Below are 230,686 nucleotides of genomic sequence, written 5' to 3'. Positions count from 1 at the left end.
TCACATGATTTTGCCTGATGGCCGCATCCGTGATACGGTGGTATACAGCGTCCTGCATTCTGAATGGGCGGGTGTGAAAAAGAATTTGCAATATATGCAATCTAAATATGAATAAATAGTAGGGAGACTGACCTGTGCTGATTGATTTTTTCTTTACCCTGAAAGACGCCAAGATCCCGGTATCCATCAAGGAATTCCTGATGCTGCTGGAAGCCATGGAAAAAGGCTTGATCAGCATGTCACTCGACGACTTTTACTTCCTAGCGCGCACCATCATGGTCAAGGATGAAGCGCATTATGACAAGTTCGACAAAGCCTTTGGCCTTTACTTCAAGGGCATAGACACGATATTTGAAAAGCGCCCCGACATCCCGCTGGACTGGCTCATGAAACGCATGGAGCGTGATTTGACCGCCGAGCAAAAAGCCGCCATCGAGAAATTTGGCTATGACAAGCTAATGGACAGGTTGCAGGAATTACTCAAAGAACAAAAAGAGCGCCACGAAGGTGGCAGCAAATGGATAGGCACAGGCGGCACCTCTCCCTTCGGCAATGGCGGCACTAATCCTGAAGGCATACGCATAGGTGGCAAAGGTGGTGGGCGTAGCGCTGTCAAGGTGTGGGAAGCCCGCGCCTTCCGCGACTATGACGCTGAACGCGAACTCGGCACCCGCAACATCAAGGTCGCCCTGCGCCGCTTGCGTAAATTTGCACGCCAGGGTGCAGAAGAAGAACTGGCACTGGATGCGACGATCAAGGCCACCGCCAACAATGCCGGTTACCTCGACATCAAGATGCAGCCTGAGCGTAAGAACAATATCAAAGTACTCATGTTGCTGGACGTAGGCGGCACCATGGACGACCACATCGCCCAGACTGAAGAATTATTCTCTGCAGCGAAGACAGAATTCAAGAACATGGAATTCTTTTACTTCCACAATTGCGTCTATGACTATCTGTGGAAAAACAACCGTCGCCGCCATGCTGAGAAATTCCCGACCTGGGATGTCTTGCGCAAATACACCCCCGACACCAAGGTCATCTTCGTCGGCGACGCCACCATGAGCCCTTACGAAATTCTGCAGGCTGGTGGCTCTGTCGAATACAACAATGAAGAAGCCGGCGCGACATGGCTGCAGCGCTTTACCTCTGCCTTCCCGAAATACATTTGGCTCAACCCTGAACCTGAAGGCTTGTGGCAATACCGGCAGTCTATATCAGTGATCAGGCAGATCATGAGTAACAGGATGTTCCCTGTGACCATAGAAGGTCTGGAGCGGGGAATGAGGTTATTAAGCAAGTAACAACAGATCAAGAAGCAGACTTTGCCAGGCTGCACTGGCAAAGTTTGTTTTTTATCGGCTGGTAGAGATGCGTTTAAGTCAAGGACAAGAGCGAGTATTGCTCTACCTTCAGCGTAACTGCAAAAACTTTTGTATCGTCGATAAAACCTGCTTCCTCGACAAAGGCTTGGTCAAAAAGCCTTCACACCCTGCCTGTTGCGCATTTGCAACTTTATAATTAAAACTCTTATCGACCAAAAAGATCACCGTCGTCCTGCGGTCTGCATTTTGTTTTTTTAACTCGGCACACAGGCGGTAAGGGTCAATATCGGGCGTAGAAGAATTAATCATCGTCATCGCATGACGATTATTTTTATCCAGCATCAGGGCACTACGTTCATCTGTTGCCAGTGTCACGGTGATGCCATATTTATCCATGATCATGGCGACATACTCGCGAAAGCGAATGTCCTTATCGACGATCATGATGCCGCCCTTGAGCACACTGGGCCTGCGCATCTTTTGGTATTCGCTGGGGTCGGTCAGATCAAGATCAAGACGTTCGCGGCGACGGCGCTCAGGAACAGCCACTTCACCAAAGGCACTCAGGGTGGTCAGCAAGAGCTGGCGGCGGTCAATCAGTTCATCAAGGACGTCAAACAATTTACGCCAGCGTATAGGACGCGGCATGGACTGATAATGTAAATTGACTTCGGTCTTACCAATAAGCAATACTGGCTGCGCTCCGCCAAGATTGAGGTCGGACAGGGTCGCCAGTGCTTTTAAATCCTCTGCGTTGACAATATGAATGTCAGGATCTTGTAAACTACCGGCTTTTAATACCAGATAGCGATAGCCCTTCTCGCGGAGAACAGCAAGAACGGTTGAGAAGGTTTCTTCCTCTTTTGGAGAAAATCCAAGCAGTCGGATCGCGATCGTTGGAGTTTTTGTTGGCATCGTTTTTCCATCTTACACATTGCAGCTTCGATCATTGCAGCTACAATAGCTGCAAAAACGCTGCAAGAATACAGCTTAATTCTGCCAGCCTCACAAAAAAATTGCAAAACATCATCAAAAAATTAACCAAAACAACAGATTTTCATTCGCATGGCCACTAAAAAAAATACTTCTCCGTCAGACTATAGCGAATCATCCATCCGAGTACTCAAAGGCCTGGAGCCGGTCAAACAAAGACCGGGGATGTATACCCGCACCGAAAACCCGCTGCATATCATCCAGGAAGTCATCGACAATGCCTCGGATGAAGCTCTGGGCGGGCATTGCAAGAACATCCTCGTTACCATCAATGCTGATACCAGCATCAGTGTAGAAGATGATGGCCGCGGCATTCCAGTTGGTTTGCACCCAGAAGAAGGCGTGCCTACCGTGGAAATCGTCTTCACCCGCCTGCATGCAGGTGGCAAGTTCGACAAAGGATCTGGTGGAGCCTACGCATTCTCCGGCGGTTTGCATGGCGTCGGTGTCTCAGTCACCAATGCCCTGTCCAAGCGTCTGGAAATCACAGTCTGGCGCGAAGCAGGTCTGCACAACCTGACTTTTGCTAATGGCGATGTGATAGAACCGCTGCGCAGCCAGCCACTGGCGCGCGGTGACAAAAAGAGCGGTACACGTGTCACTATCTGGCCAGATGCCAAGTATTTTGACAGCGCCAATATCCCGCAAAGCGAATTGCAGCGCCTGTTGCGTTCCAAGGCAGTATTGCTGCCGGGCGTTAAAGTCACGCTGCTCAATGCCAAAACTGGCGAGAGCCAGACCTGGCAATATGATCAGGGCTTGCGTGGCTACTTGACTGAAGCTTTGGCGCAGTCTTCGCATGGCGAACCACTGATCCCCCTGTTTGAAGGCGAGCAATTTGCCAATTCAGACAGCGACGGCTTTGCCGAAGGTGAAGGCGCATCCTGGGTAGTGGCATGGACTGAAGAAGGCAATGTCGTCCGCGAATCCTATGTCAACCTCATCCCTACCCCCGCTGGCGGTACGCATGAATCCGGTTTGCGTGAAGGTCTGTTTGGTGCGGTGAAGAGCTTTGCCGAGATGCATTCACTGCTGCCCAAGGGCGTCAAGCTCTTGCCAGAAGACGTATTTGCCCGAGTATCCTTCGTTTTGTCCGCAAAGGTACTAGACCCGCAATTCCAGGGCCAGATCAAGGAAAGGCTGAATTCACGCGATGCGGTGCGTCTGGTGTCGTCTTTCACCAAGCCGCCACTGGAACTGTGGCTGAATTCTCACGTTGAATATGGCAAGAAGCTGGCTGAACTGGTCATCAAGCAAGCGCAATCGCGCCTGCGCTCTGCCCAGAAAGTAGAAAAGAAAAAATCTTCAGGCGTGGCCGTCTTGCCAGGCAAGCTGACCGATTGCGAATCGAATGATATTGCCCGAAATGAAATTTTCCTGGTCGAGGGTGATTCTGCCGGTGGCTCTGCCAAGATGGGGCGCGACAAGGAATTCCAGGCGATCTTGCCTCTGCGCGGCAAGGTCTTGAACTCATGGGAGTCTGAACGCGACCGCCTGTTTGCCAATAACGAGATTCATGATATAGCTGTTGCTATCGGAGTAGATCCGCATGGCATGAATGAAATCGTTGATTTTACCAATCTGCGCTATGGAAAAATTTGCATCTTGTCTGATGCGGACGTTGATGGCTCGCACATCCAGGTCTTGTTGCTGACGCTGTTCTTCCGCCACTTCCCGCAACTGATTGCACGCGGCCACATCTGCGTGGCGCGTCCGCCCTTGTTCCGAGTTGATGCACCGGCACGTGGCAAGAAACCGGCACAGAAAATCTACGCACTGGATCAAGGCGAACTTATCGCTATCGAAGACAAATTGCGCAAGGATGGCGTTAAGGATGGCGCATGGGCAATTTCCCGCTTCAAGGGCCTGGGTGAAATGAATGCCAACCAGTTATGGGAAACCACGATGAACCCGGATACGCGCCGCCTGCTGCCAGTTTCGCTGGGTGAGTTTGATCAGGCCTTCTCTGAAGGACGGTTCAATATGCTGATGGGGAAAGGCGAAGCCGCCGCCCGCCGTGCCTGGATAGAAGAGCACGGAAACGCTGTTGAAGCTGATATATAAAATATCTGACCTTACAGACCATAAAAGAATACAAAAAATACGAATAGAACCATGAGCGAACAAGCGAATTTATTTGATCAAACCCCACCACCACCTGGCGATGGTGAAACCCTGACCCTGGCGACCTTTGCTGAGCGCGCCTATCTTGACTATGCCATCTCGGTCGTCAAAGGCCGCGCCCTGCCCGATGTGTGCGACGGTCAAAAACCGGTACAACGCCGCATTCTGTATGCGATGAATGAGCTGGGCCTGAACTCTGCCGCCAAGCCGCGTAAATCTGCCGCAGTGGTTGGCGATGTACTGGGTAAGCTGCATCCGCATGGCGACCAGTCTGTCTATGATGCATTGGTGCGAATGGCGCAGGATTTCTCCTTGCGCTATCCATTGATTGATGGTCAGGGTAACTTCGGCTCCCGCGATGGCGATGGCGCAGCGGCGATGCGGTATACCGAAGCGCGTCTGACACCGATCTCCAAATTGCTCATGGATGAAATCGATCAGGGTACCGTCGATTTCCAGCCCAATTATGACGGCACTACCGAAGAACCCAAGCTACTGCCCAGCCGACTGCCCTTCGTCTTGTTGAATGGTGCATCTGGTATTGCGGTCGGCCTGGCAACAGAAATCCCTTCGCATAACCTGACTGAAGTTGCCAAAGCCGCAGTAGCCTTGATACGCAACCCAGCGATGAAGCATGCCGAGTTGATGGAATATATCCCTGGACCTGACTTCCCGGGTGGCGGGCAAATCATTACGCCAGCATCTACCATCGCAGATATGTACGCGACTGGCCGCGGCAGCATGAAGGTACGTGCACGCTGGAAGATAGAAGAGATGGCACGTGGCCAATGGCAAGCCGTGGTCACAGAATTACCACCTGGCACGTCCTCACAAAAAGTGCTGGAAGAAATTGATGAGCTGACCAACCCAAAAATCAAACTGGGTAAAAAGACATTGTCGCCAGAGCAGGTGGCGTTGAAACAAGTCATATTGTCTGTACTCGATACGGTCCGTGATGAATCCGGCAAGGATGCGCCTGTGCGCCTGGTACTGGAACCAAAATCCAAAAACCAGGATCAGGCCGAGTTCATGCAAATGCTGCTCGCGCATACTTCTTTGGAGACTTCAGCATCGATCAATCTGGTGATGATAGGCGGCGATGGCCGCCCACGCCAGAAAGGTTTGTTCGATATTCTCAGTGAATGGATAGCCTTCCGCTTTACGACCGTCACACGCCGTACCCAGTTCCGCCTTAAAAAGGTCGATGACCGCATCCATATCCTGGAAGGTCGTGAAGCGGTACTGTTGAATATCGATGAAGTCATACGCATCATCCGTGAATCTGATGATCCCAAGCCTGCACTGATTGCAGCCTTCAAACTGTCAGATATCCAGGCGGAAGATATTCTCGAAATTCGCTTGCGTCAGTTAGCACGTCTGGAAGCCATCAAAATACAGCAACAACTGGATGAATTGCGTAAAGAAAAAGCGGGCCTGCATGATTTGCTGGAAAACCCTTCTTCAATGAAGCGCATGCTCATCAAGGAAATCGAAGCTGATGCCAAACAGTTTGGCGATGCCCGCCGTACTGTCATAGAAGAAGCCGCCAAAGCTTCGATAGAACAAAAAGTTATTGATGAACAAGTCACCGTCGTCATATCCGAAAAAGGCTGGGTGCGTGCACGTACCGGCCATGGTCATGACAATGGCCAGTTCACTTTCAAGGCAGGTGACAGCCTGTACGGCACGTTTGAATGCCGCACGGTAGATCAATTGCTGGTGTTTGGTTCGAATGGCCGCGTATATTCCGTCGCTGTCTCCGCCCTGCCCGGTGCCCGTGGTGATGGCGTACCTATCACCACCCTGATAGACCTGGCAGTTGGCAGCAAGATTTTGCATTACTTTGCTGGCAGTGCTGACATCAGCCTGTTGTTGTCATCGACTGCTGGTTATGGCTTTACCGCAAAAGTCGGCGACATGGTAGGCCGCATGAAAGCCGGTAAAGCTTTCATGACATTGGAAGAAACTGACCAGCCACTGCCGCCTGCCGTAGTCACTGACGACGCCAGCGCGATTGCCTGCTTGTCAGAAAAAGGCCGCCTGCTGGTCTTCGGCCTGGCAGAAATCAAGCAACTATCCAGCGGTGGCCGCGGGGTGATCTTGATGGAACTGGAAGACAAGGAAAGCCTCGTGTCAGCTCAGGCCATCAGTCAGCGCGGTGTGCGCGTGCTTGGTATAGGGCGTGGTGGCAAACCGCAGGAAGTCAATCTCAGCGCAACTGGCCTGGGTATCCACATCGGCAAACGTGCGCGTAAAGGTAAAGCACTGGAAGCCAAGATCAAGGCAAGTGGCTTGCAGAAAATTACGGCAAAAGAGTAATAGCTGTTTGCGTTTGATCAGTAGTGTTTGCTGATTGTGATATTGAAAATCGTCCATAACCTAAGTGTTATGGACGATTTTTCATTGAAAACTGCTTAAATTGAATATCAAAAGCATTTCACTTGTTGTATTACAAGGGTCGCTGGATTCCAGCCAAAATCATGCTGGAATGACGTCTGTATGATTGCCGTAATTTGAAACGCAAGAATTGAGCATAAGCCCCTGCCTATTTCCTCAACTTCAACACCCACTTCGGCAACAAATTCAATGCCGTAATCAACCATTTCATCTGCCAAGGAAACACCAGCATGTCGCACCGCGCGGCAATAGCATCCACAATCAAGGCAACGGCCTTTTGCTCAGACATGATAAAAGGCTTATGACTGGCATCACCCTCATTCAAGGCTCGCAGTTTTTCGGTATCAATATAGCCTGGCACTATCGCTGTCACGGCAATAGCAAAAGGTTTGAGTGCAATGCGGTAGGTATCGCACAAACTCAAGACACTGCGCTTGGTCGCGCTATAGACGGAGGCGCCGGGATAATCGTGCAGCAAACCCGCAACCGATGAGATGGCCACCAGTTGCCCCGACTTTTGCAGCAGCATTTTTTCCGCTGCCAGTTCAAATGCATGGCTCAGGCCACTGACATTGGTGCGTAGCATATGTAGGGTGGCAGCCTCATCCAGCAAATGGCTGCGGGTATTGTAATAAATACCGGCGGTGACGATGAGCATGTCCAGGCCCTGCACAGCAAAGTCATCAATGGCTTGTGACAGGGCAGCACGGTCGGCAATATCGAACTGGTAGCTGACTACGCCAGCCAGACCATGCAGCTCAGTCGGCAGGCGGTGCAAGTCTCGACCACAGATGGCGACCCGGTCACCGCGCTGCAGATAGTGGCGCGCCAGGGCCAGCCCTACGCCACTGGTGCCGCCTATGACCATGATGCTCTTCATGCCTATGCCACACCCCGGCTGTATTTGTCGCTGCTGCGTATCATGGCAGCTTCGTCATAGGCCGTCTGGCGGGTGAAAGCTTCCATGCCGCGTGCATAACCATATTGCCATTGGGCTTCCATATAAGCAGCATAGGTGGCATGGGTTTCTGGCATGCTTAGACGTATGCGGTTATTGCGCCAGTCCAGTTTTTTTTGTACTGATTCTTTGGACAAAACCGTTGCCACATCAGATGTATCGATACGCACATCAACTGCCTGACCATTCGCATAGCGCAGGCGGGCATTACCATCGAGACCCAGGACTGTACGCCAGGCGGGGATGGAAAAAGCCTGGTCAAAGCTTTGCTTGAATTCCATCATGACTTCATCGGCCAGGCGTTTTGCGATCTCTATGGGGAATAAATCCAGTACGCCGCCAAAATAATTGCCATCAGTGTGGGTATGGCAGCGGAAATAAAACATGTCGGTGATAGAAATACGTGCTGCCAGACTGGTTGGCGTTTGCACATCGCACAATAACTGTTCTGAAATGGCATGCTCACCCCAACGCGGGTCTGCCAGTGGCGAGGCCATGCCATCCAGCAGCGCTGCAGCTCTTGGATCACAAAACACGGTCTCGGCAAATAATTTGCGCTGGCCACGGGCAAGGCCGACTTCGTTTTCGTCAAACAGCAATTTGCCACCTATGATGGCAGTCGCTACTGACTGCTCGCTTGCCGCCAATCTTGGCAAGGGCAATTCCGCCGGGATTTCAAACAGGTATTCATTGAACAGGTCAGGTATGGTGATGGCAGAGTCACGCCCTAAACCACGTTTAGCGGCCAAGGCCAACGCGCGGACTATGCCTGCCCTGGGAGAAGATTTCAAACCGCTCCAGTAATGGTACATTTCTTCCGAGCTCAGCCATGCCTTGCGTTGCGCATCGTCAGGAAACCCGGCAATGATGCTTGCCGCAATCGCACCGCCGCAGCTGGCCAGCAGTATATCTGGCGCACGGCCAGTCTCGCAGGCAGCGGCGTACATTCCCAGGTAAATACCAAAACGAAACCCACCACCTGCCAATACCATGCAGCGTTTATATTTTTTAACTTGATTCATCCTGCTAAAATATCACACTGTTAAGGCTAAACGTATATCAAATGCCATCCACTCCTGCAACTGTGCAACACCGCTTGCGTCACTGGTTGCTGAATTCCCTGGCATTTGGCTTGTGCTATCTGGCCGCCAATATGCTGGCGCAGCAGCAAGGAGTGATAAGGCACGCTGCCCTGTCATTTGAGGCTGGCATCCCGTTTTTGCAATGGATGATACTGCCCTACCTCAGTTCAGGCCTATTTTTTTGCCTGACATTCTTTGTAGTGCGCAGCCAGGATCAATTACGCCTGCTCAGCCAGCGCCTGTTACTGGCAACCGTCATTGCAGCCTTTATCTTCGTGCTCTACCCTCTGCAATTCAGCTGGCCCAGACCTGCCATCTCCTCTACATGGTGTGCATATCTATATGAATATCTGGCACTACTGGATAAACCGTATAATCAATTACCTTCGCTGCATGTTGCTTACTGCCTGTTATTCTGGAGCGCATTGCGCGAGCATGTCCACCCAAGATCGCTGCGCATGGCGCTGGCTACATGGTTACTTCTCACAGCTGCCTCGACGGTATTCACTTATCAACACCATTTGCTGGATGTGCTTGGCGGCAGCTTACTGGGATTGTTTTGCCTCGTCTTTATCAAACCGAAAAGAGCAGAACCGCATGTGGCGTTTTATTACCTGATATTTGCCAGCGTATTTTTTATCACTGGCTTCATCTTTGCCCATAGCTGGCTGGCTTTCTACATAGCATGCAGTCTCGCCCTGGTCAGCCTGGCTTATTATCGTAACGATGTTTACTTCCTGCATAAAAAACAGGGGCAATATCCGTGGTGGATATGGGTCATGTATGCACCTTATTTGCTCGGTTACCAGCTTACCTGGCTGGCCGTTGTCTGGCGTGAGAGGCGCAAACCCGTCATCATCAAATTGACAGATCGACTATGGGTGGGGCGCCGCCTTAGTAGCCGGGAGGCAAAACAACTGCCGCGAGATTGCAGCATCATCGATCTGGCGAATGAACTCAGCGAAACACCTGCCTTGCGCAAGCACGCTTATAGACATTTCCCTCTGCTCGATCTGCTCAAGCCGGGCAAACAGGTAAGCGATGAAATTTTGCAATACATGCGCCAGGAAATTGAATCGGGCAAAACAGTTTACCTGCATTGCGCCATGGGTTACAGCCGATGTATATTGCTGGCCAAACTGTATATGTCACAAGGAACATCACCAGGAACACACCGTAAGTCATGAGTTTTTCTATCTACCAACTGAAGCCGCGCTTCCAGCAATTGCTGCAACCTTTGCTGGCGGGCCTGGCGAAACGACATATCACACCAAATCAGGTGACTTTGCTGGCGATGGTTTTATCCATCGCCTATGGCATTGCGCTGGCTTGTTATCCGCAGAATAGAAGCCTGTGGCTGGGCCTGCCGGTCTTTATGTTCGTGCGCATGGCGCTGAATGCGATAGATGGCATGCTGGCCAACTTCACCCAGCAAAAAACTGCCTTTGGCGCGATTCTCAATGAAATTGGCGATCAGGTTTCAGATGCCGCCCTGGTCTTGCCTTTTGCTTTGGTAACGGGGATACAAGTGCCTTTGCTGATTGCGGTAGCCATGCTGGCACTGTTGACAGAGTTTGCAGGCGTTGCAGCCTTATTGGCAGGTTCAAAACGTCGCTTTGATGGACCCATGGGCAAAAGCGACCGCGCTTTTGCTTTTGGTTTGCTGGCTTTGCTGGTGGCGTTTCAGCTACCGGCAGTCTGGCTGAATGCCGTGCTGATCATCGTCCTGCTACTCTTGTTCTGGACCTTGTTCAATCGGATAAAACGGGCACTGCCGCATCACGCTGAGCCACCGACACCGTAAATATCCCCGCTATACCGAGTTGGGTAGCAATTTTTTTGCAACCTATGCTGGCGACCAGGGCATCCATCTCTGCCTGTGGACGTGGGCGCATTTGCCATGACTGGCCCCTATGACTATTGAGGGTCTTGGCGATCATCAATAACTGCGGGTGCCATGGCTGGCCGGTGTAAACCAGATGCCCGCCAATTTTCAATTGCTGCTGTATGCCGCGCAGCGACGCCAATACCAGTACATTGTCGCTGAACAGTTCATACAAGCCAGAGACGATGACGATCTCATAGGCATCTTCTTCTGCCGGGTAACTGGTTGCGGCAAAGGCATCGCGGCATTGATAGTTGATCTTGTTTTTCAACTGTAAACGTTCTGCCAGCAATTTGGCCTGATCCAGATTGGTCTGTTCAAAGTCGCGCAGGTTGATTTCTATATTGCGGCTCTGGAAGCGCTTGATGGTTTCCAGCACATAGCGACCGCCACCAGCAGCAATATCAAGTATGCGCACAGGCTGGTCTGCCGGGTATTGCTGTATCAGGTCAGACAAAGTCTGCTGCATTTGCGCCTTGCGCTGGCGTATGCCGCGCCAGCCTATCGCATCCAGATAACCACGGTCTATCATGCCGCCTATCAGCAAACGGCCACCTGCCTGGTTGCGATAAACATAATCGAGTGATGCGCCGGAATCAAAACCATGTTGCAAACCTATCGTCATGCCATTGCTGAGCCTGCCCAAGTGACCGAGCATGAATTTTTGCATGCCGTAAAAAGCGTTTTCCAACGCACCACCCAATTTGCCTTGTTGCAGTGCCTGGTATTGGCGCGCACTCTGGCTTAAGGTATCTGCCTTGAAGTAATGCGGCAAGGGCAATAGCTCTTTGGCATAACATTCATTGATGAAATCCTTGGCGGCCTGTATGGCTTGCTGCACCTGGTTTTCGCTCTCATAAAAAATCGCATGATGGCAATTTTCTATAAGGACATAGCGTTTCAGCGTAGATGAGATGCTTTCAAAAAATTGCTTTTGCGGTGCCTGTTTGACGACGTAATCCTTGTCAGCCACCAGCATCAACACTGGTGCGTCTATCGCCTGGGCGTCCTGCACTACGCGCTTGGCAGTATCGGCCAGGTCCAGCAAAACCCTTGCAGATATATTCTTGGTAATCAGCGGGTCGGCATCATAGGCTTTGGCTTGTTCAGCAGAATGCGTGAGCATGGATGAGCGTATATAGCTGGTGACAAACAAGTCAGGCTTGAAGCAGGTGGCAAAACGCAGCGCCGGTTTAGCCAACGGCACATACAGATTGATATCAAATGCTGCAGCCGCCATGACTACACCACGCACACGCGGTGCATAATCGTGCAGCCAGGTAGCGGCAATCACAGCCCCTACACTATTTGCCACAATGAGCATGTCTTCTTTGGCGATACCGTAGCTTTGATGGATATGATTGATGAAGCTGTCAAAATCGCGCACCATGGTTTGGAAATCAGGTGCATCACCACGCTCTCCCGGTGAATTACCGTGGCCACGCGCGTCCCAGGCAAAAGCCCAGTCCTGGGTAAAACCAAATTGCTCGACCAGCGGCCCTATACGTCCAGAATGCTCATGGCCGCGGTGTAAAAATATCAGGGCTTTTTGTGGCTGGCCTGCAGGAATCGCCAGCGGTTGCCAGATGCGATAAAACAAACGGGTACTGTCATGGCTATCGAAGCCAGATTCACTGCACAGCCATTTTGTTTGCAATTCTGTTGTCATGCATAATCCTTATTAAATTCTTTACTTCAAAATAACAATCCCAGATACAGCAAAGGTGCTGTCAGGACCAGGCTATCCACCCTGTCCAGTATGCCGCCATGTCCGGGTATCAGTTCAGAAAAATCCTTGATCTTCAGATAGCGCTTGGCTGCTGAAAAAATCAGGTCACCGGCAAAGCCGCCGAGCGACAGCAAGATACCCATCAGCAGTAAATAACCGGGGTTGGCCAGATGCAAATAAATGCCAAGGCCAAGGGATACAAACATGGAAATCACGACACCGCCGATCAAACCCTGTACAGTTTTATTCGGGCTGATGGTGGGTGCGATGGTTTGTTTGCCAAAAATTTTGCCACTGACGAACTGGGCAATATCATTGAGTGCAGTTACCACAAAAAGATAGAAAAACCAGGCCAGTCTGACTTCATTTGAAAATGGCAAGGTCAATAAATCCAGCATGAAGCTCAGGCCGTAGCAAAGCAGCAAAAACAGCATGAGCAGTAAATGATTGCGTTGTCGCCAGATAAAAAACTGCAGGGCTTGCAAACACAATAAACCAGGCAAGATCAGGCCAGCATCAAAGCTATCCACATATTGCAAACCCACCTGCAAAACTAGCAGAACAAAGCATGACAACAAGAAACGCCAACGGGGGCCAGTGTAGTGCAAGGATAATTCACGCACTGCCAGCAATACGATAAGCAAGGCCATCAGCAGTGGCCCCAGCGGATATAAAAACAGGCTCAGACTGACCACGGGGAAGATAAACCACCATGCATTCACCTGTTTGCGCAACTGGCTTTCGGGCGAGCTATGCCTGCCTACACCAACACTCGCAAACGCCAGCAGCAGGTAGAGCATCAACATGGCAGCCAGAGTCGAATTGCCGAGAAGTAATTTTGAAAACACTAAGCAACCTGAACAACAGTAAAGATGCTCCAGTGTACACCGAACTTTGTCTGCACTTGCTTTTTCAATATGTAAGCATAAGAAACAAAGCAAATACAAAACTGTGCCGTAAAAAAACAGGCTGCCACGGAGTTTGCCTCCAAGGCAGCCTGTTTTACTTCCTGCTCAGTAGCTGAGTTCAGGCCAGACTGATGCGGTTGCGACCTTCCTGCTTCGACACATACATGGCGGCATCGGCAATATCAAATAATTCATCAGCATCAAGCGTAGCCTCAAGATCGGCCACGCCGCCAGAAAAACTGACCGAGAAATGTCCGCCCTCGCAGTGCTGCTGTATCTTGGTGAAGGCCAGCCTGACCTGATCAAGAACGCGGCGCGCCGTGGTGGCATTAGTGTCCGGGAAAATCACGGCAAACTCTTCGCCACCATAACGGCCAACGATATCGCTGCGGCGCAAGCGCTGGCGCAACAGTCTTGCCAGGGTCCGCAAGACCTGGTCACCAGCGGGATGGCCGTAAGTGTCATTGATCGTTTTAAAATTATCCAGGTCTATCATCGCCAGGGCCAACGGCGAACCAGTGCGGCCCGCCTGAGAAATCTCGGATGCCAGTTGTTCCTTGATCGCCGTATGATTGAACAAGCCTGTCAGGCCATCACGCATGATCAATGCGCGCAAGGAGCGGTAACGCTCAGCTCTGGAAGCAATCGAAGATTTCAGGTATTCAGGCGCTACCGGCTTGGTAATGAAATCATCCGCCCCCGCCCTGACAGCATCAAGCTGCTTGCTGAGATCTGCTTCACTGGACAGAAATACGATGGGCACATCGACATAAGAATTATCTTGCCGTATCAGGCGCGAGAGCTCAACACCACTGCAGACTGGCATATAAATATCCATGAGCAGCAATTCAGGACGAAAATCTGTCATCACCGTCAATATCTGCGTAGGGTCATTGAGCAGATAAACATTCATGCCAGCATCACGCAGGATCGCGCCGTAAAACTTGGAAGTCACGGCGTCATCATCAATGATGAGTACGCGATAACCTTTGTTTTCATCGAGTTGCAGCAGGGATTCTATACGTTCAGTCAACGCAACAACATCGACGGGCTTGGTGAAATAACCATCACCACTGGCGCGCACGGCCAATAAACGCGAATCAAAGCTGCTGGAACGGGACACAAACACGGTGGGAATGCGGAAACGCTCTATCTGCTTGATGCGCGATATTTCTTCAGCACCAGCGACCTTACCTTCTGGGAAACTCAGCTCTATGACGATGACATGCGGTCTGCGGGTAGCCACCGCCTTTGCCAGTGCAGCCAGGTGATTGATGCGCACCACTTCATAGCCGAAATGCTCAAGCTGCGTAGTAATTTCCTGATTTTGCGCTTCATCCTCATCCACCAGATAGATCAGGTGTGGGTCGCTGAGCTCACGCTCCTCTTCCTGCACGCTCTCTGCCACACCATTGACTGGCTTGGTGTCATGCTTCAGGGCGTATTCAAAATAGCGGTTAACTTCTTCCGAATAGGCTTGTAACTCTGCCGGGTCCCAGACTTTTCCTTCAAGATGCGGTTTCAAGGTAGATTCAAATACCCTGGCCTGCGTGCCTATATCAGCAAAACCAAAAGTACCGGCCGAACCTGCCATGGTGTGCAGGTGACGGTGCAGGACAACCATGGATTCCTTGTCATCCGGGCGCTCAACAAGCTTTTGCAAGGTACTGGTTATCTCTTCAAACTTTGATGGCAGTTTTTGCAGAAAAATTGCCTCGAGAGCAAGCAATTTTTCTTGCAGGCTATCATTTTTGTCAGACATTTAAGCCTTCTCCTGCCATAAACCTCGCACCTGAGTCGATAACTCCATAGGGTCAAAAGGTTTTGCAATGACGCCTATGGCGCCCAGTGACTTATAAAAATCCATTTCGGATGACTGCACCTTGGCAGTCATGAAGATCACGGGCGTGGAGGCGGTGCCTGGCAATTTACGTAGTTCTGCCAGGGTGGTCGGGCCATCCATATTCGGCATCATGACGTCCAGCAACAGCAAATCAGGGACAAAGCCAGCATTGACTTCGGCAATGGCCTGCGCACCTGAACTACAGGTTTTTAAACTGAAACCACCGACAACTTCCAAAGCAATTTGAGCCACGGTTTGTATATCAGCATCGTCTTCAACATACAAAATGCTGGCGAGCGTTGCAGAAGTCATTACTACTCCTTATTGCGATAGATAAAACAGATGATCTCAGGATAAATCAAGATTACTCACAAAACAACAATAAATCCTGTCCATTATCAGAATAATCATCATACTCCGAGCCATCGACAACAAGTCAGGACTTAAATCCGCCTTTTACCTCCAAAGAAAATGTATTTTTGAAATAATTGTTCACTTGTGCATCAAGCAATCAAGATTATCATTGCTGCAAGACAAGTAATTGGAGGGCATGGCTGTTTCCCTGTTTTCATAGATCATTAATATCTAAAACAAAGAAAAAAGCACCTGCTTTGTAATATGATCTGGCGCAAATCAAGCCAAATCAAATCAATTTATAGAATTCACAGGAGTACTGATGCGCCTTGCGTCTATCGCCATATCCGGCATAGCTTTACATTTTGCGCTGTACCATCATCCCGTCCAGGCACAACGAGTACAAGAAGCTCCTTTACGAGCGCATCTGTCATTTTTATCTGACGACTTGCTGGAAGGACGTGGCACCGGACAACGCGGTGGCGATCTCGCCGTACGCTATCTGGAAGCCCAGGCAGCAGCCATGGGTCTGGTGCCCTTACCGGGCGCAAACGGCTATAGACAAACGGTAACACTGATTGGCAGCCAGACACTTAGCAGCAGTAAACTGCGTTTTGAAACAAATAAAGCTACCCTCTCGCCAGCCCTGGGTGCTGAGATTGTGTATGGTTCTTCCAACGGCAAAGCCGACAATGACTTCAATGCTCCACTGGTATTTGTCGGCTATGGTGTGCGCGCACCAGAAGAACGCTGGGATGATTTCAAAGGCGTCGATCTGAAAGGCAAATTGCTGATCATGATGGTCAACGATCCCCAACCGACCGTGGCAGAACCAAATCGTTTTGCAGGAAAGGCACTCACATATCATGGCCGCTGGACTTACAAGTTTGAAGAAGCGGCAAGGCAAGGTGCTGCGGGTGTTTTAATGATACACACTACGCCATCAGCAAGTTACGCCTGGAACGTGCCACAAACATCGTTTAGCCACGAACGCTTTAGTCTTGGCAGCGATGACAATAAGGGCAATGCGCTGGAAGGCTGGCTACAGGAAGATACTGCCAAAGCCCTGTTCGCTGCGGCTGGACAAGACCTGGATACGCTGCGCGCACAAGCCGAAACCCGTGAATTTAAACCTGTTGCTCTGGATGCCAGGATACATGTCACATTGCGCAGTAGCGTGCGTAAAGTGGAGCAACAAAATATCATTGGCATGGTACCCGGCAAGGATGCAAGACTGAAGGAACAGGCAGTACTGTATTCCGCACACTGGGATCATCTGGGCATAGTGCAAGAACCCGGTAAACCCGCACAAATCTGGAATGGTGCCGTAGATAATGCTTCCGGTGCAGCGGCATTGCTGGCCATGGCACAAGCTGCGGTGGCACATCCAACTAAACGCACGCAGATTTTCTTATGGCCTGCGGCAGAGGAACAGGGTTTGCTTGGCAGCGCATTTTACGTTCAGCACCCATTGTGGCCACTGGCAAACACCGCGGCTGATCTCAACCTGGACAGCATGAATTTTGTCGGCAAAACCCAGGACATCGGCGTCGCAGGCAGTGAGTACAGCAGCCTGTTTAATACTGCAACGTCCGTTGCCAAAAAAATGGGCCTGCGTATTGCACCACCCGTTGCCGATTTAGGAGGTGCCTTCTTTCGCGCCGATCATTTCAATTTTGTGCGGGCCGGTGTTCCGGCGTTTAATGTCGGTTCTGCCGTGTTTTCTGGTGATGGATCATTTGCCTTCGATCACGATGCAGAACAAGAGGCTGCACAAATGAAAGCGTTTAAAAAAGACTACCATACGCCGCGCGATCGCTATAACCCGGCATGGGATTTAAGCGGCATGCTACAACAGGCGCAATTTACCTTGAATCTGGGTTATGCGGTGGCTAACGATACCTTGATGCCAGTCTGGAAAAAGGGTAGTACATACAAGCGAGCAGCGAAGGGCGCAGCGCTGTAACAGGGGTGCAGCAGAGCTCATGTAGCAATGCTGCGACAGCATCAACGCGCCGCCTCATTACAGCAGACAATCCCTTCGCGCTGCCCTCATCTGGTTTAGGCTATCTAAAGTTATTTCAGCGAAAAATCCACCCGGGTCGGACTGCCCTTGTCTTTGATGCCATCGGCATTGAGCCTCGGAGCAATCAGGAATAATCTTTCGCGTTCAATGCCAGACACATCTTCCAGATAATCACGTACATTATCGGCACGTTTTTGCGCCAGGCTGCGCAAGGCATCCGGCGTGACCTGGGTATTAGCGAGTATCATTTTCTCGGCTTCTGCCGTTGGCAGGGTTTTGGCCAGACCAATCGCATTGCGTGGCTTGGTGAATTTTTCTGCCTGATAGACTTCTTCTACATACTTGGCTTTTTCAGCTTCTGTAATGACGATGTCTTCTTTCTTGATCGTGCGGTCTTTTTGATGTACGTTTTTCCATTTCAATTCGCGCATTTTTTGCAGCAACAATATCTGGCGTATGCCGTCACTGTCAGTCGCTGGCTCTACCCGGCCTATGATGTCCAGCTTCAAGGCACTGCGGTTTTTAAGTGCCTTCGCCAGATTATCAAGCTTGGCTGTTGCCTCGGGAGTCAGGCTGGTTTGACCTGGCAAGAACTCGGTGTAAGCAAGCTCCTCACCGCCACCAAACATGGAACCCAGCAAAGCGAATGGCGAAGTCACGGCCTTGGTAATCACGTTCATGAAAACCTTGAAGATAATGCCACCGACTGAAAACTGCGGATCAGACAGGGAACCGGTAATCGGTAAATTAATATTTATCCTGCCCTGGTTGTCGCGTAACAGGGCCACGGCCAGCATGACGGGCAATTTGGTCGCGGTTGGGCTATCCACTTTTTCGCCAAAAGTCAGTTGATCAAGGCGCACATCATTTTCTGCCTGCAATTGCTGGTTCTCTATGCGGTAAGACACCTGCATCGACAGCTTGCCCTTTTCTATGACATAACCTGCATACTTGGCCGCATAAGGCGTCAGCCGTGTCAGTTCCAGACCGTTTGCGCTGGCCTTCACATCCATGAAAATCGGATTGGACAAAGGATTCAAAGCACCAGATATGAGCAGTGGTGCATCATCATCCACCTTGCCTGTCAGTTCTATGCTTGCAGGCTGAGGATTGTCCGAGGCTATCGCACCTATGGTACCGGCAACACCCGTCAGATTGGCGGTGTAATTCGGTTTGACGAAATTGTCGGTGAAATTGATATTACCGCCCTTGAGCGTGGTCTGCGCTATACGTATAGCAAGCGGATTGGCTTTTTCTACCTTAGCCGGCAAGGGTACGGTAACGATAGTCGATGTCGCAGTTTTGCTGGTAACAGCTTTGGCAGCATCATCTGCCTGAGTTGCCTGAGCAGTTGCTTCAGCTTCTTCTGCATCTGCTTTCTTGGTGCTGAGTATGGTTTGTATATTCAACTTGCCCTTGGCAGACAAAATGGCACGTGCATAAAAATCATTGAGTGCGAGTTTTTTCAGGGTGACCAATTGTTTGTCGCCGCCAATCTGGGCACTGATGCCATCCATGGAAATGTTTTTCCATTCGAGGAAATCTTCTTCCGCACCATTTTCCAGCAGGTGAAAATCGTTCAATGCCAGCATGCCTTCATAATTGATCTGCCTGCTGCTATCGAGGACATTGGTAAGGTTCAATTTACCCTTGATATCTGCCCTACCACGTGTCAGCGCAGCATTCACGTACGGTGATACATAGGGAAACAATGCCGAAACAGGCAAACCCTGTCCATCCATATTCATGCTGATATTTTTTAACTGGCTGGATGCGGTTGCATCAAGAATCAGTTTCGACTTTTTACCTATATTGGTCTGCAGAGTCATTTTGACAGCCTGCGACATATCGCTGCTGAGTTTTTCTGCATGCAGGTTAAAACCATCAAGTCTAATTTTTACCTCTGGCGACATGGATTTATCATTGAAGCTGACAGCACTATCCTTGAAATCCAGACTGGCCAAATTGACTTTCCATGCCGGAGCAGTTGCGGTGCTGGCCGCATTGCCGCCAGCAACTTCAGGTGCGGCCTGATTTGTGCCAGCACCAGATTTAAACCATTTTTTAAAATTCAATACCGCTTGTTCATCGCGCAATACATCGGTCACCAGACTATCAAACAATATACTGCCTATATTGATTTGCCTGCTTTCCATGTTCAGGGTCAGCTTGTCTATTGCCAAAGCTTTCAGGTTGAAAATACCATCATCAGCAGACTTGGGCTTGATGGCAAACTGACTGAGCTTCATCCCCAGATCATCGACTTGCACAAGGCCTTTTTGCACTTGCAATTGTGCATTCACATCAAACTTCCCGCTGACACTCGCGAGCAGATAATTGCTCAGCAAAGGCTGGTAAGTAGCCAGTGACCAGGAGCTTAAAGCCAGTTGCGCTTTGAGCGTGCCAGCCAGGGCTTGCATCTCGCCCTCCAGTTTCAGGCTCTCGTCATTTTCGCCACTCAGTGCAAGCTTGAAAGGCGCAGCTTTGGCATCGGCTGAAGATGACAGTCCATGTGCGCTAAAGCTGATCTCCTTGAGATTGACGGTCTGTGCGGGGTTGGCATGCTTGGCGTCACGGAAATGCACTATCCCTTTTGACAATTGCAACTCTGCCAGTTGCTGCAAGACTGTGACAGGTTTTGCCACGTTCGCTGCTGAAGACGATGCAGAAGCAGAGGCGCTTGCCACTGCTGGCACTGCCGTATTCTTGTTATTTGCTTTGCCATCTTTGGCTGGGCTAGTCGGGGCAGCCAAGCTGGCCCAATTCAATTGTCCCTGCTGATTGATATCCAGCCAGATTTCTGGCGAAGACAGTTCCAGTTTGCTAATGCTGGCTGCCGCTGTCATGACATTCACTTGCTTGATTTGAGCATGCAAGCTGCCCAGCTTCAGCAATGGTGCATCGGCCTTATCGTAGATATGCAGCTCATCCAGATGCACATCACCTGCCAGCAGCAATTCTGCATGGGCATTCTTGCGGCTGAAAATCAAATCCAGTTTGGTAGATAGTTTTGCGTTCTGGATTTGCACAGGTAAAGCTACGGGTACATAGGGTAGATATTGTGTAAGATCCAGCTTATCCAAATCAATCGCGAGTGAAGTATCCAGGCTATTCGTGAATGGCCTTGCCCTGCCCTTGAGCACAAAGTTTGCACCATTGACCTTGGCAGACAACAGGGGTTCTACAAAACTCTCAACCTGATTAGGGAAGTTGGACACAAAGGGCACGCCGATTTGCAGTGCTTCTATCTTGAACTGTTCATTGACGACCTTGTCGTCTATTTCTATACGGCCACCGGCAAGCTGCAGATTCGCCAGCGAAAAGCGTGCCGTCGATTCACTCTTGGGCATGGCGGCAATTTTTTCCAGGATATCGCTGAAATTGTAGCGACCATAGCCTTCACCTGGTGTGCGGATAATATGCACATAAGGCTCGGTGAGTTTGACTTCATCGACGATCAGTGCTTGGCGAAACACCGATGCCAGCGACAGATTCAGTACCAGCTCCTTAACCTTGACTGCCGCTGTGCGCTGGTCAGCCTCATACAGGGTCAAACCTTCTATCGTCAGCGCCAATTTGAAGGGGGAAAAACGGATATCCGTCATATCCAGCTTGCGGCCTATCTGTTGTTGCACTTGTTCAGCAGCGATACGTTTGACGACACCCGGCAAAAAAGCCCAGCTCAGGGCGGCCAATAAAAGTACCAGGCCAGCCAGTCCTGCCGCCCAACGCCCCAGATGCCAGCGTTGGTTTGCATTGGTGATTTTTTGTTTTATTGTTGTCATGGTAGGTTCTGGTGCGTTTGTGTATGGCTGAATAAGATTATAGTCTTCAACGACAGCGATCAAAAGAAAACCCCGCCTGAGCGGGGTTAAAGAATGTCAATCAGCAAAGAAATTCAGACATCATCAGGCTAATAACTTACCTGCGAACACTTTAGCTTGCGAGGGGTTACCCGCGATGTGATACGCCATGTCTGCCGGTCTGGCGATATCCCACAGCGCGAAATCGGCCGCTTTGCCTATTACCAGACTGCCCGTTTCTTCACTCAAACCAAGGGCTCGCGCCGCATGGCAAGTAATGCCTTGCAGTGCTTCCAGCGGTGTCATGCGGAACAGGGTGCAAGCCATGTTCATGGTCAATAACAGCGAAGTCATTGGCGAAGTACCCGGATTGCAGTCCGTTGCCAGCGCAATTGGCACGCCAGCCACACGCATGGCAGCCAATGGCGGGTATTTGGTTTCGCGCAAAAAGTAAAACGCCCCTGGTAACAACACAGCTACCGTGCCGCTGGCTGCCATCGCTGCTATGCCCTCGTCCGACAAATATTCCAGATGATCGGCAGACAGACCTTTATATTGCGCCGTCAAAGCGGCACCGCCCTGATCCGATAATTGTTCAGCATGCAGCTTGACTGGCAAGCCATGCGCTTGTGCTGCCTGGAACACCAGCTCTGTTTGTGCTGGCGTGAACCCTATTTTTTCACAGAACACATCAACGGCATCGACCAGACCTTCAGCCACCAAAGCTGGCAACATCTGCTCGCAAACCAGCTTGATGTAATCATCAGCCCTGCCTGCATATTCTGGCGGCAAGGCATGTGCCCCCAAAAACGTGGTTTTGACTCGTACCGGAAATTCACGCCCTATGCGTCTGGCTACGCGCAGAATGCGGGCCTCGGTTTCCAGATCCAGGCCATAGCCAGACTTGATCTCCAGCGTAGTAACGCCTTCGGCCAGCATCGCATGCAGGCGTGACAGTGTTGCTGCCAGCAACTCATCTTCACTCGCAGCACGGGTGGCACGCACAGTGGCATTGATACCGCCGCCCTGCCTGGCGATTTCTTCATAGGCGACGCCGTTCAGGCGCGCTTCAAATTCATTGCTGCGGTTACCGGCATACACCAGATGGGTGTGGCAATCGATGAGGCCAGGTGTCAGCCAGCAACCCTTGCCATCATGGGTTTTGGCGGCGACATACCCGGCAGGCAATTCACTTTGCTTGCCCAGCCAGGCGATCTTGCCATCCTTGACGGCGATGGCGGCATCCCTGATTTCGCCATAGCCATCTGTCATGCAGGCCAGGTGGACATTAGCCCACAGACTGTCCCAGGAGAAAGCTGTAGTAGTCATCAGCTGTCACCCATGCTCAAAAATTGTATGCGTATCAGATACAGTACCGCGCACTCGTCAGCGTGCAGGTTCAGGCGTATACCCTGATGCTCATGCTCTTCTTCAAACAGACAGCAATCATAGTCTTGCAAAGTCTCGCCTGTCGCCAGACGGGCACTGCCTTTGGCGCAGAATAGCAAAAGCTGCTGGGCATCATTGGCTTCGATGAAATGCTTGCCAGCTTCCAGCCTTTGCATGTGATGGGTGCAGACATCGCGCCGTGTCATCATATTCAGGTCCAGCACGGTGCCATGCAAGAGTTCAGCATTGATAGGTGTTTCACCTTTGAACTGATGCGGCAGGCTGTCTTGCTTGAGAAAAACACTTTGACCATGAACCTGTTCGCTATCGCTATGCAGTATCAAGCCTTCGCCCGATAAAATCGCCAGCGTCCTGTCTATCTGGGAAAAATGCGAAAACGGGCCATTGCTGCTGACTTCCGCCGTACTCAAACGCCAGACGAAATGATCGAGGCTGGCATCTGTTGGAAATATCGCCAGCTCAGTCGTGCTGCCGCCGCCATTTTTCCACGGCATGGTTTGATAGTCTAATCTTGTCCACTTACGCATGGGTATCAAAAGCTTTCAACAAAATACAAAAATGGCCCTCCCAGATGAGAGAGCCATTATCTTAATACAAACTGCTCAGGTTCAAGCAGAATCAGGCCAAATACAGATTTTGATACAACTGCTGGCATTGAGCGCTCAGATGGCCTTCAACGACCAGCGCTTTTGCTGCCTCTATATCAGGGGCGAAGAACCTGTCTTTATCATAGAAAGCCACTTTTTCGCGCAAGAGCGTGTGGACTTGCTTCAACATCGCCGATGTTTGCAAAGGCGCATGGAAATCGACGCCCTGTGCAGCAGCCAGCAATTCTATGCCAACGATGGTCGCCGTGTTGTGTGCCATTTCATGCAAACGGCGTGCTCCGTAAGTCGCCATACTGACATGGTCTTCCTGATTCGCAGAAGTCGGGATACTGTCCACACTGGATGGATGAGCATGTGATTTGTTTTCAGAAGCCAGCGCCGCTGCCGTCACATGGGCGATCATGAAGCCAGAATTCAAGCCGGACGATGGCACCAGGAAAGGTGGCAGGCCAGAGATCGATGAATCGATCAGCAAGGCGATGCGGCGTTCAGAGATGGAACCAATTTCTGCTATCGCCAGCGCCAGGGTATCTGCCGCGAAAGCCACAGGCTCTGCATGGAAGTTACCGCCAGAGATAACTTCACCGGTTTCCACGAACACTAATGGATTATCCGTCACGGCATTCGCTTCTATCAGCAAAGTGCGTGCTGCATTATTGATGATGTCGAGGCAGGCACCCATGACTTGCGGCTGGCAACGCAGGCAATATGGATCTTGCACGCGCTCATCATTGACGAGATGGGACTGGCGGATTTCACTGCCTTCCAGCAGGCTGCGATAAATCTGTGCTGTCGCGATTTGACCAGGCTGACCACGGCTGCTATGGATGCGCGCATCAAACGGTGCATCACTGCCCTTGGCAGCATCGACCGACAAGGAGCCGGTAATGGTACCTGCTTCCAGCAAGCGCTCTGCCAGGAACAGACCATTCAAGGCCAGCGCTGTCGATACTTGCGTACCGTTGATGAGTGCCAGACCTTCCTTTGCTGCCAAGACAACAGGCTTGATACCGGCAGCAGCCAGTGCCTCTTTGGCTGGCACCAGTTTGCCATTGACGCGCGCATCGCCCTCACCCAGCATAGCCAGGGTCATATGCGACAAAGGTGCCAGATCACCGGATGCACCCACCGAACCCTTGACCGGGATAGTCGGCATGATGCCTGCGTTATACATGGCAATCATGCTATCGATCACAGACGCGCGTATGCCGGAAAAGCCACGCGCCAGACTGGCGATCTTCATCGCCAGGATCAGACGCACAATTTCATCAGAAATGAATTCGCCAGAGCCAACGGAATGCGAAAGGATGAGATTGCGCTGCAAGAGTTCCAGCTGGTCGTCAGGGATACGGGTCTTCGCCAGTTTGCCGAAACCGGTATTGATGCCGTAGGCCGCATCACCTTTTGCCACGATTTTATCTATCGTGGCGGAAGCGGCATTGATGGCTGCATAGGCGGACTCTGCCAGCTTCAACGGCTGGGATTTGGTCCAGATAGCACGCAGGTCGCTCAGCGTGAATTGACCGGGTTGAATTTCAAAATGATTACTCATGTTTTTTCCTGAATACTTTAAATAATTTGCATGGTCAAAATCGGAGGGCAATCTACTCCTTCCCCTTCAAGGGGAAGGTTGGGGTGGGGATGGGCTTCTTCAGCAATTCAGATTTGTAATGATCAACCGAAACCCATCCCCACCCTAGCCCTCCCCTTGAAGGGGAGGGAATATAAAAGCAAATTACTATTCTCGCGATAAATAAAATCAGCTTACTTGGCAGTACCCTTAATCATAGGTAAATTCAAACCCTCACGTTCAGCACATACAACAGCCTGCTCATATCCAGCATCCGCATGACGCATGACGCCAGAACCGCAGTCATTGACCAGCACACGCGCCAGACGTTTAGCGGCAGCTTCGGTACCATCAGCAACGATGACCATGCCCGAATGTTGAGAGTAACCCATGCCCACACCACCGCCATGATGCAGCGATACCCAGCTGGCACCGCCTGCCGTATTCAACAATGCATTCAGCAAGGGCCAGTCAGATACTGCGTCCGTACCATCGCGCATGCCTTCGGTTTCACGGTTGGGGCTGGCGACCGAGCCTGTGTCCAGATGATCACGGCCAATGACGATCGGTGCTTTCAATTCGCCATTCTTGACCATTTCATTGAAGGCCAGACCAGCGATATGACGCTCCCCCAGACCCAGCCAGCAAATACGTGCAGGCAAACCCTGGAAGGCAATGCGCTCACCGGCCATCTCCAGCCATTTGTGTACGCCTTTATTTTCAGGGAACAGTTCCTTGATCTTGGCATCGGTCTTACGGATATCTTCCGGGTCGCCAGACAAGGCTACCCAGCGGAACGGACCTTTGCCGTCGCAGAACAAAGGACGGATATACGCAGGTACAAAGCCAGGGAAATCAAAGGCATTCTTGACGCCAGTGTCAAAAGCCACCTGGCGGATGTTATTACCATAATCAACAGTCGGTATACCCATGGCATGGAAATCCAGCATGGCTTGTACATGCACAGCGCAGGCTTGTGATGCATCGGCAGTCAGTTTGGCATGCTGAGCAACGTCTTGTTGAGCAGCCTTCCATTCAGCCACTGTCCAGCCTATAGGCAGGTAACCATTGATGAGGTCATGGGCAGAAGTTTGATCCGTTACCAGATCAGGTTTCATGCCACCCGCTTTTGCGCGCTTGACCAGTTCTGGCAAGATTTCTGCAGCATTGCCGAGCAAGGCAATCGACACCGCTTCTTTACGGTCGCAATGATGTTTGATGAGTGCCAAGGCGTCATCAAGATCTTTGGCTTGCTTATCGACATAGCGCGTACGCAGGCGGAAGTCTATGCTTGATTGCTGGCATTCGATATTGAGAGATACTGCACCGGCAAAGCTGGCAGCCAAAGGTTGTGCGCCACCCATGCCACCGAGGCCTGCAGTCAATATCCAGCGGCCACCCCAGTCACCATTGAAATGCTGGCGGCCAGCCTCGGCAAAGGTTTCATACGTACCCTGGACGATGCCTTGCGTGCCTATATAAATCCAGCTACCGGCAGTCATCTGGCCGTACATGAACAGGCCCTTGCGGTCGAGTTCATTGAAATGTTCCCAGTTGGCCCATTTTGGTACGAGATTGGAATTGGCGATTAGCACACGAGGTGCGTCTTCGTGCGTCTTGAATACGCCTACCGGTTTGCCAGATTGAATCAGCAGGGTTTCATCTTCACCCAGTTCTTTCAACGATGCCAGTATCTGGTCATAGCATTCCCAATTGCGGGCTGCGCGGCCTATGCCGCCATAGACGACCAGATGCTTTGGGTTTTCTGCTACTGCAGGGTCAAGATTATTCTGGATCATGCGGTAAGCCGCTTCAGCTACCCAGGTCTTGCAGGTTTTTTCTGCGCCGCGTGGTGCGTGGATTTCGCGGCTGGCATCCCAGCGTGGATCGTTGTTCATAGTCTCTCTCCATCAGTCAGTGAATACAGGATAGCGGCAAAATCGCAGATGTACCGCCCAATTTAAGAATCCGGTCAAACCAGCAAACATGCACAAAACCGGACAAAGCTGAATCATTGAGAGAAAGTTTAAGTTGTATATACAACTTTTGCAAGCGAATAATAAGAGGACTGTGCAAAAAATTTAGTCATGCGCCACTTTGGCGCGATATTACTGGATCATGCCGTTAACGACACTATTTACCCGTGCTAAAAAAGTCGAGAATAGCTACATAGTCAACCCACCCATGAAAGGCAAAAAACATGTCAGTCGTTACTGAAGTCGCCGCAGCCAGCAGCCAGGAAGCCATCGCCCATTTTGCAGACAGCCTGCGTTTTGAGACAGATTGCTGGGATACCCACCACGCCATGTCTGAAGGCAAGGCCGATTTTGTCTTGCTGGACGTGCGCAGCCCCGAGTCTTATGCCAAAGGCCACGTACCTGGCGCGATCAACCTGCTCAGAGGCAAGATCATTGCGTCCAAACTGGCCAGCTATCCGGCTGATACCCTGTTTGTGACTTATTGCGCCGGCCCGCATTGCAACGGTGCAACCAAGGCGGCGATCAGGCTGGCGCAGCTTGGTCGTCCCGTCAAAATCATGATAGGCGGCGTCACAGGCTGGCTGGATGAAGGCTTCAGCCTGACAACAGAAGTCACTGAACTGGCATGAGCGCAGGAGCAACTGAATTCAGCGTACGCCCTGCTCTGGCCAGCGACGCAACAGCCTTGTTACAACTGATGCGCGAACTGGCAGCCTTTGAAGGCTACCACGCTGAATTTAGCGTCACCGCTGATGATTTACTGGAACGTGGCCTGGATACAGAACGGTCGCAATTCAGGGCCTATGTGGCGGCGGCACCAACGGGGGCTTTGCTGGGCTATGCAATCCTGGTCGAAGTCGCTTTCACCTACGACCTGCGCCCGGACTGGCGACTCAAAGAATTGTATGTCAGCGCAACTGCACGCCAGCTTGGCATAGGCAAGGCATTGATGGAAACCGTCATCGCCGATGCCAGGCAGCATGGCTGCGGCAGATTAAAATGGGATGTGCTGCCAGACAATAGCAATGCAAAACAGTTTTACAGACAGCTTGGCGGTGAACAGGTAAGAGACTGGGAAGCGTGGGTATTGCAGCTCACGCCATGAATTAAACCCAGTCAAATTCAGGAATTTTTTTTCAGATCATCCTGCATGGATGATCTGCTTATCCAAGTATTAGCAATACATGTCAGCCATCAACATTCAAAGCCGCATTCATAGATGGATAGCTTAACTCATGTTTGAATAATGAAGCTGTCTGCCCCTGATGCAAAAACTGGTGCACACCTTCTATGGCGTGGTGATAAGCAAGCTGGAAAGGCACAGGCCCTAGCGAAAAACGACGACAGCCAGCAGCGAACAATTGGCTGATTTCTGGCATGCCTGGCACAGCCATGATGTTGACCGGAATATCGAGTGCCTGTGCAATTGCAGAAATGGTTTCAGCATCGCATAGCCCTGGCAAAAATGCTGCACTGGCTCCGGCAGCCTGATAGGCTTGCGCACGGCTAATCGCCATCTGTATGGCAGCATCGCCACTTGCCAATCCGCGCAGATAAACATCTGTCCTGGCGTTGATGAAAAATCCGGCACCAGCCAGTTTACTACGGATGGCCTTGATTTTTGCGACCAGCAATTCAGGTGTACCACCGCCATCTTCAAGATTGATACCAGCCACGCCATACTGCTGCAGGTCTGCTGCCAGGTCAGCAACGGCGTCGGCATCGTCGCTGTAGCCATCTTCGATATCCACGGACAAAGGTACTTTGATAACACGCATGATGCGTCGTACGGCTGCCAGCAACTCATCACGTGGCAAGGTACCACCGTCCGCATAACCCAGCGCCCAGGCCAGCGAGGCACTGGATGTGGCAACCGCTGAGGCACCATCACGCTCAAACAGGATAGCACTGGCGGCATCCCAGGCATTGGGTAACAACAAGGGTGTACTGCCCTCGTGCAATTCTTTGAATGTACTGAAGCTTGTGGCTGTCATGAAAACTCCAAATGTTAATCAGGTAGAAAACATCGGCATCTTACGCAATGCGACAGTATATATCCCGCCGGATTCGGCCAATATTGTCACGCAAAAAAAGCCGGGCTGCGCTGCACAAACCTGCACGCAATCCGGCTCTTTGATTCATGCATTTTTTTATCCGCCCGCATCAAGCATATCAGGCATCAAAGCCACCGTCTGCCTTGAGGTTGGCACCGGTAATGAATGCTGCATCTTCACTAGCCAGATAAGCAACCAGGCTGGCGATCTGTGTGCCAGTGCCATATTTTCCGGTCGCCATGTAGCTGCGCATGGTGTCGGCAAAAGCACCATTGGCCGGATTCATTTCTGTATCAACCGGGCCGGGCTGTACATTATTGACGGTGATGCCACGTGCGCCCAGATCACGTGCCAGGCCGCGAGTGAAAGAAGCTACCGCGCCTTTGGTCAGTGCATATAGTGACAGGCCAGGTACTGGCACATAATCACTGTTGACACTGCCTATATTGATGATGCGGCCACCCTCTTTCATGTGACGTTGCGCTTCTTGCGAGGCAACAAACACGCCTGTCACGTTGACAGCTATCAGGCGTTGATAATCCTCCATGCTGATATCTGCAATGCCACCGGCGACCAGTGCCCCTGCATTGTTGACCAGGATATCGAGACCGCCAAATTCTGCGACCGTTTTTGCCACTGCCTGTTTGACGGCATCTGCATCTTGCGCATCAGCACGGATAGCCAATGCCTTACCGCCCGTTGAGCGTATATCCGCAACCAGTCGTTCTGCCTGCTGTGCACTGCTGGAATAAGTGATCGCAACTGCAGCGCCATCTGTTGCCAGCTTACGTGCAATGGCTGCCCCTATGCCGCGTGAACCACCGGTGACCAGTGCTGTTTTACCAGCCAGGTTTGCTTTGGATGTGTTTGCTTGTGTGTTGAGTGCTTGTGTGTTGAGTGCTTGTGTCATGTCGTTCTCCTGTGTAGTTGGCTTACTTAAGTTTGATTCGGTTTAATTTCTTTAATCCGTGATTGGATGTAGCTATTTTGTGCTTTTTAAATGATTACAAGTAGTCCATAATCAATAACATTACTTTCAACCAAAGGTTGAAAGTAGGTTGAAGCTAATAATCAAAATCAAAGACTGAACGCAGAAGGAATCATGGAAACACTGGCAAGCATTGAATCTTTCGTCCGTAGTGCTGAGGCGGGCAGTTTTTCCCAGGCAGCCCGTAACCTGGGCTTGACACCGGCAGCTGTCAGCAAGAACGTCGCCAAGCTGGAATCGCGGCTGGGCATACGCCTGTTCCAGCGCAGTACGCGCAGTCTGATGCTGACGGAGGCGGGAGAAGTATTCCTGGCGCAGATCAAGGGCGGGCTGGACAGCATACAGGCTGCACTGGCGAATGTAGAAAATGTCGCAGGCAAACCCGCTGGCGTATTAAAGATCAGCCTGGCACTGGCCTTTGGGCGAGATTATGTTTTGCCTGCGGTGACTGATTTTATTAATACCTACCCTGATGTGATTCCCGACCTGCATTTTGACAACCGCAGCGTAGATATCATCGCTGAAGGTTTTGATGTTGCCATAGGCGGTGGCATAGAACTGGTGCCGGGTGTTGTTGCGCGTGAAATCGGGCATGCTCATGTCATACCGGTTGCTTCGCCAGCCTATATCGCGGCTCACAAAATGCCAGCAAAACCCGCAGATCTGGTTCATCTGGACGGCATCATGCGCCGTTCGCCACAAAGTGGCAGGCTGCGCTCGTGGACGCTGCGCAATGCTGCGGGTGAAGAAGCACACATGGAATTGAAGACACGCATCATCATGGATGACCCAGAAGCCATGTGCCGTGCCGCCTTGCTGGATTTGGGTGTTGCCATGGTGCCGAGGCTGCATGCATTGCCTTATCTGGAAAGTGGCACATTGCTACGCCTGTTACCCAACTGGTATGCGGATATTGGCCCCATTTCCCTCTACTACGCCAGCAGCAAGCTGATGCCAGCCAAGACCAGGCTGTTTGTCGATTTCATCCTCATGCGTTTTCGTGAGCTGGATATTGCCGGTAAATTTTCTGCGTCACCGCGCAAGAAGTGAGATTAAGGGATAGTAAGTGACGCCAAGTGACACTTAGTGTCAGTACCAGCCAATATATTCGCTATCACCGCTATGCTATGAGAAAATGCAAACACCTATCACTCCCATGTCAGCCATACTGTGAAACCCAGCAAGCCAGATACCCCAGCGTTTCAAGTCATCAAAGATACCCTGCTCCAGGAAATCCAGTCAGGCAAGTGGAAAGAAGGCGATGCCATCCCCGCCGAAACAGCACTGGCCAGCCAGTTTGGTGTCTCGCGCATGACGGTCAACCGCGCCGTGCGCGAACTCACCAGCGAACAAATCCTGACGCGCATACAGGGCTCAGGCACTTACGTGGCACAACAAAAATACCAGGCAACGCTGGTGGCAATCAAAAGCATCGCTGAAGAAATCCGCTCACGCGGCCATACTCACCGCAGCGAACTGCATGAGTTAAAAGCAGAAATCGCGAGCGAGCAACTGGCAGCAAAATTCCAGGTCAAGGCGGGCCATAGCTTATTCCATTCCGTCATCGTCCATTTTGAGAACGATGTGGCGATACAGGTTGAAGACCGCTGGGTCAACTCCAGTGTCACTCCAGAATACCTGCAACAAGACTTCAGCACCATGACGCCTAATGAATACCTGGTGGCAGTCGCGCCCTTGCAAGGAGTTGATTACAGCATAGAGGCAGTACTGCCACCTAAACAGATCGCCGAGATGCTGCATATCTCAGCCAAAGAAGCCTGTCTGGTCCTACACAGAACTACCAGATCACGCGACATGATCGCTACCTGTGTGACGATGTGGCATCCGGGTAAGCGTTATCAGTTTGCCGGTAGTTTCTAAAACCTCTCAACACAGAGACACAGAGTTTGCACAGAGAAATTCTTTGCGCCTGCTCGGTTTGCAAATTTTGTAGGAGCGGCTTCAGCCGCGAACATCTGGCCGTGCCTATCGTTTTTTGCTTGCATCTGCCATTCGCTTGAAAGAATTTCTCTGGGTCTCCGTGATGATATCTTTGCCTAAAAATATTCCACAGCACCTGTCACCCAAATCCCCTCTCACTGCGTTATATCTTGATAATCTGGCAGCTCTTGTCTGGTATTTAATGCGGCGGTAACACCTCCATCGCGCTGCCAAGTTAAAATACGGCTTACGCATTTATAAGCAAGAAAGAAACATCATGGCAAAAAAGAATGATTTAGACCCGGAAACCGAGGCATTGATAGCCTGGTGTACTGAAGTAGAAGGCTTCCTCGTCGCTGGCGGTGCCACCGTGAGCCAGGCTCAGGATCATATAGAAGAACAGATAGAGTGGTTCACCGATCTGTTTTTTGATGGATTAACTCCGGAAGAAGCCGCCAAAGAAGCGCTGGCCTGAATGTCAGTGCACTGCGCTTTTATCCGCACTATTGAAATAAAGATGATTCACCGCAAATATTTACTACCTCTCAGCCTCGCCCTGGGGCTTAGCATGTTAAGCGCCTGCACTACCACCAAGCACGCTGGCTTGCAGCACGAAGAATTTGGTGCTACCGGCGTATTCACCCGCGCCTTCCCTGGTACTGAAAAAAGCGCCTGTGAGGCAGCGCGCCGTGCCTTGCTCAGCCAGGGTTATGTCATCAGCGAATGGAAACCTTCCGTACTTAAAGGCCGCAGGAAATACCAGCCAGAGGCAGACATTCACGCAGAAATTGAATTTAACGTCGTCTGCGTGGCCAACAGCAAAGGCAGCAATAGCACGACCGTTTTTGCGAATGCCGTTCGTGACCGATATTCCCTGAAAAAGAGTAATACTTCAGCGAGCATAGGTGTCAGCGCCCTGGGTTCAGTGTCACTGCCATTTGGCTCAACTGACGATGCCCTGGTCAAGGTCGCCAGCGAAACCATTCCTACTGGCCAGTTTTATGAACAGTTCTTTGAACTCGTCGATCGTTACCTGGATGCGGTTCCCTATATCCAGGATATGGAAGAAGAAAAAAAGATTGTTGGTGTAACGCCTGCGGCCCCAGCGGCGACAAGCGCAAGCCAGCCTGCTACCAGCACGCCGCCAGCCGTTGAGTCTGGCAAGAAATCCGAGGACTAGTTTATGCAAGCGGACGACCTGCAAAGACTGCTGAGTTTCAAGATGCCTTATGGCAAGTACAAGGATACTGTCATCGCTGACCTGCCCGGTAATTACCTGGGCTGGTTTGCGCGGGAAGGTTTCCCCAAGGGTGAGATAGGCCGGCTACTGGAATTGATGTATGAGATCGATCACAACAACCTCAAAGAATTGCTGGAGCCATTGAGGAAGAAGACCTGAGAACACTTTCCTCACTTGCCACGGTCACGGCAGCAAATCGCAGGGGCCACAAAATAAAAAAAGCAGACATGTTCAACATGTCTGCTTTATTTGTCACCCTGAACTAATTGATTAATTCGTTTTGACTTCTTTGCTTTGACGTTTGCCAGCAGCAGTTGCAGGCAGATATTTCATAGGATCATTCACGCCTGCTGCATAGGCAGTTACCAGGCTACGCTGTCTCATGCAAGAAGCACTGAGCACTGTTGCATCAGGTGCAGCAGAGTTCACGCATACCTGCAAATCCTTGACGGTATCCAGAGGAATTCCAGCTGCGGCAGCAACAGAAACGATGGATTGTGGATTGGCACCGCTGGCAACCAGGTTATCAACCGTAGCCTGCAAATTACTTGTCGTTGTCAGCGCATTGAAAATGCCATCAACAGAGGTATCTACGCCTTCAGCGCAAGCTACCGACAAACCACCGGCCAAAGCCAGACCCAGCAATGTATTTTTGATCATTTTTTTCATCAGTATCCTCCAACTTGTTGACAAACCATTTTGTCGCACGCCAATGATTCTAATTAAGTGTAAATCAAATTGAAAGCAGATATTTGTAACCTGCGGGCTCAGATCAATATATTGATCAAATTAGCATTTAGCTACTTTTAAAGGATTTTGCCATTGGTATGCAAGCAATAGCACTTATGCGCCCCTTCTAATTAAAGGGCGTTCACGCCAGAACACAATCAAAACCTGAGCTATCCTGGCTCTCAGGCTGCTTGCTGGACCTGCCTACGTTGTTCGGTGATTGCATTGAGTTCGTCGATAATTGACTGGTCTCTTTCCAGTGATTTGGCTGGGGGTATCACCAAGGTAGTGGCTTGTCTTAGCGCCATGTTTGGCAAATCTCCGAGACGAATTTTATCTATGCGTGTTTTCTCCAAAGGATCAGTCGCAGCTTCATATAAAATCACTTCGTGATCCAGTGGATAACTACGTGCAAGCTTGTTGACCAGTACCTGCAAATACTCTTGGTTAGTTTCAAGTTTTTTCAATGCCAGCTCACCCGCGATGCCTGGCTGCCACAGTATCAACAGCGCCGTGGTATCAATAGTGCGGTGGTAAATCATGAATTGCGTTGATTCCATCGATTGCATGCCATAAGTACCAGGGTCTATGCCCAGGTCTGCAACCAGGCAATCGAGGGCTGAAATACCTGGTTCCATGTGTGCTTGATATCCCTCTGCCCTGGCATCTGCAATTGCCATGTGAGAAATACAGGCGAAAATTCCGGGATGACCATAAAAAGCCGCGCATACTCGTTTGCCTGAGCGCATTTCAGACAATATGGTGTCTGCCATGCGCCTATATGTGTCCCGTCTATTTTTCCCGTCAATTTTCATGTCTTCATAATAGGAATTCAGGCAGATATATTCTTTAGCTACACCTTGCAGCCATTTATGCGTAAAAATATTCGGCACCGCCGCAACGACAACGTCAAAAGATTCAATATAGCTCTGCGCAATTGGTGTCAATTGCCCCGCCATGCGCATGCCAGTGCCAACACAGACGAGTGATCCTTGTTTTTGAATTGTCATAGATGTAAATGTAAGGGAATCGGAAATAATTATTCAAACTAATGAGTCACGTAAAAGCACGTGACTCATTGGAAGCAATCTATCTTTAACGTTAATAGCTATTACGAATGAATTAGCTCAGTTTCATTTTTCAAGCTAGTTTGTCCTGCATCAAGACTAGGCAATGTTTCAATGCTATCAATCGCATCGAAATCTTTGAAAGGCAAATCCAGGAAGGCGGATATTTCACGCCTGTCCTGACGCAGTATCAGAACCTGCTCATCTACGGACAGACCAAAATCACGTGTAGCCTGCAGCGGGTCTTTTTTGTGTGCTTCGATAACTACAGCACTGGTGTCAAGAGCATTCAGATAATCTAACAACTTAGACATACTTTTCTCCTTGGTTGGCAAAACTTTCAGGGGTAATACCAAGAGTGATTCTAAGCTCAAGCATTAACAAAAGCAAAACTATTTTTAACAAATTATCATCAGAAAATCTATGGTGTTTGCCTGAAGACGCTAACGCAGTTTCTACCTTCGGCTTTGGAGATATAAAGTGCCTTGTCAGCCGCTTCCAGGGTTTCATCAAAATTCTTGAGCCCATTTCCATCTACTGTCGCTACACCAAAGCTGGCAGACAGTGAGAATTTATGGCCGCTAGGTTCTGTATCTATCATTGTGATTGCCATACGGCAGCGCTCTGCCAATTGCAGGGCTGAGGCCTGGCTTGAGTCTGGCATGCAAATACCAAATTCTTCACCACCCAACCGCCCAAACAAATCAACCTTGCGTAAATGCGTCTTGACGGTTTCACTGACGTTTTTCAATACCCAGTCACCCGTAGCATGTCCATACGTGTCATTAATATTTTTAAACAAGTCCATGTCAAACAGGATGATGCTGACACTGCCAGTGCGCAATTTGAATGCTTCATTCGCGAAGCTGATGAAATGCATGCGATTGGCCGCCTGGGTCAAGCCATCTGTTTGTGAAAACTGGCGGAACTGATTTTTTTGTTGCAAGGTTTTGACTAACCAGAATGCCAAGAGCATCATTACAATGACAACCAAGGCAATCACCAGCCACAAATTTTGATTATTTTTCTTTTCCAGTTCACGTTCTACCGCGAGAATTTTATTTTTCTGCTCCAATAAATTCAATTGATTGACCTTGTCTTGGGTATCAAATTTGACACGCTGAAACGCAAGATTTTTATGCAATTGATCATCAAGTACCCTATTTTTCAGAACCAACGCTGCTTCATAATATTCCAGAGAGCTTGGATACGCCCCTTGAGCACGTTTAATGGTTGCCATAGTTTCTGCGGTCTTTTCCATCAGTTGAACGGCGTTACCTGATTTCGCACGTTGATACGCCAACGCTCCATATCGCTCTGCCAAATCAAGGTTGCCCGTCTTTAAAAAAGCTCTTGCCAGAGCCTCTTCTAACTGAGTAAGGTAATCTGAATTTTGTGAAGTCTTGGCAAATTCTGCAAGCAAAGGCAGCCCTGCTCCTTTGCCCTGTAAATAATTTCCTGAATCAATCAAATCTATACATGCCAGGGTATTTAATATCAAAGAAATGATTTTCCGTTTATGGAAATCACATACTCTGATTGCATCAGGCAAAAGCGATCGTGCACGTTGACGTTCGCCGCGCAAAAAATTAATCTCAACCTGATCTGCAAATCCAAAACATTTTGACACGCTCTCTTCGGCGGTATCTTCCAGCGCGACCATTCTGTCGGCATAGACCATCGCTTCATCATAAGCTCTCAACGAATTATGTAACGTGATCGCCGACTGCAGAGTATCCATTTTCGAATTAAGCTCACGCAATTTAGGCAGTATGATTATGCTTTCATTCATAGCCTCCAACGCTTTTTCATATTCGCCCAAATTGGTATATCCAACAGATAACTGATACAGAAATCTGACTCGATATTCAGGATCACTTACCTTGCCGATATATGATTGGACCAGTTCAACTTTTTCTTTATGGCGCCCCCGAAAACCCAATGCAGCAGCATTCAGAATTTGAAATTTGTCTCTTTGTTTTTCATTTAATGTTGATTCAAATTCTTTGACTTTTTCCAAAGTCTCTACGGCTTTTTCAGGTTGATGTCGCATATCAATCACTGCCTGACTGAGCAGATCATCAACCAGCTTCGCGTTATCGGCAAAACTTTGGCGTGAGAAACAGACTCCGGCAAAAAGGAGTATCAGTGCGACGGTTCTATAAGTACAATGCAAAGTAATCACTTATGCCGGAATCGGTTCGAGTTAGTAAGCGCCTTCGGTGATATCAATTGCTGGCACTTCATCCGCAGAAATTCCCAACAAACCCGCTACCGCACTTTTGTCGCCAGACAAAACTGCACCCTGTTCTTCCACCGTCAAACCAAAATTAGTCATTGCCGCACCAGGGTCGCTTCTGTGCGAAGTCAACGCATCCGCATCTTTATCCAGTGTATTCAAATATTCAAGCAATTTAGACATGATTTTTAACCTTTCAATAAATTTCCGTTGTATAAAACACGAGGTAACACCACGGAAGATTCTATTATGTTTCTGTAAAAACTTGTAACAAATTTCAAAAAATCAATGCATTATGCGCAACACAGGGTAGCGGCGCCATTCTGGTTCCTTGAATCTTGCACAACGGCTAAAAATAAAATCGAGAACCGCTTGCTGGTCGCTGAGTAAACCTGGGTTTTCCTGCTTCCATTGCTCAAAGGCTGCCTTGACTTCTGGCTCGGTGTTGAGGATATCGGTGGCGGTATCTTCAAAGACATAATCTGAATAAGCTTCTTTCTTTTCCAGTACGCTATTGAAAAAGCCCCAGCGGAAGAAACTGTCATGCGCCTGGGGTTCCAGGGTTTCGATTATATAGCGTGCCGCTGGCTGATCCAGCGGGACGAGATAATCACCTGCATTGGCAATGATGCTAGCACTGGTCTGCAGCAACTGCACATCGTCATGGAACATATGGCCTTCATAGGCATGCAGACGTGATTGCACTGACTGTATGTGATAAACCTCGGTCTGCAAGCTGGTATCGGCTTCCAGCCTTTGCATTTGCACACCATTCCATTGCAGGCGTTCTATGACTGCGCGCCAGGCTTGCGGTATCAGGTAAGCCCTGGCTTGCGTGACTGTGATATCAGCGACAAAGTGATCGTAATAAGCAATGGCTTTTTCCCATGGCTGGCTGCGGTCATACGACAGCCGCGTGTAATTACCCAGCACGCTGGGGCTATACACCGCCTGGTACCCCTTGAACATGAAGCTGGAAGCCTGACTGTGGTCAGCTACCCAATGCACTGCTGCCTGCTGTTGCTGGCTGGCAGCCTCGCGCGCCTGTGCACGCAATGCCTGTATTTCTGCGCCATGGGCGACCGTGAATGCCAGCACGGTTTCCACCAGGGCACGCATGGACGCGTAGCGGTCGGCAAAAGGTTTCAGCATATGGGTTTCAGGCATGAAACCTATGGTGTGATGCAGGGCTGCGTAGCCAGTAGAAAACCGTGGTGTTTCCAGGAAATCTTCTATGCCATGATCAGGGCTGTCCTTGACGGGATTCACATAGGGACAAGTCGGCCAGCCACGTTCCTGCATTTCTGTATAAATGGCAGGTAACATGGTATTGCGCAAGTAGGGGCCGAGACCATGGCCAAGCTTGTTTGCCTGGGTTTGTATCAGGGTCATGGTGTAATGGTAGTCAGCGCCATTTGAGGTGTGCGTATCAACCATGACGTCCGGGCTCCATTCGCTGAAAAAGCGGTTGAAGACCTGGGCATTTTCGCTATCACACTTGATGAAGTCACGGTTCAGGTCAAGATGCAGGCTGTTACCACGGAAACCGAACTGCTCTGGCCCATCCTGATTGACACGTGAAGTATCCTGACGGTTCAGACAGCCATCAACGTTATACACGGGGATGAACAGGAATACCGTTTTACCCAGTGCCGCGAGGCGTTCGGGCTGGATACAAAAATCGCGTACCAGCGCCATACAGGCATCGATACCTTCAGGCTCACCCGGGTGTATGCCGTTATTATTGAAAAATACCGTGCGTTGTTCCAGTTTGATGCGCTCGCGCTCAAATACGCCATCGACAGTCACGATACCGGCGTGAATGGGCTTGCCATTATCAGAAACACCGATCTGGCTGAATTGCAGGATGTTTGGAAATTGCGCTGCCAGGTCCTGGTAAAACTGTATGCAGGCTTGCCAGGTGGTCGTCTGGTTCTGGTTACCGGCTTCATAGGGTGTGATGAAGGCGGTAGTATGGTCTGTATGTGATGACATGCGTTACACCAGTTGAAGTAAATATATCCCACGATTTTAGCGTACAAGTGATGGTACTGACATGGCATACTGATGCCTGATTGAAACAAATTGCTGGAGAACCTTGTGACCGATGCTGAAATAAGCGCACTGCGCCAGAATTGTCATACCACTTTGCCTGGCCATCGTGCCATCACGCCTGCAGAAACCTTTGGACGCATGGCAGCCTGGTCAGAGCAGCATCAGGTGCAACATGACACCTATGGTGAGGGTGAACTGGTGCAATCTTTCGAAAGCAAGATCGCTGCTTTATTGGGCATGGAAGCAGGTCTGTTCTGTATCACCGGCACGTTGACCCAGGTTACTGCCATGCGTCTGGCTTGCGAAGAAAGGGGCAGCCCGCTGGTCGCCTTGCATGCGAGCTCGCATATCCTGGTCCATGAAAAAAGCAATTTTCAGTTGCTCGATCATTTCAAGGCCGTGCAGGTTGGCAACCCATATAGACCCTGGACACTGAAGGATTTGCAGGCCCAGCCCGAGAAAATCGCTGCGGCACAGTATGAATTACCCATGCGCGAAATAGGCGGGCAGTTACCTGACTGGGAAGAGTTGAACGCCATCAAAGCCCATTGCCGCCAGCAGGATATACACCTGCACATGGATGGAGCGCGCCTGTGGGAAGCTGCCGCCGGTTATGGCCGCAGCCTGGCAGAAGTAAGTGCAGGTTTTGATACGGTCTATGTTTCGTTCTACAAAGGTATAGCTGGCCTGGGTGGTGCCATGCTGCTGGGCAGTGCCGATTTCATTGCCAAAGCACGTGTCTGGATGCACAGGCAAGGTGGCAGTGTATTCCGCCGCAGCCCCTATGTCGTCGCTGCTGCGATGCAGTTTGATCTAAGGCTGGCTGCCCTGCCCGCCTGCTTTGCCCGCACCCTATGGTTGTTTGAAGAATTGCGCGCGTATCCCGAATTCAAAACCAATCCCAGCGCACCACAATGCAATATGCTGCACCTGTATCTGCCGATAGACCGGGATACTGCCATCACCATCCGCAACCGCATCGCGCAAGAACACGGGATATGGCTGTTCAATAATGCCGTACACACTGCCTTACCCGGGCAGTGCATGTTTGAATGGTATGTAGGCGATAATCTGCTTGCCATGGATGACGAAAAACTGAGGCAGGCTTTGCAGCTACTGGCGCAAGCCTTGAAAAACAGCACTCACTGAATCTGCTTTCAAGCAGTATGTGGGCGCTATGTGAGTTATCGCACATACAAAACTTTATATCTTTATTAAGCTCCTTGGCATCGTTTCATTTTTTTCAAGAAACGCCAAGGAGAAATAATGATAAGCCTGCTCAATCTGCAGTCCGACAAGGTCAAGTACAACCCCAATCACCTGTTTGATACGCTCATAAGGCGCCTGCATCTGAAAAATGATGCGGCACTGGCAAAAATGCTGGACGTGGCACCACCGGTGATCAGCAAAATCCGCCACTTGCGCTTGCCTATAGGTGCGTCGCTAATGATCAGCATGCATGAGATCAGTGGCCTCACGATCAAGGAGTTGCGCGCTCTGATGGGCGACAAAAGGGACACCTTCCGCATTACGGATTCGCAATTAAAACCCACGCTCGCGAAGTCACGCCCCAAAAGCAAAGAACAGTCCATAAGCCACCAATACTGAGAACAGTACCAAACTCAGGCTTACCTCGCTGATCAGGAATATCGCCTGGGGAATGTCAGACCCAGGCGTGCACCTGGATATTCGCTATGGGCTTCGCCATTAGCTATCTCGTAATGGCCGCCATGCAATTCGACTATCGCCTTGATAATGACTGAGCCCAGGCCCAGCGACATTCCCGCCTGCCTGCTTGGCAAAGCCTGGAATGAGAGGCGGGTGTCGCGCCTCTGGCCAAAGCGGAACATGGCATCGTCAGACAAACCGGGACCGTCATCCTCAATCGTCAATACCAGCACTGTATCAATGGCAGACAGGCGTACGCGGACTTTGCTTTGCGCATATCTGCCAGCATTCTCAAAAACATTGCGCAAAAGCCTGGATATCAGGTAAGTATCACCGGTAATAAACCCGCCGTGCTGACTACCTTGCTCACAGTCAGCATCTATCTGCAGCACAAATTCTATGGCCTGATCTGCCTGCTGTTGCATGTGTACGGCATGGCCTGTTTCGGTTTTCAGCAAGTCGCGTAAATCGACACTGCTGGCCTGGTTACGGTAGCGCGGTTCATCAATATTGGCGATAAAGAACAAGTCATCGATGAGCTTGGTGAAATAATCCAGTTCATTACTGACGACAGTAAAAAACTCTTCACGTTCCTGCTGTTCCATCGCGTCACCATGTACAGACAGGGTATCAATCGCGGTACGCAAACTGGTCAATGGCGTGCGCAAATCATGGCCCAGCTCTTGCAATAGTTCGCGCCTGGTTTTTTCTATGGCTTGTAGTCGCAAGACCAAGCGCTGTATTTCATTGGCCATGGCATTGAAATGCTGCATCAGCCCACCTATGGCATCCAGCCTGCCAGAGGTAAAACGTGCGCTCAGGTTACCAGCCTCCATGTCTTGAATCACCCGCCGCGCTTCTGCCGACCGCATACGCAGATATAGAGTCAGCAATAACAGGCCCAGCAAAATTGCAGTAACAAGTGTCACCACGAACAAGGTCGCCATGGTAAAAAATGCGCCACGTGCAGGTGTACCCGGATTGTGTATCAGCAAATAACTGGGCTGATCAGATTGCAGACGCACAATGGCAGAAGCTGCCGTCCCTGAAAAAAATCTCCCACGTGCTGCTACCTCATGGATTACTCCTGGTTTGGTACGCTGCAAAAGCGCGGCTGGTGGAACGGCATCTGCCGGACTGCTCGCGAGTATCTGATTGTTTGCATTCACTATCCACATTTCCAGCGGGATTGCTGGTGACTCGCTGCGGTAAGTCTGTACAAGACGCAGCCCCTCGGCGTAATCATGCCCTTCCACAATGCGGGCAATAAACAGATACATGCTGCGCTGTACTTCATCCCCGGGGCGCGTGGTTACTTCCCTGATCATCCACAGATAGAACAGACTCAACAGCAATGCAAAAAATACGCTGATCGCAAAAAACCGCAACCATAATGAACGACTCATGCATGCTCCAGTTTATAACCTATGCCATAAATGGCGACGATACGCTCAGTCGCACCGGCATCCTTTAATTTACGGCGCAAATGGCTAAGGTGGGAATCGATGGTGCGGTCGTAAATGATATTACTGTCCTCAAACTGACTCAGTATCTGCTCACGGGTGATGGCGTCACCGTTGGCACGCACCAGCAACATCAGCACATCATATTCTTTCTTGCCCAATTGTAGCGCTACTCCTCTGGCACTGGCATTGCGACGCTGTACATCCATCTCAATATCACCAAAGCTGATAACCGCCCTTGGCTCCCCGGCTGGCTGTGCCCTGACCAATAGACGGCGCATACGGGCACTAAGTTCCCGCAGCCCACAGGGCTTGCGTATGTAATCGTCGGCACCGCCTTCCATGCTGGCGACCACGGCGCTTTCATCGACCCTGGCAGACAACATCAATATCGGCGTTGCCGGGTGCAATGCGCGCAATGCCCTGCACAGGCTGATGCCGTCACCATCAGGCAGGCCCACATCCAGCAATATCAGCTCGAAGGCCTGTTGCTCCAGTAAGTTCATGGCGATAGCGATGCTGCCTGCATGGCTGAGTTCAAAACCCTCATAGCGCAAGCCCATACTCAAGGTACGGGCGATCATGGGGTCATCTTCTACAAGCAGGACGGTAGTGGCAGGATTCATGGAGTTTGAAACATGTGGTAACAAAGATTACTCCTTCATTTTGCCATATTGCGGTGAACGAGAAACTCTTCCATCAAAATTACAGAATTCATGTTTACAGTTTCTGACAGCGGGCCTGCACCTCACGATCTGACAAGCGGGCCTGTCCATTATCTGTTCCCTACTGGAGATAACATGAACTATCCTGCTTCCGTGCTGAGCCTTGCCACTATGGCGGCTGCAGCCAGTTTGCTGAGTGCCTGTGGCGGTGGTAGCCCTGGCAGTCCTGGCACTACAAGTGACGCTGTACCACCCGTTTCGGCCAGTGCTACCAATTCCACTACCCGCCTTACCGCCGCCATCGCGGCAGCCAAGAATGCAGCAAGCACAGACCCCATGTGCACCACCGACAAGCTGGGCGATTTTTACTGGGAAATCGGCAATGCCACCGACAATGCTCCCATAGTCTCTGCTTCGCAAGGCGCTGGCAGCGTTAAATCAAACACTTACTTCAATATTGCCTCTGCCTCGAAATGGATATTTGGCGCCTACGTGCTGGAAAAGAAAGGCATCAACCGGGTACGCAGCAGCAACACACTGAAGGATGGCTTGCGCTTTATGTCAGGTTATACTGGCTTCAATGAAGATGCCTGTGCTGGCACAACAAATGTCTCCGCCTGCTACTCGGCAGGCATGGGTGACAATACCGAACAGCCCAACCAGAACACCATTAACAAATTTGATTATGACAGCGGACATGACCAAAAGCTGGCCGTCAAGGACCTTGGCCTGGGCAATTTCACGGCAAACCAGCTGGATACGGAATACCAGAACACCATAGGCTTGAGCAAGGGTTTCAACATGGCAGCACTTGATCCGCTGATGGCAGGCGGCATGATGGGTACGGCCACCGACTATGCGCTATTCCTGAAAAAGATCATGAAGCAGGAATTGGTGATAGGCAGCTACCTGGGTGATGAGGCAGTCTGTGCCCTGCCTTCTGTCTGCCCCGGCAAGGTCGTGTTCTCGCCCATATTGCTGATGAATGAACCCTGGACTTACTCTTACAACCACTGGGTAGAATCAGAAAAAGGCAATGGCAGTATTGATGCGTACTCCAGCCCGGGCAAATGGGGTTTCTACCCATGGGTCAGCCCTGACAGGAAATACTATGGCATTCTGTCGCGCCACGATAAGGCAGCCGGGGCTTATGTGGAATCCGTCAAATGCGGCCGCCAGATACGCAAGGCCTTCATGAATGCCTTATAAAGCAACAGGATGCGCGGGCGGCAAGACAGCAAATTGCCGCTCTGCGTAGGCTGTCAGTGCAACAATGCGCTTTTCTGTCTCGCGTTTGAATTTCAGGCACAGGATAGGCGTCAACAACCATGACAGCCAGCGTGGTTTGGCCGTGATGTTATACGAAAAGCGGACACGGGTAAGCCCGTCAGACAAGGCCTTGAAATGCCAGCCGCCAGCGAACTGGTCAAAAATATAGGGGCCGCTGACCATCTTGACGGCGGCCACTTCATTTGGCTTGTACGACACATATTCAATATCCATCGCCAGGCCATTGCCGTCTATGCAGCGTGCCTGCGCACCTACAGCAGCCTGTTTTGCATTCAGCAAATAGGACTCAGTAGTCAGGGTATCCCATTCTTGCCTGAGCGTGTAATCCTGGGTCAGGTCAAACAGATACTTGGCACTGGCCCTGACTTCAAATTCATGTTTGATCAGCATATCTTGTCCTGTGATGTTAATGGAAGAGAACTCATTGATTGCCAGCCAAAAACTGGCCCGGCGGTACGCCAAAGTGCCGCTTGAACATGGCGATAAAGGCACTCAGACTATCGTAACCCAGTTCAAGTGCGATGTTGGTCACTGCTGTGCCAGCGGCCAGTAACTCCAGCGCCCGCATGAGTCTGGCGCGTTGCCGCCAGTCAGAAAAACTCATGCCCGTTTCATCAGCAAAATGGCGGGTCATGCTGCGTGGTGCAATGCCTGCCCAGGTCGCCCACTCTTGCATGGGACGCGGGTCGCCAGGATTTTCCAATAATGCGCTGGCGATTTTGACGAGGCGGCGGTCGGTGGGCATGGCGAGTATAAAATCCTGAGGTGGCAGGCTCGCTACTTCATCGACAATGACGGCCAGCACACGCTCTTGAGCTGCGTTCAACTGATCGCCAACACCCCAGCTCGCCGCACGTAAAACCGCTTCCCGCAATAAACCGGATACTGGAAACACCTGGGTTTTGGCAGGCAGCACTTCTGAAGGGGCAAGATAGGCACTCCAGCCATTGAACAAATGGCTGGTACGCATGGCATGGGTAATAAATGGTGGCAGCCAGATGGCATAGCCCTGAGGCACAAGCAGATGCTGCTGTTCTGCTTCGAGCACCAGCACGCCTGTCGTTGCCGCCAGCAACTGACCGCGGGCATGGCTGTGTTCTGGCGTCATCCTCGCATGGGTCTTGCTGATGACAGCGTAAGCAATCGCCCCGCCATCCGCATTGGCGTGCTCGGGATTGATCAGGGGTAAGGGCTTGGCCTCAGTTCGACACATGTTGGCATTATATCGCAAGCGACTTTTGGACATGAAGCGCAAACTTCAGTCTCCATTCACCCACAAGGAAACAACATGAAAGCCGAAGACATACTGCCAGATCACATCAACACGACCACTATTGACGGCCTGACTATCAGAAAAGGCACGGTCGCTGCCTTTGTGGTTAATGCAAAGACTTATTTGCAGTCAGACAGTTCAGCAGAAGAGCGCGCTGATGCAAAAGCAGCCGTAGTCGAAGCCCTGCCTGCCTTGAAGGCTTTGGGTATATTTGATGTGTTCGCTATTGCAGACCCCGGCCTGCGTGACATGCTGGCCGCACATCAATTGTAATCAGACACCGACCATGCAGATCGTCAATGAGGCAAGCCAGCCCCCCTCTGGTCCTTGCCCTCATTGACGGCGCAGGTTCGCCAGCACAGTCTTGTCGAGTTTTGCCGCCACACCGACGCTGCGCCCCGCCAGATTGGGAATACTGAAATGAATTGCACTACCCAAAATCTGCGCGCACTCTGACAGGCTGAGACCGTAATCCTGTTGCAGCCACTGCACCATACCACCGGTAGCTGCCCGCAGGGCATCATCCAGCGAGCCTGCCTGTCCCAGCACCATGATCTGTGTTGGTGATTCTACTCTTGGCGCATTGACAGATTTTCCTTTAATGACATCGACGGTAAATTCCACATCCATGGATGTTTCCAATGCATATTGCGAAGTCTCGCCATCTCCCTGCAAGGCATGGGCATCTCCCAGATACAACAAGGCACCGGGTTGCTGCACAGTCAGATAGACGGTATTACCTTCAACGACCTCATTAAAATCCATATTGCCACCAAAGCGGCCAGTGTCACCTGTAGATATAGGTGGGGAACCATTGCCAGGTGCAACCGCCAGCCCTCCCAGCATGGGGCGCACCGGCAAACTCAAATTACGCAAACCCTCTGTTGGTTTCTCTGGGCTTGCCAAACCACGCTCCCTATCCAGCTTCCAGCGTATGGGCTTGCCAAGATTTGTGGCTTTGGCCGCGAGTGAAGTACCCAATGCCCTGCCGACGATACTGTCGAGGCTGTCGGCATAATCACGGTTCAGGCGCAAGCGTTTAAGATGGATGACCAGCGTATCACCCGGCTCGGCAGTGCCGACAAAAAACGGGCCAGTCTGTGGATTGCCATACAGGGCTTTGGTGACGCCATTCTCATCGACGCCGCCAGAGTCTATGGTCTTGGTATGCACTGTATCGCCCGGCCAGATCGTCAGCACTGGCAAACGATGCGGATCGAATTCATTAGAATAATTTGTGGGCTGGAAATCGTATTTTCGTGCGCTTCCGGCAGGGCGATCAGGTATCCTGCGTGCGCTGAATGTGTGTGCGGCTCTTGCCTGCGGCTTATTTGTATCAGGAAAATCAGCCGTGCCCTGCATGGCATCATTGCTGACTGTGCCGACATAGGAATACTTGGCCTTGTCAGCATCCGTTACCGTGAACTCTATGCCTTTGGCGGTGCGCGTACCAAGAAGCTGGTCACCATCGAGCTTGCCGCTGATGCTGCTGCCACTCACAGTAATGCTCAAGGTCTGGTAAGAGCGATTGCCCCATCTATCGACTTGCAATAGCCAATGCTCTTCATCTGCTGCATTCGCCAGACAAGGGACAAGAAAGATCAATAACATCGCGTATCGCAGCATGTTTTTTTCCGTGAGAAAAATTAAATGTAGCTGCAATACTAAATTATTCTGCGCCTAAGCTTCATTAAATGCGATGAACTGCCAATTGTCATGCACAGACTGCAAACACGTCAATTAGTTTGCGTTGGTTTGCGTTGGTTTGCGTTGATTTACATCACCGACGCATGATGAAATCATGGTTTTGCCTTGCTTTGGCGAATTTCCAGTGCCTTGGCCAGCAATTCATCAGCACTCCAGTGCCGCGTCAGCCACACCGTAAGTGCCTCGCCGGAGATGTTCCAATTCACCATACGGCGGTCTTGCAGATGATCGTAATTATAGTTTCTGGCAACATACCAGGCCAAGCGTAAGCCAGCAGGGTCGGACCTATCCAGCAACAGAGAATATATTTCATAGGGCGTTAAGACCTCTACTTGCATAGCGCCCTGCTCTTTCAATTCTTTCCAGATCAGCGCTTTGTCTTCTGGACTGAGCACCGCGATTTTGGCATGTTCGGGCCGGCCTGTAATGTTTGATAAACCGTATGCATACAATAGCCAGGGACCACTCAACAGCACCAGAAAGATGAGACATAAAACTGCAGCCAGGCTCTTTAAAAATAGTCTGTATAAACGAGGGGCAGCAAATTTGCTTTCACTGGTAGTTTTTTTCTCAAGCATCAATTTGCTTTAAAAAACCTTACTGGAAGTACAGTTCCATTACTGCGTCGCCTGCCCCATGGATGCAGTCAGCATCGCCTGCACCCTTGAGCGTACAAAAGCGATATGGCTGCGCAAGCCATATAATTCCTCGGCATAGGACAAGGGTATGGTGATGCGATTGACCTTTTCTTCTATCTCATCGAGATAGCGCAATTGTTTCTCTGCAACGCCATGCCTGTCTTCTAATTCGACTTCTTCTATCGCCTGCTCCACCAGTCGCAATTGGCCATACCAGCGGTAAATGCGTGAGCGTATGCGCCAGACATACAGGGGCGGAATAATTTTTGAAAGTGGCAGGAACAAGGCACCGAGGGCGACGATGACGACCCACATGCGCTCTATGAAATTGGCAATCCAGAAGCTCAGGTAACGCTGCAACACAGGCGGGCCGTTTTTATAGAATTTCTCGGCCTCATGTGCTACTGGTATTTCAGTATATTTATCGGAGGGGAACTCACCCTGACGGCTGAACCAGTCGGCGCCGCTATGTATCCTGTGCGCTGCCTGTAGCAACAAACCCATCAGGGCAGGATGCAGGCTTTCATGGGCGACCAGGGTCGCTGTTGGTGCAATCAAGTGATAATCACGAGCAGGAATATCCTTGCCTATATCGACAATGCCGCGTGGCAGCACAACATGCGACAAGAACGGGAAACGCCTTGTATATGCCTCTGCCTGGACGAAATCAAACAGGCGTATGCCGGGAGTCAGCAATAACATTTGCACCAGCGGCGAATCACTGGCAGAGCTGAAAATCAATACATCAACTTTGCCATCCAGCAAAGCAGCCGTGCCCGGCGTATCAGCCAGTTTTTGTATGCTGACATCTTCTTCTGACATGCCGTTGACACTTAAAATCTGGCTGAACAGTTTGGCGACGCCGTTGCCATCAGGGCCAACATTGACAGTCTTGCCCTTGAACTGGCTAATCGTAGTGACTTCTTTGGGGCTGCGGTAAAACACCCAGATAGGCTCATAAAACAGGCTGCCCAGTGAGATCAGGCCACGCTCATGTGCCTGAGCTTCATCACTCGAACCACTTCGCACAAAGCCCACTTCAATTTCAGAATCAGGGTCACTGATGCGGCTCAGGTTTTCTTCTGACCCTTGCGACACTTGCTGGCGCAGGGTGATCTGGTTTTTTTGCAGTTCTTGCGCATAGCGTTTCGCAAAGCGCTCATAAGAACCATTCTCCTGCCCACTGGAAATATCAATTACACGCGGTGGCGCAGGATCTACCAGCCAGTAGCCAACGCCACAGACTATCACCACCATCAGCGTGATCGGGCCAAATGCGACCAGCAAATCACGCAGATTGAAGAGGGTGAATTTGATTTTTTGCATGTTCAGGCAGGCTTGGCAGGCGTGGGGATGTATTCTGCTTTCAGTGCCTGCAAGCCTTCCAGCATTTTTTGATAGGCAACAGGCACTTGTTGCTCATCGCCCTTGACGCCCAGTTCTATATGCCTGCGTTCTGTCTCACTGCCAACAGTAGGCAGGCTGAAAACTTTGATCAGTGGGAAATCGGCTTCCAGTTGCTCCATCAAAGGTGTGACAATGGATTCAGCCATTTCATATACCAGCACCGATTGTTCAAATTGTGCATGCTGATTGAACAGATGAGAAAAATAGGTATCGAGCACCCACTCCAGCATGGGCCAGGCCATGACCGGAAAGCCGGGAACAAAGAAATGATTGCGTATGGAAAAACCGGCGATCTTGTTGAAAGGATTGGGGATGATATCGGCCCCAAGCGGAAACTCGCCCATCTTCAACCTGTGCAAATGATCGGGCGTGCTCAGGTCAGCCACTTCACCTTTTTCTTTGGCAATATCCATGATGCGTTCCTGTATCAGAAGTTTGGCTTCTGGATGCAGAACGACTGGTAAATCCAGCGCGGCTGCCGCGCACTGGCGGGTATGATCATCTGGTGTCGCACCTATGCCACCGGTAGAAAACACCACGTCACCACTGGCAAAGCTGCGCTTCAGGGTAGCGGTAATGCGCTCGCGGTTGTCTCCTACATATTCAACCCAGTCAAGCTGCATGCCACGCGCCTTCAGCAAGGCGATGACTTTGGTCATGTGCTTGTCTTCGCGTTTGCCAGATAAAATCTCATCGCCAACGATAATCAGACCGATTGCCACGATTTCTCCTTATTTTTATATTACAGGCTGGGCAGCGTCTGCGAAACTGACGGCCCTGCCTGGGGTGCCACGCTACGGTGACGCTGCAAGGCTTCCAGGCAGTAATGCTGGAACCACAAGCCGGTAAACACGAAAACCAGAATATAAATCCAGAGAGCGGCTCCCGCCATCACCGGCAAAAGTGGAACCCACATCCCCCCGCCCAGCCACAGCAAACCAGGAGCAGCTCCGAACAGGCCCGCAATTGTACCTATACACATCAAAGACCAGCGATGCTCCTGCATCAGACTAACTCTTTCGTCGGCATCGGCATGCAATGCCAGTGCATCGTACACCATGACCCGGTAAGTCAACCAGCCCCACAGCAAAGGTTGCAGGAGTAAGTTCACAAATGGAATCAAGTTCAGCGGTAGTGTCAACAGCCAGACAACGACGAAAACCACAAAAGAAGACAAGGAATGCCAGATACTCCCTAGCAGGGTGCCACCATTTTTTTGTTCAAGCTCAGGATAATCTCTCGAACCTACATGTTTGTTGATGGCTGGCATGGCAAACATGGCTATGCACAATAGCGACGTAAACACCATGATAGGCAATAGTACCCACATGGAAACAAATGGGGCAACAACCATTTTCAGAGAAGCGAGACCAACGAAAGTCAGAACATCACCAACCTTGAGAAAACGATTATTTTCCGTCAACCAAGCCTGGATCAAATCCATGGATGCCTGCAAACCCAAGTACATGATCACGCCACACAAAATGAAAGCAGCTGCGAAGGGGAGCAATGTGAGCAGCAGCATACGGTAGCGTAATTGCGCTGCTACTGCCCTGCCCCAGGCCCGCATCACGGATGCGATATTCATGATTGTTTTTCCTTGTCAAATCCAAACATGCGCTTTAAACCCAGCCATTGCTGTGACCAGAATCCTTCGCCATAGTTGCGTGCGCTGCCTTCCGGGGCGGGCAACTGGTCACGTATGCCGGTCAGCGCAAATTCTTTGGCGAACAGGGCGGTACCAAACAATACATCCCAGATGGGGAACAACACCGCAAAGTTATGCCCGCCGAGTGTGCCCTTGCCATGAGTTTCGTGCCCAATGCCTATGGCATGATGGGTACGGTGATAACGTGGGGATACAAGCAGGTATTCACCTATACGGCCAAAATGAATGCGTACGTTTGCATGTTGCAGGCTTTGCAGCATTTGGGATGCCATGACCAGCATGACATATTGTCCAGGCTCCACACCAATGACAATCGCAATCAAACCCATGTAAATATCACGGATAAAATCATCAAGCAGGTGATTGCGGTTGTCACTCCACAAGTTCATGTCGCGCTGGCTATGGTGCAGGCTGTGCAATGCCCACCACCAGTTGAACTGGTGCTCGGCACGGTGATACCAGTAGTCAAAAAAGTCCAGCACCACCAGATACACCAAGAACAGCAGAGCCGGATATTGCAACATTCCTGGCCAGATGTTTTCCAGGTTGAAGGGGTTCACACCTTGCAGGTGCAGCAGGGCCGTGAGTTGATCCAGCAAGGGATCAAGCACAAAAAACACCAGGATGGAAAAAGCCCCCAGCCTGTGCAAAGCGGTATAGATGAAATCATTCCAGCGTGCATAGCGGTTCTTGATTTCATGCACCGGCATCCATGATTCCAGCGGGCGCAAGATGATGAACAGCACGATCAATTGCAAAACGCCGAGCATGAACCATTCGACGCCTTCATAGGAGTCTTCCACAAACTCACCCAGGCCCAGGTTAAACATGGCGGGCTGTACTATCGTTTCAAAAATCCAGGCTTGCAGATTTGTGAACAGATCGGAAATAGTCATTATTTTTTCTGCTGAATTAAATTTTGATAAGCGGGGTGTTCGCGTAGAGTAGCAAAACAAAAGGATTTTTGCTCAAGACCGCTAAGCAAGGGCTCAAGGTTTTCTGGTGCCCAGGCCTGTTTGCGTGACCATATGCCAAGATGTGCCATAAAAATATCACCATCCCTGAGTTTGTCGAGAGCACGTCTGAGCAACATGGGGTTGCTGAATTTTTCGCTGGACAATTCATCGCCAGAAAACCCGGCGGGTGACCAGCCTACATGCATGTAGCCACAAGCCTGCCCAGCCGTCAACAAATTAGGAGTGAGTTTGCCACCAGGGGCGCGCCAGAGCGGATCCAGTTTTTTACCCGTCAGGGCAAAGAAACGCTGATCAACACGGCGCAGCTCCTGGCAATAATCTTTTGCTGTCCATTGCAGGGTCTGGCCAGCTTGCGCACCAAACTGCGGCTTGACGGCAACACGACCATCAGGCAAATCGCCGACGACATACACATGATCAAAAGTGTGAGTACCAAAAGCATGGCCTTCTTCTGCCAGTTTTTTCCAGTACGGCGACCAGCTCATGTCGAGCGAATAATCACCTTGCACGGTCTTTTCATTCGCCAGGAAAAAAGTCGCCTTGATTTGATGACGGCGCAGGGTCGCAGCAATCAGTTCTGCCTGCGACTGGCTGCCGGTATCAAAAGTCAGGTAGATGCTTCCCTTGCAGTTGCCTGCTGCAGTCGCTGCAATCACCGCAGGCGAACACGCCATGGCAACCAAGGCCACATGTGCAGGCCGCAGCAATTTACATATTGCCGGCACGATTGGCAAAGAAAACGCCATGCGGAGAACGACCAACCGGTATCAGCTTGATCACCTTGCGGCTGGCAATATCAATGACAGCCACTTTCTTGATCCAGCGCAGGGTTGCCCACAGGGTTTTACCATCTTCGCTGACTTCCATACAGTCAGGGCCTCCTGGAACGGGAATAGTGCCGACAATTTCCAGTGTCTGCTGGTCAAGGATATTGATTTCATTGGAAGTGCGGTTGGAGACAAAAATATGACGCTTGTCGCCCAGAGCACGGAAGTTATGCGTACCCTCACCCGCCTTGATTTTCTTGACAGTTTTTTGCGTGCGCCAATCGATGACTTCAACATAATTGCTGCCCATGATGCCGACCAGCAAGTATTTATCATCAGGTGTCATGGAAATACCTGCGGGCAGCTTGCCCACCGGGATAGTCCATTTGATTTTTTGAGTCGCCAGATCAATCGCAGAAATCTGGTCACTGCCCTGCTGGGTGATAAAAACCGTCGTGCTGGCTGCATCAAAAGCCATATGGCTAGGCAATTTCGCCAGTGGTACACGTTGTACCAGCTTCATCTCCTGGCCGTCAAATTTATAGAAATCAACACGGTCGAGGCGCAGGGAGTTAGAGATAAACCACTTCTGGTCTGGAGAAAACCCGATCTGGTAAGGGTCAGCAATATCCTTCATGCGGCGTTGTATCTGACCAGTCTTGGGATCAAGAAATACCAGTTCATTACCCACCGCATTTGCCACGATCAGGGATTTGTTGTCTGGGGTGGCCATCAAATGATGGGGTTCCTTGCCTACAGGAAAGGTGCTAATTTCTTTATAAGTGGCCTGATCAAGCAGACTCACAGTGGCATCGCGCGAATTGAGCACCACGACTACATTGGCCTGTGCTGAAAATGCAGAGAGTGCGGAAACCAAAGAAAACGCCAAAGACGACAACAAGATACGACTACGCATGAAAAAGACCGCAAAAAAATAAATCGAACTGGCATTTTACAGCGCATGACAATAAGGAAAGAGCTTTCCTTTCATTGTTTTTCAGATTTTTCACCTAATTTGTCCAAAATCAAGCCAGAATCTATTGCTGCCAGAACAAGAACCTAAAGCTGAGTGACCAAAATCTTTTCTTTTGCTCTACAATTGCGCCAGCTTTTTTAGATCAGAGATGCTGATTTCAGGGAGTTTTCGTCGGCATTTAACATGTTTCCCTATGAAATTGCCTGTCTCGCACAACAAAGCAAGCAACAAAAATATCAGGGAACACGATATACGGACTTGAAAACAGCATAACTGGAATCAAATACCAGCAACAATTTAGTAGCGTGACAAAACGCGGAATAAAGGAATAATTAATGAGTACTATTACAACAGTCAGTGGTTTGCAATATGAAGACAAAATTGTCGGCGAAGGCGCGGAAGCCGTCGCAGGTAATCACGTCGATGTTCACTACACAGGCTGGTTGCAAAACCCTGATGGTAGCGCAGGCAAGAAGTTTGACTCCAGCAAAGACCGTGGCCAGCCATTTTCTTTCCCATTGGGTGCTGGTCATGTGATCAAAGGCTGGGATGAAGGCGTTCAAGGCATGAAAGTGGGCGGCACCCGTCTGCTGACTATCCCTTCCAGCCTGGGTTACGGCCCACGCGGCGCTGGTGGTGTCATCCCTGGCAATGCAACCCTGATATTTGAAGTGGAATTGCTGGGCGTTTAATCCCCCCGCTCTTTCAATAATCAGCATGCCTGATTTGAACAAGCCCGTGGCTGCTGTCACGGGCTTGAATCATATTACCCTCTCGGTGGCTGACCTGGAGCGCTCTTTCCGCTTTTATGTAGATGCACTGGGCTTGAAACCAGTCGCCCGCTGGAAAAACGGTGCCTATCTGGGAGCTGGCAATGACTGGATTTGCCTTTCGCTTGACCAGGATTGCCGTACCAGTGTTCCCCCTGAATACACCCACACTGCATTTTCTGTGAAGCTTGCGTCCTTTGCCATTTTTAAGCAAATGGCAGATGCAGGCGAATTGATACTATGGAAAATCAATAAAAGCGAAGGTGATTCGCTTTACCTGCCTGATCCTGACGGCCACAAGCTGGAGTTGCATGTCGGTGATTTGCAATCAAGGCTCGACAGTTTGAAAATCAAGCCCTATGAAGGGCTAGTGCTGCTCTGAGACCGTTCAAATATATAAAAAAATAAACAAAAAAACAAAAGCCAGGTCTCAGCCTGGCTTTTTGCTTATTTGCTACAAATTTGGTGAATACAGCTTATTCTTTAATGAAATGCTCGCGATAGTATTTGAGCTCTTCGATGGATTCCAGAATATCCGCCAATGCTGTGTGCTTTTGATGCTTCTTGAAGCCAGATGCCAGTTCCGGCTTCCAGCGGCGGCACAGTTCTTTCAATGTCGATACATCAAGATTACGGTAGTGAAAGAAAGCTTCCAGCTTGGGCATGCCACGCGCCATGAAGCGGCGGTCCTGGCAGATGGTATTGCCACACATAGGTGACTTACCTGCTGGCACATAGGGCTTCAAGAAGGCGATCAGGGCGGTTTCAGCGTCTGCTTCCGTCACGGTAGAGGCTTTGACCTTGTCGATCAGGCCAGAGCGGCCATGTGTGCCCTTGTTCCAGTTATCCATCTTGTCCAGGGTTTCATCAGATTGATGAATTGCAAATACGGGGCCTTCTGCCAGTACATTCAATTGTGAATCCGTTACCACCACGGCCACCTCAATGATACGATCTGTATCCGGGTCCAGGCCTGTCATTTCCATGTCCAGCCAGATCAGGTTCATTTCATTTGGACGGGCTGGCGTGGCAGGATTTGCAGTGTTTGTTTGAATGTCGGTCGCTTGTGACATAATTCTTCCTTGGCTATTACTTATCGAATGTCACATTTTCCCATGATTTCATCCGTTTTTTCGGTTTTATTCGTTTCCTTCCTGCTGTTGGCACTGATTATTCAGTTCTGGCTGGGCTCCCGCCATATTCGCCACATCCTGCGCAACCGTGCTGCTGTGCCTGCGCAATTCGCAGAAAAGATAGGTCTGGCCTCTCATCAAAAGGCGGCGGACTACACCATTGCCAAGACCAAGCTGGGTATGGCTATGCTGCTGTTGAATGCAGCCGTGCTGATGGGTTTTACCCTGTTTGGTGGCTTGCAATGGCTGTCTGTGCATCTGGTCAAGCTTACTGGCCCCGGCATGTGGTATCAGATCAGCCTGCTGGTGGCATTTGCTATTATCAGCAGCGTGATTGAATTCCCCTTTACCTATTACTCACAATTCGTGCTGGAAGAAAAATTTGGTTTCAACAAAATGACGCTGAGCCTGTTTTTCACTGACATGGTCAAGAATACCCTGATAGGTGCTGTACTGGGCCTGCCCCTGATATGGGTGATACTGACCCTGATGGAAAAAGCTGGCAGCCTGTGGTGGCTGTATGCCTGGGCATTCTTCATAGGCTTTCAGATGCTGATCATGCTGATTTTCCCGGTCGTGATTGCGCCCCTGTTCAACAAATTCTGGCCACTGGACAATGAAGAAGTACGAGAACGCATAGAAAACCTGAGCAAGCGCGTCAGCTTTGCCTTGAAAGGCATCTTTGTCATGGACGGTTCAAAACGCTCTGGCCATGGCAATGCCTACTTCTCGGGCTTTGGTGGCGCCAAGCGCATCGTATTTTATGACACCTTGCTGGAACGCCTTGCACCCAATGAGATTGAAGCCGTGCTGGCGCATGAACTTGGTCACTTCAAGCTCAAGCACATCATCAAGCGCATGGCCGTCATGTTCGCCTTATCGCTGGTTTTCATGGCCATGCTGGGCTTCTTTAAAGAACAAATCTGGTTCTACACTGGCCTGGGTGTAGATCCCATGTTGCTGGCACAAAATGATGCGATGGCGATTATTTTATTTATGCTGGTCTTGCCGGTGTTTACTTTCCTGTTTTCACCGCTGAGTGCCATCACTTCACGCAAACATGAATTTGAAGCCGATGCCTTTGCCGCCAAACACACGAATGCCAATGACCTGGTCACAGCCCTGGTCAAAATGTATGACGACAATTCCTCTACCCTGACGCCTGATCCCCTGCATTCGGCGTTTTATGACTCACATCCCTCAGCATCGGTGCGTATTAACCACCTGCTGGCAGCACAATAACGGAGACACCATGATCAAATTCACAGACTTGCTGGCGAAGAAATCCCAGCATACAGAAACAGGCCTTGATGACGCCAGCCTGCCCGCCTACTTTGCGGCGACACCACAATGGACGCAAGATGGGCCACGCATCATCAGGACTTTTCAGTTCAAGAATTATTATGAAACTCTGTCCTTCATCAATGCGATTGCCTATGTGATCCATGCGGAAGATCATCACCCTGAACTGGTGGTAACCTATAACCGTTGCGTCATCAAGTTTGATACGCACACCGTGAATGATGGCAAGGGTGGCATTTCAGAAAATGACTTTATCTGCGCCGCCAAGATAGACGCGATTTTTCAGCAGAGTTTTTCCTGATGGCGCGTCCACAAGCTTTAGTCATTGCTGCCCATGGCCGCCATTACCTGGTCCAAGCAGAGATAGATGGCGTACAAATCAAGCTCCATTGCGTCACCCGTGGCAAGAAAAGCGATGTCTCGGTAGGTGACATCGTTGAATACGCACTGACATCCAAAAACCAGGGCGTCATAGAAGCCATCACCACGCGTAAGACTTTGCTGTATCGCTCTGACCAGTACAAATCCAAGATGCTGGCAGCAAACCTGACGCAGTTGCTGATCGTTGTCGCGACTGAACCCAGCTTCACCGATGACCTGGTATCGCGCGCCCTGGTGGCGGCGGAATCGTCGGGCATCAAACCGCATCTTATCTTGAACAAGGTCGATGTCACAGCCTCCCTGCCCAAGGCAAGAGAGCGCGTTGGCCTGTATGCCAAGCTCGGCTATCCGGTACATGAAGTATCGGTGAGAACTGATCCGGAAGGTACGCGCCAGCTCATGCACAATCTGATGCAGGGGCAAAGCACTATCCTCATCGGCCAGTCTGGCATGGGCAAGTCTTCACTGATCAATTTGCTGATCCCCGATGCAGAAATCGCGACGCGCGAAATCTCGGCGGCGCTGGACACTGGCAAACACACAACCACCTTCACACGCCTGTATCACATGGATGAAAACTCCTACGTGATCGACTCCCCAGGCTTTCAGGAATTTGGTTTACATCACCTTAGTGAAGGCATGCTGGAACGCGCCTTTCCTGAATTTTTGCCACATCTGGGCAAGTGTAAATTCTATAATTGCCACCATCACACCGAACCTGGTTGCGCGATTCTGGCAGCAGTCAAAGATGGGGAAATCTCTACCATGCGGCATGATATGTTTGAACAACTGGTACATGAGTCGAAGCAGACGATCGGATATTGATATCTGGATTTAGTAAAATTACTATGCAAGATGAATTGAACTCAGACCACTGGCCACCACCAGGCTGCCCAAGTTTAAGCTGGCCAACATTAACCTCAGCTATTGAACGCGCAGACTGGTATCGTGCCGTCATTACCGCCTACTCAGTCCTATGGGAAGGGCATGCCACCCAGGCCCGTTTTTCGCCAGTCAGTGAGTCTGATCTTCTCGATCTGGAAACACGTTTATCTTGCCAGTTACCATCTGCATTGAAAGCCTACCACCTTGAATTTGGTGCCCTGTCACTCGCAGAAAAATTATGCAGCGTCAGCCATAACGGAGATACCCCTATACAGCCTTTGCTGGAAGCGTACCCAGGCATCGTCGATATGCTCAAGCACGAAGATGAGCAAGTGCTGGAGCTGTTTGAAGACATGGTAGTCTTTGGTGACTACCTGGGTAACGGCAACATGTTTTGCTTTCTCCGTGACAGCGGCGAAGTCTTTTATTTTGACCATGATGATGGCAGCATGCTCAATCCCTTCTTCAATTCAGTAGAAGAATATCTGGATGCACTGATGATACGCTGCCTCGCAGAAATACATGAGGACGAAGACGCAGGCCTTGACCTGCTGGCTCAGCGCCACGGCACCGGGCTTGTGAGGAAATGGCTTTATTAATTACAGCCCGTTCCCGTCAGGAAACGTGCGCATCTGAATCAGGATACCGATCCTCATTTTGGTGCTCGGTCAACCAGCCCTGGCATAAGAATGGAACAATACTGCTTGCCTTGCCACGCATGAACCTGAAGCCATAAGGCAGCTTGTCCATTGCCAGTGCAACCAGTATTTTCTCTGCCCTGCCCCTTGCGGCCCTGACCAATGAGGCTGCGGGAAAAACAGTCAATGAAGTGCCGACTACGAGAACTTTGGCAGCGGTTGCGATATGTCTTCTGGACTCTTCGAGATATTCAACATCTTCACCGAACCAGACTATATCGGGGCGAAGTTGGGTGCCATCTTCACAGAGCTGCCCCAATTGTATAGGCGCGGCATCAATACGGTAACGCCTGCGCGCTTCAGAAGTGCCACGTGCATGGTTCAACTGCCCGTGTACATGAATGACGTTTGAAGAACCAGCTCTCTCATGGAGATCATCCACATTCTGGGTGATCACAACAACTTCGTAAGCTGATTCAAGTTCAGCAAGAGCAAGATGTGCGGCATTGGGTTGTGCCTCGGCTGCCTGCAACCTGCGTTCATTATAAAATTCCAGCACGACTTCAGGATGGGCGCGCCAACCGCTGGGACTGGCCACAGCTTCCCATGAATAGTTGTGCCACAGGCCATTTGCATCGCGAAAAGTGGGAATTCCACTTTCTGCGCTGATGCCAGAGCCTGACAAAACGACGATTTTATTTGTTTGTATTTCGGCTTTCATAAGCAATGTTGGCGCGTTGAAGGAATTTTTCCGTGAAAATTCAACGCCACAGTATCAAGTGAAAGTTCAGCATATCATATGCCGAAAAAAATGCCGCCGAAGTTAGTTCATGCACCATCACTAAATTCATAAGTCTCCAGAACTCGCCAGGGATGATTGCCGCTTTGTTCTATCAGACAAATGCTGGGGAAATCAAGCTGCAAGGGTGTCGGCAGGTTAGCCGCAACTTCAAGAGAATTGCCGGGAGCCTTGGGGTTTCTGGGGTGGGCCAGGGTCAAGTGTGGGCGCTGTGCCCTGATGTCTTTTGAGTCCAGCACAAACTCGCGCAGATGAAGAAATGCATCCTGCCCTGTTATGCAATGCATGATCAGTCCGTGCTCGTAGAATATTTCTGCAGGAGCAAAACTCAGAGATATGGCAGGCAGGTGCAAGCTTTGCAGCCTACTCCTGATCGCGGGTAAATCCCCCAGTTCATCTTCGCGACATAAAGTTATATGTGCCGGGATAAGACTGCTTTGCACAGGATCGACTACTCGCCGCACTTGCTCCAACTCTATGGCGGCTTGCACAGGTACAAACATGCTCAACTGCTGACGTGAATTTAGCATGGCAGAAATCCCAAGCAAATCAGGATTATGACTTAAAAGTCTCCAGCCATTTTTTTTCTGATGCAGTCAGCGTTTTTTGCAGCATGCGTTCTGGCACTTCCCAGACTACGACTTTAGGTGGTTGGGTTTTGAATTCTTTGCTGTTCAGATAAGCGTAAGCCGCGCCATCAAAATCACCACCATCCTTGGCCAGGTTGGCAACCGGGGCACCGAGATGCTGACTCAGGAAAGGGACAAAATTCGCAGCGCGGCTAAAGGATGTGCCGACCAAAGCCACGGTCGGCAAACCTGCATCGCCAAACAAATCATCACTGGCAACAGCGACTGGAGCAACCTTGCTGACCTGGGTAACTTCTGTTGCTGGACGCATCCATGCTGGCAGGCCTTCAAGATTGGAGACACGCATCAAATCACCAGAACGCTCGGTCGTATTGCTTTGTATGGCCTTGGGGTCGGGGGCTGCTGCTGGCTTATCGACCAGCTTCAAAGATTGCAGGCGGTCTGCCAGGGTTGTCGCTGCGACGTTGGCGCCGCGCTCATTCCAGTGTGAGTCGCTACGGTAATAACGTTCTTCTTTCATGGCTGCCAAGGCTGGGGCAAAATTGAGCACTTCGACCTTGTTACTTGCGAGGGTACTGACCCAATCATTCAAGCGATTGGCAAATGCTGCGGGACGATGCAAACCACACAGATGATCTTCTTCTATGCGGGTTTTATCTGGCACGACAGCAACCACCAGTTTGATGCCGCGCATTTGTAGGTCAGCGGCGGTCTGGGTAATGATCCTGGCCCTAGCGGCGGCATTTTCTGCAGCATGCGCATACGGTGTCAGCTCATCTGACAGGAACAGCCAGCCGTCGCAGCCACGACGTACAGAAGCGCCGGTGTCACCGGCGATAGTCCAGGTGACGCCGCGTTCAATTTTTGCAAACGGTTTGCTTAACAGGAAGTGCTCATTCAACTGGGTTGAAAACTGTCGCGTTGCTTCGCCATCCAGCAGACGGTGTATTTTACCTATGCCTTCCCATTTTTCTTCTGGCACATCGCGCAGGGATGACTGGGTAACAGCAAAGCCACCAAGCATGATGACGCCAAAGGCAGCAACAGGGATAAAGCGTGTCCAGCCAGCTTTTTTGGGATCAAAATTAAAACACTCACTCATGATGATCTCCTAAAACTGGAAATACAGGAAGGGAATTGCTTTTTGCCCGGCCAGAACCACGACAGCATAAGCAAAAGTCAGCACTGGCCAGGTCATGCTCCAGCCTGCAAAACCAAGACCGCCCTGCTTGCCAATTTTGGTGGCAGGGTAAACCACGCAAATCAGACCAAGCACAAAGGTCAGGATGATACTGGGGCGCAGCGCCTGGGCAATCGCGTCACCCATGGCGACACCGTGCATACCAAACTGGCCAGCCCAGATATCAGTGGCAGTAGCAAAACTCTCCGAACGGAAAACTGTCCACGCCAGCATGACGACGAATAAGGTCAGGGTACGCGACAGATAATTGGGCATGGACAAACCACGCTGGGTAAATGCACGGTCACAGCACAGCGCTGTGCCCTGGATGATGCCCCAGATCAGGTAATTCCAGTTTTCACCACCATGCCAGAGTCCACCGATTGCCATGGTCAGCAAAAGATTGATGTAGGTGCGGGTTGGTCCACCACGATTACCGCCCAGGCTGATGTACAGATAATCACGCAGCCATGACGACAAGGTCATGTGCCAGCGTCGCCAGAAATCCTGTATCGACACGGCCAGGTAGGGATTATTGAAATTTTCCTGGAAATCAAAACCCAGCATCAGGCCCAGACCTATCGCCATGGCGCTGTAGCCGGCAAAATCAAAATACAATTGCAGGGTGTAGGCGGCGCAGGCAGTCCAGGCATCGATCAAACTTGGATTATGCAAGCCAAATCCCAGGGTCACGATGGGTGACAAAGTGTCGGCAATCAGGACCTTCATCGAAAAGCCAACCATGAAGCGGCGCACGCCGGCAGCGAATTTGTCGATGGAAAAAACCCGTTCACGCAATTCGGTGTCAATGACCTTGTAGCGCACAATCGGGCCAGCGATCAGATGCGGGAACATCGCCATATAGGCGCTGAAAGAAATGATGCTGTACTGCGCGTCCACCGTTTTGCGGCGCACATCAACGATATAAGAAATCGCATGCAAGACCGTGAAGGACAGGCCTATCGGCAGCATCAGGTTTTCCCACGGTATGGTGGGCATGTCACGGCCTGTCAAAATGGTATTGAGTGAATACACCAGCATATTGGTGTATTTGTACCAGACCAGCGAAGACAGGTTGAGGACGATGGCAATCACCATCAAGCGGGTTTTGCGTTGTTCGCTCTGGCTCTTGTCTATAAGTATTGCTGCACCCCAGGCGAGTACCGTCAAAGCGATAATCAGCAAGAGAAATTTTGGTGTCCACCAAGCATAGAACAGCCAGCTTCCTACCAATAAAGTGTGATTACGAAAGCGCTGGGGCGTGACGAGATAAAGTGCAAAGAACAGGGGTAGAAAGAGAGTCAGAAACTCCAGGGACGCAAATACCATGGCCAGAACCCGTAATCAGATCAGGACGTACTGTCGCGTACAAAGAAAGTCTGGCGTGCTTTTTTGCCAGGCATGACAACCACGCTATAACGCTCGCCTGGTTGCAACTGACCCAGGTCTATGGTTTTACCCACGTCCTTGGCATCACAAATCGCCTGGGTTTTCAGGCTGATGGGATTGACCAGGCGACGCTGCAGGCTGGCTGGTTTCACTGCTTCCAGTATGGCGGTATTTTTTTCTGCAACATTCAAACCAGCGGCATTGCAAGTGCTGTCCAGATTGAGCAAGGCAACCGAAGCTTTGCTGGCATTGAAATCTGTCGGCGTATCTTTGACTACCACCGTTGTTATGCCGGTGCCATTACTGACAATCGCTATGGTGACAAATTCACCTGGCTTGGCAACGACTTCGACAGAAGTCTTGGCGTTACCGACCTGTACATTGGCTGCCAGCTTAGCACCCGCCTTGACGGGATAAAAACGGGAAACCCTGGCGTCACCCTGGGCAGCCAAAGCCACTTTGGCTGCGCCATTGACCACATTCGCTTTATCTTCGCTTGCATTGAGGAACCTGACAAAGGATGAATCCTGGGCTGGCCCGGTTTCATACAAAGGATTGTCAGCATGCGCTGCCAGAGTCAAGGCTGAAGTCAGGCAAGCAAAGATAAGCTTTTTCATGTGTGTCAGAGTCCGTAATTATTTTTTGATGGTTTGCAAAACCGCAGGGGAAGAAATGGCATTGCCAATTGCAGTGCCCCAGGCTTTGTAACCAGCCAGATCAAAATGCTGGCCATCAGACGATGCCCATTCACCCGGTTTGGACATGGTCAGAGAATCGATATAAGTACAAGGGGCGACGATCTCAGACAAATAACCTGACATTTCTTTAGCGCGGGCAAAAGTCTTGTTGAACTTGCCGCCTTCAGTACCCCAGGCCGGGCCGACCCATACGCAACCCACTGCATTGTTTTTAACGCCTTTGGTCAGGCGGGATACCTGTTGCCAGATCCATGTCTTGGGTAATTCAGGCGCGGCATAAGATGCCATGGTGTCGCCATTAACGACAACCACCAGATTAGGCTTGTAGGTTTTGACCAGTTCATTGAAGGGGCGGGTCATCGCATCTTGCCCGGTTTTGACTTCTACCGGACCATCCTTGATACGTGCAGCACCACCGCAAGGTGACTGGCTTTTCACCATCCAGTCACCGGCAGCAACACCGCAGGCACCGAAGGAATACACGACGGCACCCTTGCTCATCAAATCATCGTGCAAAGTGGTGATCAGGTAGTCTGGAGTGGACATATGGCTATCGCCAATGATCAGGACGGTCAGTCCGGCTAACAGTGCGCTCATAGTTTGTATTCTTTACAAAATCATTTAAAAAATATTCGCTGTTGAGTGCTTCATCATTTCTGGAAGACTTATCAGGCGAACTTCATCTGCAAAATGTTTCATTTATTAACACTTGATTGCATTTGCTTACAATTCCATCGGAATTTCGCGCAACCGCGGCGCTAATCACCAAATATTTATGCAAATACAGCAATGAAATCTAGTTTAAACAAACCAATATGAAATTCCAGCTAGTTGACGAAAGTTCACAAATGCAATTTTCCTTGCGGCAACTTCTCAAAAACACCCCTTGTTGCGAAGGTGATTCCTTCTATCTGCCTAAAACCATCATTTGATGCTAAGCTTTGGGAGAAGGCAGTAACAAGAAGTGCAAGATCTTCTTTTATGGGCAAACCCAAGTAAAAAGGGTCAAATTTGCCTGCTCCCAGAATTTAATATGGGAAGCCTCGATTAATCCCTTATAATTAAGCAGTTATGACAAGCGGCGGCAAGCTTAACTTGCTGCCCGTTTTATTTATGGCTATCAAACATTTCCTGCAGTTTTCCGATTTCAGCCTGTCCGAGTTTGAATACGTGATGCAGCGTGCCCGCATCATCAAGCAGCGTTTCAAGGCTTATCAGACCTACCACCCTTTGTTGGACAGAACCCTGGTCATGGTGTTCGAGAAAAACTCGACACGTACCCGCCTGTCCTTTGAAGCAGGCATGCACCAGTTAGGCGGTGCAGCGATTTACCTGAATACCCGCGACAGCCAGTTGGGCCGTGGTGAACCGGTAGAAGATGCTGGCCAGGTCATGTCACGCATGTGCGACATCATCATGATCCGCACCTTTGAGCAAGAAATGATAGAACGCTTTGCCGCGAATTCGCGCGTGCCCGTCATCAATGGCTTGACGAATCAGCATCATCCCTGCCAGGTACTGGCCGATGTGTTTACTTATATAGAACACCGTGGTTCCATCACTGGTAAAAAAGTGGCATGGATAGGTGACGCTAACAATATGCTGTACTCCTGGCTGCAGGCAGCCCAGGTATTCAACTTCCATCTGCACATCTCTACGCCCAAAGGCTACGACATTGATATGGCGCAGGTGACGGCAGACCCGTCGCAATACACGGTCTTTGACAGCCCGTCCGATGCTTGTGCAGGTGTGGATCTGGTGAATACCGATGTCTGGACCAGCATGGGTTATGAAGATGAAAACCAGGCCCGCCTGAAAGCCTTTGACGGCTGGATAGTCGATGAAGCCAAGATGGCCCGCGCCCATCCCGATGCCCTGTTCATGCACTGCCTGCCCGCGCACCGTGGTGAAGAAGTATCTGCCGGTGTCATCGATGGCCCACAATCAGTAGTCTGGGACGAAGCCGAAAACCGCCTGCATGTGCAAAAAGCCTTGCTGGAATATTTGGTGGTGGGCGAGATTCGCTGATACGGTATTTTTTGGGAAAGACCTCTCAACACAGAGACACAGAGAAAAACAGGAGAAAATCTTGTCAAAATTGAGATTTAATCTACGTCAATAAAGACTGTCTTAATTCAATGTCTCTGTAATCGTTTTATATTGGAAGCGGCAAGATCAAATAAAGGGTAATCGTAAGAGCTAAGTCGCAGATAAATGTATGATGTTTTTCTCATGCCTTTCTCTGTGCCTCTGTGTCTCTGTGGTGAGCTTTTGGTCTTCAGCATAAAGTTAGTTTAATTTTGAAAGCACATCATGAGCGATATTAAAAAAGTCGTCCTCGCCTATTCTGGCGGTCTGGATACCTCTGTCATTTTGAAATGGCTGCAAGATAATTATCAGTGCGAAATCGTCACTTTCACTGCTGATCTGGGCCAGGGCGAAGAGCTGGAACCGGCACGTGCCAAAGCCATCAAGTTTGGTATCAAGCCTGAAAATATTTACATTGATGATGTACGTGAAGAATTCGTGCGCGACTTCGTCTTCCCTATGTTCCGCGCCAATACGGTGTACGAAGGTGAATACCTGCTGGGTACGTCAATCGCCCGCCCACTGATCGCCAAACGCCTCATCGAAATCGCTAAAGAAACTGGTGCAGACACCATTTCCCACGGTGCGACTGGCAAAGGTAATGACCAGGTGCGTTTCGAGCTGGGTGCCTATGCGCTGATGCCAGGTATCAAGATCATCGCCCCATGGCGTGAATGGGATTTGCTGTCCCGTGAAAAACTGATGAAATATGCGGAAGATGCAGGCATAGAAATCGACCAGAAGCATAAAAACGGTGGCGCGCCCTACTCCATGGATGCCAACCTGCTGCACATCAGTTTTGAAGGACGTCACCTGGAAAACCCAAGTGCCGAAGCCGAAGAATCCATGTGGCGCTGGACTGTCAGCCCTGAAGCTGCACCAGACCAGCCAGAATATCTGGATGTAGAATTTGAACGCGGTGACATCGTTGCCCTGAATGGTGTACGCATGTCGCCAGCAACCGTGCTGACAGAATTGAACCGCCTCGGTGGCAAGCACGGCATCGGTCGTCTGGACCTCGTGGAAAACCGTTATGTCGGCATGAAATCCCGTGGCTGCTATGAAACGCCAGGCGGCACCATCATGCTGCGCGCCCACCGTGCGATAGAATCCATCACCCTGGACCGCGAAGTCGCCCATCTGAAAGATGACCTGATGCCACGTTACGCCAGCCTGATTTATAACGGCTACTGGTGGGCACCAGAACGCGTCGCTCTGCAAACCCTGATTGATCATACCCAACACACCGTCAATGGCTGGGTGCGCCTGAAGTTGTACAAGGGCAATGTCATCACAGTATCGCGCGATTCCAAAACCGATTCGCTGTTCGACATGAACATCGCGACCTTTGATGAAGATGGCGGCGCCTACAACCAGGCAGACGCTGGCGGCTTTATCAAGCTGAATGCATTGCGCATGCGTATTGCAGCCAATGCCCGCGCAAAACGCGGTCAGTAATCACCTGAGTTTATTATCCCGCACGACCCGCCCATTCATTTGCGCGGGTCGTTTTTTCTTGGAATCTAAAAAATGTCTACCCAATTTGATCTAGTCAGCGTCGTTAAAAAAGCCAATCTCTACTTCGATGGCAAATGCGTATCCCACACGGTTTTATTTGCCGATGGCAGCAAAAAAACCATAGGCGTGATCTTCCCTTCCAGCCTGGTATTCAATACGGCGGCAGCCGAGATCATGGAACTGAATGCAGGCAAGTGCCGCATACGTTTGCAAGGTGAAACGGAATGGAATACCTATGAAGCTGGCCAGCAATTCAACGTCCCGGCCAATTCACGTTTTGAAATCGAGACTATTGATACACTCGATTATGTCTGTCATTTTATCTGAACAGTCTAATTCAGCAGAAAGTCAGCAGAAAGCCGACGATGGCAATCCCGTCGGCTTACGCAAGGTTTGCACTTGCAAGACGATCAGCGCCTTGCATTAATGCAGTTGCTGTAATGCTGAATCCAGAACTTCAGGTTTGAAACCGGCTATCTGGCGGTTGCCAACCAGTATCAGCGGTACGATCTCTCCTTTCAACTGCTTGAATTCCTTGCGTGCCTGCTCTGATTCATTAATATCAAATTTGACATAGGCGATATTTTTCGCCTTCAGGTATTCCTGGGTTTTGGCGCAATATGGGCAAGTAGCTGTCGCATACAGCACGACCTTGGTCTTTGCATCAGGGAAATACGCCTTGTAATCCCCTTCAATATAAGCCGGCGTCAGCCAGCGCGGGACATTGGCCGCTGCCAACCCAACAGCCAGCCCAGCGACAAGGATCAAAGCGTATGAAGCGATTGATTTCAGTCTCTGTTTCAGCATTTTCCACCTTCCATTGATAAGCCAAACAACGATTGCAGGCCAGGCATTGATGAACTGCAATCAAGTTTCCATGGCCTGAGTCACGACCAGCAGTTGTGAACAATATTCCGGCCAGGCAAATATTGTCAATATAAATATTTAATAAGTATATTCAATAAATAAATATTGACCTATTGATATTGTTAACCTAGCATCAACGCGTTGAGATTACTCTCGACACAACGACATTTGACTTTCACACAACCCCAGGAGTCAGTAATGAGCAAAATGAAAAAAGCATTGTTTACATTTTTTGTCGGCGTTGGAATTGCTTTCGGTTTCGCAGGCAGCGCATCTGCCCTTATTCCATGTGAGACTTGTGTTGCCTGGTTTGAAGAATGCCAGAATGGCAACCAGGATTCTTGCAACCTGTTCTACACACCCCGCTATCGTTGCGCTGGCTGCATAGGCTAACTTCAGCCTAGCTCGTCAGCCTGACTGACGAGATGTAACAGCCTGGTGTGGGCAGCAATGCCAACACAGGCTGTTCTGCAAGAGTACTTGCTTCTTCCCGACCGACCTCCCGGTTATTCAAACCTGACGATCAATACGCCGAATAGTCGCGACTGGCACCATCCTGAATATTATTTAAAAATCTTCCCAATACGGCTGCTCACCAAAACTAGCTTTCAGATGGGCGATAAACAACTGCGCCTTGGCTGTATGCGAACGCCCTGGCATGCGCACTGCATGTATGCCTGTCTGGGCAGCTTTGGCTGGCATGGGTAAGTCGGGGAACAAGAGTTCCAGCCTGCCTGCGCGCAGCATATCGCACACCATCCAGCTGGCAAGATGCGCAATACCCATACCTGCTACTGCGGCAGCGAGCAGTGCTTCGGTATCATCACTTTTGAAATTGCCTTTGACTGGCAAGGCCGCCTCATTCCTGACACCGGCAAAACTCCACCAGCCATACGGCAAGGGTGTCGATGCAATATTGAGGCAATTGTGTTGCAGTAATTGTTCGGGAGAGGCTGGACGCCCATGCGCAGCCAGATAAGCCGGACTCGCACAAGCCAGCCGGTTAATCGGCGCCAGCCGGGTAGCAACCAGGTCACTATCAGGCAGCACACCTATGCGTATCGCTACATCCACCCTGCGCGTGAGCAAATCAACGAAATCATCACTGAGATGCAAGTCTATCTGCATCAAAGGATAGCGCTCAAGAAAACTGGCCAATGCAGGCACCACATGCATGCGGCCAAACGCTGCCGGCGCTGTCACTGTCAACAAACCTCGCGGATCAGCATGCAGGTCAGCCAGCACATGCCTGGCCTCTTCCATTTCAGCAACGATGGTACGGGCACGCGGCAAAAACTGATTACCGGCATCAGTTAAAGTAATGGCGCGCGAACTGCGGGCAAACAGCCTGACACCCAGATCGGCCTCCAGCGCATCAAGCTTGCGCGTAATGGAAGAGACTGCCAGATCATGACTGCGCGCGACAGCGCTGAAGCTGCCCTCGGTGGCTACCGCGATAAAGGTTTTGATTTCATCCAGCATGATGATGCTACTTTCTGGCCAAGCCTGACCTATCTTTGCTTATTTTGCAAAATACTTATTTTATCTAACTTGATCTTACCGAAATACGCAATCGATCACAATGGCGTTGCTATTCAAACCCAGGCATAAGAAGAACCCACGAGGACAAAGTCAACGCTATATCTCATTTGAAGCAGATGCAGAATTGAGGTGAGGATGCAGGCAATAGCTATGAGCCTGAAGAAGATATCTGCATGAAGCATGTTCAGCAAAAAATATCGCTACAACAATTGACATTGTGAAACTTGCACAAGTAATATGCAGTTTGTTTTTTTGCAATGGAAATGCATGTAAAGCCAGCATGTTTTTCAGCACAAGCAATACCAGGCAATACGGTAGGCGGTCACTCACAAAGGTTAGTCGGAATGAAATTATCTTTATTACTGATAATAATACTAAGCTCTTCGTCCTGTATCGAGGCGCAGGCCCAGATTAATATAGAAGGAAGAAAGGCCCGCCCACGCGCAGAGTGTGAGCGCTTATGTAATGAAGGATCGATTGATTTCGCACATAACCGGAAAGGTCTAGATAGAATCCGGACGGAAATTGAAAAAGAAAAAGATCCTGTAAAACTCAAAGAGCTACGCAAAAAAGAAGAAAACGAACTGGAACGTGTCAAAGACAAAGTTGAAAAATCCTGCGCATATATTTGCGAGGGCAATCCTGACTAAATCTGAGGTCTAATTAGTATTTGAATAAATTCATAATCACACTCTTCTATGGCAGGAGCGAAGCCTGCGATGAAGTCGTTTGTCAAAAATAAAATGAGATTAAATCGAATGAAAAGATTTTTATTGCTGGCATTGATATTAAGCGCATTGCCTGGTATGAACGCTCAGGCGCAGTTTAGCCCCGAAGGCAGGAAAGCGCGTCCACGTGCAGAGTGCGAGCGTGTATGTAATGAAGTATCCCCTGATTTCGCAGTCAATCGAAAAGGGCTCGACATCATTCGCGCAGAAATTGAAAAAGAAAAAGAGCCAGCAAAGCTAAAAGAGCTACGCAAAAAAGAAGAAGCTGAACTGGAACGCGTCAGAGTTAAGGCAGAAAAAGACTGCACAAAAATGTGCTCGCACAATCCAGAATAAACCTCGAGGTTTTACTGTCGGTAATTGACCATTAATTGTAATACTCTCTTGCGAGGATTAGACTTCTGAAAAACTGTATGTATATCCGCATCACCGCGATGTCCGGCTTGCTGCTCGCCAGCAGCCAAGTCTGGTCACAACAAAATACTCCTGCTGTTCCACCTGTCAATGTGGAAGCTCAAAAAGTGCAACAGGTAGAGATCAACGGTGCGCCAACAGATATAGAAGCGAACCGCGAACTGGCAGCAGGCAAACTCATCATAGGTCGCCAAAAAATTACCGATAGCGGCTTGCAAAACGTGAATGAATTGCTCAAACGCGAGCCCGCCATCACCATAGGTAAAGATGGTCGTTTGAGCTTGCTGGGCTTGCCCGGTTACACTCAGATTCTCGTCGATGGATTACCTGCAATAGGTAAAAACCCGCTGGACCTTGATCTCAGTGAAGTGGAGCAGATAGAGATTATTAAAACTACCACCGCCGAGACCGGCCCGTTTGGGATTGCGGGGACTATCAATGTCATCCTGCGTAAACACGTACGCAAAAATCAGCAACAACTTAATCTGGAAGTCAAAAGCATGGGTGGCGAGCATGGTGGCTCTGCCAATTGGATACTGAACCAATTTAGCCTGGACAGCCCGCTTAGTCTGATGGCCAGTGTATTTCTACAAAAAAACCAATCGCCTGGCAATGCGCAAGACACGCAAATATTGATAGCTGGATCACAGCTATTACCTCAATTTACTGCTAGTCGTCACAACCTGAATGAAAATGAGGCAGCAGCTTTGAGCGGAGAAATTGCCTATAAAACTGAAAATGGCAGTTTGAGTTTCAAGCCCTCTACCGGGCAAATCAATTCCAATAAACTCAATGAAGAGCAACGTCGTTGGGCAAGTGGGCAATCGTTGCAGTTGACCCAAATTTCTTCCGCCTCACTGCGCAGCTACCGGCTTCCCTTGAACTGGCAGTACGAGAGTGAGGAGTTGGGTAACATCGATGCAAATCTTGTCTGGAATGATGGCCAGATACGAAATAATTCCAGCACCCTTCTGAATGACCAGGATAATGCTGCAAGCAGTGGCTTACGACGTCAGGAATGGCGCGACGATAACTGGAACTTGCTATTGGCAATCAACCACCAGAAACGCCTCAGTGGTGGTCACAGATTAAAAACCGGTTTGCAAGTCAGCCGTGATCAGCATGAGACCATCACCAGTTATTTGCTCAATGGTGCCATCGACACCAGCCTGCTTGCATTGGGAAACAAGACCAGCATACGGGAAAATAAATGGCGTGCATTCATCCAGGATGACTGGCGTATAGATAAAAACCTGGCCATGAATGCGGGCTTATCAACTGAAGAACAGCGCTTTGACCTGACCGAAAACAATCTCGCAAGCCAGTCACGTTTTCGCGTGTGGTCGCCCTCTTTACATGTGACAAAAAAACTGGAAGGTGATCAAAGACGTCAGTTGCGGGCATCGTTGGCGCGCAGCTTCAAGGCGCCAGAAAGCAATCAATTGATGCTGCAGCCCTCAGTCAATTCGCTGGCTCCCTGTACCAACATCAACGGCTGCGGCGCTAATACCATCGATACTGCGGACAGTAGTGGTAATCCCGGTTTACAGCCGGAACGTGCATTGGCGCTGAATCTGGCGTATGAACATGGCTTGAGCCGGGATAGCCAGATCAGCCTGGAATTTTATGCGCGCCAGATAGAGCGCAAAATCGGCAAGGAAATTGTATTGGCGCCGGTGCCCTGGGCCAATGTGCCGCGTTATGTACAGCGCCCTGCCAACCTGGGTAGCGCCAGCGTGCAGGGTATTAACCTGGACTGGCGTGTGGCTATGCGTGACTTGTGGTCCACCTCTCCCAAGCTGGATGTGCGCGGCAGCCTCGGCTGGGCGCACTCGGTATTGAGTGATGTTCCAGGGCCAGATAACCGACTGGAAGGACAGTTGCCCTGGCGTGCCAAACTGGGCATGACTTTTGCGATGAGCGATGCGCCTGTCAAAATTGATGTCGATGCCAACTGGTTGCCCGGCGACTGGCTGCGCAATAACCTGACGCTGCGCACCTATGAATCTCACCGCACCACATTGACGGCGAATGCCATCTGGACTGTCAACCCGCAATGCCGCTTGGTGCTGAACCTCGATAATCTGCTGGCACCTGATACCCAGACAGTAAGGGAATATTTCAATACCAGCAGCACTGTACGGACCAGCACGCAAAAAACCAACTATGCGCGTATTGGGCTGCGGATGGAGTTCAAACTATAAGGAAAAAACCAAGAGCGCAACAATCATAAGTTCTTGAGGCCAGATTCAGCCATCAATCAAATTCATCCTGACGGGAACAGGGATAAGCGGTTTCTAAGATTTTCTTGCCTGATAAGCCTCGATTTGCGGCAACAGTACAAGCCGTCTGGCCAGACTGGCAGCAGACCAGTATAAGTTCCTGTCGTAATACTGAGCCATCACGGGTATGGTTCCGGCCAGATTTAGCCATGGCTGTTTTGATTCGGTATAAATATGAATGTCTGGCGGCAGGTGGTCTGGCTGATCAAGCGTACCTACCCGTACAAACCTTAGCAAAGGCCCGGCACCCGCATAATTGCTCCAGATGGCAATCCGACAATGTGGGCAGCGCGCAATTTTCTGGCCTTTGCCACTGGCTGATGGCGTCTCCACCAGTTCAGGTTCTGTCCCGGTGTGAATGACACGGTCAGCCTCTATCATGGCATTCAGCGCAAAGGCAGTGCCGCTTTCACGCTGGCACCAGCGGCAATGACAGCAATGCACGATCAGCGGCGCACTGAGCATGCGATAGCGCAGCATGCCGCAATCACAACCACCTTCGAGTGGGTAAATCGATGCAGCCGTCATCTTTGCCAACTCCTCATTAATCGATGTCTTTGCCCGGTTCAGCCCTGAACCTGCGCAGCTGATTGCCTGATCTCGTTTACAAATGCAGACCAAACCGTCCAAGTCCAAGAATACCGATGAGGCCTATGGCTATCAGGTAAAGCGCCACGATGAAGCTGACGAGCTTGGGTTTGATCAGTATGCAAATGCCAGCAACAAGGGCAAGGATGGGCATCAGGGACAGGTGTATGTTCATGTATCACTATTCTAAGATTGACCGGGTTGAGTATACACGGCGGCATTACCCGCCATGCATGCCGTATAGTTCCACAGACTCACCTTATGTTCAAGCCTCTGATACCGGGCCTGACTCATCCTCTGGTTCCCGCCAACTTGCAAAGAAATTCCGTGCCCTTTATTTGCTGAGCACATCTTCTACAATTTTCTGTATCTCACCTGACTTCTTCATGTCTGTCAGTATCTGGTTCAGCGCACGCATGAAATCAGGCTTGTAGGGATAGCGCCCGTTATCGCGATTGGTGTAACCCAGGTAAGCCTGCTCCTGGCTAATGACTGCAGCTTCGACGATGGCCTGGCTACTGTCAGCGTAAACGCCATCAGCCTTGATGCGCTCTATCTCCCACAAGATGGACAGACGGTCATTGACGTAGCAATCTATACGTCCCAGCAAGAGCTTGAGTATATTGGACCGGTTGCTGGGCGCCTGGTCTTCAAACATCTTGCCATCCTTGACGGCTTTTCTATACTTGTCGCCGCCGATTTGAAATCCGGCATTGATGCCAACTTTCAGTCCCTGGAAATCTTCGGGCCAACTTGAGGGATGTTTTCTTCCTTTCATGGAGTTCTCACTGCAAAAAGCCACCACCTGTTCAGTCAGCACAGGCTCGGAATTGTTAAGATAAGGGCGCTCAAGTGGCCGGTTATAGGGTGGGAACAAAGCCAGCCCCTGCCCGGTTTCCATCAGCATGAGCCCGCGCTTCCAGGGTACTGGCTTGATGTGCACCTTGTAAGCAGGCATACGTTCGAAGGCTTTACTGAAGATGGCAGGATAAATGCCTCTGGCCTCGCCATTTTCCTTGTATGAGTACGGTGGATAAGATTCGTCCGCATAAATGCTGACTTCGATGATATCTGCCGCCAATGCTGGCACGCACAGGCAAAGCAAAATTAGCAGTATGAATTTCATGCTCAGGCTCCCTGACTTTGATGGACACTCTTTTCATCGCTTACCCATGAATCAGGGTAGGCAGCCAGAACCAGGCATACAAGGAAAAGTCAGAAAACACCCATGAAAAACATCTTGTTTTTGCATAATTAACCATATTCCTGTTATCTTAACGATTTGTTATTTAACCCTGAATTCATCAGCGGAGATATGTATGGCAATCAACAACAAGGTGCAGGGAATTGATGTTTCCCACTATCAAGGCACAGTCAACTGGACTGCAGTCAAAAGTGCAGGCATTAGCTTTGCCTTTGCCAAGGCTACGGATGGCAATACCTATACTGACCCACAGTTCAAGACCAACTGGACTGGCATGAAAGCGGCAGGCATATTGCGTGGCGCATATCATTTTTATGAGAGCAATGATGATCCTGTGACGCAGGCGAATAATTTCATCAAGGCGGTAGGCAGTATTGCCATTGGCGACTTGCCCCCGGTAGTCGATATTGAAATCAATAAAGGTGGTTTTGGAAATGCCACGCTGGCGGCTAACCTGCAAATCTGGCTCAACACGGTAGAACAGGCACTGGGTCGCACACCGATGATTTATACCGGGCCATCGTTCTGGAACCAGAATATGAACAACAGTTTTTCGAGGTATGCATTGTGGATTGCGCAATATGGTGCTTCGCAGCCAACAATTCCCACTGGCTGGAGCAGTTGGACATTCTGGCAAAATTCTGAATCTGGTAGCGTGGCTGGCGTCACAGGTAGTGTAGATACCGATGTCTTTGCCGGTTCGATGGCGGACTTGCTGGCATTTGCAGCAAAGAAATAAGCCCGGACACATATCCGGCATTATTGACTGAGCCAGATTCAAGTAATCTGGCTCAGTCAGTGTCAATCAGCATGTCTCTTGTCTCTGACACGGCTCTTCTTCCCAGTTCACCTAAATAGCAATCAGCCAACATTTCAATTTCCTTCAAGTAATTTTGAAAAATTGTGAATCCAGTCTGCAACTGACTGCGTATATTCCCTGACAGCAACAAGGCTGCGTTTTTCAAGGAAGAGAACACCATGACAGATTTGCACATTTCCATTTTGGCTGAGGGACGCTGTCCAGCTTCTCGCAATATCAATCGCTTCACCACGTCCACATCCGCATCGGTGTATCGGTAATGGCAGCACAGCAAAAGTCGAAACCAGATAGCAACTTAAAAAAACTGGTCACATGCCTGCTGCCATTCGGCATCGCGCTGATCGCCGCTGACGCCAAGGCAACCAAAGCAGATGAAATACAGGCGGGCAAAATCATCTATGAATCGCGCTGCCTGAGTTGCCATACTGTAGAAGCCAACAATATCGGCCCCAGGCATGCCAATGTATTTGGCCGCAAGGCTGGCAGCGTTTCAGACTTTGAGTATTCACCTGCCTTGCGCAATGCCAGGATAATCTGGAATGAAAAAACCCTGGACCGCTGGCTGCAAGACCCTGAAGCCTATATCCCTGGACAACAAATGGATGTCAGCGTCAGTAAAGACAGTGACAGGAAAAACCTGATCGCTTACCTGAAAACCCTGACCATGAAAAATGATAAGCACAATAGACACTAGTTGAGACGCCAGGCCGCAGGTCGTTAATGTCGGCTTTTGATCTTCACTACTCAATCCAGCGTCTGAGCCTATTTTTAGCCCAGTTTAATTAAATTCTGAAGCAAGAGTGGCCCATTCAACTTCAGCAAGCGGCCACCCTCATCTATCCTGCCCAGTTGTATCGGGGCAAAACCAAACTGGGTAGCGAGGTGGGCGATGCTGGCACTGGCTTCAACATCATCACTCGCTACAAACATAACACGGCGACCTTGATCGTATGCAGGGTCAGCGGCCAGCAATGTAGCAGGTAACTGGTTAAAAGATTTGACCACGCGTGCACCAGGCAACGCTGTCGCCAACAGGTCTGTAGAAGCCATGCCCTGCAATTCTTCCGGCGCAATGCCATAGGCATTCATGGCATCGACGACGATTTTTCCGTTCCAACTGGCTAAAGCGCCAGCGACTTCGCTGTGTGCGCGGAAGGGTGTCGCGAAGATGATCGTGTCAGCAGCAAGCGCATCTTGCAAGTTCACTGGCGTCACCGCAGATCCCAGTTCTTTCGCCAGATCTGCCAGGCTGGCAGGGCCACGGGTATTAGCAATCGACACTTCGATACCTGCGTGTGCAAAGTGGCGAGCGAGTGCAATGCCAACTTTGCCTGCACCAATAATAGAATAAGTCATGTTTATTTCCTTGATAAGATTTTTTGGATTAAGTGGATTTTGGGAATCAGGCGGCAAGCGCAGCGATCTCATTCAAGGCCTGTTTGATGGCGGTTTCTTTGGCTTCCGGGCTGAATGCCACCCCCTCGGCGCGAATGACTGTGATGTCAACTATTCCCAAAAATGCCATCAACACCTTCAAATAGCTGTCGTGATGCTCATAAGCAGCAGCTGGAGTGCCTGCGGAATATACGCTGCCACGCGAAGCAGCAATGATGAGCTTTTTACTCTGGGATAACAGGCCTTCAGGACCATGCGCACCATAGCGAAAAGTCTTGCCAGCAACCGCAACCCGGTCTATCCAGGCCTTGAGCTGGGTAGGGATAGAAAAGTTATACATGGGCGCGCCTATCACTACAATATCTGCGGCGATCAACTCTTCCACATAGGCGTCGCCTTTGGCGATGTCCTTACTCAGGGAAGTATCTTCCGGCGCTGCCCCCTGGCGCACTGCCATGTGCGCGCCTGACAAGTGGAGTGCTGCATCTGCAGCCAGATCACGGTAAATGACTTCAATGCCCGGATGCAGGGCAATTTCGCGTGCCACGATTTCGGAAGACAATTGACGGCTGACGGAGTAAGCGCCAAGTATGCTGGAATCAAGATGCAAGAGTTTCATGACAGATCCTTTAATGTAGAGAAAGTGAACTGAATGATGCTGCCAATCTTTGAATCTGAAAAGATGATATATTGAGATATATACCATCTTGATTTTAGATGGATTAAAGAGATGTGAGGATCAATCATGCTGGACGGCGTGTCACTGGACCAACTCCGCACCTTCATCGCAGCCGTAGATGAAGGCAGTTTTTCCGCTGCAGCGAGGAAGCTGAACCGGGTGCAGTCTGCCGTCAGCGGTTGGGTCAATAGCCTGGAAGAACAGATAGGTGTGCTGCTGTTTGACCGCTCCGGGCGCTACCCAAAACTCACGCCAGAAGGTGTTTTGCTATTAGCCGATGCGCGCAATATCGTAGCAGGCGTAGATACCTTGAAGGCGCGTGCCAAGCTCATGGCATCCGGGCTGGAACCAGAATTATCGGTGGTGGTGGATGTGTTTTTTCCTACAGCAGTGATTGCCGCCGTAGCCAAGGATTTTGCCAGGCAATTTCCTCACACTCCTTTGCGGCTGTATGTTGAGGGCCTGGGCGCTGCATATCAGCCGGTGCTGGATGAACGCTGCAGCATAGGCATAGTGGCATCCCTGCCCATCGACTTTCCGAGCTTGAGTACCAAGACCTTGGGCGAAGTGTCGCTCTTGATGGTGGCTTTGCACAGCCATCCATTAGCGGCAATCAACGGTACCATCCCAAAAGCTGAATTGGCAAAGCATACGCAACTGGTCATCACTGACAGGTCAGAATTAATGGCGGGCCAGGATTATGGCGTCATGTCGCCCCATACCTGGCGGTTGGCGGACCTGTCTGCCAAACACGCTTTCATCCTCAACGGCGTGGGCTGGGGCGGCATGCCGCTACATATGGTGGAACACGATCTTGCTGCTGGCATCTTACAAGTCCTGGATGTAGAAAACATACCCCAGGGTGGCAAGAAACTGACCATGCAAGCTGCGTACCCACAAGCCGCGCCACCTGGTCCAGCAGGACGCTGGTTTATGGATCAGGTGCAATTTTATCTAAGTCAGATTTGAGCCAAGCTGCGAAATAAGATGTGAAAGAATTTACTGCCTGGGCATTAGCCTTTAAGTCTTGCATTCAACATTGCATCCGGCTTAGTAAGACTGCCTTCAATTAACTCTGAAACAGAGAATCCCATAAAAGCCACAATAAAATCATTTTATCGATATTTTATAAATAAAACGTATATAATTAATCCGTGATTTGATTTTTTAGTTTTACCTGTCTGAGCTGAAGCAACTTACTCATCAGGGTTCAAGGTATTCCTCTCCAAAAGGTGTTCGCCCACAACTGGCAACGGTTGTGGGCTTTTTTTATCTTCAAGGGATTTACACTGGTTTATTTACTTGCTGGCTTGCAGACTTGCTGTAAATCATCGCCATTTTTTCTACGTGTTCCCTCACCTTGCTCACTAATTCTGGTGGCTCCAACACCTCGGCATCTTCACCAAAACGCAGAATTTCTGCACATGCCATCATTATAGAACCAACTGGCATGGTCGCCCTGCACCAGCCGTCCGCGTCAAGCTCACTGGCTAACTGCATTTCAGAAAAAACATAGGGCGACAGAAAATGCTCCCTGAATTTCACGCCTCTTGGTGACAGGCGCACGGTTGCCATGTTTCTGTGCATGTCCTGCTCCAGGCGCTCGGTAGATTTGCGCCAGTAGTCGGCCAGATCGAAAGGCGCAGGTCTTTCGAAGCGTTCTTCAAGTACAGCTAATTCCAGCATGCGTGAGATGCGGTAAGTGCGTGGCGTGTCATCCACCTGCCCGACCAGGTACCAGGAACCGCTTTTCATGACCAGGCCCAAAGGCTCGACGACGCGCTCTTTGATTCCCTTCCAGCTCTGGTACCGTATCTGCATGCGCTTTTGCTCCCACACTGCATCGGCAACCTTGGGCAAGTGTGCAGGTTGCTCTGACTGACCAAACCAGGCCGGTGCATCGAGATGAAAGCGCGAACGCATTTGCTGCGCACCTTCACGTAAAGAGGCGGGCATGGCTGACAGCAGCTTGTTTTGCGCGGCCATCATGACAGAGCCCAGCCCCATGTCCGTGGCGGCTCCTGCCAACCCACTCATGAACAGAGCCTCGGCCTCTTTGGCGGACAAGCCATTGAGCTGGGTGCGGTAGCCATCGAGCAAACGATAGCCGCCACCTGAGCCACGTTCGCTATAGATGGGGATACCCGCCTCACTCATGGCGTCGATATCTCGATAGATAGTGCGCAGATTGACTGCGCATTCATCAGCCAGTTCTGGCGCGGTGGCAAAACCACGTGCCTGCAGGATAGTCAGGATGGAGATAAGTCGGCTGGCACGCATGGTAAAAACTGATCCTTTTGCCGTATTTTTAAAATATAAAAGAATAATAAAGAATAGTAAACTAACCTGACAAAAGGTGTCAGGTATGGAGGCATATTCTTATATCAACGGCCCGGCAATTCCGCCTCCGCGATAAAAAGAAAGGTCTTATCATGAGCAATGCAGACAACATCACCCTGTTCTACTCCCCACAAACCCGCGCTACAGGCGCTTTGATTATGCTGGAAGAATTAGGCGCACCTTATCAATTGCATGTCTTGAACATGAAAGCTGGCGAGCAAAGACAAAGCGCCTATCTGGCCATCAACCCCATGGGTAAAGTGCCTGCAATACAGCATCGTGGCGAGCTCATTACCGAACAAGTGGCAGTATTCTTGTATCTGGCAGACCTGTTCCCACAGGCAGGCCTGACACCCGCACTGGATAGTCAGTTGCGCGGTCCTTATCTGCGCTGGATGGCCTACTATGCGGCCTGTTATGAGCCTGCGCTGGTAGACAAGTTTGCGCAACATCCGCCAGCAATGCCTTCGATGTGCCCTTACGGTGATTTTGACACCATGCTGGGTATCATCAAGGCGCAACTGGAAAAAGGACCATATTTACTGGGTGAGCAATTCACGGCAGCAGATGTACTCTGGGGCAACGCCTTGCGCTGGGGTACCATGTTCAAGCTCGTACCAGAATCACCTGTCGTCATGAGTTACATTGAACGCGTCTGCAGCCGTCCGGCGTTTGTCAAAGTCGGTGCCATTGATGCAGCCTGGGCAGCAGAACACGAGCGCATCGCCAGTGAAGCGCAGTCTGAAAGCAAGGCTGCCTAAGTTATAAGCTAAATTACAAGCTAAGTTACAAGCTAAGTTACAAGCTAAAAAGTAGTATGTCGCCCGGTTGCTTCTCCGGGCGATATGCACATAAGAAATTCATTCCAGTTATTTTGTTTCCCCGCCTTCAGTTTCCCTCTTGCTGAAACATGCCTCGCGTGCCCACAAAAGTGTCCACAAAAAATATTGCAACAATATAAATTCCCAGGGCTATGCATGGCACAATTGCCAGTTGCAGTCTTTACCTGCACGCTTACAGAAAATTACCAAATAGACAGCCGCAAACGATTGTCTTGCAGCCTTGCTTTGGATAGTATCCGTGCAATAAAAAAGCCATACCCCAGAGGGAGAATTCATGCGTCGTATTTGGATCGTCACCGGTACTGTTGTTACAGTTGCCGCTGCTGCTGTTGCCTACCAGTTGAGCAAACACTGGAAGGATTACCACTATGTTGGCACCCGCCTCATGGTGGATATTTCCCAACCAGATGCCTTGATACGCACCACCAGTCTGTCGAAACTGCCGCGCGACTTGCTGCAAGTGCCGATAGCCAAAGATGTGCTGACTGAAGACCTGGCCTTCTACTATGAACAAAATGAAGACCGCCTCGGTTTGAACGGTGCAGTCAAGCGCATTGCCTACGAGCATGACCTTGATTGGCAAGACAAGCTGTATGCCAGCATTTTCAATGAACCTGCAGAAGTGGCTTTCTGGCGTGATGGCAAAGGTGCGCTGCGTCACTATGCCGTTGTCATGCGCATGGGCCTGTTCAACAAAGCCTTGCAGGAAGCCGCCAAGGTAGCGATGAAAGATGGCCAGCTCAAACTGGCTGGTGATATCAGCACCAGCAATGGCAAAGCCCAGATCATGGCGCTGGAAGTCAATCCTCGTCGTACCCTGCTGTTGATCAGCCAGGGTGATCGCGTCGTGGTCTTGTCTGATCCAGGTCTTTTGTTTGATGACAAAAACGGTGTCGTGACAGAAGCCCGCGCTGCGGTAGCCAATTGGCTGGAACATGATGGCGCGCTGTCGTTGCAATTTGATCTCGATAGTATTGCACCTGCACCAGCTCAGGCTGCTGGCACTGCAAAACATACTCTGGCTATCGGTGCTCCTACCATGGCCCTGGGTTACGGCGCTTTTGTATCCGGCTTCAAGGGCATGCGCTTTGACTTTGGTGGCAACTGGTCAACCTCGGTCTGGCTGGATTCCAAAAAGACCTCATCGGCACAATTACTTGACCCAGCCTTGTGGACTGCGGCACCTGCCAACCCCAGCGCATGTATCACCGTGCCAATTGACTGGAGCATGGTCAATACTGTCTTGAAACAAGCTGATGCCAAACCAAAATTGCCAGAGCAGGCATTGGCACCGCTGTCTGGCCCAGGCCTGGCTTGCTGGTACCGTGAATCGAATCTGTATTCTCCTGTCTTTATCACCAAGCTGCCACTGAACACTGCCAACCGCGGCGCTACCTTGCAAGCCATGGCGACCTGGGCGATTGCCAGTGGTCAACAGGCTGCACCAGGCAAGGGCACAACCAAGGCCAAGCCTGATCAGAAACTATGGCGCAATACCAAGAGCATGGCTACGCTGGCCGCCAGTGGCGACTTTGTGGTGTTCTCACCCGACGGCGGTCTGGTAGAAAAAGTGGTGGACACCATCGCCCGTAGTAACCCCAGCGTGGCTGACCAGACATCTGGCGCACAAAGCACTCTGGGCCTGATCACACCGCGCCCCTTGTCAGAAATGGCTCAACGTGAAATCTACGCGGCCCTGGCAAAACCTGAAGATGCCAGCTTCCTCGAAGCCGCAAAGACACACCTGCCTGCCCGCATCAAAGCTCTGGCGACTTACCCGCCTATCCGTCTGGAACTGAGCAAGGTACAGGCCAGTGGCAAAGCCTGGCAAAAAGTGGAATGGGTCAGCAAGGAGAAATCCAATTGAAACGCCGGCATGTACTGACTGGCATGCTCGCCACCAGCACCATGCTGGGCTGGCACAGGCTGGCGCTGGCCAATAAGCTCACGGCACCGGCTGTGCCATTGCCAACCGCAAATGCTGCCAAAGCTGGAACAACTACTGCGCCTGCAGTCTCGGCACCAACCGCTGCACAAACATTGACACCCGCCCAGTCGCGCAGTTGCCGTGCCTGGATGACACGTATTATTGCCGCCCAGTTGACAGCAGGCCCGACACCGCGCTGGCAACAGCGTGATTGCGTAGGTCTTGTCCGTTTTGCGGTGGCAGAATCCCTGCGTGAGCATGATGAAAAATGGAAGCGGGCGAATGGCATGCTGGGTACCGCCCTGCCGCCAGAGATAGCCCTCGATCAAGGCACCCAATCAGTACGCCATCAATGGCGGCTGGCTGACGGTAGTACATCTGCCTATGTCAGCGCCATAGAAATGGTGCAGGAAAATGCCAGGTTCCGTGGCAAGGACTGCAATCTGGCATCCCCCGGTGATCTGCTGTTCTATGACCAGGGTGATGCCCAGCATCTGATGGTGTGGATGAATTCTTACATCGCCTATCACACTGGTACGGTCACACCAACTGATAATGGTCTGCGCGCCGTCAAGCTGCGTGACCTGCAAGCCTGGCGCGACACGCGCTGGCACCCTACCCAAGACAATCCCAATTTTGCTGGCGTGTATCGCCTCAATTTCTTGTCCGCCTGAAAGCGCCCAATGAAAGCTACATTCAAACAATCCCGTTACTTCACTTTATTGACAGCACTGTGCGCGATGCTGCTATTCATGCCTGCCCTGGCACAGGATGGCGGCGGGGGCTCGTCTTTCTTCCTGCTCAGCGATGCAGCCTATGGCTCTGGCGACACGGCCATGGTACGGCTGGAAGCCCAGGACATGGGGCAGATTTCTGAGCTAGGCGGTGTCGATGTCTATGTCTATAAGGTCAAGGACCCGCTGGAATTTTTAAAGGCGCAAAAGAATTTGCACCGCATTGATGCCCAGGGCAATTACAAGGGCAAAGGCGTATCTGATGCGCTGGCACGTACCTGGGATAACTGGTGGGATGCCTCACGCCGCATGTGGCGCAAGCTGTTTTCATCGGACGCCAGGAAAGCCGTAACGTCACAAGCACCTGAAGTACGTCTGCACCCGCTGGTCAAAGCACCAACACCGCAGCAAATGAACCCGCTGTACCAGCCACTGAAGTCGCATACCCTGGTTGATAGCTTCCGCTACCCTGTACATATCGCCCAGCCCATACAACCACCCAAAGGCGTCAAGCTCGATGGCAGCAGCAGTGAATTCATCATGTCGCCTAAAGGCAATGTGCTGATACCACTGGGCAAAAAAGAACCAGGCCTGTATCTGGTCGAAGCCATGGTCGGCAGCTATCGCGCAGTGACTTTGGTGTTTGTCTCTGACTCTATCGCTGTGACCAAAGTATCGAGCAAACAAATGCTGGTCTGGGTGGCTGATCGCCGCACTAGCCAGGCTGTGGCAGATGCAAAAACAGTGTGGACAGATGGCGCAGGTATCCTAAGTACAGGTGCAACAGATGCTAGCGGCATCGTCAATTTTGAACGCGATGCGCCAGAAAAAACTTATGTCTATGGTGAAGATAGCAAAGGTGGCGTGTTTGTCGCAGAAAATTATTACTACGACAGTGAAATCTATAATACCAAGCTGTATGCGGTGACTGACCGTCCCTTGTACCGCCCTGGTGAAACCGTCTATGTGAAATTTTTGGGCCGTACTTTTGTGTCAGCGCGTGAATCCACAGCCATCACCGCAGGAGAGTTGAAGCTGCAGGTATTTGATGCGAATGGTTTCCCGGTGGCAGCGCAGACCCTGCAAATGACGCCGCAGTCTGGCGGTGATACGGTATTCCAGTTACCTGACAATGCCGTCGCAGGTGGTTATGAACTACGCTTCAGCTACAAGGGTAACAGCTATGGCGCTGCCTTCCGCGTCGCTGAATACCAGAAGCCGCACTTTGAAATCAATGTCATGCCAGGCAAGAAGGATTACAAAACCAATGAAGAAATCAAGGGCAAGCTGCAACTGGTCTATCCTGACGGCAAACCTGTCGTCAATGCCAAGGCAGACCTGACAGTACGCGCCCAGCGCCTGACTATCGTCGAAGGCGACCTTGGTTATGCAGGCCAGTTCCCGGTACAAATGAGCACAACGACATTCACGACTGATAGCAGCGGCTTTGTTGAATTCAAACTGCCTGCAGCAACTGAACCCAGCCGCTATATTTTGTCGGTGCTGGCAACTGATGGCGCTGCTTACCGCGTACGTTCTACCAAGGAGATACTGGTAGAACGTAGCGCTGGCACCTATAGCCTGAAGGCAGAACGCGCCTTCTCTGCCGTCGGTGAAAACATGAACTTTGCGCTGACTGCCCTGCCTGTACCTGGCAATACCGTCAGCACAGTCAGTGCCCCGGCAACATGGGATTGGGTAAGACTGGAAAACCAGAAAAAATCGAACGGCAAGCTCGCCAACGCCAACAAATTGACACTGGCTTTTGCTGAACCTGGTACCTATACCCTGTCTGTACGTGATGCAGCAGGCAATATCCTTGGTGCCACTTCGCATTATGTCAGTGGCGCTGGCGTCAGTGCACCGCAGGGCTCGATAGAAATGGTGTTTGACAAGACCAGCTACAAACCAGGTGAAACTGCCAGTGCACTGATCACCTTCCCGCAACAAGTCGATCAGGCATTATTTACCTTGGAGCGTGACAAGGTAGAAAAAACTGCCTTGATGAGCAATGCAAGTGGCTGGCTAACGGCCAAACGATTGTCACCCATGCAGTGGAAGGTAGAACTGCCTGTGCAAGATACCTATGGCCCTAACATCACCCTGTCCGTGGTGTATGTCAAAGGCGCTGATTATGTGTTCCAGAACCTGGGTTTGAAAGTTGAGCAGCCACGCATCAATGTCGCCGTCAAAGCTGACAAGGCCGTCTATGCGCCTGGTGACAAAGTCACGCTGGACCTGACTGCCATGGTCGATGGCAAGCCAGCCGCAGGCAGCCAGCTCACGGTAGGTGTGGTCGATGAAATGATTTATGTGTTGCAACCTGAAATTGCACCCGATATTTCTGACTTCTTCTATCATCCGCGCCGCAATAATGTGCGCACTTCTGCCAGCCTGAGCTTCATCGCTTATGACCTGGCGGTACCGCCATCCAAGCTGGCCTTGCCAGCCAACGGGCAAACCCATGAACGCGCCATCAAGGTATTGGAAAGACCACGCCGTGAAGACAAGGATACCGCCCTGTGGCAACCAAGCGTTACCACGGATGCTTCTGGTCGTGCCCGCCTGACTTTCACCATGCCCGATTCACTGACACGCTGGCGCATTACTGTGCGTGCGACTGAGGCCGGTGGCAATGTAGGTCAGAACATCGCCTATGTACGTTCAGACAAAGAATTTTATGTGAAATGGACCAGCCCGAACTGGATGCGCGTGCAGGATGCACCGAATGCCAGCGTTGCCATCTTCAATCAGGGCAACCAGGATGCCAGTGCCAGCCTGAACATCACCGGTTCCGGTGTCAATAAACAAGAAAGCCTGAAACTGAAACCTGGTGCGAACTTTATCTCCGTACCTTTGAAAGCCAATGGCCTCGACAACAAGATAGACCTGTCACTCGCTGTAGGTGGCAAGACTGTTGATGCGCTCAATGTGCCGCTGAAAGTTATTCCTGTGCATTGGCTGAGCCAGCGCTCGGTCAGCGTGCCTGTGACTGGCAAGGAAACAGTCTTGAAACTGCCACCTGACGCCAGCAACCTGCAACTGCAATTTGCTGACAGTGCCAGCACACAGTTCCGCCGCTTGATGGATGATTTGATCGATTACCCATACGGCTGCGTCGAGCAGACTTCCAGCCGCCTCATCCCTTACAGCCTGGCCCTGCAATCAACCTTGCCTAGCGAAGAAAGACTGGCTGCGCAACTGACGCAAAGACTGTACAGCTACCGCTTCCGTCTGGCGCAAATGGCCGGGCCAAATGCGACCTTTGGCTGGTGGAGTGTGCCAGAAAAAGATGGCGATGCCCTGCTGACCACCTATGCCTACTATGCTGACTGGCACGCCAGCCGTGCCTTGAAACTGTCACTGCCAGAAGGCCATTTTGACCGCCTGAATGATGTTTACCGCAAGGATGGCGTCAAGCAATCACACTGGCAGCGCGCTCTGATGTTGTACTGGATGCAGGATATGGGCTTGCCGGTAAAATCCATGGCCGAAGCCCTCAGTGAAGAACTCGGTGCCAAAGGTGCGTTTGCCAAACCTGTCGTGATCACCCCGCGTTCAGGCATGAACAGTATGATCTTTGCCAACAAGGATGATGATGTACAACATGCCATGAGCACCTTGCTGGCTGCCTATGTAGTACAGCAAAGCAAAGGTAACCTGACTGGCATTACCGTCACGACCTTGCCAGAAGCAGCAGCCCGTGTACACCAGGCTGACCTGCCTTTGGGTGAAGCCTTGCTGATATTGACTGGCAAACGCCCTGCCAGTGATGCTGCTGCAGTGCTGGAACGTGTGAGGTCAGAATCACCGACTATAGACCGCGCCCTCGCCCTGTTGTGGACTTATCGCGCTCTCGGTGGCAAGTCTGGCAGTAATGATCCTTTGTTGCGCAATAATATGGCCAAGGTAGAACTCGAAGCTGGCTGGTCGCCACGCGAAACCATCACAGGTCAAAGTGTGTATCGCTGGAATAGTACAGCCGCGACGCCAACCCCGTCTGTGATCAAAATGGTTTCCAACCCAAGCGCAGGCATGATTGCCATTGCCCAGTTCGACAGCCGTGAACCAGAAAAATCCAGCTTGCCAGTAAAAGTGGAACGCCGTATTTATCGTTTGGTACCTGAAGCATTACCTAGTGCAGCCAATGCCAGCAAGCCTGCCATCAATCCAACTACTGGCGCACCTGTGCAACCAGTCGCAGGCAAAGCAGGCTTCAAGCTGGAATTGCTGGGCGAAGGTGCAGCACTGAAGACAGATGAAGTTTATCTGGATGAAGTGGTACTCACCCGCACCTCCGGCCCTGAACTGAACTTTGGCATTGTTGAAGTACCTCTGCCACCAGGCACCTCGGCTGACCGCTCTACCTGGGGTATCAGCCTGCGTTACCCAGGCGGCAAAGACATGGAAGCGATGGAGCGCGCACGCTACGAGCAAACGCCACGCGGCTATGCCGTGCCGGTGGATGCACTGGATGGCCAGGTCGTGATACGTCACCTGGTGCGTGCTGCACAAACCGGCAAGTTCGCCCTGCCGCCTGCACGCTACTACCGCATGTATCAGCCAGAGCAAAAAGCCTTTGAGGACAAGCCACGTGCGTTTATGGAAATCCGCTGATCCTGCCCGCAAAGCGATCAGTACCATCATGCTTGCCAGTGCGACCATAGTCACGCTGGCTGCATCTGCACAAGTTGCGCCAGTTGCCTATGCTGCAACTGCTGCCGCGACTGCAGATACAGCCAGCACGGCCACCGTCGCATGGCTGCGTGATGGCCAGGTGGAAATGCGCTCATTAAATTCTCAAGACAATAAAATCGCAGATCAAAAGATACCTCTGGGTAGTTTGTGGAAGTTATTTGTCTATGCCTACCTGCAAGACAATCACGTTCAAGAAGCAGCGTATACCTGCACCGCAAAAAAAGATTTGCGCAATAATGTTCGTGAACAGCAAGAGAAAAATGAAGAACTGTATTGCTGCGAACCTGGTGAGCAGGTAGAACGCGACTCTGCCCTGGCACGTTCCTGCGCGCCCTATTTCTCACCAGCGCGCCTGGGTGTCAATAACAAGGCATGGAAAGCCTATTGGCAAACCCGCAGTGACGCCAACTGGCTGCAACGCACAGCGCAACTGCAGCCCGACACCCAGATCAGCGTAAAAGAGCTGTTGGAAACCCTGAACAAGTTCTCGCCACAAGCCCGCGCTGCTGCCCGCACAGCCTTGCTGGAAACAGCGGTACAGGGCTATGGCCGCGAAGCCTGGACGCAACTGGGTACAGGCATACGTTACAAAACTTATTCCTGGCATTTGCCTGACAACAGTGCCTTTGGTGGCGCAGCAGGCTGGCTGGCAGATGGCACGCCATTCTGGTTTGGTGCCCGTGGTTCCAGCCGCTCTACCCTCACTACTTGGGCCAGTGCTCTGGCAACTACCCTGCCGGCACCGCGTTGGGCGGGCATCAATAATATCGACAATGTCGGTGATGAAGCACATTGCGTGGATGTCGATTTTTTTGCGCGCTATCCACTGCGCGAAGTATTGTCCATATCTGCAAACGCTCCTGCGCGTGCGGGAACGCTGTCCGGCAAATACAGGCTGCAATTCGCCAACGGCAATGGCCTGGACATCAACAGCAATGGCAGCCTGACACTGCAACGCACTCCAGGCATGGCTCCACAAATCACTGGCCGCGTCAGCATCAACGATTATGTCGCCCGCGTCATAGACCGCGAGGGTGACGCCAGCAATATACAGGCCGCACGCAGCCTCGCGATTGCGGCGCGCAGCTATCTGGTACAAAACGCTGCTCTTGATCATGGCTGCTGGCACATTGCCGACAGCACTACCCGCCAGCGCGTCAGTGCCAATGCGCCCACCGATGCGGCCCTGACTGCTGCCTGGTTCACGGATGACCTGATACTGCAAGGGGCAAACGTGCGCTACCACAATGATAGTGCAGGCAACAACCGCATGTCATTGAAAGAAGCAACAAAGCAGGCAAACCAGGGCTGGAATTTTGAACGTATACTGGCCACCAGTTATCCGCAAGCCAGCATCGCCAGCTTCAATGGCAAATCTGACTGCAAGCCACTGGCCGCAGCGCAAACCTGGTTAAGCAACGCGAGCAACAAATGGCAAGGCATATTGCGTCGTGAGCCCGGTTTTGAGCATCCTGAGACGCCGCCAGCCATCTGTTCGCTGGCAAGCGGCAATCCCTACTCAGACCAGAAGCGCATGCGCATCTACGCCCGCGGCTGGCGCAGCCTGGACGAGCGCATCACCCTCGCCCATGAATACCTGCACCTGGCTTTACGATTTCATCCGAACGGCGCCAATGAAGACTATGTAGAAAAACTGGCCCGCCGTCTCATAGAAGGAACAACATGATCAAGTTTTACCAAAAGCGACTCACTGTATGCATCGCAGGCAGCCTGCTTGCTGGCTTTCACTTAAGTGCATCAGCAGACGCCACGATAGAACTACCGCGTGGCGGATGGCGTAATAGCGGTGGCGAAGCCTCTGGCTTTAAACAGCCTGTGCATTATCCTGCGTCCTCGGTCAATACCGAAGGGCAAAGTGAAATGGCCTTGATCAGGGGCCGTATCAGCACCAGCAACAAGAAGAAACCTGGCAAGCTCATTGTCAACGGCGCCGCCATGCCCCTGGCTATTGGTGAAAGTGGCGAGTTCTCCCGCCCTTACTCTTTCAGTTCCGGCTCGAATAATGTAGAAGTGCGCAGCCCCGATGGCAGTGAAGTCAAACGTGTACAGTTTTATGACACCAATACCAGTCGCCCCAACCCGCGCTTGCGCGTAGTCTTATCCTGGGACAGCGACGGCACTGACCTGGACCTGCATGTAGTTTCGCCGGATGGCCAGCATGTGTTCTATGGTAACCGCGTCGTACAGAATGGCGGCGCACTTGATGTGGATGTCACCACTGGTTATGGCCCTGAAATTTATGCCAGTACGGCTCCGCCGAAAGGTACCTATCATGTCTATGTCAATTACTATGGCAGTGGCGGCGACGACAAAAAACTGACTATCGCCAGAGTTGCCATCATCAGCCAGGAAGGTACGCTGGCCGAGAAGCAGCAAAGCTTCCAGGTACCCATGCGCAAACCTGGTGAACTGACCCTGGTTAAATCCTTTACCTATCCGTAATGATCATGCAAACAATGATGAAACCTGCCCTGCTGGCATGCACCCTGTTCGTTGCTGCCGCCAATTGTGTAGCTGAAGACCAGCCCACCATCAACAGCCCGCGTGGCGGCTGGAATTATGGCGGTCTGACTGATAAATCCAGCGATACACGCGCATCCTACCCTTTGCCCCCGATAGACCGTGGCACGCAAAAAAACCGCACCCTCATCGAAGGCCATATCCGCGATGCGGGCAAACAGCGCAAGCATACCCTCATCGTCAATGGCAATCCCATGGTCCTCAATTACGGCACAGATGGCCGCTTTGAACGCCACTATGCTTTTGGCAGCGGTTCCAACAATATAGAAATCAAGGGGCCAGACGGCAAGAGCCTGCAACGCGTGCAATATTACGAAGCCAACACCCAGCAACTGTCACCACAGCTACGCATCATCTGCTCGTGGGATGCCCCCGAGGCAGAAGTTGATCTGCACATCATTACCCCTGATGGCCAGCATGCCTTCTTTGCCGCGCCAATACTGAATGGTGGCGGTGGCCTCGATGTAGATAGCGTCGATGGCCCGGGGCCGGAGATGTTCACCACGATCGCCCCCAAGCATGGGGCTTACCATGTGTTCGTCAACTATTGGGGCAACTATGGCGCAGGCGGCTATAACTTCGATGAAGGCCAGCGCAAACAACCCATCATCACTACCCGTGTGACTCTGGTGTTCTATGAAAATACTGCCAGAGAAAAACGCGAAAGCTTTGTCATCCCCTTGCGCAAGATCGGCGATTTGAATCTGGTGAAATCATTCATGTTTTAAGGGTAGGCTTAAGCCTGAACAGACCTGAATAGCAAAAATCTTCTAAAGGGAGAACTGCATCATGTGGCGAAATGCATTGACCAGCTTCATGATGCTCCCTGTATTACTTGTCACAAGTATCACTACACTGGCGCAACCCGTCATTATCAAACGGCTTGATGGCTCCAGCATTTCTTCGCAAACCATAGAAGACAAGCTCAGCAACATGATAGCCGCCTCATGTGTCACTGGGCTGAATGTCGCCATACTCAACGACAACAAGATTGTTTATACCAAGAGCTTTGGGTTCCGCGATAAAGAGAAACTGCTGCCACTGATCACAGATACCGTCATGTACGGCGCATCCTTCACCAAGACCGTGTTCGCTACACTAGTGGCGCAACTGGCGGCAGAAGGTGTGCTTGATCTGGACCTGCCAATACAACAATATCTGCCCAAGCCCTTGCCAGACTATGACAACTACAGCGATCTCGCCGATGACCCGCGTTATCTGACCATCACACTGCGCATGCTGCTGAACCATACTGCAGGTTTTGCCAATTTCCGCTGGCTCAACCCCGGCAAAAAACTGGAGATTAAATTTACCCCTGGCAGCAGATATGCCTATTCAGGCGAAGGCATCAATCTGGCGCAATTCGTCGTTGAAACTATCACCCAAAAAAGTGCAGACACATTAATTCAAGAACGAATTTTCGATCCACTGGCCATGCATAACACCAGCATGCAATGGCAAGACCGTTTCCGCGACAATCTGGCGGTCGGTCATGATGAAAAAGAAAAAACACTGGGCCATGTAAAAAGGAAAAAAGTGAATGCCGCTGGCTCCATGGATACGACTCTGAATGATTATGCTCATTTCATACAAGCTGTCATGCAGGCAAGCATCATCAGCAAAGAAGCCAAAGCCATCATGCTGGCACCACAGATTGCCATCACCACACCCAGCCAGTTCCCCACCCTATCGACCGCATTAACAGATGAAAACAAACAGATACAACTGGCTTATGGCCTGGGTTGGGGTATTTTCCAAACACCTTATGGCAAAGCCTATTTCAAGGAAGGGCATGATGATGGCTGGGAAAACCATACTGTGGTATTCGACGAACAAAAAACCGGTGTAGTCATCATGAGCAACAGCTCTAATGGCGATGGCATCTTCAAAGAGCTGCTGGCCTTGCTGATACAGGATGTTTATACACCCTGGAGGTGGGAGGGGTATTTACCGGCCAATTGCAAGAACAGAGAAAACAAGGCATCGCTACACAATTAGTAGAACTCATTTCATAAATAGGGTGAGATGCGTTTGTCTCATAACGCAGTCCAGCACGCTTTGTGAGGCAAACCCTTCGGGAACTGACGATTTGGGCACATTGCAGCGCGAAGTTTATTACCTCGTCCTCGCTAAGGCATGAGCCTTAGCTTCGCGTCACGCCTTGCACTGCATACAAATCGTCTTGTTCGCACTCATCCTATTTATGATCAGATCTATCAGTTTTCAAATGCTCCCAGATCAGGTGCTGATCCGTTGAAAGGCAGGCCGACATTGCTACCTTTGTTGATCAGGTCACTGCCGGTGACCAGGCGAAACTTGTTCAGCACAGGCAGGCTGCCATCGGCCTGGCGTGGTGCATCCCAGCCTGTGGTAGATATGCTTTGGAAGTCAGCTGACGAAACCGTTACTGCAAGATTCCAGGAATTAAACTGATCATTGGCACCCGTCATATTTGATACCAAAGTGCCACCAAATGCGATGTTGTTACGCAGGTTACCCAGGTTAACCGCATTGCCATTTTCATCTATGCCCAGCATGTTGAAATCGCTGTTATTACCGTAGCTGGTGTTGTTGTAGAAGTCATTCGCAATCGGGTGATGATTGGCGTAAAAACCTGCCGCCTTGTTATTGAAGGCCACCGAAAAGCGTATGGTGTGTTTGGCGGCATTCGATACATACACACCACCATAACCACCGAGTTTGAAGCCATTGCCGTTACCGGCAGTCACTGGCGTGGTAGTGCCGGGCAAATAGCCTTGCGACCAGGTCCAGGAATTTTCTATCAACACGGATGAGTAGGCATTAATGAGATCAAAGCCATCATCCGAATTGGCCCAGGCGCGGCAGCCACGGAATACATTGCCGGGGTTGCCCGCCTTGACGTGGGCACCAAAACCGTCGGCACTTTGGCCTGCACCGTTTGAGGTGTAGGGGTCGTAATTGTGGTGCGAATCGCTGTTGAGTACAAGGTTGTTGCCACCGTTTTGAATGAAGATACCCGGCCCCATGTTGTGGTGGGTATTCATCTGTTCAAAGGTATTATTGCTGCCATTGATCCACACTGCCCATGATTCATGGTTGAGGCGGTTGCCGGGTTGCTGTGGCGCGCCTGTGACTTCCAGCCCTTTCAAATGCACCCAGTTGGCTACCACATTAAAGGCCTTGACGCGGCAATCGTCTTTCATTTGCGAAAAATCGAATACCGGTGTCTCACCCGGATAAGCCCAGTAACGAATCGGGCTGCCTGAACTACCGCTCTTGTCCAGAGTAATCGCATTGACGATGTCAGTGCGGGTGGCGCAGGTGTTGATGCCTGCCGTGTAGTTGTAGTTACCGCCTCTAAAATACACGGTATCGCCAGCAACTGCTGCAACCTGGGCACGGGCTATGGATTTCCATGGCGCAGCTATGGTCCCCGCCGCTGCGTCATTGCCAGTGGGTGAAACATAATAAGTGGCCGCGCTGCTTGCCGCTGCCACACCATACATGAACCCTGCCAATATGATTTTTTTCATTCCCTTATTCCCCTTGTCTCCATCGATAATAAACATCCACAGATAAAAGGCGAAGTCAGGTGCTGGATGCTCACAAATACCACGCTTTTCAGATTGTGAATGCCGCAATTGTGAGTTCTTTCTGACTCTTCAATATCAGTTTCCTGATCTGCGCATTATCGGATGTATATCGGCGAAATTGTACGAAATTGACCTCACTTTCCAATCATCTTGCTGATTCTTTAGTGGCTTGAATTTTACGCCTTTGATCAAACTTCAGATGAATTATCACAAACTGGGATGAACTCTTATGCTGCAACCTGAGGCACCACCTATTTCATGCAACTTAAGAATTCCTCCTTGTGCAAAGTGTACTTTCGGCCGAATTTGCCTGACTTATGGTTTTCAGAATGCAGGTCCAGACAAACCTCAAATTTGGATTTCGCTACGTCCAGGCAGGCAGCGTCACCTGCACAGGCAGTTTCTGCCAGAGCGCGCGATTCATTAGCAAATTTGGCTTTCTGGTCGCTTTTTAAGCCAGCAATAAACTGGGCGACAACGATCAAAATAATGATCGATACTATCCATCCCAGGATTTTTACTAACCAGGATTTTTTCGGTGGGGTTTCAGCATCTGTCATCAGTGCATGGTTGTCAGACATGGTTCAACTCTTTCATGGCATATAGGTTTCATTGAATCCGGCAAGAAAACCATGCATGAATCTATCTGCAGAATGCACTGGGAATGCACTGGCTTAGCTGACCGGCTGGAGGCATTTTAATCAGCCAGCGGCCGGGCAACAATGATGACTATGTCAGGTAAGGATGATCGCAGTTGACACGGCGTCAAGTAGAAGGACTAGAGGATCAGACCCTGGTCACTTTCTTGAAATCCCGGGGCCTGAAACCCATGAGCGCCAGTGCAGCAAAATAGGTGCTTGCACAAGCCAACAGCACCAGAGCCAGGGCACCAGCGCGCAAGACAGGGGTATTGCGCATGGCAAGCCAATGAAACTGTTCAGAAGTCCACAAGGCCACGCCAGCCATCAATACGAGTGCAGCAAAGAGTTTAACAAGGAACATCAACCAACCCTTTTGCGGCTGGTAAATACCGCGCTTGCGCAAGCCTGTGTACAAGAAAATTGCATTCACGCAGGCTCCGAGGCCGACAGACAAGGCCAGACCGGCATGATTAAGATAAGGCACGAACACGTAGTTCATTGCTTGTGTCACCAGCATGACAGCTACAGCGATTTTTACGGGTGTGCGTATATCCTGCTTACCGTAAAAACCCGGCGCCAGAATCTTGACAACGATAAGTCCAAGTAAACCCACGCCATAGGCTATCAGGGCGTTGGATGTCATTTGCACGGCATGGCCATCGTATTTATTGTGATGATACAGGGTCGATGTCAGCGCATCTGGTATGGTTGCCAGGCCGACTGCAGCAGGCAAGGCCAGCAAAAAAGTCAGGCGCAAGCCCCAGTCCAGCAAGGCGGAATATTCGACCGCATCGCCATCTGTATGCGCTTTCGAGAGCCCCGGCAACAGTATGGTACCCAGGGCGACGCCCAGCAAAGCTGTTGGAAATTCCATCAACCTGTCGGCATTCGCCAGCCAAGTTACACTGCCTGGCGCAAGTTTCGATGCCAGGCTGGTATTGATGGCGATGCTGATCTGGGTTGCCGATACAGCCAGAATGGCGGGCACCATATTGCGCATGATGCGGCGTAAGCCCTCGTCCTGCCAGGCCGTACCTACACGCCAGCTAATCGTCGGAAGCATGCCTACCCTGATTAATGAGGGCACCTGCGCCACCAGTTGCAAAACGCCGCCAACAAAAACGGCAATAGCCAGCGCATAAATCGGTTTTTCAAGATAAGGTGCCAGGAACAGCGAACCTGCTATCGAAGACAGATTGTATAAAACCGGCGTAAAGGCAGGCACCTTGAATTCACGCCAGGTATTCAATATCCCGCCCGCCAGCGCCACCATGGACATGAAACCGATATAGGGAAACATGATGCGGGTCATGACCACCGCCATGTCAAATATCTGTGGTTTGTCTTTATAACCTTCGGCAAAAAAATAAAGCAAAATCGGCGCGCCAGCGATGCCCAGTATGCAAGTCAACACCAAGACCCATGTCATGACGGTAGAGACATGATCGATCAATTTCTTGGTAGCTTCATCACCTTTATTGTTTTTGTATTCTGCCAGGATAGGCACAAAGGCTTGCGAGAACGCGCCTTCGGCAAACATGCGCCGCAACAAATTGGGAATGCGGAAAGCGATATTGAATATATCGGTATAGGCGTCGGCCCCGAAACGGGTAGCAATCAATACGTCACGTACCAGCCCGGTAATCCGCGACAGCATGGTCATGCCACTGATGGAGGCAAGGGTTCTTAATAGATTCATAGTGCGGCATTATAGCCTGAGGCTAAACGCTCATCACCAAGGCTAAACTTTTGTTAATATTCAGGCCAGAGCATCTGTTTGACTAATGTACCGGAGCACAATATGTCTTACCTTCATCGCCACCTTGCTATTTTTGCCACTTTCACCATTGCCGCAAGCAGTTTCCTAAGTTCAGTCAGCCATGCTGCACCCGCCAAAGCTATTCCTACGCTTGAAGAGGCAGCCAAAAACCTCAAAACTACTGGTTTTCAAGGCCTGGTATTTGCTGCTCGCGGCGACAAGATCTTGCTGGAAAAAGCTTTCGGCAATGTCACCGATACCAAACAAACTTTCCGTTTTGCGTCCATCACGAAGCAAATGACCGCGATTCTGGTCATGCAAGAGGTAGAAGCGGGCAAACTGCAACTGGATCAGACGTTGGGTCATTACTGGCCAGATTATCCCAATGTGCAAGCGCGTAGCGCCACCCTGCGTCAATTGCTGACGCATTATTCTGGCCTTTACAATGAGATGGTCAATCCTGCCGTCCACATGATGGATGCCAATAGCGGTGATGATATCCAGAAATTTGCTACTGGCCTGTGTGCCGGGCCATCCAATGCTACGCCAGGCAGCAAATTTGACTATAACAATTGCGATTACATCGTGCTCGGTGCTTTACTGGAAAAGATCAACAAGCAAAGTTTTTCAAGCCTGCTGCAACAACGCATCTTCAGCCCGGCTGGCATGCAAAACGTAGGCTATTACACTGCGGCCCAGCCGGACGTCAAAACCCATATCCATGGCACGCTGGGTGGCAAACCTGAGCCTGCGGTGAACTTTGCCAGTTATGGCCCGGCTGGTGGCAGTTTTGGTACTCTGCGCGACTTGTATTCATTTGACCTGGCTTTCATGCGTGGCAAATATCTGTCTGCCAAAAACCGCGACGAGATGGTCAAGCCGAATAATGTCGGCGGTGCGATAGGTGTCTGGTCTTATCCATTCAAAGCCAGTGACGATGGCACTGCGGCCATGATAGTTGAGCGTCAGGGCTGGATAGCCGGTGTACGCATCTTGAATCTGGTGGATTTGCAAAACCAGAATTTACTCATCATCGTCAGTACCAACGGTGACCTGGATTTGTCGCAAACCTGGTCCAACAAAGGTATTGCTGCCGACTTGTTGCGATCGCTGATGAACACGACAAGTGCGCGTTAAAACCAATGCGTATTAAATGAAAACGGAGTTCCAGATATCAAACTGGCACTCCGTTCTTATTATGGATTACTGAAAAACTTAAAATCCTGCAGGCCTGAAATCCTGTTATGGATTTCTTTTAGCAACTTCATTGCCAACATAACCGCCACCTACTGCACCGGCGATAGTTGCCAGCGTGCGGCCATTGCCATTACCGATCTGGCTACCAACCAGGCCACCGATCACCGCGCCTACACCTATACCAACCGGGCTATTCTTTGCCTGGGCAGGCTGTGTTTGATAATTTCTGACTGGCTGATGATGGCTGCTTTGTGAAACCCTGGCTGGAGCCTGCGCAGGCGCAGGATAATTATTTTGCGCAGTGTTTTCATACTGCGTGTTTGCATAATTAGCTGCAGGCTGATTACCGTTATTGGCAAGCGGCATCGCAGTATTGCCTGCAGGATTGATCGCATTGGCATTACTACTCGTGGCTGGCACAATCGCGTTGCCTGATGTTGCCGTGCTGTGGGAACTGGGCAATACGCCTGTCAGGGCAGCAGCACCTAAGAGGCTCACTAGTATGACTGAGCATGCGGCACCTGCTACCAAGGGGTGTATGCGTTTGCTGGCATTTGCTAATTCCATGTCGTTCTCCTTCAATTTAACAGTGACTCATGCTCCAACAACGCATGAGGCTATTAAAAAGGAGACATGAATAATGTTACGCAGGTAAACAAATGTAACTTAAGAATAAGCAATTTGGATTAGCAGCCGGTACTTCTACGCCTGGCCACCAGCTTTAATAATTCACCCTTGGCTGCCTGCCCCGACAAATACAGCCGCAATTCTGTGACGTTGTAGTGATTTGAGGTATCGATGATGAAATCCAATTTACCGTCATGATCAAGATCACCCACCCATATCAGGCGGGCATTATTGTCTTCCTTGTTTTCGACATAATCGAACAGGTATTGTTCTATTCCTGCATACTTCAGATAGATTTTACCTTCGCGGTTCTGCAGGCTATATTCATTGCCTTGCAAGTGCATGAGCCTTTCCTGCCCTAAGGATGGCAAGGTCGATAATTCAAATTCCTCGTCCATAGAACCGCTGACCAGTTTCACTTCATCTGAAACACTGACTGCCCCGGCCTTCAAACCGGGGTCAGACAACAACATCCTGACATTGGCTGTGTTTGCCGCAACCCGCACACCCTCACCGCTGATAGGATCGGGTATTTTCTTAAAGCTGGGCTTGACCGCCACTAGCCGCCAGCCCTTGCCTGCCTGCTGCAAACCTAGCCAGGAGCCAGTCTTGCCGACCTTGGCTTCGCTGGCGTGATAGTCCTGTAGTTCGAGAATTTCAGAGGCCTGGGCATGCCAGACGCAAGCTGCACTAAAAACAATAAAGGCTAATTTTGCGATGGACATCAGGTACTCCTTTTTTGATTGGTTTTTTTCAAAATACGAGATATTTTCTCAGTAACAATAAAGATGCATAGCCTTATACATTGGCGCTATTCATCAGCCATGATAATCCATGGCACAATAGCATGCATGAAAAATAAGCCCCAACTGGCCCTGCCCTACCGTATCCGTGCAGACTTACTGCAACAACTGGCCGCATTGAGCCACGCTGGCATCCCTGCGCTACAGGCGCTACCCATGATCAAACTGCCTGCACAATATCAAAGCAGGATGGTGACAACCCTGCAAGTTGTTAAACGTGGCAAAAACCTGGCCGAGGCAGGCTTGCAGAGTGGCTTGTGGACGCCACTGGAAGCAGGTCTGCTGGGCGCTGCACTTGCGGCCGGTGACCCGACTTCTACTTACCGGCATCTGGCAACTACCTATGAAGAAAAAGCCCAGCAAATTGCCAGTGTCAGGGCAGGTTTGATAAGACCAGCGTTAATGGGCATCATGGCCTTGTTCATCCCGCCCTTGCCACAACTGATCGCGGGCACACTCAGTACGGCAGCCTATCTATGGCATGCCATTCGTTCCATCCTGCTGGCTGTGGGTTTGGTCATGGGCGGCATTTACGCTTACCGGCGCTTCCAGATGCGCCCTGCCGATGCTCCTGTCTCATGGCTGGATCAGGCTTTGCTTGCCTTGCCGCTTATTGGGAACATGCACAGAAGACGCAATCTCTGTGATTTCTGGCAGAGTATGGCATTACTGCTGGAAGCAGGCGTGCCTATGTTCGACGCCCTGCCCCTGGGTTTGCAGGCAACCAGCAATGTACTGATCAGGCGCGAGCTTGCACGCATTTTGCCGCGCATGCAAAAAGGGGCAACGCTGGCCGAAGCTGTACGCGCCCTGCCCGCCATTAATGATGACACCCTGTCAGGTTTTATTCAAACCGGAGAAGCCAGCGGGCAATTACCAGAAATGCTATCCCGTTATGCCAAAAGCGAAAATGCCAGCCTTGCACTACAACAAAGGCAGGTAGCAGAATGGATACCAAGAATCGTTTATGCCATGATTGCGGCTGTCATCGCCTATGGCATTATCAAAGGCAATGCATTTATGCCCAGCGTGCCCAAGGACTTGTAGTTTCAAGCTGTAGTGAATTCATTTGCCACCGACGATAATGCGCTGCATATCATTGGCAAACAAAATCGTTCCTGCATAATTCTTGCGTATGGCCGCCGTGCTTTCCATCTCATGTCCAAGAGTGCGTTTCATGCGGTGTGACAAAACCAGCTTGCCTGCTTTTGTCACACCTGCGATGCGGCCAATTTCTGTCGGCATCATGTGCAGTAAGCGTGCCACTTCATCGGTATCGTTTTCGCGGGCGGCATTATGGGCAAGCAGCACGTCCGTGCCTTGCGCCAGTTGATCCAGCGCCTGATCGGTGTTGCTCGTGTCGCCGCTGAAAGTGATACTACAGCCCTTGCTCTCTACACGCCATGCCAAGGAAGGTACGGGGCCATGCAAAACGCTGACAGCACTGACCGTCAGGCTCTCATCAATATCGTAACGCTTGATTTCTTTAGGCTTGACGCTCACTTCTTCAAGTTCCATTTTAAACTGACTGCTGACATCAGGATCAGCATAATCTGCCAGATAGGCATAAGCACCCGTGTCACGGTTAAACAGGGCATGCATGAATTCTTTGATACCTGAAAAAACCCCACGCTTGGGTGGGCCAAAAACACGCAGCTCTTTATTATAGCCAGCAAATGGCAAACCTTTGACCAACGCAGGAAAATCCGCCGTATGATCAACATGAAAATGTGAGAAGAGCACCGCATCCAGTTCAGCCGGATTGGCGCCGGATTTTTCATAATTCAAGGCTGCACCACTGCCAAAATCAACCAGTATCCTGGCCTTTTGATCTACCCAGACCAGATAAGAAGTAGAGGCACGCTGATCACTGAGTTCAGGTCCGCCGGAGCCCAGTACTTGTACTACCAGCTTACCTGGCTGACAAACAGCAAGCGCACAGGAACTGACAAGTAACAAACTTGTGCCAAGCAAGGATTGAACAAGGCGAATGGGATGCGAAAGATATGGCATGAAAGGCTCCGCAGCAACTTATAAGTGACATACAAATTGTGGCAGAAAGCTATCGCGTGCACCAGAGCAGATTTGTAGTAATGTATAACACAGGCAGGGAAGACAAGAAATCTGTCTTCCCTTATTTTCAACAATGCTTGAAGTTACTCAGGCAGAAAACGCTTATTTCGATTTGCCTGTTGTGGTGTCAGTTGCAGCAGCAGAGACTGCCGTATCCTGACCATTCTTTTCTTGCGTGTTCTTGCCTGCATTGGCTGTACGGCTGCTGCGCCATGTATCAAATTCAGTAGAGAATTTTTGATAGCGCTCTTTGCGCCAGTCATCATAGTCATTGTCCAGTGCTTCAATTTGTTGATTGCGCCACTGGTGATAATCAGGATCAAAATGATCACCTTGCTGAGAGTGACGGGTATCTTCATAACCACCACGCGTCACTTGCTGACTGTTGCTGCGATCATGCCTGTCGTGGTCACCAGCCGTCTGACGTGGATAAGTATTGGGGTTACGCTCATATTGACCGCTGGCATTTGGATGATAACGGCCATCATTAGCCTGGTTACCATAAAAGTCCTGACTGGATTGCTGGCCAGAAGAACGCCCCGACTGACCCGCGTTGTGGCGATCGTATTGATCAGGGTAAGAGCGGCCAGGACCATTGTCGTTCAGATAGCGCTGATCTTGCTGGCGGCCACCATCGAGGTCGTACTGGCCACTGTAAAAACCTGGCGAGCCGGTATTACGGCTTTGCAGTTGTTCGCGGCCAAAATCATTGGCGTAATGAGAGGATGCGTGACGTGCATCCTGATCGAAGTCATTATGGTGACCGTAGGCATCATGACGGCTACCGTTGTTAACATGATGTGACTTGATCTGACGATCACGGTCTTGGAAAGAATGGTCTTGTTGACGTCCGTTTTTCATATAAATCTCCTGAAAACTGATTAAACAAGCTAGCGCGAAATACGCACTCTCTTGAAATTCCAAAGGACCTGTATATGCTATTGCGGCAGAAATACAGGCTTGTGCAGATCCAAAGTAACAAGTGACTCACAAAACACTCACAAAAAATAGCAGGGCTTTCTTTGATCACTGAATGTCACCTTGAACATACCAAGGACAGTGTAAGCAGTAGAGCAATTTTTACGTATCAGACCAGTCCTAAAAACCTGTAAGACTTGACTGTCGGACAGCAAAAAACAAAATCGGTAGCAATAGATTCGTAGCGAATCAGAATTTATGGATATCAGGAAAATGAAAATTATCCGACGTGACTATTTTGACAGTTGTGAGATTTTTGACGATGGGGACCATCATCAGGATTGCTCATGATGTACCACATGCTGCATAAGCAGCGTTGGTTCTGCCAATGCCTGAGCTAAAAATGAAGGGCGCACATCTAATGCCATCAATTCTGTACGATTAAACCAGGCAAAAGTGAGTTTCAAATTCCCTTCCTTACCGATATAAGGTCCAGCAGATGTCAGCAGGCTTGATGCGGGTGAGAGATGAACTAAAAAATATAGACCCAGTTCATGATGTTTTTGCTGCCGGTATTCAAAAAAATTCTCTACCGTCCACAAGAGCTTTCCGCATGTTACCTGCTCAGACAACTCCTCCTGCATTTCACGCACTACTGTGGCTGCAGCTTGCTCACCCGCATCGACCCGCCCGCCCGGCACGCACCAGAATGCATCGCCTTCGATTTTATGCAAGAGTACCCTGTCACCATCCAGAATGATGGCAGCAGCCCGCAGGTTATAGCGGTATTCATCAATATCAAAAGAAATCATGGCTTGGACATGGAAATATTGGTCAGGCCTGGTTTATTCGGCCACCAGCAAACTGGTGGCAATCTGCTGTGTGTCCTTCAAGGTTTGCAGTACGATGTTTGACCGTATATCAAGCACACCTTTGGTTTTATACAGGCGTTCGAGTACAAATGCTGAGTAATGCTTGAGATTACGGGCACGCACACGCAACAGGTAATTGGCGTCCCCGGTGATGATATAAGACCCGACAACTTCCGGCCATTGTTGTAAGGCTTGCGAGAAATTCTCATGCCATTGTTCTACATCGCGCCGCATGGTGACCTGGACAAAGGCATCAACTTCCAGGCCAACAGCAGCGGCATCAATGACGGCACAATAATGATGGATGATACCCGCCTCTTCCAGCATGCGCACACGACGCAGGCAAGATGACGGGGACAAAAAGACCTTGTCAGCAAGTTCCTGATTGCTGATGCGGCCTTCGGCTTGCAATTGCTGCAGAATTTTCAGATCGGTGGCGTCGAGTTGCATTTGACAATCCCTTTTTTAATTTATGGCAAACCCTCTCAACACAGTGGCAAAGGCGCAGAGACACAAAGACACAAAGACACAAAGTACACATTGAGACAAGCAAAGAAGCAGGAAAGGCTAAGCATGCACCCTCCCCTTCCTTTAATTCACTGTGGTGAGTGTTTATTAATCTATGACTACCAGCAAATGAGAAGAACAAGCAATTGCAAAGATGGAAACAATCTGGTGCCTTTGCGCAATGCACAAACCTATCAGTGCATTTTATATCAAAATTTTAAATTTAAATCGCAGTATATTCTATTAATTCCCATTTTTATACTGCAATTTGCAAGAAAAATTCAGGCAATCCGGCATAAAATCTCTACATATTTTTCATGAACCATAAGCCCCGGGTAGGTCGTTACGGCGAAGATGAATTGCTTTGCCTACCCCAAACTTTACCGGGCTTGATGCCAGCCCACTACGCGCTATATTAAGGAGTCTGCAGTAATGACACAAACCACCACCATCAACCGCAGCGATTGCGAAAAGCTAGACCAGCAAGACCCGCTGGCATCCCTCCGTGAAGAATTTGATTTGCCTGCCGGTGTGATTTACCTTGACGGCAACTCCCTCGGTGCGCGCCCCAAGGCAGCGCTGCAAAGGGCACAAGATGTCATCATCCGCGAATGGGGAACTGATCTGATCAAGAGCTGGAATACCGCTGGCTGGTTCGATATGCCATCCACGCTGGGCAACCAGCTCGCCCCTTTGATTGGTGCCGCAGATAATGAAGTAGTGGTCACCGACACCACATCGGTCAATCTGTTCAAGGCCATTGCCGCCGCGCTGCAGATACAGGCGACAGACAGCAAACGCAAGACCATCATTACTGAGCGTAGCAACTTCCCTACCGATATCTACATGGCGGAAGGCATCACCCGCTGGCTGGATCGCGGTTATCAAATCCAGTTGATAGACTCACCGGACGAGCTGCCACAAGCCATCAATGACAGCACGGCGCTGGTAATGCTCACCCATGTGAATTACCGTACTGGCTATTTGCATGACATGGAATCAGTCACTGCGCTTGCGCATCAACATGGTGCGCTGATCTTGTGGGATTTGGCCCATTCTGCCGGCGCAGTACCGGTACATCTGAATGCCGCAAATGCCGACTTTGCCGTAGGTTGTACTTACAAATACCTGAACGGCGGCCCTGGTTCACCAGCGTTTATCTGGGTGCCGGCACGCCATCAGGAAGTATTTCACCATCCGTTGTCCGGCTGGTGGGGTCATGCCAGCCCGTTTGCCATGAACCCTGGCTTTACACCTACCCCAGGCATACGCCGCGCCCTGTGCGGCACCCAGCCTATCACCTCGCTGGCCATGGTCGCCTGTGGCCTGGATACCTTCGGCAAGACAGATATGCAGGCTATACGCAAAAAATCGCTGGCACTGACGGACATGTTTATCGCTCTGGTAGAAGCCCGCTGCGCTGCACATCCACTGGAACTGGTCACGCCTCGCCAGCATCAGCAACGCGGCAGCCAGGCCAGCTTCAAACACCCGCATGCCTATGCCGTGATACAGGCGCTGATCAAGCGCGGCATCATCGGTGACTACCGTGAACCTTCCATCATGCGTTTTGGTTTCACCCCCCTGTACACCAGTTTTGTTGATGTATGGGATGCGGCAGAAGGCTTGCGCGATATACTCGACAGCAAAGATTACAATGCCAACACTGAACGCAATGCAGTGACTTAATTTAAAAACCCCTCAACACAGAGACACAGAGGGGGCACAGAGGACCACAGAGAAAACCTCAAAAAAACAGATGGTGAAGAACATCGTCTCAACTGTAAAAGATTTTCTCTCTTTTATGTTTTTTTCTGTGCCTCTGTGGTTAATGGTTTTAAGCATTAAAGATATTTAAGGAAACATCATGAGCAACAACGAACAAGCTGGCAAATGCCCTATGTCATGGCATGGCGCGCAAATGGACTTTAGTGAATCCATGAGCTATGGCGATTATCTTGGCCTTGACCAGATACTGACGGCACAGCACCCGCGCTCACCCAATCACAATGAAATGCTGTTCATCATCCAGCATCAGACCAGCGAACTGTGGATCAAGCTGATGCTGCATGAACTGCATGCCGTGCGCGTGCACATACGCAGCAATGATCTGCCACCAGCCTTCAAGATGCTGTCGCGCGTGGCCCGCATCATGGACCAACTGGTGCATGCCTGGGATGTACTATCGACCATGACGCCTAGCGAATACACCGCAATACGCCCTTACCTCGGTGCGTCCTCAGGCTTCCAGTCACATCAATACCGTGAACTGGAATACCTGCTGGGTAACAAGAACGCCACCCTGATGACTGTGCATGAAAGCAAGCCTGAGTTATATGCGACTCTTGATGCATCCTTACGCACACCCTCGATTTATGATGAAGCCATCATGCTCTTGTCACGCCAGGGTTTTGCGATAGATGCAGACCGCTTGCAACAAGACTGGTCACTAGGCGTGGTTGCCAATGAATCTGTCAAGGCGGCGTGGCTGCAAGTCTATCAAACACCCGAGAAATACTGGTCTTTGTATGAACTGGCTGAGAAACTGGTGGATATGGAAACCGCTTTCCGCATCTGGCGTTTCCGCCATGTGACGACGGTAGAACGCATCATAGGTTTCAAAACCGGCACTGGTGGCACAGCTGGTGTCAGCTATCTGCGCAAGATGCTGGATGTGGTGTTGTTCCCGGAATTGTTTTCTTTGCGGACGGCACTTTAAAGAATAAGAGATATCAACGACATGCAGAGGAAATAATTCCCCTGCATGGGTAATTCAAACGCTAAAAGCGTCTTCCAATGCCAGCACCAGCTTTTGCACGTCTCCCGCATAAAAACCTGATGAATTCAAGGTGTTGATTTCAACTATCTTCAAACCCATTTCAGTATCACATACGTCAATGACAAAGGCTTCATGCGGTTGCCATTCCTGAATACGCTTTTCCACATAGTGCGTAAAACTGTCATCAACTTCACTGGAATAGATCACCCGGTCACCGCGCTTGTATATAGACTTGGTGATGATACGTCCCTTGATGACCCAAAAGCGTGCCTCGCAATAAATCGCAATCGGCTTCATGACTTGTATCAAAGTCTGCGGAGTCAGGCTGCTGCCATCATCAAGCTTCAGGTCGCAGACTTTCTTTTGCCAGGTCTCAAATTCTTCGCGTGAAAATACCCGCCCGGGAAAATATTTGGAATCATTGGTTGGGCGGATGAACATCAATTCTTCAGTGAATACCGCTTCTGCAAAACTGCTGATGACAGAACCGGCATTGAGCATATGCTCACCCCAATGCTTGAGTTGTTGCTCAAAATCCTGCTCAAACAAATCAAACACCCCAGGCTTCCAGTCATTTCGTTTGGCAACATGACGCATAGAGTATGAACCTATGCAGATGACGTTGTCCTGCTCAATAGCTGCAGGCGGTTCCAGTTCACCTATAAACGGTATGACCTTATGCACTGAATGAGACAGCCCAAAGCGATCTATGGTTTCCAGTAACTGGTCCCAGCCTGTTTCAGAAAAAATATTGTTTTGTATGACCCAATGCATATGCAGCTTTATTGTTTTTGAAAGTCACAGTGTAGTGCTCATCCTTATTGCTACGCAATGAATTCGTTTTTACTTGCCATCCAGACGACGGCTTGGTAAATATCAATCACTACCCTGCCTGAGCCTTGTTCAATATCTTTCTGAACGTCAAACTAATTCGCTCACCAGCCCCAGGCTCTTTAGGAATGGCATGTAGCCATTCCTCTTGAATGCTTGCCGACATATACAGCAATCCTCCTGCTGGCAAAGGGTAAAAATATTCCTGGCTTTTATCTTGTTTGCTGCGGTAGGCAATACGCCGTAAACTGCCAAGCGAGATGATGGCGACGCCACTACCTTCTGCCAGCTCATCATTAGAGTCTGAATGAAATCCCATGCTCGAGTTCCCGTCCAGGTAAAAATTCAGCAGGCAATTATTGGGTAAAAAACCGAGTTCATTTTCTATTTCCTTACAAATCACCTGCAGGAATTCTGGCATTTCAGTCTCAGCATACGAGATTTGCGAGTAATCATAGGCAACGCCAAAGCTCGCCGTTTTACGGGCGCGCATTCTTTCATCCCAGATGACCTCTTTTTTCAAGAGATCAAACAAGTCCTCCGGTGCTGTAAGAAAATTTGGCTTCAAATAAATATTTGGTGTTGACATGATTAATTCAGTGGCGTTTGCTCAGGTAACGGCTCCTCTACATTGACGGTAGGCCCATGCAAGATAGTGTCTGTCTCCAGCACACGCTGCTTTTGTTTCCACAAGCTGCCACTGGCAAATGCCGACCAGCCCCACTTCAACCAGCCCAGCAATGACCACGCCAGCCACAAGGCCCACAGCAACATCAGGCCACGATAGACCAGCATGGGGAGTGATAATACCCATGCAGTTTGCAGGTCTGCCATTGCCCTGTCCAGATACCATACAAGATTATTGGCGCTGGAGCCATTGCCGACAACCTGCATGTCGGGCTGGCCCAGCAAGCCGCTTTGTACGGCATCCAGCAAGATGCACAGCATGACCAGGGTCAATACTGCCAGGCCCAACTGACGCAAATTGAACTGCCATCTTGTTGTGAATGTATCAGCCGCTGCCGCGCGCCGGACAAATGCAAAGAACCAGGCCACCACCAGAGCTGCGCACCACCAGGTAACCTGGGTTAAACCCAAGGTCAGCAACAGCCATTGCCGGGTCGTGACAGGCAAGCCTGCATAACGGCCAAGGGCGACCGCAACCAGCAGCAGGACGATGAGCTTGCCCCAGAACAGGATAGCAGGCCCTATGCCGGGTCCACTGGCGAGCAACAGCCAGCGGTCTCGTGGCAAGATCAATTGCAGGGTGTGGTTAACACTGGCCTGCTGCAAATTCACAGTAGCAGTCGTATAGCTGACAACTGCGCCCTGATCAAGACGCCATTGGACTTCTATGTCTTGTGCACCAGGTACTACCGGCAACACCAGTTGCCTGCCATTGGCACGCAATGGCCTTAACTGATGATTGATATTCACACGTTGCAATACCGCGCCCTCAGGCAAGGTCAGGGTGTAGTGGCCGCCACGGCTGCTGCGCAAATGCAGTCTCAGTTGATAGTCAGTAGCCCTGCTGCCTGGGCTGACGAGCAAGCGGCTTTCATCTATGGTCAGAGTTTGTCCGGGAATGGCTTGTGGACGTTCTACAGTGATAGCCAGGGTCTCGCCCGGCCATGGCCGGAACACCAGATCAGCACCGCTCTCACCATTGCTGGCATCACTGGCGAGTGGTGGCAATCCTGTCGTGCCCAGATGCCAGATACCTGAGGCGGCGATAACCCAGGTTTCAACCCAATTGCTTTGCTGCGCAAGATTCAGTTTAAGCTGGGCAGTTTGTGGCAAATTCGAATGCCATTCCATGCTCTCACTTTGAGGCCCCAGATTAACGGCAACCTTGCCATCCCTGATATTCAAACCAGCACTAGTGACTGCCTCACCCGGCAATAATGGAATTTGCGCCAAAACAGGCTGGCCCGAGGGAGACAGGCGCGAGACTGTGGTTTCGACTTGCCATTCCTTGTCCAGTATCAAGCGACGGGTGACACGTAAAAAACTAGGCAAAGCATTCGCCTCGGCCTTGCTGCTGGCCTTGATGCGGCGGTTGAATTGCAGGGTATCGGCAACACCAGAGTCGTCTGACAAACCTGCCACATCCCAGCCATCTGCATGTACATCGACCTGTCTGGGCTTTTGCGGCAAGGGCAGTTGCAAAGTATCGCTCTGCATCAATTCGCCTGTCAGTTCCAGTCTGTGTCGTCCTGCCGGGGCCAGCAACCATATAGTTCCATCGTCGGCACGGCTTATGTAGGCTGGCTTGCCGTCCAGTTGCGCCTGCGCGGGCAGCCAGTGTTTGATACCACCAGGCAGTGGCAAGGCAAGCTCAATGGCGGCATCAACATCCAGCCCCAGCCGGACGCTGTTGCCATTGATTTGCACCATCATGCGCGAGATTTCTGCACAATTTGGCAGGCAGTCTGCCGGACGAGTTAATTTTTGTTTTAACTCTTCCAGTTTTTCATTGTCCGGCATCTGGGCATGCGCAGATTCGCTGTAAACAGCGGGAAGTGCAATCAAGCTACACATCACCAACAGGGACGCGGCCTTGCCCAAGCCACGCCATGTCCATCTGCCAGCAGCTGGTTTGTCACTGTCCGAAGGCCCTTGATTTGATCCTTTTCTAAACTCGCTCACGCACAGCAATAAAAAGCCCAGCAATATCAGGCGCAACACAACCAGCAGTTTATTTGCCCAGGGTGGCAACAGCCATAGATCCAGTTGTTGATCCTGCCTGACCGGGCCGTCAAAGATCAACTGATGGGAACGCCAGTTCCAGGTGGGTAAGCCCGGGCCAGTCTGCACCTTGGCATCGGGGTCCAGCACTTGATAGTTAGTTGCGCGCGTACCGATAATTGCCTTGGGACTGGTCATTCTATAGGATCGTACTGCGTCCGCTTTGGCGAGTTTTTCGGCAGCGCGCTCGGCTGTTGGTTTGACTTCTTCTACCATCCTCGCAGGAGGCGGTGGTGGTGCCATCTCAGCATTGCTACCGCCTTGCACTTCTGTACTGGCATCGACTGGCATTGCAGCTGGCGCAGCGGCAGGTGTTGGCGACATGTCGCCTTGAACTGCCTGATACCTATAAGCTGCACTACCATCGGTCTCAAGCACAGGGTACAAAGCTGAACGTACCTGTTGCGTGGCAAATGACAGCGTCAGCAAGACCAGCACCAGCAAACTGACTTGCTGCAGACGCTTGATCCAAATCTGGAAGCGACTGGCTGGCAAGGCGCGCAAAATCGCGGTCAGCGCCAGCAAGACTATCCATGCATAACGTGGTGCATCTGCCTCCTGATAAGACAGGACCAGCGCAAACAAGGCAAGCGCGCCCCATTGCCTGCCCCACAATTTGCCCGCAGCCAGCGCAATTACCAGCACAAGGAAAAAATCCAGCAAATTCCAGCGGGACAGCCAGGCTCCTTCGGCCCTGTCGGTTCCACCCGCGTGTAGTAGACGCCAGCCTGCCGGCAAAATCAATTCTATGCCCAGCTTGTCAAAATCCTTTTGCCAGGTCGCGGCAGAAAGCTTGCGGGTGCTATTGCCAATCACACTGTCAGCACCCACATCGATGCTGCCGCGCTGGATTTCTATGCCAGCCAGCTTGTCACTGCCACGGGTAATCAACTGGTCTTGCCCGGCTACGCTGACACGGCCAAGTTGGGCGATATTGCCCATGGTCAGGCGGTTGGAATGACTGATGTCACCTTTGATCTGGTCACTCATGGTCAGCGTGGAGCCATCAAAACTCAGCCACAAACGGCGTTGCAAAGACAGTTTGTCAGGTGCCGGATCACTGTCGCCACGGCGTATTTCCTTGAAGCTGAATATACTGCCAGCACGCATGAGATATGCTGGCAAGTTACGCCATTCTGGCGGCAAGGTGGTTTGTTGGGGATCAACGGTGGATGGCCCTTCTATCGCCACCGTGCGTATCAAGGGCGTTGCTTCATAGGACCAGACTTCTTCCTCAGCAGCTTCAGGCAGACTCAGGGGTTTAGACGGCCCGGGCTGGCGCGCAAACAAACGTATTTCCCACTTGCCTGCCCTGACCTGCACGGTCATGCTACCGTCCGGCTTAAGGCTGGCAGGCAAGTTTGAGCGCAATTCCAGTGGTATCAGGTCTGGCAAGAGTGCGCGTTCCAGTTTGATCTCCCTTCCCTTGCCTGAGACCTCAAGGCGAATATAAGTCTCTACCATGACCGGCACACCGTCCGTGATTTTACGGAAGGTGCGTATCTGGATTTGTTCGCCACTGTCTGCATCGGCCTTACGCTGCAACCTCAACTGATTGCTTTCATCCCGCACAGGGAAATTCACCACTTTGCCATTCAAGTCCAGCTTCAATAAGGCCGCATTTTGTGGCAGGGGTAAAAACTCTGGTACTGCAGTCCAGATAATTTTACCTGCCAGTTTATAGGTGCCACGCGTCAGTTTTATGACGGGCATCTCATCGCGTGCCAGTACTGCCTGTGGTTTGCCATTGACACTGACCTCTTGCGGCCAATGCAGGGCGCTGCCCGGCAAATAAACCCAGGTATCTCTATGCACTTGCATATCCTGGGCAAAACTCGCCCCCTGCGCATTTACTTTTATATCCAGCAGGCCGGGCCATACGCATTGCTTTTGGCTGGCATCAGCAACTTGTTGCGGGCAACCGAAGTTTTCTACGCCATCCAGTGCCCATGGCACCCAGGTCTTTAAGGGGTCGGGGACGGCACCGACAGGGAATTCAGCAGCCTGGCTGACATAGCTGAGCAATGAAGCAAATAAAACGATGACTAAGGCTGCAATGCAATTCTTCAGCATTCTGTATCCCTGATGGTTAAGATATGGTCACGTCAATTATAGTGGCATATTTTGCAATAACACTCGGGGCCGGTGATTTTTATTTACAAGCATCTCTCCGTAACTGAAGCAAGAATCATTATTGACCTACCTGGACCTCGTTGCCGCTACATGATGCCTGTGTGGCATAAGGCACAGGCAGAACAGCCAGGTTCCACTACACAATACTTGTCGTTTTACAAAACTATACCTTGCACGAAAACATAGTTTATTGACAAATAACTAGCGATACTGCGCCCGCTGCGGTGCCTGCACACCACCACTCTCCAAACCTGCATACAGATTGCGCAGAATTCACACAGGCTCCCGGCATTCCATTCTTTCCTGAAGATACCGATGAAATACTTTTATGAGACCATGCATATGCGCTTGAACAATATACTGATTGCCACCTGCCTGTGCGGCATGCTTGCTGCCTGTGGTGGTGGCAGTTCCAACTCTACGGCCCCCGTCACCACGCCAGCCGTAGAAGTACAAAAACCGGCAATACTATTGACCGGAGAAGCACTGCGCACCGAAGTTGAACGCTTCCGCAGCATCAACAATTTTCCCGCAGTTTCAGTCACTATCGTCAATCAGGATAAAGTGGAAAACGTCGTGACAGGCACCAGACAGGTGAATGGTAGCCAGAATGTGCAAAGTACAGACTTGTTCCAGCTGGGCTCGCTGACAAAAGCTGCGACTGCCACCATGATAGGCCGCCTGGTAGAGCAAAAGAAGATACGTTGGGATACAACGATAGCAGAAATATTTCCCGCCTGGCGCACGCAAATCCGTTCGGAATATATGAATGTCACGGTAGAACAATTACTGCGCCATCGCTCGGGCTTGCCACGCGAAGTGAATGACGGCACCATAGAAAAAGCACTACCCTTGCTGACTGGTGACTTGCTGGCAGATCGTCGCTCTCTCGCTGTCCTGTTACTACAAGACGCTCCTGAATACCCACCAAACAGCAAGATGGTGTATTCGAATATAGGTTATGCACTGGCAGGTCTGATGGCAGAAGTCGTCGGTGGTGACAGCTATGAAAACCTGATGCAAAAAGAAGTGTTCACGCCGCTCAATATCAAGGGACGCTTCGGATTTCCTGAAGATGTAGGCAGCAATAATAACATCGGGCATACGCTAGTCGCTGGCAACTGGAAAGCCACGCCTGCCCTGATCGATCCCCGCTATGCCTTTTTTATCAATGCGGCTGGCGGCATGAATTTGAGCCTGGCCGACTATGGCATCTTTTTACGTGAACACCTGCGTGGCTTGCAAGGGCAAAGCAATTACCTGAGTCAAGCCAATTTTCAATTGATGCATACAGATGTAGATAGCTATGGTCTGGGCTGGGGTGTCATGACCGTCAAGGGTCTGGGTAATGTCAGCATACATAACGGCACAGAATTGACCTACTATGCCAGCAATAGAGTCATCCCCAGCAAAAACGTTGCGATTGCAATTACCTGCAATTGTTATAACGAGGCGACTATCAGCAAGCTGGATGGTTTTGCTGATTCCTTGCTGCTGCCGCTGATACCACAGCAATAGCGAAAAACTGAATACTTAAAAATTGTTTTGCTTCCAAAAAGTGGCGAAGGTAGAAACATCTTTCGCCACTTTTCAGCCGGGGACAGACATAAACAAAGAAGTTTAAGCATGGCTTGCAGTATAAAACCGCACCAGAGCCAAAGACATTGCAAACACATAGCCATTAATAAAACGCCAGAGGCGCAAGCCATCACCAGTTCGCCAGGCAGAAAATGCTGCAGCAAACAGGCCCATTAGTAGTGGAGTCAATATCAGGTTGGCGACACGTCCCAAATTGCTATGAATAAAAGCTTGCGGAAATATCCATAAGCTGATGAAACCCGCCATGATGCCAAAGGCGATATAAATAATTGCGGTGACAATGGGTGACTGCGGTTCTCGCTGACGCTTTCCAGCTCCTGAAGTAAATACTACTTCAAGAATTTCAAAAACCAGTTGCAAGAGAACTTCAAAAATGAATTCAATCATGGCGCTATATCTTTTTAAGATTGATCAGGGCTTCATACAGATACGATAGAAATCAGAATGACGAAGACCCTGTCTTAGCCCGTAGTAACGACTTAGCGTCCCAGCAATTGCACCGCAACCATGGCCTGCGCTGCAAAACCCGTTAAAAAGGCCAGGGTACGCACCCAGGGTATGCCCAGGGTATAACACACCGCATGTACCAGACGGGCAGCAAAGAACATCATGCTGGCATTGGCGATCGTCACATTGGAAATATTCATGGCGTTCGCCAGCAAGATCAGGGTAGCGAACACCACCAGGTTTTCTACAGCATTGCTATGCGCTTTCATCAGGCGCACTGCCCATTTGGATTGCGGCTTGCTGTTATCTGGATAACCAACTGCTGCCAGCAGGCCACAGGTCAGCACACGGTCAAGTATATAAGGTATCCATAATACGCCAGTCAATATGGTGACATAGCTCAGGTACAGCAATTCTGTTTTCATGCTCGCTCCTCGTCTCAAATTGGATTATCATTGACCGGGCGACTATGTTAGCGCCCGGTGCCAGTGATTATGCTATGACAACAAGCACTTGTGCTTATTTTTTCAACAAGCTCAATTTTTGGCATGAAAACAGCAACAGTTTTATGCAATCCTGCTTAAAACTCCTGTTTTATCCAGGCGAAAACGCGCGAAGTCCTCAGCCAGAAACAGATTCCCCTGATAATGCGCCCTCGCCTCTGTCTCAATATCGCCTATGAATGGTGACCTTTCGCTGTCATGCTGATAGCGCGCACTGAAATGCGTTAGCACCAGATTGGGCAAGGCAGCAGTAGCGGCAAAGCTGGCGACGGCGGCAGCAGAACAATGCTGGACGCGCGCACCCACTTTCTCCGCCACTTCTTCTGTATAAGTCGCTTCATGTACCAGCACGTGGGCTTGCTGACTGGCTTCCAGCAACAAGCCTGGCGCATCATTATCACCGCCGACGATGATGCTGCGTAGTGGATAAGGGTGATGCAGATAATCGTGGCTGATTAATTTTTTCCCCTCATGAATGACATCTTCACCCTTTTTCAAACGTCCCCAGAGCGGGCCTGCAGGTACGCCCTCACCTTGCAGTTTGGCGGTGTCCAGCACCGCCTCAGTATGCTTCTCACTGAAGCGATAAGCATGCGAAGGTACACGGTGTGACAATTTGATTGCGCGCACCGTGACGGCATGATCCTGCCAGGCATCCATGTTCTCAACATCCGTGAATATCAACTCATACGGCAGGAAGGATTCTGACATTGCATGCGTTACCTGCAGCCAGTGTTGTATGCCTGCCGGGGCGATGATATGCAGAGGGCTTTTGCGACCATGCATGGCAGCGCTGGCCAGCAAACCCGGCAAACCATAACAGTGATCACCATGCACATGGGTAATGAAAATCCCCTGCAAATCATGGATGGATAATGAGGTCTGCAATATCTGATGCTGGGTAGCCTCGCCACAATCAACCAGATACCATTCACTGCCCTGGTCAGGCAATAAAGCCAGGCCAGTGACGTTGCGTTGTCGGGTAGGTGCACCTGCCGAGGTGCCTAAAAATAAAATATCCACAAATTCCTTAAACTTGATTGTCTGTTTTTGCTGATTGTATTTGAACGCTGACCTGTTGCAAATTCTAACAATACAGTCTTTAGCATACTATGCTGTATGCTGATTTGCGCTTATGATGCAAGCTCACAATTCATCATCTATCTGAGACATGAAAATTCCTGTTGCCCTGCAATCACTGCAGTCCGTTACCAGTGCCGTTACCAATGCCTTGAGAGAACGCCAGAAAGAACGCAAGCGTCTGCGTGGCCCTGCTGACTTGTATTATGCCATCGCTGACTCCATCAGCATGCTTGATGCAAACTCCTGGCAGGAACTGGCGGCACAATCCGGCTTTTTCATGTCGCTCGAATACCTGGCGGCACTCGAACAGGTCTTGCCACTTAATCTCTCCGCCCGCTACGCGCTGATATTTGATGGTACGGGCGCAGAGCGCCAACTGGTCGCCGCCGTGTATATGCAAATTGCCGATATCAGCCTCGCGCAGGCAAGGCCAGAAAAATCGACTAACACGGATAAAAAATGGGCACTGCCGCTGGACCAACTGGCCCAGCATGCCAAACAGCGCATACTCAGTTGCGGCAATTTCCTGACCTTTGGCCAGCACGGCATTGCCTTTGCCAAAGATGTTGATCCCAAGCTCGCATGGCATGGCGTGGTCGAAGTGTTATACCGCGTGCGTCAGGCAGAAAAACTCGCAGGCAAAACCCATTTTGTCATGATCAAGGATTTACATGATCCTTACATAGACCAGGCTGCCCACCTCGAAAATCTCAGTTACCGCTATGTTGAAACTGAGCCTAACATGGTGCTTGAACTGTCACCCGCCTGGAAAAACTATGATGACTACCTCGCCAGCCTGGCATCCAAATACCGCAGCAATATCCGCAATGCCATCTTCAAACCACTCGATGAAGCTGGCTGCAGCGTAGAAAGGCTGGATGACCTGAGCCCGGTGCTTAACGATATCTTTGCGTTGTACAAAGCGGTACAGGTGAATGCCAACTTCCGTCCGTTTGAATTATTGCCCGAATACTTTCCTGTCTTGCAGGCCGCCGCTGGAGAGAAGTTCAGGTGCAGCGTCATCAAACGTGATGGCCGCTTGTTGGGCTTCTTGATTTCCGTCGCAGACGGCGAAACGGCAATTGCCTATCACATAGGTTTTGACCGCGCCGCCGCTGAAGAATTGCCAATCTACCTGCGCCTGCTGCATGCAGGCATTGCCGATGCAATAGACCTGGGTTGTAAACGCATTTCTTATGGCCGCACAGCACTGGAACCCAAGGCTGCAATCGGTGCCAAGCCGCAAACCTTTGGTGTATTTGTGCGCCACCGTCAACCCGTGCTGAACAAACTCATGAAACGCCTGTTACTGGGCATAGAACATGAAGATGCACCTGACCGCAATCCCTTCAAAAAAGAAAAAGCGGCCAAAGCTGAAACATAATTGTAAAGCCTCGTACAAGCTGCTGCGTTCAGCAGCAGCTTGTACGATAAGCAATAATCGATAAGCGATAAACTCAATAAATCAGGATGCGCCGCACACTACGCGCGCACCACCGCCACCCAATACTGCAGGGTGATCAGAGTGGTTGTCACCACCTATATGTATCATCAGTGAGCGACCTTTGAGGTCAGTCAGTTTCAAACGTGGTGCCAGTACAGGCTGGTTCGCATTGCCACTTGCATCGACATACAAAGGTGGCAAATCGCCCGCATGACCATCACCCCAGGGTGTGCCATGGCGATTGCTGCTTTCTGGATCATAGTGGCCACCTGCACCCAGGGCAGCAACCAGCTTGCCATCTTTTTCTTTGGCGCTGCAATCTGCATTCTGATGTACATGGAATCCATGCAAGCCAGGTGTCAACCCTGTCAAGGCAGGCGTAAACACCAGGCCATATTTGCTTTCAGAGACAACAACCTGACCTAGTTTGGTGCCAACACCAGCTTCACTGACCTGGTTCATGTTCACAGTGACATCCGCCGCAGCGATCAGCGGCAAGGCGCTTAACAAGCAAAAAATTAATTTGGTTTTCATGGTCTTATTACCCTCTTTTACCTTAAAGAAATACAATCAACGCCAACATACGTAACGTATGGAGTGAAAATATACGCGACTGGCATGCGATTGGCAATTTCGAAAAGCCGCTTATAGCCGGGCCTTACATGGCGTTACAAATATAAAGTAATACTATTGCTTTGCGGCAGCTTGCTATCACTATCCAGCCAGAATTTTTCAATATAAGGACGCACCAGATCAAGCTCAGTCGAGGCATGGCGGGTATCTGGAAATTGATGCAGATTTTTCGTTTGCAAGGCGAGTATATGCGCATCCTGCGAAGCAACCCGCCTCAGGAATGGCCACACCAGCAAACGCAATAACCAGGCTGGTGCCCAGCGGTTTTCAATATGCATGCTGGCAAATACATGCGTCACATCTGCAGACTGCGGAGTGAAATGCAGGCTGATGCGCACTATGCTGCCATCCTGATAGCGATATTCAATCTGTGTCGTACCGGCTTGCGCATAGTAAGCACGCTCAGAAATGCGGGGCGATTCAAACAGCCGGTAAAGTATGCCGGATTGCTGCACTTGGCCTCGATAATCCACTGCAAAACCATCTGCAGTCTCGGTGAGAACTGCTTCTACGCCGTTGCGCTGATTATCTTTTCGCACCAGGCCAGGATGAACAAAATGCGTGTGCAGGGGATCAAGAAAATTTTCCAGTGCATTGACGATATGCGAAGACCAGCTTGTTTGCCACAGAAACCTTCTGGAACCCGCAGGCAGATCAGTGATTAGTCTGGGCAGCCCTCTGTCGGCATCGCCATGTTTCGCCAGCCTGACCCAGATCAGCCCATCAAACTCCCTGACATCAAAAGCACGTGCTCCCACTTGCGGAAGGCAAGCCTGTGGCGGCAAGCCAGGTACCCTGACGCAGCGCCCGCCGCTGCCAAAGGTCCAGCCATGGTAAGGGCATTGCAAGCCATCGGCAGTCACCTGGCCCTGCGACAAGGGCACTTGCCGGTGCGGGCACCGGTCTTCGAGGGCCAGCAATTCACCTGACTGCAAACGTGCCAGTGTCAGCGGCTTATCAAGTACTGTCACGGCGATTGGTTTTTGTCTGAGGTCTGCACTACAGGCAGCGACAAACCAGTGTGCATAAACAGCAGGGTTCCACTGACCGCTCATAATTGATATTTCTTCATGACAGGAATGCCTATTTTAGTCGTCAGCCAGCCCAGGCAAGCAATGACTATCCGCGTTCGCATGGGTAAATGCGCAGACCATACTGCACTGTATTCAATAGCGGGCTTGCCACCACGCAAACGCTTGAAATGCGCAGCACCGGCACTGAGATTGACAATCAGTTTGTTTTTGATTGCATGCTCAAATACGGCAGCCATTAGCAAGCGGTACAAACCGAGTTCACGTGGCAGTGCTGTGTTGTAGCCAACGATGGGCGCAGTTACCACGCCCTGTAGTTGAAATAAACCGACAACGGCTTGCAGCACGCCATCGTCTGACTTAAAAGCATAAAAATGCAACAGACCCGCTGTATGCCAGGCTTGCATGAAACTGGCTGTATATTCTGGATTGAGCTGTGAATATTTATCGATATAAAGCAGCTTATACAACTCTGCAATGCGGGCATAATCCTGCTGCCGGATTTCACTGTCGCAGACGCGTAAGAGCGTTGTCGATTTGAGTAAATGCATATCACGCTGTAAATTCGCATGTTGCCTGACACCGTTTGCCAGATCATCAAACAGATATACCTGGCGACTGGGAATAAGCGTCAATCCCTGTTCTCGCAAAGCATGGAGCCAGTCTGCATTCAGCTCCTGGTTCAATGAGCGGAACCAGATGCCATGTCCAGGCCATTTTCTGCGTGCGCCTGCAATCATCTGCGTCAAGGCTTGTTCATTTGTGAGTGCGGGATAGATATTGGTACTCAAAGCCCAGTTATTGATGGTGACAGCCTGGTCTATCCTGGCAAACTTCAATAGATATCCATACACATGGCAGATGAATAAAAACAGGACGCGGCCCATGACATGGGCATAACGTGACATCTCTTCTTGCGCATAACGCCAGTAAGTAGTCAGGGGGGAACATACCCAGGCATCATTGAATTTACCTGAGTTCACTGTGACGGGGAAAACAAGGTCATCAACCCGCAGCACATCCATATCTGCATGCAAGTTATTGATCAATGCGGCATGTGCACCGCTGGTATGAATCTGTGCAAACTTCTCCACGCTGGCTGTAAATTCATGGCTTATCTGGTTTTGATCGGCAAGCATCATGGTTCAGCCAGCTCCTGCCCATCCCACTCTATGTCACGCGTCGCCGCTTCACGCATCGAGCATTTTTGCTGCCATGCCATCAGGGCGAATGAACTCATGTCAGCCAATGCGCCCAGCAAGGGCAAGCGATCTTGTGCTATGCCTATCACTTCGCCCGCTGCTTGATAGTCAGCCCACCATGCGCGTAATTTTCTCTCTTGCACGGCCTGTACCAGCCCGGCACTCAGCATGATGGCTGCAAGCATGCGTGGAGTAGTTGCGGATGGTTGCAGGCACGCATCCAGTTCCCCTGCCAGGGCGGCTGGCAAGGCATCCTGCATGCCAAACAGATGTACGCCGCTGACAGCCCTGGGGTTGCATTCAATCACGCTGGGTATGCCATCCAGTGACTCTATCCAGTCAAATGATATCTGTCCTGTGTAATTGATTGCGGCCACCAGCCTGGTGACGAACTCACGGATTTGCGGCGCATCATAAGGAGCAAAGTAAAAACTGGAACTCTTGCCCAGCCTGTGTCTGGGTTCATACACGACGTGGGCCAACAAACGCCCCTGGTCAGCAACGCTATATGAGCAAAGTTCGCGTCCGGGCTTGAAATGTTGTGCCACCCATGCACCCTGCTGGCCCAATGGAGCCTCGTTATCAGGCATGCCCTGTGGGTAGAGACGGACATGCACACCAAAGCGGGAATACTCAGGCTTGAGTACCAACGGCGTCTTGCCTGCCCAAGCGCGAGCCCCGTCAATACTGCTGACGAGACTGCTGGGTGGGGGATTGCCGCCATATTGTTCTGCCAGCTTCAGGAAATGCCATTTGCTGTGCAGCGTGCGCAATTTATCAAAATCATCGACAAGCACCCTGACACTGACAGGCAGGTATTTTCTGTAACGCGAAAGGAAAAACACTTCTTCGCAAGTGGGCATGAGCAAATCAATTTGGTACTGCGTTATCGCCCGGTTCAAATCATCGATAAATACCTGCGGATGCTGGCTGGGTGCTGCCAGCTGTATGCTGGTTTTTACCGCTGATGACCAGCCTGACAAGCGGCAAGGCACACTGTCTGCGATATAAGCAGTCCAGCCTTGCTGAGAAAAGCGCCGTGCATGATCAAGTGCGACCGGTGCTCTGCCACCCAGTATCAAGACATTAGGCATGTGCCACCTCTGCACTTTTCTCAACGATGTGCCGTATGTGCTGTATATCAGTGCGACTTACACAGCGTATGCGCCGACGCTTGCTGCTTATCTCACCAGCGACATAAGTCATGCTTTTAAAATTGGGGGCTAGCAGGCCCAAGCGCTCTGCCAGACCTGTGATGGCCGCAATCATTTCATTCATCGCTTCATTTATCGTTGCAGTCTCACCGGATTCGATAGCAATCAGCAGTTCGCTGCCATGCTGTTCGAGCCGGTAATCAGGCAAACTAATTGATGCCATGGTAATCGCATGCCTGAGCATGTCAGGATACACCGCCACCAGCTCATGGCCATTGCGCTGCTGCCACCACAATATGTCATCACAACGTCCTTCTATCGCTGCCAGCGCAAGGCTGACACGGCCACATGAACATTGAGCGTCACGTACCCGCAATACATCATTTAGCCTGTAACGTATGACTTTTTGGGTGACTCGGGTAAAGTCGGTAATGATGGGAACAAAACGGGTCTTTTCCTGATCCAGCCATTCTGGTTCTATATGGATAAATTCTTCATTCAGATGCAAGACGCCCAGCTCACAAGTGTAGGCAAGAAAGCCTTCCGTGCACTGGTACAACTGATGCACAGGCAAGCCAAATGCAGCTTCTATTCGCGACTTGTCGTCGGGCTCCAATACCTCGGCTACAGAAATGACGCGCTGGGGTGAAATAGTCAAATGGCCCTGCAATTTCAGTTCTGCAAGCCGGCTCAGGATATGTGCAGGGGCAACCAGTATCGTCGGCACCTGCGCTTGCAACTCTGGCAGATGTACATCCACACCTTCGTATAAATCGTAGAACTTGAAATGTATTCGCTTGCTATTCAAGGTAGTATAAAGATTGCTGTTCGCCCGCAAGAAGAAGGCGATCCTGATTGGTGTGGCGCGAAAGATCAGGCTGTGCAACAAATCTGCAGGCATGGTCCTGGCCATCATGATGCCCGCCCATTTGGCTCGTTCTTTACCTGACGTCAAAAATACGCCGCGTGGCCCTTGAGTGCCGCTGGACAAACCAACGGTAATGCCATCCAGTTCAGCAGAAAAATTACGGCTGTTTTCACTCTGCAGTGCAATGGCACTGGCTTGCTCAAGGCTGATATTGGCGACATTCATATGCTGAAAATATTCCAGCGCGACAGCTTTATCAATCACAGGCAATTCCTGCAGAGTCAAACCAGCATACTGTTGATAAAACGGTGTCAATGGCAATTGCTGTTTGAGAAATGCTGTAATCTTTTTTTGTTGCCATGCTTGTAGCGCAGCTCTGCTGGAAAAGCGCAACAGCCAGCGCGTCCTGACAAAATGAAACACCAGCCTGCAAAGATCAGTCAGTTTCATGCTTGCTGCCCACCATTCAAATGTTCCCAGCTTTGCTTGCAATGTGATGGCAGCAGCACTGCGCCATCTGCTATGCAGGCTACTTTTTGCAAAGCTGCAAAACTTTGCTGATATTGCCTGACACTACTAAAAATGCGGCTCGCAAACCAGGTCGGCAGCTGATTATTTTTCAGCGCTTCGATAGACCAACAGGCATCCGCAACCAGGAAAATACGCCTGTCATCATGACGCTTGAAGCTAATGCCTATCTGCCCCTGGGAGTGACCAGGCAAAGGTATGGCAATCAGACTGCCATCACCAAAAATATCAAAACCGTTGCGAAGCGCAGCAAGCTCAGCAGGAAGACCCAGGCTGGCACTGTCTTCCGCAAAAATCACCCTGTCGGCAAAATCAGGCGGCAGCAAGGCAGAAAGAAAACCATGCATCAAACCGCCCAGGCGCGACATGCTGCTGGCACTATCGTATTCAGCACGCGAGATGATTAACTTTGCATTGGGAAAATCGCACAGTCCGGCAATATGATCACCATGGACATGCGAGATCACGACATAATTGATGTCGCCAGCCCGTATGCCTAATTGCGCCAGTTGTTGCGTCAACACTTCTTCCGGTGCCAGTGTCATTGGTGTAGTCCAGCGGTACAGGCGCTCAGGAAACGGCTGGGTCGCCTGCATGAAGTGCTGGCTATAGCCAGTATCAAACAGGATATTCCCGCGCGTGGGATGTATCAGCAAACCACACAGGGCAGGAAACATCACGCTCTGCCAGCGCCCGCCACGCATCGCGATACATTCCGGATGATTGCAATGACCGGCTTTCAGCCAATGGAATTGAAGACGTGGTGTGATCATGCCTGCAAGCCTTGCTGCTTCCACCATTGCGCGGTGCGGGCTATGCCTTCGTCAAGCGTCACAACAGGACTGTATCCCAGCACATCACGTGCGCGGGATAAATCCAGGGTTTGTGAATAAGCCAGGGTTGCCAGTGAATAACGGGTAAACGGCGGTTCCCATTGTGGCCTGAGCTTTGCGACACCTTCAAGCAAACGGGCAAACAGGTCTGCCACAATATATGGCCGGTGTACCGTGTGCAAGGGAATACCAAATTGTTCCGCCATTTTTGCAAACAGATCGGCGGCGGCAATGGGCTCACCATTGGAAATATTGAATACCTGCGCTGTATCTGATGGAGCCAGCTTCATGGACAACTTGACGGCGTGAACGACATTATCAACATAGGTCATATCCAGCAAAGCCTGCCCGTTCCTCAACAATGGCAATCGTCCATATCTTAACAGGCGCAGCAAACGCGGCAGCAAGGCATTATCCCATGGACCAAAAATGGCCCTTGGCCTAAGTATCACGCACAAGGGTATAGCCCCAGCGATAACCAGTCCTTCAGCCTCTTGTTTGCTGCGCGCATATTCGTTCACGCCTGCTGGCAAGACACTATCTTCACGTATACTCAACTGATCTCGAAATTTAAAATAAATGCTGGGCGACGAAATATTGATCAGGCAAGGAATAGCATTTGCCTGGCATGCCGCCAGCACTTCGCTGGTGGATGCGACATTGGCATTGTGAAAAGCACGCTGGCTACCCCACGGCGAAGTCAATGCGGCGCTGTGTATCATTACATTGGCTGCTTTACTGCAAGCCAGTAATTGTTCACGCGCATGTTGTGTGCCATGCTCCAGAGGAACGAATTCAACCGACTTTGCCGCCGCCAGCACTATACTGCGGGCGACATCTGCATTGCGCCCTGTGAACAAGACCTCATGGCCATCTTGCGCCAGTTGCCACACCAAATGCCTGCCCAGAAAACCCGTGCCACCCGTAATAAGAATTTTCATATCAATACGTCAGTAAACCAGCACCATGCCGCCCAATGTCAGGCCTGCGCCTGAACCTATCAGCATCATGCTGTCACCTCTTTGCACTTGCTGCCCGGTTCTGCAAAGGTGCAGTGCAGTCGGTAGAGAAGCGCCTACCTGGTTGCCATAATCTGCAAAAATATTCATGACCTTTTCAGAGGATACGTCCAGACGTTTGGTCAGATGATGTATGGCCAACTGGCTGGCCTGATGCGGCACTATCTTCTTGATCTGTTTCATGTCTACATCGGCAGTTTCGAGCAAACCCTCCACAAAGTCAGACATTTCAGCAGCAATCAGTTTAAAGGCCAAGCGCCCTTCCATCTGGAAAACTGACAAGGGATCAATCGACGCCAACATCCTGCGCGGATGGTAACGCGAGCCACCGGCTGGTATCCTGCAATGCTCAACCCCGGCGGATATCGTCACACTGCGCGACGACAATATGCGTGAAGATTCGGTCGGCAATGATCGCCGTATCACTACCGCAGCTGCGCCATCACCAAAAATACCGCATTCGGTCAGGTTACTCCAGTCCAGCCCAAAGGTGGCGATGTCTGATGACACCAGCATCACATTTTTATAGCGCCCGCATTCAACCAGATAACTCATGGTATCAAGGCCAGTCAAAAAAGACATGCAACTGGCGCCGATATCAAAAGTCGTCGTGCGGCGGCCAGACAATTTCAACTCGGCATGGATCAGTGCTGCGTTATAAGGCAAGGCCTGATCCATAGTGGCCGAGGTAGCGACCAGGCAATCGATATCGTCCGAGGCCAGGCCGGCATCTTGCAGTGCCTGGGTGCAGGCACGTGCCGCCAGTTGAGCGGCGGTTTCGGTAGTCGATAAAAACCGCCTGCGCACACCGGTTTTTTTGAAACTGGTTCCAGCGCGCAAACCAAGCCTGTTATCCAGTGCAGCACTGCTGACTTCTTGTGCGGGTACAGCCATCCCACTTCCTATGATCCTGACATGACGCGTGTTCAAACAATTCTCCATCTGGCTAACACCCAATTGGGTACTCATATAATGAGTCCATCATAAGCAAAAGCACCATAAAAATAAATATTCTTGTAAAAAACGATGACATATAATCTAAAAAGGATCAAATATTAATACCAATCCCATCAATCACCTTATGACTGAAGCTAAACGTCTGCTAGCAACCCTGAAGCGCCTGCTCAAATCACGCGGCTACACTTACCGCAAAATCGCTGCAGCACTGTATCTGTCCGAGCCCACAGTCAAACGTCTTTTTTCAAATGGAAACATATCGCTGGAAAGGCTGACACAACTGGCAGCACTGGCCGACATGACGATACAGGAACTGGTCAACGAAGCAGGCAATGACGAACCGCGTATCGTACACCTGAGTTTGCAGCAGGAAAAAGAACTGGCGGCCGACACCATTTTATTGCTGGTGGCAGTGTGCACCTTGAATCAATGGAGCCTGGCAGATATCGTCAAGGCCTACCAGATTTCAGAACCCACATGCCTGCAGCACTTGCTGCGGCTCGATAAACTAAGACTGATAGACCTGTTGCCAGGCAATCGCATACGTCTCAATATCAGCCGCGATTTTGACTGGTTGCCAGAAGGCCCGATACGGCAACTATTCCGGCAACAGGCATTGGGAGATTTTGTCGATGATGGATTTCATGCCACCAGTGACAGTTTCGTTTTTTTGAATGGCATGTTGACACCGGCTGCCGCCCTGCAATTCCAGGCAAAATTAAGACGGCTGAAACAGGACTTTGCAGACCTGCATCAGGAAAGCCTGGCCGTGCCGCTGGCACAACGCCATGGCACCGGGCTGCTATTCGCCATGCGCGTGTGGGAACCAAAGGTTTTTAAAACGCTGCGTCGCCCTTAAGAAATATTTACGCTTCAAGAATTTGTCGCAAAGCCTCCTGGCCTTTGGGCGTTACACTGACGACACGTGAATGCGGGGTACGCAGTATCCAGGCTTCTCTAACAAACAAGTTCAACAACTCGGCACCCAGTACACCCGCCAGATGCGGGCGGCGCTGCGTCAGGTCTATGCAGCAGCGGGCATATATGCGGCGGCTCTTTGTGTGCTCAGCGCTTGTCTCAGGCCTTGCAATACCCAGAGCGACGAGCTTTTCACTGCCCAAGGTGCTTGGCTTGAAATTCTTGCCATCTGCTTCCAGCCATTTCGCTTTGAGCATGGCATCCAGCAATTGCACGGCCAATTCACCTGCAAGGTGGTCATAACAAGTCCTTGCATGTAAAAACGGCTTGGGCATGATACGTACCAAGGCAGGCTGAGCTGGCCGGCGTGATGCTTTAGTGTGAGTTGCTGCACCAAGAACGGCCATGGATTCTATGAGACTCGCAGCCTCAGCACTGGCAATACGAAAATAGCGATGCCGTCCATGTGCCTGCGACATTAACAAGCCACCTTCAACCAGCTTTGCCAGATGCGCACTTGCAGATTGTGCCGACACGTTTGCTGCAAATGCCAGTTCACCTGCAGGACGCGTAGTGCCATCAATCAGTGTCCATAGTATGGCTGCACGTGCGGGGTCTGCCATCAAAGCTGCAATGCGGGGAATAATACCGGGAATATTGTGCGCATCGTCCATAGTTCATCCTGGGCTGAAATGTCGGGATGACATCTTGCCCATAATGTACATCACTATCCACAACGAAAGATGAACATGCATATTCCCCACAATATCGGCATCGCCAGCCAGATCGGCAAATACACCGATGCGCAAGAAGTGTCTGGTCACGCCCGGTGGTTATTTACCTCTGGCACACCAGGCCTGGATGAGGACGGCAATTTGCCAGACGACATTATCGGCCAGGCCGATCTTGCCTGGCGCAATATTGTCCACATGCTGGAAAGCAGCAAAATGACAATGGCGGATATCGTCAAAGTGACTCACTATCTGACCAGAGAATCCGACATCGCGGAGTACGTCAAGGTACGCAGTCATTATCTTGGAGATGCGCGCCCGGCATCCATGCTAATGATCACACCAGCCTTGGTCAAGCCAGGCTTTTTGCTGGAAATAGAAATCATCGCAGCACAATATTGATACTGCCTTGACAGCGGCATGAAGCTTGATTGAAGCTGGTGATTTGATTGGCCATGTCCCGGCAAATGCCTGTTCATGGCTGCATCCATTTATATTTTTATACTGGCGCGATCATATGTCCAGATCATAACAACGCTGGCTCAATGCAAATTGTATAAGGACATGTGCTTCCTGCATTTGCAGGAACTGATTTCATAATTATTATCGAAATGAAAAAAGTAACGCAGTAAGGCCCAGGTTTCATGCAATTTCAGTCATCTATCCGATTGATTTGCACCCTAATTCTATTCATGTACTCGCAATTTCACACTATTTAGCTGACAATGCTGCTGATACTTTGCGCGTGGAGAATTGGGTGGAAATTGGGATGGACCTGTTGTTGAGTGTGGGCATAACACTGATCGTCGTTATTTTGCTTTTGCAGGCCGCAACCCTGCTGGTAAGCGCCAACCGCTTACTAAAATTACCATTATGGACACCACGCAAAACGCCCTGCCTGCGCACAGCCAGCGGCGGACTTTTACCTATACTTGAAGCAGCCCGTGCTGAAATGGAGAAAGCCGGGTTCCGTTACATGCACAGTTGGCGTGAACGTTCGATGATCGCGTCCGAAGATATTCCAGCCAGTTATTGCGATGTCTATCACCATCTGGCGCAAGATGTGCTGGCTGAGGTTTATCCAAACGAGTCGCTGCTTGATTCAAGTCTCTACACTGTTTTTCTATGGAATACCTATGTCGATGGAAAAACCCTGCTGACAATCAATGGTTCTTTGCAAACCAGAATACCTTACCCTTCAAGGGTCAGCGCTATCAGCGACAAGAGTGGCAATCTGGCGGGACAACTGGCAACGCATTTACATGTGCGCGAGCTGATTAACGTGCAACGCAGTGACCCTGCCGATGCCCCGGGAATTTCCCAGAACCTGGCCGAACGCTGGCTGGTAAGACTGGAAAGAGAAGGCAAAATATATCAACGAGACCAGCGCGGCGAAGAAAATATTTATGGTTTCCGCCTGTGGCCCGCCCTGAAACTGGCGTGGCAATTGCGCAGAGAGAGCACACATAAATCCATGAAATCTCTGTCAAGATCAGACGCAGCCAGCACTTTGGCGAATATTGACGGAGAGCGTTTGAACACGGCACTTCGCTTGCGCGACCGCCATGCTTTCATACGCTCGCTATGCACCTTGCGCTCAATGCGCGCACCACGCTGGTATCAATATTCAAGCTTTGCATTGTCAGCTTTGTTATTTCTCGCATTGGGTACCTGGTGGTGGGGCATTGCCGGTGCCATTGTCATTGGCGCTGTCATTGCCTTGCATGAAAGCGGGCACTGGCTGGCAATGAAAATGGCAGGATTTCGCGATGTACAGGTATTTTTTGTACCAGGTATGGGAGGCATCACCAGTGGAGAAAAACATGAAGCCCGTCCTCTGACGCATTTGCTGGTCTATCTGGCAGGCCCTCTGCCTGGCCTGCTATTATCTCTGGCCGGCATGGCCTTGATATTCAGGGAACCAGGCATACTCAATACGGCATGGGGGCCACTTCTGTCGATGGCAACGATGGCATCTTTCATGGTGAATGGATTTAATCTCCTGCCTTTATTGCCACTTGATGGTGGTCGGGTGATAGAGCTTTTGCTCATGGCCCGTTTGCCCTGGTTGCGGTTTTTATTTGCCTTATGCAGTGGCCTTGCCATACTGGGATATGGCTTATACAGCGGCGACAAGGTATTGGCTGGCATAGGCATGTTTGCGCTCATTGGTGCGCAATTCCAGTACAAATTCGCCAGCGCGGCTGCACTTTTATCCAGGCAAAATGTCGGTGCACCAGGAAAGGAAAAAAACTTTTCTCAAGCGGCGGCTGATTTATTTGATTTTCTGAGTCAAGAAAAATTCAGCAAATGGAGTTACGCCAGTAAACTGACCGTGGGTCAAACCATATTGTCGCGCTACCTTGGTGGCCTGCCCGGCTGGAAAGAAAGTAGTGCAGGTATGGCTTTGTATCTGGCCTGCATTATTTTACCGCTGGCCGCCTTGTTTGCCATGTTCTACTCTGCACCATCCGTCATGACGAGCATGACATATCAGGGCATGTCTGCATTGCTGGCCTCAGACGATGCCAGCAAGCCCGTGGCAATAAGCGAGCATGCAAACAGGGATAACGAACGCTCCTGGCAAGAAGAAAGGATGAAGCAAAGACAGGCAAGATCCGAGAAAATCTCTGCCGCGCAAGGTAGTGAAAGAGCAGACATACTCAGGTCTGTACTGGATGAGGCCAGGGAAGCTGATCCTGAAGATGCTTTGCGTATCGCCAAAATGTATTACGCTGAAAATAATAACTCGTTGCAGCCAACCTATCTGCATGCAGATGCGGCGCTGGCAATGGCAAACGCAATACGTGAATGGTCAGAGCTGGATGACACTGAAAACGCAAAGAAAAACGATACAGACATCGCCAACTATCTGCAGGAAGCAGAAGCCATTCTGCGTGCAAGACTGCGTGAGCAAGGTGAAAGACGTGACGCACGTTTGCTGGCAGAAGTTTTGCAGGCACGCGATATCGATACGGAAAATCCCGCACAACTGAGCTTGAAAGAAGAAGTCGTCAACCTGCTTGCAAAAGACAAAAAAGCAGATGACACAGAGTTACTGCAAGCAAGGCAGATGCTTGCACGCGCCTACTATAAAATAGGCAGGGCTGAAGATGCAGAAAATCAATTGCGCACCGCAGATGAAGATTTTTCTTGCGCAAGCAAAGACACCGAAAATATTCTCTGCCGCATGTTAAAGAGTGATCAGGCCTGGCTATTGCTGAATCTCAAGAAACTTGCTGCTGCTCAGCACATGCTCAAGTCTCTGGCATACCATCCAAAGCAGCAAACAGGGGTGGATATCGTCGGGCGCGACATCCACCAGATCAAATGGACCATCGCCATGCACCAGAAAGACTATAACCAGGCCAGGCTGGAAGCCCTGGCTCTCGCGCAATCACCGGTACCTGGTACTGGCAACTGGCTTACAGATCTGTTCATGCGGCGCGCCCAGCCGATAGATTTTCAGCAATCAGAGTTGATGCTGATGCTGATAGAAACGCTGCGTGCAAAGGGTGAACAGGAAGAAGCAAGCAAAATTGCAGGCCAGTTGCAAGAAGCACTGCACAAGGCGCGGACAGAACCCGGCAATATCAGGTCAGTCAGCAGTGAAAACCCATGCAGAACCCATGTCCAGGGTGACGTCTGGAAAAGTCAGTTTCAGCAAACCCTGCTCAATATTGAGCAAAGAGAAACCCGCTGCAGTCCCCGCACGAGTATGGGCCAGATGTCCCGTTGAGACTGAGAAATGAAGCAAAACCAGGCGAATGCCTGCCGTACTTCTTCGCCGGGAACAGAACGAGCCCAGAGTCATGGCATTTTCCTGTCACAGGCAAATGTGGGTGTCGCAGCTTGCACTTGTAGCAATTGATAAAGTAAGCAATACTCTTGCTTGCAAGATTCCGCAACCCAGTCACCTCTAAAGCATATGATCAAAACGAAGATTGACCACGTGTGTTCGTTCATCAAATCCGCTCTTTACACGACCAGCCTGATTTTTCTTTGCAGCATGCTGCTCGTAGCCGCTGATTCCCAGGCCAGAGCCTCCGTATCAACTGGTACTGCATTCGCCATCACCAAAAACGGTCATCTCGTGACAAATTTTCATGTGATCGACGGCGCAAAAGAGCTTTTTGTTCTTGATCAAAACAAAAAAGCTTTTCCGGCACAGATAGTTGGTAAAGACCCTGTCAATGATCTGGCCATATTGAGCATAGACAAGGCCACCGCCCCACTCTATCTGGAATCCAATCAGAAAATTCGCAGGGGTTCAGAAGTCTCGACCCTGGGCTTTCCTAATGTTGGCATCCAAGGTGCTGAAGCCAAATTTACCAATGGCACGCTGACAGCAGAGAGCGGTCAAGGTGACGATATCCGCAATTTCCAAATCAGTACCCCCATACAACCAGGCAATTCTGGTGGCCCATTGCTTGACAGCCGTGGCTACGTCGTCGGCGTTATTGTGTCTAAGCTCAGTGACATATACATGCTGGAGAGGCAAGGTGAGGTTGGGCAAAACGTTAATTATGCGGTCAAAGTCCAATACCTGCTTGCCATGATCGCAGGAACCAGGCAAGTCAGAGACCAGATATTGCGTGCACCTGTGAAAACTGCCAAATCCAGGGAAGAAGTTGCCGAAATGGCTGAAGAGGCCGTTTATCTGGTCGTAGGAACAGTAGACGACAAACGTAAAGAATCCGAATCGCAGTCCAGAAAACCTCCTGCCGCCGCTCAGCCTGAAAGTGGATCACAAGAATTCAGGGGCAACCAGCAAGTTGCCAGCATTCCAGGTACCCGTCTGGTACGCCTGGGACATGTGGGGCCACTTACCGGGGCCATCGGACATCTTGGACGCGATAATGAAAATGGTGCAAAAATGGCCATTGAAGATTTAAATTCCATGAATATCGTCATCGGTGGTCAGGTAACGAAGTTTGAGTTAATCACGGAAAATGATGGCGCAGACCCCAGAATGGGAGTAAGCGCAGCCCAAAGACTGGTCAGCATGCGGGTCAAAGGCGTGGTAGGTCATTTAAACTCTGGCACCTCCATTCCCGCTTCGGAGGTGTATTTTCAGGCAGGGATACCACAAATATCGCCATCGGCGACCAATCCACAATTCACCAGACAAGGATTCAATACAACCTTTCGCATGGTTGCCAACGACGAGGCTTTGGCAAGTCTGATAGCAAAAGTGGCGACCCAGGACCTGGTAGCACGCAAGATTGCCGTCATTGACGACAATACCATGTACGGAGCAGGTATTGCATACGCATTCAAGCGCGCAGCCGAGGCAGGAGGCGCTACTATCGTCAACGTCCAGACCGTCCACAATAAAGCAACCAACTTCAGCGCAGAAGTCGCGGCCATCAAGAGCAGTAACCCAGATCTGGTCTTTTTTGGCGGCATGGACAGTCAGGCTGGTCCTCTACTCCAACAATTGGCGGCACAAGGAGTGAATGTCAAATTTGTTGGCGGCGACGGCATTTGCACTGCTGATCTGCCGAGGCTGTCAAATGACGCCATACGCAATGACCAAGTGTACTGCGCAGAAGCTGGAGGCGTTGAAGCTAGCCGTACGGCAACGCTCAGAGAATTCAGGCGCGTGTACAAGGATCGCTTTGGCATGGATGTCCAAATTTATGCACCTTATGTATATGACGCGTTCTACGCACTGGCTGCCGCCATGGTAAGGGCCGGCTCTGTCGAGCCATCCAAATACCTGGCTTACATAAAAGGTGTCAGGTACAACGGCGTCACAGGCCTGATCTCATTTGACGACAACGGCGACATCCAGCAACCGGCCCTGACTTTGTACACCTACAGAAATGGCAAGCGCGCCTTGCATCACGTGGCCAGATAGAAAAACATAGCAAAGTTGCGCAGATATCCTATCCTGTAAGAATGTAGTACTGCGTATTCTGTTGACATAAAACAAGCAGGTGACCAGGCCTGGTCACCTCAAGCTCTGTGCTACATATATCCAAAGGGCCAACATCAGGTCTGCTGATGTGCAGACATTGTAGGGAGCAACATGGCTATCCTGCGTTTTTGCATCTTCATTCTCGGCATTTCCTTGCCCTTGCATTGCCGCTCAGAAATACTGGTCACCGAGGACTACCCTCCCTTTAATATCGCCAACCCCAAAACAGGTGAAGTGACTGGGCTATCGACCGAAAAGGTGCAGGAGCTTATGCGACGCGCCGGTGAAAAATACAGTATCACGGCTTACCCCTGGGCAAGATCGATACAAATGGCGCAGAACAATCCTGACACCTGCGTTTTCTCAACCTCACGTACACCTGGCCGTGAACAACTTTACAAATGGGTGGGCCCGCTGGTCAAAAACAACTGGGTCATATTCGCCAGGGCCGACGATACCCGTCACCCCAAAACCCTGGAAGACTTGCGCATATACACCATAGGCTCTTACCGCAATGATGCCATTGCAGAGTATTTTTCACTCAAGGGTTTCAATACCGAACTGGCCAGCACGGATGGCGACAACCCGCGCAAGATGCTGGCAGGGCGCTTTGACTTCTGGGCCAGCGGAGAGTTACTGGGTTGGGATATACTCAAGCAACAAGGCCTGACCAAGATGGTAGTGCAGTTGTTCACCTTTAATCAGACCGAGATGTACCTGGCTTGCAATACCACGATGTCACAAGCGAAAATTGATAAATGGAACCAGATCTTGAAGGAGATGGATAAGGATGGCACCAGCGCTGCCATAGAAAAACGATACAAGTAGATCTTCATGAAACTTGTTTCCCTGCGAGAGGCATACGACGCATATGAGGCAGTGTAAAATCAAAGTCGCAAAAAACTCCCGGATTTATCCTGCATGAAAAAAATCTTATTGCTGTTGACGTGCTTGTTACTCAGCCTGGCATGCCAGGCCGCTGACCCACGCTTCACCGTCATCACTGTAGATACGGAACATGAAGAGTTGCAGTTGTTCTTGCGTGATGAAGCTGGCAAGGGATACAGGCGCTTTGAGCAACTTAAGAATTCACTGGCAGCACGCAACAAGCAACTGCTGTTCGCGATGAACGCTGGCATGTACCATGCAGACTACTCACCTGTAGGTCTGTTTGTACAAAATGGAGAACAGATCTCTGCACTGAACTTGAGCAGCAACTGGGGAAATTTTTTCCTGAAACCAAATGGCGTTTTCCTGCTCAACAAATCAGGCCCGCAGGTGGTTGAATCTTCAGAATATCCGGCACTGGCCAAGGATGTTTTACTGGCGACCCAGTCTGGCCCGCTACTGCTGAGAAACGGCGCCATACATCCCGCATTCAAACCCGATTCAAATTCACGCCTGAAGCGTAACGGTGTTGGTGTAATCGGCAGTAAAGCAATATTTGTGATCAGCGAACAGCCTGTCAATTTTTATGAGATGGCGATATTTTTTCGCGACACGCTGCACTGCCAGGATGCCCTGTATCTGGATGGCAGTATCTCTGGCATTTATTCAGTGGAACTCAACAGGAATGACGTGACCGTAGATTTGGGGCCGATCATCGCGGTAGTTCGTTGATTAGTGCGTTGATGTTCCTTATTCGCTCTACCCTGCTCACCCTGGGCTATCTTGGGCTACAACGCGTAGCTTGATCACTTATCGCCATACCTACGAAAGTAGGTATGACTGATCTCCAGCAACTCATCAAAACTCAGCTTTAGGGAGTTGGCTGAAATGACGACCGCGCTACCACACAGCTTGTAATTCATGCGGTTCAGCATGCGCTTGAACATGCCACCAGCAGCAATGTAGCGCTCTGGCTCGCGCACCCTGACGACCAGGGTTTTCTGGTGTTGCATTTCAAAAATACTGAATCCAACAACTTCAGACCACGGTACAAAGCCCGCGGCAACTGCACTGCTATTATCGAGCAAACCAGCCGAATTCAATATCAGACCCGGTCTGTCATCCAGCAATTTTCTGGCACCAAACACAGCACAAAGCCCAAAAAACAGGATAGCCACTACACCTATGCCATGCATCATGACAGGATTGTTATAACGGCTATGTGCCTCAATTTCAGCAGCATCCAATTGCACCATCCAGATGCCCATTGCGACAAACAGGATGGAGCCGACAAACAACAGGCGTAATTTGCTCTTGCTTAAATCTATGCGCTTTTCGTCTTCGACATTCAAATCATGGTTCATCAGTGCACCTTATTTATAAGCAGATTTAAAAGCAGATTCAGGAGCAGGTCAGCAGTAGAGAGCAAAGCATTTTTTCATGAGGCTACAGCTTATTGACTTGCCTTATTGCCTGAAGCCGCGGGGGCAAGGCTGTCAGAATCCAGCAATTCAGCCGTCGTCAGAATGCCTACACTGACAATGTCGTAGCCTTCTACACCTTCACAACGAATGGAACCCTCAGTGCAAAAACGGATGTCGCCAAAACGGCTTTGTCCAGGGTAGTAAAATAGCATCATGTCACCAGCACGATCTATATACATCGCACGATTCAATATCTCTTCGGGGAATTTACCTTGCGTTGCTGCCAGCAACCATTCACGCAAGTGGGGAATCGCCGCCACCGCGACCTCATGTGTCTGTTTTTTATGCGGGCCATGGAAGCCCAGGCGTGTGCGAGAGAGCGCTTTGCCTGCCAGCATTTGCCTTTTCACACCAGCCATGAAAATGATCGCACATGAAGAAAAACAATTTCCCTGAACTGCCGTATTGATTTTGTTGGCAGCGATAAGTTCAGCGATGGCATAACCCGCTCTCAAATCGCCACCCGGGCTCTCACTCAAAACAACTTGCCTGACCACACCTTTTTCAAGATGTTTGCGAAAGCGCTCTGCATCATCTGGTTCAACACCACCAAACAGGATCAGGGTTTCATATGAACGTACCATGCTCATCGCAGAAACATGAGCTGAAAAAAAAGTACTACATAGTGCCAAGAACAATAAAATTATCCGGGAATTCAATTTCATATACCTATCATCTTTATTGCAAGAGTTACTTCGAATATGTATTAGCCCTATCCAGAGCAATACCTGGTGAAAACCAAATCCGCATACAAGCAAAAAGGATTTACTTTTCGGCATCTTATTATTTAAAGCAGTTTTTGCGCAAATTAAAATCACTTCTTAAAGTGAGAAAACAGTGCCATCAACTAAAATAAATAAGCATTGCATTGCACATAGGCAATTTTCTGGATTAAAAACTGAACAAATGCGTGAATGCATAATCAAAGATCATCACAATTGCCTGATTGGAAATTTTCTGCTAAGTTTTGAATGCGCATTTAAAACTAATTGCTTTTGCACAGGCAATCATCCCAGGATAAGCCATGTTTGATCACGTCAAATTCGGAGTCAGTGACTTCACTGCGAGCAAAACCTTCTTCCTTAAGGCATTAGAGCCCTTAGGTGTAAAAGTAATAGCCGAGGGGATACCGAGCTACGGGGTCGAGCTTTGTGCCAATGATGAAGTGTCATTGTGCCTGTATCAAACCGATGAAAAACCCGCCCATCTTCACCTTGCCTTTAAGGCAGAAAGCAGGCAACAGGTGGAAGATTTCTACCGTGCTGCACTTGAGGCCGGTGGCAAAGACAATGGCCCTCCCGGTCTGCGCTCACAATATCAGGGGCGGTACTATGCGGCTTTTGTGATTGGTCCTGATGGTCATAACATTGAAGCGGTTTACCACGAGCCTGAGATCTGATCTTATGACTTTCCCCGGTACTATCAAAGATTGCCGCCCCCCCCCTTAGGTTTGTGGATGACATGGATTTGGCGTACGAAAAAAATGGAAAATGAAGGTCAGGATGGTTTAACGTTTTTTAGTCAGTGCATGTTTGAATCAGTGCATGTTTGAATCAGTGCATGTCTGTCATTCGCGGCAACATGCCGGGCTAAGCCCATTAAAATTTGCGATATAAACGGCAAGCTCACCATATCAAGAAGCAATGCATATATGCATGATCAGATACAAGAAAACACTGTCCAACATTTACTGAATCGCCTCAGCGAGTTACCGGATCATCCCCGCTTCACCGGTGCCCCGTTTGATCTGTCCTTGCTCGATGCCAGGCAGTTAGGCTCAATCTGGCCAGCTATGCGCCGTGCCCAAACTCTTGAATTCAAGGATCCCCGTGCTCAATTTGCACACTCCTTGTGCAAGCAGATAGAAGAAGCTGAACTAGCTCCTGTGCTTGATGAATTTAGTGCCCTGGAAGTTTTTCGTCACATCAAAGCGGGGCAATGGGAGCAAGCACTCAGAGATTTGTCTTATCTTGCAGAAAAACCTGCCGCTCCCCTGCAACAAGAGTTGATCAGGATTCTAGAAACAAAACCTTCCAGTTATCCTGAAAGCAGGGAATACAAGGCATATGCAATCAGCCATTTTGCAGGTGGACATGGATTGCCTGAATTAAGGTCTGAAGTGGCTGAGCGCTATAAAAACTCGCCATACCGCTTGCTCGAATTTGACATCCTGCCTGAACTCAGTCCGAGTAGCCTGCTCGCCCTGGCAGGTACGATCAACGGGTATTTCATGCCATCAGGCTCTCAACTTGCGATTGATGATCCCGCAATTGTATTGGCTGACGAAGCTGCTTACATTGAGTTTGCGCGCGAAACTTTGCTATCTGCTGCGCAACACATCAATGAAATTCAAACTGGGAAGATAGCTTACAAGGCCGATGCTGCTTTCAGCACTGATGACGCACAAGTCATCAGTCGAGCAGCCCGTGTTGCCGCCTACAGAGATGAACCGTGGTTACGCCCGATTATTGGCCCGCTACTGGCAGGTGTTTGTGTTGCGCCTACGGCTGCCAAGACAACTCCATCACAATCAGTCGCCATTACAATGGGACATTCAATCGAAGCAGTGCCAACACCAGAAAGTGTTAGGGCGTTGCGCGATACGCTTGCTCTTGTCCGTCATGCTGGCATCAAGAAAAAGCTTTCCCGTAATGTAAAACCGGCAGAGCGCGCTCTCGCAGAAAGACCCAGTGTTGCACTACGTATGACGGCAGATGCAAAGCCCGGCAAAAAACACCTATCCCTGCTTGCCAGTTGCATGGAGTCAGGTTACTGGCTAAAAATGGCGCTGAGTGTTGAAGAATGGAGAAAGCATCTGGTTGACACGCCTGCAGGCGCTGCGTTTGCCAACAGCGTCGTATGGCTGGAACAAAGGCAAGATGGCAGGAATTTGTCTTTCACCGAGACCACCTCGAATGCCGACACCTACATGACAAGTGCAGATGGTACTGCTCATGTCGTTGATCATGCCAGTACCATCAGCCTCTGGCATCCTCTTACTGCTATTGCCGCTGAAAGACATGCGTGGCAGAGCATCTTTTTTGCCCGCAAAATCAAGCAACCATTGCGGCAAGTTTTCCGCGAACACTATGTAGCGGATAGCAAAGAGCTTAGCTCGAACGAGTCTTCCATGTTTGAGGGACATATCGTTTCCATCAGGCCGCTAATCGGTCTGGCACGCAAGGAAGGATGGTCTATCAGCAAGTATGAAGGACTGAGCCGCCAGTTTGGCGATGTCAGTGCAAATTTTGACATCTCGGCAGACCTCTATCCCGGTGCGACTGGTTACGGCACGTCGGGCAAACTTCGTTTCGCACACAAGAATGGAAAGCGTTGGGAAGATCTGCCGATTGCCGATCTCGATATTGTCATTTTCTCGGAAGTCGCACGCGCAGTCGATTTGCTGGTCAGTGTCACCAGCTTTGCAACTGACAACGAAGCTAACGAGAAACCAGTGACAGCAGGCGATTTAGGCTTGCACTATGCTGAGCAAGCCGCGCCATCTGCACAATCTGCACAATCTGCACCACCGGCATATCACCCTACAGTTGCAAGATGGAGGCACCTGGCCCATCTTTCCAACTTGCCACTCGGTGTTATGGCAAGCAACAGAAAGAATACACTCGCTATGGTGCTTGCCAGGCAAATCAAGGAAGGCAAGATCACGCTTGATGAGCGGCATGTCCATGTTGGCGAGTATGCCATTCATATTGCAACAGCAAGGGTGATGAAAGGCGGCGAACCAATCGAGATTGCCGTCAACCAGGAAAAAGCACAGTTGGCAGCAATGCCATGGCTACCATACGATGAGATTTTGCTACAACGCATCCTTGATAACGTTGCCAGGCTAATGACATGACAAGCAAACTGCTTGATTGACAAACCTCAAAAAATTCGTGCGCACCTTGGATTGCAATTTGGGCATGCCGAGCAACCTAAGGTTTACTGGCGTTCGCCATAGACCACCTCAAGAAAGTTTGGCGTAAATTTGGCGTAATGACTTAAATAGCTATTCAGGTTTTATCGGTGTTTTGCGGGTTGCATAAGCGGCACAATATGCGCCTAACCCTTTGATTTAACTACTTTTTATATTGCCTTAGATTGATTGCAGTTTGTGCAACTGGTCCCGCCGACAGGAATATATTTTTCTTTTAAATCAATATGTTGCGTTGTAGGTGGGTAAGCTGTGCGTAATACAAAGTAAGACCCCAACTATGAATCCACCGTGCATATGTCGAAACAGCTTTAGCACCATTTGGGCGAGACAGTAGTACTTGGTAGCAACGATTAAACAAACGTCAATTATTCTCCAACAGACATATCATTGACCATAATTCGTCTTGATTCGTTAGAACTTTAAAATAAAGTACCCCTCGGGAAAAAGGTAACTTAGGTAACTTAATCAATCGAAACCGTGGAAACCGTTGATACATAAGGCTTTCCAGCGAATAGCAAAAGGTAATAATAAGGTAATGTAAAGGTATTCTAGTTACCTATATAAAGAGTATTTTCTTCATTTATAGATATCCTTATAAATCAAAGACTTAAAAATAAGTTACCTTTTCAATTACCTAAAGTTACCAAATAAAGTAACAAGATATATCCATATAAATCAATAACTTAGCATTGATTTATTGATGCCGTTACCTTAGTTACCTTTTTCCCGAGGCCATCCCAAATTTAGAGAAAACTAGAGCTTTCCCTATATACAGACCGTATTCAACTATCAGGATAATCATGATGGTTGCCATTCAAAACGGTTTCAGTCGTGGAGATAATCACCACAACTGGCTCCAACCGCGGAGTTGTTCTCCATAGTTGAAATGGCATAGAACCATTGGGAAAATCACAATAGATGGAACACAAACACGTTATCGGGCAAGCGTTGACGACAGACTGTGCAGACCGCCGAACGAAGGAGATATTCTCCCCAGTCGTCACCATAATGATGGCAGTTGAGGGGATTATCCCCCCAACTGATTAACCGTTTCGGCCATCGATACAGGCGAAGATCAAATGGCCCCAATCACCGTCATTATGACGATAGTTCTAGTGACACTCAACTGATGAGATTATCTCATCAGTTGAAAACTACCCGACACCTTATTGTCAAGGTAGTCGCCAACCATACAGATAATCTGTACAGCTTTATCTATTATAGATACAACTGAGGTACTTATCCCCTCAGTTGATCAACTGCTTCGAATATCGAAACGGTTAAGTGCTCATCACATGAAATTTGCGTCAAATTGCGTCAGCGTTTGGGGCCATCCATGCGGCCGCAAACGCAAGCCAGGCTTGGCCCTAACTGATGACGCATATTTGAGTAAAAAGCGACCTATTTAGCGGGCAGGCGTGGTGGGGGGATGTCTGCGCGCCAGGGGGTGAAATGGGTAAAATATTGCAAAAATGCAACAAAATCGAAATCGGCCGGGTGGCGCGGGCTTGCCGCTGACCTTGGCACCAGGCAAGCGGGCAAAAGAAAAGCCGCGCAAGGCGGCTTTATAGGGCTTCTGAGGGGCGAAGCTTTAATGTGTGTGTGTTTCCAGTAGATCGGCTACCCAGGTGTTTAAACTCTTTCCTGATGCCTCTGCATACATTGCAGCTCTTGCGTGTGTTTCTGGTGAAATTCTCAGACGCATATTGCCGGAATATGGTTTCTGTGCTGGCCTGCCGGTTTTCTCAGCAACCGCCAAATAATCATCGACCGCCTCTTCAAAGGCCGTTTTCAATTCGCTGACTGAGTCGCCATGAAAACCAACCACATCACGGATACCGGCAATGTGGCCGACGAAGCACTCATCCTCTTCGCTGTATTCAATGCGGGCCGCATAGCCCTTGTAAGTCATCATTCCCATTTCTTGCTCCTATTCTGGCTTGATGCCTGCTAATTGTAGAAAAGCACGGGCATCCCGAACTTGGTACGCTTTGGCTTCTTTCTGTGGATGTGGCCGGTGAAAAGTACCAACTACATCATTCAACAAAAAACGAACTCGTGAACCTTCACCTTCAATGGTCTTTGCACCCAGCGCCACGAAAAGAGATTCAATTCGTGACCATTCCAATGTCATGGAAACAGGGTTAGTGAAAATGACTTTCAGGGTTTTTGTGTGTGCGCTTTTCATGCTTTGCATAGTACCACAATTTGACACCATGCAACCATAATTTGACACCATATACAAATGCATTTAGTATCAATGACAAAATTACCAGCATCTTCTAAACTGAATTGACAAGTTCTGGAGTACTACCTATGCAACAGTCGTATGACAGATTTGGTGTGCCAGATGAAAACCTCAAAGCTGCAAAGAAGTGGGCAGCCACACAAAAAGGTGAAAAGATAGAAATCTGCGTGCCTACACGTAAAGAAGTTGCTAATCTTGGGCGTAAAAAAATCACGGCAATTTTGACCGACTGGATGTGCAAAAGCCCTACAGAAATCATCCCCAGCCGCACCCAGATTGCCGAGGTGAGGGATATTTTACTTGCAAGAGATGACGCGAAAAAACTCAGCGGCCTGATAACAATGTGCAATTACTATATTGCAAATGATTAATTGGAAGATTGCCCAGGGCAAAAAAAAGGCAGCCAAAGGCTGCCAAGAAGCGCTCAACACCGAGGAGATGTCATTTGCAGGTTATACCTAATTCATGACAGTCCAATGACTTTAAAAGTGAACTATTGTTGAGTTGTTCGCGTTAATGTTTTAAGTTCAATTGCCGTATCTATTATTCAAAGCCAAACAGCGTTCTTGCCTCTCAAAGTCATCCCGGCAATCGTGGTTGCAGAACAACAAGCCAGAGCTAACAGCCTCGTCACAAAACCGACAACGCCCGATACTCTTCATTATCGGCTTATTGCGGGCATGTGCGATGGCAGAAGCAATAAACGTTTCTACATTCCTGTCTGACATATCAGCGATATCACTCATTTTGTGGTGCCTCCTGCGTCACCTAGAGAATATGGGGTAAATCGGATTACTTCCTCGCCTATCCACTCGTTGCACTCCCTGAAACGCGCCTGCAGCGGCTCCAGCTCGTTCATGGCAAATACCTTGGCCGCCGGTTCAACAGCCCCAAAACCGCCCGTATTGTTCGGCACCAGGCCCAGCAACTGGGGCGGCACCCGGTGCGCAGCCAGCATGTCGTCGCGTGTCACGTTCTTGATGCTGAAAAACTCATCCTTGGCCGCCACCTCAGACACCGGCAATATCTGGATGCCGTCCTTTTTGCCGTTCGGTGCATACATAAACACATTGCGGAAATTGCCCGGCCCCTTGCTGTCGCGCAGCGCCTGGCGCATGTTGTCAACGTCACTTTGATTCTGTGCCGGGTCCGTCATGTACAAGATGAAACCGGCGTGTGAACCGTTCTTGTAATACTTGCGCCTGAACAGCGTCGCCGCCTCATTCAACCAGGCAGAATGCAAGGCGCTCAGGTATTCAGGCAGGCCGTACACCTCTTGATTAATATCCGGTTCCATCAAATGAAAAATCGTCCCGGCTTCAAATTCGTGCTCGTCTTGCCAGCCGCGCACAAAAGCGTATTTGCTTAAATCGTCACTACTCCGGCGCATGTACTTGGCAAGTGCAGGCTCAAGCTGCAAAGGCTTGCCGGTGCGGCTCTTGCGGTTTTCCAGATAGGCATTGCCAAACACCAAAAAATCCAGTGCAAACCGGCTAAACGCCTCGCGTGACAGCAAGGCATGCGGCACAAACGTGGCCGCCAGCAGGTTGCGTTTTACATAGATGGCCGTCGAATGGTGCACACTGGCCCTGAAAGACTTAGCCAGGCCGTCCCAACTGATGGGCGGTTCGTAATACCGCCCATTCGTCCAGCACTCGATATAGTCCAGAATTTCAGCGCGGTCTAATACCGGCGTAGGGTCGCCAAAACTGAACACTTCAGCACCCGGCGGCGGTGCCAAAACCGCCGTGGTCTGTTCCGGCGCGGCACTATGCGTTATAACTTCCTGGCCGCGCCTCTTCTTTCTCGTCATGAATACACCTCCATAAATGATTGATTGCTGCCTATGCCGCCGTCTAATGGCTCATGGTCCAGCGCATGCATACACGCCCAGGCAAGGTCTGCATGCCCGGTTTCCTCGCTACGGTCTGCCACATAGGTCACATGCTGGCCGCTCGCCGTCAGCGTCTTTTTAATCGTCATGAATGCCTGCGCCAGATCCGTGGCCCCGGCGTCAAATTCCAGCCGCCCCTTGCTGATCACATCGCGGGCCTTGATGACCATGCGGCTCTTCACAGCCGGGTCATAATTGATCTTGGTCACATTGGGATAGAAGTTCTTAACGAGCTGGTGCACACCCTCGCCCATACCGGTGGCGTCAATACCAATAAAGGCAACGTGATAGCGAATCGTGGATTGCCGTATCTGTTCAGCCTGGGCCGCAAAGTCCATGCCCCTGAACTGCATGCGCTCCAACACCCGGAACTTGCCGCCAGGCGTGCGTGGTGGCGCAAGGATCACCAGCCCGGCACTATCGCCAGTGAATGCCGGGTCGTACCCTATCCAGACCGGGTTATCCCCATAAGGCCGCGTGGTAAATGGCTTAAAGTCTGTCCAATCTACCCAGGCATCTACCATGCACTTTTGCAGCTCTTGCAAAGGGAACACAGACGCCGTGTCATCAATAAACTGACACATCAGCAGGTTTTCAAACTGATCCGGGCTGTACTCATACAGGCGCAGCTCATCAATATCGAACAGATCGCAGCCCCCAGCCTGAGCGTCCATGATCGTTACAATCTGCCGCCACATCTTGTCTTCGCCCGTAAAACCAGACGCAAGCCGTTTGTGACTGACATCAATATTCACCCGGTCTTTTTTAGGCCGCCGCTTGTTGAACAGCTCCCCCGTCCAGAAAGGGTAAGCCTCATGCGTGATGCTTGACGGCGTAGAAAAGTAAGTCTTACGCCACTGCTTATGCAGCGCCATACCAGACGCTACCTTGTTCAATTCCTGAAACTTATGCGTCCAAAAAAATTCATCAAAATAGAAATTGCCGTGATAGCCCTGTGCCGTCCTGGCATTGGTACCCAAGAAGTAAAGATGTGCGCCATTTGGCAACACAATCGGGTCACCCGCCAGCTCAATACCCGCCGCCTCCTTGGCAAACTGAATGATGTATTGCTTGAAAACATGCGCCTGCGCCTTCGATGCAGACAAAAATATCTGATTGCGCCCGGTTTCCATGGCATCGGCCAATGCCTCACGCGCAAAGTACCAGGTAGCCCCAATCTGCCGTGACTTCAAAATCACTCGCGTGCGCTCATGCCCATTGCGCAGCCATACCTTCTGATAATCAAACAGCGAATCCCTAAACGCCTCTAACAGTTGATCCCGCTGCTCATCACTAAAATCATTGCGTGCTGGTTTCTTCTTTGGCCCGGCATTGCGATTTGCCAGCTTAGGATTCAAATCCACTTCATTACCGCCCGGTGCCTCATAGCGTCGCACACGCGCTGTTTGCACAGCCTGGCGCATCAGCAAATCTATTTCCTTGAAGTCGCCACCTGTCTTAACTTCCTTGGCAATCAGTTGAACCAGGCGCGTTTCAAGGCTGGCTTCTATCTTTTCTATAAACGGGGTGTCGTCCCATTTTTCGCGGTCGCACCAGCTCTGCACAGTGGTGCGCTTGATGTCCAGATGCCGGGCAATGGATGAAATGCGCCAGCCCTGCCAGTACAAGGCCTGCGCGTGTTTCTTCAGGTCGTAAGTGGGCGCAACAGTCGCGCCATCTGTTGGCGCTTCTGTGTCGTTTTCGGTGAGGGTTTCAGACGTGTCATCGTCGGCAAGATCAATCATGCCGCCAGATTACGGGCTTCGCGCCCGCGCAGGCAGTCCGAGCAAGTTGTTATAAATCTTATCAACTCCCTGCTGATTGAAGGGAAAACCCACAGAGCAGACTATGGCAACTGCACAGCCAGAAATCAATTCTTGAAACCGACAACCTACACCATCAAACCATGACCACAAAAAAATTCAAATCAAAATTTTTCCGTGTGGCGCTCGAAGGCGCGACAACAGACGGCCGCAAGATTGAACGCAGTTGGATTCAGCAGATGGCAAAAAACTTCGACCCGCAAAAATATGGCGCACGCATCTGGATGGAACATATCCGCGGCACGCTGGCCGATAGTCCATTCCGTGCTTATGGTGACGTGACTGCAGTAAAGGCAGAAGAAGTCACCATAGACGGCAATAAAAAACTGGCGCTGTTTGCCCAGATAGAACCAACCCCTGACCTGGTCGCCATGACCAAGGCCAAGCAAAAAATCTACACCAGTGTAGAAATCAATGACAAGTTTGCCGACACTGGCGAAGCCTATCTTGTCGGCCTGGGCGTCACAGATAGTCCGGCCAGCCTTGGTACTGAAATTCTTGCCTTTGCCGCTCAAAACGAAACTAACCCTTTTGCTAGCCGTAAGGCCAGCCCCGGCAATCTGTTTTCAGAAGCCACAGAAACTCTGCTGGAATTTGAAGAAGTCGATACAGAAACCACCAGCCTGGCCGCCAAAGTTAAAGGCCTGCTGAACAGTTTCAGCAGCAAAAAAACAGGTGACGATGCCCGTTTTGCTGATATCGGCCAGGCCGTCGAAAGCCTTCTTGATCATGCCAGTGAACAAGAAACCCGCTTCAACGAAGCCAGCAAACGCGTCACCGAGCTGGAAAAGAATCTCAAAACCGTCACCGACAATTTCAACAGCCTGAAAACCCAGCTCGACAAAGAACCCGGCAACCAGATCACCCGCCCAACAGCCACAGGCGGCAACGGCACAGAACAAACCGACTGTTAAGCCTGCAAGCGCAAGGCACACCACAACACCAACACATTCAAAACACGGAGTAAGCACGCATGAGAAACAATACCCGCCTGGCCTTCAATTCCTTGCTGGCCCGCCTGAGCGAACTCAACGGCGTCGATGACGCCACCAAGACTTTTAGCATCGCACCCACAGTGCAACAAAAGCTGGAAACCAAGATACAACAATCCAGCGAGTTCTTAAGCAAAATCAACATCATCGGCGTCACCGAAATGGAAGGCGAAAAGCTGCACCTCGGCATTACCAGCCCGGTCGCCAGCCGTACCGATACCACCCAGACAGAAAGACAGACCCGCGATTTGACCAGTCTGTCCAATGACCGCTACCGCTGTGCCAAGACTGATTTTGATACGCATATCCCCTATGCAAAGCTTGATGCCTGGGCCAAGTTTGCCGATTTCCAAACCCGTATCCGTGACGTCATCGTCAAACGCCAGGCGCTGGACCGTAGGCGTCAAAAAAGACATAGAACGGCTTGAACGCCGCCTAAAGAAAACTGCAGACGATGAAACGGGCACCAGCCCGCCGCCACCTGCATAAGAGGCACCCTCCGGCGCCGGGCGGCGTGGGCCGATCAGGGATTTCTAGCCATTTACCCTGTGACAGCCCACCCACCGCCCACTTGTTTGACTCAATGAAGATCCAGACCCATGCCCTCATTTATTGCCAACGCACCAGGCGGCCAGACCAGCTCAAGCCAGCCAGACAACATCATTTCCAATGATGGATTCTTTCCAGACATTGATATTGCCGCCATGCGCGACGCCATCAGGCTGGACGGCACTGTCACTGATGCCCGACTGATCGCGGCCACCGTGGACGCCATCATCTTTGTCAATGATCAGGTCAAAGAGCTGAAAGCGTCAGCCGTAGGCGCAGGCCACGCCAGCATGGCCGCCATACCTGCCGACCAGGTCAACCGGCAAAGCGTCCTGATATCCCATTACCTGCGCGCTGTCTATTGCACGGCAAAAGCGGATCTGATTGAGCGTTACAAGGATTACGACAGCACCGCCACGTCACTGGATGACAAGAAACTTGTCGGCTTCCTGGCAAACGGCCCAGACGAAGAACGCAGAAATGCAGCCTGGGCGATATCAAACCTTATGGGCCGCCATCACGTCACGGTAGAGCTGATTTAGACATGATCGTACGCGCCCAACAAAACGACACCTTAGACCTGCTGGTCTGGCGTCACCTGGGCAGCACCAGCGGCATCGCTGACGTGCTGGCCTTGAATCCGGGCATTACCAGCCTGGGCGCGTTTTTGCCTATGGGCAGAGCAATCACTTTGCCAGACCGCGCACCTGCAGCGCCAGTGCTGCAAATGATTAACTTGTGGGACTAACCATGAACGAAAACCACATGGAAACAATAAAGGCCATACCGCCCGTTGCCATCAGTGCCATCACGGTTTTAGGCGTGCCGCTCAATGAATGGGTATTCATCCTCACCATTATTTACACCGTGCTGCAAATTACTTTCTTCTTACGCGACAAGGTAATAAAGCCCTGGTTCCACAGACGTGCAAATCAGAGTGCCAATGCACAGAAAGGAAAAAATCAATAATGAGTACCGCCGATATCAAACAAAAACTGATAGCTGCTAGCATTGCTGCAGCCTTGCCCCTGATTGTCCTGTTTGAAGGCACCAGACAAACAGCCTACCTTGATCCCGTCAGCATCCCCACCATTTGCCGGGGCCACACTGGTGGCGTCAAGCTGGGCCAGACTGCCACCATGGAGCAATGTGATGACATGACAGTGCAAGACCTGCTCAAAGCCAAGGCATCAATGGAAAGCTGTCTGAAAGTGCCACTCAACGACAACCAGCGCGCCGCCTTCACAAGCTTTGTCTTCAATGTAGGACCAGGCCGCAAAGACGTCAAAGACGGTTTCTGCGTGCTGGAAAGCGGCAAGCCTTCAACCATGATTACCTTGCTCAACAAAGGCGACTACACCGGCGCATGCAATCAAATGCAGTTTTGGAACAAAGCCGGTGGTGTGGTGTACGCAGGCCTGACCAAGCGCCGGGCCGCAGAACGCGCACTCTGTTTGAAACCAGTATAAGGAAGCCACCGCCATGCCCGACTTCATCAAACTGCTGGACCCACGTCCATGGATAGCCCTGGCCGTAGCAGCCGCCGTCCTGTTCTGTGTCGTCAAATACAAAGACGCCATACACCAAGTAGACAAACTCACCGCCCAGATAGCAAAGGACAAAGCAGAAGCCACAGCCACAGCACGCGAAAATGAAAAGCTCATGTCCCGCAGCCTGGCCGCCATCGCCACCACCCACCAAAAGGAATTGCAAGATGAAAAAGACAAACGCGATAAGTTTATTGCTGACGTGCGCACTGGTGCTGTGCGCCTGTCAATCCCAGTCAAAGCTTGCCCCGCCCGTAGCAGCAGAGATACCACCGCTGGATTCAGCAATAGCCCAGAAACGCGAGCCGAACTTACGCCAGAGGCTGGAGCAGCTCTTGCAGCCATCGCCGCAGACGGCGACGACGCCATCAGGCAATTAAACGCCTGTATAGACAGCTACCAGGCAATCAGGGCCATTTCCAACCGTCAGCAATAATGTACAAACCAAATAGCCTGCGCGCCCATTTAACGGCTGCCATACCCGATTTAAAGCGCAACCCAGACAAGCTGCTCGTCTTTATAGACAAAGGCAGCCTGGTCACCACCCGCACCAAATCACGCTCGTTTGAATATGCCTACACCTTAAACATCATCGTCACCGACTACAGCGGTGAAGAAGACGCTCTCATGGTGCCCCTGCTCGATTGGGTAGTCACCCACCAGGCAGACCTCCTGGGCAACGACGACAAGGGCAAAGGCATACGCTTTATGGTCGATTTCAACAACCACAACAGCGTCGATATCTCGCTTGACCTCGACCTCACAGAGCGCGTCGTCGTTAAGCAGACGGGCACCCGGCTAGACATCGCCCACGCAGGCGAAGTCACAGCCACGCCACCCTATACAGACCCCTACTGGCAACTCTACAACGGCGACAAGCTGCTGGCAGAATGGCAGGTACACCCCATACCACCCACATAATGCAAGACGACCTCACCGCGCTAGAAACATGGGCCAGCACCCTGCTGGCCAGGCTAGACCCCGCCGCCCGCCGCAAACTCACGCTGCAAATGGCACAAGTCCTGCGCCGCCAGCAACAAACCCGCATCCAGGCACAACAAAACCCCGACGGCACCCCCTACGCACCGCGCAAGCAACGCAAAAACATCAGGGCCAAGCAAGGCCGCATCAAGAAGCAAAAAGCCAGCATGTTCAACAAGCTGCGCACCAACACCCACCTCAAGGCAAAGGCAGACGGCAACGGGCTGGAAGTGGGCTTCTATGGCCGCGTAGCCCGTATTGCGCGGGTGCATCAATACGGGTTACGGGATAGGGTTGTGGCGGGTGGGGTTGAAACTCAGTACGAGCAGAGGCGGGTTTTGGGATTCAAAAGTGAAAGTGTTGTGAAATTTTTCAATTTATTATTTCTTTAATTCTTTGAAATCAAACAAACTCATGATCCTCTATTTTAAGAAGCTCAACAAAAATTGCTCTACTTCTCGAATCATATTGGTGACGTCGACTTTAGTAAATTCATTTGGCTTTCCATGGGCTGCACTATTTCTAATGTCGGCTAATGCAGTAATTTGCTTCTGTTGAAGTTTGTTAAAGATTCCTTTCTTTGCTAGTTCAGCATTCATAAAGTCTAACTTCCCATGACCAATCCCGTTCGCGTCGCACAAGTCCCGAATAGCAGTCTCGAGTACGACTCCTGCAATAACTGCTGCTGCAAGCGTGTAGTTATTATCAAGTAGCTCCTGTGCTTGTTCCAACTCGCTCTCAAACACATCTGCTTGTACAAGTTTCTTCAGGGTCGTAAGATATCCCCCCTCAAAGTCCTCTTTGGCTGCATTAAAAATTGCACCAAGCCGCTTCGCCATATTAAGCGATGAATCGTGAGTTGCCGCTTTTGATGAAATTTCAAATTGTTTGAAATGTTGTGACGTATCTCCACACACGCTGTTAAGCAAACTTCTAACTTTGATCACCCATTTCAAAAACAACTCACTGTCAACGTCTTCACTTACTGTGAACCCGTCTTCTATGACGCGCGAGGTGACTTTGATAGCCTGAAGTTGGGCCGCCAGATCGTCGAATCGTTGAGCGAAAATCGCGTTCATATCAAATCCTAGGGCAAGGTATATAAAATTATTGACATATTAAAGCGATCGTTGGAAGTTAAATGAATATCATCTACAAGAGCTGAATATTTGGAGCTTGGATAAGCTGTAGCATCATTTATCATACCAAGGTCAATTCAAAACCCCTTTGATCAAAGAAAGCTGTTAAAGCTTTCGAATATGTTTCATTTTCTTCTGTTTCAACGATATCCAGTAGCTCTCTTCCGGCAACACTTAGTGCAACACCGCTGACTTTAAAGTGGATTTGCTCTTGCCATGTGCGTCCTGGTTTTGGAACAAGCGCATAATCTATATTCATGTATCTGAAGGGCAATCCACATTTATTCCCATCACGGACAACTGTATCAATATACGGCATTGATGAGTTATAGTCGCCGATGATCAGCCCGTATTCAAACAATACGTTTAAGTCGTCGAACGACAGACCATAAGGCACAAGCCCGTTGGATTGGGCAACATCTCCAATAGCAATAACTCTGGAGTCTATGATTCTTCCAGGAACAGACAAAGTACAAGCGAGAGAACAGAGTTTTCTGAACAAAATTGCTGCACGATTGTCCAATTGGGCGATTAGCTTAACGGTTCGAATAGAGTATGAGCCAGGCTTCTGTATTTCTCCGGCAAGAATCTTACCAAAATGCATTTGCATGTGTTCACTGCTCATATTGACTGCTTCAGACTCAAAGGCATTTAACCAATCGTCACTGATGTCCTCTACAGTTTTATCCTCTACAGTTTTATCCGCTTCAGTTTTACCCTCTGGAATTGGTGGAAGTTTTTCAATCTCGTCAGCAGCATGTTGAAGAACTTTTGTGGAATTTAACTGTTGCCGTAATATTTTTCCTGCGTAAGTGTTTGAAGCGATTGCTGCTAGGTCTTCGTCAACCTCGATTGACTTTGCCAATTTCTTGCCAGTTGCTTTTATGAGGTCAACACGTGCATCATATAAAGCCTTATTCACTGCCGACTGCCCATCTATATGCGAATTCGGAATTTTCATCAAATGCCCAAATGCCTTGGCAACATTTTTCTTGAATGCAGAAGTTGGATGAAGAAGATAAGTCTTCAAAAAATCGACAACAGCAGGTACAAAATCATTACTTTCTTCTCCACTTTCAATTTCATCTCCTGGAAAGTCATCCATTCACGTGCCCCTAAAAAAAATGATAATGCTACGTCGCTATTCAACGCAACCTGCTCTGCTCTGCTCTCAAGAATACGCAGATTAGAATAGCATTTTGGATTCGCATCGTTTTTAAATGAATATCGATATTCTTGCAAAAACCGCTGCCTCATTTAGGTTTTGGCGATTTTTTTGCAGGAATTTTGATTGTTTCAACCACAGCAGTCTTTTTGTTTTTTTCAGCCACTTTTACTGGTATAAATTTACCTGAGCCAGCATCTCTGCCGATTTTCTTAGTTGCCATCTCGAAATCCTCCTAAAGTAAAAAGTTCATTCATCTGACAATTGATGCAAAAAACCCTACGAATGAGCAATCTCATTCGCTTGAGCAAAAACAGGTGATTTTAAAAGGGCCACGCCTATTCTTGGAATAATGCGATCAGCAAGATATTTGTTCGTTGCCTGGCAAATCGTTTCCTTAAATAATGCATCCTCGAAGATGTAATTATCACTATCTACATACATCTTCCATACCTCTACATCCTCATCTTTAAGCCTTGCACAATACTTATACTCAATGCCCATCAAGTCACCATCGCGCACGAGTAAGCGATGCTTAGCACTCAAACGTACCCCAAGACAATCTACGACCAGCTCATTGTCTTCGACATGCAGTTTATGCGGGCTCCCCTCTTGGTAAGTAAGTTGCTTTACTGCTTCCATAAACGAGTCGTGTGCTTGTTCCAAAATGCTCCTCGCTCGTATCGCAATTTCATATCTTCTAGCCGGATCCATTCAATTCCTCCAGTAATAATCAAATGTAGATGCTTTCTTCTGCTTAAAACAGAAGATTGGTGATTTCAAATCTAGACTCTTATTAACGAATTTATATTTAAATTTAGCAAATGAATTATGTGTACTAATAGTTAATTGTTGTTAATTGCTTACCATTACGAAACTTTAGTGTTCATAACCATACACATTGCCAAAACACCCAAACCTGCGCTATCCTTGCGTCAGGTGCTGAACACACCTAATACCGTCAGCGGCCAACCACCCGCGCCCGAAAGTCGTGGTTTTTTTACGTCCATAGGTTTACCTATGGCCGGGTAGTGCGTAACGATACAAGACCCGCAAGGGGAAAGTTGCGGGCCGTCTGACGGCGGTGTTCAAGTACCCGGCCACCCTCTGAACAAGGGTGAAATTGAACTTATTCCGTCAGGAGGCCATCATGGCTGCTCATACCCCTATTGCGTCTGCAATAGCTGCATCATCACAACCCTCTTTTGCCTTTTCCAAACTGCAAGACCTGCGCGCCAGCTTTGAACGCCTGCGCGGCCTGCAAATCGACGCCCTCAAAGCCATGGGCTTTGACACCCTGCTCGACGACCTCGCCAGCATCTGCGACGCCTTAACCGAGCTAGACCGCATCAACGCCGACATGGGCGTCACCGACAGCGCCCTCACCATGCTCCTGTAACTGCTCGAATCCGCAGGCGAACAACCCCTCGCCCCCCAAGGCCTCCACGCCCTCCTCTCCCCCGTACAACAACGCCTCCTCACCACCTGGAACCATCTGTCTGACCTGATTTGATCTGATCTGCCGCAAACAACTGCCACATTTCACAATGTGCAATTTGCGTCAGCTCTTCGCGGTCTCGTAATATTTTGCAAACTAATTTACTATTTTCTATGCGCGCACAACGAATCCAATTAATTAAAGGAAAGAACATGCAAACTCAGATTATTTCTGTCGACTTCCATAAAGATAAGCTGCAGCTGATTGATAAAGACAACGAGCCTATGGTGCCGATGAAACCTATCGTCGAAAACATGGGGTTAGACTGGTCAACACAGCGCAGAAAACTTGCTGCAGATAAAGAAAGATGGGGTATGGTCATCATGACCATACCTTCGCAAGGCGGGGATCAAGAGACAGTTTGCCTGCCTATCCGAAAAATTGCGTCCTGGCTAATGACCATCAGCCCCAACAAAGTCGCCCCAGAACTCCGCGACAAAATCACCCTTTATCAAAACGAATGTGACGATGTGCTTTGGGACCACTGGTCAAAAGGCGGCAAAAAGACTGGTGCAGTACAAATCCAAATGCTCGCCCCACGCGACCCGACCCCTATCATCGCCGATGGCTATACCCCGATGAATCTCAAAACTCGTGATCTAGTGACCTTGCAGCAGCAAAAATACAAAATCATGCGCCAGATTGAAGAAACCGAAAGCCCCGCAGTCCGCGCCGGCCTGTATTCAGACCTGCGCAGGATGTCCGACGCGCTTGGCACCGACGTACCAGAACTGGATGCTTTCGCCTTTCCCAAAGCACAAAAACCGCTGCTGATCGAAGATTAAGAGGCAAAGTGTATCTCTAATTTATCAAAATCCTTTGATTCCAAAAATTTTAAACCATCACTCCAAGTCTTTTTAACTCCATTATCTACGGCTGCAACTTCCAGATTTTTAAACACTCGTGAAGAGAAATCTGGATACGCAGCCATTAAAGTTGAGCGAAACAATTCTCTATCTTCTTTGCTTCCATTTATACTTGATTTGTTTGCAGCAATGAATTTTGCGAGTTCAATGCTGTGCTCACGGTTTTTTTGTTGCTCTTGCATTCCTAATTCTCTATCTTTTCCAATTTGAGCAACTGTTACCTGCGCATTTGTAACTAATAATGTAGCAACTGTTGTTGCAATCGAAATAATCAGAGTCAATATTGTGATTAGATGCTTTTTCAAAAATTGATTCTCAGATTCAATCTTCTTCTTTTCAAATTCGAATTTATCTCTCTCTAATTCAAACTGTTTTATTTTCAATTCCTGCTCATTCATTTCAGATGTCCTCCAATTTATTTTCTTGAAAACTTCTTTAATGCTGCTTATTTTGCAACGTTAGTGTACCGTAATGTTTGTTGTTGGGTGATGTAATCATATCAACATTGGAACGTCAACAATCCAATCCATTCATTACGCCTCAATCATTCCATTTCCCCGGGCTTTGAAGATGTAGCACTTCATCGACTTGCCAGCGATGGCGCTGTTGACGACGGTGTTTTTAGGTTGGCGCTGGATAGCCCAGCAGGGCGCACCAGTCTGTTAGTTCTTCTAGCAGACACTGACGTTTGACGGGGTGAGTGGTGGTTTTTAGCTTGTCGAGGGCGGCCTGGTGGGCGGCTTCTACTAGCTGGCGTTCTTTGGTGGTCAGGGGTTTGGTGGTAGTTTGCATGGTGGGTTTACGCGGATAAAAGTATCTCAAAGGACCAATTTACAGAAATTGGTAAAGAACTAGAAAAGTATCCATTTGCAAAACTTAAAAAAGCACATTTTCAGTCTGAAAATAATTGGTTTTCAAAGACTCCAACCATATTCTATTATGTTGATAGCAACCGCGAAACGGCTCAAAAATTAGCAGAAGTATTGAAGGGTATTACAAATCTTGAGTTCTCGATCTTAAAAGGAAAATACTTAGAAACTATTTCTGGAAAAGAGCCTGTGACACTGTTTATACATCTCAGACAAGACAGAGAGAATACAAGCAAATCTTGAGCCCGCGTAGGTACGAATAGCCCCGCGTATTCGTACGCATGTTACCTCAAAATATCTCACACCCCTCGCGCACGCGTAAACGCCGCTGAGTTACTAAGCCGCTTAGCAACCCCTCCCCGCGTGACTGGCTAGCCCGGTCACGTCACCATAGACGGCATGGAATTCACACTTGCCGACCTCTCCCGCCGCCTGCAAAATCTAGTCCGCTTTGGCACCATTGCTGAAGTAAAGCACGGCCGCGTACCGCAAGTGCGCCTGCAAATTGGCGATATTAAAACCGGCTTCTTGCCAATGGCAACGGCTCGCGCTGGCAAAACAAAGACATGGAACCCGCCTACGGTGGGCGAGCAATGCGTTTTGCTTTCACCCTCTGGTGAATTCGCGGGCGGCGTGGTTTTGCCAGGCATTGCCAGCAACCACAACCCAGCACCAGACACCAACCCAGACAACACCCGCACAGAGTACCGCACAGACCAGCCCGGCAAAGTCATCATTGGTCTAAAAGGCCAACTGGTGCGAGCATCCAAGGCGTTTAGTCTGTCTTTGCCTGTCACGGTGAAAGCATGATTGATTTAACCAAGCTGCCACCGCCTGCAGTCATCGAAGAGTTGGACTTTGAAGCCCTGGTCACCGTCCACAAACAAGACTTGCTGCAACGCCAGCCAAGTGCCGCCAATGTGCTGGCCTTGCCGTCTGAACCCCTGGTCAAGCAGGTAGAAGCCTTTGCTTACCGCGAAATGCTTTTGCGCGGCCGCATCAACGATGCAGCCCGCGCCAACCTGCTGGCCTTTGCGACTGGCACAGACCTGGATCACAAAGGCGCGTTCTATAACCTGGTACGCATGCAAGGCGAAGCAGATGAGCGTTACCGCAACCGCATACAGTTGCGCATTGCCGCCCTGGCTGGCAATGGCACGGCAGAGCAATACCGCCTGCTTGCCCTCTCTGCCAGCCAGAACGTGCGCGACGCCAACGTCACCAGCTCTACACCCGGCAGCATTGCCGTGGTGCTGTGGCTGATCGATGCCAGCCAGGCGCAAGCCACCAACGCCACCGTCCTGGCAGCCATGAACGCACCCAACGCCCGCCCGCTGGGCGTGCCTGTCAGCGTGGCCGTGGCGCGCCCAGTGTTCTTGAATGTCACCGCAACACTGTGGCGTGAAGCCAGCGCGCCCGCAGATATCGTCACAAAAATTACCGCCTCTTTTACCGCTTCGCTTGCCACTTATGCCAGCCTGGGCCGCAGTGTCCCGCTGTCCTGGGTAACCGCACAACTACAGCAACCAGGTATCAGCCGGGTGGAATTCCCGATCGCAGGCCAACCCGCAAGCAATACCGTGCTGGCCGCCGATGAATACGCCATCGCTGGCGCCATCACCTTGACAGATGGCGGTGTAGCATGACTGACTTGGCTTTACTGCTGCCACCCAACGCCAGCGAACTAGAACGCAATCTTGTACGCATCGCCCCGCGTGCGGATCTGGACACGGCTGCAGACTCCCCGGCTAACATTTCCAGCACCATGCCCGCCGCCTTCCAGCCCTGGCTTGCCGCTGAATGGAATTTGTCTCAATTCTCGCTGCACTTTGCCAGCAATGCCGAGCTGATCGCCGCTGGCTTGCCCTGGCTGCTGGAACGCGGCAGCGCCGCCAGTGTAGTGCGCGCCTTGTCTTGGTTGGGGTATGACCAGGTTGCAATAGAAGAAGATGAATTCTTAATACACATCGACCCAGGCACCACAGCCGCCGCGCTGGATCTGGCACGTATACGCCAGGTGGTGAATGCATCAATACCCGCACACAGCCGTTTTTATCGCCTATACCATGGCCTTGATTTACGCGCTGGCCGCTTTGATGCCACCGCCTTTGATCAATGCTTGTTTGACGATGATTCTGGCATCTGGTCTGGTGACCCGGCAACTGATGGCGTCAAGCTGTCGTTCGGTGAAACGCATACCGGCCTAGTCAATGCAGCACCGGCACTGGTACCCATTGCCGCCCACCGCCCGCGCCAGTTAAACACCATCGTTGACGATGCCTTGATGCAGTTGGATAGCTGGGTGCTGGATAGTGAAATCCGCTTAAACAGTGTCGTCAGCATCAGCGATTTATCCAGCAGTGTGGTGAATCAGCCCGCCTTGCAGCCATTGAGAAACGCGCACCACGCAACCTATTGCGCCGAGCCAATGGCGCGCGCCATGCCTGCACCTGTCACCGCCATTGCACCAGGAACCACCACCAGCGTCACCAGCCCGGCCTTGCCTGTTTATGGCTGGGCTGACCAGTGGGCCAGCGGCTGGGCCGTCTGCTACCCCTTAATTTCAAATCCATAGAAAGGCACTGACATGGCAGTCCTGCAAGACCAAGGCCGCATCGAGCTGGCCGAACAATTTAAAAACCGGCCGCTGCACCTGGCCTGGGGGCATGGCTTGCCCGCATGGGACGCCGCGCCCACTTCTGAAACCATCACTGCCACCGCCCTGGTGGACGAGATAGGTCGCCGCGTGGCAAGCCAAAAGCAATTCGTGGTACCAGAGACAGACCCCAACGCCGCCAACACCATCAAAGTGCCAGGCGGTGACCTGTACCGCATCGTCAACACGCCATCACGCTGGGTATTAGTCGAATTTGTCTTTGATTATGGCGACGGCGCGGGGCAAGACATACGCGAGCTGGGCTTGTTCGTCGGCACCGAAGTGGCCGCAGGCCTGCCCGCCGGGCAACGCTATTTCACACCGGCGCAAATCACAGCACCTGGCCGCCTGTACATGCTGGACCACATCCCGCGCCTGATACGTTCCGGCGCGACTGAGCAAGTCTATCGCTACGTTTTGCCTTTCTAAGCACGATATCTATGGATAAAAATATTAATTTAGCTGGCTACTTGAACCGGCACGACGCTGCAAAGCAGTTTGATACGGTGCTGTATCGCGCTGACCATGTCATCCAGTCAGACGAACTGAACGAAACACAAAGCCTGCTGCAAGCCCGCATTAAAGGCGTGGCCGATGTATTGCTGGCAGATGGCGCGGTCATCCGTGACGCCCGTATCGTCGTCAACGCCACCACAGGCGCAACAACCTGCGAATCTGGCGCGCTGTATGTGGATGGCGCAGTACGCGGCATAGCGCCTGCAACGCTTTCTATTGCCGTGGTCGGTATCGTCATCGTGGGCGTGTATCTGCAACCGCATATCATCACTGAGCTGGAAGACCCCACACTACGCAACCGCGCACAAAATACCCGTGGCTTTGACAAAGCCGGTGCAGGCCGCCTGCAAAAGCTGCTTGCCTGGGGCTTTGCTGGTGACGGCCAGCCTGGTGATTTTTACCCGGTCTATACGGTAGAAGACGGCACAGTACGCAGCAAAGAACCACCGCCCCAGCTCGATGGCGTAACGCAAGCCCTGGCCCGCTATGACCGTGATTCGTCCGGCGGTTCGTATGTCGTCAATGGTTTGAACGTCACCGCAGCAGATAATTTGCCAACTGGTGAACAGGTCTATACCGTCAGTGAAGGCCGCGCAAGGGTATCCGGTTTTGCTGTGGAACTGCCCACTAGCCGCCGCCTGGTGCGCGCTGTCGTCCCTGACTTGCGCTACATCGAGAACGAGCCGCACCAATCCACCGGGCCAGCCGCCCAGCGCGTGAACTTTGATCGTGCACCGGCTGCGAATGTCACGCATGTGACCATCACAGCACAAAAAACCATAGATGTGGCACACGGCGGCTTCACCGGCGCGCTGGACCCGCTGGAAGATGGTTCTGTACTGGTCGTGCTGTCAGTCAAACAAGGAGCTACAACCTACACCAAGGACGTGGACTGGAAATTCACCGCCCAGCAGATTGACTGGTCTTTACCAGGTGCAGAACCAGCACCCGGCAGCACCTACCAAGTCACCTATCAATATTTGGCAACGGTGCCAGCCAGCGCCATTGATGCTGACGGCTGCACCGTTACCGGCGCGATGGCTGGCACAGCTATCCTGATCAGCTATAACCGCATGCTGCCACGCATAGACCGCTTGTGCATGGACAGCGCCGGTGCGCTGGTCTGGCTGTCTGGCGTGGCCGCAGACCGCAACCCACGGCCGCCAAGTGTCCCGGCTAATCTCTCGCCGCTGGCATCTGTCTTGCAAAACTGGCGCGCAGGATCGCGCACAGTAATGATAGACAGCGTGCGCGTGGTTCCTATGGACACACTCGCCGCCTACAGCAAACGCCTTGATACGTTGACCGAGCTGGTAGCACAACAGCGCCTTGAATCCAGCACCCAATTGCGCGATGCCACGGCGAAGCGCGGCTTGCTGGTAGATCCGTTTATATCTGACAGCGTGCGTGACCAGGGCTTGCCCCAAACCGCCGCCATCTTTGGCGGTGAGCTGACCTTGCCTGTCTCTGTGCAACCTAATTTGCTATCCATCAGCCTGGCCGCGCCGCAAACGCTGCCATTCAACCCGGTCACGCTGCTGGAACAGCCATGGCGCACCGGCAGCATGAAAATCAATCCCTACGATGCTTTCGACCCGTTGCCATCTGATGTAACCCTGACCCCGGCAATAGACCGCTGGACGGACGTTGACACCCAATGGAACAGCCCAACCACTGAAACCATCACAGAAAACATTACCCGCCGCGTGGGCCTGTGGATCGTTGAAAACGGCGAAGCCTACGACACCACCAATGAAATCACCCGCGACATCAGCCATGTGAGCAAGGCAGCTGAATACATCCGTCAAATCAGTGTCAGCTTTACCGTGAAGGGTTTTGAAGCAGGCGAAACCATCCAGAGCTTGCGCTTTGATGGCATAGCCGTGGTACCGGGCAATCTGGCAACACCAACACCCGGCACCATCACCGGCACGTTTACGATACCGGCCAAGGTGCCTGCAGGTAGCAAGCGCGTGGAATTTGTCGGCAGTGCCGGTAGCTTTGGCGTGGCGATATACAGCGGCACCGGCGTAGAAATTCAGGATGTTAAACAACTGGTGACCGTGCATGCTTCTGGCTGGGTGACTTTCCTGAAGGCTGACCCGCTGGCGCAGACTTTTACACTGGCTGCTGATAGGCAGATTGCCGGGCTGGACCTGTGGTTCACGGCCAAGGGCAATTCTTTGCTGGCCGTGCAGATACGGGAAACCAGCACCGGCATACCTAACCAGAAAGTCATTGCCCAGGCGCGCATCTCAGCCGCAGCCATCAATGTGGACGGCCAGGCTACCCGTATCAGCTTTGATTATCCTGTTTCGCTGACTGGCGGCGTGGACTATGCGCTGGTTATTTTGTGTGACGATGCCACCACGGCCGCCAGCATTGCCGAGCTGGGCAAGTATGACGACCACAAGGGCCAATGGGTAGCCAGCCAGCCCTACACCGTGGGCGTGCTACCACACAGAAAAAATTGAATTCGACTGGACAGCAGGCGGCCTGCTGGTCGATGCGCTCTTGCAATATGGTGCTGTCACTCACAACGCCGTGCAATTGCGCTTTGCCGGTGCTTACCAGAACGATGACACCGCAGAAGTCACGGCCGTGGAAATCGTCGTACGCGGCCGCCATAAAGAAATCGAAATGGGCAGCGCCAAGATGGCCGACAAGAGCGACCAGAAATACAAAACCACCTGCAGCTATTACAAGCTGATTATCAACGGCCAGGACATCATAGAAATCGACTTTATCAACGGCGTTGAGATAGTCGGCGGTATTGATCGCCGCGCCGAGCTGCGCGCAGCAATAGGCATGTGAGGCAGGCAAAAACAAATTAACAAACAAGCCTTTTTTTAACCAACGTTTAAGAAAGTATCACCATGACAACAGCAAACAGCAATGAAGTAATCATCATCAACAGCAAAACCATCACTCTGGACGAACCTATCAAGCGCGGTGACACCACTATCACCAGCATCACCCTGCGCAAGCCCAAGGCAGGCGAGCTGCGCGGCGTGTCGCTAGTCGAGCTGGGCCAGATGAACGTCGCAGCCCTGCAGCAAGTGTTACCGCGTATCACCACCCCTATTTTGACGGCGCAGGACGTGGCTAATCTGGACGTGGCTGACCTGGTAGAAATCGGCTCGGAGGTATCGCTTTTTTTGGTCAAGAAAGCGGACCGCATGGCATACCAAAAAGAGTAGAAGACGCCAAAGTCATAGACCACATAGACCAGACCAATGAGTCAGACATCAATTTTTTAAACCGGCTGGGCAAACGCTTTGATGCGGTGGCCACCGTCAAAAAAGACGCCCTGCTGTTCTTGCCCATTGATGAAGGCAGCAACAGCAAAGGCGAAAGCCTGCCCACCATCACCCTGGAACGCCGCGAGGGCGACAAACACCGCTACCACACCGCCAGCCGTGACGCCTACAGCGGCGTGCGCGCCCAATGGCACGACCCCAACGACGCCAAAGAAAAAAGCGAACTGATAGGCGAAGACGACAACCCAAAACGCCTGCGCCACACCTACCCCAATCAAGAGGCGGCAGAGCAAGCAGCCAAGGCAGAAATGAACCGGGTGAAGCGAGGCAAAGCCACCCTGCAATTTAGCCTGGCCCTGGGCAGGCCAGACATTACGCCCATGATGGGAGTACGCATCCCCAGCCTAAAAGCACCTATCGGGGATACGGGCTGGATCATCGTCAAAACCACGCACAGCGTTACGGTGCAGGGGTTTATTACACAGTTGGAGATGGAGACGAGGAAGGAACAAGAAAATAGTAACGTCGGTGTACGCAATAACGCCGAAAATTGATGCTATGCTAACAGCGCTTTGCTAAAGCTTACGCTTTATTAACGCGTCCATTAAATATTCCTGTAGCTGCCCGAAAAGGCGCGTATATAAAACAGTTTGTCTTAACCTATTGCTCTGTCACAAAAAAAAGTCAATTCTTGTAAAGTCGTAGGTAATTGTGGATAACCTTCTTCTGTCCATCTAATTATTGTGTAATATCAACATTCCTGCAAGCATCATTGACGCAACGCAGCAAAATTAGATAAAAAATAAAGGAAGAATCAGCACTGATTGGTTCTCCGGCACAAACACCGATACTTGGTTATTTGCCACTAAAAACGGGGACAAAATGAGATTTCAATTTCGCAGTATCAAAAGCTGGAGTGTTGGTGCAAAACTGACTCTCACCATTTTTTTTCTGGTTTCATTAATGCTGGTTTCGTTCATCACGCTAATCAATTTCAATCTTTCAAAACAAGTAGAGCGGCAAGTCTCAGCCGATTTGATAGCGCGAACAAATTTAATCGCCGAAATGATTGATAGCTTTGACCGAGATCAAAAAGCGCAAATTGGAGTATTTTCCAGAATTTTCAAAAGTAATTTTGCTGATGACTTTTCTGTAGACGAAGCTACGACCGTTGACATCAATGGCACCCCTGCTGCCACCATGTCAACCAGCGGCAATGTCTTGAATATGAATTTCAAGACACCAGACCTGTTCACAGCCCAAACTGGTGGAGTTGCAACCATTTTTGTGCGGCAAAAAGATGACTTTGTTCGTATTTCCACATCGCTAAAAAAAGAAAATGGGGAACGCGCCATTGGCACCAGTTTAGATAAAAATGGTGCAGCCTATAAAAACGTTATTGAAGGCAAAAGCTACGTTGGTAATGCCGTTCTTTTTGGTAGGCAGTTTGTTACCCAATATGATCCTGTAAAGTCCTCAGACGGCAAGGTCATCGGTATTCTGTTTGTAGGCTCTGACTTCACAGAATCGGCAAAGCGCATCAAAGAACAGATACGTCCCTTAAAAATTGGCGAGACCGGCTATTTTTATGCGATTAATTCCAAGGAAGGCAGCGATTATGGTCTGCTGACACTACATCCTAGCAAAGAGGGACAGAATGTGCTCGCGTCAAAAGATGCAGACGGCCGCGAGTTCATCAAAGAAATGTTGGAGAAAAAAGAAGGCATCATCCACTATCCTTGGATTAATAAGGAATTAGGGGAAACAGAAGTACGTGAAAAAATGGTTGCCTACAGAACCAACAAAAACTGGAATTGGCTAATCGCTGGTGGCGTATATACCGATGAATTCACACGTGAATCAACAAGTTTCATGAACATGATCAGCGGCTTGACGATCGTCGTTCTTCTGATTATGGGGGGAGTTCTGTACTACACCATGCGCCGCCGCTTGAGTCATCCGCTGCAAGAGGTGAATGCTGCGGCTATGCGTTTGGCAAGTGGGGATTTGACCGTCTCGCTGAACGTGACACGCGTTGATGAAATAGGTCAATTGATGCAATCGATTAATGAGATTGGCCGCGGATTGACTAGCGTAGTCCATCAAGTACGAGGCAATACCGCATCGATAGCGCAATCGTCCAAAGAAATTGCTAGCGGCAATGCCGACTTGTCTGCCCGCACAGAATCGCAAGCCAGCTCACTGGAAGAAACTGCGGCGTCAATGCATGAACTGACAGGGACAGTACAGAAAAATTCAGAAAGCGCTGAAAACGCCAACAATCTGGTTGTAGCCACGTCTGAAATTGCGGCAAAAGGTGGCGCGGTCGTGACCCAGGTGATCGATACGATGGACTCTATCCAAACCAGTTCTCGCAAGATTGTCGATATTATTTCTGTGATCGACGGTATCGCCTTTCAAACCAATATCCTGGCGTTAAACGCCGCTGTTGAGGCGGCCCGTGCTGGCGAACAAGGGCGCGGCTTTGCTGTAGTTGCTACTGAGGTGCGTAATCTGGCACAACGTTCTGCAAGCGCTGCCAAGGAAATCAAAATCTTGATTGATGATTCGGTTGAAAAAGTCGATGCAGGTCATCGCCTGGTGATAGAAACTGGCAGGACAATGACTGAAGTCGTTGATGCGGTTGACCGGGTAGCCACCATCATTGCAGAAATCAGCGATAGTAGCCGTGAACAAAGCTCCGGAATAGCACAAATCAATCAGGCAGTTGCACAAATGGATGAGATGACTCAACAGAATGCTGCCTTGGTTGAACAAGCTGCAGCCGGTGCTAAGGACATGGAAGAACAGGCGCAAACGCTAGTGCATGCAGTACGCGTATTTAAAGTTATGCCTGCTTTAAATTAGCCCAGGTAGGGCAATTAGCAATCGCCTAATTGCCCGCAGGGTTAAATATGTTGGAATGTTAGACCTGACCCCACACCCCGTTTTCTATTTTGATGCCAGATTTCACTATCGTCCCCTTTTACTTAAGCCCGCTCAAGAGCGATTAGCGGCGCGTTATCGCCTGCCGGGTTGGAAATGTATGAATGTCAGACCTGACCACTCGCCCGTTGGTAAAGACGGGAATCGCAGAACCTTGTCAGCAATTATCGGTATCCTGAAGCAGGCTCACCCTGATATGAAAAGTTTCTCTTTTCCGAAAATCGAAGCGATACTTTCCAGCGCCGGGCAAATCAGTAAATTTTGATAGTTATCTTAAGGGCTGCAATTTAGAAGAGCAGTTGATCGCGCAAACAGTCTTGACTAACGCTATGATTTTGTACATACACCTCTTCACTGCACTGCGTATCAATATTTCTATAGACCTCGTGACCTAATCCATATCCGTTTGACCAGGACACTTCGTCGCCGATATTTAGTTCAAAATCTGACAGCAATTCAATAATTGTGTAAGCATCGTCTGCCGTGGCAATAGCAACCATACCTCGGCTTGCATTGATTAATGCGACTGTTCCCGTTCTTTTCATAGCATCACCTCATTTTCATTTGGCTTTAATGGTTATTTTTCGGTTTCTGTGGAATATCCCAGTACGAAGGCGCATCACCTGGCGCATCCATGCATTGCCTCACAATGCCATCTGCCATTCTTACCGTGCTGCCTATTGACTGCGCTTTACCATCAAAATGGCAGTTTTGATCTGCAACGTGCTCAATTGCTGCTTTTTCTTGGCTTGCTTTAGCAGGTGCCATAAAAGTCAAGAAAACGGCTTCAGTAACAATCATTAATACCATCAAACCGAACAGCACCAATATCTTGAAGTGGGCTTTCTTCAGTGACTGCGTATTCTCATGGCACGTTTCACAAGGAATTTCTTTAATTTGAATTTGTGACGATGCAGTTGCAATAGAAATAAGGGGTGGTTCTTGAGTTTCTGGCTGGTCATTTTTCATGTTAGCCCCGGAATATTCAGCAATTCTTGAGTCAAGGTGATCACAAGCCTCATTGAATTTGCTACGCAAGAATTCATCCATGACTGCGGCACCAAATTTGTTAAGTAATTCTCGGTAAAAAACTTTCCAATTGATACCAGAAATCGCTTCCAGTTCTTTTACTTTTTTATTGATCTCAGTGCGCTGCATCTTGGTGAGAAATTTTTCTTCTTTCTCACCCATGTTCAAGTTCAACACATTATTGAGTGATGGCCCAGCCGTTGAATCACCCATAACAACCTGACCAACATTACCTCTAAATTCATTATTCTCTGTCATCACAAATCTACACTCAATCGTTCCAGCATTTCAAACCGTGCTTATTTAAAAAATCTTTGCTGTTCAAGACGTGGGTAGAGAAGGCCATGCTATTTGGCACTAAAGTTTCGCCACGACGATCAAAAACAAGATTTAATTCGATAGGCTGACTATCGACAGTTTTCCGCAGCTTAGGAAAATACTGTAGGTAAAAATAGGATTGATTTTGCTTGCTATCAAAATCAAATTCAGCTCTGTTATTAATATCCCACGGGCCACTACATTGGATAAGAAAATCATATAGGTTTTGGCCGTTAGCCAGTTTCATTTTTTTTTGCAAAATATAGGCCACGCAATATTTCATGAAACTGATTTTTAAAACCTGCACTATCCGTCCGGCTAGCTTCTTTAATACGTGGATGCAATACTTTTAATTCTGGAAATTCTTTATAGATGTCTCGCTCAAAACTTTTGTTTCCATAGCAGGCACTGTCATCAATGCACACTGCGTCTTGAACGAATTTTTTTTCGCTGTCAGCCATTGGTACGTTTAAAAAAACCGGCTTTGCTTTGGTTGATGCAGAGACATTGGTGTTGACTTCAGCATGAGATTTCTGCAACTTGGCTGCGTCTGCGTCCTGCTGGGAAACAGTTGCTGTGTCATCGCTTGGCGAAACCACATATCCAATGCCGGATAAGATCAATGCTACAAGAGTGAATGAGAAAAATATGCTTTTCCTTGTAGGAATGGGCTTGTCTTTTTCCGCTATTTTATTAGGAGAAATCAGGCCAAAAATCATCCCCCCTACTGAAGCAAACGATAATATGAATGCTACAGCAGATATAAATTCCCGCATCTATTTATCCTTACCGAAAATAAATGTCTGCGGTGTCGTGACATTGCCTTGAACAGTTTGCCCCACACCACCATGGAATACGTTTTGTATTTTTGGTTCGGTAGTTGCAGGGACCATGCCGCTGATCATTCCGAGCACGCCTGCTTTGCCCCTAATATCAAGTTTGCGATAGCCCTCAATAACTTCCAGCTCATCTTTTTCAATTTTGTTTGAGGATCGCTTGCCGGTGATGATGTAGTAAATGTCCGCACCAAGCTTGTCCAGGCTACTGAGATATGCAGCATCCGGGGTAGTCTCGCCCAGCTCGTATTTAATTTGAGTTCGAGATGTTTTTTCTAAAATTGCTGCTAAGGCCTTCTGTGAATAACCTAAGCGGTCACGCTCTTCGGCTAATCTTGCCCCTATGGTGAATAAAACTTCACTAAAAACATTTGACATATGAATAAATCTTCACTATTATCACGTTACCACTAACGTAACACAATGATACATCATGTCTCTTGACACTCACACATCATTCCGTCGCGCCGCCCAAATAAAAGGGGCAATCCGCACCCCAATCAGTCTTTCTAAAGAGGAATACGACCAGGCTGTAGCTTACGCTCTGGCCGAGCAACGCTCCGTTGCTTCTTTCCTCCGCGTTACATACCTTCTTGGTCTGAAGGAATATGTACGCCAGCTCACGTCCAAGTAACCAGCACAGACAGGATACGACCATGTATGCAGACAAAAAACGCATCAAGGCCAACAAGCTGATGCTTCGTTTTGATGATTATGAGTTCGCGCTGATCACCGCTATGGCGGAATATCAGGGCGAACAGCCGTCCGCGTTCTTGCGCGAACTGGTGCTCCGTGAAGCTGCTTTGCTTAATCAAAATTGCAAGCAAATGTTAGCGGCAAAGTAAATACTTTGACAGACACTGATTAGCCACTCTTAAGCACTTTTAAGTTGACGAAAACAAGAACATGCCTTCATTAGATGCCGATTTCACGGAAGACGAATTAGAAATGCTTGAGAGAATGCGCGTCCAGTGGGGGCTAAGTGATCTTGAGGAAACAGCCCAATTTTTGGCAAAGCGCTTTATACGCCAGAGCATGAAGGCAATGACCGGACGTGGTCGTGCAATGAGTTTAGTTTCGCTTGAAGATTTAGAAAGGACCACGGAATGAGAGTAATTGGTATGCCTTGCCCTCATTGCGCACAGCGTGTGCGGGCCATTAAAAGCCGCACTATGTCGCCCATGCTGAAGGAAATCACCTACCGCTGTAATAACGAGGAATGCGGCCATGTGTTCGTCGCTGGCCTGGAAGTATTACGCACCTTGTCTTTATCAGCCACGCCTGACTACAAGGTCAGAATTCCAATTTCAAGGCATGCCCGACAGTCGGCCTTGAATCAGCTATCGCTGAATTTATCAGTCGGGTGACGCTGATCTAGCAGAACCACTATTGCAGTAGCCAACATGCCTTTTTTCAGGCGTGAGGGACTTTTTTTACCTAAAACTTTTGGAGGCCTACATGCGTTTGACATTTGCATCCCGTTTTGTATTGGCGCGAGAGATACACAAGCTGCTGGCGTCATCCCGTCGCGGCCCAATGATGAGCCGTTTGTATAACCGCAGTCTGATCGGGGAAGTTATCCACGATCTTGGCGGCCTTGCCGGGGAGTGGTGAGCATGAAACAGCCTGGTGATGACTTTACACGCGACATTTTTAATAAGCCTGGCAGGGGCCGCCCACGCAAGCCCAATACCAAGACTGCAGCCCAGCGCGCCAAGGAATACCGCGACCGTGAAAGAGAACGGAAATTCAATTTTTTGAGGGGGCAACGCAATGAAATTTCCTAATCAGGTGTATGTCGCGCTGTTGGGTGCCATCAGGCTGGGAATTGCTGAAAACGAACGCCTGCAGGTTGTATCTGAACGCCTGGAGGATGTGGAAATGGAGCAGGAGTATTCCCGCAATGTGCGTTTGCTGGAAGAAGGCCGCCAGTTGCTGATTGAAAACCAGCACAAATTTTCGTGACGGCGTCACAAAAAATCATGCCTATACCAACGACCACAGATGACGAGCTGCGCAAGGTACATGAAGCGCTACGCATCACGGTGCCTTTTGAACAGTTGCCGCCACTGATGCGCCACAGCCTTGCCATGGTGGCGCATTGCTGGCGTGACCGGGTACCGCCGCACCTGTTTGGAAAGCCTGCAGCAAGAAAAGGCCAGACACAGCCCGGCAAGGCTGCTGTAACCGATTTTAAACGCCGCGCAAGCGGTGACTTTGATTGAATGACTATGAATACCACATCTACCACTATAAACCTGTCAGACCGCGAACAGCAGCCCATTGTGTTCTTGACCGCCTACATGTACCCCAGCGAGCTGCAGCCGTTAAAAGAAATGCTGCAAGAAATGATGGATAAGGTTAATGGATATGATCCCGAACAAGCAGAGCTTTGGGGCGGTCTGTGCGCGCTTATGTTTGGAGTTAAGTCCGTAATTCAAAACTTGGATTCAGCGAACAGCAAGGCGGGCGCGTAATGGATGAATCGCTTCGTCACGAAATCCTGCAGCGCCTGGTTGAATTCAAGTTCAAGCCAGAGCAAAACGGCATGCTGCGCGGTGGCATCTGCCCGGCCTGCCAGAAGAAAGAGCTGTACACGAATGCAGAGCACCCCTGGGTGATTCGCTGTGGCCGCCTGAACAATTGCGGTGAAACCAGACACGTCAAAGACCTGTACCCGGATCTGTTTGATAACTGGTCTGAGCGTTACAAGCCCACGCCAGAAAAGCCAAACCCGAACGCTGCCGCTGATGCGTATATGCAGCATGGCCGGGGCTTTGCACTGGCGAAGGTCCAGGGCATGTATACGCAAGAGTATTACTTTGATCAGGAATTGAAGATAGGCAGCGGCACCGTGCGCTTTCCGTTTGCGAATGGCTATTGGGAAAGGATCATCGACCAGCCTTACCGATTCGGCAAGAAAAAGGCGCATTTCAAGTTTGGTACCAAATACCTGGGCCTGTGGTGGAGGCCTGACCCTGTTGTCATTCAAGACAAGAAGGAAATATGGATCGTTGAAGGCGTTTTTGATGCCCTGGCGCTGATGCACCATGATATCCCGGCAGTTGCCCTGGGTAGTTGCAATAACTACCCGGAGGAGGCCTTGCGCAACCTGGCCGCCTCGCGTGGCAACATGGATTGCCGCCTTGTTTGGGCGCTGGACGGTGACAATGCCGGGCGCAGCTATACCAGGAAGCACGTAGAAAAAGCCAGGGCCGCAGGCTGGGAATGCGTGGCAGCGCAGATACCACAGAACGGCAAGAATAAGCTGGACTGGAACGATGCCCACCAACGTGAAGCACTGACTGAGAAGGACATAGAGGAATACCGCTATCACGGTGACTTGCTGCTTACCCGTACTCCGTCTGAAAAAGCCTTGCTGATCTACAAGCATGAAGGCGACCAAACAGAATTTTATTTTGATTTTGGTAATCGTCTGTTTTGGTTTCGCCTCGATCTGGAACGCTATAACAAGGCCAGGGAGCAGCAGGACAACAGCGAGGATTCAAAAAGCTTGTCTGAGTATGCCTTGCGCGACCAGGCGCTGGTGACATCGAGCACGGTCTATGAAATTGCCAATTGCTTGCCGAAGGCTTTGTATTTTCAGGAAAACCTGATTACAAACGAGAGCTGGTATTACTTCCGTGTGTCATTCCCGCATGACGGCAAGCCGGTGAAGAACACGTTTACTGCATCTCAAATTGCATGCTCTGCGGAGTTCAACAAGCGCTTGCTGGGTATGGCTGGGGGCGCTATGTATAACGGCAGCAGCAACCAGTTAAAGCGGATTCTTGCGGACCAGCTTTACAACATCAAGCGTGTGGATACCATCGATTACATCGGCTACAGCCTTGAGCATGGTTGCTATGTGCTGGGTGATGTGGCGATGAAAGACGGCGTTTTGAATGAGGTGAACAGCGAGGATTTCTTTGATATCGGCAAGCTGTCGATCAAGTCATTGAATAAGTCTGTCAATCTGACCATTAACCGCGACCGTCATGAATACCGCACCGATTGGCTGGAACTGATTTGGACGGCCTTTGGTGCCAAGGGCCTGGTCGCCCTCACCTTTTGGTTTGGATCACTGTTTGCGGAGCAGATCAGGTCTAAGCAATCGTCTTACCCTTTCCTTGAAGTAGTGGGCGAAGCCGGAGCCGGCAAATCAACCTTGATTGAATTTCTGTGGAAGCTGTTCGGCCGCAATGGGTACGAGGGCTTCGACCCGGCAAAGTCTAGCCTGGCTGCACGGGCGCGTAATTTTGGGCAAGTGTCTTGCCTGCCGGTAGTGCTGATTGAATCTGACCGCGAACGCATGGGTGAAGATAAAAGCCATGTGAAGTCATTTGATTGGGACGAGCTGAAGACGGCTTACAACGGCCGCAGCATGCGTGCCAGGGGCATGGCGACCGGTGGCAATGAGACATACGAGCCGCCTTTCCGTGGATCGATCGTGATATCGCAAAACAACCCGGTGAATGCGTCTGAGGCGATTTTGTCGCGGATTGTGCATTTGTATTTTGACCGTTCGACGCAGACAGCCGCGTCTGGCGAGGCGGCCGATAAGTTGAAGTATATGTCTGTGGAACAGGTGTCGGGCTTCATTCTGGCCGCTACCAAGCGCGAGAAAGCCATCATGGAGCTGGTGGGTACCAATACCCCTATGTATCTAAAAGAGCTGCGCCAAAACAAAAATATCAAGATGCCGCGCCTGGTGGAAACCCACGCACAAATGCTGGCCCTGGCTGATGCCCTGGCGCTGGTGGTAAAGCTGCCTGAATCGCAGCAGGTGGCATTGAAAGCCCAAATCGTGACCATGGTCGAGGAACGTCAGCAGGTTATCAACAGTGACCATGTGCTGGTGCAGGAATTCTGGGAGGCGTTTGATTATCTGGATAACGGGGATATGTCGATCTTGAATCATTCGCGTGACCCTAACCTGATCGCAGTCAATCTTAACCATTTTCTGCAGGTGGCAACAGAGAAACGTCAGCAAGTGCCGCCATTGCGCGACCTGAAAAAGGTGCTGATGACCAGCAGTCGCCGCAAATTTGTAGAAACAAACCGGGTTGTCAACAGCGTGATCCGCAGTACGCAATCGCCCATGGCCACCCCTTCCACATCAGTGAAATGCTGGATTTTCCAGAATGAAAAATAACCAAAGAAAGGACGAAATATGAGCTTTCAAGTCTATGTAAGAACGGTCACAAGCAAGTATGAATACATCGCCATTGCCCAGGACGCCTGCGCTGTCTTTGGCGCGGCCTATGACTTTTTCGGTGCATGTGGCGTCACAGTGAAACCATGGCGAGGTGAAAAATGATTGTGCCTAAACATCGCATTTTGCAGGAGTTCGCCATTACCTACGCACCAGACAGGGCCAACGCGGCCCGCTTTGATGAAGTTGCCCGGCTGTTGGGTATCGATGCTGAAACAGTAGCCGCAATTGTGGCTGAATCGATGGGGGAAATATGAGGATAATTAAGCTGATATCGTATATGAATGAGGCAGAGGCGCGGGCATTGGCTGTCTTTTTGCGCTCTGACTCTTTGGCAAATTTTTGCTTGACGTTGCCAGGTGCTACTGATGTAGAACTTACCTTGAGTGCAGGCAATCAGCTTGCCCGCGCATTGGCTGACAATGGTTTTTTGCCAAAGTGAAAATTTGACATGAATTCAAAAGTGTCACGAAAATTACAAGCATTACTCAGCATCGAAGTAAATATGAATAACCAAATTAGGAATAATCCATGAGCGATGTAGACATTATCGAACGACTGGCAGCAGCAGTAGCAGAGCGCATCAAGCCAACAGTTCCCTTAAATATTGATCTTTGGGATATTGCCACCATTGCTTCATACATGAAGCGCGATGTGACATCTGTTAGAGAACGGTTTGCTTGTCTGCCAGACTTCCCACCAGCAATTAGATTGCCGTCCGCCAAAGGTAACAGAGCCCAACCACTATATAAGGCAACAGATGTTATAGCTTGGACATTGAAGTACCAAGAACGCCGTGCCTAATCCAAGCGAGCCGCCATATTGGCGGCTGTTTCATTGTAGTAAATCTGCAGCATTCTCAAATCTTTGTGCCCAACCATACGCGCCAGATCAAGAACGTTTAGTTTCTTAGCCAGGCGCGTTATAGCTTCATGCCGGGTATCGTGAAAATTTAAACCTTCGACCAGACACTGGTCCCGCGCTCGTCGGAATAATGTACTCAAACTGGCGGCCGTTAGCATGAATAAAGGTGCCTCTTTTGACTCTGGCTTAGGTAGGCAAGACAATACTTCAAGCGCTTTTTTTGACAGTGGTACATCCCGCTTTGATCCATTTTTTGTCAACCGCAGATGAGCGACAGCGCCATTAATGTCTTCTGCAGTCAAACTACAGATTTCTGATTCACGCATCGCTGTCTCAATAGCAAATATGAATGCAGCACCGACCGCTTATGTTTTTTTAGTGACTGGCTGAAAGTGAAAATCGAGGTTGACACAAAGCCTATCAATTTCATCCTGGCTGATCAATCTGTCACGTGGTAAAGCATTTTTTGGCCGGCGGACGTCTTTTGTCGGGCTTTCCGGTATCCATTTCCATTCTCTGGCCGCAGTCCGTAAGACATGACTTAGCAAGTTCAGGTCCCGGTTAAATGACGCGCCGGTTACTGCCCGCCATTCTTCAGTGCCTTTTAAACGCTGATCGCGGAAGCGCCCTAAGAGATCAGCAGTCACCTGGGCCAGCTCTCTATCTCCCAGTTTGACGCCATCAATCTTATATTCACACATCCAGTTAAGGCGTTTTACTTCCCATTCATGGCCGCGTTTATGAACAGAAACTTCTTTTTCATATCGACGGCATGCATGATCTAGTGTTTTTCCATCAACTATACCAGTTGCAATATTATTACGTAATTCGGTTTCACGAATAGCTGCCCACGCTATCGCCTGGCTTTTTGTAGCAAAAACTTGTGAATCTCTTGTGCCTTTGACATAAACTTGCGCACGCCAGCCCGAAGCCCTTTTTTCAAAACTAGCCAAACTCTATCTCCCGTGGGTAATTGGTGGGTAAATCGTGGGGAGATACTAGCAGAAATTTACTGTTTTTTACGGGGTTTCGATGTTTTTGAAAGTGTGCCAATCGGCTGGAGAGCCTTGCTACGCTTGGCTTTACGATGATTTGCGAGAATTCGCATTTAGGTGCCTGGTCCCGCCGACAGGAATCGAACCTGTATCTTACGCTTAGGAGGCATACGTTCTATCCATTGAACTACGGCGAGACACGGTGAGAAATGGCAAGTTTTGCTTGTGCATTTCTCAATCAGCCCGCCATCTTACCTGAGCTTGGGCCAACAATCAATTCAGCAGATGAGTTTAGGTGCCCCCTAGCGTACAATACTGCTTTTCTCCAATTTATGTCCGCGCATCTCCATGATGCCGGTTCCACAGGGTTTTATGGCAGTTATCTCATTAAGCGATGCCCAATTGGCATTCGGTCACGTTGCTCTGCTAGATCATGCAGAGTTTTCCATAGAGGCAGGCGAACGTGTAGGTCTGATCGGGCGCAATGGTACTGGCAAATCTTCTTTGCTGAAGATCATTGCCCGCACGTCCAAGATTGATGACGGCTTGCTGGTCATGCAGCAAGGCATACAAATCGCCTATGTTGAGCAGGAACCGCAATTTGACATGGAACTCAGCGTATTCGACGCTGTGGCATCCGGTCTGGGTGAGCTGCCAGCCCTGTTGCAGGAATATGAAGCACTGACTGGCCAGTTTGGCGGTGACAATGATGATGCCCTGATGGAGCGCATGCATGACATACAGGTAAAACTGGATGCGGCTGATGCCTGGAGCCTGGGTAACAAGGTAGAAACCACGCTGGACAAGCTGAACCTGTCAAAAGACGCGATCATGGGCACACTGTCGGGCGGTATGAAAAAGCGCGTGGCACTGGCCTGTGCTTTGGTCAGCGCACCGGATGTCCTGCTGCTTGATGAACCAACCAATCACCTGGATTTTTCATCGATACAATGGCTGGAAGCTTTGCTGAAAGACTTTAAAGGAAGCGTGCTGTTCATCACCCATGACCGTAGCTTTCTGGATAATGTAGCGACCCGCATCATAGAACTGGATCGCGGCAAGCTGACTTCTTTCCCTGGCAATTTCACGACTTACCAGACCCGCAAGGCAGACTTGCTGGAAAATGAAGAAGTGGAAAACGCCAAGTTTGACAAGTTTTTGGCGCAGGAAGAAATCTGGATACGCAAAGGCGTCAAAGCCCGCCGCGTGCGTGATGAAGGCCGCGTCAAGCGCCTGGAACAATTGCGCCTGCAACGTAGCGCCCGCCGTGAACAGCAAGGCCAGGTCAAACTGGATGTAGGCTCTGGTGAACGCTCAGGAAAGATCGTGGCAGAACTGGAAAACGTCAGCAAGCGCTTTGGCGAGAAGGTCATCATCGATGATTTCTCCAGCATTATTTTGCGTGGCGACAAGGTTGGTCTCATCGGTCAAAATGGTGCCGGTAAAACTACCTTGCTGAAACTGATTTTGGGGCAGGATGAACCGGACAGTGGCACCATCAAGCAAGGCAGCAAATTGCAGATCGCTTACTTTGATCAAATGCGTGCGCAATTGAATGAAGAAGCCAGCCTGGCGGACACAATCGCCCCAGGTAGTGACTGGGTAGAAGTGAATGGTCAGCGCAAGCATGTGATGTCTTATCTGGGTGACTTTTTGTTCGCCCCTGAACGCGCACGTTCTCCGGTTAAATCACTCTCAGGTGGTGAACGCAACCGCCTGTTGCTGGCCCGCCTGTTTGCCAAGCCAGCCAACGCGCTGGTGCTGGATGAACCGACTAATGATCTGGATATCGACACCCTGGAGTTGCTCGAAGAATTGCTGGAAGAATATACTGGCACCGTTTTCCTGGTCAGCCATGACCGCACCTTCCTCGACAATGTGGTGACTCAGGTTATCGTTGCTGAAGGCGAAGGACAGTGGCGTGAATTTATTGGTGGCTATACCGACTGGGAACGCTATCGCAGCACAGTGCCAGTCACCAAAGCAGCGAAGACCGAGCAAAAACCGACCGTGGCAGCAGTATCGACCATGAGTGCACCGGCAGCAGCCAAGCCGAAAAAGCTCAGCTACAAAGAGCAGCGTGAACTGGAAGAATTGCCCAAGCTGATCGCTTCTCTGGAAGCCGAGCAGGCTTCCATCACCGAAAAACTGGCCGATGCCAATCTGTATAAAAACGGCCCGGAACAAGCCAATCTCTTGAATGCCCGTCATGCTGAGATTGACGAGCAATTACTCGAAGCACTGGAAAAATGGGAAGTGATAGAAGCACGTAGTAAAGGTTAATTGTCCACAGCGCACAGCATCCCTCGCAACTGCAAGGGATGCATTTCAGTAGGGTGCGCCAAGCGCACCACCTCCCCCTCCCAACTCCTTTCCCGCTCTAAGTCCACTCTGTCAGCGAAGATTTTTCATCCCGGTTACCATAGCTGGATGATATATTTTATGCGTTCTTGATGGATAATTTAAGAAGGAGTCGTCATGACAAAAACCGCCAAAATAGCATTGGTCACAGGTGGTAGCCGCGGCATAGGTGCTGCTACGGCAAAGCAACTGGCCGCTGCCGGTTACGTCGTCTGCATCAACTACCTGCACAATCATGAAGCGGCACAGCAAGTCGTGCAAGAGATAGAGGCGCAAGGCGGTACGGCGATTGCCATGCAAGCTGATGTTGCCATTGAAACAGAGGTCGTACGCCTGTTCAATGAAATAGATGCGCGGCTCGGCAAGCTCGATGCGCTGGTCAATAATGCTGGCATACTCATGCAGCAATGCCGCCTGGAAGACTTGACGGCAGAGCGCATCAACCGCCTGCTCAGTACCAATGTCACCAGTTATTTTCTATGCTGCCGCGAAGCGGTGAAACGCATGTCAACCAGGCATGGTGGCAAAGGCGGTGCCATCGTCAATGTCTCTTCAGCCGCTGCGCGCCTTGGTTCAGCCTTTGAATACATTGATTATGCAGCGACCAAGGGCGCAATAGATACGCTGACCAAGGGCTTGTCGGTGGAGGTGGCTGCTGAAGGCATACGTGTCAACAGCGTGCGGCCTGGTTTGATACACACCACCATGCATGCAGATGGAGGCGAGGCGAACCGGGTAGAAAGACTAAAAACCAATGTCCCCATGCTGCGCGGCGGCGCACCTGAAGAAGTGGCCTCTGCCATCAGTTTTTTGTTGAGTGATGCGGCTTCTTATATCACTGGCAGTTTTGTTGATGTGTCTGGCGGGCGGTAATTTTATTGAGATGCGTTTCGTACTGATGTCATTGCTGCCAGCGCCTGCTCCCAGGCCAGCAATTGTGCAGGTGGCTCTTCAAAGCGCAAGCCCAGCAATTCAAATGGTTTTACTGTTAAGCGCCCGCGCTTGAATTTCATTTTGACCAGTAGCTCAGCATGTGGCTCAACATGTAGCGCATCACTTGCGTAGAATGCATGTGAAAAATATGCGCATTTTTCATCTACAAACATGATGCGCGTCTCTACCCGCACTCTCTGGAAAATGTGCATGGGTTTCATGAAACTGGCCAGTTGCGATACATTCACAAAAGCCGTTCCGCTACTCAGCATGGGGCGCAACAAAGCGGTTTTGATGACAAAGTCCAGTTGAGCAGATTCTGCGAACTGGAAGTATTTGTCACTCTTCAACGTCCTGATGCCAGTGTCCCATGGCGTGATCCAGAAATACGAAGTAACACGGTCACCTGCAGTAGCGCGGCAGCGGACTATGCGGTAAGCAAACAGGGCCAGTATGACCGTCAGGAAATTACGGATAAGTCCAGACACGGGCACGTCCTTTTACCGGATTGGGAATTTTGCATCATAACCCGGCAAAGGCTTTTATTGCATTGCTGCGCTGATTCACATCGCTGAATTTTATTGTCCGCCCTCACGCAGATAGGGTGCAGAGTCCAGCGACAGAGCCCGCTTGACCTGGCGCGTAATCTCATCGGCAAACACTTCTTCCCTGCCCTCTGCTATTGCCTCCATTACCTGCAGGGCGACTTGCTGTGGAGTAGATTTTGGCATGGCCAGGTGTTGCGTCATATCGGTATCGATGAAGGCCGCATGTACGCCAACTACCAGCGTACCCTGCGCCCGCAATTCATTGCGCAAACCGTTGGTCAATGACCAGGCTGCGGCCTTGGATGCGCTGTAACCATTGATGCCAGCCAGATTAATCCAGCTCAGGACCGAGAGCATATTGACCAGTGCACCGCCACCATTGGCTTTCAACACAGGGGCAAAAGCCTGGCTCATTGCCAGCATGCCAAAGAAATTGGTGTCGAACTGTGTACGTATGGCAGCCACGCTATCGCTGGCAAGAAATGGTGACGGCTGGGCAATGCCTGCATTGTTGATGAGCAGGTTCACGTCGCCACATGCCTGGGCTGCTGCCAGCACCTGCTGCTGATCTGTGACATCCAGCTGTATGGGATGGAGACCGGGCAGAGTAATTTGCTCAGGGTTCCTGGCCGCCGCATAGACTTTTTTGACGCCCGCATCCAGCAAGGCCTTGGCAAATGCCAGACCTAAACCACGGTTAGCACCAGTAACGAAGGCGACAGTATTCTTGAGTTCCATGATTAATCCTTTTTGATGAATGAGTTTGATAACTAAGTTTGACCGCTAAGTTTGGTAACCAAGCTTGATAAATCAGTTTGATTGGATAGTGTTGCAAGCCAGACCGTCAAAAACTTGCTTTTTCCCCGCTTGAAATCAATCAAGTTAATTAGATTATGATCGTCATATTTTTAGATGTCAATCATCATTTAAATAAATTTCAAATGCTCTTTGTAAAAAAACTGATCAAAGAATGTTACGTAATTTACAAAAATCAGGGGCCTCCCTGCCCCTACAGCTCACCACTGTGCCGGGCAGGATGCTAAAGTAATGAATCTTTATCTCTCTGCATTGGTTAATCAGTATGCGCCCCGCTCTCTTTATTTCACTCGCTATCACCCTGTCACTGCAAGCTGTGCTCATCGTTGGCAGTAGCCTGCCTGGCCAGGCCCAGGCGCAAAACCTGTATCGCTGTGGCAGTACGTATCAGGACAAACCTTGTGATGGCGGGCAAGGTCAAATGATCAAGAAAAACCCCAGCCCTTCTACCTCGGACAAACTGCCCCTGGATGCCAATTGCGTGCGCCGTGGCGAAGAAGCGAAGAAAATGATCTGGTACAAGGAAGGCGGCGCATTGCAGGACAGAATGCTGTCTGAAGCCAAGACTGCCGAGCAGCGCAGAATCGTTGCCGATGTCTATGCCATGAAAGGCAATACCAATGACGTACGCATGAAAATCGAAAGTGATTGTATGGCTGAAAAAGAAGCCGAGCGCAAATTTGGTCCACGCGCGAGTGAAGATGAGGCCAGCCGCCATCAGGCCGCCGAGCGCAAGGCATTGACTGGTGAAAACTCAAAAGACAGCAGCAAGCCAGATTCTGCCGAAGCTGCCCGCAAGCAAAAGCAGTGCGATGAACTACGCAAGCAAATCAATGCCTTGCGTAGTGCTCAAAAAGCAGGTGGAACGGCACAGGACATGGAAACACAGGCCAATAACAAGCGCGACACTGACACCAGTTTGAAAGAGCTGGGCTGTACAAAATAGTAGTGTGCCTGGCCTGAGCGTGCCTAAGCATGCTTAATAATGCTTAATAGTGATGACCAAACAATTCAGCCGTAGTGCGCACCATAATGCGGCTATTGGCTGGAGTCGCAATATTCGACCAGACCCAGTTGTGGTGCTCGACTATTTTTTCGGCTTTCATATGGGGTCTGTCGCCAGTCGTATGCGCATCAGACAGGGCAATCACATCAAAACCATGCGATGCGGCAGCGCGGATTGTCGTATCTACACAAAACTCTGTCGTCAAACCACAAACAATCAGTGTATGCGCCCCTGTGACTTTTAAATGTGTATCCAGGCCAGTACCAGCAAATGAATCACAGGCAGTTTTATCGACGAAAACATCGCCAGGAGCAAATGGCAGTTCAGGTATGACTTCCCACCCTGCAGAACCAGCCAGCGCTTCGTCATTGGCATGACGCACAAAAATCACCTGACCACCATGCTCACGGGTATGCTCTACTGCGCGCTGTATGCGCTTGATGACGTTTACCTTGTCAAAACGCCGGGTTAGACCATGTAACCAGGCATTTTGCATATCGATAATCAGTAAGGTATTCATTGTAGCAAAGCCTAAAAGCACAATATGGCATAAAGCAATATGATACTGCGGATATGGCAGCCAGGTGCAGCAACGCTAGATCTGTTCAAGCTGCGCTGCCAATTGTGCCGCAGTATCCAGCACCAGCAATGCATCTTCGATAACTTTCTGCGCACTATCACCCTCTCCAGCAATTGCGCTGACTATCAGCCGTGCACTGAGACAGACGCGGAGTGCACTAACGGGCGTTTGCTGGCGAACGCCGCACAGCACTGGTTGCCCTAACTGCATATGTTTTTCTTTTTGCAATCGCCTGTATACCAGCATGGTTTGCTCACGATTAAGAAAATGCTGGCCACTGGCGTCCTTGATTAAAAAAGAGAAAATGCTTGGTAACTGGTCCCAGGACACATTTTCATGCAAAGCACCGCGTTCAGGAATGACGATGGGTAGCAAAGCCAGATGAGCGCTATGTTTAAAATAAGACTGGATGGCATGTCCAAATTGCAGGACAAAACGATGGATGGCAGTTTCCGGCAGCTGCCGGAACGCACGTAATTCAGCGAGCGCTGCCACCCAGCGCAGTAGCAAACCTGTATTGACTTGCCTGCCCAGCTTGTCTGCCCCTGGCCAGTCACGCGGCCAGTCGGCACGGCTGGAATATGCTTGCAAAGCCAGCGGCAAACTCAATGATTTGAGCTTTTTTGCTACTGGAGCAGGAACAAACAATGCACCAGAAAAGCTGGGGCCACTTAGAAATTTGGAACCGGTGACTGCGACCAGAAAACCTTGCTGCAAATAAGCATGCAAGCTGGCATTGGATATGCGGAACTGACAAGCATCTACCATCACATGAAAATTGTGGCGATACCGCATGCTTAAACCCGTGGCAACATCGATAGCAGGTGCAATCATGCCCGTCTTGCTGACATCTGCCAGAACCAGCATAACCTGCCTGTGCTGGGCAATTGCCGCCTCAGTCAATGCTCTCACCTCTGTATCAACATCTTGCAAATTGCGCGCACTGCCATCGCCCGCCCTGATGCTTACAGTGCGCAATTCTGTGGGTATGCTGCCAGGAATAGTTTCGCCTGCAGAGACGGTGACATCAAGAGCAGAACGGTTGCTGAAATGCTGCCCGCTTAAAGCGGCTGGTACCGAGCTGCCTGTTTCACCTGGCTCGACCATGATCACCAGCATGGGCAAGGCAGGATGACCGGCTTGTGATGACAAGGCGAGCATTTGCGCTGCAATCAAATGCAGGTCGGTACCTGAGGCGGCGAAGACCACATCAGTCGCGGCCAGGTCGGCAGATTTACCCTCCCCTGTTAATCCACATAATTGCTTTAACTCTTGCCTGGCAAGTTCAAGCTCATGTTCTGCTAACAGGTAATATTCTGCCTCGCCATCGACGGCTGCCAGTTTTTGATAAACAGCGTCGGCAGCAGACCGTGCCATATCAGAGATTGTTGATGCAGTCGCAGAACCAAAGGCCAGCGACAAGCTGTCTGGCACAATGCCGCACCCGTATTTATTATAGCCATCATCGTCTAAAGCGATACGCGCATCGCCACCGCCTGTCAAAAGCTGATCGAACGATGGGAATGCGGTATGAGTTTTATTTGACATGGTTAGGCATGGGCTTGTGCAATCCGGTACAGGCTAGCCTTGATAGGCTGGCGACATTCTGGCTGTCTTGATCAGCAAATCCCTGAATGCGGCAAATAATTTTTTCATCGGCTCCTGCTTGTAGGGGAACATATCGACCGGGTCCATCGCATGCACAATCATGTCGCTATCGACTTCAAAAATCAGCAGCTTGCCGTCCTGGGTCTCGCCACAGTCTATGCCGACATAATCAAGGTCCAGGCGTTTGAATATTTCTGCAAATGCTGTTGCATTCCGGGGCACAAAATCTTCATCAAAGCTCTGCATGAAGCGTGCTTCTTCATCCCGTTTTTCTGCGCTGTCTGTCATGCCTGCGTTCAGATAATGGATCATCCAGTGCCTGGAAATACCCATGTGAGAGATAAAGGGTTTGCCATCGATCAGGATAATGCGGTACTTCCTGAACTGACCATCTGCAAGGCTGCGGTAATCAACAAAGCGGGCGATATAAAATTCTTCACTTGGCACGGCTTGCAGGTAATCTGGCACATCTTCAGCCGACAATACTTTGCGCAGGCCATGGCCCGCATGTGAACCCAGAGGTCGGGCAATGATGGGAAAATCATCACCACCCAAAATACTGCTGACAGCCACCTCGCCGCCACCTATGTGCTCCAGCGTTTGACGGCTGATACGGGCTGACGTTGGCATGGCGACACCCGGCGCGTTCTGCAGCAAGGCGCAGGCCCGGTCGCGGCCCAGGTGGGTAATGCGTTCAGGTGCGTTTAACACTGGTGTGGGCCAGGTCTGGATAATCTCTTGCAGGTCAAGCAGCAAGCTGTTCTTGTCATCTGCCTCACCCACAGCAACAAACATAACATCATGTGGTGGCAACTGTTCCACTGCAGGTATGCCTGCGCCTACATATAACAAATCAAGTGCGATGTCGGAATCTTCGACCAAAAATTCAAGCGGGGTATTGGCCATCAGGTCACCGTCTGTCATGAGTGCCAGCAGGCGCAAGGTGGGTTCGCGGGTCGTGGGGACAGAATACAGCGGCTGCAGGCGCAATGCCTCCATCTGGGTGGACAAAGCCGCATCACGATGACCGAGCAAGATTAATACCGTTGCCAGGTTCATGAGTGCATGCGCGTCATGCGGATGTTTTTCTGCATAGGCGATCAATTCTTTACCCAGGGGTTTTAAATCGCCACCGGAAAAAGCAATGCGCATCAGAGGTGCCAGGCCTATCAATTTACTTTGCGCTGGCTTGTTTTCTGCAACAAGGGATTCGTCGATATTGGTCATATTCTCAATCACCCGAAGTATGAATTTGCTCGCCTATGGCGAGAGTTGCATTGAGCAAAGCGTCTATATCGGCAGAGGTAGTTCTGTGATTGACGATTGCCGCGCGTATGGCAAGCCGCTTGTTGATGATGGTGGTCGATGGTGCCGCTATTCCTGACTCTTGCAAGGCCATCACGATACGGGCATTGAGTGCATCAAGGGCTTCATCACTGAGGCCATCAACAAGGTAGCGGAAACAGACGATATTCAAGGCGACCGGTGCCATCAATTCAAATCTTGGATGTGCCTGGATGCTGTTTTTCAGATACTGCCCCAGCTCGCAAGTATGGGCAATCATCTGGCCAAGACGTTCTGCGCCGTATACCTGCAAAGTGAACCAGGTTTTGAGTGCCCTGAAGCCGCGTGACAAATCAGGGCCAAAATCACAGGGCCAGGGTGAGCCGCCTGCCAGGCCCTTGCTCTCACGCCGCAAATAACTGGCTGGCGTGGCAAAGGTCGCATAATGGGCATCGCTGTCACGCACCAGAATAAAGCCGGCGTCATAAGGTACTTGCAACCACTTATGAAAATCAAAGGCAATAGAATCAGCCCGCTCTATCCCAACCAGGCGTGCAGCAATAAAGGGAGATAGCATACCCAGCGCACCAAATGCACCATCAATATGGAACCATAATTTTTCAGTGCTGGCGACATCCGCCAGGGTCTGCAAATCATCAATCGCACCAACATCCACTGAACCGGCAGTACCTACCAGCATGAATGGCGTCAATCCCGCCGCGCGGTCTGCCACAATTGCTGCCTGCAATGCGCCGACATCCATCTCAAAGCTGGCATTCATGGGGATGACGCGCAAGGCGTTTCTCCCCATCCCGGCCATATCCATGGCCTGGGCAACGCAACCATGCGCTCCTGCTGAGGTATAAGCCACCAGCCGTTCAGGAAAAGCCGTGAGCCCTTGATGCCTTACCTCTGCACCCAGAGCGCGCGCCCGCGCTACCAGTACGGCAATGAAGTTAGCCATCGACGTGCCAGTAACAAACAGGCCGCTGGCAGTATCCGGAAAATGAAATAGCTCGCTGACCCAGCGCGTTATCTGACGCTCGACTTCTATCGGTATATGATCACGCCCACCGAGATTCGCATTCAATCCCGCTGCCAGCAACTCCGCTAAAGTACCGACAGGGTTGCCACCACCCTGCACCCACCCCATAAATCCAGGATGGCTATTGCCTACTGAATACGGCAAGATATTTTCCATGAATTGTTGGTGCACGTCACCGAGCTCTGCCGGCGCAGTTGGCAAACCCGACTGGAACTTTGCGCGCACTTCATCCGGTATCACTTGCCACACCGGGCGCTCGCGTATGTGTTCTGCGTAATCAAGGATATCGTCCAGCATGCGATGTCCCTGCGCACGCAGGGCCTGCCAGTCATCCGGATCCAGTGAGTTCTTTGGCGGTACGGTCATTCAGATATCCATCCGTGAATAATTGCAGCATAAAGACAAGAAACGCCTAAGCTTATTCACATTATGGATGAGCGGGTGGAAAATGAAGTGCCGAATAAAGCAAATTTTGCTGCTTTATTGATGCAAACGAATAGTTCAATAGCAAGAAGTGGCCTAAAGGCAACGCTTTATTCCACTTGCTTATGTCCAGAGCTTAGGGGGAGAATTGTCAATTACCAAGGTATTCAGCAAATAACTGTTTCCTGGAGCGGGCTCGTGGGCTGGACCAGTAATCTGCCACTTCCATGATAATTTCATCGCCAGAACGAATGCTCAATCGATAAGGCTTTGCCATGATCACGCTATGCACATACATGGCAAAAGCCTCGGCAAAATCATCATAGGCATTGGTTGCGGCATACAGACTGGAAAAACCGGTTTTTTCCAGCGCCTTGTAGATGCCGGGAATTAAATCTCCCGCAACTTGCTGATCACTATAGAAGTGCAAGTCCTTGCGGTGCTCAAAATCATGTCTGAGCAAAGGAATGATGTCGCCGTTCATGGCGATTTGCCAGGACAGACTCAAGTAACTATATTCTTCAGTCGATTTGAATTTTTGCGAACCTATCCACCAGTCGGGTAAAAATTCGCTATTGGCAGTCAGCACATGACCAAATTCATGCAAGAGCAAAAACTGCATGGCATTTTTGCGGTTATCGTTTTCCGCTGCTTCAATTTGCAGATGGACTTGAAAAGCCGAGCCCGGCAAAAATGGCGTATTTTCTTTCCAGCTCGCCCAGTCATTGGCAGTGCGACCTAAAAAAGCGTCGGCATCCATAAGTATCGCAAGGCCGAGCACCTTACCATCCGGGCCTGCAACAACGTCAGTCACCGCAGATGATCCCAGGCCGCACCCTAAATAGACACCCAGCAGGGGTTTATCCAAAAGCTGCAGCACAGAAGGTGGCATGTCCACTATCGCTGCGCGGATATCGCTTAAAAAATCGGAATTAAGTTCTGCTTGCGCAGACAATCGGTCAGCAGAAGTGCTTTTATTCACTTTCGCAACATAGGCCAATAATTCTTCAGGTGCTTTACCTATCCTGTCGGGGAGGGGAAGATTTGCTTGCTTTAACCAGTATTCAACATCAGAGCTGACAATCACTCTTTATCCATTCATGCATGGTCGTTCAACAAAACACCTTTTTTACCTTCCAGATCACGGGCTATAGCCAGCACTTCTTTTGAAGGAATTTGGCGCAAAACGACATTGGTTTCATTATCAACAATCTGCACCACTACTTTACCGGAGTCATTATCGAGGTTGAGATTCACGCTTTTATTCAAACCTATGGCGCGGTTGATCTGATCGACAGAGTTCTTGAGTTCTTTAGCTGAAATATCACTTTGGGGCTGGCTGTCTTTGCTGACCGCACTTTTAGCGACGTCAGCAACTACCGGTACAGGTGCCGCTTTAGCAACGACTGGTGCAGCCTTGACATCTTGCCGGGTATCAACACTGACACCGCCAGTGGCCCCACCTGCTATTTGATTGATGCTCATTTTGCTCTCCAGCCCTAAATTAAACCACGTGACGGATTACCGCATATTGTGTATTACGGTCGTTTTTGTCAAAAGTTTAGGTTTATTCTTGAAAGCAGCTTAATTTAATAGGTGCTTAGTGCGAACGAATAGGTGAACAGATATATGAGCAGATGTAAGCAAGCATTTGGCTGACCTCATAGAATTATATTAAATATAACATTATAAAAAATCAATGTTTTATTTTTATCAAACTGGACCGACCTTGTTCATAACAATAAGTCATTCATTTCTGCGCTGGAAAACAAGTCGATCAATCCATCAGCCACTGCCCTTACCCTAGGTGATCGGCGCACATCATCATGCATGACCAGCCAAAGTTTTCTGCGCAGAGGACAAGCCTGATGCTCAATACGGTGCAGCTCGCGGTGACTCTGGCGCAAATAATGCGGTAATACGGTTACGCCAAGGCCTGCCGCCGCGCATTGAGCCAGCACCATTTGGTCATTACTGCGCAGCATGACTTTGCGCTGCGCCAGATAATCTTCCAGCCATTGATGATGGGGCGTTGCAGAGTTTTTTTCATAGGCGACAAATTCCCAATCTTCTTCCTTGCGCTTTTTCAGATAAGTTTTGCTGGCGTACAATCCATAGCCCACACTGGCCAAAGGCTTGATCACCAGACCCGCCGTTTGTGGGCGCGCCATTCGTAAAGCGATGTCTGCCTCGCGCTTGCCCAGACTGACCTGGTGGCGCTCTGCCTGTAACTCCAGCTCCACGCCGGTCAAACTGGCGCAGAGTTTTTTAAGCTGGGGCGCGAGTACAAAAGTCGATAAACTGGGTGGTGCAGAAATACGCACTATACCTTCCATTTTGCTGGTACTGAGCGCTTTTCTCTCAAAATTGAACCAGCGCTCTTCCACTTCCCGTGCGTGGGTAACCAGGTCATGTCCTTCTGTGGTCAGTTGCCAACCGCGCACCAGTCTGTCGAACAGACGCAGCTTCAATGCTGACTCAAGCGCATCAATCCGCCGTGCAACCGTCGTATGTTCTACCTGCAGGCGACGCGCAGCCCCGGTCAGCGTACCGCAATCGACCAGTGCCAGAAAATAGCGTAAATCATCCCAATTCATCATGGTGCAATTATGCACAGTCCAGGCGAATTTTTCAGTAATTTTCTTTCGATCCGGTTTTAATTAAGCTGCACATCAGATAAACAGACATAGGGTCTGAGCAACTGATGATTACAGCAAAGCGAGGAAATATGCGAGCTATACAATTTTTTTCACAAGGTGGGTCAGAAGTACTTGAAGTGCGCGACCTGCCAAGGCCGACGCCAAAAGACGGGGAAGTCCTGGTACGCGTAGATTACGCCGGCATCAATTACGCCGATGTGTATCAGCGCAATGGACAAAACCCGGCTTCCCTGCCCTGCATACCGGGGGCAGAAGGTGCGGGCACGGTGGTCGAAGGCAATGCGGAACTAACACCCGGCACCAGAGTAGCCTGGCTGTCACAACCTGGCTCTTATGGCGAATACCTGGCGATTCCAGCATGGAAGCTGATCACGTTGCCAGCGGAAATCAGCACGCTAGAAGCCGCAGCGGCCATGCTGCAAGCCGTCACCGTGCAATATCTGACCGAGACCAGTTATCGCGTGCAATCTGGCGATACCGTGCTGGTGCATGCTGGTGCTGGCGGAGTTGGTTTATTGCTGACCCAGATACTGAAACATAAGGGTGCCATCGTTATCAGCACGGTATCCAGTGAGGAAAAAGCAGAGCTGACCAAAGCCGCTGGAGCAGATCACGTGATTTTGTATACGGAAACTGACTTTGTTGTGGCGACCAGGGAGTTGACCCAACAAAAAGGTGTGCATGTGGTGTATGACTCAGTCGGACTGACTACTTATCTGGGCAGCATGGCTGTCTTGCGCCCTTTAGGCAGCCTGGTCTTGTTTGGGCAGTCCAGCGGGAATGTGCCACCGATAGACCCCATGCACTTGTGCCGCCAGGGCTCACTGTTCTTCACGCGTCCCACCCTCGCCCATCACATTGCTGACGCCGAAGGCCTCAAGTACCGTAGCCAACGGGTTCTTGGCTGGTTGCGCGAAGGCGTATTGCGCTTGCGCATACATCAGGTTTATCCACTGGAGCAGGCTGCCAGAGCCCATACAGATCTGGAGTCACGCCAGACGACAGGCAAATTACTACTGGCAATCAGTGACACAGCAAAAAATATACAACAAGGAAAATGACATGAAAACCGCAGTTAAAACCGCAGTTAAAACCTCAGTGAAAACCCAAATTAACAACATCATCGCTGTGATTTGCCTGCTGGCCCTGAGTCTGCCAGTCAGCGCTTTCACTGAACAGGAAGTTGATAAGAATGAACAGGCACAAAAATACCTGGCAGGTACCTGGACACTGTTGGCTGCACCAGAAATTCGCGCCGACGGCAGCCGTGGCGAAACCTTTGGGCCAAATCCGCAAGGCTTGCTCATCATTGATGGCACTGGCCGTTATTCACTGCAAATCTACAAATCCGAACGCAGCAAGTTTGCCGCAGGCGACAAACGCAAAGGTACGGAAGCAGAATACCGCGCTGCGGCCCTCGATACCAGCTCACACTATGGTCGCTGCTTTATTGATACCGAGAGAAATGTGCTGGTCTTCAGAATAGAACATGCATCCTTCGCTAACTGGGATGGCAGTGAGCAGGCCCGGCAGTTTGAGTTAAAGGCTGACGTACTTAGTTATCGCGTACCCGCCGGCGCTAGCGGCAATGGCACAACTGCTATCTCCACCTGGAAAAAGCTGCATTAGCCTAGTTGCTTTAACCATTTATTTTCCACAACAGTTTGTGGTAAAGCATCTGCGATGAGAGGTCGCAAGCGCTAATGCACTTGACTTAATATCAACTCCATGCGATTGTCCAAGCTCCAAAAAAATTAAAGTGCATGGGAAAAACACAAGCATGGATAACTTTCAAAACAATGACTTTTCAGTAAGTCAGCAATCATCAAGTGGCACTTTGCAACTTGAGTTCAGGGGAAGTGGCAGCGAATATTTCCGTATCTGGATAGTTAATTTATTGCTCAGCATTATCACCCTGGGTATTTATTCTGCCTGGGCCAAGGTACGCCGCAACCGTTACCTGTATTCCAGCACGCATCTGGGTGGCAGCAGTTTTGAATATCATGGGAATGCCATTGCCATACTCAAGGGTCGCATCGTCGCTTTTGTTTTTTTCTTTGGCTATCAGTTAGCATTTAAACTTGATCCTAGCATGATCCTGGGATTATCCATGATGTTGATGATGGTTGTGGTCATGCCATGGCTGGTATGGAAGAGCTTGCAGTTCAAGCTGTATAACTCCAGCTACCGTGGCATACGTTTTGGTTTTCGTGGCACTGCAGGGCAGGCATACAGCACCTTCTTGTTATGGCCGCTGCTGACAGCGTTCACTCTGTATTTGCTGGCCCCCGTATTCCATCAACGCCTGAAAAGATTCCAGCACAACGAAAGCCGTTTCGGCAGTACACATTTTTCTTTCAATGCTGGCGCTGGTCAATTTTACTGGGCTTACCTGGTCGGTATAGGCATTATGCTGGCTGGCATTATTGTTATTAGCGTAGGTTTTGGCAGTACAGTGTTGGCCTTGTTTGCAGGTGGTCAAGGTGACAAAGTAAATATTGCGGCGATGTCCTCATTTGGCCTGTTTGTCTTCGTCCTGTATATGTGGATGTTTGCGATCTACCCCATCTTCCTGACCTTGCTGCAAAACCTGATCTGGAACCATACCAAACTCGGTGATCACCAGTTCAGGAACAATCTGCAATGGGGTCGCATGACTTTTATTGCCATCACCAATATACTTGGTATTGTTTGCACCCTGGGCCTGTTTATCCCGTTTGCACAAATTCGTTCCCTGCGCTATCGCGTTGAAAGCCTGCAACTGGAAGTCAATGGCAGCCTGGATGACTTCATCGCTGAAACACAAGAACAAGTCAATGCAACTGGCGAAGGCATGGCTGATTTACTGGATTTTGATTTATCTCTATGAACAAAGTTGCCGCCATCTATTTTGATGGCAAAACCTCGCGCCTGCACCAGGTTGAGTTTTCGGTGCAGGGCGATATCGCCCAGGTATGCGAAGCCAGCAATACACTGCATGCAGCGGTCATACGCAGTTGCCCGCTGTCAGAATTGCGGGTATCTGAGCGCACCCGGCATGCCCCTCGCAAAGTCACCTTCAGCGATGGTGCCTACCTGGAAATAAATGACCATACCAGCTTCAATGCCATACTTGACAGTACTGGCTACCAGGATTCTGCCGTGGTTCAATTGCAGCAGAGCTGGACAGGCACGCTGGCAGCTCTCGCGGCTGTCATAATGACCCTGACCCTCGGTTACCTCTATGGCTTGCCTGCGGCAGCCAAGGTGGCGGCGTTCTCTACCCCCGTATCGGTAGAGCGCAAGCTGGGTGACGGGGTACTGGAATTTTTGGACAAGCATATATTCCAGCCGTCAAAACTGCCCGCAGCCAAACAGGCAGAATTGCGTGAACGCTTCCAGCGCTTGCGCCCACCGCGTGAAGGCAGCCCTAAATATCAACTGGTGTTTCGTAAAAGTGCCATAGGCCCAAATGCCTTTGCCCTGCCATCTGGCGACATCATCATTACCGATGAAATCATTGCCCTTATGAAGGACGATGATGCGGTCATGGGCGTGCTGGCCCATGAACTTGGGCATTTGCATGAACGCCACATGACACGCCGTATCATACAAAGTTCTGCAGTAGGTGCCGTCGCTACTTTGCTGTTTGGCGACGTGTCAGCAGTAATTGCCAATATACCGACGCTGATGCTGGATATGAAATATTCGCGCGATGCTGAAACTGAAGCGGATGACTACGCCATGCAAATGATGGATGCCAATGGCATAGCCCGCGAACACCTGGCGGCAGCTTTTGAAAAGCTCGAAGCCCTGGCACCTGGCATATCACCTTACATCTCCAGCCACCCCTCCGGTAGCGAACGCGTCATGCGCATACGCGGCAATAATTGAGGAAAGCTCAAGACCGCGACTAATTACGGTCTTGAGCCGGCTGTCTCCATTCGAGCACACTTAAACTGAGCATAAGCAGCGACAAATCAGCACCATTTGTTATGGTGCTGATCACGGCAGCAGTATCTGCCTGGCATCAGCCTCGCTTCTACTATTTCCGTGCCTGCAAACGCTGTTCCAGTAACTTCAAACGCCCGCGTATTTCTTCACCAACTGCAATTTGTGGATTGGAATAACCGTCACTCTTGCCAGCCTCTTCTTCACGTTGCTTGATGATGGGTCTCGATGCTGCATGTGCTGTTTCAAAAGACAGTGTCTTGTTACGCAACTGCTCGTCATACATGGCACGGCCAAAGAAGGTCAGATCGGATTTACTGCCGCAACCGTAAGAAGTATGATCGGCATCTGATGCCGTCATGACCAGGGATTTCGCATCCGACAAAGGTGCCACCCAGTTACCCGCAAAGCAAGCTGAAATTGAAATCACGCGGTACTTGACACCCGCCTCATCCAGCCATTTTTTCAAGTCTTCTGGCGTAACCGACTTCACGCTGAGTGGCCACATCCCGGCTGATAACTCTCCATCACTGGCACCATGTGAAGACATGTGCAAGAACAGGATATCTTCATTGACATCCATGCGTTTTGCCATCTGTTGTATGGCGCGCTGCAGATTCAAGGGTGTAGCCCAGGGCAGGCTATGGATGGTTCCCGGATTATTCACCAGTTGCAGACTGCGCCCCTCTGCATCAAAACGTTTCGCCATCACTTGCGTGACCATGCTGGTCTCATTCAGGAAAACATTTTCTTCGCCATAGGGGGCAAAACTGAGGCTGTACAAGTCTATGATGCCTGGTCTGTGTGCTTGCAGTGCCTCGAGTTTTTGGTTCAGCAAAAGCGCTTGCTCCTCGAATATTTCCTGAGTAATTTCGGGGGACTTGATCTCTGTATCTTCTTCATTTTTTTCTGTCTTTTCCTGAACCGGATACCAGAATTGTGTTGCATTGGTGCTGATACCCAAAGCACCAGCCGCTGCCATGGCGATGATGACAGACAGCATGGCAAGTACGCGCCTGTCACTGGCGCGCCAGAAGAACAAGCACTGAATAAACAAAACTACGACAGGTGGCACAAGATAGACCAGCCATTGCATGCTCATGGATAATTTTGACAGATCATACCAACCCATATGTATGAGTAAAGCGCCGATAGTGCAGATGACAACATTCAATACCAACATTTGAGCAAGTGCCAGCACAAAAAAATGCGCCGCATCCGGTGCTCTGCTGTCAGAAGTTGCATGGTTTCCTGGCGCTTGTATACTCACTGGCCGCAAGCAGTAACATCCCCAGGCAAGAGCAGCGAATTCCAACCAGCCTGAAGCCAGAACCTGCCAATAAAACCGGGCAGCGCCAACGAACATGAGGCGCTGTAGGCCTATATGGCAGCTCAAGTAAAAGAACATCAATAGCGCGATCAGCCAGGGTGATGCTGGCAGCCCCTGCCACTTCGGTTTTAAGCAAATACTCACGCGCATGGCCTCTACCAGCAAACGACGCAGGGCGGCAGCATGGTTGACGCCTGGGTCCTCTTGGGATGCTGCGACTGGTGCCAGGGGCAGCGCGTCTCCCTCTGGTTCAGCGCTGTGTGCCGCACTATTTGCTGTTAAAAATTCCGTCATTCAATTACCTGTTAAAAAATACTCGAAGATGATATTCACAGCCTTGCAGTAAAACCTGTATCGACGAATAAACGCCTCAGAAAAACACCGGTTCAACTTCCAATAACACGCCAAACTTGCTCATCACATCCGCCTGCACGGCCTGCGCCAGTGCCCTTACCTCTGCCCCGCTGGCACCGCCATGATTAACCAGCACCAGTGCCTGTTTTTCATAGACGCCTGCCTTGCCCAAATGCCTGCCCTTCCAGGCACACTGATCGATCAGCCAGCCAGCTGCCAGCTTGTAGTCACCACTATCTTGCTGATAGCTAACCAGTCCGGGGTAAGCAGCCAGCAAGCTGTTGCGCAAACTCGCGGGGACTATCGGGTTTTTGAAAAAACTGCCTGCATTGCCTATCTGGGCTGGATCTGGCAATTTTGCCTGGCGTATGGCGATGACAGCATCACTGATATCTGTGGCGCTGGGATTGGCAATCCGGTGCTGGCTTAAATACTGCGAGACATCGGCATAACCCAGCTTTGCCTGCCAGCGCTTGGGCAAGGCAAAGCGCACACTGAGTATGACCATGCGATCTTTATATTCCTGCTTGAAAATACTGTCGCGATAGGCAAAGCGGCATGCAGCCTTGTCGATTTCCACCATCTGACCTGTGACAAAATCAAAAGCGCTCAGACTGCTGAAGACTTCCTGGATTTCGATTCCATAAGCACCTATATTCTGTATGGGTGCCGCACCTACCGTGCCTGGTATCAGAGACAGGTTTTCCAGTCCACCCAAGCCTTGTTCCAGTGTCCACAGCACAAATTCGTGCCAGTTCTCGCCTGCGGCGGCCTGCACATACACATAGTTGTCGTCTTCAGACAGAATTTGCCTGCCCTTCATGCACATCTGTAAGACCAGCGCATTGACATAATCAGACAAAACGAGATTACTGCCGCCCCCTAATATAAGGCGCGGTAAGGTTTTCAGGTGGGCATCAGCAAAAATGGCTTGCAGTTGCGCCAACTGCTGAATACGCAAAAACTGGCTGGCGCGGGCGGCGATGCCAAAGGTATTGAGGTTTTGCAGAGAATAATCTGCTGAAAATGTGAGTAAATTCGTCATAAGACCCAAATTATAGCCTTTGCTCTCTCATGCCTGCCTGCATTTGCTAAAATGGCGTTTAATTCATTATTTTAAGCAAGGAAGCAAGATGCCCTCTTTCGATACCATCTCTGAAGCCAATATGGTTGATGTCAAGAATGCCATAGACCAGACCAATAAGGTAGTCACCAATCGCTTCGACCTCAAAGGCAGCAGCGCCAAAGTTGAACAAAAAGACCGTGAACTGACTATTTACGGCGATTCAGAATTTCATCTCGACCAGGTTCGCCTGGAATTGACCATGACCCTGGCCAAGCGCAATGTCGATGTACGCTTTCTCGACATGGGCAAGATAGAAAAAATCGGTGGTGACAAAGTCAAGCAAGGCATCAAGGTTAAAAACGGCATAGAAACCGAAGATGCCAAGAAAATCGTCAAAGCGATCAAGGACAGCAAGCTGAAAGTGCAAGGCAGCATACAGGGCGATGCAGTGCGCGTGACTGGCACCAAGCGAGATGATTTGCAAGCTGCAATGGCCATGTTGCGCAAGGAAATCAAGGACCTGCCTCTGGAATTCAATAACTTCCGCGATTGATCAGCATGCGCCTGCCTGTGAAAAAACTGAAACTTTTAAGTACCGTGTGCCTGTTAGGCTGTGTCGCAGTGGCGCATGCCACTGACATAGGCGTGGTCGGTTTATTTCCGGGCAAGGCCATATTGGTGGTAGATGGTGCGCCACCAAAAACCTACAACGTCGGCAGCAATATTGCCAGCGACGCCAAGCTCATTGACGCTGACCGTGAGTCAGCCACTGTCATGATCAATGGCAAGCGCAAGTTACTGACAATGGGGCAAACTGTGCATCGTTCGGCACCAAGCAGTGGTAGCAGCGTTGTCTTGAAGGCAGGTGATCGCGGCCATTTCACGGCACCAGCAATGATTAATGGTGTCAGCATCAATATGCTGGTGGACACAGGTGCCAGCCTGATCGCCTTGCCAGCAGCAGATGCAGTCAGGCTAGGCATTAATTACAGGCAAGGCAGGCCAGGTAGCGCAAGTACTGCAGGCGGCGTAGTGCCCACTTATCTAGTCAAACTGGATACAGTCAAAATTGGTGATGTGGAATTGTACCAAGTCGAAGCGTCCATCATAGAACAAGGCCTGTCCACACCCTTGCTGGGTATGTCTTTCCTGAACCGTATGGAAATGCGCCGCGAAGGCGATCAGATGACGTTGACGAAGCGGTATTGAGTTTAACCGAGTCCTATGCATGATTGATTGCCATAGGGCTCACTTGCGTCTCACCTGATAAATCTTGTGCGCGCTATTTGCACGTCCCTAAGGGGGAAATTTCCTGCCATCTTGCCCAGGTGATATCCCAGTATATTTTTGCAGAAAGTCCGTCATAAGCACCAAATGAAAAACCGTCATTCATTTCTATGAGGGCGGTATGACCTTGTGCAGTAACACCAAAATCAATTGCAAAACCACTTGGTGCAATATGCGTATCCAATAGCACTTGCAGTGCCTTCTCTATCTCATTCAAGTCTGGTGTCACCTGTGCATCACCGCCATGATCACAGAGTTTAATATCCTGAATTTCCCCATGCAAAACATACACCCGCCATTCACTCACAAAAGTAACTGCTTCTGAAACCCAGACTGGCATGCTTTTCGAAACTCCATTGAACCGGTAATCATCCGCAAAATCAGGAACGAAACCAGTAAATCGCTTCCAGCCTGAAACTGGTTTGATGAACAAACGTGGGCCACCATTCTGCAAGCGATCCAGCACACGTCGCAAGCTCTTTTCTTGCCATACTTTTCGGTAAAGCCATGGTTTCAATACTTCAGGGTATGGCGTATGCTGAGGCAACTGCGCTCCGAGCAAACGCAGGGCATGATGCACAAACGGCACGGTTCCCATCACCAGCATGTCGTGCGAAAGTGGCACTTTGCCACGTTCCATCATTTTTTCCGATGCAGTCTCTACAGCTATGCCAAGACTGGCTGCATAATCGGCCATCAATCTTTGTTCATGATCCAGATGACCCGGCATTTTTGCCGAGACGATCAATTTTGTGGGCAAAGTTTGCATCAATTCAATAGCAAAGTTCGGTAAATCCATACTCATGACAGCTTACAGATACCGTCATGAGTTTCTGGTTGCACTTTATGGAAATTACTTCAGTAAGCCTGCTTCAAACGCCTTTGTTTAACAGACTCTGCCAAACCTTCCAGCACCTTGATGCTTGATTCCCAATCGATGCAGCCATCTGTTACTGACTGACCATAGACCAGTTCTTTACCTGGCACCAGGTCCTGGCGGCCAGCAACCAGATGGGATTCGATCATGACACCGACGATGCGGGTGTCGCCGTCTGCAATTTGTTTGCCGATATCAGCGCAGACTGGAATCTGGTTAGCGGGATTCTTTGAGCTGTTGGCATGCGATGCATCTATCATCAGGCGGGATGCCAGGCCCGCACTGGCGATGTCCTTGCAGGCTGCATCAACGCTGGCAGCATCATAGTTAGGTGCTTTGCCACCGCGCAGGATGATGTGGCAATCTTCATTGCCATTGGTCGATACGATGGCAGAATGGCCGCCCTTGGTCACCGATAAAAAATGGTGCGGCTGGGAAGAAGCCTTGATTGCATCAACCGCGATTTTGACATTACCGTCTGTACCATTCTTGAAACCTACCGGGCAAGACAGGCCAGATGCCAGTTCCCTGTGAACTTGTGATTCAGTCGTGCGGGCACCAATCGCACCCCAGCTGATCAGGTCAGCGATGTATTGTGGGCTGATGACGTCGAGGTATTCAGTACCGGCAGGCAGGCCGAGTTCGTTGATGTTCAGCAGCAATTCACGTGCTATGCGCAAACCATCATTGATGCGGAAGCTGTTATCGAGGTAAGGATCATTGATGAGACCTTTCCAGCCTACCGTGGTGCGCGGTTTTTCAAAATACACGCGCATGATAATTTCCAGCTCACCGGCGAAGCGCGGGCGCTCTTCTGCCAGGCGCTGTGCATATTCCATTGCGGCTTTGGTGTCATGAATGGAGCAAGGGCCGATCACGACCATCAATCTGTCATCCTGACCGTGCAGAATGCGATGCAGGGCGGTACGGGCATTGGCTGCGGTTTCCGACGCTTTTTCGGAACAGGCAAACTCACGTATCAAATGTGAGGGTGGAACCAGTTCCTTCATTTCGCGTATGCGTAAATCATCGGTGCGTTGCATGTTTTCTCCTGAGAATTCTTAAAAAATAATATGTGTCAATGTAGTTAAATTCTGATCGGTAAAAATAATTACGGATAAATATGGTTCAATTTTTTCCTGGTCCGGTTGCAATTTACTGGTAATAAGTGCAAGGGCAAAAAAAAACCGCCTGATCGGGCGGTTTTTTAGAATTTTGGTTTGGCTCTTTTTCTTCGAGTGCTTACCGTCTTTCCACCGCCCTTGGCTTGGAATAGCTAAAATAAAAGAAGAAAAAGAAAGCAATGTGTTTCATATCAATATTTGCGTATGTATTCAGCTCAATTATTGTTTTTACATGGTTTTACTCGGTAAAACGAGTAATTTAAAACTATAGTGCCTTAGAATTCAGCAATTTGCAAGAATGTTGCGGAAATAAGCTTATTCATTTTTTCCACAAAGGTGGCGGCTCTGGTGGAATATCCCCTTGATTGGGATAAGCGCCAGGTACTGGGCCCTTTCTTTGTACCGCAGCCACTTGCGGCGTATTACGGTTCATCCAGTTACGCAGTTCATTGAGGTTGGCTGCGATGTCGGCACGGTTGGGGGCAAGACGGTTTGCCCTTTCCAACAGATTCAGGGCTTTTTCATTGTCGCCCTGTGCAGCCAGGGCCACAGCCTGATTATTGAGTGCGGAAGCATCAAACGGATTGATCTTGGCGGCTTCTGCAAATTTTTTACTGGCAGCGTTATTATTTCCTTCAGCAAGGAAATTGCGGCCTTCTGCATTTGGGTCTTGCGCATATACGTTTGCAACAAAGCTCAAGGTCGACAAGCCTGCAAAGAGTGATTGAATATGGTGTGCCGCGACTTTCATGATCTCTTGCTTTCAAAAAATACTTAATTACCCTGGTAATACGCCTTGGGAGCGACAGGCGGGAATGTCACCGGTGCCTTGCGCGGCTCAAAGCTGTAGCGCAGGTACAGGGCTGCCGAGGTGTCGTTGAAATCCCCCGAGTTGTCTGCACTGATCTTGCCACCAAGGAATAAATGTGGCGTCAGCTGGTATTCTGCTGCGCCACCCACTTTAAATGCGAACGCTGTCCTGGTCTGGCCAGGGTAGATGGTCTGGATGTTGATGGTGGGGTTGGCCGCAGCAAATTGTTCCAGCTCTGCCTGGTCTGTTGCTGAGTTTGGGTAATACAAGGCTGACAGTTCGCGGAAATGCTGGACACCGAGTGAGGTGGCGAGCTGGTAGGAGAACTTGCCTTTGCGTCCTGCTATCTCTAGCGGTATGCCGAGCGCCACATAGGATTTGGGGCTGAAGTAGCCCCCATGGCCGTAGGTGAAGTAGCGCAGGTTTTTCTGGTAGAAGAAGGAGGTGAGCCCTAAACCAGTGGTGAAGCTGAAGTCATTGGTTTTGTAGGCGCGCCAGTAGGCGCCGACACCAACTTCTGCTTCGGTGTTCTTGGCGACGTTTTTACCTGTGAGGCCGTAGTAGCCAAGGCTGGCATAGACACCGCCATCTTCGCCGTCATAGGAGGCGTCGATCTTGACGCCGGTGCGGGTGATGCCACCCCAGGTGAGTCCGTAGAGGCTGTCTTTGGCTCCGGCATAGGAGAGGTAGCTGTCTGTCACGGAGCGTCTGGCGATTTCTATGCCTAGGCTGGCGCCATCATCACTGCCACTCCAGCGCAGGCCACCGACTACATTTTGTACGGGGAAGCCTATGGGGCTGGAGCCTATGTCGGCTCTGACACCGGCTATTTCGTAGCTGAGGTTGAGGGCGACGCCTTTGGCTTCTTCATCGAGTGTGGCGACATTGGAGAGGCCTTGCTGGCGGGCGATGGTGGTGAACGGGACTTTGGCGTATCTGGCGCGTTCTACCACGATGGCATTGCGGCCAAACTGGCCTGAAACAGCAGGGTCGTTCAGATACAGGGTACCGGCATCGGCCACCACGGGAATGATCTTGAGACCGAACTGACCAAGACCGAGGGTGTTGATGCGGGCTTCGATCGGGATTTCTACATCGGTCAACGCTGACAGGCCTTTTTCTCCACTGCGCGCTCTGGCCGCAACTTCGACCGATACTTCTGTGCGTTTGAGTTCGTTGATCGAATCTATTTCTTTCAGCAACGCCGCTTCTTCTGCGCTTACGTTCGCTGCCTTGACTGGACGGACTTTGCCGGCCTGGGCCAGGTTAGCTGGAGCAGCAGCATAAGCGTTGTTGCCAGCCGCTGCGTATTGTTGAGGTACAGGCACGGGCGCGGCGGAATAGCTGGCTTTGGGTGGCACATAGGGTGTCACCATTGCAGGTATATTCGCAACACTACCGTTTTCATCATTATTTTTGGGTGCAGTCTGGTTTTGCAGTGGATTCGTTTGTACTGATGCAGCTTGTGAAGCCTGTGTTGATTGTGATGCTTGTGATAATGGGCTACGTGTCAGATTAGCTGGTGGAATCTGATATACCGTTGCCGCACCTGTCGCCGTGCTGACATTACCGCTGGAGCCACCCTGCACTGTCGCTGGAATAATATTGCCTGCATAAGCCTGTTGAGGCGCAGGGACCGATACTGGCGCTGGCGCCCTGTTATTCAAGGCAGTAGCGGGCAACTGCGGGATACTGGGCATAGGTGCTGGAGCAGTAGCGGCCATTACCGGATTGGCGGCACGGCTTTGTGCCGCAGCCATGGTCGAGGCTGGCAATTGCGGTATCACATACTGCGGTGCTGCCTGCACAGGCTGAGGTGCCTGTGCATACTGTGGCTGCGCTGTCTGCAAAGGCACACCTACCGGGGCAAAAATCGCGCTCCTGGGATTAGGTGCAACTAGCTGCTGTGGTGCAGGTGCAGGTGCAGGCGCTGCGTATGATGCGGCTGCAAGCTGGGTTCTGCCGCTGCGGTCAGCAAAAGGATTGACACTGAATTCGCTGACATTCGCTGGCTGCGCCTGCGCAACCAGGCGTATACCATTGCCCGACATATCAGCACCTGGTCTTTGTGACTGTTCCAATGCCAGGGCCTGCCTGAAATACTCCAAAGCCTTACCAGTATTACCGCGTGCACGTGCGAGATTTCCGGCCAGGGAAATAAAGCGCGGATTGGATGGCTGCTGTTGCATCAGCGTTGCCAGGTGTTGCTCTGCAGTGTCAAAATCCTTGACCTGTATCGCCGCATACACCAACCCTTGCAAGACTTCAGGATTATCGGGTTCTGACTGCAAAACGCGTTGATATAAATCCTTGGCAGAATCAGTATCACCCGCAGAAGAATAAATGCGTGCCAAAGCCAGCAACAGCAAATTATCTTCAGGGTCAGCGATCAGCATGGGCTGGATAAAATTGAAAGCGCTGGCATAGTCACCGGCTTCACGCGCACGCTCGGAATAGCGCATCGAAACTATACGTTGCAAGTCTTTGTAATCAGTGACTTCTTCGGTGGTCAGCTTGGGCATGTCAGCGACACGGCGCATGACGGCCAGCACTTCTGCTTCCTGATTTGCGCGCAATAAAGCCATGCCATATTGCAGTAACAGACCTGCTTGGGGATTGGGTGTAGCTTCTACTGCACGTTTAACTAGGGCCAGGCCATGCGCAGGGTCGCCCACCTTCATGTGGAAGGCGGCGATGATGCCAACAAATTCTGCATCATTGCCGGCGGCATTTTCTATGATACCCAGCAGTTCGCGCGCTCTTGCGGCATCACCGCGATTGACAAAGACATTCAGGCGATCAACCTGCACCCTGGTCCAGAGACGCTTTTGCAGCTCGAACATTTCAGGTTTTCTGGCAGCGGCAGGCAGGCGCTCCAGCGTGATCAAACCTTCCCACCATAATTGCTGCATGGTGCTCAATAAGGCACTGGCATACAGCGCTTCGGCCTGGGGATTTTCTACATTGGCTATCGCATCCATCAGGGCGCGTGCTGCACCCGGCGCATTCTGCCCCAGGTAGATTTTTGCCAGGGCCATACGCAACCAGGGATTGTCCGGCGTGATCAGCACGGCATCTTCGAGGTTGGCTTGCGCGACGGCGATATTACCCGCTGCTTCAGCCGCCTTGGCTTTGTCCCATAGCTGTGTTGCCTTCAATTCAGACAGCACCGTCATCTGGCGCGGCGACATATAAGCGCTGAGTTCTTCCAGATCCTTGATGCGTTTTTGCAATGCCAGCAAACCTATGAGGCTATCAAGTGCACCCTGGTTCTTTTTATCATCACGCAAGACCAGACGGAAATTCGCCTCGGCACCGACTACATCATTTTCTGCCAGCAAAGCGTCGCCGAGCTGCAATATGCCGACGGCTTCCTTGGGGTCCATTTCCACGGCCTTGCGCAATAAAGCGATACCCTTGCTGCTATTGCTGTCTTCAAAAGCGCTGCGTGCATCTGCGATCATGCCCCAGTAATTGGCACGGTCAAAAGCTGGCTTCCATTGATCCTTGCGATTTGATGGCGACAATTCCACCGCTTTTTGCAAGAGCGTGCGCGACTCGATAAATTCATCCTGGCGCATTTTTACCAGGCCCATACCACCATAGCCGGCTGAATCTTTGGGATGTGATTTGATCAGCGCCTGAAAAGCTGCTTCCGCTGTTTTGAGGTCATTGTCATCCAGCGCCTTGAAAGCCGCAGTGCGTGCTTTTTCTGGCGCGTCACCGTTTAATTTTGACTGGGCTTCTGCCTTATTGCTGTTTTTTGGCTCAGCCCTGGCGACCACTTCAGGTTTTGGCGCTGCTTCTATTTTTTGCTTGCTTTCAGCCGCGGCCTGCACCGCCGTACTTTGCTTGGCAGCCGCCATGACCTTGGCAGGATTGGATTTTTCTTCTGGCACTGCTGGCGCTGGCGGATGACTCAGACTGGCAAGTCGCTCGCTGATGACCTGGTCATTCGGGAACTTATCGAGATAGCGGCGAAAATGTTTCGCATTTTCATTCTTGACACCCATCCAGCTCAAAGCCTGACGCCAGGAATCCCCGGCCTGCTTGCCAACATCAGCCTTGACAGTCAATTGTTCCAGCGCTGCCATACCTTCAAGGCGCGTGGGTTCACGGTAAGTCAGGACCTGGGCATAGGCCAGTGCATAGCGGGTATTGCCTGGATTTTCTTTTTGCAGTTTTTCCAGGCCACGCTTGGCATCAGGATAGCCTGCCTTGGTACCAGCCAATACCTGGAAATATTCGAAAGCGGCATCTCCCTTGAGCTTGGAAGGGTCGCCCATTTGCTTGTAGGCTTCGACTGCGCTGTCAGCATCGCCCTGCTTAGCAAGCTTGCGTGCTTCTTCGAGTTGACCGCCGCTACCACTACCGCCCTGCAAGACGGCATTTTCAGCCGTACGTAATTGCGTGATCGTGGCTTGCGAACCCCGCAGTTTGGAATAATAGGATTTTGCCTGTGCAGTATTGCCTGCCTTGGCTTCAAATAAGACCAGAGCCAGCAAGGCATCAGCATTGGATGGTTCCAGTTTCAAGACCTTGCGCCAGGCATCAGCAGCGTTCTCATCCTTGCCACGCTGTGCCCAGAATTGCGCCTGCTCTTTCAATTGTTGCGTCAAAGGGGTATTCGCGAGAGCTGTCCCGCTTTCCAGATATGCCGTCAAAAGCGCCAGTACCAGCGCTTTCTTCTTAAATGTCATTCATGTCCCCTTTAACTTCTTCGCTAGTGAGAGCATCGTCTGCCAATGCATATAAACAAACACTCACTTCACCTGCATTTTGAAGTAAGCCAGCATAAATAGGAAGTCCATGTGTGGCAGGAATTGTAAATCTATTGTAAATCCAATAAAAAAACCGCTCAAACCAGAAAGATTTGAACAGTTTCATCGCATTGCGCAATTTAAGTCTGATTAGCCTGACTCAGTTACCCTGGTAATACGCCTTGGGAGCGACAGGCGGGAATGTCACCGGTGCCTTGCGCGGCTCAAAGCTGTAGCGCAGGTACAGGGCTGCCGAGGTGTCGTTGAAATCCCCCGAGTTGTCTGCACTGATCTTGCCACCAAGGAATAAATGTGGCGTCAGCTGGTATTCTGCTGCGCCACCCACTTTAAATGCGAACGCTGTCCTGGTCTGGCCAGGGTAGATGGTCTGGATGTTGATGGTGGGGTTGGCCGCAGCAAATTGTTCCAGCTCTGCCTGGTCTGTTGCTGAGTTTGGGTAATACAAGGCTGACAGTTCGCGGAAATGCTGGACACCGAGTGAGGTGGCGAGCTGGTAGGAGAACTTGCCTTTGCGTCCTGCTATCTCTAGCGGTATGCCGAGCGCCACATAGGATTTGGGGCTGAAGTAGCCCCCATGGCCGTAGGTGAAGTAGCGCAGGTTTTTCTGGTAGAAGAAGGAGGTGAGCCCTAAACCAGTGGTGAAGCTGAAGTCATTGGTTTTGTAGGCGCGCCAGTAGGCGCCGACACCAACTTCTGCTTCGGTGTTCTTGGCGACGTTTTTACCTGTGAGGCCGTAGTAGCCAAGGCTGGCATAGACACCGCCATCTTCGCCGTCATAGGAGGCGTCGATCTTGACGCCGGTGCGGGTGATGCCACCCCAGGTGAGTCCGTAGAGGCTGTCTTTGGCTCCGGCATAGGAGAGGTAGCTGTCTGTCACGGAGCGTCTGGCGATTTCTATGCCTAGGCTGGCGCCATCATCACTGCCACTCCAGCGCAGGCCACCGACTACATTTTGTACGGGGAAGCCTATGGGGCTGGAGCCTATGTCGGCTCTGACACCGGCTATTTCGTAGCTGAGGTTGAGGGCGACGCCTTTGGCTTCTTCATCGAGTGTGGCGACATTGGAGAGGCCTTGCTGGCGGGCGATGGTGGTGAACGGGACTTTGGCGTATCTGGCGCGTTCTACCACGATGGCATTGCGGCCAAACTGGCCTGAAACAGCAGGGTCGTTCAGATACAGGGTACCGGCATCGGCCACCACGGGAATGATCTTGAGACCGAACTGACCAAGACCGAGGGTGTTGATGCGGGCTTCGATCGGGATTTCTACATCGGTCAACGCTGACAGGCCTTTTTCTCCACTGCGCGCTCTGGTCGCAATTTCGACCGATACTTCTGTGCGTTTGAGTTCGTTGATCGAATCTATCTCTTTCAGCAACGCCGCTTCTTCGGCACTCACATTGGCGGCCTTCGCTGGCCGCGCTTTGCTACTGTTGCTATTACTAACAGCATATTGCTGCGGCACCGGCACTGTTGCCGTGTAGCTGGCTTTGGGCGGCACATATGGCACAGCTGGCGTGTACTGCGCCAGCATGTTTTGCCCTTCAGGATAAGGGCTTTGCATGGTCGCGCCGTTGCTATAGGTATCTGGCCTGCCACGGTTTGGCTCTGGCGGCGCACCAACTGCCGTTGGCATCTTGGGCTGCAAGGTATTGGCAGGTGGCGGTGCCGACCCCGCAGGTACGCTGGCTGGAGCTGGCTGAACTTTAGGAGCTGGAGGCAAGCTCGGCAAACTTGGAATAGTTTTGGGTTGCGTGCTGCCAGGCGCTACATTATTCAAAGGGACACCGGAGGGTGCTGGCGGTTTAGTCAATGGCTTGCCAACTGGCGCAAATATACCGCCGGTAAAGTTACTGGCTGGCGCTTCTTTCAGGAGCGGCCCTGGTACTGATGCAGGTGCTGCTCCTGGTGCCTGTACAGGTGTCGGTGCTACTGTTCTTAGCTGTGGTTGTTGAGCGTTGGCAGGCGCACCAGATTTGCGATCAGCAAAAGGATTGACCTTGAAATCACCGACCGTACTGGCTGGTGCAGTATCCACCAGACGCAAACCATTCGGACCTGAACCGACCACGGTTTTTTGTGCCTGTTCGAGTGCCAGCGCTTTTTTGAAATAACTGAGGGCGCGGCTATTATTTCCCTGTGCCCTGGCGACATTGCCTGCCAGTGCCAGGTAACGCGGATTATCCGGTTCCTGGCGCAGCAGCACACTCAGGTATTTTTCTGCATTGTCGAGATCACGTGCTTCCATCGCGGCATAGACCAGGCCCTGCAAGACTTCAGGGTTTTCTGGGTCACTTTGCAAAACCTTGACATACAATTCCCGCGCTGATGCGCTATCGCCTGACGCCGTATAAATACGGGCCAGCGTCAGCAGCAGCATCTCGTCATCAGGGGTGGCGATCAGCATGGGCTGTATGTAGGCATAGGCCGTTGCATAATCGCCCGCTTCACGCGCACGCTCGGCATAGCGCATCGCCAATACTCTTTGCAGTTGGGTGAAGGCGGTAATTTCTGTCTCTTGTAGATTGGGCATGGCAGCTACCCGGCGCATGACGGCTTCGAGCTCACCTTCCTGGTTTGCCTGCATCAACGTACCCGCATATTGCAACAATAAGCCTGCTGCCGGTTTGGGCGTATTTTGCACAGCCTCGCGCAACATGGCGTAACCACGTTCCTTGTTGCCCAACTGTATATACAGGTTCGCCATGGTGCCGGTGAATTCCATATCATTGCCGGCGACTTGCTCTACCTGTGTCAATATCTCACTCGCCTGACTGGTATTGCCGCGCCTGGCCAGCAAGGTGATTCGGTCTATCTGTACCCTGATCCACAGGCGTTTTTGCAGATCCACCATTTCTTTCTTGCGTGAAGCTGCGGGTACTCTTTCCAGCGTATTCAGGGCTTCCCACCAGAGTTGCTGCATTTCGCTGAGCAAGGCGCTGACATACAACGCTTCAGGGTCTGGTGCTTCCACATTGGTCATCGCTTCGATCAGGGCGCGGGCCTGTCCTGGCATGTCGCGCTTCAGGTAAATCCTGGCGAGCGCCATGCGCAGCCAGGCATTGTCCGGCTTGATCATGATGGCATCTTCCAGCATTTTTTGTGCTGTGCTGATGTCACCTGTGGCTTCTGCAGCCTTGGCCTTGTTCCATAAATCTTCTGATTTCAGATTGGCGATGATGGCCAGATGGCGCGGCAGCATGATACTGCTCAAGGCTTCCAGATCAGCAATACGTTTTTGTAAAACCAGCACACCAATCACACCATCAAGTGCGCGGATATTGGTTTTGTCTGCATCAAGGACGCGGCGGTAATTTTCTTCTGCGCCTTTTAAATCATTTTCTGCCTGCAAGGCGTCAGCGAGCTGCAGGATACCGGCTGGCTCCTTGCCATTCAGGGCAATCGCCTTGCGCAGGAAATCAATACCTTTGGTGCTGTCACCATCTTCAAAGGCATTCCTCGCCTCGGCCACGGTTGCCCAATAGCTGGCATCGTCAGAAGCTTGCTTCCATTGGTCTTTCGATTGTGCAGGTGAATAATCGACTGCCTTATGCAAGAAAGTGCGCGCCTCAATGAACTCTTCCTGGCGCATCTTGACCAGCCCCATGCCGCCATAACCTATCGGGTTTTTGGGATAGTTTTTGATCAGCCCCTGAAATTCGGCTTCTGCTGCCTCAATCTCATTATCTTCCAGTGCCTTGAAGCCAGCGATGCGGCTTTTCTCTATAGGATTTTCTGCGACTGGCTTGGGTTTTGGTGCTGCCTTATCAACTTTATCAGCCTTATCAGCCTTCTCATGCTTATCGACCTTTTCAGTCTTATCTATCTTCTCAGACTTATCGACCTTTTCAGTTTTCACTGACTTGTCTGCGAGCTTGATCTCTGCCGGCTTTACAGTCTGTACGGTTTGTGCAGTTTGCACTGCTGGCGGAGTAACTGCCGCAGGTCTGGTCAAACCCGCCATCCTGTCCCTGATGAGCTGGTCATCAGGATGTTTTTCGAGATAGTGGTTGAAGTATTTGGCATTTTCCGGCTTCATACCCATCCAGCTCAGGGACTGACGCCAGGATTCTGTCGCCTGCTTGCCGACATCGGGCCTGCTACTGAGACCTTCGAGCAAGGCCATGCCCTCTACCCTGCTGGGCTCACGGTAAGTCAGTACCTGGGCGTAGGCGAGTGCGTATTTGCTGTTGCCTGGATTTTCCTTGCTGAGTTTTTCCAATCCCTTCCGGGCTTCAGCATGACCATTCTTGGTGCCGGCGAGAACCTGGAAGTATTCGAAAGCGGCATCGCCTTTGAGTTTGGAAGGATCACCTATCTGCTTGTAGGCATCGACTGCGGCTTCAGTATCACCCTGTTTGGCAAGCAAGCGGGCATTTTCCAGCTGGCCTACGCCACCATTGCTACCCCGGCGCAAAGCCTGTTCAACATTACGTATTTGTGCAGAACTCGCCTGCGTACCACGCAAACGCGAAAAATAGGTTTTGGCCTGCTCGGGATTACCTGCCTTGGCTTCAAGTACGGACAAGGCCATCAGCGCATCGATATTATTGGCATCAACCTTCAACAACTTGCGCCAGATATCTGCCGCATTGTCGTCACGGCCGCGTTGTTGCCAGAACTGCGCCTGCTCTTTCAATTGCTGTGTCAAAGCTGATTGCGCGAACGCAGTTTCGCTATCAAAAAAAACCGTCAAAAGCGCAAAGACTATCGCTTTCTTCTTGAAGACCATTTACTTCCCCTAATGATCGCTTTTTTCTGTGAGTCAGCTTGTTTATCGTCACCTCAGAAAATCAGCACTGTGTCAGGTGTTAAATCAAGAAAATGGGCAGCGCTATCTACTTATTTTACGCTTCAGATAGAACGCCGCCCAAACAACTCAATCCATTTCAATTATTTCTTTTTATCTTCCAGCGCCAGGCGGGATGCTGCTTTCTTGCGCAAGAAACGGAACAGCATGGTCGCAGCAATCAACGAGGCCAACATCAGGAAAATAATCATGATGAAAGGCTGGGTAGATAAATGCCACTTCAACCAGGTCCACCAGGGCAAGCTGCCTGAGTAATAGGTTTCACCTATTTGTGCATTGGCGATACGCTCGCCCTTGATGAGCACCAGATCACCCTGGAATTTGCTACGCAGATCAGCCTTGTTCAAACCCGCGGTCAGATCAGCCAGGCTGGCCGAGTCACCAGAGGTCATGACAATCACGCTGTGTCCGCTGGACAAAGGTGATTCAAACTGCATCATGGCACCAAAGGCATTGCCAGTCTTGGCCAGCATTTCACCGGCATGGCGTTCCATGGTATCAAGATCACGGCCAGCCCAGCGTGTCACGAGACGCAGGAAACCTGTAGGCAATTGCAGACGGTTGCCGTTTTCATCCATGCTCATCGGCATGTATTTTGACCATTGTTTGAGCAAAGGCAGATTGCCGCTTGCACCTAACAGCAGGAAGTCTTTATCACTATGTTTTTCAACGTCAGCGCTACGGATCAGGGTACTGTTCAGTACCGGGTAACCTGTAGATTCACCCATGCGGCCCATGACATTGAGGAACAATTCCATCTCTTGCGCATTTGGACGGTCTGGCATGACGATGGCTGTTTGCGCCAGGTCTGCCATGCGTGTGAATGGGAAGCCGGCATTTGCCATATATGCCAGATTAGGCATGGCAGCATAGTGTGGCATGTTCGAAAAATCGATCGTTGAATCTGGATCTATAGCAGAGCGCACATTGTCCAGATACACATCTTTACATGCCCCTTGTTTTGGGTAATCGTAAAAGAAGTGGAATTGCAACTGGTTCTCTGCACCGATGCGGAAAGTCGGCACCTGGATTTCATCCTGGGCATAACGTTGGCCATCCTTGAAGAACAGCATGACCGATTCCTTGATCTTGCCTTTTTCTACCTGCGTGCCGGACAAAGGCAGGGAGCGCACGAACTCATCATTGATACCGATGTTCAAAGTCGATTTATCAACGGTAGGACGCGGCGTGAAACGGTAACGCAAATCGATAGGCACGCCTTCTTTTTGCCAGGTGAACAAATCAGGCGCAACGCGCAGGTTCACGCGTATCAGGTCTGGTGTCAGGCCATTGACTTTCAGTGCCGGTGGCGCAGCCAGTTCACCAAACTTGACTGGTCTATCAGTAGGCAGCCATTTTGGCGCATCGTAGGCTTTGCGTGGATCGATTTCTTTAAGATTCTTGATCACGGCAGATTCGCCAGACATGGCCATCTGACCCATGGTCAGGGCTTGTACGGCAATCTTGAGTTCATTGACATCACGTCCCAGCACCAGCAACAACTTGGCTTTGGGGTTGGCTGGATTTGCCATGATAGCCAGGGTCGGGCCAGCAATCGCTGGCAAAGTCACGCCTGCCGGTGCTTCATTGGCGGTGGCAAACAACACGGCGTTACCACGTGGCAGGGTATTGGCTTCGATAGGAAAGCGTGCGCCACGATAAGAAGACAGATGTCCAAACCAGGAAGCAACGACACCCGCATTGCGCAAGACTTCCAGTGAAGGTGTTGCGGGCAGGATAAAAGGCAGCTCCAGCAATTTGTTGTCGCGTCTGTCAAAGAAAGGCGCTGGCAACATACCCAGGTCATTTGCCAGGGTCAGGGGAGAAACTGTCAATTCCAGATTGGTGGTGTGACTGAGCTTGGCCCACAGGCTGGAGTGATAAGGGTCTTCACAATCCCTGGTGTAATGGCCTATGAGTTTAAAACTGAGTTGATTGAAGTCAGCAAAAAACCGTGGATCTATCACGTCTTCACGCACTATGCCTTTGGACGTCTCTCTCGGTAAAGGAACAACACTGACCAGTTCATTGTTGACCAGCACCTGTATGTGCGACAGATCAGGCAATAAGGCAGGTGAATAGGCAATGCCATATTTTACCTTGGCTGCGGTAATCACCTCGTCACTGCGTACGGTGAAGGGGAAAGAACGCTCGCCCTCGGTGCCACGCAATTCGACACTGGAGCTGACGCCTATCATGTCCTTGAGGCTGATGTTATAGGTCTTTTGTCCACCGATCACCGAGGTTGGCTGCAAGTCTTCCAACGCAATTTTTTCAGTAACGGCAGGCTGGGCGGTAGCTGTTGCTGAAGCACTCGCGCTCGCATGTTTGGACTTGGCCAAACCATCTTCATGGTGCGCTACCGCTGTTACGCCACAAAGTATGGCCAGAGCCGTGCTACTGCCTTTGCGCGTTAATTTAGCTCTGACACTTGTCACGATGTTTTTCACGATGGACGCCTCATTTATTTTATTCATATGCCCTGTTCTTTCCGCTACGTATTGCTTCATGCTGCTACCAAACCTGCTGAACCCGCGCATGCTGTGGTAGGCGATTTCTTTCAAACCATTCAGCGGGTGGTCGATATCCCTGTCGTTTGACCAGCTGAGCCAGACGTCGGCACGGCCTATGGTGCAATTGATCAAATCCATTTCCTGCTGCAAATCGAGCGGCGCGAATTGCACACTAAGCAGATTATCCTTGAAGAACACTGTCCTGGCCGGAAATACTGACTCCCCGTTGGTGCCATACAGGGAAATCATCAAATCTTCATCCTTGTGCATCTGAAAACCTTCAGGTACACGGAAAGACATGCCACCCATGGAAAAATCTTCAGTACGGCAAACTATGGAGTGACCATTGTTCAAACGCAGGGTCGCATTCAATACTGCCCTGACCCTGTGTGTGCGTCTTACCTGTTTGGATTCTGTTGCCACGGCAAGGGTAGCACCAAGGATAACCAGGTTATAAATCGTCCACAGCATATTCAGAATAACGGTATCCATCTCGTAGGTATTCCACCACAATGCACGGCCAATACCGACAAAAAATCCCAACACATTCATGCCCAGCATGATCAGGTAGGGCTTGGAAATCGACCAGTCAAAATGCTCCTGCTCGACCAGACCACCTTTGGCAGTCACGTTGAACTTACCAAGTTTTGGGTTGATCAGCGCTACCAGTGTGGGGCGGAAGATATACCAGGCCAGCGTCGCCTCATACACCTCGGCCCAGAAGGAATGCCGGTGCGCGCCCTGTATGCGTGAATTGGTGAGGTTGGCGTGTAAAAGGTGAGGCAAGGAGTAAGCTGCGATCGACAAGGCCGAAGCCTTGATAATATGCACCTCAAAGAACAGATAGGACAATGGTGCCAGCAAGAACACCATGCGCGGCAAACCATAAAAGAAATGCAGCATGGCATTGCTGTAGCAAAGCCGCTGGCCAAAACTAAGCCCCTTGCCCAGCAGGGGATTATCAGTACGGAAAATCTGCGCCATGCCACGCGCCCAGCGTATACGCTGACCAACGTGCGCAGACAAGCTCTCAGTTGCCAGACCCGCAGCCTGCGGCAGGGCCAGGTAGGCAGTGTTATAGCCAAGGCGCTGCATTTTCAATGCCGTGTGGGCATCTTCGGTCACGGTTTCTACCGCAATGCCGCCGACTTCTTCGAGATAGGTGCGACGCAGGATGGCGCAGGAACCGCAAAAGAAAGTCGCATTCCACAGGTCATTACCGTCCTGTATCAGGCCGTAAAATAATTCACCTTCATTTGGTACATTGCGGAAGGTTTGCAAATTGCGTTCAAACGGATCTGGTGATAAAAAATGATGGGGTGTCTGTACCATCGCCAGCTTGGGATCAACCAGGAACCAGCCCATCGTATATTGCAAAAACGAACGCGTAGGCATGTGATCGCAATCAAAGATCGCGACGAAATCTCCGGTCGTGCGTTTTAAGGCAGCATTGATATTACCGGCCTTCGCATGATTATTATCCGCACGGGTAAAACACTGTACACCGACTGAGGCCGCAAATTCGGCAAAGGCAGGGCGACGTCCGTCATCGAGGATAATGATATTGAGTTTATCCTTGGGCCAGTCTATACCCATCGCCGCCAGCACGGTAGGCTTAACTACGGCCAGGTCTTCGTTGTAGCTGGGGATGAACAGATCTATCGTAGGCCAGGTCGAGGTATCTGGCGGCATCATGACTGGCTTACGCTTTAAAGGCCAGGCAGTTTGCAAGTAACCCAGCAACAGCACCAGCCAGGCATACACCTCAGCCATGATCAACACCAGCGCAAAGAACAGGTCGATCAGATTGTCTGTGCCTATGGTGTATGTGATGCGCCAATAGATATAGCGGCTGGTGGCACTGATGGAGAACATCACCATCACAAGTGAAATCAGCGTGCCGGTATACCGACGCAGATACAGCGCAGTACTAAAAATGATAATCGAAAACAGTGTTTGCAGCGGCAAATCCAGCGGGATGCTGATACTGGTCCAGTACAAAAACACTGCGACCATCAAGGCCAGAAAACGCGGTGTCTTGCGCTCCCAGCCTGGCCAGTTGACCATGGCACGCCCCAGGTCGTTGAGGCGACCATAGAGATATCGGGAGTTAAGTATCGAACGCATTTAATCAACCAATCTGAAATTCGTTTGCAGCCAGGCCGTCAGCTCTTGCATGTCATGCGTAGCAGAACAATGCTGTGAATAATAGGAAACTGGTGTCTGGCAAGCCAGCGCTTCACTGACTGCCTCATCCTTGTGAATAGTGACAGGTATGAAGCGTTTACCCAGACTGCTGCGCAACATGCCAAACACATCGCGGCTCAATTGCTTGACGGCGTCCATCTGATTCAGCAGATAGCAATAACCCAGAAACTCCTTACGGTCAGCACAGTAATAATCGATCAGGGATTCTATCGATGGTATCGTTGAATAAGAGGCCGCATCTGGCTTTAACACCACCAGCGCATAATTTGCTGCATGCAAGACCTGTTGCAGATAAATACTGGGACCAGGTGGCGTGTCTATCAGGACCACGCTATTTTCAGATAAATTCAGCGAAGCCAGTTTCTTTGCGAGCCATTTTGGATCGGCCTTGATTTCCTGTTCGAAAACTGCACGCTGACCTTCATCCACACTGCCATAAGGCAGAAAATCGACACCATAGGCGCTCTCAAACAAGAAATTTGTCCAGCTATTTTCCATGGTTTCTTGCTGCGCAATACCACTAGCATCATCATGTGCCATACCAAAATGCAATCTGAGTGCGTTTTGCGGATCGAGGTCCAGTATGGTGATGCGTGGACCGAGACGGGCCAGGGATGCCGCCAGATTTGCGGTAACGGTAGTTTTACCTACCCCACCCTTGGGAGAAATGACGGCAACTACCCTCATGGTTTAAATATTTTTTTAAAGAATGAATTGGTACCCGCATCGGCTGGCTTGGCTTCTTCCTGCTTGCCAGCCAGGCGACCAAAGACTGCACTGACCGGTTGGTCTTTGCTGGCGGGTTTGGTTTTCACGCTTTGATTACGCTGTTCTTCAACATGTACATGGGCTTGTTTCACAGGCATGGCATGCGCTGCAGGTATGCTGTGTATGACAGTAGCCGGCATCACTTGCGCAGGACTGACATTCACAGGTTTGCGTATGTCAGTGCTTGCAGCAATACCGGGCACAGCATGCGCAGGCGCTTCCACTTCACGCTCAGGTGAGACCTGGCCCCTGCCGGAAAACAAGCCACTGGTAACAGACTCTTTTTTACCAGCAGTATTTTGCTTTGGTGCCGAAGGTAAAACTCTTGACAAAAATGGAGACGCTACTTCTGGTTCCGGCTCTTGCTCTTCGACTGCAGCCTTTTGCATCAGCATTTGCTTCAAAGGCAATTGAGAGCTGTGCCTGATACTTGCATGCCCCTCAGGCGCGGCTTGCGCGGCGCTAACTTTAACCGCAGTTGCTCTGCTCACCGTAGTTTTCGCGGCAGCGGGACGGAAAGGACTGTCATTCAAATGGACTGGCGCAGCCAGCTCTTCTTCCCTGTACTGAGCACGTGCGGGTGCTGCGGCAGGAACTGGTCCCGCGTGCAGATGTACGTCACGCAACAAGGGCCAGCGCTGTTTTGCCTGTTCACTGTCAGCGTCGCGATTGATTTCGCGATACGCATCAGTCGATTGCCCAAATTTCTGAAAAAGATTTTTTACGTCATCATCCATAATGTTCACCAGCTCCGGTTACTTGCAGCGTCACGATTCAATTAACGACGTGTGAAATAAGACGGTTCTTCTGACTGCTTCTTCAAATCAAATACAAATAATTGTCCATCTTCGAATACGCCAGCCCGCTGTGTCAGACGCAAGGACTTGTCCATACCCAGGCCATCAAACCATTGCGCATAAACACCTTCCAGCAAAGCTGGTGACCATTCCAGTGCCTGTTCTCCGAACGCCACTTTCAGTGGCGAGGCGTGGTGGGCAACGACCAGCGCATCGGTTTCTTCAACCAGATCAACCCAGCCCCAGTTCATTTCTGACCAAACCTTGTTCATGCATGCTTCCAGCGCTTGCAGGCTGCTGCCGTCATCCACATGAAAACCCGCAGCCATGGTGCGACCCAGTTGATGCATGAAAGCGCGCAGGTCGCCAGGCTCCCCTTTGGAAGCGAACTCAGCAGAAAATGCTCCAAGGAAAGATCTCCATTGAACTGAGCACTGCTGCTCTTCGTAATAACGAATAGTTTTTGTGGACATGCTGATTACACCTTTGCGTTAACTTTTTCTCTATGGCTACTATCGTGACACGCAAATCATAGAGAGTGTTGATTCGTTGCGACTTTACCACTCGCCATTATTGCTAGTCCAGCCTATATGAATGGTGAATTGTCAACAATTAATAATAAGACCAAGCATTTATAAAAATTTAATTATTTTGCAAACCATTTTCACAATTACTGAGCTAAAACAGCACAATTTATTGGCGTTTGCACTATGCGTCACACATTACCAATGCAGACAAGCGTGCTCACAAAAAACGGTCAGAGGGTGTTAACAGGCGCGGGAAAATTTCAGCATGGTCGCGCAATTGAAACGTCAGCGCCCACCCATTAAACCGGCCAGCAACCAGTCTATAATTTTTTGTATGCTTAAAGACGCGGGATTATCCGGCTTGTACTCGAGCACCGGGCGCTCATAGGCGAGCGCTTCCTCGACTTGCGGACTTTCCTGAACGATGTAGGGCACCATGCGCTCACCCAGCCTGTCGGCAATCAAGGCAAGCACATCTTGCGCCAGTTGCCGCTTTGAACCCTGATTAACTATATAAGCGGAACCAATATCTGCCTGATTTCTATGTCCATAGGTGGAAATCAATTCTTCCATCTCGGGCAGGGTTGAATATGAAGCCGCATCGGCGAGAACCACAACCAATAAAAAGTCTGCTGCATGGATCGCCTGCTTTAGGTAGACCGAAGGCCCAGGCGGTGTATCCAGCAAGACGATGGCATTGGCAGGCAGTTTTGCAGCCTGCAACTTCTTGCGCAGCCAGGGCTCTTGCTGCTCGAGCACATCTTCAAAACGCATGCGCTGCTTTTCGCCACCATTGCCAAAGGGGACAAAATTCAATCCGAATTGACTCGTGTAGCAAGCATCCATCAACTTGGCGCGTGCCGCCGTCAACAGGCTGACACCATTGGTCTCGCCTGCCTCAAGGCCGCCAAGATGCCATTGCATGGCATTTTGCGGATCAAGATCAACAATAGTGACAGGAAACCCACGCTGCGCCATGCCTACACCCAGATTCGCGGTGATCGTGGTCTTGCCGACCCCACCTTTCGCAGAGACAATGGCAATGACTATCATGTGTGCAAGCCCGGTATGTCAATACATGGAGAGCCACAAGCCATCAGGCAGTGCCCCCTACAGTCAGGCCTTCTATACGCAGGCTTGGCTGACCAACGCCGACTGGGAGACTCTGCCCTTCCTTGCCACAGACACCAATACCTGAGTCCAGGCGCAGGTCATTGCCTATCATGCTGACATGATTCAGGACCTCCGGGCCATTGCCTATCAGGGTAGCGCCCTTGACTGGATAGGTGACTTTACCGTTTTCTATCATATATGCCTCGCTGGCCGAAAATACGAACTTACCGTTCGTTATATCGACCTGACCACCGCCAAAGTTGACAGCGTAGAGACCATTTTTAACAGATGCGAGAATTTCTTCGGGATCTTTGTCACCAGCCAGCATATAAGTGTTGGTCATACGCGGCATAGGCAAATGGGCAAAGGATTCACGGCGGGCATTACCAGTCACCGGCATTTTCATGAGACGCGCATTCATGGTGTCTTGCATATAGCCTTTGAGGATGCCATCTTCTATCAGTGTCGTGCACTGGGTAGGATTGCCCTCATCGTCCATATTCAGGGAGCCACGGCGATTCAGCATGGTGCCATCATCCACCACCGTCACGCCTTTGGCTGCGACACGCTCACCTATGCGACCAGAGAAAGTGCTGGAACCCTTGCGGTTGAAGTCACCCTCCAGACCATGACCTATCGCTTCATGCAACAGTACGCCAGGCCAGCCAGGGCCAAGTATCACGGTCATCGGGCCAGCCGGGGCCGGGCGTGCTTCCAGATTCACCAGTGCTGATTTGACAGCTTCGTCTGCATATTGCTCCAGCAATGCATCAGTGAAATACGAATAATCATGACGGCCACCACCGCCGCTGGTACCCACTTCACGGCGACCATTTTGTTCAGCAATGACCGTCAGTGAAACACGCACAAGAGGGCGGATGTCGCCAGCAATCACACCATCACTGCGTGCCACCAGCACCACATCATATTCACCGGCCATGCTGGCCATGACCTGCACTATGCGCGGGTCTTTGGCTCTGGCGATTTTCTCGATTTTTTCAAGCAACTGGACTTTTTGATTGGCGTCCATGGAATGCAGGGGGTCATCACGCAAATACAGAGAGCGGTTATCCAGACCTTTGAGGCTGGATGCCACCTGGATTTTGCCAGTACCCTGACGGGCGATAGTACGGGTTGCCCTGGCAGCATCGGACAGGGCTTGCTCAGATATTTCATCAGAGTAAGAAAATGCGGTTTTATCGCCAGAAATGGCACGTACACCCACACCCTGGTCAATAGAAAAACTGCCAGTCTTGACTATGCCCTCTTCCAGGCTCCAGCCCTCGTTGCGGGTGAACTGGAAATACAAATCGGCATAATCGACTTTATGCGTGAACATGCTGCCCAGCACCTTGCTGAGTTTGGCTTCATCAAGGCCAAATGGGGTCAGCAAAATATCGCGTGCGATAGCGAGGTGGCTCATGGCGGGATCAAATGGAGTCATAGAATAAGTTATTTACACTGCAATTAAATTAGCGCACATTACTTGCAAAATATTTGCAAAAATACTGGCAACATACATGCAAAGCGCTGGCGCACACACTGACATTGTAGAGCATCTGCGGGTTTCTCTGGTCTGCTCACTTCGCTGATTGTCAGCTTATCTAAGTCCAGACTCAGTCCAGACTCAATCCAGACTTCCGCAGGCCTCATAACTTGCGATGGCGCAATGCCGGCAAACTTTCGCGTATGCTGGCAATCAGGCTTTCATCAACGTCGCCACTGACTATACCCTCGCCCTCTTCCAATACATTCAAGACCTTGCCCCAAGGGTCGATCAGCATGCTATGCCCCCAGGTACGACGGCCGTTAACATGCTTGCCACCCTGGCCACAAGCCAGCACATAACACTGATTTTCTATGGCGCGGGCACGTAAAAGTATTTCCCAGTGCGCTTGGCCGGTCGTATAAGTAAATGCGGCAGGCACAACGATCAGGGAACTGGTCCCCAGCGCACGGAATAATTCAGGGAAACGCAAGTCATAGCATATAGACAGCGCCACCTTGCCAAAACCTGCATCAAAACTGCTGACCTGACTACCAGCGACGATAGTGCGCGCCTCTTCATACGACTCTTCACCCTTGCTGAATCCAAATAAATGAATTTTGTCGTAGCGCGCAATCTGCTGGCCTTGAGGATCATAGACCAGGGTCGTATTCAAGACCTTGCCAGGTTCAGCGGCCTGCAGAGGGATCGTGCCACCGATGAGCCAGACACCCAGAGTACCCGCCATTTCGGCCATCAAGGCCTGCATGGGACCCTGCCCTACTGGCTCGGCGATATCTACCTTATCGGTTTCCTGCAAGCCCATCAGGGGCCAGTATTCAGGCAGTAATAATAATTTTGCGCCTGAGGCTGCCGCTTCCTGCAACAGGCGTCTGGCAGTTGCCATATTCTCTGCCAGCACGGGCGTGGATATCATTTGTATTGCTGCTATCTTCATATCACCCTCTTTTATCAGTATGTTACCGTCACAGAGCACATGGCTCCATTCCCGCCATACTCAAGGCTTGCTTGCGGCCTTGATCGCCGACGGATTGTCACGGCTTTCCACTTTGGTCACTGTTGGTTCTTTCCATGAACCACTGACCTTGTACTCAAACGTAAATGCCCTGCTCAAAGGTTCTTTCAAAAATAATTGAGCAAGAAAGGTGCCAAGGCCGATGACCGGATTCACGGCAAGGCCATAAACAACCGATGCCGTACCCACATTCACCACAGGAATGACGGTCACATGCAGGTCCTGAGCTTCCCTGACCAGATCAGCATTTCCTTCCAGCAACACAGTCGCATTGACACCCAGCATCTTCAGATTATCGGTTTTTGCCACACCTTGCTGTATATGCGCAATACCTGCGATGGAATCAAAGGCAAAACCATCAGAAAACACATCACGAAAATCCAATGTCAGGCGGCGCGGCAAGGATTGCAGGCTCAACACGCCCAGCAGTTTCGCGGCCCCTGGATCTACCTTCAAGAATTGCCCACTAGCAAGCACCATCTTGACCTGTCCGCTCATGCTGGGTATGTCCATCGCAAAAGGCAGGCCGTTCCATTGCACATCGCCTTCAAGTTTTCCTTTACCACCACGCAAGACATCGGCAAAACCCAGACGTTCCAACAGCTTGCCTGAATTTGCAATATCCAGCACATAATTGAGTTGGGTACTCCCATCTCCACCCTGACTTGCCCATTTACCGGTGGCATAAAAGTCTGCATCAGGATTTCTCAACAGCAGCCTATTGATCTGCCACTCACGCCCATTGCCCTGACTGACGAGTTGATTGACTGCCTGCAGTTCCAGATGCCCGAGTTTTTTATTGAACAACTCAAAGTTTTCAGCAACGATGTCCAGACCAGGAATTTGAGTCGTGGTATTTTTTCCTTCCAGCAACTCACTGACATCGGCAGCTGCCGACTGGGGAATGATGAGATTACTCAGGCGTGCCTTGATACTGCTCAGCGCTTGCCCACCTGTACCCTCATTCCATGTCAGGTAACCGGCAACCTGATTTGAATGTATATTGGCTTGCCAGGTTTTATTTTGACGGGAAACACCAACGATGACATTTTCGAGCTGCTTACCCATGATATTCAATTGCGGCGTCCTGACAGCAACCGTGCTCGGTTCCAGGTAAGGCGACAAATCAACTTCAGCACTATCCCTTTCTGCACCGGCGGCATTGGCTTTCTGGCTCGCAGACACTGGCGACATCAGGCGTCGCCACTCGTCTATGTTCAGGGACTTGAATTCTATATTGGCATTCAAACCGCTATCAGGCTCTGGTGCGGGCGCATTGACGCCTATGCCGCCACGTACTACCTGCCAAGGTCCACTACCCTGTTTTTGCCGCGAATATCTGGTGTTGATGGAGTTGCCAAGACTGACGCGGATTTCATCACGCAAGGTTTGTGCATCCTGGCCTGCCTGTGGCAACAGCTCAAAATGCAAAGGCATGAGCTCTGCGCTGGCCTTTTTCAAGGGTGCAGGAAAATTCAGTGACATGCCCGCCATCGTTGAATCGACGATGATTTCCGGCTGCCTTTTTTTGACATGGATGCTGGCCGTGTAACGGCTGGCGCCGCTGACACGGTCCGCCATTTTATCGACCATGCCGACAGGGATGATCTTGCGTATGCCATCGGCAGTGACGGTACCATCAAGCCTGACTTTAACACTGTTATCTTTTTGCGAGCCACCAGTAATCTGTACCGGGCCACCAAGCGCCATGCCTCTCAGTGTCCCGAGGTTGACTCCTGTTTCATTGAACTCCAGCTTGCCATTCAAGCCTGTTACCTGGGGAATGCCAGGCTGTAATACCACGTCGTTATTCGCAAACTGCAAAATGCCAAGGACTTTTGACTCTATCAAATGCTGTAAGGGCAATTGCAATTTGAGTTGCAAGGCAGCAGGTGCCGAGGTTTTGGCCTCCTTCAGAAAATGCCCCAGCCAGCCACTAACCGGGCTCGTCCCCACATACGCCAGCATATTTTGCAGACTGCCACTGACCGCACCGTCAATACTCAGGATGGCACCATGCTGCGACAAATCAGGAATAATCGCCTTGACCTTTTTCAGATCAACACCCAGGGTTTTGGCGGTGTCGCCAGTAATCTCCATCCTGGCTTTATCAAACACAAAACCACCCTTGATGTCATCAATGACTGGCCACAGGGGCTTGCCTTCTTCATTCAGTGCACCAGCAGAAAAATCGAGCTTGGCGCCAGCAAGGCTACCCTTGATCAGGAATTCATTCTTGTGGTTTTTCTTGCCGTCCGTATTATGGAATGGGAAATGGGCGAGATCACCCCGTATGCGCACGCTGACATCATTGGCCTTGCCTTCGAGTATAGAATTCAGCAGCCAGTGTCGCAAATGCTCTTCTGCCGCGGCGGGAATGTAACGGTCAAGCTGCTTCAGGTCAAAGCCCGTAATACTACCGGTCAAATCTACCTCGCCCGGCTGGGCATCAGCACCGTGACGCATGGACATGATGTGCTTGCCGGACAAAATGGCGCGCATGCCATCTTGTTGCGCTTCCATTTTATGAATCTGGAAAATCAGCTTGTCCTGCTCGACAAACTGCCACTGCGCATGCATATTCAGGCTTGAAAACGGCATGAGAGGATCAACAAAATAACTGGACAGGCGCAAGGACAGGTTTTTGGAATCCAGAACGAAACTGCCACCCTTGTCATTGGCCTCCAGGCTGCCCGACAGATTTTCAAATCCTGGTATCGCAGGCACAGCCGCTTTTGCCGGGGACGTGGCGGTTTTGGCTCTGGCCAGTTGCGCTGGCTGCGCCGTCATCGACAAGTCGATGAACTGCCCTTTCACACTATAAGACGACACATCAGGATAAGTACCCTGCCATTTGGCAGTGAAGTCACGGAGTTGCCCTTTGGGTGCAAAGTCCAGCATCATCTGCCTTTGGTCGTTTGGCAAAGGCAGATGCTCGGCAAAATTGGCCAGTGTCTGTAAATCCAGGGTCTTGGCGTACAACTCCACCTTTTCGGGCTGGCCCTTGTCACCTGGGGTAAATGTTTCCTTGATGGTGGTGGCAGGTAATTGCAGGCCCTCGCGCGTACGCATGGAAAAATTAACGAGAGAAACACTATGTCCAGCCTTACCCATCAGGGCCGCCAGGAACTTATGCGTAGAAGTCAGGGTTTCGCTGGCGACGAGGCGGCCACTGACCAGGGCCATGTCCAGCTCAGGCAGGTCAGCGCGGAACTTGCCCAGCACATCCGCCAGGCTGAGGTCTGCAGTCAGGTCTGCCAGCCTGCCCTTGTCCAGATGCAGCCAGGCACGCACCGAACCATACGCTTTCTTGACATCTGCCGGGTAGTCTATATAGGCTTTTAACGCAGCCAAGTCAGTACGGCGCAGGTCGGCATACAAATCGCCGGTCCATAAAGAAAAGTCTGAAATCTTTTTGGCAAAAACCGGGTGCTGGAAATCGCCTCGTATATCCAAAGGCGCAGAAAGACTGACATCAGGCGATGCCTTGAGGGCAAACCTGTGATGCCGCCACTGGTTTTGCAAGAGAAAATTCACATCCGGCAATTTCAGCTCTGCCGCATTGCGCATTTTATCTGTCCAGCGCACAGACCCCTTGCGTATCAATACTTCATGCTGGGCCAGCACCCAATCCAGGCCCTGCCCCTTGCTCTCAGCGGCAGGATCGATATGAAAACCGCCCACATAGATTTTGCCATCCGCGTCCCTCTGTATATCGAGAGAAGGCTGATTGATGACGATACGTTCAAAACGCAAATCGGCAACTGCCAGCGTCCACCAGGACATGGTTGCCGACACTTCAGGCAAAACCAGCGCGGTGCCACCCTGCTTGTCATGCAGCACCACATTTTCCAGCGTCAGTTGTGGATTGAGGCCCTGCCAGGAAGCGCGCAGACTGGCAATCTGCAATTGCCGTCCCAGAGAGTTTGAAATAGCCTGCTCTATATCAGGCTTGTACCTGTCTACATTGGGCAATACGACATAACGCAATACCAGCACCAGTATGCAAAACAGAAAATACAATACCAATATCAGCCTGAGCGTGAAGCGCAGGCTTTTATCGCAAGTTCGCCAGGTAAAACGACAGAGCCGCCCAAAATGACCTGGCTTGTCGTCCTTGACGGCGGTGTTAGCAATGTTCTCTTGATCTACTTGTGTCATTGCTAATGTTCAATTTATTTGTAAGTAAGACTTGCGCAAAAGCCATGCGCTTGCAAATCAGCAAGCTTCATTGTTCTTGCGCAAATCCTCACATGCCGGGAAATATTAGCAAAACAAGCCCGGAATTTTTAGCATGCTGTCAGTAAATAGACAGCAATCATTATCAATTAAATAACTCCCACAACAATCAAGCTTAACCCACTCTGGCACTTGACATCAATTTTATACTCCCAAGGAGTATAAAATTAATTACTGCTGCTTGCATAGTCCTGGCAGCCAATACCACCCTGGCCGACTCTTATCGCTTAAAATCAATCACAACACTGACCATATCTGTCCATTTCAGCTTTATTACAACCCTATTATGACCGCAAGCACCAGCATGAACGCCGAAATTCTCCAGGCCTCCCGCTTTTTCATTCATTGCATGGAAGCAGATACCAGCCGAAATGAGCAGTTACAGCAAGTTTCTGAATTATCCTTGAGCCCGGCCCATTTTGCGCAGTTTTTACAAAAAGAAATATACGAAGGTGCATCTCTTAACAAAGCCATGCGCCGTCTGCGCAAACTGGTGGTCTGCACCCTGATCAAACGCGACTTGTGTGGTCAAGCCGATCTCAATGAAGTTATTACGACGATCAGCCTGTTTGCAGATTTTGTCGTACAACAGCATCTGCAAGCCCTGAATGCCGAAATGCAAGCCATGCATGGTATTCCCATAGGGGAAGAAAGTAGCACCCAACAAGCGATGATCGTGCTGGGTATGGGCAAACTGGGTGGCTATGAACTCAACGTCTCTTCAGATATAGATTTGATTTTTTGCTATGCCGAAGACGGCGAAACACAAACCTCAGACTCCAGCCAGCGCAGCCTGTCCAACCATGAGTATTTCAGCCGCCTGGGTAAAAAACTTATTGCTGCCATTTCTGAAGTGACAGAAGACGGTTATAGCTTCCGTGTCGATATGGCCCTGCGCCCGAATGGCGCATCTGGACCGCTGGTCGCCAGTTTCAATATGATAGAAGAGTATTTCCTGATACAGGGGCGAGAATGGGAGCGTTATGCCTGGGTCAAGGCCAGGGCAATGACGGGCAATGCCGAAGACATCGCTGCGCTGGAAAAAATCATCCGCCCTTTCGTCTATCGTCGTTATCTTGATTATGGCGCGATTGACTCCTTGCGTTCCATGCATGCCCAGATCCGGGCTGAAGTCGTGCGCCAGGAAACCAAACATCCAGAGCGCAGCAATAACGTCAAGCTCGGACGTGGTGGAATAAGGGAAGTAGAATTTCTGGCACAGGTTTTCCAACTGATACGCGGTGGCCGCGATGCCAGTCTGCGTGATCGCTCCACCCGCCTGACTTTGCAGACACTTGCAGAAAAAGGCATCATGGATGCACCCATCATAGAAAAACTGCTGTGCTCCTACACCTTTTTGCGCAATCTCGAACATAGACTGCAATATCTGGATGATGCCCAGACCCATACCTTCCCGGCCAGGGATGAGGACCAGTTAAGGATAGCGCAGATGATGGGCTGTACCAGCGTGGCAGAATTGCTGGATCAGTTGCGCCCTCACCGTGAATTCATCGCCGATCAGTTTGATGCCATCTTCCGCGACAAGGCCGAGAACAATAGCGAAAATGAACAGGGCATGCTGGCAGTGAGCCTGTCCAGCCCTGACAGTGATGAACTGATCGCTGCCCATTTGGCAGGTCTGGAATTTTCAGCACAGGATGCTGCAGCATTCAGCCAGCGCCTGCACGCCACCTGGCAATCACCGAAGGTGCAATCCCTGTCTGAAGCCAGCCGCATGAAACTGGTGGCACTGGTCAATAATGCTCTCAACATTATCGCCAGGCAAAGCAGCAACCAATCACTGGCATGGAACCGCCTGCTCGACTTCATGGAAGCCATCGCCCGCCGCGCGGCTTACCTCGCACTGTTAACTGAATACCCACATGCTTTGGCAAGAGTGATACGCATGATGGCAGCGTCTGACTGGGCAGCCAAGTTCCTGACGCGCCACCCTCTGCTGCTGGATGAATTGCTGGATGAGTCATCATTGCATCAGCGCCCGGACTGGCCAGCATTCCGCGTGGATTTACAACAGCATCTGGCGCAGCATGCTGGCGACACTGAAAGGCAAATGGAAACCCTGCGTGAAATGCATCATGCCATGCAATTTCGCTTGCTGGCGCAAGATCTGGAAGGCCAACTCAGCGTAGAACATCTGGCAGATGAACTGTCACAACTGGCCGACATTATCGTCGAAGCCGTCTTGCAATCTGCCTGGCAAACTATCGCTACCAGGCATAAAGCCGAGCCCAGCTTTGCGGTCATCGCCTATGGCAAACAAGGTGGTAAAGAGCTGGGCTACGCTTCTGATCTTGACGTGATCTTTTTGTATGAAGATGAAGACCAGGAGGCACCTGCGAACTATGCCAAGCTGGCACAACGCTTCATCACCTGGATGACCTGTCATACGCCAGCAGGTATTTTGTTTGATATTGATATTGCCTTGCGTCCAGATGGAGCCAGTGGCCTGTTGGTGTCCTCAGTTTCTTCCTTTGCCCGTTATCAGGAAAAATCTGCCTGGCTATGGGAACATCAGGCACTGACACGCGCCCGCTTTTGCGCAGGCGATGCCAGCATAGGTGCGCAGTTTGAGCAAATACGTGAACAAGTCTTGCGCCAGCAAAGAGATATAGAGAAATTGCGAACTGAAGTCATCAGCATGCGCAAAAAAATGCATGATGCCAACGTGAATCGCAGCGACCTGTTTGACCTCAAGCAGGATGCGGGTGGCATGATAGATATAGAATTCATCGTACAATTTCTGGTATTGAAATATGCAAACCAGTATCCTGAATTAACCGCCAACAAAGGCAATATCGCCTTATTAAAACGTTGCGGCGAGTTAGGCCTGATTGACTTGCAACTGGCTAATAAAATATCAGATGCTTATCGCTTATTCCGTAAATTGCAGCATGGCATACGGCTGCAAGGTGAAGACAGAGCCAGGGTGCCGCCCATATTGTCAGAAATTGGAGCAAATGCGACTAAGGCATTATGGTCAGACCTGTTTGAAATTCCATGAGTGATTTGCTTCATGTATATCCAGTCAGCCACGTTGCTCAAACACCTCGCAACAGACTCACATTTTTCTTATGCAGTCTGACTGTGGCATCTCTTTCACAACGATCAACTCGAATTTCAATTAGCATACGCAAATATTATTACATTTAGTTGCATATTTTCCGATATGATAATCCTTCGCCCTTCATTTTTATCTGCAAATCAAACTCAGATTGCAATTAATAACGATCAATTGGACTATCTACATGAAAAAAATAGCAATGGCATCTGTACTTCTTTCCGCCCTCTTCCTTGCAGGATGTGCCAGCGTTGGGAATGAAAGTCTTCGCAAAGAATCTGAGAGCTCGGCCAAACAAAAATTAGTTGAAGGAAAAACGACAAGAGATGAAGTGCGTGCACTATTTGGCTCACCGCTCAAAACAACTTTTACAGATGGTGGATTAGAAATATGGAACTACGAATTTACCAATGTCTCTGCAGATGCAATTAGCTATGTTCCTATCGTCAACTTATTTGGCGCATCTGCCAGCGGCAAGAAAAAAGAACTCGTTGTGTTATTTGATCAAAATAACATACTCAAAAGATTTTCAATGAGTGAATCCGACGTCACTCAAAAGACTGGTTTATTTAACCGTTAACCCCAAATTCCTATCAAATATTTTGTGCAGGTGAGTGAAAATAGCTCTTCAACAAACAGCATCTGAAAATTTTCAAGTATTCGAACCGCCTGAGAAGATCATGCGGTTTTAATATTTTTACGGCGGACCTATTCGTTTTTACTGTCATCCTTTATTGAAGTTTCCGAGAAATGCTGAATTGCTCCTGCAAAAAAATGTCGTCCAGTTTTTCTCTGGACGACACATAAAATACATTTCATAAAAAATCAGAAGAAAGAGGCAATCACACTACAAATGCCTCATCTGCGTGAACCAACCACTTCCACAGTCACGCGACGGTTTTTGGAACGCCCATCACTAGTCTTGTTATCAGCGATTGGCTGGGTTTCACCCTTACCTTCGGTATAGACGCGTGTTGCATCAATTCCCTTGCTAACCAGATAGGCTTTTACTGCTTCAGCACGACGGATGGATAATTTCTGATTATATGCATCACTGCCTACAGAATCAGTGTGACCAACGGTAATCATCACTTCGGTATTCATGCCCTGCAGCTTATTCAACAAATCATCTAGTGCCTGCTTGCCTAGTGGTTTGACGACGGATTTATCAAAGTCAAACAAGGCTTCTGCACTGAAAGTGATTTTTTCAGACACCGGTTGCGGTCTTGGTGGCGGTGGTGGATTTTGCGCAACAGTAACGGGTATAGGATCTTGTTGCATCACAGGTACTGGTGGTGCTGTGTAAGCTGCTGGCCTTGCATAAGCTGGCTTACCAAACTTATAGACGAGGCTGACAGAATAAAAATCCACATCGCCACGATTATGTACCGCATCATTGATGCGATATCTTTCTGCCTCACCACGCATTGCCAATGCTTGCGTAAATTTATATTCCAGTCCGATACCAACTTTTGGGTTCAGCTTTTTCTCGGTGGGATTGGGATCTGTTATCGCGAAAAGGCGATTGCCACTGAAGTGCGCGTCAGCTCTGGTGTAATTTGCACCCACACGCCCAAGCAAAGAGAAGCGCTCAGTCAACGGTAACTGCCCCACCAGATCCAGATTAAATCCGCGAAATCCCACTTCACCGTTGATGGCTCCTGGCGGTGTAGTAGTGGCATTGAATCCAAACTTGCCAAGATCAAAGTAGCCTGCTTCTATGGCAAAGTATCGATTCATTTGCTTGCCCATGAACAGCTTGAAGGCAGTATCACGCTCATTTGATCCGAATGTCACAGAACTTGCACCATTGTCCATGAGGCTACGTACTATTCTGTCTTTGTCAATGCTGGTGTTTGCACGTCCAGCCCCCACACCCAAGTACCACGCATTGTCTGCCCAGTCCTGGTTGGTCCACGGTTCATCAGCTTGCGCCAGTTGACTGGCAAGAAGTGCACAAGCGAACACGTTAAGTGTGACTAATTTTTTTGACAGCGCCATAATTTTCTCCTGATGAATTTGCCGAATTTATTGAATGACTTATTGGATGATTTATTGAAAGAGTTCATCGGGAACTCTTTCAGATATCCATGTGTGTTTAACGTACAATCACATTATTTTTAAGCGTCACAGCGCTGCCCGATAATACCCGGCCGTTTTGCAGGGTCGCAGTATCCCCCATCGTGATGGCTGCAGACTGCCCCATGATAGTTCCCTTGAACACGCTGTTTGCGCCAAGAGTTGTTGCTGATACAGGTACCCAGAAGACACTGGCCGCTAACGCACCACCATTTAAGGCAACGATGGAGTTCGCATTCGTATTTAAAGTAGAACTGCTACGGAACAGATACAGGCCAGGACCATTCATCGTGAAAGTTCCGGTAATAGTGATGGCACCGGCATAGCAATACACACCAGGTGTAAATGTCTGCCCGCCCAGATCAACACCACTGGCAGAATTAACAGTGCAGGTGCGGCTATTCGCATCAGCAATGGCAACTTGCAGGTCGGCCAATGCCGTGTTCAATATGGCACCAGATTTGTAATTGCTAAAACCTGCTGCCTGCACTGGATCAACTATCTGCGATGGTGCACCTACATCACCACTCACCAGGGTAATGCCACCAGAGTTGTTGGTGATTGATACACCAGCCAAGACGGCAAAGCTGGCTGCACTACCAAGGTTAATACTTGCCACTGGTGCGGCTGTCACGGTGAAACTCGTACTTGCTGTTTGCGCACCTTGCGTCGCCGTGATATTTGTCACACCTGCTGCAAGTGCCGTAGCTTGTCCAATGGATGAGATACTGGCGACACTACCTACACTTGAATTCCAGCTTACTGTGCTGCTGATGTTATTGCTTGTGCCGTTTGAGTAAGTGCCGGTCGCCGTATATTGCTGCAATGATCCAACAGGTACTGAGCCATTAACTGGCGCAAGCGTAATACCCGTCAGCGTGACTGCAGGTGTTACCGTCAAACTGGCACTACCCAGCTTGCCAGCAAAACTGGCAGTAACGGCGGCGGTACCACCAGACAAGCCATTGACAACACCCGTCGCCGACACCGAAGCAACTGCCGCGTTAGCAGAAGCCCAGGTGACAGAATTGCTGATATTGAGGTTACTGCCATCTGCAAAGCTACCGGTAGCGATCAGACTTTGCGCACCATTGACGGCTATGCTTGGCGAGGCTGGGGTCACGGCGATGGAATTTAAAGTTGCGACAGGCAATACATTAATCGTCACTGAAGTAGATTTAGTGCCAGATATCGCCACAACAGGTGTAGTACCAGGAGAGACTGCAGAGACCAGCCCACTTGTATTCACCGTAGCAATCGTACTTGCACCAGAACTCCATGTGATGCTGTTGGTAATATTGGCGGTACTGCCATCCGAGTAATTACCTGTTGCGACCAGATTCTGCGTTCCGCCCACAAGCAAACTCGCTGGCGGTGCGGCAATGAAAATCGAAGTCAGAGCCGGGCTGGATACGACAGTAAGTGTCGCTGTCGCAGACTTCGCATTCAAACTCGCTGTGATGACTGATGTACCTGTTGTCACGCCAGTTGCAATACCACTAGACAATATACTTGCAACCGAACTGCTACCTGAACTCCAGGTAACCAAATTCGTCACATTGACATTGCTACTATCGGAATACGTACCAATCGCTACGAACGCCTGGGTAGAACCTATCGCCAGATTTGCTGTGGCGGGAGTGATTGCAATTGAGTTCAAGGTAACAGCTGGTACGACAGTCAATGAGGCAGAACCTGTTTTACCACCCAACGTTGCTGTGATCAGTGCAGGGCCGGTAGCCACAGCAGTAGCAAGACCATTTGGCAAGACAGTTGCAACCAGGGGTGAACTAGTCGCCCAGGTCACGCCATTGCTGATGTTTGCTGTAGTCCCATCAGAATAACCGCCACTTGCAACAAATTGCTGGGTACTACCAACCGCAACATTCGCATTAGGTGGTATCACGGTAATAGTAAGCAACACGGCAGAGCTGACGTTGATGGTGGTTGTCGTGCTCATGCCATTAAACGTCGCTGTAATGACAGAGGAGCCAGTAGCGATTGCAGTCACCAGACCATTACTTGTTGCGACAGTAGAAACTGTTGCATTTGCAGGTGTGGCAGAACTGAAACTGGTCGTCGCCGTCACATTCACACTACTACCATCTGAATATTTCGCAGTAGAAGTCAGCTGTTGCGTCGTGCCTATTTGCATAGTCGGATTAGCTGGCGTCAAAACAATGGAGAGCAAGCTTGCTGGCGTCACTGTCAGCAAGGTCGTAGCTGACCGTGCACCTGAAACTGCCGTAATGACAGATGAACCGACTGCGACACCTGTCGCCAATCCAGTGCTGCTGATCGTGGCCGATGCAGGCGTGGCTGACGTAAAGCTGGAGATCGCTGTAATGTCACTGGTGGTGCCATCAGAGTAAGTTCCCATCGCTGAGAATTGCTGCTTGCCACCAACCGCTAAAGATGGATTTGCGGGCAGCAGGCTGATCGACTGCAGAGACGCCGGCGAGACTGTCAAGCTAGCAGAGGCAAGTTTGCCACCGAAGCTGGCAGAAATAATGGAGGATCCACTGACCAGGCCTTTGGCTACGCCAGTGTCACTAACCACACTGGCTATCGCAGGGCTGCCAGAACTCCACACGGAAGCCGTCGTGACATCACGGGAAACGCCATCGGCAAAGGTTGCCGTGGCGACAAATTGTTGCATGCCACCACTTGCTACGGTGGCAGTTGCAGGGCTGACCGTGAGAGCAGAAAGAGTAGTTGATGGCAATCCCAAAATCGGATCACGGCCTTGGTCACCACCGCCGCAACCAGCAACGAATGATGTGATGAGCATGGCAGAGACGCACGCAAGCGGCCTCAGGTAACGCTGTAGGATGTTCATTTTTGCCTTTTTTTATCAGGTGAAACCGGTGCCGAGTAATTTCGGTGTGGCCGCAATACGGTGCTTCTTTCATATTTCAGAAAGCGACCTTGAGGTGAAATGAATAACCAGGATAGGATTCATTGGTTTCATTAATTTCACATGAGGGAGGCAGTCTTTATCCGTCCAGCTTTGACAGATTGACCAGGCAATTTCTGCTTGAGTAAGGTATCAAGCATCCCTTATCTCTCTTTTCACGTACACTATCTGTGCGATAGCGCACTCATAAGCTATTGAATTTTTAATTGCATTTTTAAACAACAGTGATGAGCATTTTCGATTTTGGAATGATGCTCTGATGATGAGAGGTACTTACTTTCTTACGCGCATCAAATAAAAAAAGCCGCCGGGGAATTTTCCCAGGCGGCTTTGCATGTTGACGAGTTCAGGCTCAAGCCATAAACCTCGCCAGATACTCAGGCGAATTAATAAACTGCCCGATCAGCGTGACTACATCCGTCCCCGACTGCGCCAGCAGCGCATCAAACGTTGCCTGATCCGGCGCATGCCCCAGCAAACCGATGTAATCCAGCGTCAGCGATACTTTGGATTGCGAATTCGCCTTGAACTCCGTCGATTCGGTAAAGCCCGCCAGCATATCGCCCCTGGAGAGGCCATTACCCAGTTGCCCCAGCCAATAGGCCTTGCCTGCGGCATCTGAACTACGGTGCAGCACGTTCTGATAGACCCGGTCCACAA

At 50.5% G+C, this 230,686-nt stretch carries 218 protein-coding genes, 1 tRNA gene and 1 pseudogene (1 of these 220 cut by a window edge); 101 read left to right on the top strand and 119 right to left on the bottom strand.

Annotated elements, in window-relative coordinates:
• Together ACO0LN_RS12595 and ACO0LN_RS12590 are read left to right on the top strand one after the other, a co-directional pair.
• Positions 1–115 carry the 3' portion of a GNAT family N-acetyltransferase gene (locus tag ACO0LN_RS12595; protein WP_422974227.1) on the top strand. Its footprint begins 476 nt before the window's first position, so 115 of the gene's 591 nt are visible here — the last part of the coding sequence; its start codon lies beyond the left edge, outside the window; its stop codon occupies positions 113–115.
• A gap of 19 nt (positions 116–134) precedes the next feature.
• Positions 135–1,304, top strand: coding sequence for a vWA domain-containing protein (locus ACO0LN_RS12590; RefSeq protein ID WP_422974225.1), 1,170 nt, complete (start codon positions 135–137; stop codon positions 1,302–1,304).
• Positions 1,305–1,412: 108 nt separating this feature from the next.
• Here the strand turns inward: ACO0LN_RS12590 and ACO0LN_RS12585 are convergent, their stop codons facing one another.
• On the bottom strand, positions 1,413–2,240 hold the full coding sequence (locus ACO0LN_RS12585) for a response regulator (RefSeq protein ID WP_422974223.1): 828 nt from the start codon (positions 2,238–2,240) through the stop codon (positions 1,413–1,415).
• Positions 2,241–2,390: 150 nt separating this feature from the next.
• On the opposite strand from ACO0LN_RS12585, the gene ACO0LN_RS12580 reads away from it, so the two are divergent.
• Together ACO0LN_RS12580 and parC are read left to right on the top strand one after the other, a co-directional pair.
• Positions 2,391–4,382: a DNA topoisomerase IV subunit B gene (locus ACO0LN_RS12580; RefSeq protein WP_422974221.1), complete on the top strand. Its 1,992-nt coding sequence runs from the start codon at positions 2,391–2,393 to the stop codon at positions 4,380–4,382.
• A 51-nt stretch (positions 4,383–4,433) separates the two neighbouring features.
• Positions 4,434–6,761: a DNA topoisomerase IV subunit A gene (parC, locus tag ACO0LN_RS12575; RefSeq protein ID WP_422974219.1), complete on the top strand. Its 2,328-nt coding sequence runs from the start codon at positions 4,434–4,436 to the stop codon at positions 6,759–6,761.
• A gap of 226 nt (positions 6,762–6,987) precedes the next feature.
• Here parC and ACO0LN_RS12570 read toward each other — a convergent pair whose 3' ends face one another.
• Together ACO0LN_RS12570 and ACO0LN_RS12565 are read right to left on the bottom strand one after the other, a co-directional pair.
• A complete protein-coding gene (locus tag ACO0LN_RS12570; RefSeq protein WP_422974217.1) occupies positions 6,988–7,719 on the bottom strand; it encodes an SDR family NAD(P)-dependent oxidoreductase in 732 nt (243 codons plus the stop codon).
• A 2-nt stretch (positions 7,720–7,721) separates the two neighbouring features.
• Positions 7,722–8,819, bottom strand: a complete 1,098-nt coding sequence (locus ACO0LN_RS12565; protein ID WP_422974215.1) for a patatin-like phospholipase family protein — start codon at positions 8,817–8,819, stop codon at positions 7,722–7,724.
• 41 nt (positions 8,820–8,860) lie between these two features.
• Here ACO0LN_RS12565 and ACO0LN_RS12560 point away from each other — a divergent pair, with 41 nt between their 5' ends.
• Together ACO0LN_RS12560 and ACO0LN_RS12555 are read left to right on the top strand one after the other, a co-directional pair.
• A complete protein-coding gene (locus ACO0LN_RS12560) occupies positions 8,861–10,066 on the top strand; it encodes a phosphatase PAP2 family protein (protein ID WP_422974213.1) in 1,206 nt (401 codons plus the stop codon).
• On the top strand, positions 10,063–10,683 hold the full coding sequence (locus ACO0LN_RS12555; protein WP_422974211.1) for a CDP-alcohol phosphatidyltransferase family protein: 621 nt from the start codon (positions 10,063–10,065) through the stop codon (positions 10,681–10,683). Before ACO0LN_RS12560 ends, ACO0LN_RS12555 begins: the two co-directional genes overlap by 4 nt.
• On the opposite strand, the gene ACO0LN_RS12550 is transcribed toward ACO0LN_RS12555, so the two are convergent.
• The 4 genes from ACO0LN_RS12550 to ACO0LN_RS12535 form a co-directional block, all read right to left on the bottom strand.
• Entirely contained in the window at positions 10,631–12,433 is a 1,803-nt protein-coding gene (locus tag ACO0LN_RS12550; RefSeq protein WP_422974209.1) for a bifunctional alpha/beta hydrolase/class I SAM-dependent methyltransferase, read from the bottom strand. The two genes, ACO0LN_RS12555 and ACO0LN_RS12550, sit on opposite strands and share 53 nt — an antisense overlap.
• Positions 12,434–12,459: 26 nt before the next feature.
• Complete coding sequence (locus ACO0LN_RS12545) at positions 12,460–13,341, bottom strand: phosphatidate cytidylyltransferase (protein ID WP_422974206.1); 882 nt, start codon at positions 13,339–13,341, stop codon at positions 12,460–12,462.
• Positions 13,342–13,519: 178 nt separating this feature from the next.
• Entirely contained in the window at positions 13,520–15,163 is a 1,644-nt protein-coding gene (locus ACO0LN_RS12540) for a diguanylate cyclase (RefSeq protein ID WP_422974204.1), read from the bottom strand.
• Positions 15,164–15,556 (bottom strand): response regulator, encoded by a 393-nt coding sequence (locus tag ACO0LN_RS12535; protein ID WP_162040723.1) that lies wholly within the window; start codon positions 15,554–15,556, stop codon positions 15,164–15,166. It lies immediately after the preceding gene.
• Between the two features lie 364 nt (positions 15,557–15,920).
• On the opposite strand from ACO0LN_RS12535, the gene ACO0LN_RS12530 reads away from it, so the two are divergent.
• Entirely contained in the window at positions 15,921–17,564 is a 1,644-nt protein-coding gene (locus tag ACO0LN_RS12530; RefSeq protein ID WP_422974202.1) for a M28 family peptidase, read from the top strand.
• Positions 17,565–17,674: 110 nt separating this feature from the next.
• Here ACO0LN_RS12530 and ACO0LN_RS12525 read toward each other — a convergent pair whose 3' ends face one another.
• The 5 genes from ACO0LN_RS12525 to hutU all read right to left on the bottom strand — a co-directional run bounded on the left by ACO0LN_RS12525 (position 17,675) and on the right by hutU (position 26,913).
• On the bottom strand, positions 17,675–21,409 hold the full coding sequence (locus ACO0LN_RS12525; protein ID WP_422974200.1) for a DUF748 domain-containing protein: 3,735 nt from the start codon (positions 21,407–21,409) through the stop codon (positions 17,675–17,677).
• Positions 21,410–21,532: 123 nt separating this feature from the next.
• On the bottom strand, positions 21,533–22,756 hold the full coding sequence (gene hutI, locus ACO0LN_RS12520; protein ID WP_422974198.1) for an imidazolonepropionase: 1,224 nt from the start codon (positions 22,754–22,756) through the stop codon (positions 21,533–21,535).
• Complete coding sequence (locus tag ACO0LN_RS12515; RefSeq protein ID WP_422974196.1) at positions 22,756–23,364, bottom strand: HutD family protein; 609 nt, start codon at positions 23,362–23,364, stop codon at positions 22,756–22,758. Before ACO0LN_RS12515 ends, hutI begins: the two co-directional genes overlap by 1 nt.
• Before the next feature lie 91 nt (positions 23,365–23,455).
• Positions 23,456–24,997, bottom strand: coding sequence for a histidine ammonia-lyase (gene hutH, locus ACO0LN_RS12510; protein WP_422974194.1), 1,542 nt, complete (start codon positions 24,995–24,997; stop codon positions 23,456–23,458).
• Between the two features lie 212 nt (positions 24,998–25,209).
• A complete protein-coding gene (hutU, locus tag ACO0LN_RS12505; protein WP_422974192.1) occupies positions 25,210–26,913 on the bottom strand; it encodes a urocanate hydratase in 1,704 nt (567 codons plus the stop codon).
• A gap of 302 nt (positions 26,914–27,215) precedes the next feature.
• Between hutU and ACO0LN_RS12500 the strand changes: the two genes are divergently transcribed.
• The gene (locus ACO0LN_RS12500; RefSeq protein ID WP_162058379.1) at positions 27,216–27,623 is read left to right on the top strand and encodes a rhodanese-like domain-containing protein; all 408 of its coding nucleotides are present in this window, start codon (positions 27,216–27,218) and stop codon (positions 27,621–27,623) included.
• Positions 27,620–28,099, top strand: coding sequence for a GNAT family N-acetyltransferase (locus ACO0LN_RS12495; protein ID WP_422974190.1), 480 nt, complete (start codon positions 27,620–27,622; stop codon positions 28,097–28,099). Before ACO0LN_RS12500 ends, ACO0LN_RS12495 begins: the two co-directional genes overlap by 4 nt.
• An 82-nt stretch (positions 28,100–28,181) precedes the next feature.
• Here the strand turns inward: ACO0LN_RS12495 and ACO0LN_RS12490 are convergent, their stop codons facing one another.
• Together ACO0LN_RS12490 and ACO0LN_RS12485 are read right to left on the bottom strand one after the other, a co-directional pair.
• Complete coding sequence (locus ACO0LN_RS12490) at positions 28,182–28,988, bottom strand: isocitrate lyase/PEP mutase family protein (RefSeq protein ID WP_422974188.1); 807 nt, start codon at positions 28,986–28,988, stop codon at positions 28,182–28,184.
• 178 nt (positions 28,989–29,166) lie between these two features.
• Positions 29,167–29,958, bottom strand: coding sequence for a 3-oxoacyl-ACP reductase family protein (locus ACO0LN_RS12485; protein ID WP_422974186.1), 792 nt, complete (start codon positions 29,956–29,958; stop codon positions 29,167–29,169).
• Between the two features lie 192 nt (positions 29,959–30,150).
• Between ACO0LN_RS12485 and ACO0LN_RS12480 the strand changes: the two genes are divergently transcribed.
• The 5 genes from ACO0LN_RS12480 (at position 30,151) to ACO0LN_RS12460 (ending at position 33,376) form a co-directional block, all read left to right on the top strand.
• Positions 30,151–31,086 (top strand): LysR family transcriptional regulator, encoded by a 936-nt coding sequence (locus tag ACO0LN_RS12480; protein WP_422974185.1) that lies wholly within the window; start codon positions 30,151–30,153, stop codon positions 31,084–31,086.
• Positions 31,087–31,206: 120 nt separating this feature from the next.
• Positions 31,207–31,917: a histidine utilization repressor gene (hutC, locus tag ACO0LN_RS12475; RefSeq protein WP_162058375.1), complete on the top strand. Its 711-nt coding sequence runs from the start codon at positions 31,207–31,209 to the stop codon at positions 31,915–31,917.
• A gap of 337 nt (positions 31,918–32,254) precedes the next feature.
• On the top strand, positions 32,255–32,452 hold the full coding sequence (locus ACO0LN_RS12470; RefSeq protein ID WP_174247578.1) for a hypothetical protein: 198 nt from the start codon (positions 32,255–32,257) through the stop codon (positions 32,450–32,452).
• 42 nt (positions 32,453–32,494) lie between these two features.
• Positions 32,495–33,157 (top strand): DUF2242 domain-containing protein, encoded by a 663-nt coding sequence (locus ACO0LN_RS12465; RefSeq protein ID WP_422974180.1) that lies wholly within the window; start codon positions 32,495–32,497, stop codon positions 33,155–33,157.
• Between the two features lie 3 nt (positions 33,158–33,160).
• Positions 33,161–33,376: a DUF3820 family protein gene (locus ACO0LN_RS12460; protein WP_162040709.1), complete on the top strand. Its 216-nt coding sequence runs from the start codon at positions 33,161–33,163 to the stop codon at positions 33,374–33,376.
• A 111-nt stretch (positions 33,377–33,487) separates the two neighbouring features.
• Here the strand turns inward: ACO0LN_RS12460 and ACO0LN_RS12455 are convergent, their stop codons facing one another.
• The 6 genes from ACO0LN_RS12455 to ACO0LN_RS12430 form a co-directional block, all read right to left on the bottom strand.
• A complete protein-coding gene (locus tag ACO0LN_RS12455) occupies positions 33,488–33,886 on the bottom strand; it encodes a hypothetical protein (protein WP_162058372.1) in 399 nt (132 codons plus the stop codon).
• Between the two features lie 242 nt (positions 33,887–34,128).
• Positions 34,129–34,956 carry an SAM-dependent methyltransferase gene (locus ACO0LN_RS12450; protein ID WP_422974178.1) on the bottom strand — a complete coding sequence of 276 codons (828 nt, stop codon included), beginning with the start codon at positions 34,954–34,956 and terminating at the stop codon, positions 34,129–34,131.
• A 101-nt stretch (positions 34,957–35,057) separates the two neighbouring features.
• Positions 35,058–35,327: a hypothetical protein gene (locus tag ACO0LN_RS12445; RefSeq protein WP_422974176.1), complete on the bottom strand. Its 270-nt coding sequence runs from the start codon at positions 35,325–35,327 to the stop codon at positions 35,058–35,060.
• A gap of 107 nt (positions 35,328–35,434) precedes the next feature.
• On the bottom strand, positions 35,435–37,198 hold the full coding sequence (locus tag ACO0LN_RS12440) for a tetratricopeptide repeat-containing diguanylate cyclase (protein WP_422974174.1): 1,764 nt from the start codon (positions 37,196–37,198) through the stop codon (positions 35,435–35,437).
• A 21-nt stretch (positions 37,199–37,219) separates the two neighbouring features.
• Positions 37,220–37,435 carry a hypothetical protein gene (locus ACO0LN_RS12435; protein WP_422974172.1) on the bottom strand — a complete coding sequence of 72 codons (216 nt, stop codon included), beginning with the start codon at positions 37,433–37,435 and terminating at the stop codon, positions 37,220–37,222.
• A gap of 102 nt (positions 37,436–37,537) precedes the next feature.
• Positions 37,538–39,247: a M14 family zinc carboxypeptidase gene (locus ACO0LN_RS12430; RefSeq protein ID WP_422974170.1), complete on the bottom strand. Its 1,710-nt coding sequence runs from the start codon at positions 39,245–39,247 to the stop codon at positions 37,538–37,540.
• A gap of 105 nt (positions 39,248–39,352) precedes the next feature.
• Between ACO0LN_RS12430 and ACO0LN_RS12425 the strand changes: the two genes are divergently transcribed.
• Both ACO0LN_RS12425 and ACO0LN_RS12420 read left to right on the top strand, forming a co-directional pair.
• Positions 39,353–40,456 (top strand): threonine aldolase family protein, encoded by a 1,104-nt coding sequence (locus ACO0LN_RS12425; protein ID WP_422974169.1) that lies wholly within the window; start codon positions 39,353–39,355, stop codon positions 40,454–40,456.
• Positions 40,457–40,573: 117 nt separating this feature from the next.
• Complete coding sequence (locus ACO0LN_RS12420; protein ID WP_422974167.1) at positions 40,574–40,915, top strand: hypothetical protein; 342 nt, start codon at positions 40,574–40,576, stop codon at positions 40,913–40,915.
• Positions 40,916–40,947: 32 nt separating this feature from the next.
• Here ACO0LN_RS12420 and ACO0LN_RS12415 read toward each other — a convergent pair whose 3' ends face one another.
• A complete protein-coding gene (locus ACO0LN_RS12415) occupies positions 40,948–42,381 on the bottom strand; it encodes an ATP-binding protein (RefSeq protein ID WP_422974165.1) in 1,434 nt (477 codons plus the stop codon).
• Positions 42,378–43,088, bottom strand: a complete 711-nt coding sequence (locus tag ACO0LN_RS12410) for a response regulator transcription factor (RefSeq protein ID WP_422974163.1) — start codon at positions 43,086–43,088, stop codon at positions 42,378–42,380. The genes ACO0LN_RS12415 and ACO0LN_RS12410 overlap by 4 nt, the downstream gene beginning before the upstream one ends.
• Positions 43,089–43,238: 150 nt before the next feature.
• On the opposite strand from ACO0LN_RS12410, the gene ACO0LN_RS12405 reads away from it, so the two are divergent.
• Complete coding sequence (locus ACO0LN_RS12405; RefSeq protein WP_422974161.1) at positions 43,239–44,312, top strand: hypothetical protein; 1,074 nt, start codon at positions 43,239–43,241, stop codon at positions 44,310–44,312.
• On the opposite strand, the gene ACO0LN_RS12400 is transcribed toward ACO0LN_RS12405, so the two are convergent.
• Together ACO0LN_RS12400 and ACO0LN_RS12395 are read right to left on the bottom strand one after the other, a co-directional pair.
• The gene (locus tag ACO0LN_RS12400; RefSeq protein WP_422974159.1) at positions 44,307–44,783 is read right to left on the bottom strand and encodes a type II toxin-antitoxin system RatA family toxin; all 477 of its coding nucleotides are present in this window, start codon (positions 44,781–44,783) and stop codon (positions 44,307–44,309) included. The genes ACO0LN_RS12405 and ACO0LN_RS12400 overlap by 6 nt on opposite strands.
• A 31-nt stretch (positions 44,784–44,814) precedes the next feature.
• The gene (locus ACO0LN_RS12395) at positions 44,815–45,606 is read right to left on the bottom strand and encodes a helix-turn-helix domain-containing protein (protein ID WP_422974157.1); all 792 of its coding nucleotides are present in this window, start codon (positions 45,604–45,606) and stop codon (positions 44,815–44,817) included.
• 75 nt (positions 45,607–45,681) lie between these two features.
• On the opposite strand from ACO0LN_RS12395, the gene ACO0LN_RS12390 reads away from it, so the two are divergent.
• On the top strand, positions 45,682–45,939 hold the full coding sequence (locus tag ACO0LN_RS12390; protein WP_422974155.1) for a hypothetical protein: 258 nt from the start codon (positions 45,682–45,684) through the stop codon (positions 45,937–45,939).
• A 60-nt stretch (positions 45,940–45,999) separates the two neighbouring features.
• Here the strand turns inward: ACO0LN_RS12390 and ACO0LN_RS12385 are convergent, their stop codons facing one another.
• From ACO0LN_RS12385 to ACO0LN_RS12350, 8 genes are all read right to left on the bottom strand, one after another.
• Positions 46,000–47,292 carry an acetamidase/formamidase family protein gene (locus ACO0LN_RS12385; RefSeq protein WP_422974153.1) on the bottom strand — a complete coding sequence of 431 codons (1,293 nt, stop codon included), beginning with the start codon at positions 47,290–47,292 and terminating at the stop codon, positions 46,000–46,002.
• 173 nt (positions 47,293–47,465) lie between these two features.
• Positions 47,466–47,951 carry a hypothetical protein gene (locus ACO0LN_RS12380; RefSeq protein WP_422974151.1) on the bottom strand — a complete coding sequence of 162 codons (486 nt, stop codon included), beginning with the start codon at positions 47,949–47,951 and terminating at the stop codon, positions 47,466–47,468.
• Positions 47,952–47,990: 39 nt separating this feature from the next.
• Positions 47,991–49,337, bottom strand: coding sequence for a TAXI family TRAP transporter solute-binding subunit (locus tag ACO0LN_RS12375; RefSeq protein WP_422974149.1), 1,347 nt, complete (start codon positions 49,335–49,337; stop codon positions 47,991–47,993).
• Between the two features lie 2 nt (positions 49,338–49,339).
• Positions 49,340–50,140 (bottom strand): competence/damage-inducible protein A, encoded by an 801-nt coding sequence (locus ACO0LN_RS12370; protein WP_422974147.1) that lies wholly within the window; start codon positions 50,138–50,140, stop codon positions 49,340–49,342.
• A gap of 20 nt (positions 50,141–50,160) precedes the next feature.
• Complete coding sequence (locus tag ACO0LN_RS12365; protein WP_422974145.1) at positions 50,161–51,006, bottom strand: EI24 domain-containing protein; 846 nt, start codon at positions 51,004–51,006, stop codon at positions 50,161–50,163.
• Complete coding sequence (locus ACO0LN_RS12360; RefSeq protein ID WP_422974143.1) at positions 51,003–51,983, bottom strand: sterol desaturase family protein; 981 nt, start codon at positions 51,981–51,983, stop codon at positions 51,003–51,005. The genes ACO0LN_RS12365 and ACO0LN_RS12360 overlap by 4 nt, the downstream gene beginning before the upstream one ends.
• The gene (locus ACO0LN_RS12355) at positions 51,983–52,738 is read right to left on the bottom strand and encodes a polysaccharide deacetylase family protein (protein WP_422974142.1); all 756 of its coding nucleotides are present in this window, start codon (positions 52,736–52,738) and stop codon (positions 51,983–51,985) included. Before ACO0LN_RS12355 ends, ACO0LN_RS12360 begins: the two co-directional genes overlap by 1 nt.
• Before the next feature lie 34 nt (positions 52,739–52,772).
• Positions 52,773–53,747 carry a cytochrome D1 domain-containing protein gene (locus ACO0LN_RS12350; protein ID WP_422974140.1) on the bottom strand — a complete coding sequence of 325 codons (975 nt, stop codon included), beginning with the start codon at positions 53,745–53,747 and terminating at the stop codon, positions 52,773–52,775.
• Positions 53,748–54,142: 395 nt separating this feature from the next.
• Between ACO0LN_RS12350 and ACO0LN_RS12345 the strand changes: the two genes are divergently transcribed.
• Positions 54,143–54,499, top strand: a complete 357-nt coding sequence (locus ACO0LN_RS12345; protein WP_422974138.1) for an FKBP-type peptidyl-prolyl cis-trans isomerase — start codon at positions 54,143–54,145, stop codon at positions 54,497–54,499.
• A 25-nt stretch (positions 54,500–54,524) separates the two neighbouring features.
• On the top strand, positions 54,525–54,959 hold the full coding sequence (locus ACO0LN_RS12340) for a VOC family protein (protein WP_422974136.1): 435 nt from the start codon (positions 54,525–54,527) through the stop codon (positions 54,957–54,959).
• Positions 54,960–55,053: 94 nt separating this feature from the next.
• On the opposite strand, the gene orn is transcribed toward ACO0LN_RS12340, so the two are convergent.
• Positions 55,054–55,650: an oligoribonuclease gene (orn, locus tag ACO0LN_RS12335; RefSeq protein WP_422974134.1), complete on the bottom strand. Its 597-nt coding sequence runs from the start codon at positions 55,648–55,650 to the stop codon at positions 55,054–55,056.
• Between the two features lie 42 nt (positions 55,651–55,692).
• On the opposite strand from orn, the gene ACO0LN_RS12330 reads away from it, so the two are divergent.
• The 4 genes from ACO0LN_RS12330 to ACO0LN_RS12315 are packed head-to-tail and all read left to right on the top strand — an operon-like array spanning position 55,693 to position 58,877.
• Positions 55,693–56,952, top strand: a complete 1,260-nt coding sequence (locus ACO0LN_RS12330; protein WP_422974132.1) for a M48 family metallopeptidase — start codon at positions 55,693–55,695, stop codon at positions 56,950–56,952.
• Positions 56,953–56,962: 10 nt separating this feature from the next.
• Positions 56,963–57,313 carry a 4a-hydroxytetrahydrobiopterin dehydratase gene (locus tag ACO0LN_RS12325; protein WP_422974130.1) on the top strand — a complete coding sequence of 117 codons (351 nt, stop codon included), beginning with the start codon at positions 56,963–56,965 and terminating at the stop codon, positions 57,311–57,313.
• A complete protein-coding gene (rsgA, locus tag ACO0LN_RS12320; RefSeq protein WP_422974128.1) occupies positions 57,313–58,218 on the top strand; it encodes a ribosome small subunit-dependent GTPase A in 906 nt (301 codons plus the stop codon). The genes ACO0LN_RS12325 and rsgA overlap by 1 nt, the downstream gene beginning before the upstream one ends.
• 23 nt (positions 58,219–58,241) lie before the next feature.
• Positions 58,242–58,877, top strand: a complete 636-nt coding sequence (locus ACO0LN_RS12315; protein ID WP_422974126.1) for an SMI1/KNR4 family protein — start codon at positions 58,242–58,244, stop codon at positions 58,875–58,877.
• Positions 58,878–58,893: 16 nt separating this feature from the next.
• Here ACO0LN_RS12315 and ACO0LN_RS12310 read toward each other — a convergent pair whose 3' ends face one another.
• The 6 genes from ACO0LN_RS12310 to ACO0LN_RS12285 form a co-directional block, all read right to left on the bottom strand.
• Positions 58,894–59,637, bottom strand: coding sequence for an SIR2 family NAD-dependent protein deacylase (locus ACO0LN_RS12310; RefSeq protein ID WP_422974124.1), 744 nt, complete (start codon positions 59,635–59,637; stop codon positions 58,894–58,896).
• A 107-nt stretch (positions 59,638–59,744) separates the two neighbouring features.
• Entirely contained in the window at positions 59,745–60,245 is a 501-nt protein-coding gene (locus ACO0LN_RS12305) for a 2'-5' RNA ligase family protein (protein ID WP_422974122.1), read from the bottom strand.
• 25 nt (positions 60,246–60,270) lie between these two features.
• Positions 60,271–61,407: an alginate O-acetyltransferase AlgX-related protein gene (locus ACO0LN_RS12300; protein WP_422974120.1), complete on the bottom strand. Its 1,137-nt coding sequence runs from the start codon at positions 61,405–61,407 to the stop codon at positions 60,271–60,273.
• 9 nt (positions 61,408–61,416) lie between these two features.
• Positions 61,417–62,814, bottom strand: coding sequence for an MBOAT family O-acyltransferase (locus ACO0LN_RS12295; RefSeq protein ID WP_422974118.1), 1,398 nt, complete (start codon positions 62,812–62,814; stop codon positions 61,417–61,419).
• A 20-nt stretch (positions 62,815–62,834) separates the two neighbouring features.
• On the bottom strand, positions 62,835–63,491 hold the full coding sequence (locus tag ACO0LN_RS12290) for an alginate O-acetyltransferase AlgF (RefSeq protein ID WP_422974116.1): 657 nt from the start codon (positions 63,489–63,491) through the stop codon (positions 62,835–62,837).
• A gap of 18 nt (positions 63,492–63,509) precedes the next feature.
• Positions 63,510–64,169, bottom strand: a complete 660-nt coding sequence (locus ACO0LN_RS12285) for an SGNH/GDSL hydrolase family protein (RefSeq protein ID WP_162058348.1) — start codon at positions 64,167–64,169, stop codon at positions 63,510–63,512.
• A 516-nt stretch (positions 64,170–64,685) separates the two neighbouring features.
• Here ACO0LN_RS12285 and argF point away from each other — a divergent pair.
• The 3 genes from argF (at position 64,686) to ACO0LN_RS12270 (ending at position 67,505) form a co-directional block, all read left to right on the top strand.
• Positions 64,686–65,600, top strand: coding sequence for an ornithine carbamoyltransferase (gene argF / locus ACO0LN_RS12280; protein ID WP_162040677.1), 915 nt, complete (start codon positions 64,686–64,688; stop codon positions 65,598–65,600).
• A gap of 285 nt (positions 65,601–65,885) precedes the next feature.
• Positions 65,886–67,118: an argininosuccinate synthase gene (locus ACO0LN_RS12275; protein WP_422974114.1), complete on the top strand. Its 1,233-nt coding sequence runs from the start codon at positions 65,886–65,888 to the stop codon at positions 67,116–67,118.
• Between the two features lie 72 nt (positions 67,119–67,190).
• Entirely contained in the window at positions 67,191–67,505 is a 315-nt protein-coding gene (locus ACO0LN_RS12270) for a pyrimidine/purine nucleoside phosphorylase (RefSeq protein WP_422974112.1), read from the top strand.
• A gap of 96 nt (positions 67,506–67,601) precedes the next feature.
• Here the strand turns inward: ACO0LN_RS12270 and ACO0LN_RS12265 are convergent, their stop codons facing one another.
• Positions 67,602–67,985, bottom strand: a complete 384-nt coding sequence (locus tag ACO0LN_RS12265) for a glutaredoxin family protein (protein ID WP_162058345.1) — start codon at positions 67,983–67,985, stop codon at positions 67,602–67,604.
• A 258-nt stretch (positions 67,986–68,243) separates the two neighbouring features.
• Here ACO0LN_RS12265 and ACO0LN_RS12260 point away from each other — a divergent pair, with 258 nt between their 5' ends.
• Entirely contained in the window at positions 68,244–68,438 is a 195-nt protein-coding gene (locus tag ACO0LN_RS12260; RefSeq protein WP_162058344.1) for a hypothetical protein, read from the top strand.
• A 174-nt stretch (positions 68,439–68,612) separates the two neighbouring features.
• On the opposite strand, the gene ACO0LN_RS12255 is transcribed toward ACO0LN_RS12260, so the two are convergent.
• Complete coding sequence (locus tag ACO0LN_RS12255; protein ID WP_422974109.1) at positions 68,613–69,527, bottom strand: LysR substrate-binding domain-containing protein; 915 nt, start codon at positions 69,525–69,527, stop codon at positions 68,613–68,615.
• Between the two features lie 404 nt (positions 69,528–69,931).
• Here ACO0LN_RS12255 and ACO0LN_RS12250 point away from each other — a divergent pair, with 404 nt between their 5' ends.
• The 3 genes from ACO0LN_RS12250 (at position 69,932) to ACO0LN_RS12240 (ending at position 72,933) form a co-directional block, all read left to right on the top strand.
• Positions 69,932–70,237 carry a hypothetical protein gene (locus ACO0LN_RS12250; protein ID WP_422974107.1) on the top strand — a complete coding sequence of 102 codons (306 nt, stop codon included), beginning with the start codon at positions 69,932–69,934 and terminating at the stop codon, positions 70,235–70,237.
• Positions 70,238–70,285: 48 nt separating this feature from the next.
• A complete protein-coding gene (locus ACO0LN_RS12245; RefSeq protein WP_422974105.1) occupies positions 70,286–70,651 on the top strand; it encodes a hypothetical protein in 366 nt (121 codons plus the stop codon).
• Between the two features lie 77 nt (positions 70,652–70,728).
• Positions 70,729–72,933, top strand: coding sequence for a TonB-dependent receptor plug domain-containing protein (locus ACO0LN_RS12240; protein ID WP_422974103.1), 2,205 nt, complete (start codon positions 70,729–70,731; stop codon positions 72,931–72,933).
• A 93-nt stretch (positions 72,934–73,026) separates the two neighbouring features.
• On the opposite strand, the gene ACO0LN_RS12235 is transcribed toward ACO0LN_RS12240, so the two are convergent.
• From ACO0LN_RS12235 to ACO0LN_RS12225, 3 genes are all read right to left on the bottom strand, one after another.
• The gene (locus ACO0LN_RS12235) at positions 73,027–73,539 is read right to left on the bottom strand and encodes a GFA family protein (protein ID WP_422974101.1); all 513 of its coding nucleotides are present in this window, start codon (positions 73,537–73,539) and stop codon (positions 73,027–73,029) included.
• Between the two features lie 76 nt (positions 73,540–73,615).
• A complete protein-coding gene (locus tag ACO0LN_RS12230) occupies positions 73,616–73,774 on the bottom strand; it encodes a DUF3096 domain-containing protein (RefSeq protein ID WP_162040668.1) in 159 nt (52 codons plus the stop codon).
• Between the two features lie 159 nt (positions 73,775–73,933).
• Positions 73,934–74,725, bottom strand: a complete 792-nt coding sequence (locus ACO0LN_RS12225) for a substrate-binding periplasmic protein (RefSeq protein ID WP_422974099.1) — start codon at positions 74,723–74,725, stop codon at positions 73,934–73,936.
• Between the two features lie 193 nt (positions 74,726–74,918).
• On the opposite strand from ACO0LN_RS12225, the gene ACO0LN_RS12220 reads away from it, so the two are divergent.
• Positions 74,919–75,542, top strand: a complete 624-nt coding sequence (locus tag ACO0LN_RS12220; protein ID WP_422974097.1) for a glycoside hydrolase family 25 protein — start codon at positions 74,919–74,921, stop codon at positions 75,540–75,542.
• 340 nt (positions 75,543–75,882) lie between these two features.
• A complete protein-coding gene (locus tag ACO0LN_RS12215; RefSeq protein ID WP_422974095.1) occupies positions 75,883–76,317 on the top strand; it encodes a c-type cytochrome in 435 nt (144 codons plus the stop codon).
• A 74-nt stretch (positions 76,318–76,391) separates the two neighbouring features.
• On the opposite strand, the gene ACO0LN_RS12210 is transcribed toward ACO0LN_RS12215, so the two are convergent.
• Positions 76,392–77,051 carry an NADPH-dependent F420 reductase gene (locus ACO0LN_RS12210; RefSeq protein WP_422974093.1) on the bottom strand — a complete coding sequence of 220 codons (660 nt, stop codon included), beginning with the start codon at positions 77,049–77,051 and terminating at the stop codon, positions 76,392–76,394.
• Positions 77,026–77,637, bottom strand: coding sequence for an FMN-dependent NADH-azoreductase (locus ACO0LN_RS12205; protein ID WP_422974091.1), 612 nt, complete (start codon positions 77,635–77,637; stop codon positions 77,026–77,028). The genes ACO0LN_RS12210 and ACO0LN_RS12205 overlap by 26 nt, the downstream gene beginning before the upstream one ends.
• Positions 77,638–77,763: 126 nt before the next feature.
• On the opposite strand from ACO0LN_RS12205, the gene ACO0LN_RS12200 reads away from it, so the two are divergent.
• Positions 77,764–78,666, top strand: a complete 903-nt coding sequence (locus ACO0LN_RS12200) for a LysR family transcriptional regulator (protein ID WP_422974089.1) — start codon at positions 77,764–77,766, stop codon at positions 78,664–78,666.
• Between the two features lie 315 nt (positions 78,667–78,981).
• Here ACO0LN_RS12200 and ACO0LN_RS12195 read toward each other — a convergent pair whose 3' ends face one another.
• Positions 78,982–79,977, bottom strand: a complete 996-nt coding sequence (locus tag ACO0LN_RS12195) for a helix-turn-helix transcriptional regulator (protein WP_422974087.1) — start codon at positions 79,975–79,977, stop codon at positions 78,982–78,984.
• Positions 79,978–80,129: 152 nt separating this feature from the next.
• Between ACO0LN_RS12195 and ACO0LN_RS12190 the strand changes: the two genes are divergently transcribed.
• From ACO0LN_RS12190 to ACO0LN_RS12155, 8 genes are all read left to right on the top strand, one after another.
• Positions 80,130–80,798 carry a glutathione S-transferase family protein gene (locus ACO0LN_RS12190; RefSeq protein WP_422974085.1) on the top strand — a complete coding sequence of 223 codons (669 nt, stop codon included), beginning with the start codon at positions 80,130–80,132 and terminating at the stop codon, positions 80,796–80,798.
• Positions 80,799–81,153: 355 nt separating this feature from the next.
• Positions 81,154–82,746 carry a DUF2138 family protein gene (locus tag ACO0LN_RS12185; protein WP_422974083.1) on the top strand — a complete coding sequence of 531 codons (1,593 nt, stop codon included), beginning with the start codon at positions 81,154–81,156 and terminating at the stop codon, positions 82,744–82,746.
• A complete protein-coding gene (locus ACO0LN_RS12180; protein WP_422974081.1) occupies positions 82,743–83,480 on the top strand; it encodes a DUF1175 family protein in 738 nt (245 codons plus the stop codon). The genes ACO0LN_RS12185 and ACO0LN_RS12180 overlap by 4 nt, the downstream gene beginning before the upstream one ends.
• A gap of 9 nt (positions 83,481–83,489) precedes the next feature.
• Positions 83,490–88,157 (top strand): alpha-2-macroglobulin family protein, encoded by a 4,668-nt coding sequence (locus tag ACO0LN_RS12175; protein ID WP_422974079.1) that lies wholly within the window; start codon positions 83,490–83,492, stop codon positions 88,155–88,157.
• Positions 88,135–89,925 carry a DUF2300 domain-containing protein gene (locus tag ACO0LN_RS12170; protein WP_422974077.1) on the top strand — a complete coding sequence of 597 codons (1,791 nt, stop codon included), beginning with the start codon at positions 88,135–88,137 and terminating at the stop codon, positions 89,923–89,925. Before ACO0LN_RS12175 ends, ACO0LN_RS12170 begins: the two co-directional genes overlap by 23 nt.
• Positions 89,922–90,701 (top strand): YfaP family protein, encoded by a 780-nt coding sequence (locus ACO0LN_RS12165; RefSeq protein WP_422974075.1) that lies wholly within the window; start codon positions 89,922–89,924, stop codon positions 90,699–90,701. The genes ACO0LN_RS12170 and ACO0LN_RS12165 overlap by 4 nt, the downstream gene beginning before the upstream one ends.
• 5 nt (positions 90,702–90,706) lie before the next feature.
• Positions 90,707–91,507, top strand: coding sequence for a YfaP family protein (locus tag ACO0LN_RS12160; protein WP_422974073.1), 801 nt, complete (start codon positions 90,707–90,709; stop codon positions 91,505–91,507).
• A 61-nt stretch (positions 91,508–91,568) separates the two neighbouring features.
• Entirely contained in the window at positions 91,569–92,777 is a 1,209-nt protein-coding gene (locus ACO0LN_RS12155; RefSeq protein WP_422974071.1) for a serine hydrolase domain-containing protein, read from the top strand.
• Between the two features lie 218 nt (positions 92,778–92,995).
• Here the strand turns inward: ACO0LN_RS12155 and ACO0LN_RS12150 are convergent, their stop codons facing one another.
• From ACO0LN_RS12150 to murJ, 3 genes are all read right to left on the bottom strand, one after another.
• Positions 92,996–94,294, bottom strand: a complete 1,299-nt coding sequence (locus ACO0LN_RS12150; RefSeq protein ID WP_422974069.1) for a right-handed parallel beta-helix repeat-containing protein — start codon at positions 94,292–94,294, stop codon at positions 92,996–92,998.
• 311 nt (positions 94,295–94,605) lie between these two features.
• Positions 94,606–94,935 carry a hypothetical protein gene (locus tag ACO0LN_RS12145; RefSeq protein ID WP_422974067.1) on the bottom strand — a complete coding sequence of 110 codons (330 nt, stop codon included), beginning with the start codon at positions 94,933–94,935 and terminating at the stop codon, positions 94,606–94,608.
• Positions 94,936–95,140: 205 nt separating this feature from the next.
• Positions 95,141–96,694, bottom strand: a complete 1,554-nt coding sequence (murJ, locus tag ACO0LN_RS12140) for a murein biosynthesis integral membrane protein MurJ (protein WP_422974065.1) — start codon at positions 96,692–96,694, stop codon at positions 95,141–95,143.
• Positions 96,695–96,796: 102 nt separating this feature from the next.
• Here murJ and ACO0LN_RS12135 point away from each other — a divergent pair, with 102 nt between their 5' ends.
• The gene (locus ACO0LN_RS12135; RefSeq protein ID WP_422974063.1) at positions 96,797–97,891 is read left to right on the top strand and encodes a serine hydrolase domain-containing protein; all 1,095 of its coding nucleotides are present in this window, start codon (positions 96,797–96,799) and stop codon (positions 97,889–97,891) included.
• Between the two features lie 105 nt (positions 97,892–97,996).
• On the opposite strand, the gene ACO0LN_RS12130 is transcribed toward ACO0LN_RS12135, so the two are convergent.
• Positions 97,997–98,518: a glycine zipper 2TM domain-containing protein gene (locus tag ACO0LN_RS12130; RefSeq protein WP_422974061.1), complete on the bottom strand. Its 522-nt coding sequence runs from the start codon at positions 98,516–98,518 to the stop codon at positions 97,997–97,999.
• Between the two features lie 119 nt (positions 98,519–98,637).
• Positions 98,638–99,303, bottom strand: a complete 666-nt coding sequence (locus ACO0LN_RS12125) for a hypothetical protein (RefSeq protein WP_422974059.1) — start codon at positions 99,301–99,303, stop codon at positions 98,638–98,640.
• 126 nt (positions 99,304–99,429) lie between these two features.
• On the opposite strand from ACO0LN_RS12125, the gene ACO0LN_RS12120 reads away from it, so the two are divergent.
• Positions 99,430–100,428: a type II secretion system F family protein gene (locus tag ACO0LN_RS12120; RefSeq protein WP_422974057.1), complete on the top strand. Its 999-nt coding sequence runs from the start codon at positions 99,430–99,432 to the stop codon at positions 100,426–100,428.
• Positions 100,429–100,446: 18 nt separating this feature from the next.
• Here the strand turns inward: ACO0LN_RS12120 and ACO0LN_RS12115 are convergent, their stop codons facing one another.
• The 4 genes from ACO0LN_RS12115 to ACO0LN_RS12100 form a co-directional block, all read right to left on the bottom strand.
• Positions 100,447–101,394 (bottom strand): MBL fold metallo-hydrolase, encoded by a 948-nt coding sequence (locus ACO0LN_RS12115; protein ID WP_422974055.1) that lies wholly within the window; start codon positions 101,392–101,394, stop codon positions 100,447–100,449.
• A gap of 162 nt (positions 101,395–101,556) precedes the next feature.
• Entirely contained in the window at positions 101,557–102,315 is a 759-nt protein-coding gene (locus ACO0LN_RS12110) for a hypothetical protein (protein ID WP_422974053.1), read from the bottom strand.
• Between the two features lie 392 nt (positions 102,316–102,707).
• Positions 102,708–103,184: an NUDIX hydrolase gene (locus ACO0LN_RS12105; protein ID WP_422974051.1), complete on the bottom strand. Its 477-nt coding sequence runs from the start codon at positions 103,182–103,184 to the stop codon at positions 102,708–102,710.
• Between the two features lie 33 nt (positions 103,185–103,217).
• Complete coding sequence (locus ACO0LN_RS12100) at positions 103,218–103,694, bottom strand: Lrp/AsnC family transcriptional regulator (RefSeq protein WP_422974049.1); 477 nt, start codon at positions 103,692–103,694, stop codon at positions 103,218–103,220.
• Between the two features lie 489 nt (positions 103,695–104,183).
• Between ACO0LN_RS12100 and kynU the strand changes: the two genes are divergently transcribed.
• Positions 104,184–105,440 (top strand): kynureninase, encoded by a 1,257-nt coding sequence (kynU, locus tag ACO0LN_RS12095; RefSeq protein WP_422974047.1) that lies wholly within the window; start codon positions 104,184–104,186, stop codon positions 105,438–105,440.
• A 178-nt stretch (positions 105,441–105,618) separates the two neighbouring features.
• A complete protein-coding gene (gene kynA / locus ACO0LN_RS12090) occupies positions 105,619–106,470 on the top strand; it encodes a tryptophan 2,3-dioxygenase (RefSeq protein WP_422974045.1) in 852 nt (283 codons plus the stop codon).
• Between the two features lie 54 nt (positions 106,471–106,524).
• Here the strand turns inward: kynA and ACO0LN_RS12085 are convergent, their stop codons facing one another.
• From ACO0LN_RS12085 to ACO0LN_RS12075, 3 genes are all read right to left on the bottom strand, one after another.
• Positions 106,525–107,304 (bottom strand): ATP-grasp domain-containing protein, encoded by a 780-nt coding sequence (locus tag ACO0LN_RS12085; protein ID WP_422974043.1) that lies wholly within the window; start codon positions 107,302–107,304, stop codon positions 106,525–106,527.
• A gap of 109 nt (positions 107,305–107,413) precedes the next feature.
• The gene (locus ACO0LN_RS12080) at positions 107,414–107,950 is read right to left on the bottom strand and encodes an alpha-ketoglutarate-dependent dioxygenase AlkB (protein WP_422974041.1); all 537 of its coding nucleotides are present in this window, start codon (positions 107,948–107,950) and stop codon (positions 107,414–107,416) included.
• Positions 107,951–107,952: 2 nt separating this feature from the next.
• Positions 107,953–112,182 carry a hypothetical protein gene (locus tag ACO0LN_RS12075; RefSeq protein WP_422974039.1) on the bottom strand — a complete coding sequence of 1,410 codons (4,230 nt, stop codon included), beginning with the start codon at positions 112,180–112,182 and terminating at the stop codon, positions 107,953–107,955.
• Between the two features lie 375 nt (positions 112,183–112,557).
• Between ACO0LN_RS12075 and ACO0LN_RS12070 the strand changes: the two genes are divergently transcribed.
• Positions 112,558–113,760, top strand: coding sequence for a serine hydrolase domain-containing protein (locus tag ACO0LN_RS12070; protein WP_422974037.1), 1,203 nt, complete (start codon positions 112,558–112,560; stop codon positions 113,758–113,760).
• 102 nt (positions 113,761–113,862) lie between these two features.
• Here ACO0LN_RS12070 and ACO0LN_RS12065 read toward each other — a convergent pair whose 3' ends face one another.
• The 3 genes from ACO0LN_RS12065 to ACO0LN_RS12055 all read right to left on the bottom strand — a co-directional run bounded on the left by ACO0LN_RS12065 (position 113,863) and on the right by ACO0LN_RS12055 (position 115,814).
• Positions 113,863–114,228 (bottom strand): hypothetical protein, encoded by a 366-nt coding sequence (locus ACO0LN_RS12065; protein ID WP_422974035.1) that lies wholly within the window; start codon positions 114,226–114,228, stop codon positions 113,863–113,865.
• Between the two features lie 92 nt (positions 114,229–114,320).
• Positions 114,321–114,713 (bottom strand): MAPEG family protein, encoded by a 393-nt coding sequence (locus ACO0LN_RS12060; RefSeq protein ID WP_422974033.1) that lies wholly within the window; start codon positions 114,711–114,713, stop codon positions 114,321–114,323.
• Positions 114,714–114,854: 141 nt separating this feature from the next.
• Positions 114,855–115,814 (bottom strand): ribonuclease Z, encoded by a 960-nt coding sequence (locus ACO0LN_RS12055; RefSeq protein WP_422974031.1) that lies wholly within the window; start codon positions 115,812–115,814, stop codon positions 114,855–114,857.
• A 148-nt stretch (positions 115,815–115,962) separates the two neighbouring features.
• Here ACO0LN_RS12055 and ACO0LN_RS12050 point away from each other — a divergent pair, with 148 nt between their 5' ends.
• Positions 115,963–117,258: a GNAT family N-acetyltransferase gene (locus ACO0LN_RS12050; protein ID WP_422974029.1), complete on the top strand. Its 1,296-nt coding sequence runs from the start codon at positions 115,963–115,965 to the stop codon at positions 117,256–117,258.
• 81 nt (positions 117,259–117,339) lie between these two features.
• Here the strand turns inward: ACO0LN_RS12050 and sodC are convergent, their stop codons facing one another.
• From sodC to ACO0LN_RS12010, 8 genes are all read right to left on the bottom strand, one after another.
• Positions 117,340–117,852: a superoxide dismutase [Cu-Zn] SodC gene (gene sodC / locus ACO0LN_RS12045; RefSeq protein WP_422974027.1), complete on the bottom strand. Its 513-nt coding sequence runs from the start codon at positions 117,850–117,852 to the stop codon at positions 117,340–117,342.
• Between the two features lie 134 nt (positions 117,853–117,986).
• Entirely contained in the window at positions 117,987–119,006 is a 1,020-nt protein-coding gene (locus ACO0LN_RS12040) for a Rieske 2Fe-2S domain-containing protein (protein ID WP_422974025.1), read from the bottom strand.
• Complete coding sequence (locus tag ACO0LN_RS12035) at positions 119,003–120,124, bottom strand: GNAT family N-acetyltransferase (protein WP_422974023.1); 1,122 nt, start codon at positions 120,122–120,124, stop codon at positions 119,003–119,005. The genes ACO0LN_RS12040 and ACO0LN_RS12035 overlap by 4 nt, the downstream gene beginning before the upstream one ends.
• The gene (locus ACO0LN_RS12030; RefSeq protein WP_422974021.1) at positions 120,121–121,278 is read right to left on the bottom strand and encodes an ATP-grasp domain-containing protein; all 1,158 of its coding nucleotides are present in this window, start codon (positions 121,276–121,278) and stop codon (positions 120,121–120,123) included. The genes ACO0LN_RS12035 and ACO0LN_RS12030 overlap by 4 nt, the downstream gene beginning before the upstream one ends.
• Positions 121,271–122,656, bottom strand: a complete 1,386-nt coding sequence (locus ACO0LN_RS12025; RefSeq protein WP_422974019.1) for a F390 synthetase-related protein — start codon at positions 122,654–122,656, stop codon at positions 121,271–121,273. Before ACO0LN_RS12025 ends, ACO0LN_RS12030 begins: the two co-directional genes overlap by 8 nt.
• Positions 122,653–123,507 carry an MBL fold metallo-hydrolase gene (locus ACO0LN_RS12020; RefSeq protein WP_422974017.1) on the bottom strand — a complete coding sequence of 285 codons (855 nt, stop codon included), beginning with the start codon at positions 123,505–123,507 and terminating at the stop codon, positions 122,653–122,655. The genes ACO0LN_RS12025 and ACO0LN_RS12020 overlap by 4 nt, the downstream gene beginning before the upstream one ends.
• Complete coding sequence (locus tag ACO0LN_RS12015; protein ID WP_422974015.1) at positions 123,504–124,508, bottom strand: NAD-dependent epimerase/dehydratase family protein; 1,005 nt, start codon at positions 124,506–124,508, stop codon at positions 123,504–123,506. The genes ACO0LN_RS12020 and ACO0LN_RS12015 overlap by 4 nt, the downstream gene beginning before the upstream one ends.
• A gap of 9 nt (positions 124,509–124,517) precedes the next feature.
• Complete coding sequence (locus ACO0LN_RS12010) at positions 124,518–125,555, bottom strand: 3-oxoacyl-[acyl-carrier-protein] synthase III C-terminal domain-containing protein (protein ID WP_422974013.1); 1,038 nt, start codon at positions 125,553–125,555, stop codon at positions 124,518–124,520.
• Between the two features lie 112 nt (positions 125,556–125,667).
• Here ACO0LN_RS12010 and ACO0LN_RS12005 point away from each other — a divergent pair, with 112 nt between their 5' ends.
• On the top strand, positions 125,668–126,402 hold the full coding sequence (locus ACO0LN_RS12005; protein ID WP_422974011.1) for a helix-turn-helix domain-containing protein: 735 nt from the start codon (positions 125,668–125,670) through the stop codon (positions 126,400–126,402).
• Between the two features lie 7 nt (positions 126,403–126,409).
• Here the strand turns inward: ACO0LN_RS12005 and ACO0LN_RS12000 are convergent, their stop codons facing one another.
• Positions 126,410–127,135, bottom strand: a complete 726-nt coding sequence (locus tag ACO0LN_RS12000; protein ID WP_422974009.1) for an ArsR/SmtB family transcription factor — start codon at positions 127,133–127,135, stop codon at positions 126,410–126,412.
• 75 nt (positions 127,136–127,210) lie between these two features.
• Here ACO0LN_RS12000 and ACO0LN_RS11995 point away from each other — a divergent pair, with 75 nt between their 5' ends.
• From ACO0LN_RS11995 to ACO0LN_RS11975, 5 genes are all read left to right on the top strand, one after another.
• Positions 127,211–127,594: a RidA family protein gene (locus ACO0LN_RS11995; protein ID WP_422974007.1), complete on the top strand. Its 384-nt coding sequence runs from the start codon at positions 127,211–127,213 to the stop codon at positions 127,592–127,594.
• A 367-nt stretch (positions 127,595–127,961) separates the two neighbouring features.
• Positions 127,962–130,931 (top strand): hypothetical protein, encoded by a 2,970-nt coding sequence (locus ACO0LN_RS11990; RefSeq protein ID WP_422974005.1) that lies wholly within the window; start codon positions 127,962–127,964, stop codon positions 130,929–130,931.
• A gap of 270 nt (positions 130,932–131,201) precedes the next feature.
• Positions 131,202–133,055: an ABC transporter substrate-binding protein gene (locus ACO0LN_RS11985; protein ID WP_422974003.1), complete on the top strand. Its 1,854-nt coding sequence runs from the start codon at positions 131,202–131,204 to the stop codon at positions 133,053–133,055.
• A 171-nt stretch (positions 133,056–133,226) separates the two neighbouring features.
• The gene (locus ACO0LN_RS11980) at positions 133,227–133,943 is read left to right on the top strand and encodes a substrate-binding periplasmic protein (protein ID WP_422974001.1); all 717 of its coding nucleotides are present in this window, start codon (positions 133,227–133,229) and stop codon (positions 133,941–133,943) included.
• Positions 133,944–134,036: 93 nt separating this feature from the next.
• On the top strand, positions 134,037–134,735 hold the full coding sequence (locus ACO0LN_RS11975) for a phosphodiester glycosidase family protein (protein WP_422973999.1): 699 nt from the start codon (positions 134,037–134,039) through the stop codon (positions 134,733–134,735).
• A gap of 74 nt (positions 134,736–134,809) precedes the next feature.
• On the opposite strand, the gene ACO0LN_RS11970 is transcribed toward ACO0LN_RS11975, so the two are convergent.
• Together ACO0LN_RS11970 and ACO0LN_RS11965 are read right to left on the bottom strand one after the other, a co-directional pair.
• The gene (locus ACO0LN_RS11970; protein ID WP_422973997.1) at positions 134,810–135,367 is read right to left on the bottom strand and encodes an STM3941 family protein; all 558 of its coding nucleotides are present in this window, start codon (positions 135,365–135,367) and stop codon (positions 134,810–134,812) included.
• Between the two features lie 89 nt (positions 135,368–135,456).
• Positions 135,457–136,077 (bottom strand): ATP-dependent Clp protease proteolytic subunit, encoded by a 621-nt coding sequence (locus ACO0LN_RS11965; protein ID WP_422973995.1) that lies wholly within the window; start codon positions 136,075–136,077, stop codon positions 135,457–135,459.
• Positions 136,078–136,511: 434 nt separating this feature from the next.
• Here ACO0LN_RS11965 and ACO0LN_RS11960 point away from each other — a divergent pair, with 434 nt between their 5' ends.
• Entirely contained in the window at positions 136,512–136,886 is a 375-nt protein-coding gene (locus ACO0LN_RS11960) for a VOC family protein (protein ID WP_422973993.1), read from the top strand.
• A gap of 252 nt (positions 136,887–137,138) precedes the next feature.
• On the top strand, positions 137,139–139,346 hold the full coding sequence (locus tag ACO0LN_RS11955) for a DUF4132 domain-containing protein (RefSeq protein ID WP_422973991.1): 2,208 nt from the start codon (positions 137,139–137,141) through the stop codon (positions 139,344–139,346).
• A gap of 1,669 nt (positions 139,347–141,015) precedes the next feature.
• Here the strand turns inward: ACO0LN_RS11955 and ACO0LN_RS11950 are convergent.
• Both ACO0LN_RS11950 and ACO0LN_RS11945 read right to left on the bottom strand, forming a co-directional pair.
• Positions 141,016–141,345 carry a type II toxin-antitoxin system HicB family antitoxin gene (locus ACO0LN_RS11950; RefSeq protein WP_422973989.1) on the bottom strand — a complete coding sequence of 110 codons (330 nt, stop codon included), beginning with the start codon at positions 141,343–141,345 and terminating at the stop codon, positions 141,016–141,018.
• Positions 141,346–141,354: 9 nt separating this feature from the next.
• Positions 141,355–141,612: a type II toxin-antitoxin system HicA family toxin gene (locus ACO0LN_RS11945; protein WP_422973987.1), complete on the bottom strand. Its 258-nt coding sequence runs from the start codon at positions 141,610–141,612 to the stop codon at positions 141,355–141,357.
• 155 nt (positions 141,613–141,767) lie between these two features.
• Here ACO0LN_RS11945 and ACO0LN_RS11940 point away from each other — a divergent pair, with 155 nt between their 5' ends.
• A complete protein-coding gene (locus tag ACO0LN_RS11940; protein WP_422973985.1) occupies positions 141,768–142,043 on the top strand; it encodes a hypothetical protein in 276 nt (91 codons plus the stop codon).
• Between the two features lie 371 nt (positions 142,044–142,414).
• Here ACO0LN_RS11940 and ACO0LN_RS11935 read toward each other — a convergent pair whose 3' ends face one another.
• Positions 142,415–143,485, bottom strand: coding sequence for a phage portal protein (locus ACO0LN_RS11935; RefSeq protein WP_422973983.1), 1,071 nt, complete (start codon positions 143,483–143,485; stop codon positions 142,415–142,417).
• Positions 143,482–145,311, bottom strand: coding sequence for a terminase ATPase subunit family protein (locus ACO0LN_RS11930; RefSeq protein ID WP_422973981.1), 1,830 nt, complete (start codon positions 145,309–145,311; stop codon positions 143,482–143,484). The genes ACO0LN_RS11935 and ACO0LN_RS11930 overlap by 4 nt, the downstream gene beginning before the upstream one ends.
• Positions 145,312–145,472: 161 nt before the next feature.
• On the opposite strand from ACO0LN_RS11930, the gene ACO0LN_RS11925 reads away from it, so the two are divergent.
• The 9 genes and pseudogenes from ACO0LN_RS11925 (at position 145,473) to ACO0LN_RS11885 (ending at position 149,850) form a co-directional block, all read left to right on the top strand.
• Positions 145,473–146,303, top strand: a complete 831-nt coding sequence (locus tag ACO0LN_RS11925; RefSeq protein ID WP_422973979.1) for a GPO family capsid scaffolding protein — start codon at positions 145,473–145,475, stop codon at positions 146,301–146,303.
• 59 nt (positions 146,304–146,362) lie between these two features.
• Positions 146,363–146,779: pseudogene (locus ACO0LN_RS11920) on the top strand (P2 family phage major capsid protein); the annotation flags it as partial.
• Positions 146,780–146,980: 201 nt separating this feature from the next.
• On the top strand, positions 146,981–147,472 hold the full coding sequence (locus tag ACO0LN_RS11915) for a head completion/stabilization protein (protein ID WP_422973977.1): 492 nt from the start codon (positions 146,981–146,983) through the stop codon (positions 147,470–147,472).
• A 2-nt stretch (positions 147,473–147,474) separates the two neighbouring features.
• Positions 147,475–147,678, top strand: a complete 204-nt coding sequence (locus ACO0LN_RS11910; RefSeq protein WP_422973975.1) for a tail protein X — start codon at positions 147,475–147,477, stop codon at positions 147,676–147,678.
• Positions 147,679–147,680: 2 nt separating this feature from the next.
• The gene (locus tag ACO0LN_RS11905; protein WP_422973973.1) at positions 147,681–147,899 is read left to right on the top strand and encodes a hypothetical protein; all 219 of its coding nucleotides are present in this window, start codon (positions 147,681–147,683) and stop codon (positions 147,897–147,899) included.
• Positions 147,899–148,399 (top strand): lysozyme, encoded by a 501-nt coding sequence (locus ACO0LN_RS11900; protein WP_422973971.1) that lies wholly within the window; start codon positions 147,899–147,901, stop codon positions 148,397–148,399. The genes ACO0LN_RS11905 and ACO0LN_RS11900 overlap by 1 nt, the downstream gene beginning before the upstream one ends.
• Positions 148,400–148,412: 13 nt before the next feature.
• Positions 148,413–148,913 carry a lysis system i-spanin subunit Rz gene (locus tag ACO0LN_RS11895; RefSeq protein ID WP_422973969.1) on the top strand — a complete coding sequence of 167 codons (501 nt, stop codon included), beginning with the start codon at positions 148,413–148,415 and terminating at the stop codon, positions 148,911–148,913.
• A complete protein-coding gene (locus ACO0LN_RS11890; protein ID WP_422973967.1) occupies positions 148,913–149,398 on the top strand; it encodes a phage tail protein in 486 nt (161 codons plus the stop codon). The genes ACO0LN_RS11895 and ACO0LN_RS11890 overlap by 1 nt, the downstream gene beginning before the upstream one ends.
• Entirely contained in the window at positions 149,398–149,850 is a 453-nt protein-coding gene (locus tag ACO0LN_RS11885; RefSeq protein ID WP_422973965.1) for a phage virion morphogenesis protein, read from the top strand. The genes ACO0LN_RS11890 and ACO0LN_RS11885 overlap by 1 nt, the downstream gene beginning before the upstream one ends.
• Positions 149,851–149,880: 30 nt before the next feature.
• On the opposite strand, the gene ACO0LN_RS11880 is transcribed toward ACO0LN_RS11885, so the two are convergent.
• The 4 genes from ACO0LN_RS11880 to ACO0LN_RS11865 form a co-directional block, all read right to left on the bottom strand.
• Positions 149,881–150,537, bottom strand: coding sequence for a DUF4145 domain-containing protein (locus ACO0LN_RS11880; RefSeq protein WP_422973963.1), 657 nt, complete (start codon positions 150,535–150,537; stop codon positions 149,881–149,883).
• Positions 150,538–150,658: 121 nt separating this feature from the next.
• The gene (locus ACO0LN_RS11875) at positions 150,659–151,702 is read right to left on the bottom strand and encodes a DUF2806 domain-containing protein (protein WP_422973961.1); all 1,044 of its coding nucleotides are present in this window, start codon (positions 151,700–151,702) and stop codon (positions 150,659–150,661) included.
• Positions 151,703–151,850: 148 nt separating this feature from the next.
• Positions 151,851–151,985 carry a hypothetical protein gene (locus ACO0LN_RS11870; RefSeq protein ID WP_422973959.1) on the bottom strand — a complete coding sequence of 45 codons (135 nt, stop codon included), beginning with the start codon at positions 151,983–151,985 and terminating at the stop codon, positions 151,851–151,853.
• 56 nt (positions 151,986–152,041) lie between these two features.
• Positions 152,042–152,476 (bottom strand): hypothetical protein, encoded by a 435-nt coding sequence (locus ACO0LN_RS11865; protein WP_422973957.1) that lies wholly within the window; start codon positions 152,474–152,476, stop codon positions 152,042–152,044.
• Positions 152,477–152,912: 436 nt separating this feature from the next.
• Between ACO0LN_RS11865 and ACO0LN_RS11860 the strand changes: the two genes are divergently transcribed.
• Together ACO0LN_RS11860 and ACO0LN_RS11855 are read left to right on the top strand one after the other, a co-directional pair.
• Positions 152,913–153,161: a hypothetical protein gene (locus ACO0LN_RS11860; protein ID WP_422973955.1), complete on the top strand. Its 249-nt coding sequence runs from the start codon at positions 152,913–152,915 to the stop codon at positions 153,159–153,161.
• 251 nt (positions 153,162–153,412) lie between these two features.
• Positions 153,413–154,045 (top strand): phage antirepressor N-terminal domain-containing protein, encoded by a 633-nt coding sequence (locus ACO0LN_RS11855; RefSeq protein WP_422973953.1) that lies wholly within the window; start codon positions 153,413–153,415, stop codon positions 154,043–154,045.
• On the opposite strand, the gene ACO0LN_RS11850 is transcribed toward ACO0LN_RS11855, so the two are convergent.
• Both ACO0LN_RS11850 and ACO0LN_RS11845 read right to left on the bottom strand, forming a co-directional pair.
• The gene (locus tag ACO0LN_RS11850) at positions 154,042–154,524 is read right to left on the bottom strand and encodes a hypothetical protein (RefSeq protein WP_422973951.1); all 483 of its coding nucleotides are present in this window, start codon (positions 154,522–154,524) and stop codon (positions 154,042–154,044) included. The two genes, ACO0LN_RS11855 and ACO0LN_RS11850, sit on opposite strands and share 4 nt — an antisense overlap.
• 223 nt (positions 154,525–154,747) lie before the next feature.
• Entirely contained in the window at positions 154,748–154,918 is a 171-nt protein-coding gene (locus ACO0LN_RS11845; protein WP_422973950.1) for a hypothetical protein, read from the bottom strand.
• Between the two features lie 476 nt (positions 154,919–155,394).
• Between ACO0LN_RS11845 and ACO0LN_RS11840 the strand changes: the two genes are divergently transcribed.
• The 10 genes from ACO0LN_RS11840 (at position 155,395) to ACO0LN_RS11795 (ending at position 164,638) form a co-directional block, all read left to right on the top strand.
• Complete coding sequence (locus tag ACO0LN_RS11840) at positions 155,395–155,805, top strand: phage baseplate assembly protein V (RefSeq protein WP_422973948.1); 411 nt, start codon at positions 155,395–155,397, stop codon at positions 155,803–155,805.
• Positions 155,802–156,641, top strand: coding sequence for a baseplate assembly protein (locus tag ACO0LN_RS11835; RefSeq protein WP_422973946.1), 840 nt, complete (start codon positions 155,802–155,804; stop codon positions 156,639–156,641). The genes ACO0LN_RS11840 and ACO0LN_RS11835 overlap by 4 nt, the downstream gene beginning before the upstream one ends.
• Complete coding sequence (locus ACO0LN_RS11830) at positions 156,638–157,570, top strand: phage tail protein (RefSeq protein ID WP_422973944.1); 933 nt, start codon at positions 156,638–156,640, stop codon at positions 157,568–157,570. Before ACO0LN_RS11835 ends, ACO0LN_RS11830 begins: the two co-directional genes overlap by 4 nt.
• A 12-nt stretch (positions 157,571–157,582) precedes the next feature.
• Positions 157,583–158,080, top strand: coding sequence for a hypothetical protein (locus ACO0LN_RS11825; RefSeq protein WP_422973942.1), 498 nt, complete (start codon positions 157,583–157,585; stop codon positions 158,078–158,080).
• 11 nt (positions 158,081–158,091) lie between these two features.
• Positions 158,092–160,641 carry a DUF4815 domain-containing protein gene (locus ACO0LN_RS11820; RefSeq protein ID WP_422973940.1) on the top strand — a complete coding sequence of 850 codons (2,550 nt, stop codon included), beginning with the start codon at positions 158,092–158,094 and terminating at the stop codon, positions 160,639–160,641.
• 40 nt (positions 160,642–160,681) lie between these two features.
• Entirely contained in the window at positions 160,682–160,981 is a 300-nt protein-coding gene (locus tag ACO0LN_RS11815) for a phage major tail tube protein (protein ID WP_422973938.1), read from the top strand.
• Between the two features lie 62 nt (positions 160,982–161,043).
• Entirely contained in the window at positions 161,044–161,367 is a 324-nt protein-coding gene (locus ACO0LN_RS11810; protein ID WP_422973936.1) for a phage tail assembly protein, read from the top strand.
• Positions 161,316–161,981 (top strand): contractile injection system protein, VgrG/Pvc8 family, encoded by a 666-nt coding sequence (locus tag ACO0LN_RS11805; RefSeq protein ID WP_422974361.1) that lies wholly within the window; start codon positions 161,316–161,318, stop codon positions 161,979–161,981. Before ACO0LN_RS11810 ends, ACO0LN_RS11805 begins: the two co-directional genes overlap by 52 nt.
• 328 nt (positions 161,982–162,309) lie before the next feature.
• Positions 162,310–164,295, top strand: a complete 1,986-nt coding sequence (locus ACO0LN_RS11800) for a methyl-accepting chemotaxis protein (protein WP_422973934.1) — start codon at positions 162,310–162,312, stop codon at positions 164,293–164,295.
• Positions 164,296–164,350: 55 nt separating this feature from the next.
• Positions 164,351–164,638, top strand: coding sequence for a hypothetical protein (locus ACO0LN_RS11795; protein ID WP_422973932.1), 288 nt, complete (start codon positions 164,351–164,353; stop codon positions 164,636–164,638).
• 22 nt (positions 164,639–164,660) lie between these two features.
• Here the strand turns inward: ACO0LN_RS11795 and ACO0LN_RS11790 are convergent, their stop codons facing one another.
• The 5 genes from ACO0LN_RS11790 to ACO0LN_RS11770 are packed head-to-tail and all read right to left on the bottom strand — an operon-like array spanning position 164,661 to position 166,934.
• Positions 164,661–164,918: a hypothetical protein gene (locus ACO0LN_RS11790; RefSeq protein WP_422973930.1), complete on the bottom strand. Its 258-nt coding sequence runs from the start codon at positions 164,916–164,918 to the stop codon at positions 164,661–164,663.
• A 25-nt stretch (positions 164,919–164,943) separates the two neighbouring features.
• Positions 164,944–165,660, bottom strand: a complete 717-nt coding sequence (locus tag ACO0LN_RS11785; RefSeq protein WP_422973928.1) for a hypothetical protein — start codon at positions 165,658–165,660, stop codon at positions 164,944–164,946.
• A gap of 13 nt (positions 165,661–165,673) precedes the next feature.
• The gene (locus ACO0LN_RS11780; RefSeq protein ID WP_422973926.1) at positions 165,674–165,967 is read right to left on the bottom strand and encodes a hypothetical protein; all 294 of its coding nucleotides are present in this window, start codon (positions 165,965–165,967) and stop codon (positions 165,674–165,676) included.
• Complete coding sequence (locus tag ACO0LN_RS11775) at positions 165,954–166,496, bottom strand: hypothetical protein (RefSeq protein ID WP_422973924.1); 543 nt, start codon at positions 166,494–166,496, stop codon at positions 165,954–165,956. The genes ACO0LN_RS11780 and ACO0LN_RS11775 overlap by 14 nt, the downstream gene beginning before the upstream one ends.
• Positions 166,497–166,934: a helix-turn-helix domain-containing protein gene (locus ACO0LN_RS11770; RefSeq protein WP_422973922.1), complete on the bottom strand. Its 438-nt coding sequence runs from the start codon at positions 166,932–166,934 to the stop codon at positions 166,497–166,499.
• Positions 166,935–167,212: 278 nt separating this feature from the next.
• Between ACO0LN_RS11770 and ACO0LN_RS11765 the strand changes: the two genes are divergently transcribed.
• The 12 genes from ACO0LN_RS11765 (at position 167,213) to ACO0LN_RS11710 (ending at position 172,575) form a co-directional block, all read left to right on the top strand.
• Positions 167,213–167,401: a hypothetical protein gene (locus ACO0LN_RS11765; protein WP_422973920.1), complete on the top strand. Its 189-nt coding sequence runs from the start codon at positions 167,213–167,215 to the stop codon at positions 167,399–167,401.
• A gap of 61 nt (positions 167,402–167,462) precedes the next feature.
• Positions 167,463–167,666: a hypothetical protein gene (locus tag ACO0LN_RS11760; RefSeq protein WP_422973918.1), complete on the top strand. Its 204-nt coding sequence runs from the start codon at positions 167,463–167,465 to the stop codon at positions 167,664–167,666.
• On the top strand, positions 167,663–167,923 hold the full coding sequence (locus tag ACO0LN_RS11755; protein ID WP_422973916.1) for an ogr/Delta-like zinc finger family protein: 261 nt from the start codon (positions 167,663–167,665) through the stop codon (positions 167,921–167,923). The genes ACO0LN_RS11760 and ACO0LN_RS11755 overlap by 4 nt, the downstream gene beginning before the upstream one ends.
• A gap of 91 nt (positions 167,924–168,014) precedes the next feature.
• Entirely contained in the window at positions 168,015–168,170 is a 156-nt protein-coding gene (locus tag ACO0LN_RS11750; protein WP_422973914.1) for a hypothetical protein, read from the top strand.
• 2 nt (positions 168,171–168,172) lie between these two features.
• On the top strand, positions 168,173–168,343 hold the full coding sequence (locus ACO0LN_RS11745) for a hypothetical protein (protein ID WP_422973912.1): 171 nt from the start codon (positions 168,173–168,175) through the stop codon (positions 168,341–168,343).
• Complete coding sequence (locus ACO0LN_RS11740; RefSeq protein WP_422973910.1) at positions 168,330–168,521, top strand: hypothetical protein; 192 nt, start codon at positions 168,330–168,332, stop codon at positions 168,519–168,521. The genes ACO0LN_RS11745 and ACO0LN_RS11740 overlap by 14 nt, the downstream gene beginning before the upstream one ends.
• 17 nt (positions 168,522–168,538) lie before the next feature.
• On the top strand, positions 168,539–168,781 hold the full coding sequence (locus ACO0LN_RS11735; protein WP_422973908.1) for a hypothetical protein: 243 nt from the start codon (positions 168,539–168,541) through the stop codon (positions 168,779–168,781).
• Between the two features lie 6 nt (positions 168,782–168,787).
• On the top strand, positions 168,788–169,033 hold the full coding sequence (locus tag ACO0LN_RS11730; protein WP_422973906.1) for a hypothetical protein: 246 nt from the start codon (positions 168,788–168,790) through the stop codon (positions 169,031–169,033).
• Positions 169,033–171,711, top strand: coding sequence for a toprim domain-containing protein (locus tag ACO0LN_RS11725; RefSeq protein WP_422973904.1), 2,679 nt, complete (start codon positions 169,033–169,035; stop codon positions 171,709–171,711). The genes ACO0LN_RS11730 and ACO0LN_RS11725 overlap by 1 nt, the downstream gene beginning before the upstream one ends.
• An 18-nt stretch (positions 171,712–171,729) precedes the next feature.
• Positions 171,730–171,876, top strand: coding sequence for a hypothetical protein (locus tag ACO0LN_RS11720; RefSeq protein WP_186957211.1), 147 nt, complete (start codon positions 171,730–171,732; stop codon positions 171,874–171,876).
• Positions 171,873–172,028, top strand: coding sequence for a hypothetical protein (locus tag ACO0LN_RS11715; RefSeq protein ID WP_422973902.1), 156 nt, complete (start codon positions 171,873–171,875; stop codon positions 172,026–172,028). The genes ACO0LN_RS11720 and ACO0LN_RS11715 overlap by 4 nt, the downstream gene beginning before the upstream one ends.
• 274 nt (positions 172,029–172,302) lie before the next feature.
• Entirely contained in the window at positions 172,303–172,575 is a 273-nt protein-coding gene (locus ACO0LN_RS11710) for a hypothetical protein (RefSeq protein WP_422973900.1), read from the top strand.
• Here ACO0LN_RS11710 and ACO0LN_RS11705 read toward each other — a convergent pair.
• From ACO0LN_RS11705 to ACO0LN_RS11695, 3 genes are all read right to left on the bottom strand, one after another.
• The gene (locus tag ACO0LN_RS11705; RefSeq protein ID WP_422974359.1) at positions 172,572–172,982 is read right to left on the bottom strand and encodes a site-specific integrase; all 411 of its coding nucleotides are present in this window, start codon (positions 172,980–172,982) and stop codon (positions 172,572–172,574) included. The two genes, ACO0LN_RS11710 and ACO0LN_RS11705, sit on opposite strands and share 4 nt — an antisense overlap.
• Positions 172,983–173,000: 18 nt before the next feature.
• Positions 173,001–173,588, bottom strand: a complete 588-nt coding sequence (locus ACO0LN_RS11700) for a hypothetical protein (RefSeq protein ID WP_422973898.1) — start codon at positions 173,586–173,588, stop codon at positions 173,001–173,003.
• A gap of 164 nt (positions 173,589–173,752) precedes the next feature.
• Positions 173,753–173,827: transfer RNA gene (locus ACO0LN_RS11695), tRNA-Arg, on the bottom strand.
• Between the two features lie 175 nt (positions 173,828–174,002).
• Between ACO0LN_RS11695 and ACO0LN_RS11690 the strand changes: the two genes are divergently transcribed.
• Both ACO0LN_RS11690 and ACO0LN_RS11685 read left to right on the top strand, forming a co-directional pair.
• Positions 174,003–175,913 carry an ATP-binding cassette domain-containing protein gene (locus ACO0LN_RS11690; protein WP_422973896.1) on the top strand — a complete coding sequence of 637 codons (1,911 nt, stop codon included), beginning with the start codon at positions 174,003–174,005 and terminating at the stop codon, positions 175,911–175,913.
• A gap of 195 nt (positions 175,914–176,108) precedes the next feature.
• Complete coding sequence (locus ACO0LN_RS11685) at positions 176,109–176,864, top strand: SDR family oxidoreductase (protein ID WP_422973894.1); 756 nt, start codon at positions 176,109–176,111, stop codon at positions 176,862–176,864.
• Positions 176,865–176,866: 2 nt separating this feature from the next.
• Here the strand turns inward: ACO0LN_RS11685 and ACO0LN_RS11680 are convergent, their stop codons facing one another.
• A complete protein-coding gene (locus ACO0LN_RS11680; protein WP_422973892.1) occupies positions 176,867–177,412 on the bottom strand; it encodes a hypothetical protein in 546 nt (181 codons plus the stop codon).
• 90 nt (positions 177,413–177,502) lie between these two features.
• A complete protein-coding gene (locus ACO0LN_RS11675; protein ID WP_422973890.1) occupies positions 177,503–178,210 on the bottom strand; it encodes an SDR family oxidoreductase in 708 nt (235 codons plus the stop codon).
• Between the two features lie 343 nt (positions 178,211–178,553).
• Here ACO0LN_RS11675 and ACO0LN_RS11670 point away from each other — a divergent pair, with 343 nt between their 5' ends.
• Complete coding sequence (locus ACO0LN_RS11670; RefSeq protein WP_422973888.1) at positions 178,554–179,234, top strand: hypothetical protein; 681 nt, start codon at positions 178,554–178,556, stop codon at positions 179,232–179,234.
• A 43-nt stretch (positions 179,235–179,277) separates the two neighbouring features.
• Here ACO0LN_RS11670 and ACO0LN_RS11665 read toward each other — a convergent pair whose 3' ends face one another.
• The 7 genes from ACO0LN_RS11665 to ACO0LN_RS11635 all read right to left on the bottom strand — a co-directional run bounded on the left by ACO0LN_RS11665 (position 179,278) and on the right by ACO0LN_RS11635 (position 186,834).
• Positions 179,278–179,814 (bottom strand): isochorismatase family protein, encoded by a 537-nt coding sequence (locus ACO0LN_RS11665; RefSeq protein WP_422973886.1) that lies wholly within the window; start codon positions 179,812–179,814, stop codon positions 179,278–179,280.
• A 75-nt stretch (positions 179,815–179,889) separates the two neighbouring features.
• Positions 179,890–181,422, bottom strand: a complete 1,533-nt coding sequence (locus ACO0LN_RS11660; RefSeq protein ID WP_422973884.1) for a hypothetical protein — start codon at positions 181,420–181,422, stop codon at positions 179,890–179,892.
• 33 nt (positions 181,423–181,455) lie between these two features.
• The gene (locus ACO0LN_RS11655; protein ID WP_422973882.1) at positions 181,456–182,709 is read right to left on the bottom strand and encodes an ATP-grasp domain-containing protein; all 1,254 of its coding nucleotides are present in this window, start codon (positions 182,707–182,709) and stop codon (positions 181,456–181,458) included.
• Between the two features lie 4 nt (positions 182,710–182,713).
• On the bottom strand, positions 182,714–184,177 hold the full coding sequence (locus tag ACO0LN_RS11650) for a pyridoxal phosphate-dependent decarboxylase family protein (RefSeq protein WP_422973880.1): 1,464 nt from the start codon (positions 184,175–184,177) through the stop codon (positions 182,714–182,716).
• A gap of 208 nt (positions 184,178–184,385) precedes the next feature.
• Entirely contained in the window at positions 184,386–185,321 is a 936-nt protein-coding gene (locus ACO0LN_RS11645) for a putative zinc-binding metallopeptidase (RefSeq protein WP_422973878.1), read from the bottom strand.
• A gap of 11 nt (positions 185,322–185,332) precedes the next feature.
• A complete protein-coding gene (locus ACO0LN_RS11640; RefSeq protein ID WP_422973876.1) occupies positions 185,333–185,719 on the bottom strand; it encodes a flagellar protein FlaG in 387 nt (128 codons plus the stop codon).
• A 248-nt stretch (positions 185,720–185,967) separates the two neighbouring features.
• A complete protein-coding gene (locus tag ACO0LN_RS11635; protein ID WP_422973874.1) occupies positions 185,968–186,834 on the bottom strand; it encodes a LysR family transcriptional regulator in 867 nt (288 codons plus the stop codon).
• A gap of 128 nt (positions 186,835–186,962) precedes the next feature.
• Here ACO0LN_RS11635 and ACO0LN_RS11630 point away from each other — a divergent pair, with 128 nt between their 5' ends.
• The 4 genes from ACO0LN_RS11630 (at position 186,963) to ACO0LN_RS11615 (ending at position 190,767) form a co-directional block, all read left to right on the top strand.
• The gene (locus tag ACO0LN_RS11630) at positions 186,963–187,955 is read left to right on the top strand and encodes a quinone oxidoreductase family protein (protein WP_422973872.1); all 993 of its coding nucleotides are present in this window, start codon (positions 186,963–186,965) and stop codon (positions 187,953–187,955) included.
• Position 187,956: 1 nt separating this feature from the next.
• Entirely contained in the window at positions 187,957–188,523 is a 567-nt protein-coding gene (locus ACO0LN_RS11625; protein WP_422973870.1) for a lipocalin-like domain-containing protein, read from the top strand.
• 151 nt (positions 188,524–188,674) lie between these two features.
• Entirely contained in the window at positions 188,675–189,763 is a 1,089-nt protein-coding gene (locus ACO0LN_RS11620) for a YjgN family protein (protein ID WP_422973867.1), read from the top strand.
• Complete coding sequence (locus ACO0LN_RS11615) at positions 189,760–190,767, top strand: M48 family metallopeptidase (protein ID WP_422973865.1); 1,008 nt, start codon at positions 189,760–189,762, stop codon at positions 190,765–190,767. Before ACO0LN_RS11620 ends, ACO0LN_RS11615 begins: the two co-directional genes overlap by 4 nt.
• Before the next feature lie 151 nt (positions 190,768–190,918).
• On the opposite strand, the gene ACO0LN_RS11610 is transcribed toward ACO0LN_RS11615, so the two are convergent.
• Entirely contained in the window at positions 190,919–192,448 is a 1,530-nt protein-coding gene (locus ACO0LN_RS11610; protein ID WP_422973863.1) for a C13 family peptidase, read from the bottom strand.
• A gap of 76 nt (positions 192,449–192,524) precedes the next feature.
• Positions 192,525–193,553: a UDP-N-acetylmuramate dehydrogenase gene (gene murB, locus ACO0LN_RS11605; RefSeq protein WP_422973861.1), complete on the bottom strand. Its 1,029-nt coding sequence runs from the start codon at positions 193,551–193,553 to the stop codon at positions 192,525–192,527.
• Between the two features lie 88 nt (positions 193,554–193,641).
• Here murB and ACO0LN_RS11600 point away from each other — a divergent pair, with 88 nt between their 5' ends.
• A complete protein-coding gene (locus tag ACO0LN_RS11600) occupies positions 193,642–194,127 on the top strand; it encodes a YajQ family cyclic di-GMP-binding protein (protein WP_422973859.1) in 486 nt (161 codons plus the stop codon).
• Positions 194,128–194,132: 5 nt separating this feature from the next.
• Positions 194,133–194,783 carry a retropepsin-like aspartic protease family protein gene (locus tag ACO0LN_RS11595; protein ID WP_422973857.1) on the top strand — a complete coding sequence of 217 codons (651 nt, stop codon included), beginning with the start codon at positions 194,133–194,135 and terminating at the stop codon, positions 194,781–194,783.
• Positions 194,784–194,856: 73 nt separating this feature from the next.
• Here the strand turns inward: ACO0LN_RS11595 and ACO0LN_RS11590 are convergent, their stop codons facing one another.
• The 14 genes from ACO0LN_RS11590 to ACO0LN_RS11525 form a co-directional block, all read right to left on the bottom strand.
• Positions 194,857–195,501 carry an ATP-grasp domain-containing protein gene (locus ACO0LN_RS11590; protein ID WP_422973855.1) on the bottom strand — a complete coding sequence of 215 codons (645 nt, stop codon included), beginning with the start codon at positions 195,499–195,501 and terminating at the stop codon, positions 194,857–194,859.
• 218 nt (positions 195,502–195,719) lie between these two features.
• Positions 195,720–196,781, bottom strand: coding sequence for a 3-deoxy-7-phosphoheptulonate synthase AroG (gene aroG, locus ACO0LN_RS11585; RefSeq protein WP_422973853.1), 1,062 nt, complete (start codon positions 196,779–196,781; stop codon positions 195,720–195,722).
• 400 nt (positions 196,782–197,181) lie between these two features.
• Complete coding sequence (locus ACO0LN_RS11580; protein ID WP_422973851.1) at positions 197,182–197,613, bottom strand: tetratricopeptide repeat protein; 432 nt, start codon at positions 197,611–197,613, stop codon at positions 197,182–197,184.
• A gap of 23 nt (positions 197,614–197,636) precedes the next feature.
• Positions 197,637–202,373, bottom strand: coding sequence for a cellulose synthase subunit BcsC-related outer membrane protein (locus ACO0LN_RS11575; RefSeq protein WP_422973849.1), 4,737 nt, complete (start codon positions 202,371–202,373; stop codon positions 197,637–197,639).
• On the bottom strand, positions 202,363–202,560 hold the full coding sequence (locus ACO0LN_RS11570; RefSeq protein ID WP_422973847.1) for a hypothetical protein: 198 nt from the start codon (positions 202,558–202,560) through the stop codon (positions 202,363–202,365). The genes ACO0LN_RS11575 and ACO0LN_RS11570 overlap by 11 nt, the downstream gene beginning before the upstream one ends.
• 33 nt (positions 202,561–202,593) lie before the next feature.
• The gene (locus tag ACO0LN_RS11565) at positions 202,594–207,186 is read right to left on the bottom strand and encodes a cellulose synthase subunit BcsC-related outer membrane protein (protein WP_422973845.1); all 4,593 of its coding nucleotides are present in this window, start codon (positions 207,184–207,186) and stop codon (positions 202,594–202,596) included.
• A gap of 161 nt (positions 207,187–207,347) precedes the next feature.
• Positions 207,348–211,904 (bottom strand): UDP-forming cellulose synthase catalytic subunit, encoded by a 4,557-nt coding sequence (bcsA, locus tag ACO0LN_RS11560; protein ID WP_422973843.1) that lies wholly within the window; start codon positions 211,902–211,904, stop codon positions 207,348–207,350.
• Positions 211,905–212,672: a cellulose biosynthesis protein BcsQ gene (gene bcsQ, locus ACO0LN_RS11555; RefSeq protein ID WP_422973841.1), complete on the bottom strand. Its 768-nt coding sequence runs from the start codon at positions 212,670–212,672 to the stop codon at positions 211,905–211,907.
• The gene (bcsP, locus tag ACO0LN_RS11550) at positions 212,669–213,490 is read right to left on the bottom strand and encodes a cellulose biosynthesis protein BcsP (protein WP_422973839.1); all 822 of its coding nucleotides are present in this window, start codon (positions 213,488–213,490) and stop codon (positions 212,669–212,671) included. The genes bcsQ (ACO0LN_RS11555) and bcsP overlap by 4 nt, the downstream gene beginning before the upstream one ends.
• A gap of 41 nt (positions 213,491–213,531) precedes the next feature.
• Complete coding sequence (gene bcsD / locus ACO0LN_RS11545; RefSeq protein WP_422973837.1) at positions 213,532–214,023, bottom strand: cellulose biosynthesis protein BcsD; 492 nt, start codon at positions 214,021–214,023, stop codon at positions 213,532–213,534.
• Positions 214,024–214,362: 339 nt separating this feature from the next.
• Positions 214,363–215,130 (bottom strand): cellulose biosynthesis protein BcsQ, encoded by a 768-nt coding sequence (bcsQ, locus tag ACO0LN_RS11540; protein ID WP_422973835.1) that lies wholly within the window; start codon positions 215,128–215,130, stop codon positions 214,363–214,365.
• A gap of 43 nt (positions 215,131–215,173) precedes the next feature.
• Positions 215,174–216,634 (bottom strand): metalloprotease TldD, encoded by a 1,461-nt coding sequence (gene tldD, locus ACO0LN_RS11535; protein WP_422973833.1) that lies wholly within the window; start codon positions 216,632–216,634, stop codon positions 215,174–215,176.
• Positions 216,635–216,839: 205 nt separating this feature from the next.
• Complete coding sequence (locus ACO0LN_RS11530) at positions 216,840–217,634, bottom strand: carbon-nitrogen hydrolase family protein (RefSeq protein WP_422973831.1); 795 nt, start codon at positions 217,632–217,634, stop codon at positions 216,840–216,842.
• Between the two features lie 60 nt (positions 217,635–217,694).
• Complete coding sequence (locus ACO0LN_RS11525) at positions 217,695–221,873, bottom strand: YhdP family protein (protein ID WP_422973829.1); 4,179 nt, start codon at positions 221,871–221,873, stop codon at positions 217,695–217,697.
• 364 nt (positions 221,874–222,237) lie between these two features.
• Here ACO0LN_RS11525 and glnE point away from each other — a divergent pair, with 364 nt between their 5' ends.
• The gene (gene glnE, locus ACO0LN_RS11520; RefSeq protein ID WP_422973827.1) at positions 222,238–224,973 is read left to right on the top strand and encodes a bifunctional [glutamate--ammonia ligase]-adenylyl-L-tyrosine phosphorylase/[glutamate--ammonia-ligase] adenylyltransferase; all 2,736 of its coding nucleotides are present in this window, start codon (positions 222,238–222,240) and stop codon (positions 224,971–224,973) included.
• Between the two features lie 244 nt (positions 224,974–225,217).
• Complete coding sequence (locus ACO0LN_RS11515) at positions 225,218–225,610, top strand: hypothetical protein (RefSeq protein WP_422973825.1); 393 nt, start codon at positions 225,218–225,220, stop codon at positions 225,608–225,610.
• Between the two features lie 278 nt (positions 225,611–225,888).
• Here the strand turns inward: ACO0LN_RS11515 and ACO0LN_RS11510 are convergent, their stop codons facing one another.
• From ACO0LN_RS11510 to ACO0LN_RS11500, 3 genes are all read right to left on the bottom strand, one after another.
• Entirely contained in the window at positions 225,889–227,031 is a 1,143-nt protein-coding gene (locus ACO0LN_RS11510) for an OmpA family protein (RefSeq protein ID WP_422973823.1), read from the bottom strand.
• Positions 227,032–227,128: 97 nt separating this feature from the next.
• On the bottom strand, positions 227,129–229,948 hold the full coding sequence (locus ACO0LN_RS11505) for a beta strand repeat-containing protein (RefSeq protein ID WP_422973821.1): 2,820 nt from the start codon (positions 229,946–229,948) through the stop codon (positions 227,129–227,131).
• A gap of 430 nt (positions 229,949–230,378) precedes the next feature.
• Positions 230,379–230,686 (bottom strand): DUF4214 domain-containing protein (locus tag ACO0LN_RS11500; protein WP_422973819.1); only part of this gene is annotated, 308 nt, incomplete at its 5' end.

Origin of the sequence: Undibacterium sp. TC9W, assembly GCF_049339865.1 — a bacterium.
Classification (GTDB): Bacteria; Pseudomonadota; Gammaproteobacteria; order Burkholderiales; family Burkholderiaceae_D; genus Undibacterium.
Note: the sequence above shows the minus strand (reverse complement) of the source record. Positions and strands in the feature narration are given on the sequence as shown.

What these genes read in the sequence shown, in the direction of transcription:
- ACO0LN_RS12585 (WP_422974223.1), bottom strand. Translation starts at nt 2,240, where the DNA reads ATGCCAACAAAAACTCCAACGATCGCGATCCGACTGCTTGGATTTTCT.
- ACO0LN_RS12580 (WP_422974221.1), top strand. Translation starts at nt 2,391, where the DNA reads ATGGCCACTAAAAAAAATACTTCTCCGTCAGACTATAGCGAATCATCC.
- parC (WP_422974219.1), top strand. Translation starts at nt 4,434, where the DNA reads ATGAGCGAACAAGCGAATTTATTTGATCAAACCCCACCACCACCTGGC.
- ACO0LN_RS12570 (WP_422974217.1), bottom strand. Translation starts at nt 7,719, where the DNA reads ATGAAGAGCATCATGGTCATAGGCGGCACCAGTGGCGTAGGGCTGGCC.
- ACO0LN_RS12565 (WP_422974215.1), bottom strand. Translation starts at nt 8,819, where the DNA reads ATGAATCAAGTTAAAAAATATAAACGCTGCATGGTATTGGCAGGTGGT.
- ACO0LN_RS12560 (WP_422974213.1), top strand. Translation starts at nt 8,861, where the DNA reads ATGCCATCCACTCCTGCAACTGTGCAACACCGCTTGCGTCACTGGTTG.
- ACO0LN_RS12555 (WP_422974211.1), top strand. Translation starts at nt 10,063, where the DNA reads ATGAGTTTTTCTATCTACCAACTGAAGCCGCGCTTCCAGCAATTGCTG.
- ACO0LN_RS12550 (WP_422974209.1), bottom strand. Translation starts at nt 12,433, where the DNA reads ATGACAACAGAATTGCAAACAAAATGGCTGTGCAGTGAATCTGGCTTC.
- ACO0LN_RS12540 (WP_422974204.1), bottom strand. Translation starts at nt 15,163, where the DNA reads ATGTCTGACAAAAATGATAGCCTGCAAGAAAAATTGCTTGCTCTCGAG.
- ACO0LN_RS12535 (WP_162040723.1), bottom strand. Translation starts at nt 15,556, where the DNA reads ATGACTTCTGCAACGCTCGCCAGCATTTTGTATGTTGAAGACGATGCT.
- ACO0LN_RS12530 (WP_422974202.1), top strand. Translation starts at nt 15,921, where the DNA reads ATGCGCCTTGCGTCTATCGCCATATCCGGCATAGCTTTACATTTTGCG.
- ACO0LN_RS12525 (WP_422974200.1), bottom strand. Translation starts at nt 21,409, where the DNA reads ATGACAACAATAAAACAAAAAATCACCAATGCAAACCAACGCTGGCAT.
- hutI (WP_422974198.1), bottom strand. Translation starts at nt 22,756, where the DNA reads ATGACTACTACAGCTTTCTCCTGGGACAGTCTGTGGGCTAATGTCCAC.
- ACO0LN_RS12515 (WP_422974196.1), bottom strand. Translation starts at nt 23,364, where the DNA reads ATGCGTAAGTGGACAAGATTAGACTATCAAACCATGCCGTGGAAAAAT.
- hutH (WP_422974194.1), bottom strand. Translation starts at nt 24,997, where the DNA reads ATGAGTAATCATTTTGAAATTCAACCCGGTCAATTCACGCTGAGCGAC.
- hutU (WP_422974192.1), bottom strand. Translation starts at nt 26,913, where the DNA reads ATGAACAACGATCCACGCTGGGATGCCAGCCGCGAAATCCACGCACCA.
- ACO0LN_RS12500 (WP_162058379.1), top strand. Translation starts at nt 27,216, where the DNA reads ATGTCAGTCGTTACTGAAGTCGCCGCAGCCAGCAGCCAGGAAGCCATC.
- ACO0LN_RS12495 (WP_422974190.1), top strand. Translation starts at nt 27,620, where the DNA reads ATGAGCGCAGGAGCAACTGAATTCAGCGTACGCCCTGCTCTGGCCAGC.
- ACO0LN_RS12490 (WP_422974188.1), bottom strand. Translation starts at nt 28,988, where the DNA reads ATGACAGCCACAAGCTTCAGTACATTCAAAGAATTGCACGAGGGCAGT.
- ACO0LN_RS12485 (WP_422974186.1), bottom strand. Translation starts at nt 29,958, where the DNA reads ATGACACAAGCACTCAACACACAAGCACTCAACACACAAGCAAACACA.
- ACO0LN_RS12480 (WP_422974185.1), top strand. Translation starts at nt 30,151, where the DNA reads ATGGAAACACTGGCAAGCATTGAATCTTTCGTCCGTAGTGCTGAGGCG.
- ACO0LN_RS12470 (WP_174247578.1), top strand. Translation starts at nt 32,255, where the DNA reads ATGGCAAAAAAGAATGATTTAGACCCGGAAACCGAGGCATTGATAGCC.
- ACO0LN_RS12465 (WP_422974180.1), top strand. Translation starts at nt 32,495, where the DNA reads ATGATTCACCGCAAATATTTACTACCTCTCAGCCTCGCCCTGGGGCTT.
- ACO0LN_RS12460 (WP_162040709.1), top strand. Translation starts at nt 33,161, where the DNA reads ATGCAAGCGGACGACCTGCAAAGACTGCTGAGTTTCAAGATGCCTTAT.
- ACO0LN_RS12455 (WP_162058372.1), bottom strand. Translation starts at nt 33,886, where the DNA reads ATGAAAAAAATGATCAAAAATACATTGCTGGGTCTGGCTTTGGCCGGT.
- ACO0LN_RS12450 (WP_422974178.1), bottom strand. Translation starts at nt 34,956, where the DNA reads ATGACAATTCAAAAACAAGGATCACTCGTCTGTGTTGGCACTGGCATG.
- ACO0LN_RS12445 (WP_422974176.1), bottom strand. Translation starts at nt 35,327, where the DNA reads ATGTCTAAGTTGTTAGATTATCTGAATGCTCTTGACACCAGTGCTGTA.
- ACO0LN_RS12435 (WP_422974172.1), bottom strand. Translation starts at nt 37,435, where the DNA reads ATGTCTAAATTGCTTGAATATTTGAATACACTGGATAAAGATGCGGAT.
- ACO0LN_RS12430 (WP_422974170.1), bottom strand. Translation starts at nt 39,247, where the DNA reads ATGTCATCACATACAGACCATACTACCGCCTTCATCACACCCTATGAA.
- ACO0LN_RS12420 (WP_422974167.1), top strand. Translation starts at nt 40,574, where the DNA reads ATGATAAGCCTGCTCAATCTGCAGTCCGACAAGGTCAAGTACAACCCC.
- ACO0LN_RS12415 (WP_422974165.1), bottom strand. Translation starts at nt 42,381, where the DNA reads ATGAGTCGTTCATTATGGTTGCGGTTTTTTGCGATCAGCGTATTTTTT.
- ACO0LN_RS12405 (WP_422974161.1), top strand. Translation starts at nt 43,239, where the DNA reads ATGAACTATCCTGCTTCCGTGCTGAGCCTTGCCACTATGGCGGCTGCA.
- ACO0LN_RS12400 (WP_422974159.1), bottom strand. Translation starts at nt 44,783, where the DNA reads ATGCTGATCAAACATGAATTTGAAGTCAGGGCCAGTGCCAAGTATCTG.
- ACO0LN_RS12395 (WP_422974157.1), bottom strand. Translation starts at nt 45,606, where the DNA reads ATGTGTCGAACTGAGGCCAAGCCCTTACCCCTGATCAATCCCGAGCAC.
- ACO0LN_RS12390 (WP_422974155.1), top strand. Translation starts at nt 45,682, where the DNA reads ATGAAAGCCGAAGACATACTGCCAGATCACATCAACACGACCACTATT.
- ACO0LN_RS12385 (WP_422974153.1), bottom strand. Translation starts at nt 47,292, where the DNA reads ATGCTGCGATACGCGATGTTATTGATCTTTCTTGTCCCTTGTCTGGCG.
- ACO0LN_RS12380 (WP_422974151.1), bottom strand. Translation starts at nt 47,951, where the DNA reads ATGCTTGAGAAAAAAACTACCAGTGAAAGCAAATTTGCTGCCCCTCGT.
- ACO0LN_RS12375 (WP_422974149.1), bottom strand. Translation starts at nt 49,337, where the DNA reads ATGCAAAAAATCAAATTCACCCTCTTCAATCTGCGTGATTTGCTGGTC.
- ACO0LN_RS12365 (WP_422974145.1), bottom strand. Translation starts at nt 51,006, where the DNA reads ATGAATATCGCATCCGTGATGCGGGCCTGGGGCAGGGCAGTAGCAGCG.
- ACO0LN_RS12360 (WP_422974143.1), bottom strand. Translation starts at nt 51,983, where the DNA reads ATGACTATTTCCGATCTGTTCACAAATCTGCAAGCCTGGATTTTTGAA.
- ACO0LN_RS12355 (WP_422974142.1), bottom strand. Translation starts at nt 52,738, where the DNA reads ATGGCGTGTTCGCCTGCGGTGATTGCAGCGACTGCAGCAGGCAACTGC.
- ACO0LN_RS12350 (WP_422974140.1), bottom strand. Translation starts at nt 53,747, where the DNA reads ATGCGTAGTCGTATCTTGTTGTCGTCTTTGGCGTTTTCTTTGGTTTCC.
- ACO0LN_RS12345 (WP_422974138.1), top strand. Translation starts at nt 54,143, where the DNA reads ATGAGTACTATTACAACAGTCAGTGGTTTGCAATATGAAGACAAAATT.
- ACO0LN_RS12340 (WP_422974136.1), top strand. Translation starts at nt 54,525, where the DNA reads ATGCCTGATTTGAACAAGCCCGTGGCTGCTGTCACGGGCTTGAATCAT.
- orn (WP_422974134.1), bottom strand. Translation starts at nt 55,650, where the DNA reads ATGTCACAAGCGACCGACATTCAAACAAACACTGCAAATCCTGCCACG.
- ACO0LN_RS12330 (WP_422974132.1), top strand. Translation starts at nt 55,693, where the DNA reads ATGATTTCATCCGTTTTTTCGGTTTTATTCGTTTCCTTCCTGCTGTTG.
- ACO0LN_RS12325 (WP_422974130.1), top strand. Translation starts at nt 56,963, where the DNA reads ATGATCAAATTCACAGACTTGCTGGCGAAGAAATCCCAGCATACAGAA.
- rsgA (WP_422974128.1), top strand. Translation starts at nt 57,313, where the DNA reads ATGGCGCGTCCACAAGCTTTAGTCATTGCTGCCCATGGCCGCCATTAC.
- ACO0LN_RS12315 (WP_422974126.1), top strand. Translation starts at nt 58,242, where the DNA reads ATGCAAGATGAATTGAACTCAGACCACTGGCCACCACCAGGCTGCCCA.
- ACO0LN_RS12310 (WP_422974124.1), bottom strand. Translation starts at nt 59,637, where the DNA reads ATGAAAGCCGAAATACAAACAAATAAAATCGTCGTTTTGTCAGGCTCT.
- ACO0LN_RS12305 (WP_422974122.1), bottom strand. Translation starts at nt 60,245, where the DNA reads ATGCTAAATTCACGTCAGCAGTTGAGCATGTTTGTACCTGTGCAAGCC.
- ACO0LN_RS12300 (WP_422974120.1), bottom strand. Translation starts at nt 61,407, where the DNA reads ATGAGTGAGTGTTTTAATTTTGATCCCAAAAAAGCTGGCTGGACACGC.
- ACO0LN_RS12295 (WP_422974118.1), bottom strand. Translation starts at nt 62,814, where the DNA reads ATGGTATTTGCGTCCCTGGAGTTTCTGACTCTCTTTCTACCCCTGTTC.
- ACO0LN_RS12290 (WP_422974116.1), bottom strand. Translation starts at nt 63,491, where the DNA reads ATGAAAAAGCTTATCTTTGCTTGCCTGACTTCAGCCTTGACTCTGGCA.
- ACO0LN_RS12285 (WP_162058348.1), bottom strand. Translation starts at nt 64,169, where the DNA reads ATGAGCGCACTGTTAGCCGGACTGACCGTCCTGATCATTGGCGATAGC.
- argF (WP_162040677.1), top strand. Translation starts at nt 64,686, where the DNA reads ATGGCTATCAAACATTTCCTGCAGTTTTCCGATTTCAGCCTGTCCGAG.
- ACO0LN_RS12275 (WP_422974114.1), top strand. Translation starts at nt 65,886, where the DNA reads ATGAGCGATATTAAAAAAGTCGTCCTCGCCTATTCTGGCGGTCTGGAT.
- ACO0LN_RS12270 (WP_422974112.1), top strand. Translation starts at nt 67,191, where the DNA reads ATGTCTACCCAATTTGATCTAGTCAGCGTCGTTAAAAAAGCCAATCTC.
- ACO0LN_RS12265 (WP_162058345.1), bottom strand. Translation starts at nt 67,985, where the DNA reads ATGCTGAAACAGAGACTGAAATCAATCGCTTCATACGCTTTGATCCTT.
- ACO0LN_RS12260 (WP_162058344.1), top strand. Translation starts at nt 68,244, where the DNA reads ATGAGCAAAATGAAAAAAGCATTGTTTACATTTTTTGTCGGCGTTGGA.
- ACO0LN_RS12255 (WP_422974109.1), bottom strand. Translation starts at nt 69,527, where the DNA reads ATGCTGGATGAAATCAAAACCTTTATCGCGGTAGCCACCGAGGGCAGC.
- ACO0LN_RS12250 (WP_422974107.1), top strand. Translation starts at nt 69,932, where the DNA reads ATGAAATTATCTTTATTACTGATAATAATACTAAGCTCTTCGTCCTGT.
- ACO0LN_RS12245 (WP_422974105.1), top strand. Translation starts at nt 70,286, where the DNA reads ATGGCAGGAGCGAAGCCTGCGATGAAGTCGTTTGTCAAAAATAAAATG.
- ACO0LN_RS12240 (WP_422974103.1), top strand. Translation starts at nt 70,729, where the DNA reads ATGTATATCCGCATCACCGCGATGTCCGGCTTGCTGCTCGCCAGCAGC.
- ACO0LN_RS12235 (WP_422974101.1), bottom strand. Translation starts at nt 73,539, where the DNA reads ATGACGGCTGCATCGATTTACCCACTCGAAGGTGGTTGTGATTGCGGC.
- ACO0LN_RS12230 (WP_162040668.1), bottom strand. Translation starts at nt 73,774, where the DNA reads ATGAACATACACCTGTCCCTGATGCCCATCCTTGCCCTTGTTGCTGGC.
- ACO0LN_RS12225 (WP_422974099.1), bottom strand. Translation starts at nt 74,725, where the DNA reads ATGAAATTCATACTGCTAATTTTGCTTTGCCTGTGCGTGCCAGCATTG.
- ACO0LN_RS12220 (WP_422974097.1), top strand. Translation starts at nt 74,919, where the DNA reads ATGGCAATCAACAACAAGGTGCAGGGAATTGATGTTTCCCACTATCAA.
- ACO0LN_RS12215 (WP_422974095.1), top strand. Translation starts at nt 75,883, where the DNA reads ATGGCAGCACAGCAAAAGTCGAAACCAGATAGCAACTTAAAAAAACTG.
- ACO0LN_RS12210 (WP_422974093.1), bottom strand. Translation starts at nt 77,051, where the DNA reads ATGAGATCGCTGCGCTTGCCGCCTGATTCCCAAAATCCACTTAATCCA.
- ACO0LN_RS12205 (WP_422974091.1), bottom strand. Translation starts at nt 77,637, where the DNA reads ATGAAACTCTTGCATCTTGATTCCAGCATACTTGGCGCTTACTCCGTC.
- ACO0LN_RS12200 (WP_422974089.1), top strand. Translation starts at nt 77,764, where the DNA reads ATGCTGGACGGCGTGTCACTGGACCAACTCCGCACCTTCATCGCAGCC.
- ACO0LN_RS12195 (WP_422974087.1), bottom strand. Translation starts at nt 79,977, where the DNA reads ATGCGTGCCAGCCGACTTATCTCCATCCTGACTATCCTGCAGGCACGT.
- ACO0LN_RS12190 (WP_422974085.1), top strand. Translation starts at nt 80,130, where the DNA reads ATGAGCAATGCAGACAACATCACCCTGTTCTACTCCCCACAAACCCGC.
- ACO0LN_RS12185 (WP_422974083.1), top strand. Translation starts at nt 81,154, where the DNA reads ATGCGTCGTATTTGGATCGTCACCGGTACTGTTGTTACAGTTGCCGCT.
- ACO0LN_RS12175 (WP_422974079.1), top strand. Translation starts at nt 83,490, where the DNA reads ATGAAAGCTACATTCAAACAATCCCGTTACTTCACTTTATTGACAGCA.
- ACO0LN_RS12165 (WP_422974075.1), top strand. Translation starts at nt 89,922, where the DNA reads ATGATCAAGTTTTACCAAAAGCGACTCACTGTATGCATCGCAGGCAGC.
- ACO0LN_RS12160 (WP_422974073.1), top strand. Translation starts at nt 90,707, where the DNA reads ATGCAAACAATGATGAAACCTGCCCTGCTGGCATGCACCCTGTTCGTT.
- ACO0LN_RS12155 (WP_422974071.1), top strand. Translation starts at nt 91,569, where the DNA reads ATGTGGCGAAATGCATTGACCAGCTTCATGATGCTCCCTGTATTACTT.
- ACO0LN_RS12150 (WP_422974069.1), bottom strand. Translation starts at nt 94,294, where the DNA reads ATGAAAAAAATCATATTGGCAGGGTTCATGTATGGTGTGGCAGCGGCA.
- ACO0LN_RS12145 (WP_422974067.1), bottom strand. Translation starts at nt 94,935, where the DNA reads ATGTCTGACAACCATGCACTGATGACAGATGCTGAAACCCCACCGAAA.
- murJ (WP_422974065.1), bottom strand. Translation starts at nt 96,694, where the DNA reads ATGAATCTATTAAGAACCCTTGCCTCCATCAGTGGCATGACCATGCTG.
- ACO0LN_RS12135 (WP_422974063.1), top strand. Translation starts at nt 96,797, where the DNA reads ATGTCTTACCTTCATCGCCACCTTGCTATTTTTGCCACTTTCACCATT.
- ACO0LN_RS12130 (WP_422974061.1), bottom strand. Translation starts at nt 98,518, where the DNA reads ATGGAATTAGCAAATGCCAGCAAACGCATACACCCCTTGGTAGCAGGT.
- ACO0LN_RS12125 (WP_422974059.1), bottom strand. Translation starts at nt 99,303, where the DNA reads ATGTCCATCGCAAAATTAGCCTTTATTGTTTTTAGTGCAGCTTGCGTC.
- ACO0LN_RS12120 (WP_422974057.1), top strand. Translation starts at nt 99,430, where the DNA reads ATGAAAAATAAGCCCCAACTGGCCCTGCCCTACCGTATCCGTGCAGAC.
- ACO0LN_RS12115 (WP_422974055.1), bottom strand. Translation starts at nt 101,394, where the DNA reads ATGCCATATCTTTCGCATCCCATTCGCCTTGTTCAATCCTTGCTTGGC.
- ACO0LN_RS12110 (WP_422974053.1), bottom strand. Translation starts at nt 102,315, where the DNA reads ATGAAAAACGGACGTCAACAAGACCATTCTTTCCAAGACCGTGATCGT.
- ACO0LN_RS12105 (WP_422974051.1), bottom strand. Translation starts at nt 103,184, where the DNA reads ATGATTTCTTTTGATATTGATGAATACCGCTATAACCTGCGGGCTGCT.
- ACO0LN_RS12100 (WP_422974049.1), bottom strand. Translation starts at nt 103,694, where the DNA reads ATGCAACTCGACGCCACCGATCTGAAAATTCTGCAGCAATTGCAAGCC.
- kynU (WP_422974047.1), top strand. Translation starts at nt 104,184, where the DNA reads ATGACACAAACCACCACCATCAACCGCAGCGATTGCGAAAAGCTAGAC.
- kynA (WP_422974045.1), top strand. Translation starts at nt 105,619, where the DNA reads ATGAGCAACAACGAACAAGCTGGCAAATGCCCTATGTCATGGCATGGC.
- ACO0LN_RS12085 (WP_422974043.1), bottom strand. Translation starts at nt 107,304, where the DNA reads ATGCATTGGGTCATACAAAACAATATTTTTTCTGAAACAGGCTGGGAC.
- ACO0LN_RS12080 (WP_422974041.1), bottom strand. Translation starts at nt 107,950, where the DNA reads ATGTCAACACCAAATATTTATTTGAAGCCAAATTTTCTTACAGCACCG.
- ACO0LN_RS12075 (WP_422974039.1), bottom strand. Translation starts at nt 112,182, where the DNA reads ATGCTGAAGAATTGCATTGCAGCCTTAGTCATCGTTTTATTTGCTTCA.
- ACO0LN_RS12070 (WP_422974037.1), top strand. Translation starts at nt 112,558, where the DNA reads ATGAAATACTTTTATGAGACCATGCATATGCGCTTGAACAATATACTG.
- ACO0LN_RS12065 (WP_422974035.1), bottom strand. Translation starts at nt 114,228, where the DNA reads ATGATTGAATTCATTTTTGAAGTTCTCTTGCAACTGGTTTTTGAAATT.
- ACO0LN_RS12060 (WP_422974033.1), bottom strand. Translation starts at nt 114,713, where the DNA reads ATGAAAACAGAATTGCTGTACCTGAGCTATGTCACCATATTGACTGGC.
- ACO0LN_RS12050 (WP_422974029.1), top strand. Translation starts at nt 115,963, where the DNA reads ATGAAAATTCCTGTTGCCCTGCAATCACTGCAGTCCGTTACCAGTGCC.
- sodC (WP_422974027.1), bottom strand. Translation starts at nt 117,852, where the DNA reads ATGAAAACCAAATTAATTTTTTGCTTGTTAAGCGCCTTGCCGCTGATC.
- ACO0LN_RS12040 (WP_422974025.1), bottom strand. Translation starts at nt 119,006, where the DNA reads ATGAGCGGTCAGTGGAACCCTGCTGTTTATGCACACTGGTTTGTCGCT.
- ACO0LN_RS12035 (WP_422974023.1), bottom strand. Translation starts at nt 120,124, where the DNA reads ATGATGCTTGCCGATCAAAACCAGATAAGCCATGAATTTACAGCCAGC.
- ACO0LN_RS12030 (WP_422974021.1), bottom strand. Translation starts at nt 121,278, where the DNA reads ATGCCTAATGTCTTGATACTGGGTGGCAGAGCACCGGTCGCACTTGAT.
- ACO0LN_RS12025 (WP_422974019.1), bottom strand. Translation starts at nt 122,656, where the DNA reads ATGAAACTGACTGATCTTTGCAGGCTGGTGTTTCATTTTGTCAGGACG.
- ACO0LN_RS12020 (WP_422974017.1), bottom strand. Translation starts at nt 123,507, where the DNA reads ATGATCACACCACGTCTTCAATTCCATTGGCTGAAAGCCGGTCATTGC.
- ACO0LN_RS12015 (WP_422974015.1), bottom strand. Translation starts at nt 124,508, where the DNA reads ATGAAAATTCTTATTACGGGTGGCACGGGTTTTCTGGGCAGGCATTTG.
- ACO0LN_RS12010 (WP_422974013.1), bottom strand. Translation starts at nt 125,555, where the DNA reads ATGAGTACCCAATTGGGTGTTAGCCAGATGGAGAATTGTTTGAACACG.
- ACO0LN_RS12005 (WP_422974011.1), top strand. Translation starts at nt 125,668, where the DNA reads ATGACTGAAGCTAAACGTCTGCTAGCAACCCTGAAGCGCCTGCTCAAA.
- ACO0LN_RS12000 (WP_422974009.1), bottom strand. Translation starts at nt 127,135, where the DNA reads ATGGACGATGCGCACAATATTCCCGGTATTATTCCCCGCATTGCAGCT.
- ACO0LN_RS11995 (WP_422974007.1), top strand. Translation starts at nt 127,211, where the DNA reads ATGCATATTCCCCACAATATCGGCATCGCCAGCCAGATCGGCAAATAC.
- ACO0LN_RS11990 (WP_422974005.1), top strand. Translation starts at nt 127,962, where the DNA reads ATGGACCTGTTGTTGAGTGTGGGCATAACACTGATCGTCGTTATTTTG.
- ACO0LN_RS11985 (WP_422974003.1), top strand. Translation starts at nt 131,202, where the DNA reads ATGCTGCTCGTAGCCGCTGATTCCCAGGCCAGAGCCTCCGTATCAACT.
- ACO0LN_RS11980 (WP_422974001.1), top strand. Translation starts at nt 133,227, where the DNA reads ATGGCTATCCTGCGTTTTTGCATCTTCATTCTCGGCATTTCCTTGCCC.
- ACO0LN_RS11975 (WP_422973999.1), top strand. Translation starts at nt 134,037, where the DNA reads ATGAAAAAAATCTTATTGCTGTTGACGTGCTTGTTACTCAGCCTGGCA.
- ACO0LN_RS11970 (WP_422973997.1), bottom strand. Translation starts at nt 135,367, where the DNA reads ATGAACCATGATTTGAATGTCGAAGACGAAAAGCGCATAGATTTAAGC.
- ACO0LN_RS11965 (WP_422973995.1), bottom strand. Translation starts at nt 136,077, where the DNA reads ATGAGCATGGTACGTTCATATGAAACCCTGATCCTGTTTGGTGGTGTT.
- ACO0LN_RS11960 (WP_422973993.1), top strand. Translation starts at nt 136,512, where the DNA reads ATGTTTGATCACGTCAAATTCGGAGTCAGTGACTTCACTGCGAGCAAA.
- ACO0LN_RS11955 (WP_422973991.1), top strand. Translation starts at nt 137,139, where the DNA reads ATGCATGATCAGATACAAGAAAACACTGTCCAACATTTACTGAATCGC.
- ACO0LN_RS11950 (WP_422973989.1), bottom strand. Translation starts at nt 141,345, where the DNA reads ATGGGAATGATGACTTACAAGGGCTATGCGGCCCGCATTGAATACAGC.
- ACO0LN_RS11945 (WP_422973987.1), bottom strand. Translation starts at nt 141,612, where the DNA reads ATGAAAAGCGCACACACAAAAACCCTGAAAGTCATTTTCACTAACCCT.
- ACO0LN_RS11935 (WP_422973983.1), bottom strand. Translation starts at nt 143,485, where the DNA reads ATGACGAGAAAGAAGAGGCGCGGCCAGGAAGTTATAACGCATAGTGCC.
- ACO0LN_RS11930 (WP_422973981.1), bottom strand. Translation starts at nt 145,311, where the DNA reads ATGATTGATCTTGCCGACGATGACACGTCTGAAACCCTCACCGAAAAC.
- ACO0LN_RS11925 (WP_422973979.1), top strand. Translation starts at nt 145,473, where the DNA reads ATGACCACAAAAAAATTCAAATCAAAATTTTTCCGTGTGGCGCTCGAA.
- ACO0LN_RS11915 (WP_422973977.1), top strand. Translation starts at nt 146,981, where the DNA reads ATGCCCTCATTTATTGCCAACGCACCAGGCGGCCAGACCAGCTCAAGC.
- ACO0LN_RS11910 (WP_422973975.1), top strand. Translation starts at nt 147,475, where the DNA reads ATGATCGTACGCGCCCAACAAAACGACACCTTAGACCTGCTGGTCTGG.
- ACO0LN_RS11905 (WP_422973973.1), top strand. Translation starts at nt 147,681, where the DNA reads ATGAACGAAAACCACATGGAAACAATAAAGGCCATACCGCCCGTTGCC.
- ACO0LN_RS11900 (WP_422973971.1), top strand. Translation starts at nt 147,899, where the DNA reads ATGAGTACCGCCGATATCAAACAAAAACTGATAGCTGCTAGCATTGCT.
- ACO0LN_RS11895 (WP_422973969.1), top strand. Translation starts at nt 148,413, where the DNA reads ATGCCCGACTTCATCAAACTGCTGGACCCACGTCCATGGATAGCCCTG.
- ACO0LN_RS11890 (WP_422973967.1), top strand. Translation starts at nt 148,913, where the DNA reads ATGTACAAACCAAATAGCCTGCGCGCCCATTTAACGGCTGCCATACCC.
- ACO0LN_RS11885 (WP_422973965.1), top strand. Translation starts at nt 149,398, where the DNA reads ATGCAAGACGACCTCACCGCGCTAGAAACATGGGCCAGCACCCTGCTG.
- ACO0LN_RS11880 (WP_422973963.1), bottom strand. Translation starts at nt 150,537, where the DNA reads ATGAACGCGATTTTCGCTCAACGATTCGACGATCTGGCGGCCCAACTT.
- ACO0LN_RS11875 (WP_422973961.1), bottom strand. Translation starts at nt 151,702, where the DNA reads ATGGATGACTTTCCAGGAGATGAAATTGAAAGTGGAGAAGAAAGTAAT.
- ACO0LN_RS11870 (WP_422973959.1), bottom strand. Translation starts at nt 151,985, where the DNA reads ATGGCAACTAAGAAAATCGGCAGAGATGCTGGCTCAGGTAAATTTATA.
- ACO0LN_RS11865 (WP_422973957.1), bottom strand. Translation starts at nt 152,476, where the DNA reads ATGGATCCGGCTAGAAGATATGAAATTGCGATACGAGCGAGGAGCATT.
- ACO0LN_RS11860 (WP_422973955.1), top strand. Translation starts at nt 152,913, where the DNA reads ATGGCTGCTCATACCCCTATTGCGTCTGCAATAGCTGCATCATCACAA.
- ACO0LN_RS11855 (WP_422973953.1), top strand. Translation starts at nt 153,413, where the DNA reads ATGCAAACTCAGATTATTTCTGTCGACTTCCATAAAGATAAGCTGCAG.
- ACO0LN_RS11850 (WP_422973951.1), bottom strand. Translation starts at nt 154,524, where the DNA reads ATGAATGAGCAGGAATTGAAAATAAAACAGTTTGAATTAGAGAGAGAT.
- ACO0LN_RS11845 (WP_422973950.1), bottom strand. Translation starts at nt 154,918, where the DNA reads ATGCAAACTACCACCAAACCCCTGACCACCAAAGAACGCCAGCTAGTA.
- ACO0LN_RS11840 (WP_422973948.1), top strand. Translation starts at nt 155,395, where the DNA reads ATGGAATTCACACTTGCCGACCTCTCCCGCCGCCTGCAAAATCTAGTC.
- ACO0LN_RS11835 (WP_422973946.1), top strand. Translation starts at nt 155,802, where the DNA reads ATGATTGATTTAACCAAGCTGCCACCGCCTGCAGTCATCGAAGAGTTG.
- ACO0LN_RS11830 (WP_422973944.1), top strand. Translation starts at nt 156,638, where the DNA reads ATGACTGACTTGGCTTTACTGCTGCCACCCAACGCCAGCGAACTAGAA.
- ACO0LN_RS11825 (WP_422973942.1), top strand. Translation starts at nt 157,583, where the DNA reads ATGGCAGTCCTGCAAGACCAAGGCCGCATCGAGCTGGCCGAACAATTT.
- ACO0LN_RS11820 (WP_422973940.1), top strand. Translation starts at nt 158,092, where the DNA reads ATGGATAAAAATATTAATTTAGCTGGCTACTTGAACCGGCACGACGCT.
- ACO0LN_RS11810 (WP_422973936.1), top strand. Translation starts at nt 161,044, where the DNA reads ATGACAACAGCAAACAGCAATGAAGTAATCATCATCAACAGCAAAACC.
- ACO0LN_RS11800 (WP_422973934.1), top strand. Translation starts at nt 162,310, where the DNA reads ATGAGATTTCAATTTCGCAGTATCAAAAGCTGGAGTGTTGGTGCAAAA.
- ACO0LN_RS11795 (WP_422973932.1), top strand. Translation starts at nt 164,351, where the DNA reads ATGTTAGACCTGACCCCACACCCCGTTTTCTATTTTGATGCCAGATTT.
- ACO0LN_RS11790 (WP_422973930.1), bottom strand. Translation starts at nt 164,918, where the DNA reads ATGAAAAGAACGGGAACAGTCGCATTAATCAATGCAAGCCGAGGTATG.
- ACO0LN_RS11785 (WP_422973928.1), bottom strand. Translation starts at nt 165,660, where the DNA reads ATGACAGAGAATAATGAATTTAGAGGTAATGTTGGTCAGGTTGTTATG.
- ACO0LN_RS11780 (WP_422973926.1), bottom strand. Translation starts at nt 165,967, where the DNA reads ATGAAACTGGCTAACGGCCAAAACCTATATGATTTTCTTATCCAATGT.
- ACO0LN_RS11775 (WP_422973924.1), bottom strand. Translation starts at nt 166,496, where the DNA reads ATGCGGGAATTTATATCTGCTGTAGCATTCATATTATCGTTTGCTTCA.
- ACO0LN_RS11770 (WP_422973922.1), bottom strand. Translation starts at nt 166,934, where the DNA reads ATGTCAAATGTTTTTAGTGAAGTTTTATTCACCATAGGGGCAAGATTA.
- ACO0LN_RS11765 (WP_422973920.1), top strand. Translation starts at nt 167,213, where the DNA reads ATGTATGCAGACAAAAAACGCATCAAGGCCAACAAGCTGATGCTTCGT.
- ACO0LN_RS11760 (WP_422973918.1), top strand. Translation starts at nt 167,463, where the DNA reads ATGCCTTCATTAGATGCCGATTTCACGGAAGACGAATTAGAAATGCTT.
- ACO0LN_RS11755 (WP_422973916.1), top strand. Translation starts at nt 167,663, where the DNA reads ATGAGAGTAATTGGTATGCCTTGCCCTCATTGCGCACAGCGTGTGCGG.
- ACO0LN_RS11750 (WP_422973914.1), top strand. Translation starts at nt 168,015, where the DNA reads ATGCGTTTGACATTTGCATCCCGTTTTGTATTGGCGCGAGAGATACAC.
- ACO0LN_RS11745 (WP_422973912.1), top strand. Translation starts at nt 168,173, where the DNA reads ATGAAACAGCCTGGTGATGACTTTACACGCGACATTTTTAATAAGCCT.
- ACO0LN_RS11740 (WP_422973910.1), top strand. Translation starts at nt 168,330, where the DNA reads ATGAAATTTCCTAATCAGGTGTATGTCGCGCTGTTGGGTGCCATCAGG.
- ACO0LN_RS11735 (WP_422973908.1), top strand. Translation starts at nt 168,539, where the DNA reads ATGCCTATACCAACGACCACAGATGACGAGCTGCGCAAGGTACATGAA.
- ACO0LN_RS11730 (WP_422973906.1), top strand. Translation starts at nt 168,788, where the DNA reads ATGAATACCACATCTACCACTATAAACCTGTCAGACCGCGAACAGCAG.
- ACO0LN_RS11725 (WP_422973904.1), top strand. Translation starts at nt 169,033, where the DNA reads ATGGATGAATCGCTTCGTCACGAAATCCTGCAGCGCCTGGTTGAATTC.
- ACO0LN_RS11720 (WP_186957211.1), top strand. Translation starts at nt 171,730, where the DNA reads ATGAGCTTTCAAGTCTATGTAAGAACGGTCACAAGCAAGTATGAATAC.
- ACO0LN_RS11715 (WP_422973902.1), top strand. Translation starts at nt 171,873, where the DNA reads ATGATTGTGCCTAAACATCGCATTTTGCAGGAGTTCGCCATTACCTAC.
- ACO0LN_RS11710 (WP_422973900.1), top strand. Translation starts at nt 172,303, where the DNA reads ATGAGCGATGTAGACATTATCGAACGACTGGCAGCAGCAGTAGCAGAG.
- ACO0LN_RS11690 (WP_422973896.1), top strand. Translation starts at nt 174,003, where the DNA reads ATGGCAGTTATCTCATTAAGCGATGCCCAATTGGCATTCGGTCACGTT.
- ACO0LN_RS11685 (WP_422973894.1), top strand. Translation starts at nt 176,109, where the DNA reads ATGACAAAAACCGCCAAAATAGCATTGGTCACAGGTGGTAGCCGCGGC.
- ACO0LN_RS11675 (WP_422973890.1), bottom strand. Translation starts at nt 178,210, where the DNA reads ATGGAACTCAAGAATACTGTCGCCTTCGTTACTGGTGCTAACCGTGGT.
- ACO0LN_RS11670 (WP_422973888.1), top strand. Translation starts at nt 178,554, where the DNA reads ATGCGCCCCGCTCTCTTTATTTCACTCGCTATCACCCTGTCACTGCAA.
- ACO0LN_RS11665 (WP_422973886.1), bottom strand. Translation starts at nt 179,814, where the DNA reads ATGAATACCTTACTGATTATCGATATGCAAAATGCCTGGTTACATGGT.
- ACO0LN_RS11660 (WP_422973884.1), bottom strand. Translation starts at nt 181,422, where the DNA reads ATGTCAAATAAAACTCATACCGCATTCCCATCGTTCGATCAGCTTTTG.
- ACO0LN_RS11655 (WP_422973882.1), bottom strand. Translation starts at nt 182,709, where the DNA reads ATGACCAATATCGACGAATCCCTTGTTGCAGAAAACAAGCCAGCGCAA.
- ACO0LN_RS11650 (WP_422973880.1), bottom strand. Translation starts at nt 184,177, where the DNA reads ATGACCGTACCGCCAAAGAACTCACTGGATCCGGATGACTGGCAGGCC.
- ACO0LN_RS11640 (WP_422973876.1), bottom strand. Translation starts at nt 185,719, where the DNA reads ATGAGCATCAATCAAATAGCAGGTGGGGCCACTGGCGGTGTCAGTGTT.
- ACO0LN_RS11635 (WP_422973874.1), bottom strand. Translation starts at nt 186,834, where the DNA reads ATGATGAATTGGGATGATTTACGCTATTTTCTGGCACTGGTCGATTGC.
- ACO0LN_RS11630 (WP_422973872.1), top strand. Translation starts at nt 186,963, where the DNA reads ATGCGAGCTATACAATTTTTTTCACAAGGTGGGTCAGAAGTACTTGAA.
- ACO0LN_RS11625 (WP_422973870.1), top strand. Translation starts at nt 187,957, where the DNA reads ATGAAAACCGCAGTTAAAACCGCAGTTAAAACCTCAGTGAAAACCCAA.
- ACO0LN_RS11620 (WP_422973867.1), top strand. Translation starts at nt 188,675, where the DNA reads ATGGATAACTTTCAAAACAATGACTTTTCAGTAAGTCAGCAATCATCA.
- ACO0LN_RS11615 (WP_422973865.1), top strand. Translation starts at nt 189,760, where the DNA reads ATGAACAAAGTTGCCGCCATCTATTTTGATGGCAAAACCTCGCGCCTG.
- ACO0LN_RS11610 (WP_422973863.1), bottom strand. Translation starts at nt 192,448, where the DNA reads ATGACGGAATTTTTAACAGCAAATAGTGCGGCACACAGCGCTGAACCA.
- murB (WP_422973861.1), bottom strand. Translation starts at nt 193,553, where the DNA reads ATGACGAATTTACTCACATTTTCAGCAGATTATTCTCTGCAAAACCTC.
- ACO0LN_RS11600 (WP_422973859.1), top strand. Translation starts at nt 193,642, where the DNA reads ATGCCCTCTTTCGATACCATCTCTGAAGCCAATATGGTTGATGTCAAG.
- ACO0LN_RS11595 (WP_422973857.1), top strand. Translation starts at nt 194,133, where the DNA reads ATGCGCCTGCCTGTGAAAAAACTGAAACTTTTAAGTACCGTGTGCCTG.
- ACO0LN_RS11590 (WP_422973855.1), bottom strand. Translation starts at nt 195,501, where the DNA reads ATGGAACGTGGCAAAGTGCCACTTTCGCACGACATGCTGGTGATGGGA.
- aroG (WP_422973853.1), bottom strand. Translation starts at nt 196,781, where the DNA reads ATGCAACGCACCGATGATTTACGCATACGCGAAATGAAGGAACTGGTT.
- ACO0LN_RS11580 (WP_422973851.1), bottom strand. Translation starts at nt 197,613, where the DNA reads ATGAAAGTCGCGGCACACCATATTCAATCACTCTTTGCAGGCTTGTCG.
- ACO0LN_RS11575 (WP_422973849.1), bottom strand. Translation starts at nt 202,373, where the DNA reads ATGACATTTAAGAAGAAAGCGCTGGTACTGGCGCTTTTGACGGCATAT.
- ACO0LN_RS11570 (WP_422973847.1), bottom strand. Translation starts at nt 202,560, where the DNA reads ATGAAACTGTTCAAATCTTTCTGGTTTGAGCGGTTTTTTTATTGGATT.
- ACO0LN_RS11565 (WP_422973845.1), bottom strand. Translation starts at nt 207,186, where the DNA reads ATGGTCTTCAAGAAGAAAGCGATAGTCTTTGCGCTTTTGACGGTTTTT.
- bcsA (WP_422973843.1), bottom strand. Translation starts at nt 211,904, where the DNA reads ATGCGTTCGATACTTAACTCCCGATATCTCTATGGTCGCCTCAACGAC.
- bcsQ (WP_422973841.1), bottom strand. Translation starts at nt 212,672, where the DNA reads ATGAGGGTAGTTGCCGTCATTTCTCCCAAGGGTGGGGTAGGTAAAACT.
- bcsP (WP_422973839.1), bottom strand. Translation starts at nt 213,490, where the DNA reads ATGGATGATGACGTAAAAAATCTTTTTCAGAAATTTGGGCAATCGACT.
- bcsD (WP_422973837.1), bottom strand. Translation starts at nt 214,023, where the DNA reads ATGTCCACAAAAACTATTCGTTATTACGAAGAGCAGCAGTGCTCAGTT.
- bcsQ (WP_422973835.1), bottom strand. Translation starts at nt 215,130, where the DNA reads ATGATAGTCATTGCCATTGTCTCTGCGAAAGGTGGGGTCGGCAAGACC.
- tldD (WP_422973833.1), bottom strand. Translation starts at nt 216,634, where the DNA reads ATGACTCCATTTGATCCCGCCATGAGCCACCTCGCTATCGCACGCGAT.
- ACO0LN_RS11530 (WP_422973831.1), bottom strand. Translation starts at nt 217,634, where the DNA reads ATGAAGATAGCAGCAATACAAATGATATCCACGCCCGTGCTGGCAGAG.
- ACO0LN_RS11525 (WP_422973829.1), bottom strand. Translation starts at nt 221,873, where the DNA reads ATGACACAAGTAGATCAAGAGAACATTGCTAACACCGCCGTCAAGGAC.
- glnE (WP_422973827.1), top strand. Translation starts at nt 222,238, where the DNA reads ATGACCGCAAGCACCAGCATGAACGCCGAAATTCTCCAGGCCTCCCGC.
- ACO0LN_RS11515 (WP_422973825.1), top strand. Translation starts at nt 225,218, where the DNA reads ATGAAAAAAATAGCAATGGCATCTGTACTTCTTTCCGCCCTCTTCCTT.
- ACO0LN_RS11510 (WP_422973823.1), bottom strand. Translation starts at nt 227,031, where the DNA reads ATGGCGCTGTCAAAAAAATTAGTCACACTTAACGTGTTCGCTTGTGCA.
- ACO0LN_RS11505 (WP_422973821.1), bottom strand. Translation starts at nt 229,948, where the DNA reads ATGAACATCCTACAGCGTTACCTGAGGCCGCTTGCGTGCGTCTCTGCC.